This is a genomic window from Flagellimonas sp., assembly GCF_965222555.1.
GTDB lineage: Bacteria > Bacteroidota > Bacteroidia > Flavobacteriales > Flavobacteriaceae > Flagellimonas.
In genome coordinates this window covers 2,007,501-2,216,282 of the sequence record NZ_CBDCUG010000005.1, presented here as the reverse complement: position 1 = coordinate 2,216,282, position 208,782 = coordinate 2,007,501, and the positions used below count along the sequence as shown (strand labels likewise).

The window sequence follows — 208,782 nt, the reverse complement described above, 5'->3', positions numbered from 1 at the left end:
AATTATGGGAAACATTTCGGTATCTGCATTCCTCCAACCCGGGCTTCCTTTTTGATGGATAAATTCGTGTCCCTCATTTATGAAACTCACCAATTCTCCCTGGTCAATTTTCACACTACAGTTTCCACACTCTAATTGCGTCATTTTTTAGAATTAATCAGCCTATAAATTAAGATTGCTGTTCGTTTGGTCAAAGCTTCAATGGTATTGAGATTTACAGTTTCTTGAGGGGTATGTGCCCCCGTGCCCATGGTGCCAAGCCCATCCAAACAATCTACATATTGTGCAACAAAAGATACATCTGCCGCCCCTCTTTTTCCTGGATCATAGGCCAATACCTCACCTTGGTTCAAATCCAAGCTTACCTCGTTCAACACATTCAACAAGGCTGTGTTTCCCTCAGTGGGCTGCATTGCCGGATAACTGTCCGTAAAAGTGATGCTAGCTGAAGTTTTGGGAAGGTTATTGTTCACCACTTCTTTCATTTTAGCCCTGGCCCGTTGCTTTTGTTCCTCTGAAATAAAACGCAAACCGCCTCTGGCAATAGCTTTTTGGGCAACTACATTTCCTTTTCCAAATACATCTCCCTTACTGGTTGTAGTGTCAAAATTCACAAAAGTTCCACCCAACAAAGTACCTGGATTAAAGGTCAATAGCTCCTCTCCTTTTACCTCGGTATAAAATTGATGTAGAATCCTGGAAATTTCGAAGATGGCTCCTGCTCCGGTACCCTCGCTGAAAACTCCCGAGGAATGGGCTCGTTTTCCCTCAACTTCCAAAGCCCATCCAGAGGCTCCTCTTCTAGCAACAGTTGCATAATTAAATCCGGTTGAGTTTTCAAAACCCAATGCAATGTCACTTCTTTGGGCGACTTCAATCAAATCTTTTCTGCTAATATCCAGCGGCTTTCCCGTACTTTCCTCATCCCCTGTAAATGCAACCACAATTTGTGCGTTTTTTAAAAGACCATGCTCATGTAGGGCCTTTAACGCATAAAGCACAATTACGTCACCTCCCTTCATATCGTTTCCTCCCGGTGCGTGGGCAATGCTGTCATTGACCATTGTAAATTTTTGAAAGGGGCTGTCTTCCTCAAAAACTGTATCCAAATGACCTATTAACAATAACTTTTTTCCTTTGTTTCCCGTAGTTTCGGCAAATAAGTGACCGGCCCTGTTCATTTCTGAAGGCATTCCAATCCATTTTGTATCAAAATTGATGTGCTCAAACGCATCTTTAAAGACCATTCCCACCTCTTTAACTCCTTCAGCATTTAAAGTTCCACTATTGATATTCACCACTTTTTCCAAAAAATCAATGGCCTCGGAATTATTATTGGCTACGGATGCTACAATTTTCTTTTCTGTGCGGGAAAGGTTTTGTGCAGATAAGGAAATGGATAACAAAAGAACGGAGACAATCAAAAAAGCTCTGTTTTGCATATTGACGGATTTTAACCTTCTAATTTAGGGATATTTTTAGTCTATATAACCTTTCTCCCTCATCCAGTCATCATTGAACATTTTGCCCACATAACGGCTTCCATGATCATGGAACAATACCACGACCACATCGTCTTTGGTAAAATGTTCTTTCAACTGTAACAAACCTTTTATTGCCGCTCCTGCCGAATTGCCCAAGAACATACCTTCTTCTTTGGCCAAACGCTGGGTATATACAGCGGCATCTTTGTCCGTCACCTTAGTGAAACCATCAATAATATCAAAATTGACATTTTTAGGAAGGATGTCCTCCCCAATCCCTTCTGTAACATAAGGGTAGATTTCATTTTGGTCAAAAATGCCAGTTTCATGGTACTTTTTGAAAACCGAGCCATAGGTATCGATTCCCCATATTTTAATATCCGGGTTTTGTTCTTTAAGATACTTTCCAACACCTGAAATGGTACCCCCGGTTCCCACTCCAACTACAAAATGGGTGACTTTTCCATCAGTTTGTTTCCAAATTTCTGGTCCGGTGGTTAAATAATGTGCCTTTGTGTTGCTAGGGTTGTCATATTGGTTCACGTACCACGAGTTTGGAACTTCCGTAGCCAAACGTCTTGCAGTCGAATAATAACTTTGAGGGTCATCTGGCTCCACATCCGTAGGGCATACATGTACCTCGCTTCCCATCGCTTTTAAAACATCCACTTTTTCCTTGGATTGTTTGTCGCTGATTACGCAAATCATACGATACCCTTTTATCACGGCAGCCAAAGCAAGTCCCATCCCTGTATTACCTGATGTACCTTCAATAATGGTACCTCCTGGTTTTAGAACACCGGAAGCTTCAGCGTCCTCAACCATTTGAAGGGCCATCCGATCCTTTACGGAATTTCCAGGGTTGAATGTTTCATATTTGGCCAGCACCAAACAGGGTAATTCGGCCGTTAATTTATTTAGTTTTACCAACGGGGTGTTCCCAATGGTTTCAAGAATGTTGTTTGCATATTCCATAGTCACTGCAAAGGTAATCTTTTGAGTTGCTGAATTTTTCGACCTTAAAATTTTTGAATATCTATTAAGTCAATTGAGTGCAGAAGGCGAAATAGTTAAACAATATGTAGTTAGGAAAATAAAAAAATCATATCTGACCTTAGTTTATTGCACAATCATCAGTCGTTAACTTATTCAAACTTAATAGCCTTTACCGGGGTAATTTTAGTTATGATGTAAGATGGCAGCAAAAGCATTAACAAACATAGAATCATTACGCCTAGGTTTAACAACAAAATCATGGGAAGGTCAATTTGAACTGGAATGTATTCAATGTAATATTCCTCAGGGTTGGGAAACTTAAAAAATCTGAATTTATGCTGTAGATAAAGTAACCCCAAACCGATGCCATTGCCCCATAACAACCCTATAATAATTAAATAGGAGGCATTATATAAAAAAACCTTTCGGATACTCCAGTTGTCCGAGCCCAATGCTTTTAGCACGCCTATCATCTGCGTTCGTTCCAAAATCAAAACCAATAAAGCGGTTATCATATTGATTCCTCCAACTATGATCATAATGCCAATGATCAATCCAATGTTAAAATCAAACAGCCCGATCCATTCAAATATTCTGAAATATTTTGTTTTGATATTTACCGCATCAAGGTCCGATGGCGTTTTACTATAGATTTCATTGCTTTTTTCCTCTAACTCATCAAAATCGCTAAGGAAAACCTCAAAATTTCCTATCTCGGTTTCCGACCATTTGTTCATTCGCTGTATATGCCGAATGTCGACAAAAACGTAAGTGGCATCAAATTCTTCAAAACCGCTGTCATAAATACCTACTATTTGAAACTTTCTGTTATTTGGCACTCTTGATGCATCTCCATCTTTCAAGAAAAAAGAGAAAAATGAATCCCCTACTCCCAATTGCAACCGATTGGCCATCATTCTGGAAATCAGCACCTCATCATTAAGCTTTGCGGAATAATCGGGTAATCTTCCATCAACTACATACTCCTTAAAAACCGACCAGTTATAATCTTTGCCCACCCCTTTGGCAAGCATACCTTCAAAAGTATCTTCCGTTCTAATGATTCCTCCTTTGGTTGCCACACCCTGTACATGTGCCACACCATCCACATCTTTGAATTCTGGATAAAAATCCTGTTCCAGTTCAACAGGTGTTATGGAAACTTCGGAAATGTTATTATCGTAGTTGGAAATCTGTATATGCCCATTGAAAGCCGCTACTTTCTCCCTAATCTTTTGTTTTAGGCCCACTCCTGTTGCAATGGCAATGAGCATCATCACAATACCAATAGCAATGGCCGCAATGGCAATTTTTATTATAGGAGCGGAAATACTAATTTTATGCTCCTTCCCTGTTATCAGGCGCTTGGCAATAAACAATTCTAAATTCAACGAATGCCCATTTTATCTATTGAACTCATTTAAACTTTTTCAAATGGCTAAAAAATTATCCTTTTGCACTCATTTTTTGCCTTTTTCTCCTTTCATAGCCCAGCTATGCAACTTAAAAAAATCTTCAACTGCGCACAAAACCGTTGATTTTCGCTTCATTTCAAAAAGGTCAAACGAGTTCATTTTCAAAAGTACAGTTTTATTGTTGGTTTTGCTGTTCTCATCCTGCAGAGGACAAGAAAAATCCAACAATCCCATCGCAGAAAATGTAAAAACCGATACCATACAACCTGTTGAAGTTGCCGCCAATAGAAGCTCTCAATATCTACCCCTTCTAAAAGGAAAAGCTATTGGGATTATCGCCAATCAAACCAGTGTTGTTTTCAAAGAGAAGGGTCATACCCATCTTGTAGATTCCTTACTTTCTTTAGAAATAAAAGTGGAAAAGGTTTTTGCACCAGAACACGGATTCCGTGGTAAAGCAGATGCAGGTGAGTATGTTAAGGATGGAATGGACGCTAAAACTGGTCTTCCCATTGTTTCACTGTATGGAAAAAACAGAAAACCTTCCAAGGAACAATTGCAGCATATTGATATGATTGTTTTTGATATTCAAGATGTTGGTGTGCGATTCTATACCTATATCGCCACTTTGCAATTGGTGATGGAAGCATGTGCAAATAACAATATTCCCATTTTGGTCTTGGACCGACCCAACCCCAATGGGCATTACGTAGATGGGCCAACTATGAAGGAAGAACATACCGGTTTTTTGGGTATGACCGAAATTCCGTTGGTGTATGGAATGACCATTGGCGAATATGCCCAAATGATCAATGGAGAGGGATGGCTTGAAAATGGAAAGAAAGCCAATTTAACTGTTGTACAGCTCAAAAACTATACCCATGATACTTCGTATCATTTGCCCATAAGGCCTTCACCCAATCTTCCAAGTGATACCGCTATCAATCTCTATCCCAGCTTGGGGCTTTTTGAAGGGACAAATGTCAATGCCGGTCGTGGTACGGAGTTTCAATTCCAACGCTATGGTGCGTCGTTCCTGGACAGCACAACATATGACTTTAGCTACGTGCCCCAACCAAATTTTGGGTCTAAACACCCAAAAGAGGAAGGCAAAAAGTGTTTTGGAAAGGATTTATCCAAAACTGAACGAATGGATTCTGTTTCCCTTCAATGGTTGATTGATGCTTACGGGAACTCTGTGGACAAATCAAATTTTTTTAAAACCAGTTCCTTTACCAAACATGCCGGTACTCCCAAACTACAAAAACAAATTGAAGCTGGATCAACAGAACAGGAAATCAAGGATTCCTGGCAAGAAGAATTGGAAGCTTTTAAAAATATCAGGAAGAAGTATTTAATCTATGATTAAATAGGCGCTTAGACCTCATCAAACCATTGAGAGGTCCGTTCCCAAAGCGTTTCCTTAAATTTTCTACTAAAAAATCCAAAATGCCCTATTTTGTTTACTCCAATATCTTTTGGATATACGGTTTCATAGTTTTTATTCGCATTTTGGAATAAATCATGTATCCGCAACAAAGCAGGTTTTGTTCCGATGGGGTCGTCAGAAATGGCCAAGGTCAGCAACTTTCCTGTGAACTGATCATAATACATGTCAAATCCATTTTTTGCGAATTGACCGACCATATCAGGTCTTTTCCTACGGGCATGCCATTGTTCAACGACACCCTTTGGAATATCCTCCAGCATCCCCAGTCTTTTCCCCGGAAAATATCCCATCATTTTGGTAATGGCCGGAAAGAACAAATGCCACATAAAATATAGTTTTAGCCGATCTTTTTTCCAATCCTTAAAATATGCAGTTTGTGCTCCAATGTTCACCACCGCGGCAATATGTTGTACGGCAGGAGTCATTCCAATCAATGTGCCTCCTATACTATGCCCCAAGACCAAGATGGAAAAATCCGGATAATTCCTCTTTACATAATCCAATATGGAGCTTACATCCTTCTCTCCCCACTCTGTAAAAGAAGCTTGAAAGCCCTTGAGTTTTGAAGGGCGCGAAGCAGCAATTCCACGATAGTCATAGGTTATGACATGAAACCCTTTTTCTGCCATAAAAAGAGCATAATTCTTGTACAATCCTTGACTTACGGCAGTTGCCGAATTAATAATTAAAAACTTCTTTTTTGTGTTGGCTTCATTTGGGGTATAAATTATTGCATTTAGAATGAAGTTATCCAAGCATTTAACACCTGTTTCCTTTCCAATCAAAATAGATAAATTATAGGTTAAGTTTCGTTTTTTTCGGTAGTGGGTCTACGATATTTATGAAAAGGTTGCTTTAATAATCCAACAATACTGCTGTTTTCTTTTTCATCTGGGAATGTATCCACACCATAAACTATTTTATCCACATCCATTGTCATGTACGTACCAAACAGTCTATCCCAAATCGAAAAAATATTTCCGTAGTTTGAATCTGTATAAGGCAATTTATAATGGTGGTGTACCTTATGCATATTTGGGCTGACAATAATCCAGCTGATTACATCGTCCAATTTCTTAGGCAATCTAATGTTGGCATGGTTAAATTGTGAAAGCACCACCGACATACTCTGGTACAACATAATAATTCCAATGGGAGCACCTACGATAAAAACCCCTATTAAGGTAAATGTATACCGAATCAAACTTTCCAAAGGATGGTGTCTGTTTGCAGTAGTGGTATCCACATTATGATCGGAATGGTGCACCAAATGAACCATCCATAGCGGTTTTACCTTATGCTCTACCCAATGTGCCGTGTAAGCCCCAATAAGGTCCAGGAAAACAACTCCTAAAACCACATAAAGCCACAAGGGCATCACTGGCAACCAATTAATGATTCCAAAGTGATTGGCAACAGCCCAATCTGATGTTTTCAACAGCAAAAAGGCCAGTGGAAAGTTGACAATAATAGTTGTAAGGGTAAAGAAAAAATTTGGAACAGAATGCCGCCATTTTTTATAGGGAACATTAAAAAGGGGCACAATACCTTCCAAAATCCAAAACAAAGTGATTCCGCCCACCAGAATAAGGCTTCGGTGCAGCGAAGGGATGGTTTCAAAGTAGGTCATTATTTGTTCCATTATGGGAGAAATTACACGTTTGGCATCTTCTAAGATAACCATTACGCTTTAATTTATACTTTTCCCATAATCTCTTTAGAAAACCCTAAATGTAGTCAAAAAGTTTAAATTATTGGTTGAGGATTCAGTTGGTCGACCTGAAAGTTTTGGATTGAAGCCATATCTTACCTCAACGGAGACAAGCTTGTAACGTAGCCCTATTCCAGTTAAAATGGCTGTCCGATTGGTTTTAATCTCCCCAGCCAAGGGTTCCCTTTCCCTCCTGTTCTCGTTGCCAAAAAATACGGAGTTCGAATATTCCGTGCTCTTATCCGAAAGCTGAAATCCTAGATTTACTCCTACGTTCAGAAAAACTTTTGCATTGTTTGATTCTTTCCCAAAATTATATCGAATCATACTATTAGCCTCAAGGTAGCTTAAATCCATGGAGAGGAAATAATCTACATATTGTTCCACAAACTGTTCCTGGCTTCTATAAAATGCATCAAACTTATAATTCTGCAAAAGAAGTTCATTGTAGAACTGTAATCTTTTAGTTCTTCTTAAGAAATTAAGATCAAATGCCACTCCGTATGTAACATTACCTTCATCCCCTTTATCAATATTATAGTTGCCATAGTAGCCTCCCGTCATATCATAAGACGTTTGTTTGTACCCGCCAACTAAGTACAGTGAAACCTCAATGGGATTTTTCTCCTCTACAAAAATACTTTTGCCAGAAATACATTCGTTGTAGGCAATAACTGCTTTCTTTAAGCTTGATGTATTAAAGTTTATATAGTCCGTTTTGGGAGCTCTTTCACAATCCGAAAACAGAATATTCAATTGACCTACATAATGATTTAAAGTAGCCTTACTTGACTTTTTGAGCCTAATAAGTTCCAAAATCTTTTCTCCCTTTGAAACAAAGTAATGTATTCTGGTATCCTTATAGGTAAACAAGCTAACATCCCCTTGAACCAAAGTTTTTAAAAAAACTTTTTTTTTGACCCATTCCAGTTCCTTAAAATCCGTTAAACTTTGAAGGTTTTGGTTAGTGGTATTTAATTCGATTTCCCGGGCAACGTATCTATCACCATTTGTTTTGAATCCTTTGATCTGTGATGGAGTGTAATAAAAATTCTCTCCATCCAGACTTACTTCAATCTTATCAGGAGTTCTAACGAAAGCATTGTAATCGGTTTCACCATTTATCACAGTCCCGTCGGCCAATACGACCTCAATGCTCTGTGCGCCTAAAAAATTAATGGATAAAAAAAGAAGACATGGGAAAATAAACGGAAGTTTTTGCATAATGCTTGATGAGGTTAAGTTTTGAATTAAAAGTCACAAAAATAATTTTTTATGCGCTACTTACTTAATCTTTTTTTCATCTCTTCCACGATGTTATAGGCGGCTGGACAAACAGCTACATTTTTAAGTGTTAGATGGCTAATCTGTTGGAACTTTTTTCTATCCGTATGTGGAAATTCCCTGCACGCTTTGGGTCTTACATCATAAATGGAACAATAGTTATCCGTTCCTAAAAAAGTACAGGGCACTTGTTTTAGCACATAATCGTTTTCCTCATCGATCCTTAGGTAATTTGTTATAAACTGTGAAGGTTTCAATCTAAAATATTTGGCTATGCGCTCAATATCCCCATTAGTAAATAGTGGGCCCGTAGTTTTACAGCAGTTTGCACAAGTTAAACAATTGGTCCGTTCAAACTCTGCATCATGCAATTCCTGCATCATGTAATCCAGCTTCTTCGGTGGTCTTTTTTTGAGCTTAGCAAAAAACTTCTTGTTTTCGTTATGTTTTTCCTTTGCTTTTTTGGGCAATAGTTTTAGTTCCTCCTCCATATATGGCAAACATAAAAAACTGTTCCCATTTAAACCTTAATCCGTAATTAAAGTCCCATTTTTGCACTATTCAGTTTATTATGTCAGATATTTTTGGAAACGCCCTGTTGGATTATCACTCGGGAAATTATACCGAGGACATCAAAACCTATTCTTCATTGGACGAGGAAGATTCCATTCCCCTCCCCTATTTGTTTCGAAACTTTAGTGAAATGCCCGTTCTAGAGCAAAAAGCACTGGAATTGGCCAAAGGGAAGGTCCTGGATATAGGTTGCGGGGCAGGAAACCACTCGCTATACCTTCAGCTAAAAGGTTTTGAGGTAACAGCTTTAGATGCGTCAGAGGGAGCGATTGAGGTTTGTAAAAAAAGAGGGGTTGAATCTACTGCGCATGGATCAATCCTTGATTATAGTTCCCAAAAGTTTGATACCCTTCTTTTGCTTATGAACGGCATTGGGCTGGCAGGAAAACTTATTGAACTGGATGGTTTTTTGAACCATTTAAAGTCATTGTTACGCCCTAATGGTCAAATTTTACTGGATTCCAGTGATATTATTTATATGTTTGAGCAAGATGATGATGGTGGTTTTTGGATTCCAAATGATGGTAAATATTATGGCGAAGTAGTTTTTACTATGGAATACAGGGGCAAGAAAGGCAGTCCGTTTAACTGGCTGTATTTAGATTTTAATACCTTGCAAAATGCATGTTTGGCCACAAATTTAAAGTGTGAACTTGTAATATCGGGAGAACATTACGACTATTTGGCAAAACTTTCTTTAAGATAATAATAGAACTCGCAATAGGGCGTTTTAACTAAACATCCATTTACAATGAAAAAGAAAATCATACTTTATTCCCTATTTTGTTTAGGTATTATTATAAGCTGTTCCAAAGATTCCGATGATACTCCGCCCACTAAAAATGTGGATAAATCGGCCAACTTATTGGCAACTGGTGCTTCGGCCAATGATATACTTTCAAATACCAATTTTGATGATTTGTTGATTGAAATAGCCTATGTTACCGGATTCAGGCCAACAACAACCTCTATATCCGACCTTGAAAATTATCTTAGGCAGCGAACTTTTAAGCAAAATATTGATTTTATCTATAAAGAATTGGAATCTCCCAACGAAGAAACGCTGGTTGTAGATGAGATTGATGATTTGGAACAAGAAAATAGAACCGCCTACAATGATGGGAAGACCTTGGCCTTTTACATTTATTTTGCAGATGCTCCCTCGGATGGCGATGACGTGGATGAAGGCTTGGTAACACTAGGCGCTGTTTATAGAAACACTTCCATGGTCATATACGAATCCACTGTAAGGGAATTGGCAAGTAGAAGCAATACCATATCCATTGCAGATGTGGAATCTGCAACAATGCAACATGAATTTGGGCATCTGTTTGGATTGGTCAACCTAGGCACTACTCCAGTAAACGACCATGAAGATTCCGAAGCAGAAAACCACTGCAACATCACAGGTTGTTTAATGAGAGCGGAACTCCAATTTGGTGGGCCAACAAACAAGAGTTCGAAAGTGACATCAAAAAGTGGACTGCATTCTGCTTGTGACTTATCTGGAATGGGTATGATGAAATTATTGCAGCAACAGGCTTCGAGAGGGCTCCCCGTAGTGCCTGCTTTAGATTCCGAATGTATTCTAGACCTTCAAAGCAATGGGGGGAAATAAAAGAGCCTTTTCCTCAAGGTATATTTAAATACTTATGTGTCTGTAAGGATACGATCCATTTTGGATTTCGCATTACATAATCCACAATCAATGGAATCATTTTATCACGCACACTCCATTCAGGTTGAAGGTATAGTATACAATTCTCATTGACCTTAGCAGCTTGTTCTTCAGCAAAGATAAAATCATGTTTGTTATACACGATTACCTTTAATTCGTTGGCTACGCCATAGATTTCTTCCTTCGGAAGTTTGTTTTTCTTTGGGGACAAACAAATCCAGTCCCAAGTTCCCGTTAAAGGATAGGCCCCAGAGGTTTCAATATGGGTTTTTAGATTCTTACTTTTTAAACCAGCGGTAAGCGGCTCCATGTCCCAGGTCAATGGCTCTCCTCCTGTAATCACTATAGTATTGGAATATTTAGCAGCGTTTGCAACAATTTTTTCAATACTTGTTGGTGGATGTGTCTCCGCATCCCAGCTTTCTTTCACATCGCACCAATGACAACCTACATCACAGCCCCCAATACGAACAAAATAGGCTGCCGTTCCTTTATGATAGCCTTCTCCCTGAATGGTATAAAACTCCTCCATTAAAGGCAGCATATGCCCTTTTTCAACCAAACTTATGACCTGTTCCGAAACCATTGCGCAAAGATACGTTGGATGGTTGGATTACTTTGCAATTGTAGGGACTGTTTCCCCATTCAGCTTGCAGAATTGCTTAAAATTACCCTATTTTTATCGGAAATTGAATTCCATGAGCACTACCGAAAAATTCTTTGAACATATAGAGAAAGGCTATACCACCAAAGGTGACTACATTACCATGGGGGCTGGAATGTTCAATGGAGAGGCCGTGACCAACGCCTTTGTAAAGGTTCCCTTAAAAACCCTCAATCGACATGGCCTTATTGCAGGTGCCACAGGTACCGGAAAAACCAAGACCCTTCAGGTAATAGCTGAAAATCTTTCAGAGAAGGGTATTCCTGTTTTGCTCATGGACCTTAAAGGTGATCTTAGCGGCATTGCACAACCCAGTCCCGGACATCCCAAAATTGATGAACGTCATGGAAAAATTGGATTGCCATTTGAAGCAAAAGGATTTCCGGTAGAAATTTTATCCCTTTCGGAACAGGACGGAGTTCGATTAAGGGCCACAGTTTCAGAATTTGGACCCGTTTTATTGTCAAGAATATTGGACCTTTCAGTTACCCAAGAGGGTATTGTGGCCGTGGTATTCAAATATTGTGATGACAACAAACTTCCCCTTTTGGACCTGAAGGATTTCAAAAAGGTATTGCAATATGCCACTGGAGATGGGAAAAAAGAATTTCAAGAGGCCTACGGACGTATTTCTACCAGTTCCACAGGAACCATTCTAAGAAAGATTATTGAACTGGAACAGCAAGGTGCGGACCTCTTCTTTGGTGAGAAATCGTTTGAAGTGGATGATCTCGTCCGCATTGATGAAAACGGAAGGGGGTATATCAATATTATCCGATTGACCGATATTCAAGACAGACCCAAATTGTTTTCCACATTTATGTTGAGTCTTTTGGCCGAAATATACGCTACATTTCCTGAACAAGGAGATAGCGACAGGCCAGAATTAATCCTGTTTATTGATGAGGCCCATTTAATCTTCAAAGAGGCTTCCAAGGCTCTGTTAGACCAGATTGAAAGCATTGTAAAACTGATTCGTTCGAAGGGCATTGGACTCTATTTTGTGACCCAGAACCCAACCGATGTCCCCGATGATGTATTGGCCCAACTAGGGCTCAAAGTGCAGCATGCCCTACGGGCATTTACCGCCAAAGATAGAAAGGCCATTAAATTGACCGCAGAAAACTACCCCGATTCTGAGTTTTACGACACCAAAGAGGTACTTACTTCCCTCGGAATCGGAGAAGCTTTAATCTCTGCCTTAGATGAAAAAGGAAGACCCACCCCTTTGGCCGCTACCCTGCTTCGTGCTCCAATGAGTCGCATGGACGTGCTAACGGATGCTGAACTTAAGGAGGCATTGGGCAAGTCAAAGCTCATTAAAAAATACAATGACGAAATTGACCGCGAAAGCGCCTATGAAATCCTCAATGAAAAGATTGAAAAAGCCGAAAAGGAGGCTGAAAAAGAAAAAGAGCGAGAGCAAAAACGAAAAACATCTTCAAGGAGAAGCTCTTCTTCAAGAAGAAGTACTCGTATGAATCCTGTGGTAAAGGTACTTACAAGTGCTACATTTATTCGTGGAGTACTTGGTGTGTTAAAAAAAGTTATTCGATAGCTAGTTTATATGTTTATGAAGAAGATAAGTTTAGTTCTTGGAATTTGTTTATTCATTCTAGGTTGTGGGGAAAAAGACACCACATTTTTAATCACGGAAAACTCTGTTGGCCCCCTCTTGGAAACTACTCTTGTAGATGACCTGGAGTCGGTTTTTGTGCAAGATTCCCTTGTAAAGGATTCTGTCGACCCAAAAACAGGAAAAATTAAGGTTTACGAAAAAGGCGGTAAACATCTATTGACATTCACCCCTGGTTCCGACAGTATTCCCACTATTGGAAATATTAGGGTTTTTGACGCTAGGTATAAAACGGACAAAGGCGTCAGTTTGCAAAGTACTTTTCAGGATATACAAAGCAACTATACCATAAAGAAAATTGCTACAACGCTCAACAGTGTGGTCATTTTTCCAAAAGAAAGCAATCTTTATTTTACCATAGACAAAGAGGAACTACCATCTAATTTGCGATATACTTCTTCCAAAATTGAAGCCGTTCAAATACCTCCTACGGCCAAAATCAAATATTTGATGCTGGGGTGGGAGTAGCAGCTGTTAATTAATTCCTAAAGAAAGCTGCCACTTTGGTTCATTTGGGTAATTTGATTGGATAAAACCATCCAAATGAAAATTGCTTTCCTATCCATTTTATTTCTGGTTCCTGTCTTATTAGTAGCTCAATACGATTTTGAACCTTCCCCTGAGCACCCTTTCGGACTTCCCAATCCCAACGCACCAAAGGAATTGCTGGATTTTGCTCCGCTGATTGGAGAATGCAACTGCAAATCGGTTACATGCAAGGCCGATCAGACTTGGGCCGAACCCGTGGATATGGTATGGCGTTTTAAATATATTATGAACGGCATGGCTATTCAGGATGAAACATTAAAAGAAGACCAAACCTACTCGGGAAGTATTCGTCAATTCAGCCAGGATAGTACACGTTGGTATGTACATTATTATTCCACCAGAGCAGTTTCCACAACGCTACGTACCTGGGAGGGAAATAGAAACGAAGAAGGTAAGATTGTGCTGTACAGAGAACAAAAAGCGCCCAACGGTACGGAGGGCTTCTATAGATTGTCATTTTATGATATTGATGAAAAAGGGTTTAAATGGGTTGGGGAATGGGTAGATAAAACAGAATCCGTAGTATTTCCCACTTGGAAAATCGATTGTTCCAACGGTAAGGTTTCACGGTCGGATTCAAAAGAAAAAAACAAAATAATCGCAGCATCCAAAAAATTTTCCAAGGCGTATATGGCCCAAGATTTTGATACCATGGCAGATATTTATACATATAACGCTAAACTTATTCCCTTAGGAATACCTATTGTTGAGGGGCGCGAAGCCATTAAAAAGAGATGGGAACAGGGAAAAGACACTAAAATTATTTCCCATAGCATGGATGCCTCAGAAATAAACATCATTGACAATTATGCCTACGATTATGGGTATTATAGCGGTACTAGCCAAAAGGGAAAAGAACCGATTACCAAATGGAAGGGCAAATATGTTGTTGTATGGAAAAAAGAAGAAGGTTCTTGGAAAATGTATATCGATATCTGGAATAGGTTAAAAGACTAGACCAATCCATATTTTTCACGATTCGCAATCACCTTTGGACTGTTCATTTGCATCCATTCGGTCAATTCCAAAAGACGTTCAACATATGATTGTCCAAAATCGGTAAGACTGTACTCCACACGTATTGGCACTTCAGGATATGCGGTTCTTGTGATATACCCATCCGCTTCCAAAACTTTTAAGCGTTGACTCAATACCTTATTTGAAATACCATAAACAAACTTTTTCAATTTATTGAAGCGTAGCACAGGAAAAAATCCCAACCAAAGAATAATCAAGATACTCCACTGGTCTGAAGCTACTGACATTACATCGCGTACGGGGCAAAGTTCCGGTGGGTTTTTATAATCAATGTGCCCAAACATTTTTTGTAATTTTTTTGCTGTTCTAATTTGCTGATTTTCAGTAACAGTTTCCATCGGTATACTTGGTTTTAGTAGAGTGACCTCTTTTTTCTTCTAAAATGAATACGTAATTTTAGTTTCTTATATAGAGTAAGTTACAAAAAGTAACCATATGAAAAAACTGCTCACTAAAATACTTCCTCTTGCATACGGTCAATATTTTAACCTCTATTCCCTTTTTACTCCTCAAAAAGCCGCGCATAAGGCTTTCAATTTATTTTGTACAGTTAGAGGAGGAAAGGTAAAACCGCAACAAGCTGATTTTCTGGAGAAAAGCAAAAATGGAATAGAACAAGTGGCTAATCATCAGTTACAATCATACCATTGGCCAGGAGAGAAAGAAACGGTGCTACTGGTTCATGGTTGGGAAAGCAATACATTCCGCTGGCGAAACCTCATTAAAAAACTACAGGAAGCTGATTTCAATATTATTGCCTTTGACGCTCCATCACATGGCCATTCCTCAGGTAAGCTTTTGTATGTGCCACTTTATGAGGAAGCCCTTCACCATATAGTCAAAAAACATAATCCAAAGTATCTAATAGGACACTCCGTTGGAGGAATGACATTACTTTATAACGAATACAAAAACCCAAATCCTGAAGTGGATAAAATGGTGGTCATTGGAGCTCCTTCGGAGTTTTATGAGCTAATGAACCATTACCAGGATCTTCTAAAGTTCAGCAATCGGTTTATGGATATCCTTGACCAGTACATCTTAAATCGGTTCGGGTTTAAAATCCATGAGTTTTCCACTTCAAAATTTGCAAAATCAAATACCAAAAAAGGATTGTTGTTTCATGACAAATTGGATATAGTTGCACCATACCATGCCTCTGAACAAGTTCATGCCAACTGGAAGGGCAGTAAATTGGTAACCACGGAGGGGTTGGGACATTCCATGCACCAAGAAGAGGTAAATAATGAAATCATTTCATTTCTTGAGGCATAGCTCATCTTATAAAAAATCCCAAACACCGTACAGCATTTGGGATTTTTAATTATCCATTAAAAGGAAATAACTAGAATTTTCTATATTCCCCTTCCAAATATTGATTGGCTTCTTCTTCCGAAAATCTCGCCTTTTCGCTATCCCAATGCAGTGTTTGATTGGGAAAACGTCCTGCTATGACTCCCAAAAGGATGGTTTCGGTCAAACGTGCGGCGTATTCAAAAGGAGCGGTACATTTGTCCTTGCCCAAACAGGCATCAATAAACTGGTGATAGTGCTTGGGTCCTTCACTATTATAATTTCTAACCGGTTCTCCTAAATTTTGCTTGGCAATTTCTTTAGAAATGTCCACATATTTACCGCGCACAATTTTTCTGGGCAATTGCATAAAATGAGGCAAAAGTAAGCGTCCCTTTGTACCCACAAACATAGCACCCTGTTCTGGTAATTGACCCTCTGCGGCAACGCCAGCATCCAAGGAATTGTTGTTTTTTACAGTTTGTTTCTTTTTGCCGGCGGTCTTTGCTCCCGGAAGCACTAAATCTTCATGGGCTGGAGGCATTCCAGGGCCATCATACCAAATCCACTTTAATGATTTTCCTGTGTATTCTGTTCCTGGAAATTCATAGGTAACCGTATTATTTTCCGGATATCCAAAACCATTCGGTTCTCGGCATTCGTTTTTAATGGTCCTAGGCACATCAAGGTTCAGCGCATTATATGGTGTATCAAAAATATGAACACCCATATCCCCCAAAGTACCACATCCGTAGTCCATTAGCTTTCTCCAATTCCCTGGATGGTAGTATCCTTCCTTGTAAGGACGCTCCGCCGAAGTGCCCAACCAAAGATTCCAGTCCAACTGAGCAGGCACAGTGTCTTCGCCTTCCGGTTCAGCACCATTGTATCCCCAAGATTTTGGGCTCCATGCATGCACCGTGTGTACTTTACCAATAATCCCATCCTGTATCAACAACGTGGCCAATTTGTAATCGTAAAAAGAATGTACCTGTATACCCATTTGGGTAACCAGACCTTTGTCTTGAGCCATTTTCTTCATAGCTCTCGATTCAGAAACATAGTGGGTCAAAGGTTTTTGGCAATACACGTGCTTATCCTTTTCCATGGCCATTAATGAGGCGGGAGCATGGGTATGGTCAGGGGTAGATACAATTACCGCATCAATCTCATCTGCCATTTCGTCCAACATCACACGATAGTCAAAAAACACTCGAGCCTTGGGATGTTGCTTTCGTGCAGTGGATAAGTTGATTGCATCAACATCACAAAGTGCCACCACATCAACTTGCGGGTGCGATGAAATATCATTAAGATCCGCAGCTCCCATATTGGCTACTCCAATATGTGCTGTTCTTATTCTGCCTTCAGGCTTTATTGCTCTTAACTTTTCATTGGCGCTAAGAACAGAAGGTGCGGCCAACAAACCGAGGGCACCCACACCACTTTTCTTTAAAAAATCCCTCCTATCTTGATTTGATGTCTTTTTACTCATACTATTATGTTATAAATTATTTTTTTGACGCTAACTCTTTGATTTTAATATTTCTAAAGCGAACAACATCCCCATGTCCCAAAAAGCCAATATGTCCTACTGTTCGTTGTAAGCCAGGGTGATTATTCTTATCCATTGTCCCATTTTTTGATGCCTCCAAGAAATCTCCATCAACAATGGTATTTCCATTAAGCACAACTTTAATTTTTGACCCTTGGACAGTAACAATCTGTTCATTCCATTGACCAACAGGCCTCAAAAAACCACGCTTTGCGGGAATGACACCATACACAGAACCATGGTATTGGTAAGCCTTTAATTCTGAATATTTTTCCGCGGTATTGTCCAGTATCTGCAATTCCTTACCAACATAAGCCACATCGCCTTCCAAAGGAGCGTGTATGCCCAATCCATTGTTTGCCCCAGGGGTCAACTGAAACTCAAACTTAAAAATAAAGTCGCTATACTGGGCTTCCGTAAATAGATTGCCCCCACTTCCACCTCCGTTGGGGTTTACCACAATGTTTCCCTCTATGGCTTGATATGATTTTTTGTTCCCAATCCAACCATCAAGGTTTTCGCCATTAAAAAGGGTTACAAATCCTTCTTTTTCTGGGATTTGATTCTGGCCAATGCAAGGGGAAACACAAACCGTAAGGTATGAAAAGAATAAAAACAGGTTGATATTTCTTAACATCAGTTCTATAACTTCTTAATTTTAATGTTTTTGAACCAAATTGGGCTGGAATGGTCTTGTAACGCTATGAATCCTTTTTTGTATTTCCCGTAATCCGGTGCATTGTCCCACTTTCCTGAATTTTTCTTTTCGTTCCATTCCTCGGACCAAGGTTTAAACTCCAACAACTTTTTACCATTAAGCCAATGTTCCACTTTTTCTGGGGTGAAAACAATTTTAGAGGAATTCCATTCCCCAACGGGATTTAGTACTTTTTGGGATTCATCGGCAACATGCATGGCATAATCAGCCCCGGTTTTTTGCCAGTCCTGCAACAACTCTGGGTGTTCGGCTCCAAACTGAGAGTTGTATTCGGTCAAATCATGTATCTTCTCATAATTCTCATCATCTATGAGCTGATATTCAGGTGATACAATCGGAGGTCCACTATATCCTTCCTTCACATGGTAAAAGATACCACTATTTCCTCCTTCAGGTATTTTCCACTCTAGGTACAGCTCAAAATTATCAAACTCCTCTGCCCCATAAATGATATCTGTCCCTCCTTTGTAATCTTGTTCCAACCCCAATTCGGTGTCAAAGGTCAACGTACTGTCCTTAATTGTCCATCCTGGAGGTAAAGTTTCCCCACCATAAGCTCTCCAACCTTCGGTACTGGTTCCATCAAATAGATAGATCCACTCGTTGGATTGCGGTTTTGGGTCTTCAACACTTGTTTTTTCAATGTCGGCTTTTTGTGCTTTTTTGCATGAAGCCATAATTACTAACGATATAAGAATCGCAATTTTTCTCATAATGCCTGTTATTCAATAAGTTAAAATGACAGCTACTAAAGATAATTACATTCCTTAGTTATGGAAACTTTTTTATACCATCAACACAACATAAACCATGAATGTTATTTAATTGGAAATAACCAACATATGGCACAGAAATTACCTGATTATCACTTGTAATATTGACATTCAGGGTTTACTTTTATTTATTATGCAGAACATCACTCCCTTCCATGTTGCCATTCCTGTTCATAATTTAGAGGAATGTCGAATTTTTTATAAGAATATTTTAGGCTGTGAAGAAGGTCGAAGCAGCGATCATTGGGTAGATTTTAATCTGTTTGGGCACCAGTTGGTCATTCACTATAAACCTAGGTCGGACGAGAAACTCCACACCAATCCTGTGGACGGTAAAAGTGTGCCAGTCCCTCATTATGGGGTAGTGTTACCTTGGGAAACCTTCCAATCCTTTTCCAAAGGGTTAAAAGCACAGGGAGTTGATTTCATTATTGAACCTTATATTCGGTTTGAAGGAGAAGTAGGTGAACAGGCCACCATGTTTTTTTTGGATCCCGCTGGAAATGCATTAGAATTCAAAGCATTTAAGGATATGACACAACTATTTGCCAAATAAAAAGACCGACTTTGATAAACCACCTATATGAAAAACCATCCTAAACAACTCTTAGCTCTTGTTTTCCCGATTGTATTGTGCACACTCTTTTTTAGCTGTAAACTCAAAAGCGAATGGATTCAGTTATTCAATGGAAAGAATCTTGAACATTGGACGGTTAAAATCCATCATTATGCGGTTGGTGACAATTTTGGCGATACTTTTAGGGTTGAAGATGGAATTATAAAAGTAAGATATGACAATTACGAAGGTGATTTCAATGAGCGATATGGACATTTGTACTACGATACTCCATATTCAAATTATCATTTGGTGATTGAATACCGTTTTGCGAATCCGTGGTATGATACGGCTCCGGGTTACACTGTAATGAACAGCGGGGTCATGTTCCATTCACAAGACCCTAGAACCATGCCCAAAGAACAGGATTGGCCCATTTCAGTTGAAATGCAATTTTTGGCCGAACTCAAGGAAGGAGAATCTAGACCTACTGGAAATATGTGCTCTCCTGGAACCGATGTAGTATTTGAAGGAAAAATAGACCCTCGCCATTGCATTTCATCCACCAGTGATACCTATGCTCCTGAAGAATGGGTAAAAGCAGAACTCATTGTACGAGGTGATTCTTTGATAACTCACATAATCAATGGAAAAAAGGTTTTAGAGTATAGCAAACCACAAATTGGTGGTGGGGTTGCCAATCGTTATGATGAGAGCATAAAAATAGATGGCAAGCCTTTAAAAGAAGGGTTTATCGCCCTTCAAAGTGAAGGACAACCGATAGATTTTAGAAAAGTGGAGCTAAAAATCCTTGAGGATTAAAAGTTACACCAACAAAATTCCTTTTCGCTTTACCCAGAAATAGGCAAAAATCATGTTGGGTACCCAGCTAAGCCAAGCCACTATTTTATAAGCAACTAAAAATTCTCCAAAAGCGATGGTCAAAAGAGGTAACCAAATACGCAAAGTTACCGCCGCAAAACAGGCTGCATAGCTGTATATCATCATTCCTTGGTGCAATTGCAAATCTTTGGAACGAATGGCCTTATAAGCTCTCAGCGTAGTATATAACCATATTACTCCCAAGCTGATGAACCCTGCCGCGGGAACAATTCCTCCCGTGGCAAAAAAACCTATATAGACCCCGCATATTCCGCTTATTAACACGGCAAAGACGTAGATTTTACCAAGATTTCTATGCAACGTAAGATTTTTGGCCCTTATTTTCTTACTGAATTGGGACCAACCTATTAGCAAAGCCAAACCTCCAAAATAAATGTGGCCATAAAATCCGATATTCCAAATATGACTTGCCAGCAGCTCTGCCGTTTTACCCTGTAACAGGCCCGAGTTCTCCGCTGCAAACACATACATTAATGGGTAAAGTCCCACCATTATTGCCAAAAGCGCAAATACGAACCAAGCTATTTTATTTCCGATCATCTGTTTTTTAAAATATATCCACCAACAAGTTATCGAATAATTGGTTGAAAAAACAAGATTTAAAAATTGAAATCGTTATAAAATCAGTTGAACAGGCAATATCGCCCCCAAATCTATTTTGTGATGAAAACTGTTCTTTTGTTTTTGACGATTATATTTTCTTCGATTGCATTGATGAGCTGCACCAACGATGAAGGTGACAATGACTTGGATTTTATTACTCCAAATGAGGAAGAAGAAAGTGTTTTGTCTATTAGTGAAACCGAAGGAGAAGATTAATCATTCCTTGTTTTATGACGTTCTCGGGCCAACAGCGTGTTTTTAAGTAGCATTGCAATGGTCATGGGACCTACACCGCCAGGTACTGGGGTGATGTAAGAAGCTTTTTTGCTCACATTCTCAAAATCAACATCTCCAGTAATGTAATATCCTCTTTCACGGGTTTCATCGGGTACACGGGTAATTCCAACATCAATGACCGCTACACCATCTTTTACCATATCGGCCTTAAGAAAATTGGGAACGCCTAAAGCCGATACAATAATATCCGCTTGAAGTGTCAATTCTTTAATGTCCTTGGTTCTACTATGGGTTAAGGTTACTGTTGAATTGGCTGCTTTTCCTTTTTGGCTCATTAAAATACTAATGGGCCTCCCAACAATATGACTTCTTCCAATAACCACAGTATGTTTCCCTTCAGTTTCAACATTATATCTGCGTAGTAGTTCCATAATTCCAAATGGCGTCGCAGGAATAAAGGATTTCATATCCAAGGCCATTTTTCCAAAGTTTGCGGGGTGAAACCCATCCACATCTTTGTCCGGATCAACGGCCATCAATACTTTTTGTTCATCAATATGCTTGGGTAATGGCAATTGTACAATATAGCCATCAATATCAGGATTGGCGTTTAGGGTAGCGACTTGCTCCAAAAGTGCTTCTTCCGTGGTTTCCTCAGGTAAGTGAATCAATGTTGATTCGAAACCTATCTTTTTACAGGAGCGCACTTTACTGCCCACATAAGTAAGGCTTGCACCATCGTTGCCCACCAGGACAGCTGCCAAATGAGGGACTTTCTCCCCCCTTTCTTTCATTTGTGCCACCTCAACGGCTATTTCATCTTTGATTTGGTTCGATATTTTTTTTCCGTCGAGAATCTCCATTTTTGGTTGGTTGTTATTTACTGGATTGATGGTTAATCGTGGTTATCGCATATTTTGCATCATCTGCATCATTTTTTTGCCTCCACCACCTTGCATCATCTTCATCATTTTGCTCATCTGCTCAAATTGTTTCAACAACTGATTAACCTCTTGAATGGTACGTCCACTTCCTGCTGCAATACGCTTTTTACGACTAGCATTCAATTTAGAGGGCGTTGAACGTTCATCTGGTGTCATGGAATGGATAATGGCCTCAATATGTTTAAAGGCATCATCATCAATATCTAGACCTTTTAAAGCCTTCCCAGCACCTGGAATCATCCCCATGAGGTCTTTCATATTCCCCATTTTCTTGATCTGCTGAATCTGGCTCAAGAAATCGTCAAAACCAAAGCGGTTTTTGGCTATTTTCTTCTGGATTTTCCGAGCTTGTTCTTCGTCAAACTGCTCCTGGGCTCGTTCAACAAGTGAAACCACATCTCCCATTCCCAGAATCCTATCGGCCATCCTTGAAGGGTAGAAAACATCGATAGCCTCCATTTTTTCACCGGTACCGATGAACTTAATGGGCTTGTCCACCACCGATTTAATTGAAATTGCAGCACCACCCCGTGTATCACCATCCAATTTGGTAAGGATGACACCGTCAAAATTCAAGACATCGTTAAAAGCTTTAGCAGTATTCACCGCATCCTGTCCTGTCATGGAATCCACTACAAATAAGGTCTCCTGCGGTGTAATGGCTTTATGGATGTTAGCAATCTCGGTCATCATTTGCTCATCAACTGCCAAACGACCTGCAGTATCTATAATCACCACATTGCAACCGTTGGATTTGGCATGGGCCACCCCGGCTTTAGCAATTTTGACCGGGTCATTGTTTTCCCTATCGGAATAGACTTCAACACCTATTTGCTCCCCTACCACGTGCAATTGGTCAATTGCGGCAGGACGATAGACATCACAAGCCACCAAAAGGGGCTTCTTGGTTTTCTTATTTTTGAGATAGTTGGCCAATTTACCGGAAAAAGTGGTTTTACCGGAACCCTGCAGACCAGACATCAAAATTACTGAAGGGTTTCCAGAAAGGTCGATTCCTTCGGCATCCCCACCCATCAATTGGGTCAGTTCGTCCTTAACGATCTTGACCATAAGCTGGCCAGGCTGCAAGCTGGTCAACACATTCTGCCCCAGTGCTTTTTCCTTTACCTTATTGGTAAACTCCTTGGCTATCTTAAAATTGACATCCGCATCAAGTAACGCTCTGCGAATTTCCTTGAGGGTCTCTGCAACATTGATCTCGGTTATTTGCCCATGTCCTTTAAGGACGTGTAGTGCTTTATCGAGCTTTTCACTTAAATTATCAAACATCTGTATATGTCATTTTAAAAGAGGCACAAATTTAAGAATAAAAAGAAAAGGACGGCTTTGGGGAGAGCCGTCCTTTTCAAAAAAGATAGGGGAAAAATCTTTTATTGCTTTTCGAAAACTAAAGTTTCGGTAGAATTTTCATCTTCATGAACCAATTCTATACGATCAGCTGTTACTGATTCGATATACCAGTCATCGGTGATCTCTCCAAACTTGGCGTCATTTGCAAAATTCAAGTAGAATTTCAAATGATTATCATGGTTTCTAATCACTCTCCATAAACCTTCGATAATAGGATTATCGTTTTCATCGACTTGTACACGGTGCATTTCGTTGAAATAGAAATCCAATCCTGTAAACTCATCTGTTTTATCAACATCGCCTTCCTTGTATTGGGCCACATTCCAGGCACCTTCCATCAACGCTGTTCTAATTTCAACTACATCACCATCATTGGCATTATCATCGCAAACTCTCTGTAGTATCAATTCATATCCCACTTCTTCCACATAGAACTTCAATCTATGATTATCCAAATCTCTTAAAGGCCAATCGAAGCTTACTCCTGGTTCGTCACCCATTGTAATCAGCAATGAAGGAATTTCATCGTCGTTCAATCCTATTTCCCAAGTACCTTCAGATGTTGTTTCACCATCACTCAAGGTCACCATACCTTCTGGCAAGAACTTGAACTCAAAACCTAAAAGCCTGTCAATCTCTTCACCTTGGTTTTTCACTTTTTTGATAATCCACTCACACTCTTTCAAGATTTCCCTAAGGGTATCAGGACCTGGTCTGTCATCCTCACAAAGTTGCTTCATGATAATCTTGTTTCCGCCCTCGGCATATAGTTTAATGGTATGATCTCCAATTTCATATACCAACCACTCTAGGTTAAAGTCAACCAAAGTATCGAACTCAAGGGTCAATAGTGGTCCTCGATCGGTAAAACTGGAACTCCATGTACCATTAAGGACATTACCTTCTCGGTCTTTTACGGTCACTTCTCCATCTTCGGTAAATACCATTAGGTACTCCAAGTACTGGTCTGTATGGTTTGTTCCATCTCTCTGTACCTCACGCACTTGCCATGGGCACTGGGTCAAACAGAAATCAAATCGTTCTTCATCAAAATCATCATCATTAAAATCATCATCATCATCCTCGTCACATTCATCCTTGGCCATTTCCAAAGCTTGGGCCAATTCAGCATTGCTGTTTACAACAATTTCTGTACCGTCAAATTTCTTTAAGGTCAATGGGAACTGAATACTAACTAAATCACCTTCTTCCAATCCATCAAAGAATCTTCTCAATTGTTCATCACTTTCAACTGATACTTCACCTGTTTGTTGGTTGTCAGTATTAAACGTAAAAAGGGTAATAGGATATACAAAGTCAATACACTCAATGTCATCATCATCTCCACCTTCCACACATTCAGCTGCCAATCCTCTTAATTGCTCTTTATTTTCAATAACAAGCTCTGAAAAATCAGCATAGGTAATGGTAATAGGGAAAAGAATTTCCAGAATGTCCTCATCTACATCAACTTCGTCAAAAATATCTTCAACGGTTTGAAGATCTTCTTTTGAATCTATAATTACCTCAATTCCATTTACCTCAACTGTATATGGGAATTTTAGTGCAAAACAGCTGGCACCATCTATAATATTATCATAAGATCCATCTTTGGAAGATGTTTTTTCGATCAATAGGGCGGTAGAAGAATTTGCCTCTATTGTTTCTTGGGTGCCGCCATTTACTTCTTCAAACTCTTCTTGACAAGAAGTAAAGTTAAGGGCCATAGCAAAAAGTGCCATGTACATTAAGTTATTGATCAACTTTTTCATAACGATTTGGATTTTTTGGGTTACAATTCAATCCTAAAACAACTCCCAAAGAAAAAACCCTACTTCATCTTAAATTTTTTAAAATATCTTTGGGCAACAGACAAACCCTTCTACATGAACAACGTTTGCGAAGAGCAGGTTTTTAGCTCCATATTTAAAGCTAATTCCAAAACGGTTTTCAACTATATATATTATAAGTTCGGGAATGAAGAGAAGGCCCATGATGCTGTACAGGAGGCCTTTGTAAAGCTGTGGGAGAATTGTGCCAAGGTAATGCCCGAAAAAGCTAAGTCCTACTTATATACGGTAGCCAACAATCTTTATTTGAATGTGATCAAAGCGGAAAAGGTTCGGTTAAAGTATGCAAAACCCACCTTGGAAATTTCAAACGAGTCGCCTGAGTTCTTGTTAGAGGAAAAAGAGTACCAACAAAAACTGGACAAGGCATTGAATAATCTTCCTGAAAACCAGAGAACCACTTTTTTATTGAACAGGATAGATGGAAAGAAATATGCAGAAATTGCCGAAATGGAAGGAGTGAGTGTTAAAGCTATTGAAAAACGGATGCACTTGGCCTTAAAAGCACTTAGGGAACAAATTGACGGTATATGACAATAATCAATATAATTACCAATAAACAATGAATTATTGGTTGTATCGAGATTATTGCTAATTGTCAATTGTGAAATTGTACATTGCTAAAAAGTAGGGTTTTTTGAAGTTGGGTTGTTATTAAATCGTAAAGCATAGAAATCATGCAAGAAAATTACTTGGCAAAATGGCTTAGCGGAGAGCTTTCTGAGCAGGAGCTAGCGGAATTTAAAAATTCCGCCGAATATGCTTCTTATCAGAAACTAAAGGAGGTTTCAGGCAATTTGAAGGCTCCAGAATTTGACGTTGACCAGACACTGGCACAACTCAAAGAAGAACGTATTGGCAATGCACCAAAGGTGGTTGCTCTAAATCCGTTCAAAAAATTCTTGCGCGTTGCCGCTGTTGTTGCCGTTCTTATCACTGGTTCTTATTTCTATGTAAGCACTTTGGATGAATCCGTTACGACACAGTTTGCAGAACGTTCCGAGGTGGTTCTTCCCGATAATTCCGAAATTATTCTAAATGCAGGTTCCAGAGTTTCCTATAGTGAGAAAAATTGGAGCAAAGAACGAAACATTGAGCTTAGAGGAGAAGCTTTCTTTAAGGTTGCAAAGGGCAAAAAATTTACAGTTTCTACCGCCCACGGTACTGTGGCCGTATTGGGAACCCAATTTAATGTTGAAAACAGGGAAGGTTTTTTTGAAGTTACCTGTTTTGAAGGTTTAGTGAACGTAACCCATAACAATGTGGAGACCAAACTGCCTGCTGGCACATCTTTCTTGGTTATTGATGGAAAAATCATGGACACTTCCGCACCGAATACCACCCAACCTTCTTGGGTAAATAACGAAAGTTCATTTGAGCGTATTCCCTTAAGCTATGTCTTCTCTGAACTTGAAAGACAATACAATATTGAGGTAAATACGGAGAATGTTGATAAAAATCTATTATTTACCGGAACTTTTAGCAACACAGACTTAAAAATGGCGTTAAAAAGTATAAGCACCCCATCTAAAATGAATTACAAAATCAAGGGTGATAATGTGCTTTTCTATGCTGAAAAAACTCCGTAGCAGCCTTTTTGGCCTCTTCTTAAGTTTTTTAGTCTTCCTACCCTGCCAAATGCAGGGTCAGGATAAGCAGAAAACACCCATTCCCCTTGTTTCATACATTAAAACCTTAGAAAACAAGTTCGATATCAAATTTTCATTTATCAATGAAGATTTGGAAGACATTACGGTCCTTGTCCCTGATAATCTTGTCGCACTTGATGATATCCTGTCATACATTCAAGCACAGTTCCAGATAAAATCCCAGAAATTAAGCAATCGTTACTATACCCTTACCAAGAAAACCTTGGTCACTATATGTGCCAAAGTATTGGACAATTTTGCCGATAACACCATTCCAGGGGCAACTATAGAAGTATTTGGGACCGAAATTGCCATGACCACCGCTGCAGATGGTACTTTTTCATTGAATGATATCCCTAGAAACGCCACCTTAAAAATCAGGTACTTGGGATACAACACCAAATATATTGGGGTGGAAAACCTATTAAGACAAGGTGGTTGTCCCAAAATTTTGTTGGCTCAGCATTATGAACAATTGAAAGAGGTCGTAGTCTATAAATTCCTCACCACAGGGATTATTAAGGAAACCGATGCGAGTATTACCTTAAATACAGCCGAATTTGGCATTTTACCAGGCCTTATTGAGCCGGACATCCTACAAACCGTTCAAGCGCTACCAGGAATCAAAAGTATTGACGAAACGGTATCGGACATCAATGTACGTGGCGGTACCAATGACCAGAACCTTGTTTTATGGAATGGAATCAAAATGTACCAATCCGGGCATTTTTTCGGGTTGATTTCTGCATTCAACCCCTATTTGACAGATAAAATCACAGTAATCAAAAATGGTACACCAGCTGCCTTTGGTGATGGGGTAAGCAGTGTAATCCAGATGGAGACCGACAATGAGCTCTCAACACATTTTACGGGAGGAGCCGGTTTTAACTTTATTAGCGGAGATGCCTATGGACAGGTTCCTATCACCGAAAAAATAGAACTGCAGTTTTCGGCCAGACGGTCCACAACGGACTTTTTAAACACTCCTACCTACAACAAGTTCTTTGATAGGGCCTTTCAGGATAGCAAAGTGACCAATCAGAGCAACATTACCGTGGATGATGAAATTTTAAGGGATGAGAACTTCTTTTTTTATGATTTCACCGGAAAACTGCTATATGATATCAATGACCAACATCAATTGCGGTTGAATTTCATTAGCATTACCAATAATCTTGATTATACCGAAAATAACCTGACCGACCTTGAGACAACCATCAGTCTTCTTGATCAGACCAATTTGTCCGTAGGCGGGCAGTTGCAAAGCCAATGGACCGACAGGCTTTCATCCAATTTGAATGTATATTATTCCAGATACAACCTGGATGCACAGAGTCTGTTCAACAATCAAATACAACTCCTTTTTCAGAATAACCAAGTACTGGAAAATGCGGTCAAATTGAATACGGATTACATTGTTTCAGATAAATTGAAATGGAACAATGGTTATCAATATATTGAAACGGGAATTGTCAACACAACAATTCTTACCCAACCCCCTTTCAATAGTGAAATAAAAGGTGTTATCCGAATCCATGCACCACATACGGAAATTGGCTATACCTCAGATGGCAACCGTTTTGTTGGAAAAGTAGGTGTACGCCTCAATTATATAGAAAATCTGGGCACCTTTAGCAAATTTCTGATAGAGCCGAGACTAAACCTAAGTTTTAGACTGGCCAACTATCTTAGGGGAGAGGTTCTGGGAGAATTCAAAAGCCAATCCACCAATCAAATCATAGATTTGGAACAGAACTTTTTGGGTATTGAAAAGCGCAGATGGACCCTATCCGACGATAATACCATCCCAATAACCCAAAGCAAACAAGGTTCCATAGGCATCAATTACGAAAAAAACAGCTTTTATCTGGGGCTTGAAGGATTTTACAAAAAGGTGGATGGTATCAGCACCCGTACTCAGGGATTCCAAAACCAGAACCAATTTAATGGTGAAATTGGCAGCTACGATGTTAAGGGTCTGGAGTTCTTGATCAATAATCCCCCTGGTTGGCCAAAAGGAAACAATTACAGTTCTTGGCTAAGCTACACTTACAATAAAAACGATTATACTTTTGAAACTATAATCCCCAACAGCTTCCCAAATAATTTGGATATTAGGCATACATTAACCTTTGCGACCACCTATTCCTATAAAGACTTACAAGTAGGGCTTGGGGCCAATTTTCGTTCTGGAAAACCGTTCACAGAGCCTGAAGATGGTAATTTAGCCTTGGACACTTCCGTTTTTCCGGTACAGATCAACTACAAAAGTCCCAACAGCAGCAGATTGCCCGATTACCTTCGGGTAGACGCCTCTGCAATCTACAAATTCAATATTGGTAGGCAAATTAAGGCCAATGCTGGCGTATCCATACTTAATTTGACCAACAAAAAGAACAGTTTGAACAAATATTACCGCATCACGGACGACAATGAAATTGAAGCCGTGGAAAGTATTTCATTGGGCATTACCCCAAATGTGAGCTTTAGGGTATATTTTTAAGCCTCCAGCTTGGCTGATTGAGGTCAAAATTCAGCATTCTTCGCAAGGTATCGTACAAATCAGGGAAATTCTTTGAAAACTCCGTTGGACTCTCAATAAAATTTTCCATGGTTACCGCAAAAAATTCATAGAAATTGGTCTTGCCATAGGCTCGAAAATAGGTAGAGTCTGCCAAATTTTCTTGAAAATCTGCTTGATTATAAAGCTTTTTGATTCTGGCAAGGCCCACTTTAAAACGCCTGGCCTCCCAAGTGGATTTATTTCTGGTCTCAAACATCAGCGCATGGGCCACCTCATGAATACCAAGATTTATATTGTCATTGGGTATTCGGAACCCATTTTCCAAATCCTCCGCCGAAAAAACCAATATTTTCAGGTTTGGATTGTACTCCCCAATATGGTGATTCTTTCTAATACGTGAATAATATTTGTTGGGATAAATTATGACCCTTGAAATGGACCTCTCAAACCGAAAATCCCGTATGCCCATGGTCAATAGGGCAGCAGAAGCGGAAACATAGGCCTTTATTTGTCCCTCATTGGTTATCCCATTGTAAAAGACAAACTTCTTTTTGGATTTAAACCAGGCAAAACGTTCTAAAAAAGTTCTTCGCTGTTCCGCATTGAATTGTTGATAAGGGACCAAAAAGTCTGCTATAAACTGCCGTTCCTTGGATGTAATTCGTTTAACAGGGTGAAAAACATTGTACAGCGTGAACCTTTCACCAAAAAAATACTGATAACCGACCCGGGCAAACACATAAAGCAAACCAAACGCTAGAATCAATGCAGCGATTTGTTTTTGAGCCTCGGTCAGTCCTAGTCCATCCATTACATGCGTTCTGGAACATCAATGCCTAAAAGTCTAAATGCAGACTGAATCACCTCTCCCACTTTTTTGGAGAGTTGTACCCTAAAGTGCTTTTTCTGTGTGTCAGCTTCACCCAAAATGGACACTTGTTGGTAAAAGGAGTTGAATTCCTTTACCAGATCATACGTATAATTGGCAATCAGCGCAGGACTGTAGTTTTCTGCCGCCAATTGAACCGTTTCTGGGAAAAGTTGAATCTGTTTGAGCAGTTCCTTTTCCTTTTGATGTAAACCAAATGTCATGTCGAGCGCAGTCGAGACATCAAAATCAGCTTTTCTCAAAATCGATTGGATCCGTGCGTAGGTATATTGGATAAAAGGCCCTGTGTTTCCTTGAAAATCCACAGATTCTTCAGGATTGAACAAAATCCGTTTTTTTGGATCCACCTTTAAAATATAATATTTTAAGGCGCCCAAACCAATGGTGCGGTACAATTGCTTTTTTTCAGCATCGGAATAGCCCTCCAATTTGCCCAGTTCTTCAGAAATGGTTTCGGCGGTATTTTCCATACTTTCGATAAGATCATCGGCATCCACGACCGTACCCTCCCTACTCTTCATTTTACCACTCGGAAGGTCTACCATCCCATAACTCAAATGATACAATTGTTTGGCCCAACTATAGCCAAGTTTCTTAAGAATCAGGAACAATACTTTAAAGTGATAGTCCTGCTCGTTTCCTACGGTGTAGACCATGCCATTGATATCAGGGTGGTCCGTCACCCGCTGAATAGCGGTACCGATATCTTGGGTCATATAAACCGCGGTACCATCCGAACGCAAGACGATCTTCTCATCCAAACCTTCATCGGTAAGGTCTATCCAAACACTACCATCCTCCTTTTTAAAGAAAATACCACGTTCCAGACCATCTTTCACCACATCCCTACCTAGAAGATAGGTGTTGCTTTCATAATACAACACATCAAAATCGACCCCTAGGTTTTTATAGGTTACATCAAAGCCTTCATACACCCAACCGTTCATTTTTTTCCACAAAGCAACGGTTTCGGCATCACCACTTTCCCATTTTCGGAGCATTTCTTGTGCTTCAAGCAAGATGGGAGCTTCTTTTTCAGCTTTTTCCTTTTCGGTTCCTCCAGCAACCAAATCGGCAATTTGTTCTTTGTAAGCTTTATCAAAAGCCACGTAGTACTTCCCTACCAGATGGTCACCCTTTAATCCGGTTGACTCAGGAGTTTCACCTTCACCAAATTTCTGCCAGGCCAACATACTTTTACAAATGTGGATTCCCCGATCATTAATGATCTGGGTCTTGTATACTTTCTTCCCGGCTGCCTTCAGGATTTCCGAAACCGAATACCCCAACAAATTGTTTCGTATATGCCCCAAATGCAAGGGTTTGTTGGTGTTGGGCGAGGAATATTCCACCATTACGGCATCTTTAGATGCTGTTTTTACATATCCAAAATCCGCTTCGTTATACATGGAATTGAAAAAATCCAAGTAAAACCCATCCTCAACAACAATATTCAAAAAGCCTTTCACCACATTGAATTTGGACACCTCTTCCACATTCTCCTGTAAATATTCCCCGATCTTGGTCCCTATTTCCACAGGATTTCCCTTTACAAAGCGCAACATGGGAAAGACAACCACGGTAATATCCCCTTCAAAATCCTTTCGGGTGGGTTGAAATTCCACGGTTGGAAGTTCTGTTTGGTACAACTCACCTACCGCTTTGATCACACTTTGTGAAATAACTTTTTGCAAACTCATGTATCTGGCCTTTTCAGCCTGCAAAACTACATATTTTTTGCCCTTTTCCCTTTGTGGAACCATTCTTGTTACAAATTCCTGTTAAAATCGTCCTCCTATATGCAACCCTTTTATCTAAAAAAACGTCTTTTGTTTAACAACCATCAAAAAACGAAGTAATGTCAAGATCATATCTAACGGTAATCATCTGTTTTTTGCTAATACCCGGTGGTATTGTATCTGCCCAGACCATTAGTTCCAAATTGGTGGATGCCAAGACCCAAAAGGGCATTCCCTACGCTACTGTGCAATATGGCGAACACCAGGGCGTGATCACCAATGAGGAAGGCCGCTTTAGCTTTGTACTGGATCAAGCGGTTGCAGATCAGGATTCCATTTACATCTCTTCCATGGGATACCAAAAAAAGGGTTTTACACTGGCCCAGCTGCAGGACACCATCATCACCATCACTCCCAAGGCCATTGAGCTCAGTGGGGTCTATTTGTTTGATAAGGAACTGGATGTGGACGAGATCATGGAACGGGTGGAGGACCGCATGCCAACCAACTACAACAAAGCACCTGTGAAACAGCGCTTCTTTTTGCGGCAATCCAGCTTTAATACCATGCAAAAAATGGATATTGAGTTTAAAAAATCCACCATTGCAGAACTGAACAAGCGGTTGATCGATAGTATCATTTCCATTCTCCCTAGAAATTCGGCCTATTACACGGAGACTTTGGGCGATTATTACCAAAATGGGGAAGAAAACAAGCTGGAGATCATAAAGGCGGCCGAACTGTACGATAAGAGCAATGAGGGTTCCATGGAAGCCCTGTCCGACAAAATGGAGGCCATTTTTAGGGCCAACGTAAAACCGGACTCTTATCTAAAGATAAAATCGGGGATTTTTGGCGAAAAAGTACCTATGGATTCCATTCTGGAAGCTGAAGACGACACCGATGAACTGGAGGACGAGCTAAAGAAACCTGAAAAGAGCCATTTTCTGAACAACCGCAAATATATTTTGAGTGAGATCACCGATCAGTTCTTTGGAAAGTCCAAATTGGATGTGGCCAAAAAACTGCACCGTTACGAGTATGAACTTTTGGGCTACTCCGAGCTGGAAAACCAGGGCGTGTACGTGGTGGGCTTTGCCCCCAAACGAGGCGCCGATTTTAAGGGCAAGCTCTTTGTGAACATAGAGGATTTTGCCATTATGCGCATGGACTATGAAAATATAAAGACCATAAAAAGCATTAAACTGTTGGGCTTTAGCTACCAGGAGCTCAAATATTTTGGCAGCACCGTTTTCTCCAAGTTTGATGGCAATAAATACCAGCTCAAGTTCATGAACTTCACTTTTGGGCGCAAAATGGGCGTGGACCGCCCCTTAAAGGTGATTGAGAAGAACAAACATGTAAAGGGCCGTAGAAAACAGAACGAACTCTCCCTGGCCCTTGACCTGGTCAATTATAACACGGAGAAGTACGAACTGGTGGTGTTTGACGCCGATCAAGTATCCAAAACCGCTTTTGAGGCCTTGGAAGAGGACGAAACCGTAAAGGCCACCTATTTATCTGCCTATAACCCTGAGTTTTGGAAAGGCTATACCATTATGGAGCCCAACCAAGCCATACGGGAGTTTGTGGTTGAGGGGGAATAAGTTTCTAAGATTTCAGTGTGCAGATTTCAGAACTTGCCATAAATGGCATTAACTAATCTACATATTTACCTTTTCTTGCCCGTATAAAAGTTAGGGCATGAAAAAAGCACAAATGAAACAATTTTTGAAGTGGGTTGAAGAAGGTTATGGCTCACCGGAGGAATTTGCCAAAATTTTAGACCAAGGCATTGAAATGCTCTTTTATATTGAAGATGATGTTTTTACGAAAAGGGAGATTCAAGAAGTGGTTGGTGTGATAAGAGGGGTTGTTACTGTTTTAAGGCACTAAATCTTAACTAGTACCAATCTAGAAAACAGCTTTATTTTTTACTTAAAGCCTTTAATATTCTTTCTTCATTGATTACAATATCCCTAAACAAAACATGGGGAAACTCTCTGTACTTTGATGTTTTAAACGCCTCATAAATTTTCGATAATGTCGAAGCTGTTATTAAAGACAAATTCATTTCTGTATCCATTTCGCAATCAGTCACAAAGTCATCGCTAAACTCTGGGGCAACTAGTAGAATTTTAACAATTCGTAAATCATTATCAAGTGCTAACTTTTGATATGACTTCAATTGTCTAGAAACCGAACTAAACTTATTATATCCTCTTTCCTTGCTCGTTTTACACTCCACTATGATTATTTCATCGTTATCCAGATTTAAAAGAATATCCATCATATCCTTTTTTGTATTCAATTCCTTTTTGAGTTTTTCATCCACATTAAATCCCAAACCTTTTAAAATAATCTTAGTTAAATCTTCAAATTTTCCTCCAAGTTCACTTTCCCTTATAACTATTCCATTTTCTTTGAGTACATTAAGATCACGATACGCTACATTTTCATAATTCTCTAGGTACAAATTCTCAACATCCTTATAATGTTCCAAAATATTTAAAATATCATCCCCTCTTTGCTTGATTCCATTGCTCTTTATGAACTTTGTTAAATCTGGTTTCCCAATCAAATCCAAGATATCTCGAGGTTTGATATTGTAGTCCAACAAAAAATCAGCTATAAGAACGAATTCTTCTTGGAACTCAAACTGTTCTTTTATCTGCCTATTCAGTTTAGGTAATGAAATATTTAGTTCTGCGAGTAGTTTATCAAATCCATCAAGTGCAATCCCGACTTTTTCATCTCTTTCAACATTTTCAAAATGCTGTATCAAACTCACAATCTTGTCATCCAAAGTACTGCCCTTTAAATTATTTATATTCAGTCCTTTTTCGCAAAGCTCATTGAGAATCTTTTTTTTCTCTGTAAGAGTGCTTCCAGGTTTATATATATCTTCTATTAAAAGATTGGTAAACGAAACTCCTTCCTTTATAATTTCTTCAACTTTTTGGGAATAGGAAAGTTTTCTATCAATATTATGCCCTCTGGCAATTTGATTTATGATTGGTTCTCTTAAAAGTTTGAGTGTTCTTCGATAAAACTTTTCTGCAACTTCTTTTTCGCGAACCTTTCTTAACATCCTTACTATTTCATCTGCCACATAAATAGTATTCTCTTTGTTCGAATAAAAAACTACTCCTATATTCTTCAAACCTTTGATGACATCTTGAATATCCAATTTTTCAATTGGAAGAATCGAATAGTTAATTAGCTTTACTTCTTCTTGAGAAAGGCCAAGTTGTCTTCTAAGGGTCAGTATAATGGAAAGTTCATCCGAGGTAATCTTCGCTTCCCTGTTATTACTAGTATCGTTATGATACGCCGTATGTAAACAAGACTTATATATTTTATAATCTCTTTTTCTGGTTTCGCTCAACTCGGATTTATCATTTTCAAAATCAGCATTAAGTTGCCTAATTCTTGTTTTTAAATGCTTAATCTCTGATTCATACAATCTAGAAAACCAATCTTGTTTCATTATACAGTTCCCGTCTCTAATAATGATATCAATCAGAATGTCTAGTTGCGAAGTTATTTCCTGAAACTCAGATTCAATATGTTCCTTAAATTCATTTGAAGTTAAAGCAAATATTTTTGCAATATTCTGGTTATCAACAGTTTTCAATCCTTTGTCTGAAGAGCTTAAAATTTTATCAATTTCTTTTTTGCTTTTTGGATTTTTGGATATGATATTATCAATTATTTTGATAAATGAATTTTTCTCGATTGAACCTAGCTTATCCAAAACCTTTTCTAATCTCATATACTAGTTTTAGTTTGATTGTAATCTATACTTGGGGGAGGTTGACTGAATGGGTCTTTCGAATATACTACTTCTAACCTAAATTCTTACAAAGAAAAGCAGTAAAATTCTTTATCGGTTTGTTCCATTGTCATTTCGAAATGAAATGCAAGGCATTGATTGAGAAATCCCACAATGAGATTTCTCGCTGCTCCTTCGCAAACTCAGGACAGGGCTCGAAATGACACAATTAAAAGGGGCAATACTAAAGTATTGGATGCCTGTCCTTGGTATAAGACTTCTCCATTGCTCCTTCGACAGGCTCAGGATGACAAGGTCCAGAAATACATCTCGACTGCGCTCGATGTGACAGGAAAAGGTGGTGTTACGGAGTAACAGCGGAAAGGATGGAACTAAAACAATCCCTTCCGTCCTCCGGACACCTTCCCTTAACCAAGGGAAAGAGTTTTTCATACAAATTCAGCCCTTCAGGGTTGTGGTGGTGGACTTTTCATGATTGAGTAGCCAACGTTTGCGTTCCAACCCTCCACCATAACCGGTCAATTGTCCGTTGGCACCGATTACCCTGTGGCAGGGTACCATGATCGCCACTCGGTTATGTCCATTGGCCGAAGCAACGGCCCGTACCGCTTTTGGATTTCCCAGGTTTTGGGCCAACTGTCCGTAAGCCATTGTTTTCCCATAGGGAAGTTGCCGTAATTTGTTCCAAACGGTTTGTTGAAATTCAGTACCGGGAGTATGTAGGGGAACCTGAAAATGCTTACGGGTTTGGTCAAAATACTCTCTGATCTCTTTTTTGGCCTGTTTGGTATGCCTATTTTCCCCTGCTATAATCTGGGCATTCAACAACCGTTGCAAATCTTTGAACTCGGTTTCCAACATCTTTCGGTCCACAAATTCCAACAAACAAACGCCCTTTTCGGTGGCACAGATAAACATGGGACCAATAGGGGTCGTCAACCTATTGATCAAGATAATGTTCTTGTCCAAACTAAGCTGTGGCGATCGGCCCATTAGTTTTTTATAGGTATACCCAAACCCGCTCAACGATTCATAACCCGAATCAAAAGCAGCGGAGGTAGCTTTTTTCCCCTCTTTCAGTTCTTGAAAAGCATTGTTTATTCGGCACATTCGTTGGTAGGCATGGAATGTTATCCCATAATTGCTCTTGAACCACCTACGGATTACTTCGGGCGCAATGTTGTTTTTCCGCAACACTTGATCCGAAATTTTCTCCTTCGGATTGTTCTTGACCAAATCCACGGCCATTTCCACCTGCTCAGGTGCCTTATTGGCATTTTGGGTGGGCTTACATATTTTGCAAGGACGATAACCATTGTCCAAAGCCTCTTTAAAGGAGGTATAGAACACCACGTTTTCCAATTTGGGCTTTCTGGCCCTACAGGTTGCAATGCAAAACACCGAAGTGGTCTTTACCCCCACAAAAAAAATACCCACAAAGCTTCTGTCTCTTTGGATCAGGGCATTATAAAAAGTTGCTATTTTCTTCTTATCGGAAATGAGCATCTAAAAAACAGGTTTAAATGATTTTTGATCCAATACTTTTTCAGTTATACTCTTTAGGGCATCAGACATTTTTGGAAACAAAAAATTGCCCATACTAATACGTTTAACACCTAGTTTCTTTAAAATGGCAAAGTCGGGCAGTTTGGGCATACACATCACATTGAGCGGTAAGGTGGTACAATTTACAATTTGTTCAATATCGGATTCACTTTCCATACAAGGCACAAAGATTCCGTTTGCTCCGGCACTTTCATACAATTTGGCCCTTTTTTGGGTTTCCACTAGTGCATTGGGTTGGTTTAACAGAAACGTATCGGTTCGTACATTAATAAAAACCTCCGTTTGATTTTTGGCTAATTCCTCCGTGATTTTTGAAAGTGTTTGGGCAAATTCATCAGCATCCAACAGTGTTCTTTCTTTGGAGACTACACTATCTTCAATATTGATTCCCACAACACCCAAATTGGCTAGTCTCCGGATATGGCCCGTAATTTCCTCAGGTTCCCTACTATATCCCGATTCCAAATCAACGGACAAGGGCAAATCTGTGTTAGAAATGATTCGTTCTACTATATATTCCAGTTCATCAAAACCCATTTCTTCCCCATCTCTGTAGCCCAACATACTTGCAATGGCCGAACTTGAGGTACCCAAGGCTCCAAAATTGAGCTGCTGGGCCAGTTTTGCACTGGGAACATCCCAAACATTAAAAATAAGTAAAGGCTCCTCTTGTTGGTGCAAATCATAAAATGTCATACGCTATAGTAATTTATACCGCAAAACAACACCTATAAAATCCGCTCTGCAACCGAAAAATTGACGACTATTTTTTATCGTGGACAGTTATACAATTTCCCAAAGATATTCCGTGGATCTTTTCTTAGCTCTGGTTGACTTGATATCAAATTAATTCTTGGGCAAAAACACCTCGGCCATCATGCAACGGGCGCTACCACCTCCACAGGTTTCAATGGTGGTCAACGAACTGTGAATAATGGGACAATGTTTTTCAATGGCCTCCCTTCGGGAGTTGTCCAAACTGTGGTAGGCGGCCGAACTCATGACCATATAGCGCTGGCCATCCGCACCTACCACCTGGAGCATGTTACCCGCAAAGTGGTACATCTGTTCTTCGGTGATGTTGATGACCTCTTTCCCATCCGATTTTAAGTGTTCCACTACATTTTTACGCTCTTTTTCATCGTCAATGGTGTCCAAACAGATAATGGCAAAGGTTTCGGCCAGGGCCATCATCACATTGGTATGGTAAATGGGCAAACGCTTCCCTTCCACCGTCTGATTGGCTGTAAAAATAACGGGCAGGTAATCAAAATCCTCACAAAATTCAATCACCAGCTCCTCCTCTGCCCTGTCTGATAAGGCGCAGTAGGCTTTTTTGTTCACCCGATCCAACAACAGGCTCCCTGTACCTTCCAAAAACACACCTTCTTCCTCTGCGGAAGTGTAATCCACCACATTGTCAATTCGGAAACCGTCCTTCTCCAAAATCTCAAAAACATCCTCACGGCGCTCGTTTCTTCGGTTTTCGGCAAACATAGGATACACGGCCACGGTTCCATCGGCATGAAACGATATCCAATTGTTGGGAAAAATGGAATCTGGGGTATCCGGTTCCTTGGTATCCTGCACCACGACCACATGTACTCCGTGGTTTCTCAATTTGGAGACAAAATCATCAAATTCCTGTTGGGCCTTGGCATTGATCTTATCTTGGCCAACACCCATTTTCTCTTGAAAATAGTTGTTCACGGCCGTCTGTTCGTTCATCCTAAAACTGATGGGGCGAACCATTAAAATGGTATTCGTTACCTGCATTACACGCTTATGTTTTTCTGTTTATTTGAGGAGGTAAATATACGTGCAAATGCAACAATTTTAAACAAAAAAAATGCCCCGGCAACCATTATATATTTTGACAAAATTCTGTCAATTAGAGTGAATGTCTGAATGAAATGAGTCGGATTTGTATCGAGAATAGGAATTTGAGCGTTTGAAACAGTTCTCGATACGTTTCCTTCGTGTAAAACACTTCGCAAACACTCGAACTGACATTAAAACTCCAAAACGGCCCAAAAAGTCAAAGGGTTGTTTTATTTAAAATTTCCATCGAAATCCACTTCGATATCAAAGGGGTTTAATAGCTTGTCCACCAAAATACTAACAGTCCTTCTGTCGAGCTGCGCTGATGGGGAGAATGCGATTTCCATTCCTGTCAAACTCCACACTTCTTTTATGGTTTCCATGGTGATTTTTTCATCGATTTTGCCCAATAAGCCCGCTAAGAATGTTGGAGTGACTCCCTGGCCGGAGGCATGCTCACTTTTTAGTTGAGGATAAAGGGGAAGCAACCCGTTCTTTAATTCAAACTCAGAGACTATCCTTTTAGGATAGAACCAGGTTTCATTGGCCCATTTATACGGAACTCCATAACCTTTGAGCACACCGGAAGCAGCAACACGCTGAATAGCTCCAAAGGCCATATCATCTGGTGCAACATCAATAAACGGCATAATATAGGCCTTACTTTCCAAAAGGGACTGCTGCACTTTTCTGATGGACACCTCGGATGTGCGTTTTTTCTCTTTAGTCGCAATTGCGGCTATGGTTCCAGCCGCTTGCCCAATGCCCAATACAACAGGCTGCAATCGTGTGGTTCCATTTACAATATTGGACACACTTATATTTTTATCCGAAACCAAAAAGTTGTCGCCCTTTTCTGGAATCAAACTTCCCATGGGAATGGAATAGCTGGGCACTTTTATATTGATAAATTCGATTTTGGGCGTATCTGGATTTTTGTCATGGTGATGATCTATGGGATAGTCTCCAACGGCAATTCCCGTTTTATATAATTGAAAATCATAGGGTCTTTCCAAATAATCCACCACCAAAAATGTTTTTCCCTTGGCCCTTCTACCCTCCCGGTGATACGGGATCATTGGAAAATTATCCTTAGTTGGAAATTCATCTGCCAGTCTTAGGTTTTTATATCCCAACTCGTTTTGAATGTAGTACACAAAACCCTGGGTGAAGGCCTTGGCCTTTTTCAAGATTTCTTCTTGCTCCACTTTCGAAAGTTCCGGCCAATTCACAAAAAAATCGTTTCCACAATTGGGCCAGTTGATCATATATTTTTTGTTCGGCAACTTTCCGTAGGTCAGCATTTGGTCACAATCGGCCACCGAACCGAACATTTCTCCTTCTTCTCGTTTGCATGCACATGCATATTCCTCCGGATTATAGTTTTTGGGCTTTTTCACCAATCCTTTTCGACTTCTAGCATCGCCAACATCCTTTAGGATGGCAACATAGGTCAAATCTTGAACAATGGTGTTGGAATTTTCTGGAGCTTCTTTTTCCCCGGTATCTTCTTTGGAATCCATTCCCAGTCTGAAATCAGCACCCACCAAAGGTAAAAGTTCACCTGTTTCCGTGGCATCGATGAGAATGGCTGCTTTGGTGGTAAAGGATTTTCCATCCTTTTTATAATGAACCAACCACTTACCATCTACTTTTTGTACGTTGCCATAACTAGCTTCATACACAATATCAAGATTGGGATGGTTTGCCATTTCGGTCAAAATTGACTTGCCCACCGAAGGCTCAAAAAGTGTATGGCTCACCCATCCGGTTGCCACCGCCTTTGGCCCACCATAATGATCATATAGTTTTTGGCGGAACTCTCCCCAAATACCGGAAGGCATTTTGTGGTTGCCATCAATGGCCGACACCCCTGCAGAGGTAAGCATCCCTCCCAACCAAATGGTTTTTTCAATAATTTGAACGCTTGCACCCATTCGTGCCGCTTGAATCCCTGCCGAAGTACCTCCAGCACCTCCTCCTACGATCACAACATCTACTTCTTTTTGTCCATTCGCTGGACATAGAAATATTGAGAATATGAATATGCAGATTATCCTTTTCATTTCTACAAGATGTTTTCCAAAGTTCTTGAAACTTCAAACAATGCCCGAGGCACATGAAAACAGCCTTTCCATTTGCCTCCTTTTAAATTTAGTAAAAGTTCTCCTTTACGGCTCAAATAGCCATACCACTCCCCACCATTTACAGGGTCCCTAAAATGGTTCCAGGTATACTCATGTACTTTTTGAAACCATTCAGCTGCCTTCGGGCTTTGGTCAATGGCATAGGTTTTAGCAAGGGCTACCAAAGTTTCCAGGTGCACCCACCATAATTTTTGGTCCCATTCCAATTTCTCAGGCGGGTGTCCTTTGGCATCCATAAAATAAAAGATACCTCCGTATTCTTTGTCCCATCCCTTTTCGAGTTGTTGATACATAACTGATTCGGCCTTTTTGACCAGATTGGGGTCATTTTTTCGCATGCCAATGTTCATTACAAACCACATGGCCTCAATGGCATGGCCGGGATTCAACAACCTTCCCTCAAAACTGTCCACAAACTTGCCTTCAGAGGAAATATTTTCGTAGACCAAACCACTTTCCGCATCATAAAACTGGTTCATGATCAAATCCACAATGGTGTTTGTTAAATCCTCAACTTGATTTCCTTCCAATACATGTTCAAGTTCCAATGCCAGGTTACACAGGATCATAGGAAGGGCAAAATCTTGTAAATTCCGAGTTCCCGGGTACTTTTTGTTGTACTTCCCTTTGGGGTTTTGTTGTCTGGACAAAACATTTTGAAAGGTATCCTTTGCAATTTTTGCATAGCGTTCATTCCTTTCCGATTTATAATATTCACCAAACGCCATGGCAGCAAAACAGTCTGCAAAAATATTATAGGGTTGAACCAATGGATTCCCTTTTTGATCTAAGGAGAAATACCAATTTCCATCATTGTCCCGTCCAAATTTTTCTAGAAAGTCTATGCCATTCTTGGCCATTGCTTTCCAATTGGGTCTGGATTCCAGGGAATTGTACAGTTTTGAGAACGTCCATACCTGTCTTGCCTGTAACCAAATAAATTTGTCCGTGTCGTATACTTTTCCCTCAGGGGTGAGGCAGGTAAAATACCCTCCATAAATTGAATCGTTGGAAAACTTCTCCCAAAAAGGAATAACTTCTTCCAAAAGTTCCGACCTATATAATTGGGCATACTCTTTCAAAGTGGTTATGATTTTAGGTTTGTGGAAACCTCTTCTTCGAAATATTCCATATAACGATTGTACAAATGACCCGCCTGCAAATAGGATGATTGCGGACTCATAAAATGTGAAAACTCAAACGTGATGGCCTTTTCACATCCTGCTCTTTTGGCTGCTTGCATTTTCAACAACAATTTTTCAAATTTTATAGGGAGGAATTTAATGGGCATATCACGATCAAAAGATTCGATATTGGTCCATGATTGCATCCCGTAGGTATCTGCCAGTTTTTTGTTGATGACCAAGTATTCTTCCAGCTCATCATAATCCACATGACCATCTTGAAATGCTACAATATCAACAGCACCTTGGATACCTTCAAAAATTTCATTCCATTCCTTAAAATGCTCTTCCATAGAAATTGCATTGTCCTTGGCCGTTGCACTCTCTGATGCCATAACGGCCTTTTTTCCATCAATCCAAGGGGAAATTAAAACTGGAAGGTTATTACTAACAGCTTTGCAGTGCTTACCCAATTGTGCAATTGAAGTGATTGCGCCTTTGGTCTTTCTACTGAGTTCAAGGCTCAAATACCAACCTTTGAAACTTTGGTAATGTCCATACTTCTGAAAAACTTCTTCAATGACTTTGAGGTTCACATCGACCTCGTTGGTCATGTCCCCAGTTTTCCAGTATTCTCCACTATCGTAGGTTCCAAAATAGAAATCCATTCCATACTCGTCCGACAGTTCCAAAAATTGTTGGACCAAATCCACTGGCGGGGTAAAGCATCCTTTTTTTTGAATAAGATACGCTGATGGGTAGGTGAGAAACTTTTGGTATCCGCAACGAATCAGTACCACCGTATTGATTCCCATCTTCTTCATATGCTGGAAATCTTTATCCCATTCTTTTCTGCCCCAATTCTGATGCGGAATATCATGGCTTATTTCATCCAAAAAAGTTGCGCTGATCAATAAACCCTTTTCCATGTTATTCAACATTTTTTAAGTTGTCCCACCAGAATTTCTTCAACAAATAGCTTGTCAGAATCAAAATAGCGGACCATATCACCATTTCCGTATTCTCTCGAAGCATAAAATAGATAGGGATGACAACCTGGGCCATTTGCCAAACGATACCCACAATCACATTAAAAGTATCCCGCTTGAAATCCATGTTAGGAACAAATGATGGATCTTCCTGCACGACTTCCTTTTTTATTGGCCCCCAAAAACCCCAAGGTTTGGTCTGTTTGTAAAATTGTTTCACTTTTTCCCTGTTTGGAAGTGGTTCTACATAAGTTCCAATAATGCATCCCAAAAGAGAAAACAGGAAGATGATAGGGAAAACAAAGATGTCTACATACTCCGGGAAGAAAAACAGTTTTACCGTCGAGGCAATCAGTCCAAAGAGCATGCCCCAGAAATATCCGTTCCCGCTAAAGCGCCACCAGATCCATTTGAGTACATTGGCCGCCACATAACCTCCATACAGGGCAGAGCTCAACCACAAAATCAGTTCGTTAAGGGAACCGGCATTTAGTCCGAAAATGATGCCGACCATCACCATTCCCAATGAGGATAAGATGCTCAGTTTCACCAAACGCTTATCGGTTGCTCCCGGATTGATGTATTTCTTATAGATGTCATTTACAAGGTAAGCTGGAGCTGCATTCACAAAGGCAGCAAAAGTACCCATAAAAGCAGCCAAGAACCCGGCCAACATCAACCCTTTAAGGCCTACGGGAAGAAATTTGTTGATCGCCATTGGCAACACCTGCTCAAAATCGATATTTTCTCCCATGGCCAATAGTTCAGGGCCCAGATACACCAGTGCCAGAACCGTGAAACCAACAATCATAAAATAACGGGGAATATAAAGCACGCAAATAGTCAAAAAACTCATCTTTGCAGCTTCCCCAGGGTTTTTGGTCGCCAAGATTCGTTGCATATCATAAGAGGGTACTGGACCGGCGATAGAGGCGAAAATGCCTTTGAGCACCATTAACACGAACAGCAAACCAAAGAGGTCAAAGCCATCTTTCGCTATTTTGGCATTCACTTGTGGAAACGCGGCATTGCTCCAATCCAGATTTAGATTCCAACCGAACATCAAGTCTTTCCAGCCATTGGGAACCACTTTATCAATTTGACCGGTATCAACCATGGTATAGGCAATTATCCCCACACCGATGCACGCTATGGTCATAATCACAAATTGCATGACCTCTGTAGCCACCACACTATGCATTCCACCCTTAACAGTATAAAGGGAAGTGAGTCCACAAACCAGCAAAGCATAGCTTTTTGCCGAAGAAACCTGATAGCCCAGAATATCAAAGGCCAAATCCCATGGTAAAATAGAGGTGCAGTATTTCCCTATCCCCTCAAAAAAGTAGGCGATAAAACCAAGTACACTGATGACCGCAAATATGACGATGATGATATGGGAAAGTTTGGCGCCTTTTCCATCCCCAAAACGAAAAGTGATCCATTCGGCGCCCGTCATCACATTGGATCTTCGCATCCAAATGGCCAGATATACGAAGATAAACACCTGATTCCATACAGGCCAAAGCCATGGCAACCAAGCACTTTTAAGGCCATAGACAAAAAGAATGCCCACCGTCCACATGGTGCCTGAGATATCGAACATGCCAGAGGCATTGCTCAACCCTAAATAATACCAGGGCAGTTGATTGCCTCCCAAAAAATAGGATTCCAAGTTTCGAGAAGATCTTTTGGAGAGATAAAATCCGAGTGCCAGAACCCCGATTATATAAGCAATAACGATTCCAATATCCCAATACGAAAGTGTCATAAAGTGCTTATATATAGGCCTTATGGTCTAATATACGCAAATATCCTTTTCGCTTGGAGAAGGTAATTCCGAAAAAAAAAACGACTAACTTCTAATCAGGGGCATTGTACTGCATCGCAGCAATCCTTCTTGTTTGGCAATCTCTGCATACGGAATTTCCTCCACGGTAAATCCTTGTTCCCTGAGCCAGTTGTTCAAGCGTGTAAAGTTTTGTTCTGAAACCACCACTTCTGGAGAAATGGAGAACACATTGCTGAACATCTGGTACATTTCATCTTTGGTAATCTCAAAAATGTTTTCCTGGCCAAAATAGTCTACTAACCATTGGTATTCTTCTTCCACCAAAAAACCATTTTTATGAAGAATGGCCTTGCCTTTTCCAACAGGCTGAAAACAGCAATCCAAATGCAAAGCATTGTCCTTTGCGTTAGTATTGGATTTACGCAGTTCAAAGGATTTTACCTTTTTATGTGGAAACTGCTCTTTGATAAATTCTACAGCTTCTTTATTCGTTCTTGCCGTGATGTAATCTGGATAATCATCACCAGTGTAAGTGCCAATAAAGATATAATCGTTCCAGGGCATTACATCGCCACCTTCAATATGCACTTCCTCTGGAGGTCGGATAATTTTATTGGGATCAATTTTGTCCAAAACATGCTGAATGGCCTCAAACTCCCTCTCGCGATCGGGCAAAATATTGGAGTGGAACAATTTGTCCTCGATCACAAAGGCTATGTCCCTAGAAAAAATCTGGTTACAGTCTTCCAAAATTGATGGTCTAAAAACCTCTACATTATATTTTTTGAACACGTCGGCAAAGGCGTCCATCTCCTTGATCATATCTTCCTCTACGGGATAGGTACCTGCTAAAATGTGTTCCAGTGATTTTGGATCATAGGCCTCTTCGGGTTTTGGGGTTGGTCCGCAACTTTCCGCAGTTCCCAATATCACAGCTTTTAGCTGGTTTGTTTCATTCTTAACATGTAATTGCATCATATAACTATGCTTCACTTTTGGACTAAATGCCCCTTTAAAGGAAAATCCTCAAAAATTCTGTGGCAAAACTAGTGCTTTGTTGTCGATTTTCCATTGACTAAAACAGAAAAAAACTTGATACCACAAAGGCATTCCACAAAATGTTATGAATATAAATTATATAGTTTTAACCAATTGATTTATAGTTTGTTAAAATCAAATCATTTTATCGATTTACCTTTCAAAAATGCAAAATTTTGATGCATATTGACTACATTTAATAGAAGAAAAAACCTTTAGGATGAAAAAAATTGTTCTCCCTTTCTGTTTTATCATTCTGGTAAGTATTGGTTTGTTATCGATGAATTCGTTTCCTCCCAAAGTCAATTTGTCCAAAGCTTTCAAATTTGAAAAAGAGAATGCTTCCAAACAAGCCACGAAATATGCAGATTGTATTAATGAAGCCGATTTTTCCAGATTTGACAGTATTGGTTTGAACAAACCCTCCCTGCACAAAGATGTACTTTTTAACGAGATAAATATATGTCTGGAAAAATATCGGCAATCGCTGGATTCTACGGTTAAAAACCTTAGTACCATTGATGCCCACGAATTTTTGCACAATGAATATGACAGATGCAAGACCATTGTTGATAAAGGGTCCGTATCAGAAATAAAAGCGTATTACCACAAAGGTATAATGCAGATATGTTATGACCGAGATAAGTCTTTGAATCAAACCTCAAACAAAGTTGCTAAACTATAGAAATTAGAAAAGGCAATCTTAATCAAGATTGCCTTTTATTTTAGTTGTAATATCTTGGATTATTATCTTTTATCAACCTTTACAAAAGGTCTAAGATTTTCCCCAATATATATTTGCCTTGGTCTTCCTATTGGCTCTCCCCTCAATCGCATTTCGCGCCATTGGGCTATCCAACCGGGCAATCTGCCCAAAGCGAACATTACGGTGAACATTTCTGTTGGTATTCCAAGGGCACGGTAGATGATTCCCGAGTAGAAATCCACATTGGGATATAATTTTCTTTTTACAAAGTACTCATCCTCCAGTGCTTCTTTTTCCAATCCTTTGGCTATATCCAAAATAGGATCTTCTATACCCAAATTACCCAATACTTCATCCGCAGATTTTTTAATGATTCTTGCTCTTGGGTCAAAATTCTTATAAACACGGTGTCCAAAGCCCATTAATCTAAAAGGGTCGTTTTTATCCTTGGCCTTGGCCATATATTTTTTAGTATCGCCTCCATCTTCCTGAATAGCTTCCAACATCTCCAGAACGGCCTGATTGGCTCCTCCGTGCAATGGCCCCCACAATGCAGAGATACCGGCAGAAAGCGAAGCAAAAAGTCCAGCATGTGATGAGCCCACAATACGCACTGTAGATGTAGAACAGTTTTGTTCATGATCCGCATGTAGGATCAATAATTTATCCAAGGCATCAATGGCAATGGTATCTTTTTTATACTCTTGGTTTGGTTTTTTGAACATCATTTTGTGTATGTTCTCCACATAACCCAAGGTATCGTCACCATAATCCAAAGGAAGTCCTTTTTTCTTACGTTGCGCCCATGCCACCAACACCGGAAATTTTGCAAGTATTCTCACAATAGAGCGGTACATTGCGGCTTCTGATGAAACATCCACTGAGGTTGGGTTAAACGCCACCAAAGCACTTGTCAACGAAGACAACACGCCCATGGGGTGGGCCGATTTTGGAAAACCGTCCAAAATCTTTTTCATTTCTTCATCTACATGAGATTCTTCTTTAATATCATTATGAAAAGTGGTAAGCTGCTCCTTGTTGGGCAATTCGCCAAAAATTAGAAGGTAGGCCACTTCAAGAAAATCCGCCTTCTCCGCCAAATCTTCAATGGAATATCCCCTATAACGTAAAATCCCCTTCTCTCCGTCCAAAAAAGTAATAGCACTCTCACACGAGCCAGTATTTTTATAACCCGGGTCTATGGTCACCATGCCACTTGTGCCCCTCAGGGTTTTAATATCTATAGCCAGTTCATCCTCAGTACCTTTTATTACTGGGAACTCGTATTTTTCACCTGCATATTCAAGTATCGCTTTGTCAGACATTTTATGTTTTAAAAGATTAGTAAAATAGAAACGGAAATTTACGAAAAAGCATAGGCATTAACAATTTCCAAGCCTCATTTATAGTATTGTTAACTATAGAATTTGTAGGTCGAAAATTAAACGGGTAGTTTACTGCAAATTGTATAAATATTTATAGTAATTATCCACCGATTTTTTCCAGGTGAAGCGTTTTTTCTTGGCGGCAGTTTGAATTTTCTTCCAAGTGGGCTTGTCATTTTGATAAACATCCAGCGCCAAATCAAAAGTTTCCAGCATACTCTTGATCTTTTCATCATAGGTATCGCCATCAAAACTAAAACCAGTTTTCATATGCTCAACTGTATCTTTTAGTCCACCGGTATGGTGCACTAAACAAGGATTGCCATTGCGCATGGACAACATTTGGCTGATTCCACAGGGTTCAAAAAGGCTGGGCATAAAGTAAAGATCAGATTCCAAGTAAATGGAATCTATAAGATTCTCCGATTGGCCATTGGTAAAAACAAAGTTTTTGTGTTCATAGCTCAATTGCCTGAAAAGCTCTTCATATTCGGGTGCCCCAGTTCCCAAAAGCATAAAAATGCCATCAACCTTTTTCAACTTTTCCAAAATCTGTACAAAAGCTTCGGGAGAGCGCCTAAAAAAATAGAATTTTTGTTCTGTAAGCCTAGCAACACTGGAAACAATGAACTTCGGTCTATTGTCCACATATTCCATGATTTTTTCACCGGTATGGGCTAAAAAGTCTGCTTTATATTTTTTGGATTCTTCCTGCAGCCATCTAAAGATTGCCTTTACGGTATTTCTATAGATAAACCCTTTTTCTTCTTTGTTGATGTTTTTGTAATTGCATCCATTTAAAATACCGAAGAGTCTTCCATCCTTGTCAGCTTGCTGTAAATCTTTTTCCAATCCTTCCCCACCAATAAACTCGGGTGGAGAACTTGGCAACAACACATCCTCTTTATAAGATGGCGAAACCGTGTGCACGGCATCTGCAAAACGAATTCCAACCGCCATTAAGTTGATACAATCTTGATAACGATAGTCCATAAGGGCCATATAGTCAATAGGCACATCTGGAAACCAATTCACCACAGATGAATAATTATCGTTAAATGGCCTTATGCCCTGAATGGCAAGGTTATGAATGCTATAAACCGTACGAATGTCCTTCAGGTTTTTGTAATCGGGATGGTATTCCCTTAAAAACAACAGTAGGCTGGAATGCCAGTCGTGCAAATGAATGATATCCAATTTCCCAAAGGCTCCCTTTTTGATTGCCTCTGCGACACCTGTGCAAAAAATGAAGTACTTTATGGCATCTGTGTAAAAAGGTTCCTCCGGGTCGTTATGGTAAATGTGCGCAATATCCCCAGCTTCAATTTCCGGGTGGTGCAGGACATAATGAACAATATTGGGAAATTCTTTCTTGGGCTTTACTTCATAAAGTTCAGCTGTATATGCCAAACCACGTAGCTTAAAGTTAAGGTTGGTCTTAAAAAGTCCATCTTGGTGAAGTCTGCCGTAGGAAGGAACAATAACATGCACCTTATCTCCCTTATCGGCAATTTGTCTTGGAACATCCCTGACCACATCGCCCATACCTCCGGCCTTGCAATTGGCCAAGGCATCGTTTTCTGCCGCAGCAAAAAGAAAATTGTTCATTAGGTAAGTTTTGTTTGGTTTACCCAATTAAGGTAGCCAAAGTTTATCTCTGAAACAAAAAAAAGCCTTTCACAATATGGAAAGGCTTTTTCAATGCTATAAAATCATTATGATTACTTTACTTTGAATGCTTTTTCTTGTGGATAGTACGCCGTACTTCCCAATTCTTCCTCTATTCTAAGTAATTGATTGTATTTTGCCATTCTATCACTTCGTGACGCAGAACCTGTCTTAATTTGTCCCGTATTCAAGGCAACCGCCAAATCTGCAATGGTGTTATCTTCAGTTTCCCCGGATCTGTGAGACATTACCGAAGTGTACCCAGCATTCTTTGCCATGTTCACTGCTGCAATGGTTTCAGACAACGTTCCAATTTGGTTTACTTTGATCAAAATAGAATTGGCAATTCCGTTTTCAATTCCCCTAGACAATCTTTCTACATTGGTCACGAACAAATCATCACCAACCAACTGTACTTTATCACCAACTTTATCCGTCAACATTTTCCAACCATCCCAATCATTCTCATCCATTCCATCTTCAATGGAGATAATAGGGTATTTTGAGCAAAGGTCGGCCAAATATTGTGCCTGCTCTTCAGAAGTTCTCACCACACCTTTATCGCCTTCAAATTTGGTGTAATCGTATTTTCCATCCACATAAAACTCAGCGGAAGCACAATCCAAAGCGATCATTACATCATCACCCAATTTGTATCCTGCTTTGTCCACAGCTTTTGCAATAGTATCCAAAGCATCTTCGGTTCCACCCTCTAAAGTTGGCGCAAAACCACCTTCATCACCAACAGCCGTGCTTAAACCTCTATCGTGCAATACTTTTTTAAGGTTGTGGAAGATTTCAGTTCCCATTTGCATGGAATGGCTAAAATCATTCGCCTTAACGGGCATAACCATAAATTCCTGAAATGCGATTGGAGCATCTGAGTGAGATCCTCCATTAATGATATTCATCATGGGCACTGGCAATGTATTTGCGCTTACGCCACCAACATATCGGTATAAAGGCATTCCCAATTCGTTAGCTGCCGCTTTTGCCGCTGCAAGGGAAACTCCTAAAATGGCATTGGCACCCAATTTTGACTTGTTAGGTGTTCCATCCAAAGCAATCATGGCCTCATCTATCTGATTTTGCTCAAATACGGATGTTCCCACCAATTCTTCAGCAATGATAGTATTTACATTATTGACGGCCTGACCAACTCCTTTTCCCATAAAAGAAGCTCCACCATCCCTTAATTCAACAGCTTCATGCTCTCCTGTGGAAGCACCTGAAGGCACTGCTGCTCTTCCTAAAACCCCATTCTCGGTAATTACGTCCACTTCTACTGTTGGATTACCTCTTGAGTCTAAAATTTGTCTTGCATGAATGTTGATAATGATACTCATCTGCTGCTATTTATGGTTGAAAAATTAATTGGGCAAAGATACGAAAGGAGCGTATTAGAATTTCATGAAAATTGTCATGAAACATTGTCAATAACATAAAAATAACCTACAACGTTTTAGTTCCTGCTAGTTTTGATCGCTTCAAAGAACTGGTCGAACAGATATTCAGCATCATGTGGTCCGGGACTTGCCTCTGGATGATATTGCACTGAAAACACTTCTTTGTCCTTCATTTTTATCCCTGCAACGGTATTGTCGTTCAAATGGGTGTGGGTAATCTCCAGTTCAGGATTTGCCTCTGTATCTTCCCTGTTTACCGCAAAACCATGATTTTGAGAGGTTATTTCTCCTTTTCCGGTTACCAAATTCAAGATAGGGTGGTTGATTCCCCTATGCCCGTTGTGCATTTTATAGGTGGATACACCATTGGCCAAGGCCAAAACTTGATGTCCCAAACAGATCCCGAACAAAGGCTTATCCGATTTGATCATTTCCTTTGCTGTAGCAATGGCATCGGTCAACGGTTCCGGATCTCCAGGACCATTTGAAATAAAATAGCCATCAGGGTTCCATTTTTTCATTTCTTCAAACGAGGTGTTGTATGGGAACACTTTGATATAGGCTCCTCTTTTGGCCAGGTTTCTAAGGATGTTCTTTTTGATACCAATGTCCAAAGCGGAAATCTTGTACTCGGCATTCTCCTCACCATAATAATAAGGTTCTTTGGCAGAAACTTTTGATGCCAGCTCCAATCCTTCCATACTGGGGACTTTTTTCAGCTCTTCTTTCAAGGCATCAATTTCATCGACCCTAGTAGAAATCAAAGCGTTCATTGCCCCGTTGTCACGGATGTAGCTTACCAAGGCTCTTGTGTCCACATCGGATATGGCAAAAAGGTTGTTCTTGTCCAAAAACTCCAACAGGCTCATATCTGCATTAGGACGAGAATATTCATAGCTAAAGTTCTTTACAATAAGTCCAGCTATTTTGATGGAATCGGATTCGATTTCATCGGAATTGGTGCCATAATTTCCAATATGGGCATTGGTGGCCACCATGATTTGCCCAAAATAGGATGGGTCGGTAAAAATTTCCTGGTACCCGGTCATACCAGTGTTAAAACATACTTCGCCCACAGCTGTACCTTCCTTATTCCCAATGGCCTTGCCATAGAAAATAGTACCGTCTGCCAATAATACCAGTGCTTTTTTCTTTGAGTGATACTTCATTGCGCTTTTTTAATTTCAATTTGACAAAAAAACATAAAAAAAGGATAAGTTTTCACTTATCCTTTTTTTAATAATTCAATAGTTAGTAACATATTGTTATTCTTCTGAATCATCTGCTTTTTGTGTTTCAGCAACTGGAGCAGCTGCTTCCACTTTTTTAGCTCCACCTCTTCTACTTCTTCTTGTGGTTTTCTTAGCTGGTTTCTTACCGGCATTGTACAGTTCGTTAAAGTCAACCAACTCTATCATTGCCATATCAGCATTATCCCCAAGACGGTTACCCAACTTGATGATTCTAGTATATCCTCCAGGTCTGTCACCAACCTTTTCCGCTACGGTACTAAAAAGTTCGGTTACCGCTTCTTTGCTTCTTAGGTTACTGAAAACAATCCTTCTGTTGTGCGTACCTTTTTCGGTAGTTTGATTGTTCTCTGTTTTAGACTTGGTAATCAACGGCTCTACAAATTGTTTTAAAGCTTTTGCTTTTGCAACTGTAGTGTTGATTCTCTTATGCTCTATTAGGGAACATGCCATATTGGCTAACATAGCCTTTCTATGGGCAGCTGTTCTTCCTAAGTGGTTAAATTTCTTTCCGTGTCTCATGTTATTGTTTTATCATCTTGCTACCAAACTCGTAGGTTACGAGGAGCAAAATATGATTACTTAATCTTTGTCCAGTTTATATTTAGATAAATCCATTCCAAATTGAAGTCCTTTGTTGATTACCAACTCTTCCAATTCGGTCAATGATTTTTTACCAAAGTTTCTGAACTTCATCAAATCATTTTTGTTGAAGGAAACCAAATCTCCCAAAGTATCAACCTCGGCAGCTTTAAGACAGTTCAACGCCCTTACGGACAAGTCCATGTCTACCAACTTGGTTTTTAACAACTGACGCATATGCAATGATTCTTCATCGTAAGTCTCGGTCTGAGCAATTTCATCAGCCTCAAGGGTGATACGCTCGTCAGAGAACAACATAAAGTGGTGAATCAAAACCTTAGCGGCTTCTGTCAATGCATCTTTTGGGTGGATAGAACCATCTGTGATGATTTCAAAAACCAATTTTTCGTAATCGGTCTTTTGCTCTACCCTAAAGTTTTCTATGCTGTATTTTACGTTCTTTACGGGAGTGTAAACAGAATCAACCGCAATGCTACCCAAAGGTGCATTGGATTTTTTGTTTTCCTCAGCAGGAACATAACCACGCCCTTTTTCAATAATAACCTCTAGGTTAATACTTACTTTAGGGTCCATGTTACAGATAACCAAATCAGGATTCAGTACTTGGTATCCTGAAATAAACTTTTGGAAATCACCGGCGGTCAATTGCTCTTTTCCACTAACGGAAACTGAAACAGTCTCGCTCTCAACATCATCAATCTGTCTTTTGAAACGAACCTGCTTTAGGTTCAAGATCATTTCCGTAACGTCTTCAACAACGCCAGGGATAACAGAAAACTCATGTTCAACTCCATCAATACGCACAGAAGTGATAGCAAAACCTTCCAAAGAGGAAAGAAGAACTCTTCTCAACGCATTTCCAACTGTTAATCCATAACCAGGTTCCAAAGGGCGAAATTCAAATTTCCCTTCGAAATCTGTTGAATCTATCATTATAACTTTATCGGGCTTCTGAAAATTAAGTAATGCCATATTGGATTAATGTTGATTTTATTTAGAGTATAACTCGACTATTAATTGTTCCTTGATATTCTCAGGAATCTGCATTCTTTCAGGAATGGCAACGTACGTACCTTCTTTCTTTTCGGAATTCCATGTAATCCATTCGTAAACACTGCTATTGTTGGCCAATGAATCATTGATGGCTTGTACGGATTTAGATTTTTCCCTTACCGCAACAACATCACCAGCTTTTAGAGAGTAAGAAGGAATGTTCACGATTTCACCGTTTACGGTGATGTGTCTGTGTGAAACCAGCTGTCTTGCACCGCTCCTTGAAGGAGAAAGTCCCATTCTGTAGACAACATTGTCCAAACGGGATTCACACAATTGAAGCAATACCTCACCGGTTACTCCCTTGCTACGGTTTGCTTTGGCAAAAAGGTTTCTAAATTGTTTTTCTAAAATACCATAGGTATACTTGGCTTTTTGCTTCTCCATCAACTGGATTGCGTATTCAGACTTTTTACCACGGCGTCTGTTGTTTCCGTGTTGTCCTGGAGGGTAACTTTTCTTTTCGAAGGCTTTATCGTCTCCGAAAATCGCTTCTCCAAATTTTCTAGCGATCTTTGATTTTGGTCCTGTGTATCTTGCCATCTTCTTTAGTTTTGAAAGTGCGATTATGAATTAAGGCTTATCCTTCGATAATCTATAGTGCACTTTCGTGAAGACCCTTTTGGGCCCATTATGATTATTAATTAAACTCTTCTTCTTTTAGGAGGTCTACAACCGTTGTGCGGTAGTGGAGTAACATCTACGATTTCTGTAACTTCTATTCCAGCATTGTGGATAGAACGAATTGCAGACTCTCTACCGTTTCCAGGTCCTTTTACATAAACCTTTACTTTTCTAAGACCAGCTTCGTGTGCTACTTTTGCACAATCCTCGGCAGCAACCTGGGCAGCATAGGGAGTGTTCTTTTTAGAACCCCTAAAACCTAGTTTCCCTGCAGAAGACCAAGAGATTACATCTCCTTTTTTATTGGTCAAAGAAATGATGATATTGTTGAATGACGCAGTAACGTGTGCTTCTCCTGTAGATTCTACAACTACTTTACGCTTCTTCGTTGTTTTAGTACTTGCCTTTGCCATAATACCTACCTATTATTTAGTTGCTTTCTTTTTGTTGGCAACCGTTTTTCTTTTTCCTTTTCTTGTCCTAGAGTTGTTCTTGGTACGCTGACCTCTAAGTGGCAATCCAGATCTGTGACGAATTCCACGGTAACAACCAATATCCATCAATCGTTTGATGTTCAATTGCGTTTCTGAGCGAAGTTCTCCTTCAATGGTGAAAGCGGAAACAGCTTCCCTGATTTTTCCTATTTCATCATCATTCCAATCTGAAACTTTGGTATCCTCACTTACTTGGGCTTTTGCCAAAATCTCTTGGGCTCTACTTTTACCAATTCCGTAAATGTAGGTAAGTGAAATAACTCCACGCTTTTGTTTAGGTATATCTACACCTGCAATTCTTGCCATAATTACCCTTGTCTTTGTTTAAATCTAGGATTCTTTTTGTTGATTACGTATAATCTGCCTTTTCTGCGAACTATCTTGCATTCGGCGCTTCTTTTCTTAACTGATGCTCTAACTTTCATCGTATTAGTATCTGTAAGTAATTCTTGCTTTTGTTAAATCATATGGGCTCATTTCAAGTTTTACCTTGTCCCCTGGAAGTAATTTGATATAGTGCATACGCATTTTTCCAGAGATATGAGCTGTAACAACATGACCGTTCTCTAATTCAACTCTAAACATTGCGTTGGACAATGCTTCAATTATAGTTCCGTCTTGTTCTATTGCTGGCTGCTTTGCCATAAATTATGCTACTTTTCTATTTTTACCGGTTTTCATCAAACCATCGTAATGTCTATTCAACAAATAAGAATTTACTTGTTGTACCGTGTCAATTGCAACACCCACCATAATCAATAGTGATGTACCTCCGTAAAACAATGCCCAACCAGCCTGTACATCCATCAACTTAACAACTACTGCCGGCAATACCGCCAATAGTGCCAAGAAAACAGAACCGGGCAATGTGATCAATGACATTATCTTATCCAAATAATCCCCAGTTTCCTTACCAGGTCTGATTCCTGGAATAAAACCGCCACTTCTTTTCAAATCATCAGCCATTTTGTTCGTAGGAACCGTAATTGCCGTATAGAAATAAGTGAATATGATAATCAATACTGCAAACAATATGTTGTATGCCAATCCGAAGATATCCGCAAACTGAACTTCCATCCATTGACCAGCAGCTGTATTGTTAAAGGTTTTTCCTATCAAGCTAGGTGCAAACATGATCGCCTGTGCAAAGATGATCGGCATTACCCCAGAGGCATTCAATTTTAATGGAATGTATTGTCTAGATCCCATCACGTTCTTTTCGTAACCTCCAGAAGCCGTTCTTCTTGCATATTGCACTGGAATCTGACGCACCGCCATTACCAATAGCACACTGGCTAAGATAACCAAGAACCAAATGATCACCTCAATAAGGATAAACATGATACCTCCTGTATTGTTGGTAGTTCTTGAAATAAATTCTTGAACGAATGATTGTGGCATAGTAGCTATGATACCGATCATGATCAATAAAGAAATACCGTTTCCGATACCTTTATCGGTAATCTTTTCTCCCAACCACATGGCAAACACACATCCTGTAACCAAGATGATTACTGCTGGAATGATAAAATCCAATCCTTTACCCAATATAAAGGCACTATCTGGAACTCCAAGTGCGCCCAAACCAAACAAGTATGCCGGTGCCTGAACAATACAAATTGCTATGGTCAACCAACGTGTAATCTGGTTTATGGTCTTTCTACCACTTTCTCCTTCTTTCTGTAATTTCTGCAAATAAGGAATTGCAATCCCCATCAACTGCACCACAATGGATGCTGAGATGTAGGGCATGATCCCCAAAGCAAAAACGGATGCATTTGCAAATGCCCCGCCTGTAAAAGCATTAAGAATACCCAAAATACCTTGCTCGGTATTTGAGGTCAATTGTGCCAATTGGGAAGTATCAATACCCGGAAGAACAATCTGTGCACCAAAACGGTATACCAACAGCAAGCCCAAGGTAATTATGATACGTTGCCTTAGCTCTTCAATCTTCCAAATATTTGATATGGTCTCAATAAATTTCTTCATGCCTTATTTTACTTATAAACTTATTGCCTCTCCTCCTGCGGCCTCGATTGCTGCTTTAGCAGAAGCAGTAAATTTATGTACAGATATTTTTAGTGCAGCTTTCAATTCGCCATCACCCAAAATCTTTACCAAATCGTTTTTGTGGGCCAATCTGTTTTCTACAAGGGTGTCCAAAGTAACTTCTTTCTTCACCACACCATCGTCAACCAACGCTTGCAATTTGCTCAAGTTGATTCCTTGGTATTCTTTTCTGTTGATGTTCTTAAAACCAAATTTAGGAACACGACGTTGTAAAGGCATTTGACCACCTTCAAAACCGATCTTCTTAGAATATCCAGATCTAGACTTGGCACCTTTGTGTCCTCTTGCAGCAGTTCCGCCTTTTCCAGAACCTTCTCCTCGTCCTAAACGTTTTCCATCTCTGTTAACAGCGCCTTCTGCTGGTTTAAGATTATGTAAATCCATGTACCGTTATATTTTAAGCTTCCTCTGTGGAAACCAAGTGTTTTACCTTATTTATCATTCCAAGGATATTAGGCGTTGCATCGTGCTCAACAACATGCCCAATCTTGCGCAATCCAAGGGCTTCCAAAGTCCTTTTTTGGTTTTGGGTCCTTTTAATGGCGCTCTTTACTTGCTTAACTTTAATCTTTGACATAATATCCTTGTATTTATCCTTTAAAGACTTTTTCTAAAGAAATACCTCTTTGTTTAGCAACCGTATGGGCTCCTCTTAATTGTAAAAGGGCATCAAAAGTAGCTTTAACAACATTATGTGGGTTGGAAGATCCTTGTGATTTAGACAATACATCATGAACCCCAACAGCTTCCAATACCGCTCTTACGGCACCACCTGCAATAACTCCCGTACCATGGGATGCTGGCTGAATGTAAACTCGTGCACCACCGTACTTTCCTTTTTGCTCATGTGGAAGTGTCCCTTTGTTCAAAGGAATTCTTACCAAATTCTTTTTAGCATCTTCAATAGCCTTGGCAATAGCAGTGGCAACTTCTTTAGACTTTCCTAAACCATGTCCAACAACACCATTCTCATCACCAACAACAACTATTGCTGAAAAACCGAATGCTCTACCACCTTTGGTAACTTTAGTAACCCTTTGGACTCCTACCAAACGATCTTTCAACTCCAGTCCACCTGGCTTAACTGTTTCTACGTTTTTGTATTTCTGGTACATAGTTATATTAGAATTTAAGTCCTGCTTCCCTTGCTCCTTCAGCCAATGATTTTACTCTTCCGTGGTAAAGGTTTCCACCTCTATCAAAAGCTACAGCTTCAACACCAAGCTTTTTTGCTTTTTCAGCTATTGCTTTACCAACTAGGGCAGCAACCTCACTTTTTGTGCCTTTAGCATTCAAATCTTTGTCTCTTGATGATGCAGCAGCCAAAGTAACTCCTTTGTTGTCATCAATCAATTGAGCGTATATCTCTTTGTTACTTCTGAAAACAGACAATCTTGGTCTTGCTTCAGTACCAGAAGAAATTTTTCGTATTCTTCTTCTGATTCGTAATCTTCTTTCAGTCTTAGATAATCCCATAGTCTTAATTATTAAGCTGATTTACCTGCTTTTCTTCTTAGTTGCTCACCAACAAACTTGATTCCTTTTCCTTTGTAAGGTTCTGGCTTACGGAAAGCTCTGATCTTGGCAGCTACCTGACCTACCAATTGTTTATCGTGAGATGTTAATTTTACGATTGGGTTCTTTCCTTTTTCGGAAATGGTCTCAATCTTTACTTCTGGAGCAATTTCCAACACTATATTGTGCGAGAAACCTAAAGCCAAATCCAATTTTTGTCCTTGGTTATTTGCTCTATATCCAACCCCAACCAATTCCAACTCTTTGGTCCATCCTTTTGACACACCTGCAACCATATTGTTTACAAGCGCTCGGTACAGACCATGCTTTGCCTTGTGTTCTTTGGAATCAGAAGGTCTTGCAAGTTGAACATTTCCATCTTCAACCTTTATTTCAACTCCGGAAAATTCTTGGGAAAGCTCTCCCAACTTACCTTTTACGGTAACTACATTCTCGTTCACCTCTACGGTGACGCCTTCGGGAATTGTAATTGGATTGTTACCTATTCTAGACATTTTTCTTCTCTTTACTCAATTAATAAACGTAGCACAATACCTCGCCACCTACGTTTTCTTGCTTAGCTTGTTTGCTGGTCATAACCCCATGGGATGTTGAAATAATAGCAACGCCCAAACCGTTAAGAACCCTTGGCAATTCACCTGAACCCGTATATTTACGCAATCCTGGCTTACTTACCCTTTGCAATTTTTTAATAACCGGCTCTTTGGTAAACTTATCATACTTCAAGGCAATTTTAATGTTCCCCTGGACTTTGTCATCCTCGAACTTGTAGCTCAAAATATATCCTTGATCGAATAATATTTTGGTAATCTGTCTTTTTAGATTGGAAGCGGGAATATCCACTACCCTATGACCTGCACTACTGGCATTTCTAATTCTGGTCAAATAATCTGAAATTGGATCTGTAAGCATTTCTTTTCTTTATCTGTTTACCAACTTGCCTTTTTAACTCCTGGAATCAAGCCCTGATTGGCCATTTCCCTAAAAGTAACCCTAGATATACCGAATGTTCTCATATATCCTCTTGGTCTTCCAGTTAATTTGCAACGATTGCGCATACGAACTGGAGATGCATTTTTAGGAAGCTTTTGCAAAGCCTCATAATCACCAGCCTCTTTTAAAGCTTTTCTTTTCTCTGCATACTTTGCAACCATCTTAGCCCTTTTTACCTCACGGGCTTTCATTGATTCCTTAGCCATATTAGTTCTTTTTAAAGGGTACTCCCAATTCGGTTAACAATGATTTTGCTTCTTTATCTGTTTCTGCAGAAGTAACAAATGTGATATCCATTCCGTTAATTCTGTTGATTTTGTCAATATTGATCTCTGGAAAAATGATTTGCTCGGTAACACCAAGGTTGTAATTTCCTCTTCCATCAAATCCGGTAGCTCTTACTCCTTGAAAATCACGCACCCTTGGAAGGGCAGAAGTAATCAATCTGTCCAAAAACTCATACATTCTTTCTCCTCTGAGCGTTACTTTGGCACCAATTGGCATACCTTTTCTCAATTTGAAAGATGCAACGTCTTTTTTGGAAAGTGTAGCGATAGCTTTTTGACCCGTGATATTCGTCAACTCCTCAACAGCATGGTCAATAAGTTTCTTATCGGACACTGCAGCGCCAACACCACGGCTAACAACTATCTTTTCCAATTTAGGAACCTGCATTACATTTTTGTAACCAAATTCATCGGATAGTGCCTTTACAACACGCTCCTTATATTCTTTCTTTAATCTTGGAATGTAACTCATAACTAAATTACTTCATTGGATTTTTTGGCAAACCTAACTTTCTTTCCATCTCTCTCTTCATAACCTACTCGTGTGGCCTCACCAGATTTTGGATCGATCAACGAAAGGTTGGAGATATGGATAGGAGCTTCCTTTTTCACTATTCCACCTTGAGGATTTTTTGCACTTGGCTTTTCGTGCTTGGAAACGGTGTTCACACCTTCCACAACGGCCTTGTTCTTTTCACGGTCTACCTGAAGTACTTTCCCTTCAGTGCCTTTGTGGTCTCCCGCAATGACCTTAACCGTATCCCCTGTTTTAATTTTCAACTTCATCATTTCTGATATTTCTTTTAAAGCACCTCTGGAGCTAATGAAACAATCTTCATGAACTGCTTGTCCCTAAGTTCCCTGGCCACTGGTCCAAAAACCCTAGTTCCTCTCATTTCACCTGTTGGATTCAGCAAAACACAGGCATTGTCATCAAAACGGATGTAAGATCCATCTGGTCTTCTTACTTCCTTCTTTGTTCTAACCACAACAGCTGTTGAAACAGAACCTTTTTTTACCGTTCCATTGGGTGCTGCCTCCTTAACGGTAACAACAATTTTATCTCCCAATGAAGCGTATCTTCTTTTTGTTCCTCCAAGTACGCGGATGGTCAAAACTTCTTTTGCACCTGTATTGTCCGCAACCTTTAATCTAGATTCTTGCTGTAACATAATTATTTAGCTCTTTCAAGGATTTCAACCAACCTCCAACATTTAGTCTTGCTCAATGGTCGGGTTTCCATTATTTTAACGGTATCACCTTCGTTGCAATCATTCTTTTCATCATGGGCAACATATTTCTTGGTCTTCAAGACGAACTTACCGTACATAGGGTGTTTTACTCGCTTTACCTCAGAAACTACAATGGATTTTTCCATTTTGCTGCTGGTAACAACGCCTATTCTTTCTTTTCTTAAATTTCTTTTATCTTCCATAAGGCAAAACCAATTATTGTACTTCCCTTTTAGTTAATTCTGTTGCAAGTCTCGCTACCGTCCTTCTTGTCTTTCTAATTTGTAAAGGATTTTCCAAAGGTGTTACTGAGTGCGCAATTTTTAAGTCAGCATGTTGCTTTTTAAAATCGGTCAGCTTTTCCTTTAGCTCTTCAATTGAAAGTTCTTTTATTTCTGATTGTTTCATCTTCTTTTCAATTAAAAATTAAGCGGAATAATCTCTAGCTACGATAAACTTGGTTTTCACAGGCAGTTTTTGCGCTGCAAGTCTCAATGCTTCCTTTGCAATGTCCATAGGAACCCCTGCAACTTCGAACATAATCCTTCCAGGCTTAACAACAGCTACCCAATATTCAGGAGCACCCTTACCTTTACCCATACGCACTTCAAGAGGTTTCTTTGTGATAGGCTTGTCCGGGAATATTTTAATCCATAACTGACCTTGCCTTTTCATATACCTTGTCGCAGCAATACGCGCAGCCTCTATTTGACGGGAGGTAATGAAGTGGGAATCCAAAGATTTGATACCGAACATTCCATTGGAAAGTTGGTGTCCTCTCCCGAGTTCCCTTTCATACGCCCCTTCTGGGCTTTACGAAATTTTGTTCTTTTTGGCTGTAACATTTTACCTTTACTTTATCTTATTACTTTCTACGACGTTGTGGTTTCTTACCATCACGCTTGTCGCCTTTACCTTGACCTTTGGACAATCCTACTAGTGGGGAAAGTTCTCTTTTACCGTAAACTTCTCCCTTCATGATCCAAACTTTGATACCCAATCTTCCGTAAGTTGTGTGTGCTTCATGCAAAGCATAATCAACATCTGCACGGAAAGTAGACAAAGGAATCCTTCCTTCTTTGTAAGATTCCGAACGTGCCATTTCAGCACCGTTCAAACGTCCAGAAATCTGAATTTTGATACCCTCCGCATTCATACGTATTGCAGCGGCAATGGCCATTTTAATGGCACGTCTGTATGAAATTCTGCTTTCAATCTGTCTTGCAACACTAGCAGCAACCAAATTGGCATCCAATTCAGGTCTCTTGATTTCATGAATATTGATCTGAACCTCTTTGTTGGTGATTTTCTTAAGTTCTTCCTTAAGCTTATCAACCTCTTGTCCACCTTTACCAATGATAATACCAGGTCTGGCCGTGGTAATGGTAATGGTGATCAATTTTAAGGTTCTCTCGATAATTACCCTTGACACACTTGCTTTTGCCAAACGCGCATGGATATATTTTCTTATTTTATCATCCTCAGCCAGCTTATCGCCGTAATCGTTTCCGCCGTACCAGTTAGATTCCCATCCTCTGATTATTCCTAAGCGATTTCCTATCGGATTGGTCTTTTGTCCCATATTATACTCTAGCTTTGAACGTTGTTATTGGCTTCCAAGATCATGGTAACATGGTTGGAACGTTTTCTAATTCTGTGTGCTCTTCCTTGCGGCGCAGGACGTAGTCTTTTCAACATTGTTCCACCATCCACACGGATTTCCTTAATGATAAGATCAGCATCCTCGATATTGGCCTCCTCATTTTTAGCTTCCCAGTTGGCAATTGCAGAAAGTAGCAATTTTTCCAATTTTCTTGAAGCTTCCTTAGGATTGAATCTTAAAATTGCAAGAGCCATCTCAACCCGCTTTCCTCTTACCAAGTCAGCGACCAAACGCATTTTTCTTGGTGATGTTGGGCAGTTGTTCAACTTTGCAATAGCAAGCTGCTTTTTCTCTTCTTTTAACCTTTCGGCCATTTGTCTTTTACGAACTCCCATAGCTTACTTACTTTTTACCTTTGTTTTTAGCTCCCGCATGACCTCTAAAAGATCGTGTTGGTGAAAATTCTCCAAGCTTGTGACCCACCATATTCTCAGTAACATATACAGGAACAAATTGTCTCCCGTTGTGTACAGCTATGGTTTGTCCTACGAAATCTGGCGTTATCATTGAGGCTCTAGACCATGTTTTGATAACCGTTTTCTTACCTGAATCTATATTGTTCTGGACTTTCTTTTCCAGACTATGATGAACGTAAGGTCCTTTTTTTAATGAACGTGCCATTTACTTTTTCTTTTATTTCTTTCTACGTTCTATGATATATCTATTGGTGTCTTTTGTCTTGGAACGTGTTCTAAATCCTTTTGCAGGAATACCGTTCTTAGATCTTGGATGACCTCCAGAAGCTCTACCTTCACCACCACCCATTGGATGATCGACAGGGTTCATAGCTACCGGTCTAGTTCTTGGTCTTCTACCCAACCATCTGCTTCTACCTGCTTTACCAGATACCAACAATTGGTGATCAGAGTTGGAAACAGCTCCAATAGTGGCCAAACAATTGGCCAAAATCATACGTGTTTCACCAGAAGGCAATTTAATGGTAACGAATTTTCCATCCTTTGCCATTAGCTGAGCAAATGTACCAGCACTACGCGCCATAACAGCACCTTGACCTGGTCTTAGCTCAATGCAAGAAATAATGGTACCCAATGGAATCTCACTTAAAGGAAGTGCATTTCCAATTTCTGGAGCAGCTTTTGAACCAGAAGAAATCTTCTGACCTACCTGCATTCCATTTTGCGCAACCACATATCTCTTTTCACCATCTTTGTATTCAACCAAAGCGATAAATGCAGTTCTGTTGGGATCGTACTGGATTGACACAATTTTTGCATCAACTCCTTGCTTATCTCTTTTGAAATCGATAACACGATACCTTCTTTTATGACCTCCACCTCTATGGCGCATGGTCATTTTTCCTTGACTGTTCCTACCACCCGACTTTTTTAACGGAGCAAGCAAGCTTTTCTCCGGCTTATCAGTAGTAATCGCGTCAAATCCGTTTACTACTCTAAAACGCTGTCCAGGGGTTATCGGTTTTAATTTTCTAACTGACATTTCTCGTCTTTATAGATTACTGTAAAAATCAATAATATCACCTTCCGCCACATCAACAATTGCTTTCTTCAAAGCATTTGTTTTTCCGTGTTGGATTCCTGTTTTTGTATAACGACTCTTACGATTTGGACCATAGTTCATGGTTCTTACCTTTTCCACAGAAACACCATAAGTAGCCTCAACCGCATCCTTGATCTGAAGCTTATTGGCCGTTGGGTCAACGTAGAAACCATAACGATTGAAAAGCTCGCTATCCGCGGTCATTTTTTCCGTAATGATTGGTTTTATCAACACACTCATGATTTTCTTATTTCTTTAGGTTCGATTCTATTCCTTCCAAAGCACTTTCAGTAAGCACAACATTTCCAGCGTTAACTATCTTGTAAGTGCTTAATTCTGAGCTAGTTACAACTTCAGAACGCTCCAAATTGCGCGACGACAAATATACATTATTATTTGAATCGCCCAACACGATAAGAGACTTTTTATTTTCTATTCCCAAAGAGGTTAAAAAAGCAACAAAATCTTTGGTCTTCGGTGCTTCAAAATTGAAGTCCTCAACAACCGTAATCGCTTTCTCTTTTGACTTTAATGTCAACGCTGATTTACGAGCCAAACGCTTCACATTTTTGTTCAATTTTTGGGTGTAGTCCTTTGGTCTTGGGCCAAAGATTCTACCACCACCTCTAAAAATAGGAGACTTGATACTACCCGCTCTTGCGGTACCAGTACCTTTTTGCTTTTTGATCTTTCTGGTACTACCTGCAATCTCAGCTCTTTCTTTTGCTTTGTGTGTACCTTGTCTTTGGTGCGCCAAATATTGCTTTACATCCAAATAGATAGCATGCTCATTGGGTTCTATTCCGAAAACATCCTTAGAAAGGTCAACCTTTCTACCTGTTTCTTTTCCTTTAATATCTAAAACTGCAACCTTCATTACTTCTCAATTGTTACGTAAGCATTCTTGTGACCAGGAACACAACCTTTTACTACGATAAGGTTTTTCTCTGGAACCACTTTCAATACTCTCAAGTTTTGAACTGTTACTCTTTCACCACCCATTCTACCGGCCATTTTCATTCCTTTGAAAACGCGGGCAGGGTAAGATGCTGCACCAATAGAACCAGGAGCTCTCAATCTATTGTGCTGACCGTGGGTTGCCTGTCCAACTCCACCAAAACCATGTCGCTTAACAACCCCTTGGAATCCTTTTCCCTTTGATGTACCAATTACATCAACAAATTCACCTTCTACAAATAGGTCAACACCAACGGTATCACCTAATTTGAATTCACCTTCAAAATCCCGGAACTCAACGACTTTCTTCTTTGGAGAAGCACCTGCTTTTTTAACATGACCTAACTCGGCCTTGTTTGCACGTTTTTCTGCCTTGTCATCGAAACCAAGTTGAAGGGCACTGTACCCGTCCACCTCTTCGGTTCTGACTTGGGTAACCACGCATGGTCCAGCTTCAAGAACGGTACATGGAACATTTTTTCCATTCTCGTCGAAGATGCTGGTCATACCGATTTTTCTACCTATTAACCCAGACATAAATATTAATTATTAATTGTTTACTTTTTCAAGTGCCAATTGCTTGGCAAAAAAATTGGGTCAAAGAAAAGATTCTGTGACCCAGATTTTTTCTTTTTCCCGTTTTTCCATCGCACGCAGCTCCGGACATGTCCACCTTTCTTTCAAAAGGCGTGCAAATTTATACTTTTATTTCGACTTCTACACCACTTGGAAGCTCTAATTTCATTAAAGCATCAATAGTTTTTGAAGAAGAACTATAAATATCAAGCAATCTCTTGTATGAACTTAACTGAAATTGCTCTCTCGATTTCTTGTTCACGTGCGGTGAACGCAAAACTGTAAATATCTTTTTGTGCGTTGGCAATGGAATTGGTCCAGTAACCACAGCACCTGTTGTCTTAACTGTCTTAACAATCTTCTCAGCAGACTTATCCACCAAATTGTGATCGTAAGATTTAAGTTTTATTCTAATTTTTTGACTCATCTTGCTGAAAAATTAAGCGGTTACTCCTTTTACTGATTTAATGACTTCTTCTGCAATATTGGTTGGAGTTTCTGCATAGTGCGAAAATTCCATGGTTGAAGTTGCTCTACCAGATGACAATGTTCTTAATGAAGTTACATAACCGAACATTTCTGACAAAGGCACTTCTCCTTTAACTACTTTGGAACCAGCTCTATCACTCATATCGCTAATAGTTCCTCTACGTCTGTTAAGATCACCAACAATATCACCCATGTTTTCTTCTGGTGTCAACACCTCAATCTTCATGATAGGCTCCATCAATACTGATCTAGCAGACTTAGCAGCAGCTTTGTATCCCATTTTTGCAGCCAATTCAAAGGAAAGTGAATCTGAATCCACTGGGTGGAAAGAACCATCCTTTAAAGTAACCTTCATACTATCCATCTCAAATCCGGCCAAAGGACCATTTTTCATAGCCTCTTTGAATCCTTTTTCAACAGATGGGATATATTCTTTAGGAATATTACCTCCTTTGATCAAGTTCACAAACTCTAATCCAACCACTTCTTCACCAGCAGGCTCCATAGTAAAGACAATATCCGCAAACTTACCACGACCACCAGACTGCTTCTTGTAGACTTCTCTATGATCAGCAGATTGTGTAATCGCTTCTTTGTACTCAACCTGAGGTTGACCTTGGTTCACCTCAACCTTAAACTCACGACGCAAACGGTCAACAATAATATCCAAGTGAAGCTCACCCATACCAGAAATAATGGTCTGGCCAGACGCCTCATCCGTTTTTACCTGGAATGTAGGATCTTCTTCAGCCAATTTTGCCAAAGACATACCCAATTTATCCACATCAGCCTTAGTTTTAGGCTCAACCGCGATACCGATTACAGGATCAGGGAAATCCATACTTTCAAGTACGATAGGATGTTTCTCTGAAGACATGGTATCACCAGTCTTAATATCCTTAAATCCAACAGCCGCACCAATATCACCAGCTTCTATATACTCAATAGCATTTTGCTTGTTAGAGTGCATCTGGTATATACGTGAGATACGTTCTTTTTTACCTGAACGATTGTTCAAGATATACGAACCTGCATCCAAACGACCTGAATATGCTCTAAAGAATGCCAAACGACCAACAAAAGGATCCGTAGCAATCTTAAATGCCAAAGCAGAGAATGGCTCCTTTGGGTCTGGTTTTCTTGTAATCTCGTTTCCAGTGTTTGGATCAGTACCTACAATATCATCCTTATCTATAGGAGATGGCAAGTAACGACAAACAGCATCCAATAAAAACTGAACTCCTTTGTTCTTAAATGAAGAACCACAAACCATTGGAATGATAGCTCTATCCATAACAGCAGCTCTTAATGCAGCATGCACTTCTTCTTCAGTAATGGAATCTTCATCTTCGAAGAATTTCTCCATCAACTCCTCATCATATTCCGCAACAGCTTCGATCAAAGCAGCTCTGTACTCCTTAACCTCGGCTTTCATGTCTTCTGGAATGTCGATAACATCGAATGTAGAACCAAAGTTCTCATCATGCCATACAATTGCCCTGTTCTTAGCAAGGTCAACAATACCTTTAAAGTCAGCTTCCTCACCAATAGGCAGAACAATAGGAACTGCATTGGAACCAAGCATGGTTTTAACTTGGTTACACACCATCAAGAAGTTAGATCCTTGACGGTCCATTTTGTTCACGAAACCTATTCGAGGCACTTTATAGTTATCGGCCAATCTCCAGTTCGTTTCAGATTGAGGCTCAACACCATCAACCGCACTGAACAAGAAGACCAATCCATCCAAAACACGTAATGAACGGTTTACCTCAACGGTAAAGTCAACATGTCCGGGAGTATCAATAATATTAAAGTGGTATCCTTTTGCATCAGCAGTTGGTTTCCCATTCTCAGTTGGGAATTGCCATGTACATGTTGTAGCAGCAGAGGTAATGGTAATACCACGCTCTTGCTCTTGCTCCATCCAGTCCATGGTAGCGGCACCATCATGTACCTCACCAATTTTATGACTTACACCAGTATAAAAAAGAATACGTTCTGTAGTAGTGGTTTTTCCAGCGTCAATATGAGCTGCAATACCAATATTCCTTGTATATTTTAAATCTCTTGCCATTTTACCAACTAGAATCTAAAGTGAGAGAATGCTTTGTTTGCTTCCGCCATTTTGTGGGTATCCACTCTTTTCTTAACCGCAGCACCTTCTTCTTTTGCAGCAGCTAAAACTTCTGCAGCCAATTTTTGTGCCATTGATTTTTCATTACGCTTTCTTGCATAACTAATCAACCATTTCATTGCGGTTGAGATTTTTCTGTCTGGACGGATTTGCATTGGAATCTGAAATGTAGCACCACCCACTCTTCTACTTCTTACCTCAACATGTGGCATTACATTGGAAAGTGCATCTTTCCACAACTCCAAAGCAGTTTTTTCTTCGTCAGTATTTTTCTCTTCAACGATATCAATTGCATCATAAAAAACCTTAAAAGCAACTGACTTCTTACCATCCCACATCATCATGTTTACAAAACGCGTAACCAACTGGTCGTTAAACCTTGGATCCGGTAATAATGGTCTTTTCTTCGCCTGTCTTTTTCTCATCTCTTCTTATTTTTTAGGACGTTTTGCACCGTATTTTGATCTACGCTGTGTTCTACCTGCAACACCTGCAGTATCCAATGCGCCGCGGACGATATGATATCTAACCCCTGGCAAATCCTTTACTCTACCACCTCTAACCAATACTATCGAGTGCTCTTGGAGGTTGTGACCTTCACCAGGGATGTATGCGTTTACTTCCTTACCATTTGTAAGCCTAACCCTTGCAACTTTACGCATTGCAGAGTTTGGTTTTTTTGGCGTAGTCGTATAAACACGCGTACACACCCCTCGTCTTTGAGGACACGAATCCAAAGCAGCCGATTTACTCTTCTTGGTAATTGTGACTCTTCCTTTTCGTACTAATTGTGAAATTGTTGGCATTAAAATTTCTATTAAATAAAAATAACCCTCTTTTTGAGGGCTGCAAATGTAATGATAATTTGGAATAATTCAAATCCTATAAGATCAAATTTAAAATCCATCCCAAAAATCCAAAATTACACTCCAAATTAAAGGACTTCAAGGATCTTAGCTCCAAATGTTTTGCAGAACGAAGGCAACTCATACAATTGCATCCATATTTATAACTATCAGCAATCAATTTATAAACCCAATCTTTTACATTAAAAGTTATATTAGGATGACCTCACCATAATTATCGTTAAAATGCAACCACCATTCAGTTAAGATAAAAACCTCAAATTAACTCAGTGTATGACACCTCTACATCTTCAAGGTCACAATGAGCTCAACAAAACAATTCTATCACCAAAAAAATCCGACCACATTCCCTATTGTGCCCATAAAAATTTTTAACTTTTTGTTAAGATTTCAACATAAGGATAAAAGACGTCAGTGACCTTGTTAAAAAATCAGCAATATTTACCCCTATATATATTAAGGTATAGTAATCCTATTAAACCCAGATGGAATTCAGCCAAAGTACACCTTAACCAGAAATTGTGTTTTTCCGATTAAAAAGAAGGTTTTTTTTATAACTGCAACACTCCTCCCTTTCATTTTGGAAATATATAACACATTTTATTTGCTCAAAAAAACCAATCACAATGAATATCAATACCCGAAATTGAACAGTCAACAACTGACGATTTTTATTTCGGGGTCGCTCCATTTGCTAACAACGGCTTAAAATTTTAGTAAAATTAGTTTGGATTATTAACATGAAATTATGATTTTAGCGCCTAGCTAATTCAAATAATTTTAAAATGAGAACAAAACTTAATGGATTGTTAACGCTGTTATTGGCGTTTGTTGTGCAAATTTCCTTTGCGCAAGACAAGTCGATTACAGGTACAGTTACGGATGCCGATGGGCTTCCGCTACCTGGAGTCAACATTGTCGTTGAAGGTACCACAAACGGTACTCAAACAGATTTTGATGGAAATTACGCTATCAGCGCAAGTCAAGGTCAAGCACTACTTTTTACCTATATAGGTCAAAAAGCCGCAAGAAGGGTTATTGGTGCGGAGAACGTAATCAACGTTCAAATGGAAGAGGACGCACAAGCTCTTGAAGAAGTTGTGGTAACGGCCCTTGGTATTAAAAGGGAGAAACAAGCATTGGGTTATGCTGTTACCGAAGTAGGTTCCGAAGATCTTGAGCAGCGTCCCGAAGGTGATGTTGCAAGGGTACTTCAAGGAAAAGCCTCAGGGGTACAGATTACACAACAAAGTGGTCTTTCCGGTTCCGGTACAAATATCATCATTAGGGGGCAAACAACATTTAGTGGTAGTAACCAGGCGTTATTTATCGTTGATGGTGTTCCTTTTAGTACTGATACCAACCCATCCGGTAGAAATGGATCTCGTCAAGATTTCATTAACGGTAACAACGGTTCCAGTAGATTTTTGGATTTAGATCCAAACAGTATTGAAAGTGTAAACGTTCTTAAAGGTCTTGCAGCAGCAACGCTTTATGGATCACAAGGTAGGAACGGTGTTATCTTGATTACCACTAAAGGTGGTTCCTCAAGCCAAGGTCCTAAGAAGACTGAAATCACTGTCAATTCTTCAATGTTTTTCAATGAGATTGCTTCATTACCAGAATATCAGGATGTTTACGGTAACGGTTTTGACCAATCTTTTGGATGGTTCTTCAGTAACTGGGGACCTGCATTTGCTAGAGACGGAGCATCTGGATATGCAAACCAAGCTGCAATTGATGACAATGCCACATTGGCTCACCCATATTCTACTTCTACAGCTGCCATTCAGGCTGCATTCCCAGAATTTCAGGGTGCACGTTACGATTGGAGACCTTACGACAGTGTGAAGAATTTCTTCAAAACTGGTACAGTGGCCAACACCTCTATTAACGTAAGAGGAACTTCAGATGATGGAAAGGTCGGATACAACATGAACTACGGTTATCTTAAGGATAATGGGTTTACCCCTAACAACAGTGTTACTCGTAACACACTATCTGTTGGTGGTAGAGCAATATTATCTAACAAGTTCACCGTAAACGGAACCTTGAACTTTGCAAGAACAAAGTTTATTTCACCTCCGGTTGCATTGAGCCAGGGTAACGGTTCAACCGGTACTGGTTCTTCCGTGTTCGGTGACCTTTGGTTTACACCAAGAAGTATCGATATTCAAGGACTTCCTTTCCAAGATCCAATTACCGGTGGAAGTGTCTACTACAGACAGAACAACTCTATCCAGCACCCACTATGGACTGTGGCAAATGCTGAGACAAACCAAGAGACCAACAGGGTATTTGGACAGGCAACTGTACAGTACGAGCTAAACGATAACTTAAACATTGTTTATCGTGCTGGTATTGATGTCTATAGTGAAGGAAACACCAACTTCCAGAATAAAGGTGGGGTTAACAGTAATAGTGGAGATGTTAGATTGGCAAGTGGTGTTTATGAAACTTGGAATAACACCAACACTATTTGGGACCACAACCTTGTATTGAACGGGGATTATGATATCACAGAAAAAATTGGTTCTACTTTTAACGTAGGTGCTACTACAAGACGTGAAGTATTTAACCAAAACGGTGTTGCCAGTGATGGGCAGCAAGTTTTTGGAGTACTTAGACACTTCAACTTCTTGAACCAAAATGAGATTGAATCATTTACTGAAAGAAATATCGCAGGGGTTTACGCTCAAGCAGATTTTGACTATGACAATTTCCTTTACTTAACTCTTGCAGCAAGAAATGACTGGGTATCTAATTTCTCAAAAGAGAATCGCTCTCAGTTCTACCCTAGTGCAAGTGTATCTTTCATACCAACAGCTGCAATTGATGGTCTGAAATCTGAAAACGTACTGAACTACTTGAAGATTCGTGGTGGTATCGGGGTTTCTGCAAACTTTGACGTACTAACATCAGCATATCCAATTGCAAGTACTTTGACCTTGGATACTCAAGATGTTCAAGATGCAACTGGTAGAAACATCGTAACAAACACCACAGGATTTAGACTTGGTAACCCTAATCTACAACCAGAAACTTTGGAAGAGATTGAGATAGGTATTGAATCTAGATGGTGGGATAGCAGAATTACATTGGATGCATCTATTTACCAGAGAAAGACCAATGATTTGATTTTGGACAGACCACTAGATCCAGCATCTGGGTTTACTGTAACCGCTACCAATATTGGTGAGATTGAATCAGAAGGGGTTGAAATTGACTTAGGTGTAAATTGGTTCAGAGCTAAAGAAGAAGGTGCTTTTGATTGGAGTACAAATTTGAACTTCACTGCTTATGAAACTACAGTAACTGACCTAGGTCTTGATACTGATCAAGTAGTTTACTCAGGTTTCTCAAACCTTGGTAATGCAGCTATTGAAGGAGAGCCATTAGGTGTTTTCTTCGGAAGCCAGATACTTAGAGATGCCAACGGAGATTTTGTTGTAGGTGCTGATGGTAACTACGTTCAAGCACCAAATGATGGTATCATCGGAGATCCAAATCCAGATTGGGTAGCTAACGTAAGAAACAGTATCTCCTACAAAAACTTCACCTTAGGATTCCAGTGGAATTATACTCAAGGAGGTGATGTTTATTCTTCAACAATTTCAACATTGTTGGGTAGAGGATTGATTACTGAAACTATTGACAGGGAGAATACTTTTATCCTTCCAGGTGTAGATGCAAACGGAAATGTCAACAACAGACAGATCAACAACTCTACGTATTTCTTTAGTAACCTTTTATTTGGCCCAAGTGAACTACAAGTGTATGATGCTACCACAGTAAGATTGCAAGAAGCTTCTTTAAGCTACAGCTTGCCATCTAAGTTCTTGGATAAAACGCCATTTGGATCACTTACGTTTACTGTATCAGGAAACAACCTTTGGTACAGAGCGATAAACACTCCCAAGGGTGCAAACTTTGACCCCAACACTTCAGGTACTGGAGTTGGTAACGGTTTTGGATTTGACTTCCTTAACGGACCAAGTTCAAGAAGATACGGACTTAGTGTAAAAGCATCATTCTAAGAATAAAAACTATGAAAATAATGAGAAACATAAACAGATATATGACTTTGACGGTCTTGGGAGGATTGCTTGCATTCACCTCTTGCGAGACCACAGAGCTAGACATTACTGCCAATCCAAATGCTCTTACCCCGGATCAGGCAGGTGTTGACTTCTTTTTGAATTCAATTCAAGAAGATTTTGTAAGACAATTTGAAGGGGACGCTGATTTCGACTTAAATGACAACTGGCAATCTGGTGGTAATACCACTGGTGACGGTTTCAATGAGTTGGGAATGGAATTGACGCGTATAGTAAATATGAATGGTAGAAATTACCAAAGTGTATACCAAGGTAGTGACATGGACGATGAGTGGATCAATGCTTATAGAGGTGTTCTTGCAGACATTCGCGCTATGACTCCTTTAGCTGAAGCTGCAGCTCAGACAAGGCATATTGGTATTGCACAGTTCATTGAGGCCTATTTAATGATCAGTATGGTAGATTTCTTCGGTGATGTACCTTATTCTGAGGCTATCCAAGCAGGTGAATTGAATCTGAACCCTGCGTTAGATTCAGGAGCAAGTATCTACGATGCCATGTTGGTTCTAATAGATCAAGCTATTGCCAATTTTAATAGCACACCTTCTGCTGATCCAGCGGTTGATTTCTTCTATGGGAACGATTATGACAAATGGGTCAAAGCCGCAAATACATTGAAACTTAAGATTTATTCACAACGTAGATTAGTGGATACTAATGCAGCTGCAAGTTTTAATGCCATTATCACTGGTGGTAACTATATCCAGGATACGGCGGACGATTTTGTTTGGAGATGGCCTGCTACAAGTGCCACTCAGCCAGATTCAAGACACCCAAGGTATGGTATCAACTATCAAGCGGCAGGTGCAGGAGAGTACATGTCTAACTGGTTGATGCAAAAAATGGATAGAACAGATGATCCAAGAACCCGTTATTACTTCTACCGACAGACAGATGCAGTTCCTGGAGCTGAAATTGCTCCAAATGAGGAATTGTTGAACTGTTCTTTGGAAACTCCTCCTCAGCATTATATCAATGCAGGTTTTGGAGGCGATTTTTGCTGGTTACCAAACGGATTTTGGGGTAGAGCTCACGGTGAGGCTGATGGTATTCCACCAGATGGTTTGTTAAGAGCTACTTACGGAACCTATCCTGTAGGTGGTAGATTTGATGATGATAGCTTCTTGGCCATTAGCCCAACTGCTGGTGGCGGTGGAACTGGAATCACCAATTTATTGACTGCTTTTGGTGTAGACTTTATGAGAGCTGAAATGGCTTTGGTAGCTGGAAACACTGGGCAGGCACGTGGCTTCATGATTGATGGAATTACTAAATCAATAGCTAAGGTTCAGGGCTTCTTGGCCGGTAGAGAAGCTGGTGCAGATCTTTCTTTTGTTCCATCTGAAGGAGATGTAAATGCTTATATCACCCAAGTAGGTATCGATTTTGATGATGCTGATGCTGACGGAAAATGGGATGTATTAGGTGAGCAGTACTTTATTGCACACTTTGGTAACGGGGTTGAGCCATATAACTTCTATAGAAGAACTGGTTTCCCAACTACGCTACAGCCTAACTTAGAACCAGACCCAGGAACCTTTATCCGTTCCATGTATTATCCTACCGATGCGGTGAATAATAACTCGAACATTACTCAGAAAGCTGATCAAACTCAGCCTGTATTCTGGGATACTAATTCAAGTGCCCCTGCGGCCAATTAAAAAAGAGCTATGAACATAAAATTTAAATTCATGAAAAATTATAAGATATATGTCTTGCTTGTCATGGCAATCTTGGTTGCCTCATGTGAAACAGACGACAAGGTTACGATCACTGTGCAGGAAACTGTTGGCAGTGGTGCTATTCTTAGAACTCTAGATTCTACGGATCCAGACGATAATCCAGTGGACATGTTTGACACTGCTGCTACTTTATCATTTTCTCTTCAAGAGCAGGATGATCAAGGTGGAGATCTTTTGGACCGTGTAGAGATTACCGTAAGTTTTGTAGATAACAATGGAACTCCAGACGAGTCTGTGGCCAATGCTGCAATTGCAACCATCAACGAGTTTGGTGAGTTTGAAGGACTTCCAAGTTTTGACTATTCAGTTACATTGGCAGATATGCTTGCAGCAACTGGTATAAGCCTTACGCAATTATTGCCAGGTGATCAGTTTGTTTTGGATATGGAGCTTTTCACTACGGATGGAAGGTCTTTCAAAAATTCTGACACTACCGGTAACGTAAGTGGTGGTTCATTCTTTAGTTCTCCATACCAGTATACCTATACCACAGATGATGGTATTGCATTTGATATTGAGGATGTAAATGCTAATGAAGTTTCCTTGACAAATCCTAATGAAGATTTCGCAGTAAAAATCACCATTGATGATGGAAATGACCAAGCACTGTTAGAGACTTTGAATATTTATCGTGCATTTGTGGACAGAAGTCTTGCTGAGGGAGAAACAAGCAGATCGGAAGAAGAAGCGCTTTTTAAAACGTATACCATAGCAGATTTGGATATTGAGGAAGGTGTGAGCATGCTAGAATTGGATGTTACACTAGATGAACTTTATGGTCCAAACCTAACTTTCGATGACCTAGGTGTAAATGACGAATTCCAATTGCGCTACGAAATTGTTACCGCTGATGGAAGAATTGTTACCACTGATGAGAACGACACTGAGTATTACAGAGCTGTGTTTGTAACAGAGTGTGTCCAGTTGAATGCGGATGCTCCTTATCCAGGTGAATACACCATCAATCATTTTGACAGCTATGGTGATGGATGGAATGGTGCAGCTATATCTGTACAAATTGACGGTGGAGATGTTGTAAACTATACTTTGGAAGCTGGTGAGAATGGTACTTCAACCTTTACCGTTCCAGAAGGAGCTACATCTTTAGTCGTGAGCTTTGTATCAGGTGATTGGGATGGTGAGGTTACCTTTACCATACAAGATCCTAACCTCAAAACAGCTGCAGCTGTAGGTACTGCTCCTCCTGCTGTAGGTGAGATTACCTTGCTAGTTTGCGAGTAAAAATAATTTTATTATAAATAAAAGGGGCATTATACGTTGGTATGGATGCCCTTTTTTTTTGACAACCCGTCAAAATTTTATTAAATCAATTATACCTGTTGGTTTCGCTTTGTTTTCCCGACATATAAATTGGAGTCAAGCGTAAACCAAAGTCAGTTCTTTTTATAAAAAATTCTATGAAGCATACCTTTTTAAAACTGTTCTACATTCTAATTATAGGTTTGTTGGTATTCTCTTGTAATAATGATGATAACACAACTACAGTTGATGATGAGCCCACAGGCCAAAACCCTACTGATGATGAACCTACAACTGATGATGAACCTACAACTGATGATGAACCTACAACTGATGATGAACCCACTAACGAGGAAAAAGCTGGTACAGTCGAGTTTTTCAATGCGGATTTAACAGATGACAATTATATATTAATAAATGATGCCGGTAACGACCGTGTGTATTTGATGGATAAAGAGTCCATCATTTTACATGAATGGGACTTGCCAAGTGGAATAGGAAATGATGTTGAACTCTTATCCAGTGGCAAATTAGTAGGCATTATGAAAGCGGATGACCCCAAAATTGAATATGGTGGTCAAGGAGGGAAATTACAATTTGTAAACACGGATAGTTCAGTAGAATGGAACTTTGATTACTCTTCAGAAGAGTATATTACACATCATGACGTTGAACTGCTTCCCAATGGAAATCTAATTACCATTGTCTGGGAAAAGAGGACAATGGAGGAGGCTGAAAGTGCAGGATCCAGTTTAGACATCCCAGTTTTTCCAGAAGCCGTAATTGAAGTTGACCCTACGACCGATGAGATTGTATGGGAATGGCATTCTTGGGATCATTTAATTCAAGATCATGACGATACCAAGGACAACTTTGGTGTTGTTGCGGACAATCCCCAATTGATAAACCTAAATTATGTAACGGATAAAGAAGGGGACATCATGCACGCAAATGGGATTGAATATGATGAAATCAACGATTTAATCTATTTAAGCGTAAACTTTTATCATGAGGTCTGGGTTATTGACCATAGCACAACAACCGAAGAAGCAGCTGCCCATACTGGTGGAGCTAAAGGTGTTGGAGGTGATTTGGTCTATAGATTTGGAAATCCCAAGGCTTATGACAATGCGATGGGTGAAAGACTGTTCAGAAACAATCACCATCCTCGTCTCCTTTCTGGTGATGATTTGGGTAAAATATCAATTTTTACAAATGGGGCAGACTTGGAGCAGTCAACAGTATACGAGTTCCAAATTCCAGACCCCCTAAGTTTGCAACCTAATGTGGATAATGAACCGCAGGTTACCTGGAGTTTTACCGATCCAGAGCTGTATTCTCCAAAGGTTTCAGGAATGGTGAGGCTTCCTAATGGCAACAGACTTATCACCGAAGGTGATTTTGGACTTTGGGAGGTAACAGAAAGTGGTGAAGTGGTTTGGAAGTTTTCTAGCCAAGGTTTTTTCTGGAGAGCCTATTCATATGCAAAAGATGACCCGGCTATCATGGCTTTAGGGCTATAAGTAGTCATTATTGGTTTTCTTTATAAAAACTCCTTATAAACCTCTGCATAAATAGGCAGAAATTATAATAGTATATTCATCCAAATTTTGAAGATTTCAATGACAAGATTTCTCTCCATATTGCTGTTGTGCATCCTGATAGGAAGTTGTGGAAAAGCGAAAAAAAACGCACAGGTTACCCAGTCCGCTCCTGAGTCTTCCAAAGAAAGTCCTCTGTTCACAAAAATTGATGCAACTGCGAGTGGCATCAATTTTTCCAATACCATTGTTCATGATGTCTCCACGATGGAAAATCTTTTTGATTATGATTATTTCTATAATGGAGCCGGCGTTGGTCTGGAAGATTTAAACAATGATGGCTTGTTGGATGTTGTTTTCTGTGGTAATCAAGTACCTAACCGTATTTTTCTAAATGAAGGCAACCTAAGATTCAAAGACGTTACTCAATCCGCGGGTATCAATAACGGCAAGCATTGGTCCAACGGTATCACTTTTGTGGACATCAATCAAGACAAGTGGATGGATATTTATATATCCCAGGGAGGACCAAACTCTAGGGAGAATCGGAAAAACCTTCTATTAATAAATCAAAAAAACGGTTCGTTCACAGAAAAAGCTGAAGAATATGGCCTTGCCGATATGGGCATTAGTACGCAATCGGTTTTCTTTGATTTTGATAAAGATGGGGATTTGGATTGTTTGGTCATGAACGAAAATGAACTTTATGGGATGGATCCCGTAAGTCTGGAAAGATATATTGCATCCCATCCAGATGATCTGTATTTCAACTCTTCCCACCTTTACCGTAATGACAATGGTAAGTTTATTGACATTACCCAAAAAGCCGGATTGGAAAAACCTATTTTCGGACTTGGTCTGGCCGTTTCGGACATTAATGAAGATGGATGGATGGATATTTATATGGCCAGCGACTACTATCTACCGGATGTACTTTACATCAACAATAAAAATGGTACGTTTTCAGATAACATAAAAGAATCCACAAACCAGATATCCTTTTACGGGATGGGTATTGATATTGCCGACCTGGACAATGATAATCTTCAGGATATTTTTGTCCTGGACATGGCCGCAAATGACCATGTTAGATCAAAAACGCTTATGGCATCCATGAGCACCGGACGCTTTGATTATTTGGTCAACAAAGCCGATTTTCAATACCAGTACATGTACAACTCCCTACAAAAGAACATCGGGGGCGCTAGATTCAACAACATTGCCCAACTTTCGGGTGTTGCGAATACAGATTGGAGCTGGTCCGTTCTAATGAACGATTTTGACCTTGATGGCCATAAAGAAATCCATGTCACTAACGGATATCGCCGATACGCTCTAGATAATGACCTTCAGCGGCAAGTATTTGAAGCGCGTCAAAAATATGGCAACAGGGTTCCATTGGATGTGAAACAACGCTTGTACGAGTCCATGCCGTCAGAGAAACTGCCCAACATTATGTACAAACGTAAATCGGAACTATCCTTTAGCAATGTTTCCACAGATTGGGGATTAGATGATTTTTCGTTTAGTAATGGAGCCGCTTCTGGGGATTTGGACAATGATGGGGACTTGGATTTGATTATCAACAACATGGATGAAAATGCTTTTGTTTATCAAAACATGTCCGTTGAAGAAAAACGAGGCAATTACTTAAAAGTTATTGCCCAAGGAGATTCATCCGAAGAGTTTGCTAAAGTTAGAATAGACTTCGAAGGGAATTCTCAAATGGTTGAGATAAAAAGAGTTCGTGGGTATAGGTCAGCACAAGAAAACAATGCTTTTTTTGGCTTAGGAAACCACAAAACCATCGACACCCTTACTATTTACTGGAAATCCGGTAAGATGCAGCAAAAATTGAATGTTCCTGTCAACACTACAATTACATTTCAAGAAAGTGAAGCAAATCTGCCCATACCCTCTTCACAAATCAAAAATCAGTACTTCAAAAGCATAAACAGCACAGCGCTTGGATTAAATTTTGTGCATAAAGAAAATGTTTATGATGATTTTGAGGACGAGATTTTATTACCCTATAAACAATCCAATCTGGGTCCATTTATTACCAAAGGAGATATTAACGGTGATGGTTTAATGGATATGCATATTGGAGGTGCTTCTGGGCAATCAGGACAACTTTATGTGCAAACCGGGACAGGTTTTTCAAAATTAAGCTCCCCTGCCCTTTCCGGTGATGCACATTTTGAAGATATGGAATCTATGTTCTTCGATTTTGACGGAGATAAGGATTTAGATCTTTTTGTAGTGAGCGGCGGAAACGAATTTGCAGAGCATTCCTCATATCACAAGGACAGAATCTATATAAATGATGGCTCAGGGCAGTATACAAAGCTGGAAAGTGATGTGCTGGGTTCCTTTCCCAAAAATGGAAAAGCAGTGACCTTTATTGATTATGATAAAGATGGGGATAACGATATTTTGGTCGGGAACAGGGTTGTACCCAAAAACTACCCCAACCATCAATCATCCGCGCTGTATGAAAATGTAAATGGAGAACTGATAGATGTTACCTCCAAAGTGGCCCCCCAATTCTTAAATTTTGGGATAATCAATGATTTACAGACCACTGACATTAACAATGACGGCTGGGAAGATTTCATCGCTGTTGGTGAGTGGACAGGAATTGGCATTTTCATTAACGACCAAGGAACTTTTAAGAACGTTGGAGAGAACAATGACATTCTAAAAGAAAAAGGCTGGTGGTTCTCTGTCAACGAAACGGATATCAATAATGATGGACTTAAAGATTATATCATTGGAAACATTGGCCTAAACATCAAATTCAAGGCCTCTCCGGAAAAGCCCTTTAAAATATTTGCAGCAGATTTTGACGAAAACGGGACCAATGATATTGTTCTAAGCAAAAAATACAACGGTACTTATGTTCCTGTTCGGGGAAGGGAGTGTTCCTCTCAGCAAATGCCATTCATTAAGGAGAAATTCGGAACCTATACCGAATTTGCCAATGCAAGTTTGACGGACATTTACGGCGAAAAACTAGACACTTCCTATGAGAATAGTGTCACCGAGTTCAAATCCATTCTTTTGATCAACAAAGGAGGGTCTAATTTTGAAAAAAGGATTCTTCCTGTGGAAAGCCAAATGTTCCCTATTTTGGATTGCGCCATTATGGACATTAATAATGATGGCTATGAGGATGTGATCGCCGCCGGAAATATTTATGAAACCGAAGTAGAAACCCCAAGATTAGATGCCATTTCTGGAGTTATTTTGATGTCCAATGGAAAAGATGGATACAAAAGTGTCCCGTTCCAAGATTCTGGACTATTTTTGGACGGGAATGTGAAAAGTATCGAGGTCATAACCAATGCTAAAAACGAGAAATATTTAATCGGAACTACCAATAATGGTCCTTTAGCGATTCATAAAATTTCTTCTTAGCGTGCCTTCTGCTAACATATTTGCATTCCGCACTATCTAATTATATGTTATGAGCAACCAAATCTATGGTATCCGCGCAGTGCTGGAAGCAATTGATGCCGAACAGCCCATAAATAAAATATTTCTACAAAATGGATTGGGCGGAGAGCTCTATAAAGAGTTGGAAACGGCCATTAGAAAAAATGGCTTAAGTTGTTCGTACGTACCCGTTGAAAAGTTGAACAGACTGACCAAAAACAACCATCAAGGTGCTGTTGCCAATATTTCCCCAGTGCAATTCAACAATTTCGAGAATTTGGTGGAACAGGCTCTGGAAAAAGGTAAGGCCCCTTTATTTTTGTTGCTGGACCAAGTTTCTGATGTTCGAAACTTTGGTGCGATCATAAGAACTGCAGAATGTTGTGGCGTGGATGGAATCATTGTTCCAAAAAGTGGTGCAGCGCCCATTACGGATGATACGGTAAAAACATCGGCAGGTGCTGCCTTTAAGATTCCCATTGCAAAGGTCGATCATTTAAAAGATGCCATTTTTTACCTGCAGTCGTCCGGAATACGGGTTGTAGCGGCAACAGAAAAAACGGAGAATGAAATCTATAAAATTAACTTTACAGAACCTACCGCCATTGTTATGGGAGCTGAGGACAAGGGTATTTCAGCCTCAATCCTCAATCTAGTGGATGACAAGGCAAAACTTCCATTATTGGGAGAAATAGGTTCCCTGAATGTTTCTGTGGCTTGCGGAGTGTTTCTTTACGAAGTGGTACGTCAACGGAGATAAAAGCTACGTATTCGTATTCAGTCTTATTCATCATGAAGTTAATAAACGCTTAGCTCGTGAGTTACTCATTCATATGATTTTTCTACATCCAATAACATATTGTCAAGCTTTTCCCTATTTAGCCATTCTCCTTTAAGCACAACACCCAAAACAGTTCTAGTGTTCTCGATATCTTCTAATGGGTTTTTGGCCAATAAAACCATATCGGCCAACTTGCCTTCCGTTATTGTTCCGCTTTGTGAACTTGTATTCAGATATCTTGCCGGATTCACTGTAGCTGTTTTGAGGGTTTCATAAGTTGAAAGCCCAGAATCATGTATCAACTCCAATTCATGATGGAGGGAAAACCCGGGAAGGAACAACCCATAAGTATCACTACCTGCCATTAATGGCACTCCATGGTCATGCAATATTTTAGTGAATGTCTTTTGCCATTCCAACTCTTTTTCCAAACGAGCCATTGCTTTTTCTGTCGTAAACCAAGGTTTGGCCCTATAATTTATACTATCTGATTTCCAATAATCAGCGTACCGCTTAGGAAGGTATTTTAGGTTTTCATTTGCAATGAGGTTCGCATGCTTTTTATTATTGGCATAACGACTGATCATTTCAAAAATGCCCAAAGTGGGCGACACATATATCCCACTAGTTTTGATTTGCTCGGCAGCCTGTTTCAAATAAGAAGTAGACTTCCTCTCCGCTTCGCTAAAAATATTCATAAACTCCTCCAAATGGGCAATGGATTTCATTCTTAACGAATATTCTAAAGGCAATTCGCGCTGTCCATGACCTACAACTTCAATATTCTCTTTTTGGGTAAGCTCCAATAATTTCAGATAAATGTTCCGGGATAGATTATCGGCAATTTTTAAATAGTCATAACCTCTTTCTTTATGGTAACTCACTACTTTTTCCACAGAATCAATATGACTCAAATGGTTTCTAGTAAGATATGGCCCCGTTGTATAATAATATGGTGCCAAAAAGCTATTCTTTTGAATCTCTTCCTTTATTGCTATATGATCTTGTCCATCATATTCGGCCATATTTCTAGCAGAGGTTATTCCATTCGCCACCAAAAGTTTGAATTCATTTCTGACATTGTTCTGCAAATGATAGTGGGTTTCTACCAATCCAGGAATCAGATACTTTCCGGATGCTTGTATAATAGTGTCAACATCATAATTACTTACATGGGATACAGATTCGATCTTCGCGATCTTCCCGCTGGCTATTATTACTCTCTGATGGGTAAGAACCGTATCAGCATTCATAGGGATTACATTTACATCTTCAAATGAGATCACTTTGGTTTGACCCCAGGATAAAGATGTTAGAATGATAAAAGGTAACAGTACATAATTTTTTAAGATGTCCATATTTGATTCTTATGTTTAATGGAACAAACATAAAATGATGGTTGTACTTGGCGGTTCGGTATTCTCAACAGTTAAGAAAATAGCACCTATTTGTCTCGGTATTGTTTTGGGGTGAGGTCAGTTTCTTTTTTAAAATTTGAAAAAAAAGAGGTCTTTGAGTTAAACCCGCATTCCAATCCAATAGACAACAGGCTGTACTTATCGAACATTGGATTTTTAATCATCTCCTTGGCGTCTTTCACCCTATAAGAATTAATTAATTCCGTAAAACTATATCCGGTGTTCTGTTTGATGATCTGTGTAAGGTATCCACTGCTTATTTTAAGTTCTTCCGCAAGTGTATCCCTACCCAAATTGGGATTGCGATGCACCTTTTCCTCCGCCAGCATTGCAATTAATTTTTGAAAATGTGGATTCTCCTTACTTTCTATTGCAAGTGCCTCACCTTTCGTTTTTTTTAGAATAGTTCGGATCTCATATTGATCATTTGACAATTTGAATCGATAGAGGCCATGATAAATCAACCAATAAATAAAAATGGAGCCTAACGACCATAGATAAGTCAAAGGCAATTTTTCTGAATACATGAAGCGATAACATTCCAATATCACACCATAAAGCAGGAGTAGAGATAAGAAAATCCAAAGATGCTTTAACCATTTTCCTCTTGTATTTCCTTTTAGAAATGCATACTCATATGAAAAAAGAATTGCAAAAAGAGGAACCACAATCGATAAAAAACTAATGCCCTTATAAAAAGATGAAACATAGGTTTCAATTGTTTTGGAAAGATTGTACAAATGGAATACATAATCCAAAGACAAAATGATATTGAGCATGCTCAACACTAGAAAAGGAAGGTAAAGAAACTTCAGTTGCCCAGTCTTGGCAGAATCTGATTGTGCCGTTTTATAAAAGAAGATGAAAAAAGTTATTGGGTATAAAAATTGCCAGAGGAACAAATCCAATATATTTATTATAAGTGGATTGGTATTTAGATCCCAGAACCAATTGTTCATCCCAACAACGGCCATTATAAGTAAAGTAAAACCTAAGTACTTATTTCTATCATTTCTAAAGAATTTTGACAGTAAAATTACCCAACTCAAGACAAAACAGTGGATAATTGCTACCAACGCAACAAGTTCTAAAAATTTGATACTCATTAATCAAGTTCCATTTAAGAATTTCAGCGGTTTTGATTATCTCATATAATTTTCAATGGGATAGTCCACAAACCTTATTCTTTATCTTTCTTTTTATAATGATAGGTTATTTTGACGTTACCTTCTTCTTTTTCATCAACATTACCTTCAATAAAATTCCCATCTTCATCAAAATGTTTTAAAAAAGGGTCATCTTCCTCATTGTATTCTTCCTTCTCCCACTCATATTTTTTCTCATCCGGCACTTTTACCTTTATCAACAATGCCAGCAAAAATCCAGTAAGAAACCCTGAAAGATGACCTTCCCAAGATATTCCCTCCTCTATAGGAAAGATATACCATATCATACTACCATATATAAAAACCACCACCAATGACAGCGCAACCAATCTAAAATGTTTTGCAAACACCCCCTTAAAGAAAATAAAACTGGCCAAAACATAGATTACCCCACTGGCGCCAATATGATAGGAAGGCCGCCCAATTATCCAAGTAGCAAATCCAGAGATGAGGATACCCAAAAGCAATGTTTTTACAGCGGCTTGGTTATAAAAATAAAAGAGAAATCCGGTCAAAATGGCCAATGGAATGGTGTTATTGTATAAATGTTCCACAGATCCATGGATGAACGGACTTAACAAAACACCTTGTAGGCCAGAAAGTTTTCTTGGATAAACCCCATAATCATTAAAATTCACTCCAAATTGTACCTCAATCCAAAAAACCGTCCATATGGAAAGTACTGCCAATAGCGGTGCAAGTAGTACCGTATTAGAAAATCTAAAATGATCCTTCGCTGTCATACAATTCTATATGGCAATTAACCAGCCATTTACATGAATTTACACAAATTGTCAGGTTTATGTTGTCATACTTGCAAAATTTCAGGTCACATATCCCTCATATTCATCCTATAAAATTGTCTTATTTTTACCTTCATGAATGAACCTTTAGCAGAACGGATTCGCCCTAAAACATTGGAAGACTATGTAAGTCAGCACCATTTGGTGGGCGAACAGGGTTCGTTGACCCATCAAATCAAAAAAGGCATCATTCCATCTTTGATTTTGTGGGGGCCTCCAGGAACCGGAAAAACCACTTTGGCCAATATTATTGCCAATGAAAGCCAAAGACCCTTTTACACCCTTAGCGCTATAAGTAGCGGTGTAAAAGATGTAAGGGAGGTTATTGAGAAAGCCAAGCAGAGTGGTGGTCTCTTTACTTCAAAAAATCCCATTTTGTTTATTGATGAGATTCATCGTTTTAGCAAATCCCAACAAGATTCGTTACTGGGCGCGGTTGAAAAGGGATGGGTAACATTAATAGGTGCCACAACTGAAAACCCCAGTTTTGAGGTTATCCCCGCACTCTTATCCAGATGTCAGGTATATATTTTAAATCCTTTTAATAAAGAAGATCTTGAAGCTCTTTTAGACAGAGCAATGCACACGGACGATTTATTAAAATCGAAAAAAATAAAATTAAAAGAGACCGAAGCGCTATTGCGACTTTCTGGTGGGGATGGTAGAAAACTCCTCAATATTTTTGAGCTCATTGTAAATTCGGAAACCTCCGAAGACATAACCATAACCAATGATCTGGTACTTAACAAGGTCCAGAAGAACACGGTTTTGTACGATAAGACCGGGGAACAGCATTATGACATTATTTCTGCATTTATCAAATCTATACGGGGAAGTGACCCCAATGCCGCTGTGTATTGGTTGGCCAGAATGATTGAAGGAGGTGAGGATGTAAAGTTCATAGCTAGGAGATTGGTCATTTTGGCTTCTGAAGACATCGGAAATGCCAATCCAACAGCTCTGGTAATGGCCAATACCACTTTTCAGGCAGTCAATACCATTGGGTACCCAGAAGCACGGATAATCCTTAGCCAATGTGTTACTTATTTGGCGAGTTCCGCCAAGAGCAATGCTAGCTACATGGCCATCAAAAGTGCACAACAAAAGGTTAAGGAAACTGGCGACTTGTCGGTTCCATTGGCCATGCGAAATGCCCCAACTAAATTAATGAAGGATATAGGGTATGGCAAAGGGTATGATTATGCCCATGACCATGAAAACAACTTTGTTGACTTTGAATTTTTGCCTGAAGAAATATCTGGAACAACCTTTTATACGCCCGGAAATAATCCTAGGGAAAATGCTATGCGGGAATTTCTTAAGAAAAGATGGAAAGATAAATATCAGTTCTAAAACTTGATATTAAGTTCTTCAAGCTTTTTTGCACCATTTTCGGTGTATTCCAAAAACCACTTATCTTCTTTCTTGAAAACAACGCCGTTTTTTCCTTCGTAGTCCACCAAAAAGATATTTTCAACAGACGTTTCCACAATCTTCAAAACCACTTTCGGAGTGCTGTCCACTAGCTGATATCCACCTTCTATGGGCTGGGCATAGAGCAAATTTGAATTAACCGTTTTTTTTACAACGTTCTCCGCTCTTTTTATTGTAGAAGGCGCAGGTTTTATGCTTTTAAAGGTCTGGTTTTCCGTTGTCGCTTCTTGAACCATGACCTTCTCCTCTGGTTTTTTGTCTAGAGATTTTACGTCATTCTTAAAACTAACCGTAATAGGTTGCTCCATTTCCACTTCTTTACTGGTTTCCTTCTTGGGCGTATATGTATAACCCATTCCTTCAAACGAAGTAAATGCCCCTTTTATAGCCTCTCTATAGGCAGCTTTATATTCTTTGATCTTACTCCTACCCTCCAAGCTTCTAAAAACTTCTATGGACTGACAATCTCGCAATACCAAAACCGTCTTTGTGCTAAACAATGAAGAATTGTCCTCAAGATTAACCAAAAGCCCCAAACATCTGTTATTGGCCAAATCCTCCGGAAGAGCATCTTCATAAACCGCTGTAAACCCATTTTGGGTAAAAAGATGTTTGATTATGGTGCTGGTCTGGTGTTTGTTCTCCTTTTTAAAAGCATCAAACTTCTTGGGTACTATTATGTACTTATAATCATTTAGTTGCCCATTCATAGGGTAACTCAGACCAATGGCAAATATCAAAAAATATGTCAGTTTAAATCTCATATGGAAGATAAATCAATTATCGTTCCAAGATATAATATTAAATCCAAATTGTAAAGAAGCGTAATGGCTATCAGCTATATTTCTATAACCCAATAGATTGTCTCCCAAAATATAGAAGTTGACAGGGCCAGCCTGAAAATTAAGCCCCAGACCAATGTTAGTAAATGAATACTTATCTACGGTATATGTTGTTTTAAGAGACATTGCCCTTCCCAATCTTTTTTGATAAAACCCTGTTAATGCCGCTTGTATGCCTCTAGGTCTTTTCATAAGAAAAAGTTGTCCTCCCACACTGTTCCTATAAAACTCGCTGTTCTGCCCCCCTCCGTCCATATTAATAGGGCAAGCACAATCTACATTGGAAGACTCACCTTTTCCAAAATCGTAACGAATAGATCCATATGCCTTTACCGGCCTAAATGAGATGTAACCGGAATCATTCTCTTCATAAGGTAAGGATTCTTCAATTTCATCAATCAAATCTTGCCATAGATCATTTCCCAAATCATTTACATCTTCCGGCAAGATTATGGTCAAGCCTTCGTTGCTGGCACTACCTTTCAAGGTATAGTTTTTAATGTCCTTGGAATTATAGATGAAGCCAACGTCCAAAAGACTTCCAGTAATAGTGGTCTGCGGGTTAAGTTGATACGTGAAACCAGCATCAAAACCTAATCCCAGATTACCTCCCAGCAAAACCCTTTTAGCGAATAGCTCAGCCAAATCTCTTTTGGAAATGCCGTCATCTTCTTCCAGAATATCAACAATACCTTCTACCCCGGAAGTTCTTAACTCCATATCTGCAGTTATGCTATTGGTATAAATGTTGTTCTGACCTTGAGTAGTTCTAAAAGAGCCTGAGTTTCCAATAGACTGAAACTGAAAAATACTGGAGTATATCTTAGCCCTTGCCCCCACAGTGAGCGTATTGCTCATTTTCCTATTTATCCCAAAATGGTATACATTGACCATCTCTCCCCTAACACTAAGGTCCCCTAGGTTAAAGCTTCTTCCAATATTATCTCCCCCATTGCCTTCAAATCCTAAAATAGCCAAATCCTTGGGCCAATACACAATGATGTCGGTTTCGCCATAAACCCCAAAAGAATAATAGTCATCTGGTCTGTTTCTACCTCTAAAACCTATGTTAAAACCTTCTATTTGGCTTGTAGTGCTAAAGTCATCTTTTCTACTCATAGCATCCAACAAGCGTTCTCTTACCTTAGTGGTAAAATCAATTCCATCATCTGCAAAAAGGTCATTTACGGTAACTCCGCTCGTTCCTGCCTGGAATGCCAATCCAGAAATAAAGGGCACTCCTGTATGCCATTTTTGAAGTGTCTTTACCCCAGGATTTACAGACAATGATTGCGGAATTTCATAAAAGTCATACAACAATTGTTTGTTTTGGGACCATAACGAGGTAGCCCCAAGAAGCATGGTGAGCAAGAGCAATTGGCCTATCTTCATTTTAATCGAAATAAAAATTCGGCGGCCGAGCGCATTATTATTTTAGGTTCTGATGCCGTAGAAACACTGGTAGCATCACTCAAATTGGTTCCTGTGATTCTTAAGCCGGAAGTGGCCCTCAGAATATCAAGACTTTTGCCACTCGGCCCATATGTTATTTCGGTGGTTTGAGCGGGTGTGGTTGCCGGTTCAACATCAAAGGACTCAGTATCCAGCACTCCCCCTCCTTCATCCAAAAAATCAATGGCAATATTCAATCTTTTGCTGGTGGTGTTTTCAAATTCGTAGATAATTTTCCCTTCCAATAGTCGTTCAGCAACATATTGTTCGTTGAAGGCATCAAAATTTACCGTTTGGGAATAAAATGCATCAAACGCACTCAATGTATTGATAAACTGTTCGTCCGATTCTAAATAGAGAATACTGGATGTAAGGGTTGGGGTAATACTCAAGTCATCAAACTGGTTAAAATCCTGTTTTTCAGAGCATGACAGAAGTATTGTGAAAACCACAGCCAGTGACAGGGGATTAAAAAGCAATTTTTTCATAGGTTCACGCACATTTGGTATAACAACAAATGAGGCTGGCTTTACCCTATTATAACTCTATAAAATGCTTTTTATTTCAATAAGGCTATCGATGATTATACAAAAATCATGATGGGGTTCATTGTTTGCATTGAAGTGAAGTGCATGCAATCCAGCTGACTTGGCTCCTATGATGTCTGCCTCTAGGCTATCTCCAATCATCAACGAGTTTTCTGCAGCTACATTGGCCTTCCTTAAGGCCAGTTCAAAAATATACGGATGTGGTTTTTTCACTCCAGCTATTTCAGAATCTATTATTTGGTCAAAATACCCATGGATATTCGAACCTTTTAGCTTTTTTTCCTGAATTTCCTGAAACCCATTGGTAATAATGTGAAGTTTATATTTTGGAGCCAAATATTCCAAAACATCCACAGTATGCATAATTAAATGGGTAAAAGATGATAGGTGTTGGATATATTCATCTGCCAAGATGTAAACAGTTTCATCCGAAACTGTTGCTCCAATTGTGTCGAACGTACGCCTTAACCTTTGAAACCGGAGCTCCTCCTTAGCAATTCTATTTTCTCGATATAGCTTCCAGAATTCAAGGTTTATAGGCACATAGACTTCCAAAAAATCCCTTAGAACAACATCGACATGGTTGTCCCTTAAAATCTTATCAAAAGTAAGCTCGGAGTTTCTTTCAAAATCCCAGAGTGTATGGTCCAGGTCAAAGAAAACATCTGAAATCTGCCCGTTAAACATAGTACCGTTTTAAAAAGGATTGATAGATTTCCAACCAGTCTATTTTATGATTACCTCCCAACAATTCATTGGAAAAAACCATAATGAATTCTCCATTCACCTCTTTTACCTGTCTATAAACTCTATCCATCACCTCAAAAACTTCCTGCTTGCTTTTATATTCCAACAAAGCATAGTCATAGAGAGCAAAGGGATGGACTTTTAAAGGCTGTCTTACCTCCATGTTAATATCATAAAAATAAAATGGGGTGCAAGTACCTGCCCTAAACCCTATTTCTTGCGTATATCCCATTGAGAAATCATCGGTAAACTCTGTTTCAATAAGATTCCGGTAGGTGCTTGGAACATTAACCCGGTTATACCTAAGCCGTGAATAGCTAATTGGTCTGTTGATCAGATTCCCAAGCTGTTTCTTTTCTTCTTTTAAAACAATTTTATCCGTAGAGGACAAAAAAGAAGTGCTCAAGGATACAATACTATAGTCTGCAACGGATTTTATAAGATACCGAAACTTGTTGTTGTTTGGGGAAACATTCTTGTCATGTGCAGAGTACTTTGCAAACTGAAAAAAAAACATACTCTTTATCGGAAATTTTTTATGAATTTCTATCAACTCATAAAAGTTATCATATGGATCCTTTTTAATCCCGAGCAGCACGGAAATTCGCTTCACCATACTCCTAAACCTGAAATTCCCCAATTCTAAAAAGAAGCCGCCCAAACTCCGTGCAAACCCTCGCAAAGCATAACAATGCGAAGTGGTCACATTTACAATGGAAGTAAAAGTATAACTCTTTTTACCATGTTGCAGGTCCGGAAACCGCTCTTTCAATACCGCCAACAATTTGTACGCCCACAAATCCACAACTGGGAGCTCCAAAAACTTGTTTTGGTAGGCAACGCTTTCCTTTGCTGGAAATCTGCCCACACTATCTTTAACATGCGGGAGATATTCTTCATACCTGCTCAAAAGAAAAAAACTTGCCGAAAAAATGTCATAGGGAATCGAACTTTTCTCTCCACAAGAAAAAAAGCAAGGAACACCTTCCCAATCCATAACCTTAATATGAAGATCATTGATACCTTGTTCAAACAAAAGGTCGTTGCTTCTTATAAAAAATTCATTTTGCAATGGTTGTTTTGAATAGGTCATTTTTGGACCTACGTGCCTAATAAAATCCTCAACTTTTGTTGTAAAGGAAATTTCAATACCCAAAATCCTTTCAAAGACCTGCCTGGCCGTATAAGTCAGTCTATTGGTGATTTTATGGGTAAATATTAATAACATCTTCGGTTTTGGCTAAAGTATTCCCTTATCGGCAAAGCTCATATAGTTATGCTGAGTCACTATTAAATGATCCAGCACCTTAATATCCAGAGCTTCTCCTGCTCTTTGCATTTTTTTGGTAATCATTTTGTCAGCAGCACTTGGTTTCAGGGTTCCTGATGGATGGTTATGAGCCAATATGATACCAACGGCACCAAGTTCCAAGGCTTGTTTCATTACCAACCGTACATCTACCAAGGTTCCCGTTATACCACCTTTGCTCAGCTGCGATTTATGGATCACTTTGTTGGAATTGTTTAGATAAACTATCCAAAATTCTTCATGTTCCAGCTCACCCATAAGTGGGTATAATAGCTCAAATGCATCTTTACTACTTGAAATTCTTGATATTTTTTCCGCATCCTCTCCCCTTCTACGCCTCCCTACCTCAAGTGCCGAAGCAATGGTTACAGCTTTTGCTTCACCAATACCATTAAACTGCATAAGCTGGGCAATGGACAGCTTCCCAAGTTCATTCAAATTATGGTTAACAGATGCCAAAATACGTTTGGAGAGTTCTACAGCGCTCTCTTTTCTGTTTCCAGATCCAATCAAAATTGCAATCAGTTCAGCATCAGAAAGTACAGAGCGCCCCTTTTGCACTAACTTTTCCCTAGGCTTATCATCATCTGCCCAATCTTTAATGGAAAAAGAAGCTATTTTTTCTTGCATGGTTTAAATATAGGAGATTAATTTATGTAATTTTCAATTTAATATTCCGAAATGAAATCACTGTTTGAAACCGAATCAAAGTCAGAAATTTTAAATCGAATTTCTAAGTTAAATGAATCTTCCCAGGGTTCATGGGGTAAAATGGAGGTTGGCCAAATGCTACATCATTGTCAGTTTCCATTGAGTTTGGCTTTGGGAAGGTATGAAATGAAAAAACCAAACCCAATTATGAAACTGGTTTTCAAAAGTTTTAAGAAAGGTTTGTATGATGATAAACTGTGGAAACCCAATCTACCAACAGCAAAACCCTTTAAGGTGGAGGACAAAAAGGATTTTGAACCTGAAAAAGAAATTCTAATTGGTTTGGTGAACGACTTTCACCAAGAGAAAGAAAGGAAAAATTGGGATCCACATCCGGCTTTCGGTGTTTTTACCCATGAACAATGGGGAAAAATGCAGTACAAGCACTTAGATCATCATTTAAGGCAATTTGGGGTCTGACAGAGCAGTTCAATGCTCCTCATCTTCATCCTGAATCTCCTGATGTTCAATTTTGGCTCGGGTATCATTGATCATCCGGTCTTCTTCCAAAAAAACATTGGAAATTCCCAGCATAAATGCCGCCAATAATACAGAGGTGATACGCCGAAGTTTTTTGGGCAAGGTATCCATAAAAAAATGCACTGGTGATTTCACTCCACACAGACGACAATTTTCGTTCCATGGAAAAAAAGCTGACAAATTGCCGCCTTCAGATTCTTAATTGAAAAAAGTCTTCACTTTTTCAAAATCCAGTCCGCCATAATTCCCGGAGCTCATTAACAACAAAGTGGAACCATTAAAATCTTGGGCAAAAAGGTATTCTTGAAAAGCAGTAGAATCTGTAAAAATATTGACATCCTCTCGTTTCAAGGCCTCTGCGATCTGTTGTTCTGTGACTTCTTCCAACTGTTTGATCTTTACCGAATCTGGGGAATAGAACACCACTGCTTCGTCTGCCGCATCTAGGGCGCCATCATATTCTTTAAGAAATTCCGCATTTAGGCTGCTATAGGTGTGCAATTCCAAGCAGGCTATCAATTTCCTATTGGGATATTGCTCTTTAACGGCTTCGGTAGTTGCTTTTACTTTGCTCGGCGAATGGGCAAAATCCTTGAAAGCGACCTTATTCGTACCTTCGGCAATCTTTTCCAATCGTTTTGAAGCTCCTTTAAAGGTGGCAATTGCTTCATAAAAATCCGCTTCATCCACACCCATATTTTGGCAAATCCATTTAGCTCCGGCCAAATTGTTCAGATTGTGCTTCCCAAATACTTCAATGGGCATTTCCCCTTCAGGTGTATCCAGCAAAGTATCACCATTTTCAACACGATAATGAGGAGTAGAATATGGAAACTTACGGATAGCATTCTCAGAAGCTTCCACAACTTTTTTTACTTCAACATCTTCTTCATTATACGTAATGGACCCACCTCGCACAATTCCATCCACAAAAATCTGGAACTGTTCCACATAATTTTCAAATGTGGGAAATACGTTGATATGGTCCCAGGCAATTCCACTCAACAAAGCAATGTTGGGTTGATACAAATGAAATTTTGGTCTTCTATCAATAGGTGAGGACAAATATTCATCTCCTTCCAAAACTATGAAGTCATTTTCCTCAGTAAGATGCACCATCCGGTCAAAACCCTCCAATTGGGCACCTACCATATAATCCACAGCAATATCGTGATAGTTCAACACATGTAGAATCATGGAAGTAATGGTTGTTTTTCCATGACTGCCCCCAATGACCACCCTTGTTTTGTATTTGGACTGCTCATATAAAAACTCTGGATAGGAATAAATTTTCAATCCCAGTTCCTGTGTCTTTAGCAATTCAGGGTTATCAGGCTTGGCATGCATTCCCAAAATCACTGCATCCAAATCACTGTGAATCTTTTCGGGAAACCAACCAAATTCTTGAGGGAGCAGGCCTTTGGCCTTTAACCTGCTTTTTGAGGGTTCAAAGATAACATCATCACTACCTGTAATTTCGTATCCCTTGTGTTCCAAGGCCAAGGCCAGGTTATGCATGGCACTTCCGCCAATGGCTATAAAATGGATTTTCATCACTTTGATTTATCAATCAAAAATAGACATTGACAATGCCAATACAAACTAAGATATGATCTTATTAATTGCTAACTTGGTTTAAAATTGATAACTATGAGGTATTTAGTATTCTGCCTATTCTTTTCTCTACCTACTATTGCATTGGCCCAGAATTCGGATTATCCCATTAAATCGCTTTTGGAGGAAGGAGTCAAAGCACCAAATACACATCATTTAGGGGATGCATGGTTAAACTTTTTACTCCAAGAAGAAGATAGTCTGGGCTACAATGTTACTCAAGCGACATTTAGTCCAAACTCAACCTTAGATTGGCATAAACATAACACTCCCCAAGTATTGATTGTGTTAGAAGGAAAGGGATATTATCAAGAAAGAGGAAAAGATGCAGTAATTATTAACGTGGGAGATGTTATCAAGTGCGAAAAAGACACGGAGCATTGGCATACTTCATCCAAGGACAGTAAAGTGTCCTATATTGCCATTTACGGAAACTCCCCAACTGTTTGGACCGAGAAGGTTACAAGGGAATACTACAACAGCGTGTCTGAAAAAATAGATCAAGAATAGAATCAAACTACGGACAATCACTATGAATTTAAAAGAAATCCCCAGCAAAGAAATTATGCCAGGTTATCAGGGTAAAATGGTACATGGCAAAACCATGACTTGGGCCTTTTGGGATGTAAAAAAAGATGCGGAAGTACCAGAACATCACCACGTCCACGAACAGATTATGCATGTTTTAGATGGTACATTTGAATTTACCGTTGGAGGAAAAACAGCGATTCACCATTCTGGAGATGTGGTTGTTATTCCTTCAAATGTTCCACATAGTGGAAAAGCATTGACCGCATGCAGATTAATGGATGTTTTTAGCCCGGTAAGGGAAGAATATAAGTAATATGAAGATCTCATTTCACGGAAAAAAAGCCTTGGTTGGGGGAAGCAGTAAGGGCATTGGCGAGGCCATTGCCAGACAACTTGCAGAAAGTGGCGCCAGCGTCACCCTTATGGCAAGAAATAAGGAACGTTTAGAAGAAATTGTATCCGAACTACCTACTGAACAAGGACAAAAACATCAGTATCTCGTTGTTGATTTTTCAGATTTTGAAGGTTTTAAGGCAAAAATGACCACTTTCTTTGCTCAAAATTCCATAGATATTCTCGTAAACAACACTCAGGGACCGGAAGCAGGTGGAGCACTGGAAAAAAGTGTTGAAGATTACCAAAATGCCTTCGACATGTTGTTCAAATCGGTTGTTTTAACTACGGAACTGGCCCTAAAACACATGCAAGAAAGGCGATGGGGGCGAATCGTCAATGTTGCATCTATTTCGGTAAAAGAGCCGTTGAATTATTTGGCGCTTTCCAACTCCATAAGGGCCGCAGTGGTCACTTGGGCCAAGAGCCTTGCCTTTGACGTTGCCAAAGATGGAATTACAGTCAACAATGTGCTTACTGGCTATTTTGACACCGACCGCATTGCCCAACTAAATGCAAAAAAAGCCGAAAAAATGGGAGTTTCTGTAGCTGAGGTCCGTGAAGCCATGGAAGCACAGGTCCCCATGAAGCGAATTGGAAATCCTTCGGAATATGGTTTTTTGGTTGCTTTCTTGGCCTCAGAACAGGCAGGATATATCACGGGAACCAATATTCCCATTGATGGCGGATTGTTAAAATCTTTCTGATTTATTTTTCAAAACCCACAAAATCAAAGCCTTAAATTATCAAATTCATAATTTTTAGTTAATTTTATTGCTTAACCAATAACAATTAACCTTATGAATTCAAAAGTTTTTCTGGTTGCCCGAATCTTATTGGGATTGTTTGTCCTCTTTTTTGGATTGAATAAATTCTTTGGATTTCTCGAATTTGGAGAAATGCCTGAAGCCGCTATGAACTATTTTGCCGGCGTTGGACCAACCCAGGTCCTGAAAATTGTTGGGGTCATTGAAATTTTGGCCGGACTTTCTTTCATCTTGAACAAATATGGAGCCCTGATGGCTCTTATTTTGATGAGTGTTTCGGTAAACGCGGTACTTTTCCACGCTACTTTAGCTCCAGATGGTATCATGGGAGCTTTAATACTTATCGTTTTGAATATTGTGGTTCTAATTGGATATAAAGACCGATATAAGGAAATATTAAGAGCTTAAAAAGCAATAAAAAAAGGCCTTCTTTAAAGAAGGCCTTTCCATTTCCACAACTTTCGTTTTTTGATTATAAACTCATTTTGTCCTTGAAGATATAGGATTGCCTTCTGGACACTTCGATTTCTTCTCCATTTTTCATTTGTAGCTTAAGCTTTCCATTGAACCAGGGCACTACATTTTCTATAAAGTTTGTATTGACAATTTGTTGGCGGTTTGCCCTAAAAAAATATTGCTCAGGCAACTTTTCTTCAACTTGATTGAGAGATTTGTACAACAATGGTTTCTTCTCTTCGAAAAATACTCTGGTATAATTTCCAACAATCTCAAAATGTGAAATATCCCCAACTTTCACCAACCAACAAGCTTCTCCATCTTTTATAAATATTTGGCTTTTCTCCGATAATTTTTCCGTCGTGACCGTTTCTTCTTGACTGCCACTTAGCTGCATTTTCACCTTTTCAAAGGCCATGGCAAAACGTCTTTCGTTTATGGGCTTTAATAAATAATCCAGAGCGTTGTACTCAAAAGATTTGATGGCATATTCATCAAAGGCAGTGGTAAAAACGGTAATGGGAACCTCATCCAGCATCTCCAGTAGTTCAAAACCATCCTTTTCTGGCATGTTGATATCCAAAAACAACAAATCTGGTCTCTCCTTTTGTATGAGCTCAAATCCCATATCCACATTCTCAGCCTCGCCTACAAGCTCAATCTCATTATGTTTTTTGATAAGCTCCTTTAGCTCATTTCTGGCCAATCTGGAATCTTCAACAATTACAGCCCTTATTTTCATGCCAACGGAATTTTTATATGGGCCACAACCTCACCTGCAACTTCGTTCAATTTAAAAGATGCATTATCTGCATACAACAGTTTTAACCGCTGACGAATATTCTTAAGTCCTAATTGGGTAGTACTTTTTCCTATTTGGAGTTTTCCGGTATTCCTAACTTCAATAACAAGAAGCTCTCCATCTTGCTTTATACTCAAAACTATTCTACCACCCTTTTTAAGGTTTGAAATTCCATGTTTTGCCGCATTTTCTACCAACAGTTGTATGATCATGGGAGGTATTTGAATCGATAGCGTGTCCAGATCCACCTCCTTTACGAACTCCAACCGGTCTTCGAACTGGATTTTTGATAGGTCAATATAATTATCCACCATCTCCAACTCCTCCTCAACAGCAATAGCATCTATGTTGTTCTTGGTCAAGGAATACCTAAGAATTTCTGAAAGCTTGGTCAACATTTCACGCGATTTGCCAACATCTTCTAGCATCAACCCTCTTATATTGTTTAGACTGTTGAACATAAAATGAGGATTAATCTGTCCTTTTAAGGTATTAAGTTGGGCTTGTTTTAAGTGTGTATTCAGTTCCAATCGTTCTATACGGTCCCTATTGAGCTTAAGAAGTAGCTTAATAACAAGATAGGTTACCGTCCATGCGCCTACCATAAAAAGAGCATTCATGATTTGAATCCATACCTTATCGTAATATTGGAACATCTGTATTTCGGCTCCTGTAAGTTCTGGGCCAAATTCTCTATAGACATAGCCAAAAAAATAATTCAAGACCCCAAATATTCCGGCGCCTACTAAACATGATCCCGCAACCTTAAAAAATTCCGTAAAACCAAAAGAGTCGAACCGAATACTCCTTTTTAAATACCACCTCACCAAAGAAGTTGAAAACACGCCTATAAATGTGCCAACTACGATGGAGTACACCATCATTTCAACACTTATTTTTTGCAACATAAAAAGAGAAAGGGAGTTGATAAATCCCCAACCCAAAATTTGAAGTATCCAAAACGTGTAATTTCTTTTTCTGTTGGTCAATTCCATGACATCAAACCATCAATATTTCAAATATAACCTTTTGTTCTACGAAGTAGTTTTATGCTTTTGGATTTACCTTCTTTCTTCCAAAACCCATGCAACAACTTCTCTCGGTTTTTAAAAAAGCGACCCATGCCAGTGTGGATCCCGCATAGAAGAAGGGAAAGTAATCAATGTCCCAGTTGTTCCATTTGCCCAAAATTCCAATGGCCATTCCAAGAATGCCCATACATAAAATGACTTTTTGTGCTCTATTTAATTTCTTCATTTTTTTAATATTTAAAATTATTATCCAAGATTAAATAAGAATGTCCATGAGTACATTGATAATTAATTTTGCCAGGGCTACCATCGGTATTTGTTTTTTTGATTAATACCCCAAAAATATCCTGTATATCCACCAAAAGAAAGTAGATTATGATAAGCGGTAAATTGATTGAAGTAAACGGAAATTATCTTTTTTCTGGCGGAAACTTGGAGAATACCTTTTTTACCACGGCCCTTAACCTTTCTTCCCGGACACTGGGCGATGCATTCTCTCGATATCCGCTTTCACTTGTGGCTTGCCAGAACAGGGCATCTTTTTGCGCATCCACAAAATCGAACTGTATTTGGCGTTGAATACCGGAATTCCCCAAAGGCAATCCTACCGAAACCCCACCTCCAACATTCCGTCCTGTCCCTCCAATACCAACACCCACGGAATTGTTTGGGGCACTTCTGTATTCATTACTTAGAATATTGATGAAGAAATCAGGTTCCTCGGCCAAAAGATATCCTTTAGCCTGTAAGGTGGAATCAAGAACGCGCACCAACCTTTTTTCATCCAATTCACTCAACCCGGAATTTATATCCGAAAAGTAGTTGTAGCTGGTGTAGTTGGCAAAGTTGGTCGCTTTATCGTAATCGTAATTGACCTTTACACCTACGCAAGAGGTTAACAGACCAAGGAATACTATGAAAAAAAGGTATCGCATTTTTTATTTGGAACACCTTTAAAATTAATCAATATTTCGTTTTGAAAGCGCGTTTAGAAGGGTTATTCGTTCAAAAGCATCCAGAGTTTGTCCTTAAGTTCTTGAATACCTTGTTGTGCCACGGATGAAATAAACATGTAAGAAACACCCTTTAAATCCTTATCCAGTTCCACACGCATTTCTTCCATAAGTTCTTCATCCAGCATATCGCTTTTGGAGATGGCCACAAACCGCTGTTTATCCAAAAGTTCGGGATTGTATCGCCTTAGTTCATCCAGCAAAATTTCATATTCCCTGGAAATATCGTTGCTATCTGCCGGAATTAGAAAAAGTAGGGTGGCATTGCGCTCAATATGTCTTAAAAAGTAATGTCCCAACCCCTTTCCTTCGGCAGCTCCCTCAATAATTCCTGGAATATCTGCCATTACAAAGCTTTGAAAATCCCTATACTGAACAATTCCCAAGTTAGGTTTTAAAGTGGTGAACTCGTAGTCCGCAATTTTAGGCTTTGCTGAAGTTATTACGGAAAGTAGGGTAGATTTCCCCGCATTGGGAAAGCCGACCAAGCCCACATCGGCCAGTACTTTTAATTCTAAGGTAATCCGGGATTCCTGCCCTGGAATCCCGGGTTGTGCATAACGCGGAGTTTGATTGGTAGAACTCTTAAAATGCCAATTTCCACGTCCTCCCTTTCCACCTTCAGCCACAATTTTTTCTTCTCTATCTTCCGTAATTTCAAAAAGGACTTTATTAGTTTCAGTATCTCTAACCACTGTTCCCAGTGGCACATCCATATACACATCGGCCCCATCTGCCCCAGTACTTCTGTTTTTGCTTCCGTGCTCCCCGTGCCCGGCCTTAAAGTGCTTTTTAAATTTGAAAGTAACCAATGTCCAAAGGTTGCTGTTGCCCCTAACGATCACATGACCTCCTCTACCTCCATCGCCTCCATCTGGCCCTCCTTTGGTAATGTATTTTTCACGGTGTAGATGCACGGAGCCTTTACCCCCATTTCCGGAAGCTACATGAACTTTTACATAATCAACAAAATTACCTTCGGTCATTTTTGGATTGTACTGTTTGGTTTAAGTTTTTCTAATCTTGAACGCAATGTTGTTTCCAAACTTTTGAAAACTACGGTCTACGGTCAACTGAATTCCATCCAAGGTGCTTAATTTCTCCACCGCTCTTTGGGACCTTACATTGTCTCCATCCACAAAAAGGAGTATTTCTTCAACATACCTTAATGCATAGCCAATCATCAATTGTTTGATTGACCTATTGTAAATCCCTCCCCAATATGCTCTGGATAAAACCGTCCAGCCAATTTCTATTGAATCAGGATATTTTTCCAATACATTAAATCGAGAGCTTCCTACAAGTTTTCCAGATTCCCTGTCAAAAATCAGCAGTGCTCCTTTTGAATCCAAGGATTCATTAAAAAACTTGGTAAAGCCTGATAACGTAGATCGTTCTTTGTCAGGATGCTGTTCCCAAATCAACGGATTGGAAGCGACTTTATATAGTGCGTCAAAATCTTGTGGCAACAATGGTCTAAGGCTGACCAAATCATTCTCTAAAGTAGGTTGCCTGTCCAAACTCATTTTGATTCACTAAAAGATTGCCCTAAGCAAGTTCCTCAACAACCGAACTCAAACGCTCTGTAATCTCTTCAATTTCCCCAATCCCATTAACAGAGTGAAATTTCCCTTGTTTTTCGTAATACGCCCTTAATGGAGCTGTCTTTTGGTTGTACTCATCAAATCGATTACGAATTTTACCCTCATCCTGATCATCGGGCCTACCACTATCCTTTCCACGCTCCAGCAATCGCGCAACCAAAATATCATCATCTGCCTCTAGGGCAATTGTGGCGTTCACCATCATATTCTTGGATTGCAAAAAATTGTCCAACGCTTCAGCTTGGGCGGCAGTTCTGGGAAATCCATCAAAGATGAACCCTGCAGCTTCCGGATTCTTCTCCACTTCGTCCTTAAGCATGTTTATGGTAACCTCGTCAGGAACCAAATCGCCTCTGTCCATGTAGGATTGGGCCAATTTGCCCAATTCTGTCTCATTTTTGATGTTGTATCGGAACACATCCCCTGTGGATATATGCTTCAAATTATATTTTTCCTTTAAATAACCCGCTTGGGTCCCTTTTCCTGCGCCTGGCTTTCCGAAGAGCACTAGGTTGATCATATTTGCTTGATTTAGTTGATATACTTCTTTCAGATTTCTTCCCAATTCGTTGTAATCCAATCCATATCCTACAATAAAATTGTCGGGGATTTCCAGTCCAACATAATCTATTGCGTATTCTCCATTGTAGATTTCCGACTTGTAAAAAAGGGAAGCTATTTTAAACTCCTTTGCATTGGTCTGGGAAAACAAATGCACCAATTGTTTCAGTGTTCTTCCAGTGTCTATAACATCTTCTAAAATAATGATACTCCTTCCCTCAATATTATCCGGAACATCCAGTAAGGTTTCCACAATTCCTGTTGAGGTAAGACCTTGGTAAGAACTCAGCCTAACAAAAGAGACTTGACAAGGGTGCTGATATTCTTTAAGAAAATCGGATACGAACATAAAAGCACCATTGAGCACACCAACAAAAATAGGCACTTCATCTTTGTAGTCCTTGGCTATTTCTGCTGCTATTTTTTTTACCCCACCAAGGATTTGCTCCTCGCTCAAGTAGGGTTTAAAAACCTTGTCATGAAGCTTAATCACCTCGTCATCAATTTTATTAGGTTGGCAAAGATAACATTTTTAAGGGCGCTTTGCCCTTCGTTCCTTTATCCCTTAAAGGAATTCATGTATTTTTGCGTTCATTCCAATTCGCTGATCAATGCATTTTTTCTCTTCCAGTTTTAAACTCGGTATTTTAGGTGGTGGACAATTGGGCAAAATGTTGCTTTATGAAACCCGAAAATGGGACATCTACACCAAGATTATGGATGCTTCGGATGAAGCTCCTTGCAAAATAGCATGCAACAAATTTGTAAAGGGTAGTTTATTGGATTTTGATGCCGTCTACAATTTTGGAAAGGATGTAGATGTTTTGACCATTGAAATTGAAAATGTAAACGTGGATGCCTTGGAAAAACTGGAACACGAAGGTGTAAAGGTTTATCCTCCCACAAAAACACTGCGGACCATTCAGAACAAAGCAACCCAGAAGTTGTTTTATACCGATAATGAAATCCCCACTTCCCCATTTACACGATTCGCCTATACTTCAGAAATTGAAGATAGTATTTCAAATGGCGGGTTAAAATTCCCATTTGTCTGGAAAAGTGCCCAATTTGGATATGATGGCCAAGGGGTTAAGGTCGTTCGGAAAATAGAGGATCTGGAAGGACTGCCTAATGTGGAATGTATTGCAGAGAACATGGTCAATTTTAAAAATGAATTGGCAGTGATTGTGGTTCGAAATACGCAAGGAGAAGTAAAAACATATCCTGTCGTAGAGATGGAGTTTCATCCCGAAGCCAATCAGGTCGAATATGTCATCTGCCCTGCACGTGTTGAAACATCTGTTTCACAAAAGGCCATGGAAGTTGCCTTAAAAGTCTCTGAACATTTAGCACATGTTGGATTACTTGCTGTGGAGCTGTTCCAAACCCAAGATGATGAGATTTTGGTGAATGAAGTGGCACCAAGACCCCATAACAGTGGCCACTATAGCATAGAGGCCAGTTACACCAATCAATTTGAGCAACATATTAGAGCAATTCTTGGATTACCTTTAGGTAAAACAGATAGCAAAGTGGCCGGGGTTATGGTTAATTTAGTAGGCGCTGAAGGACATAAAGGCGATGTGGTTTACCAAAATATGGAATCCATTTTGGAAATGGATGGGGTAACACCGCACATCTATGGCAAGAAAGAGACGCGTCCTTTTCGTAAAATGGGCCATGTTACCATTGTGGACAAGGATATGAAGAAAGCCAGGGAGATAGCACAACAAGTAAAAGAGACGATTAAAGTAATAAGCAAATAAGTCATGAGTAAAGTAGCCGTAATCATGGGAAGTACTAGCGACCTCCCAGTTATGCAGGACGCAGTGGATATCTTAAAGGGATTTGATATAGAAGTTGACGTGGACATTGTTTCAGCCCACAGAACTCCTGAAAAATTATTCGATTTTGGTAAAAACGCCCATAAAAATGGCTATGCCGTGATTATTGCGGGCGCTGGCGGCGCTGCCCACCTTCCCGGAATGGTGGCATCCCTGTCCCCTTTACCGGTGATTGGAGTACCTGTAAAAAGCAGTAATTCCATAGATGGCTGGGATTCAATTCTATCCATTCTTCAGATGCCAGGTGGTGTCCCTGTAGCCACAGTAGCCCTAGATGGAGCCAAAAATGCCGGAATATTGGCAGCCCAGATCATAGGAAGTGCCGATAAATGTGTTTTGGACAAAATTGAAGTCTACAAACAGGGGCTTAAAGAAAAGGTCATAAAAGGTGCCGAAGAAGTAAAGAAGAAACATTAAGCAGAAAAATGTATGCTGAACTACAATGAGATGGGCATTCTAATGGGCTTGTTTGCCCTAATGCTGATTTTTTTAGTTCAAAAAAAAGTAAAGGGCAAATTCCTAAAGACCATTTGGAAATGTTCGCTGTTATTTTTCATTCTCTATACCTCAATCTTGATTTTTGTGGAAATCCGTTGGTACTTTATCAGTGAACATGCCAAGAGTTTTGATCTCAATCAGAATGGTTTTGTTGATTTGGACGAATACAACGAAGAAGCCATAAATGCTCTAAACCGAGTAACCCAGGACACTGCTAAAAATTTTGCCTTTATAACAGTGGGAATGTTATCACTGGCAGTATCATTTTCATTTCTGCTGGTAGAATTCCTAATGGCTCGTTTTAAAATAAAAAAAATACAATCAGATGCACAATCCCCTTCTTAAATCTTTTGACAAGGCTCCCTTTGAGCAAATCAAAAATGAACATTTTAAACCCGCTTTTTTAGAGGCCATTGAAAATGCCAGAAAAGAAATTGACAACATAGCCAAAAGCAAAGAAGCAGCTACGTTTGAAAACACTTTGGAAACTTTGGATTTCTCAGGGCGGCAATTGGATCGCATTTCGAGTGTTTTCTTCAACCTGAACTCTGCAGAGACCAATGAGGAAATCCAAAAAATAGCCCAAGAAGTTTCGCCTTTATTGTCTGAATTCAGCAACGATATTACCTTGAATGAAGGACTTTTTCAAAGGATAAAATCAGTTTATGACCAAAGGGATAAGTTAGATTTAACACCAGAGCAATACACCTTGCTGGAAAAGAAATACAAAAGTTTTAGTCGAAATGGCGCCAATTTAAACGACGATGATAAAAAACGCCTCCGGGAAATTGATGCTGAGCTTGCAAAGCTAAAACTTAAATTCGGGGAAAATGTATTGGCTGAGACCAATGCATATGAGTTATTGTTGACCAATGAGGAAGATTTAGACGGATTACCTGAAGGGGCAAAAGAAGCTGCAGTACAATTAGCGAAATCCAAGGACAAAGAAGGATGGTTAATTACTTTGGACTACCCAAGCTACATTCCCTTTATGAAATATGCCAAAAACAGGGAGCTACGAAAGCAGTTGTCCTTAGCGTTCGGCAGCAAAGGATTTCATGGCAACGAGTTGGACAACCAAGAAAATGTACTTCAAATTGTTTCACTACGCCATGAGCGGGCCAATCTTTTAGGCTATAAAACCCATGCTGATTTTGTTTTGGAAGAACGTATGGCTGAAACTCCAAAAAAAGTAATTGATTTTCTTGAAGAACTTTTGGAAAAAGCCAAACCTGCTGCTGAAAGAGAGTTTGTAGAATTGGAAGCTTTTGCTAAGGAGCTGGATGGAATTGACCGATTGGAAAAATGGGACAGTGCCTATTATTCAGAAAAATTGAAGCAAAAACTTTTTAATCTGGATGATGAGAAACTCAAACCCTATTTTAAGCTGGAAAATGTAATTGATGGGGTTTTTAAGGTAGCTGAAAAGTTGTTTGGACTTAGCTTTAAAGAGGTTTTTGATGTTGAAAAATACCATGAAGAGGTGAAGATCTTTGAGGTGTATGATGAATCAGGCAATTTTATCTCACTTTTTTATGCCGATTTTCATCCCAGACCGGGCAAACGCGGTGGCGCATGGATGACATCATACAAATCTCAATATCGATTGGACGGGAAAAATAGCCGCCCACATATCTCCAATGTATGCAACTTTACCAAACCAACGGAAACCAAGCCCTCTTTGCTTACTTTTAATGAAGTGACCACTCTTTTCCACGAATTTGGGCATGCGCTTCATGGCATGCTGGCCAATACTACATACCCGGGACTTTCGGGCACCTCCGTATATTGGGATTTTGTGGAATTGCCGAGTCAAGTGATGGAAAATTGGTGCTATGAAAAAGAAGCTCTGGAGCTTTTTGCGTTACACTACGAAACCGGAGAATTGATTCCTATGGAACTGGTTCAGAAAATAAAGGAATCGGCAACCTTTCAAGAAGGAATGGCTACATTGCGCCAATTGAGTTTTGGCTTTTTGGATATGGCTTGGCATGGTAACGACCCTTCAGAAATTAAGGATGTAAAATCCTATGAGACAAAAGCTTTTGAAGGCACCAACCTTTTCCCAGAAACTCCTGAAACATGTATGAGCACCGCCTTTTCACACATTTTTCAAGGGGGTTATTCCTCTGGGTACTACAGTTATAAATGGGCGGAGGTCTTAGATGCGGATGCCTTTGCATATTTTAAAGAAAATGGGATTTTCAACAAAGAAATTGCTGATAAATTCAAAGAACATGTACTTTCCAAAGGTGGTACAGAAAACCCGATGACACTCTATAAACGTTTTAGGGGAGCGGAACCCAAAATTGAGGCTCTTTTGGAAAGGGCTGGACTCATCACTAAATAATCAATATTAAAATCATGATAAAAAAACTTCTTATTGCTACTTTCTTTATTTCAACTTTGAGTGTAAACGCTCAGGAAAGTGTTGTTTTTAAATATGAATTTGCTCCAAACAAAAAGTACATCACCCAAATGACCACAAAGATGAGTGGCTTGATGAATATGAATGGTGATGAAGCCACAATGAACCAAATGGCTAACAGCGGCATGGAATTCCCCATAAAAATGGAGCAAAAAACCAATGCTACCTTAACCAATATTACGGGTAAAATGGATTCCCAAGGTAACATTCCCATGAGCATATCCTACGATAAAATGGAAATGGAAATGTCCATGAACGGGAAAGATGTTTCAACACCAAACGTTTTTGAAGATGTAACGCTATATGGTAAATATTTAGCTGGTTCCAAAATGCAAATTGATTCCATTTCGGGAAATGATATCGACCAAAATATGAAAAGTGTTTTGGAGAGCGCCCTTGAACAGGTGCAAAAACAAATCCATTTTCCAGAACACCCCATTGCCATTGGAGATGAGTTTGAAAACGAAATTCCCATGAGTTTTCCCATGGGCAATATGGCACCTATGGAAATGATAATCAAAACAACCTATAATCTTCAGCAGATTGAAAATGAAATTGCTTTTTTCAACATTGATCAATCCATTGAACTGGAAAGCCAACAACCAAGCATGACCATTAAAGCTGAGGGAGCAGGGTCCGGAAAGATGCTGTACAACATAACCAATAATTACATGTCCAAGTACGAAACAAAACTCCCTATGAAAATGTTGATGCAAATGGGAGATGTCATGAGCATGGAAATGGATATGAACACGGATACTGTATTGACCATTTCAATGGAATAAGCCCTTGACAGAAAATCAATCACAATTCTTAAGAATATGCCAATTTATCTTTTCATGAACTTTTCGTGATACTTTTTAAAGTCGTTTGTAATGGACAAAGCATGAAATCATTAACTAAAATCCATTACATTTGATACTTCTTGGAAAAAATATGGCGGCACACGAACTTCATCCTGAAACTTGGGTAGATCAATATGCAGACTACCTTTTCAATTATGCAGTAGCTCGCGTAAGTGATGCGGAAATTGCCAAAGATTTGGTGCAGGAAACCTTTTTCGCAGGCCTTAATTCGGCAAAAAACTATAAAGGGGACGCTGCTGAACGCACATGGCTCATTGCCATCTTAAAACGAAAGGTCATAGACCATTATCGTAAAATCAATTCGAAAAAAGGCAAAGCCGAGGTTAGGGTCAACTATAGTGCCAATACAGATTCTGAGGGAGATTGGTTGGAAGAACAGGTGGCAGATCCTTTTAGCAAGGATGGTGACAACTCCATTGAAAATGAAGAACTGGGGCTGGCCATACAGGAATGTATCTCAAAATTGCCCAAAAAACAGTCCTTGGTTTTTAACATGAAAACCATACAGGGAATGAGTACTGAGGATATTTGTAATGAATTGGGAATTAATCCGTCCAACCTGTGGGTGATGATCCACAGGGCAAGAACTGCCCTTATGGGGTGTTTAAATCAAAATTGGTTTTAACTATGAAGATTTCATGTGAGGAAGCAGCACATATTTGCAATAAATCACAATATAAAGAAGCTAGTTTTTGGCAAATTACAAAGCTTAAATTGCACATTCTTATGTGCAAGACTTGTGCTAAATTCACAAAACAAAATACTGCGTTAACGTCACTTTGTGAGCGTGCTGGCCTTAATGTCCTTTCTGAAAGCGATAAGGAGGCCATGAAAAAGGACTTGGAAAAACACCTTTAGAAAAGATTTCTCAACACCCAAAAAATCCCAAAACACAATATAGGGATTCCCTCTACCCAAAACGAAGCAAAATATCTGCGCTGCATCCTACCCTTTTGCAGAAACACAATGATCAATAAACTGCTGATCAACAATCGCATCAAAATTTCCATTCCTATCAAGTTATCTTTAAGAAAAGTGAGAACAAAAAACACAATTGTTAAAGCAATGCCCAACATTCTTGTTTTATAGATTCCAAAAACCTGGGGAAGTGTTTTTATCTGTGGATCATCCCATTGCAAATCCCTGATCTCAAAAGGCAAAATCAATGCAACAACCAAAATAAACCGCTGTAGGAACGATATTTTCAAATCCCAGTTGATATCGAGGTCATTATCTAGAATAGGCAACAATACAGTAAAGCCCACCCACACCAGAGCCACAATATAAATCTTGAACCCTCCAAGGTTTCTAAGGTTTTTGGCCTTGGGTAAAAATGGAATGGCATATAGCGTGGAAATCAACCCCAGACATAGTACAGCAATCCATATTTTTTTGTCCAGGTTAATCAAAAAATAAATGGCCAACACAAAACAGAAAAAACTAAAAAACTGTATGTTTTTGTGGTACGTACTGGCAACAACCAGGTATTTTTTTGCTTCAACTCCGTATTTCACAAAGTTGTAGCACACTATCGTGCTAAAAAAAACAAAGCCAAAAAGAAAAAAATTGAATGGGACTTCCAAAAAAAGAGAAGTTATCCCAAGTAGTGCCAACACCGATAAAGCCACATGTACACTGGCGTTCAAATAAAAATTGAATATAAAATCAAGTGTTCGCATCCACTGAATTCACTTTCCAGAACCAAAAGGTTAATTTGTGGTTAACAACTTTGGTTCGCTGCAATTCAAAATTGCCCATTTTCATCGAATTTATCCCTAATTTTGTGCACTTTATTGGACAAAATATGAATACAGATGTGTTTGCCTCACGGCATATTGGTATTACCGAAAAAGATTTCCAGCGTATGTACGAAATCGTTGGAGTCGAAAACATGGAGCAATTGATCTATGAAACCATTCCGGATGATATTAGATTAAAAGAACCCTTACAATTGCCACAGGGCATTAGCGAGCATGAATTTCTTACCCATGTTCAGCAATTATCCGAAAAAAACAAGGTTTTCAAAACCTATATAGGATTAGGGTACCATGAATGTTTAACCCCTTCTGTAATCAAAAGAAACATTCTTGAAAACCCAGGTTGGTATACAGCCTACACTCCGTATCAAGCAGAAATAGCGCAAGGTCGATTGGAGGCTTTGTTAAACTTCCAGACCATGGTTTCTGATTTAACCGGAATGGAACTGGCCAACGCCTCTCTTTTGGATGAAAGCACAGCGGCCGCAGAAGCTATGGCCATGTTGTTCGATGTGCGTTCCAGACAACAAAAGAAAGCTGGAACCGTCAAGTTTTTTGTTTCTGAAGAAATTCTTCCCCAAACCTTGAGCTTACTGCAAACCCGTTCTGTGCCAATAGGTGTAGAATTGGTTGTTGGCAACCACGAGGAGTTTGATTTCTCAGCCGATTTTTATGGAGCACTATTGCAGTACCCTGGAAAACATGGACAAGTGCATGATTATGCAGATTTTGTTCAAAAAGCAAAGGCAAATGATATTAAAGTGGCCGTTGCTGCCGATATTTTAAGCTTGGTTTTGCTTACCCCTCCAGGGGAATGGGGTGTTGATGTGGTAGTGGGAACCACACAACGTTTTGGTATTCCTTTGGGATACGGTGGACCTCATGCTGCTTTTTTTGCCACAAAAGAAGAATACAAAAGAAGTATTCCAGGTAGAATCATAGGTGTGACCAAAGATACAGATGGCAACCCGGCTTTGCGAATGGCATTGCAAACCAGAGAACAACATATAAAAAGGGATAAGGCTACCTCCAACATCTGTACAGCACAAGTTTTATTGGCGGTGATGGCAGGAATGTATGCTGTTTACCACGGTCCAAATGGGCTAAAATATATTGCCCACAAAGTTCATGACCATACTAAGCTTTTAGCACAAAGCCTCAAGGCTTTCGGTTTTGAGCAATTGAACACATCATTTTTTGATACCATAAAAGTTCAGGTCAAGAACGCTGAAAAATTAAGAGAGGTTACGGAAAGTAAGGACATAAACCTGAATTATATCGATTCCGAAACAGTTTCCATCTCATTAAATGAAGCTATCTCGGAGAGCGACATTAAACTTTTGCTTTCCTGTTTTACTGAATCCCATGGCATCAAAAATAATGTATCCCAATCCTCTGAGGTCGAAGAAGTAATTCTTCATGGTTTAAAACGTCAAGTTCCATTTTTGGAACACGAAGTATTCAATAGCTATCATTCCGAAACTGAGTTGATGCGTTACATCAAAAAATTGGAACGCAAAGATTTGGCACTTAACCACTCCATGATTTCATTGGGAAGTTGTACCATGAAATTGAATGCTGCTTCGGAAATGCTTCCGTTGAGCTGGGCAAATTGGGGAAATATCCACCCTTTTGTTCCTCTGGACCAAGCAGAAGGTTATCAGATAATGTTAAAAGAACTGGAATCACAGCTCAATGTCATCACTGGGTTCGCAGCTACCTCCTTACAACCTAATTCAGGTGCCCAAGGTGAATATGCCGGACTAATGACAATTCGGGCTTACCATGAATCTAGAGGGGAAGGCCACAGAAACATCTGTATCATCCCGGCATCTGCACATGGTACCAATCCGGCTTCAGCCGTTATGGCGGGAATGAAGGTTGTGGTTACCAAAACCGACGAAAAAGGAAACATTGATGTTTCCGATTTGGAAGAAAAAGTAAAGTTGCATGCTGAAAACTTGGCTGCGCTTATGGTTACCTATCCTTCCACCCATGGTGTATATGAGTCTTCCATAAAGCACATCACCAAACTAATCCATGAAAATGGCGGTCAGGTATACATGGATGGAGCCAATATGAACGCCCAGGTCGGATTGACCAACCCTGCAACCATTGGTGCCGATGTTTGCCACCTTAATTTGCATAAAACCTTTGCCATTCCGCATGGTGGTGGTGGACCAGGAGTTGGCCCTATCTGTGTTGCTGAGCAATTGAAACCGTTTCTTCCATCAAATCCAGTGGTGGAAACAGGTGGAGAAAAAGCGATTACGGCCATATCAGCCGCTCCTTGGGGAAGTGCCTTGGTCTGCTTAATTTCCTATGGATATATTAAAATGCTGGGAGCTGAAGGGCTTACCGACTCTACCAAAGCCGCTATTTTAAACGCCAATTACATCAAAGATAAATTGAAAGGTAAGTTTGATGTGCTCTACTCTGGTGAACAAGGAAGAGCAGCACATGAAATGATTATTGACTGTAGACCGTTTAAAGCGCATGGTATTGAAGTAACCGATATTGCCAAACGTTTAATGGACTACGGATTCCATGCCCCTACCGTATCCTTTCCAGTGGCAGGAACCATTATGGTTGAACCTACGGAAAGTGAAAGTTTGGCCGAATTGGATAGGTTTTGTGATGCTTTGGACTCCATTCGTGAAGAAATTGATGAAGCCAGCGCAGAAAACCCGAATAACGTGCTAAAAAATGCACCCCATACTTTGGAAATGGTGACCAACGATACTTGGGAGTACCCATATAGCAGGCAAAAAGCTGCATTTCCATTGCCCTATGTTTCTGAAAATAAGTTTTGGCCTACGATCAGAAGAACAGATGAGGCCTTTGGGGATCGTAATTTAATTTGTACCTGCACCCCTATTGAAGCTTATGCCGAGGTATAGCCAAATAACATAAACACTGAAAAAAAGCCTTGGTCTGCAATGCGTTCCAAGGTTTTTTTTTAAATCAATCCAATAAAGGGGCTGCTTGGACATCGTATGTTATTTTATACGTTTACAATCCCTTAACCATTTCATAACTATCTTACTAAATCAAAACCTCAACATGAAAATTGGCATTACAGGTACCGGAAGTTATATTCCATCGATTATTACAAAAAATGAGGATTTTTTGGAACATGAGTTTCTAGAGACCGATGGGTCATCTTTTGCTTATGATAATGCCGTGATTATTGAAAAATTTAAGGCCATTACCGGAATTGCGGAAAGACGATATGCAAAACCGGACCTAAAAACTTCAGATCTTGGTTATCTGGCGGCAGAAAAAGCCATTGAAGATGCCAAAATTGATAAAGAAGAGCTGGACTATATCATTTTTGCACATAATTTCGGTGACGTTTCACATGGTAAAATCCAGGGAGATACACTGCCAAGCCTTGCCACACGTGTTAAACACTTACTAAAAATTAAAAATCCGAAGTGTGTAGCCTATGACATGCTTTTTGGTTGCCCAGGTTGGATAGAAGGAGTTATCCAAGCCAATGCATTCATTAAAAGTGGATTGGCCAAAAAATGTCTGGTGATAGGCGGGGAGACACTTTCAAGGGTTGTTGATCAGCACGATCGGGACAGTATGATTTATTCGGATGGTGCAGGTGCCGCAATTATTGAAGCTAATCCCAATTCAGGAGAAATTCTCGGCCACGCCTCCGTAACACACGCAAATGGAGAAGCTTATCATTTGTTTTTCGACAAAACCTATAAAGCGGATGGGTGCCCGGATACTCGGTACATTAAAATGCATGGGCGTAAAATCTATGAATTTGCCTGTACTTATGTACCCCAAGCAATGGCTTCCTGTTTAAATGACAGTGGGGTTGATATTAGTGCCGTGAAAAAGATATTTATCCATCAGGCCAATGAAAAAATGGATGAGGCTATCATTAAACGGTTTTACAGACTTTATGGCACAAAAGTTCCTGAAGATATTATGCCCATGAGCATCCATAAACTGGGCAATAGTTCCGTGGCCACTATTCCTACACTTTTCGATCTGGTTAGAAAAGGTGAATTGGAAAATCATCATGTACAAAAAGGAGATGTTGTTATCTTTGCAAGTGTTGGTGCTGGAATGAACATCAATGCCATTGTATACCGATATTAAATGTACGAGAACAACTTTCCCAATAAACGATACAAGCATACCCTAGAATTTTTACAAAAGCACATCAATACCTCGGAGTCTATTTTAGATCTAGGTGTGGAGAATCCTTTTTCAGAAATCATGAAATCCAAAGGGTATGATGTTAAAAATACTGGTGGAGAAGATTTGGACGTAGATTTTAGCACAGTGTCCAATGTTAACGCAAATGTCGTTACGGCTTTTGAAATTTTTGAGCATTTGGTAGCTCCGTATAACGTATTGAAGGAAATAAAAGCGAACAAATTGGTGGCAAGTATACCAATGCGCTTGTGGTTTTCATCGGCCTACAGGAGCAAGACCGACCCTTGGGACCGTCATTACCACGAATTTGAAGATTGGCAGTTTGATTGGCTCTTGGAAAAAGCAGGTTGGACCATTAAAGATTCCGCTAAATGGACCAATCCCACCAAAAAAATTGGCATACGCCCTTTTCTTCGTCTTTTTACCAATCGGTACTACATTGTTTATGCCGAAAGAAGCTCCAAATTCCAAATAACAAGAAATCATAATTGGAATTTGTAATTTGCCTTTTGGAATTTTTGTGAATGAATATTAGCATCATCGTCCCGGCACATAACGAAGCGGCTTTTCTAAAAGAATGTCTCGATTCTTTCGTTTCCCAAACCCGCACTCCAGATGAAGTTATAATTGTAGACGACAATTCAAGTGATGACACCTTTAAAATTGCTTCGGATTATGCCCAAAAGTTTAATTGGATAAAAGTTGTTCAACGAAAATCTGTGGATGAGCATATCCCCGGAAAAAAAGTGGTGGATACTTTTAATTTTGGTTTAAAACATACTTCCAGTCCTAACTTAATTGGCAAATTTGATGCGGACATCATTCTCCCTTCAAATTATTTTGAGAGCGTTCTAAACCATTTTCAATCCAATTGGAAATTGGGTATGTGCTCCGGATTACTCCATATCAAAAAAGGAGCGAACTGGGTTTATGAAAGTATTGCGGATAAAAATCATATCAGGGGACCCATAAAATTATACCACAAAGCCTGTTTTGATAAAATTGGAGGGCTCCGCCCTGGTGTAGGATGGGATACTGTGGATATGCTCCTTGCTAAATACCATGATTTTGACACCTTGACCGATTCCTCCCTCCAGGTGAAACATCTGCGCCCCACAGGTCATGGGTATAGCTCCCAAAACTACCAAGCCAAGGGTGAAGCGCTTTACAAAATGCGCTATGGTATAGTCCTTACCAAAATAGCAGCATTAAAAATGGCATGGCAAGCCAAAAGCCCAATACTTTATGTTCAAATGATTCTTGGTTATTTAAAAGCAGTAGTAAGTCAAAAACCACGGTTTGTAACATCCAAAGAAGGTGTTTTTATTAGAAAGTACAGATGGAAAGGCATTAAACAAAAACTGTAGTCAATATCTTTAAGCCAACATAAAATCACAATGAACATGGCTCCAAAAAAAATACTCCTGACCAGAATTTTTCCAAGTTTAGCCATCCGTTTATTGGAAGATGCTGGTTTTGAAGTAACATCATGGGACAAAGAACATCCTATGCCCTATGATCAAATGATTTCGGTTGCCAAAAGCTGTGATGCTCTTTTCTGCACCTTAACCGATAAAATTGATCGTAATTTTTTGAATGCTTGCTCCCATTTGGACATCATTACCCAATTTGCTGTGGGTTATGACAATATTGATATTGAAGAAGCAACAAAATTGAAAATTCCTATTGGATATGCACCTAACGCTATGAACGAGGCCACCGCCGACATTGCATTTGGACTGATGATTGCCACCGCTCGAAAGATGTTCTTTATGAACCAAAAAATAAAGAACGGTAAGTGGGGTTATTTTGATCCTGTTGGACATTTAGGACTGGAGCTAAAAGGTAAAACGCTAGGTATCTTGGGCTTGGGGAGAATTGGGATGGTCATGGCTCAACGATGTAAAGGTGCTTATGATATGGAAATTATATATCATAACAGGAGTGCCAATCCAAAGGCTGAAAAGGAAATGAGAGCCAAAAGGGTGGATTTTGACACATTGATATCCCAGAGCGATGTAATTTCTGTGCATTGTGCCCTTACTCCAGAAACCCAAGGTATGTTCAATACATCAGTTTTTGAGAAAATGAAGCCTACGGCCTTGTTTATAAATACTGCCCGTGGAGCCATTCATAATGAAGAAGATTTAATAGATGCCCTCAATAATGGCACTATTTGGGGGGCTGGCTTGGATGTAACCAATCCAGAACCCATGAAACCGGACAATCCTCTTCTGGAAATGGAGAATGTATGTGTACTCCCCCATATTGGCTCCGCCACTATAACCGCTCGTAACGAAATGGCAAGAATGGGCGCTACCAACATCATCAGTTTTTATAAGCATGGTAAAGTCCCTTATATTGTAAATCCTGAGGGGCTATAAAAAGCTTCTTTTGTAGCTACCCTCCCTAAATTACTTTACTGGAAAGTACTATTGGCATTCCATCTTGCTCCAATGCTTATGGATTAGCTTTTTCATTCTCTTTTTCCAATACGCTTAACATTTCATCCTATAGGATGTCATCCGTCAATCCAAACCCGGTATCCGTCAATTTCCATGTCTTTTTCCTTAAAAAAAGTAAGATTTTACCACTTAAATGTAAAATGTGTTAACCTCAATATATCGACCTCTCAAACCTAGTAATTCAAAAAACAGATTATATGAAAATTTTGAGAAGTCACAGGCTATTCACCCTCTTACTGGTACTATCTATCTATTCTTGCCAAAAAGAACATAATTCTACCTTGGAACAAGGTAGTCAAGAAGAAAAAGATGATGTCAAACCCGTCGTTTTAGGAAAAGAACTTGACATTCCCTATACGACAGCAAATATGCAAACAGCATTTGATAATCTTACACTCAACCTTAAAAGCAACTCAAAAAAAAGCAAATTGGCCAAGACTTTTAAAACAGATAATGAAATTGAAGTGGTGCCCTCCCATTATTATTATCGGTTTTTGCCCAAAGATAGTCTAGAGCATGACCTCGTTATAAAAGATACCGTACTGCAGGTCTCCAATGTACCGTTACATTATGAGATTGAAGAAGAAGGGGATTTTTACAAGGACCCAGAACTGGAAGCTGACAATCCCTATTCCTATCTCTATGCAGTTGTTCCTTATGATTATCCTATTCCGGAACAGGTACAAAATGAACGACTGGAAAACTTTTATTTTGCCCCAGAGGACAACAAAGATGAATTACAAGAAGGGGAAATTGCCGTAAAACAGCCCGTGAACAAGACCACCAAGGACATTCTTACCGTTGACAACAGTGGGGAAGTATTTGAATACTTGGAGCTCGAGGCCCTTAAACTAACCAACAACTTGGACGAAGATGAGTTGGCCATACTAAAATTTTACCTACCTAACGATACCACGGGAACCCTGTACAGCTATACCCAAGCCCAAGAAATAGGCTACCAACAAAAAGACCTGATCATAGACCTCATCTCTGTAGAGGCCCTATTGGAACAAGAGGAAACAGCCAGACGCCGCAGATGGAGCCCTGATGGATATATTACCGTACAAGAGGATGCCGTTGACAAAACCGTGGGCGTTGCGGGCGCAGAGGTTAAAGTACGCAAATGGGGGTTGGTAGTGATACGCAGGGCCAGAACCAATGCCAATGGTTACTTTAGAACCAGTAGCACCAAGACCAAAAAGGTAAAATATGCGGTGTACTTTAACAACCCAGGCAATTTTGTAGTGAAAGCAGGTACCATTTATTACAATGCCAGACACCGGGGAACCCGCAAATATAAAAAGAAACCATGGAAACAGCATTTTTCTTGGGGCAGGGGCAAATTCTATGCTCTGGTACATAATGCTGCTTATGATTATTATACAAGGGCAGTGCCCCGTTATGGGTTAAAAAGACCAAGGTTTTGCAGTATAAGTGCCAAATACAATAGGGATGTACATTCTGAACACCGGCCTGCAGTCAACATTTTTTCTTCTGATATACGTGTAACCAGAATACGCCATAACAGTTATAGAGGCAGTGATGGGGTCTATGCCACAACGGTACACGAACTTACACATGCAGGGCATAGAGAGCTGGATCCCGGTATCTTTTCCATTGTGGCCCGCAGTTGTAAAAGAGACATACTTATGGAAAGTTGGGCCGAGGGTGTAGAGACCATTCTTACCAATGATAGATACTCCAGGTTGTCCAGCAGTTACTTTAGACCTGAAAATGACAATATTGGATGGAATTATCGCAAACAAAGAAAAACAGTATCCGAGATGACAGAATATACTCCGATTGTAGCTGATTTGATTGATAACCTCAATCAAAATAAAGCTTTCTCAACTATCTATCCAATAGATAGGGTTCAGAATTATCGGCTTAATCAAATTCAAAATGCCTTAAATGGATGCAGAACATTTGATTGTTGGGAGCGAAGCCTAAGAAATTACTATTATAATCCTAGTGAAAATAATTTAAGTGAACTTTTTGATTATCTACAGGCCGTATTAACCAATAACAACCCAGAAAGATGCAATTAAAATTTTTTATGATTTTGTTAATTATGTTTATCATTTGTTCATGTACTGATGAATCCGCTCAACATGATTTTTCCATAAGTATCAGCAACAATACAAACATATCATTGGAAATAAGATGTTTTAGCGAACATAAATTACAATTACAAAAAATTATAAATCAAGGTGATACCTTTAAAATATGCGAATATTCTTCAGAATCTTTTTATGGCATGGCCGGATGCAAACTGGATTCCATGGTAGTGGATTTAAACAATTCAAAAGGATACATTGATATTCGTCTAGACAATAATCAAAATACATATCGCTTTTTAAATGGAAAATCCATATTCATTCAGGGAATGGGTTTTCAAAATAATGGCAATAACTATGAGTTTTTAATTACTCAGCAAGATTATGAAAACGCCCATGAACTGCCAGATTAAAAAATGCAAAAAAAAGTTTCTTTTATCAGTCTTGTGTCATCTATCTTTTCAGCCTGTACAGGTGAACCTGATTTGCACAATTTTGACGTAAGCATTAAAAATGCCACCAATGCTTCTTTAACACTTCTAGCATTCAATAAAAATGAGTTTCTTTTTCAAGATAACTTAAACAATGATGAGAACAGTCAATCTTGTATTTATTCTGATGAAAACTTTAGAGGGTACTATCCAAACTTTTGCAATGTTGATTCAATGGTTATAAAATTTAGCACTAATAGGGGGTACATTTCAACGAGTTCTACTTTTGACGATTTTTCTTTTTCCAACAAAAGAAATCCTCTTTTACCAAATGGAGGTTTTGAAAATATCAATGACACTTATGAATTTCTTGTGACTCAAGAAGACTATGAAAACGCTCATGAGTTGCCAGAATAAGCATTTAAAATGGGTGCAAAGGAACTTTTTCCAACCCTATTGTTAGGGTTGGTGCTTTTTCAAACGGTGATGGTCCACACGGATGGAAAGAACGGTTAAAAAGTCAACACTATAATAGAACAGAAAGATTTATAGATGAATTGTTTGGTGTTTATATGTACAATAATTGCAGATAAATGAACAAATATATAATTACAGCCATATTTCTTATACTCTATTCTTGTGGTAGCGGTATAGAATATGATGGCCCCAACTCACGTACATACACCTATATTTTAAAAAACAATACGGACATTGATTTGCTAATTACAAGTGACTTTGGGCGTATGGAGCTAATCCCTGTAGGGGACATATTTCAATGTAAGGTTATTGTAGAAGATGGATACAGTGGTGGACTTTGTTCTTTAGAACTTGAGATTCGGATTCCAAATACTAAAAAAGGATATCGATGCCACGGATTAGCATCTAATATAGAAGGATTGTGCTTTGCTGAAGATTATAAAATATTTACTATATCCGCAGGTACTATTTTCACAGAAATAGCTCCAAGAACATACCAATACGTATTGACCCCTAATCTTTTAGAAAATGTTTTCGAGCTACCAGACTAAGAGTTATACAGAATAGTAGTCACAACACTAATGCCATCAAAGTATACTTACAATGCAAGACTAGATCCCGGTATATTTTCCATTGTAGCCAGAAGCTGTAAAAGGGACATACCTATGGAAAGTTGGGCAGAGGGTGTGGAGACCACTCTTACCAATGACAGATATTCCAAGGGTGGATTTTGAGTTTTCTTTTGGAATTAAACTTTATTTGTTAATTGCAAAAAAACGTTCCATTTAAGGATACTTCCCCGTAAAACCAATCCCATTAAGAGTTACTCCAACACCTCACCAATAGGTTTCCCAGTAGTTCCATTTGGAAATGCAATCCCTAATAAAGTGGCTATGGTAGGAGCAATATCCGGAATTTCAGTCCTATTTGCAGTGCTACCCTTTTTTATGCCGTTTCCATAGAACAGCAAAGGTACGTGCGTATCATAGATCATTGGAGAGCCATGGGTGGAACCTGTCCTATGATAGTCTGCAAAACCAGGACGTTGCACTATCCATACATCTCCAGACCGTTTTTGGTTGTAGCCGTTCTGAAGTAAATATGGTATTCCCGAAGTATACTCATTACCCCAAAGTTGATGGGCAGTATATACCTCATTCACCCCTTCATAACCTAAAAGTTCAAAAGCAATTTCCTCTTCCACATCGTCCAAATCCATATCCAAGTTGGCAATTACCTTATGATCTAAAAATATCTGCATGTCAGAAATTTGTTTTACTACATCAGTAGTGCCATACTTGTATTTTATAAACTCGGTGAACTTGGTTTTCATTTCATCCAAGTCCAAATATCCAGCCGGAATTTTTTGATCTTTTAAATAGGCTGGCACATTTACTGCTCCATGATCAGCAGTCAAGAATACAGTATATTGTCCAACTCCTACCTTATTGTCCAATGTGTTCAGAATACGCTCCAAATCCTTATCCAAACGTAAATACACATCTTGAACTTCCTTGGAATTCACTCCGTATTTATGTCCAATATAATCTGTACTTGAAAAACTGATGGCCAAGAAATCTGTTATGGCATCCGTACCCAAGCTTTCCTTTTCAAGAGCTTCAAGAGCAAAATCTGCGGTGATACTATTGCCATAAGGGGTGTATTTCAGGATTTCAAAATCCTTGGTCTTGCTCAATAGGTTTGGAGTGCTATGCGGAAATGTGGGCGTGGTTTCATCTTCAAACAATCCTTCATAACCATTATTGTCAGGGCCACTTTCCAAATACAAATTGATATCCTTCAAAGTTGTCCAAGGTTTTTTATAGGCCTCTACCCTATCAGACGCGTTAAAATCCATCACCCATTGCGGTAATTGCTGCATATAATACGTACTACTTATCCATTGGCCACTGTCTCCACCTTCAAACCAATAAGCAGCATTGGCAGCATGTCCGCCAGGCAATACCGCTCCACGATCTTTAAGTGCCACAGCAATCACTTTTCCTCTTTTTTGGGTATGCAGCCGCAACTGATCCGTAATGGTGGTGGTCACTAAACGGTGGGGCGACATTTCCCCAGCATCTGATGCAGTCCCTACTGATTCATAACCATCATCCGAGGCACAGTATACCTCTTTATCCTGGGTTTTATCGTACCAATTGTTGCCAATAATACCATGTGTGGCAGGTGTGGTCCCTGTATAAACCGATGCATGGCCAGGCCCGGTACTTGTTGGTGCATAATTAAAATGATGGTTCTTGCAATTAAAACCTTGACTAATCAATCGTTTAAAACCACCTTGCCCATAATGATTCCAAAAGCGGGTCAAATAATCATATCGCATTTGATCCACAACAATCCCAACCACCAATTTAGGTGATTGTGAAATTTGCACAGGTTTGGGCTCCGGAACATTCTTTCCTCTTCGCTGCGCTATGGAGGTACTTATACTAAAAAGCGATAATACTACTACTAACAGATGGATTCTTTTCATGGATCGTATTTTGTTAAACAGAAGCAAAACTATTCAATTATCTTTTTTAAAATTTAAATTCAAGGTTAAATGCACGGCAATATTCTTATTTTTATGGCTGCAAGTCTATTTTTAGTGCATGAATTATCTTGAAGCGATTGGAAAATACTTCATCATGGTTTGGGAAGTATTTAAAAAACCCACCAAATGGCCAATCATGAGATCCCTGATTTTAAAGGAAATCGATGAACTGATATATGGTTCCATGGGTATCATCATCTTTATTGCTTTCTTTATAGGAGGTGTTGTTACCATTCAGACCGCGCTAAACCTAAATAATCCGTTCTTGCCCAAAAGTCTCATCGGATTTGCCACCAGACAATCCGTTATTTTAGAATTTGCCCCAACTTTTACGTCAATCATTATGGCAGGAAAGGTAGGTTCTTATATCACATCCAGTATAGGTACCATGCGAGTTACCGAACAAATAGACGCATTGGAGGTCATGGGTGTGAATTCATTGAATTATCTGGTCTTTCCCAAGATAATTGCCATGTTTATGTATCCTTTTGCTGTTGCCATAGCTATGTTTGTTGGTGTTTTGGGTGGATGGATCGCTGCGGTTTTTGGAGGTTATGCCCCAAGTGGTGAATTCATCAAGGGGCTTCAAATGGAATTTGAATCGTTCCATGTGACATATGCATTTATCAAGACCCTCATATTTGCTTTTGTAATTGCCACAGTACCCTCTTTTCATGGTTTTTTCATGAAAGGTGGAGCTCTTGAGGTAGGTAAAGCAAGTACTACCGCTTTTGTCTGGACCAGTGTAGTCATCATCATTTTGAATTATATACTTACACAATTAATTTTAGGCTGATGATTGAAGTTGAAAACATCCACAAATCATTTGGAGATGCCCATGTACTGAAAGGCATTAGCACTGTTTTTGAAGATGGAAAAACCAATTTGGTCATTGGACAGAGTGGTTCCGGAAAAACTGTTTTTCTAAAGTGTTTGTTGGGGCTCTTTGAACCAGATGAAGGTCAAATTTGCTATAACGGGCAATTTTATTCTGAACTCTCCAGAAGCGAAAGACGTGATTTACGTCAAGAAATGGGTATGGTTTTTCAGGGAAGTGCCCTTTTTGATTCCATGACCGTGGAAGGCAACGTAATGTTTCCTTTGGATATGTTCACCAATCAGACTAAAGCTGAAATGCAAGATCGTGTAAACTTTGTACTGGAACGGGTCAACCTTATTGATGCCCATAAAAAATTTCCCTCGGAAATCTCTGGAGGTATGCAAAAGCGTGTAGCCATTGCACGAGCGATTGTAATGAATCCCAAATACTTGTTTTGTGATGAGCCCAATTCGGGCCTTGATCCCAAAACAGCAATCTTAATTGACAACTTAATCCAAGAAATTACCAAGGAATATAACATTACCACCATCATCAATACCCACGATATGAATTCCGTAATGGAAATTGGTGAAAAAATCATCTTTTTAAAAGATGGAATTAAGGAGTGGGAAGGCACCAATAAAGAAATTTTTAAAACGGACAATGAAGCAGTGACAAATTTTGTCTATTCCTCCGAACTTTTCAAGAAAGTGCGCCAGATGTATATTGAAGAAAGGAACTAACTGATGTCTTAGTCTGCTTCTTTCATTACAATGGTGCTGTCCTGAAGTCTGACCTTAAGCCAAGTCAACATCTTTTTTGCATCGTTCTCCTTTTGACTGTTTTGGATTCCATTTTTCCATTTCACCTCAAAAACAGGAACAGTATCCTGCTTTTTAAAGTCAGTTTGGATTTGATATGAAAAACCCAATCCCTCAATATTTGTATAATTGGCTTTAGCTTCAGCACTAATGTTGTTGAAGGGAATCTGTTTTCCCGCATTTTTGGTTAGAGTGGCCACTTCCTCTTCCAACAATCGTATTTGTTCATCCTTGTTCAACAATTCGGCTTTGTTTTTTTCATAAAGCTCACTTACATAATTGAACTTTTCTTCTGAATCATCCTTTCCACCCTGTAAAATCCGAAATTCCGCATCTTTCAATCGCGAATGTTCATTTTTTTGAACACGCCATGTATTGATGACATTTTCAGGAATCAATTCGTCCCCCATACAAACCAATTCGATCAAAGGAGTTTCTCCCTTGTTGAATTCCAATTTGGTTAAATTATCCACATATCGCCCAGATTCATTAAACTGATAGACTTCAATAGTTTCCTTTAGGAATTCTTGTGCTTGTTTCTTAAAAAGCGACTCCTGAAAAACCTGATAAAAGGTAAATCCGGCAGGAATCATAACCAAAATACCCGTTATGGAAGCAACTCGTGCAATAAACCGTCTTCGTTGCGAATTGGCATATCGAACCATTGGGAATCGCAAGAACTTAATGACCAAAAAAGTGGCCAAGCCAATAAAAATGGTATTGATAATAAACAGGTACATGGCCCCGGCCGCATACCAAGGCTTACCAATGGCCAGCCCAAAACCAACAGTACACAACGGTGGCATAAGCGCCGTGGCTATGGCAACACCAAAAATAACACTGGCAATTGTACCCTTTTTAGCCCGAGCAATCACCAAGGCCAAACCACCAAAAAATGCTATCAGCACATCACGGATATCAGGTTTTGTCCTAGCCAAAAGCTCTGAAGATTCATCCCGCAACGGAAACAGGTAAAAGAATAGAAAGGCCGTAACCACGCTCAGAACCACCATTACCGTAAAATTCTTGAGCGATCTACGCAACGTATCAATATCATTGATTGCCAAAGACATACCCATTCCTAAAATAGGCCCCATCAATGGAGAAATTAACATAGCACCGATAACCACTGCGGTAGAGTTAGCATTCAATCCAACGGAAGCTATAAAAATAGAGCAAATCAAAATCCAAGAAGTATGCCCCTTAAAAGGAATATCAACAATAATGGACTCTTTGGTAGCCGCGGCATCTGTATTGGTCCTTATCTCCAAAAGTTCGGAAAGAAACTTCCGTACACTGCCTAAAAGCCCCTTAAAGTCCTTTTTTACATCATCTCCACTATCTTGACCGGGTGTATTTTCCCCGTTAGCAAATAAATGTTCACTCATAATTATGCATACTGGTCACCAAATTTTTCCTTTACTTGGTTAAGCACCTCTTTTATGTTCTGCTGTTTAGATTTTGGATAAATCAACAACACTTCTTCTTTATCTACAATAATATAATCCTCAAGTCCATCCACAACTACCACTTTCCCCTTTGGGGAACGAATCATGTTTCCTTTAGCTTCATTCAATAATACCGTACTGTTTACAACAGCATTATCCTCAGCATCTTTATCCAATTTCTCATACAAAGCACCCCAAGTTCCAAGATCGTTCCAATCAAAAGTGGCTGGCAATGTAAAAATGGACTTGGATTTCTCCAAGATAGCATAATCTATGGAGATGTTCTCTGCCTTGGGATAGTTTTCCTGTATAAAGGCTTGTTCCTCAACCGTGTTATAACAAGAAATTCCCTGCTCGAACAACTGGTATTGTTTAGGCTGATAGTTTTTAAAAGCATTGACAATGGTATTCACTCCCCACATAAAAATTCCGGCATTCCAAAGGAAATTACCTTGTGCCAAAAACTCCTTTGCTGTTTCATAATCAGGTTTCTCCCTAAATTGGGACACCTTTTTCAGTTTTTTGTCACTTCCCTTTTCAAATTCGATATAACCAAATCCAGTATTTGGAAAAGTAGGTTGTATGCCCAAAGTACATAGCACTTCTTCTTTTTCACATTTGTCAAAACATGCTTTTACATTATTTTCAAATGCTTGCTCATCCTCTATCCAATGGTCACTGGGTGCCACGATCATCACGGCATTGGGATTCATTTTTTGGATTTTGAGCGAAGCATATAAAATGCAAGGCGCAGTATTTCTCATTGCAGGCTCTAGCACAACCTGTTCTTGTTTCACCATAGGCAATTGCTCCAAAACCAAATCGTTATAACGCTCATTGGTCAGAATCAAAATGTTCTCTGTTGGAATGAACCTGTTGAGACGATCGAACGTTTTTTGAATCAGGGTTCTTCCGGCGCCCAACATATCATGGAACTGTTTAGGGTTTGATGAAGTGCTCACAGGCCAAAAACGAGATCCCACACCCCCAGCCATAAGTATTGCATAATAATTTCTGTTCATTTTTGCTTATTCTTTACCTTAAAAAGGTGGTTCTATTGGTGCATTCTTAATCAGTTCCACTTCGGCATTGGGTTGAAACAAATATAACCTGCCCGAAGCCAATTCTACACACTCATATCTTTTTACCCGTTTTTGTCCTTTTTTAAACAATTTGCCGTTGTATAACCTAAAGGTACTTCCCATGGGCAATTCATACACATAACTGTTTTTCCGCTCCTCTTCATCAAATGCCTTCAGCGCAATGGACAAACGTGCATCAGTACTGCTACTTGCCTTTGGATTTTTAAAATGATTTGCAATGACTGGCAACAGTTGTGACGGAAATACTTCTGGACGTATGAAAGGCACCATTAAATGTTGAAAGGTTCGCTTCCATTCCAACCCATGAGGTTTGATTCTACGCCCGTATTTTTCAAAAGCTACCAAATGGGCAATTTCATGAATCAGGGTGATTAAAAACCGATATTTGTTGAGTGAGGCATTCACTGTTATTTGATGGAGACCATTGGGCAACCTTCTATAATCCCCATGCCTAGTGACCCGATGATTTACGATCTTTAAATGCACTGCATGGGTTTTGATGAGTTCAAAACAAGGTTCAACCGCACGTTCGGGCAAATATTTTTGTAAAGTGTCGCTCACCTTAACAAAGTTATAAGTTGATTTCTTTTGTGCGGAAAAATCCAAAGTTATTTTATCTAAATTTATCTAATTGAGCAAAATACCTGAATGATCTTACAAATTGACAACTACAAAATCCTAAAAAGAATAAAATTCTGGATACTTCCACTAATTGCGATGATTGGGTCTATTGCATGCAAGCAGCCAATTAAAAGCCCCGTTTTTCAAAAACCCAACATCATATTAATTATGACAGATGACCAGGGGTGGTATGATGTTGGTTTTAACGGAAACACCCAAATAAAAACCCCTAGTTTAGATTCACTCGCAGCAAATGGCATCATTCTCGATAGATTTTATTCAGCTTCCGCCGTATGCTCTCCAACAAGAGCTAGTTTGATCACGGGAAGAAATCCTTTGAGAATGGGTATTCCATATGCCAATAGTGGGCATTTGAAAGAAGAGGAAATTACCATTCCAGAAATCCTGCAAAAAGAGGGGTATACAACTGGTCATTTTGGTAAATGGCATTTGGGAACGTTAACAAAACAAATTACGGATGCAAATAGGGGTGGAAGAGAAGAATTCATTAATGATAATAGCATTCCAACTGAACATGGTTATGATGAATATTTTAGCACTGAATCCAAGGTTCCTACCTATGACCCCATGGTTTTCCCATCCGATTTTGCCCATCAAGAAAGTAAGAGATATGGGTGGAAATCCATGGAAAATCAGGAATCAAGCAAAGCATATGGCACTGCATATTGGAGTGGAGAAAATCAAAAAGTGACTGAAAATTTAGAAGGAGATGATTCCCGTATCATAATGGATCGTGTAATTCCCTTTATTGAAAATTCACACAAAGCAAACAAGCCATTTTTTACCACAATCTGGTTTCATACGCCACATTTGCCTGTAGTAAGCGACAGTATCCATAGAAGCTATTACAGTGACCTGGATTTACCTGAACAGATTTATTACGGGACTCTTAGTGCAATGGATGAGCAAATTGGTAGGCTGTGGAAAAAACTAAAGGAAGAAGGATTGGATAATAATACCATCCTTTTCTTTTGCAGCGATAACGGTCCAGAACTTGAAACACCTGGTAGTGCGGGTGTTTTTCGCGGACGCAAAAGAAGTTTATACGAAGGAGGTGTAAGGGTTCCCGCTTTTGTAATCTGGAAAGGTACATTTAAAGAAGGTGTTCGGATAGATTTTCCTATGGTAACAAGTGACTATATGCCCACCATTTTGGATATTTTAGACATAGAATACCCGAATAGTAGACCTATTGATGGCATAAGCATACTTGAAGTATTGAAAGGAAGTGAAATCCAAAGAAAAGATCCAATTGGATTCATATGCAAGCCGTACATTTCATGGGTAACACAGCAACACAAGCTAATAGGGGATTTAGAAAAAGGAAATTATGAGTTGTATGATTTATTGAACGATAAATCGGAAAAAGAAAATATTGCCAAACAAAATCCAGAACTTACAAGTAAGCTAAAAGAAGATCTTTCAGAATGGAGAAGTTCGGTAGAAAAAAGTAATAGGGGCATTGATTATAACTAGTATTCGGGTAAAGTTTTCATAAAAAAACGTTTACTTTTTTTCCATTCTTCTCACGAAAGCACTTGAAATGACCAATTTTTCTTAGTCAATATCTGTAATTGTTGTGTCATATCCTCGACTATACGGCCTCAACCATACGTTGTTTAGCCAATATTCTAAAACCTGATCTTGTCAAATGATATTTATTCTTCTTTTTATAGCTGCTGGATTTCTTGCCTATAGTAATGGCGCCAATGATAATTTTAAAGGGGTTGCCACCTTATTTGGCAGCGGTACCACCAATTATAAAAAGGCTATAAACTGGGCTACCATAACCACATTCTCTGGTTCGGTTGCAGCGATTTTTTTGGCAAGTACCTTGGTTAAAAACTTTTCAGGAAAAGGTCTTGTGCCCGATACATTGATTCAATCCCCTGAATTTGCAATTTCCATAGCTCTTGGAGCAGCACTTACCGTTTTTATGGCTACAAAAATTGGAATGCCCATATCTACAACCCACAGTTTGGTGGGAGCTTTGTTTGGAAGCGGTGTTGTAGCGGTAGGCAGTGCATTTAATTTTGCCAAACTGGGCAACACTTTTTTAATGCCCTTGATTGTGAGTCCGCTCATGGCTGCTGTGGTCAGTTTGATTGTGTACATCATTTTTAGGCGTTTACGGATAGCTTTAGGCGTCACTAAGGAAACCAGTGCCTATATTGGTGAAGAAAAAATTGCAGTGGCAAAACCTTTACACTCTAATAGTTTTAGCTCTGTGGAGACCAAATCGCAAAAAACATTGCACATATCCAAAGAACAGGACTTTATGGACAAGTATGAAGGAAACTTTATAGGAATAAATGCGCAAAAAGTTTTAGATACCGCGCATTATTTAAGTGCTGGAATAGTGAGTTTCGCCCGCGGGCTTAATGACACTCCCAAAATAGTTGGTTTACTTATTGTAATCAACACCTTGGATATTAAATGGGGAATGATCGTTGTGGCAATGGCCATGGCTATTGGTGGGCTCTTAAATGCGAAGAAGGTAGGGGAAATGATGAGTAAAAAAATTACTCCGATGAACAGTGGTCAAGGGTTTACGGCCAACCTTGTTACAGGAGTTTTGGTTACCACGGCCAGTGTACATGGGCTGCCTGTTTCCACTACCCATGTGAGTGTGGGTTCAATTTTTGGGATTGGAACTGTAACCAAAAAAGCTAACGTTAAGGTGGTCAGAAACATTCTTTTATCCTGGCTACTTACTTTGCCCATAGCGGCATTGTTCAGCGCTACAGTGTACTGGTTGCTTCTAACATTTAAGTAAAGGCACAAATTGCTTCTAGTTTGATTAAAATATGAAAATCGAGAACAGAATCCATCAAGGAGTGCTGTTACTCACCTGCAGTATTTTTCCATTGTAAAGTTTGTTTCCCGTAAGCGCAAAATCCTTGACATATGAAGCCATTTCCAAGGCTGTAACTGGTGCCTGATAACCTGGGAAGGCTTCTTCCAACATTTCTGTTTGTACCGCTCCAAGTGCCAAAACATTAAAACTGGGACCTGTCTCCTTAAACTCTTCTGCCCAAAGCTCTGTTAAGGTAATTACAGCTCCTTTACTGGAGCTATACGCAGAGAGTCCCGGAAATTTTGCACTGCCTTGCACCCCACCCATAGAGCTAATGGTGACCACATGTCCATTCTTGCCCATTTTGGGAAGTACGGTACGAGTCATTTCGGCCACGCCAAATACATTTACTTTGTAAACTGCTTCAAATTCTTCTGGAGAAGTTTCCAAAAAGGATTTGTTCAGTAAGCTCCCAGCATTATTTATCAGCACATCCACTTTGTTCCAATTCTGAAGAAAATCAGTTACTTTTTCAAAATCCTTCGGATTTGATAAATCAAAAGGAAAGGTGGATACGTTGGCCAAATTTAAATCGGCAATAGGCTTTTCATTTCGAGATAGGGCCAATACTTGATGTCCTTCCTTGGCAAAAAGCTTTACCAATTCAAAACCGATGCCCCTACTAGTTCCTGTGATAATGATGTTTGCCATATAAAAATCTCTCGATTGCGCTCGAGGCTACATTTAATTAATTCTATTGTCGTTCCCATGAAAATGGAGATTCAAAATACCCTTCAAGGATCAATTATTTTGAATTTATCTTGACTTCTTGAATCGGTGCATTGGCAATCCCCTCCAAAACTGGCAGTAATTTGTTCACCAAAGTGGCCATATGTCCAAAATCCATTAGGTCTATTTCATCGCCCACTTTATGGTAGTGATTAAAGTTGGTGAAATCGAAAGTACAATAGGTATGGGATGGCACCCCAAATTCTTTATGAAATGGGTAGTTGTCGGAACGTTGAAAAAGGTTGTATTCCTTCGCCGTTGGTAAAAATCCAACCAAATTCTCCTTGGCGTAGCTGTTGCTTACCTCTGCCAAATTGGAATTGTCATAACCAGTGATGTACACAAAATAATCCTTTCCCTGTAGTGGAACCCCAGTCATTTCAAAATTGAGCATGGCGTACAGGTTCAAATTTTGTTCTTTTAACTTTTTTGCCAAATGCTCTGATCCCAATAAGCCTTTTTCCTCAGCACTGAACAAGGCAAAAATCAGACTTCGCTTATTATTCTTATGGGTCCCAAAATAACGCGCCAATTCCATCACCGTAGTGGTTCCAGATGCGTTGTCATTCGCTCCATTGGCAATATAATCCCCATTTTCCGGGGCGATAGTGCCAATATGATCGTAATGTGCTCCTACCAAGATGTATTCATTTTTCAAAGTCGGGTCATTGCCTTCGACCACTCCCACCACATTATAAGAGGTGTCTTTAAAATTGGAAAGGGTATCCCGATAGGATTCAAAATAAGGCTTAACATGATAACTCTTGAAATAATTTTCGATATAAGTGGCCGCCATTTCTATACCCTCGCTACCAGAATCACGGCCTTTAAGATCATCCGAAGCGAGGTATTTCATAATATCACCCACTCGCTCCGAAGAGGTAAAAGCAGTCTTAGCTACATTTTTAACTTTTACCTCAGAGGTAGTTTCAGCTACGCTCCCCTTTACACCCTCGGGACCTGAAGCGGAAGTTGTTTTTGTAACAACTGATCTGGAAGAGCCACAACTTATTGCAAACAAGGTTCCGACAACAAGTAAAATTTTTTTCATTGTATTCGTTTTTTGAATTTTTTAAAGATAAAAAAAGCATCCTAAAAGGATGCTTAAAATAATATTGGTTTTGGATTATATCGGTACCGGCAATTAAGCCAACATAGTAACCGGATTTTCCAAGTAAGCTCTCAATGTTTGTAGGAATTGCGCACCTGTAGCTCCATCAACCGTCCTGTGATCACATGCCAAAGTCACTTTCATGGTACTACCTACCACTATTTCACCATTTTTGACCACTGGTTTCTCCACAATCGCTCCCACGGATAGGATAGCCGAGTTAGGTTGATTAATGATAGAGGTAAATTCCAGAATCCCGAACATCCCCAAATTGGAGACCGTGAAGGTACTTCCTTCCATTTCGTCCGGTTTTATCTTTTTGGTACGAGCCCTTCCCGCCAAATCCTTTACAGACGTTCCAAGTTGGGTAAGGCTCAACTGGTCTGCAAACTTAATTACAGGAACCACCAAACCTTCATCCACAGCAACAGCGACACCCATATGTACATGATGCTTGTATATGGTTGTATCAGCATTCCAAGTTGTATTTACTTGTGGATGCTTTTTCAATGCCATGGCACAAGCCTTTAGCACCATGTCATTGAATGATACTTTGGTATCTGGTAAATTATTAATCTGGGCTCTTGATGCTTTGGCATTATCCATATCAACCTCAATGGTGAGATAATAATGTGGAGCGGAGAATTTGGATTCACCCAAACGTTTGGCAATTACCTTACGCATGGTAGAATTTTTCACTTCCTCCATTCCTTCTTCCCCTACAGGTAGATTTATTGGAGCTGCCGCAACAGGAGCAGTAGTTTCAGCAGGAGCAGCAACCGCTGGTGCTGAAGCAGGTGCTTGAGATGGCTGGAAATTTTCCACATCTCTTTTTACGATTCTGCCATGGTCGCCTGAACCTTTTACATCGGCCAAATTGATTCCTTTTTCCCCAGCTATTTTCTTGGCCAGCGGGGAAGCCAAAATTCGTTGTCCGTTTGGAGAAGCCTGAACTTCCGGAGTCGCCTCCTGTACTTTGGGTGCTTCGGCTACAGCCTCTGGTTTTGCAGTACCTTCGGGAGCACTTGCTCCAGCAGGTGCATTCAACACTGCCCCAACATCCGTACCAGCTGGTCCAATAACAGCCAATACATCGTCAACAGGTGCTGATTCTCCTTCTTGTATGCCAATATGCAGGAGTGTACCTGAATAGAAAGATTCGAACTCCATAGTGGCCTTGTCCGTTTCGATTTCAGCCAAAATATCACCTTCTTCTACTTCATCTCCTACTTTTTTCAACCAAGAGGCAACAGTACCTTCTTCCATTGTGTCGCTCAAGCGAGGCATTTTAATGACCTCAACTCCTTCGGGAATTTCAGCACTTGAAGCAACAGGCGCTGCTGGAACTTCAGGAGCACTCTCGGTCTCAACTACAGGTTCAGCCGATGCCTGTGCACCTCCTCCATTCAACAATGCAGAAATATCTTCACCTTCATCCCCAATAATGGCCAAAAGCGAATCAACCGGAGCACCATCTCCTTCTTCAATACCAATATGAAGCAATGTACCTTCATGAAAGGATTCAAACTCCATTGTGGCCTTATCAGTCTCGATTTCGGCCAGAATATCGCCTTCCTCTACCTTGTCCCCTACTTTTTTGAGCCATTTTGCCACGGTTCCTTCTTCCATGGTATCGCTCAACCTAGGCATGTTGATTACTTCTGCCATCTACTTATAGTTTATGTTGTAAAAATGGATAATCCTCTTGTTCGTATACCGTATCGTACATCTGTTCCAACGGTGGAAAATCTGATTCCTCCGCAAACTTTTCACACTCCGACACCAAGGCCTTTACATTTTTGTCTATTTCCTTGATCTGGTCCTCGGTGGCCCATCCCTTTTCAAAAATGATATCCTTAACCTGGGTAATTGGATCTATCTTTTTGTATTCCTCAACTTCTTCCTTGGTTCGGTAATGCTGTGCATCTGACATGGAATGCCCTCTGTAGCGGTAAGTCTTCATCTCCAAGAAGGTTGGACCTCCTCCGGTTCGAGCACGCTCTATGGCTTTATCCACTTCTTTGGCTACCGTAGCCGGATCCATTCCGTCAACATCGGTACACGGCATTTCATAACCTAATCCCAATTTCCATATTTCAGTGGTATATGCTGTACGGGCTACAGATGTTCCCATAGCATAACCGTTGTTCTCACAAATAAATACCACGGGCAATTGCCAAAGCATGGCCAAGTTGAACGCTTCATGCAAAGATCCCTGTCTAACGGCACCATCACCCATGTAACACAAGGTCACTGAGTCTCTTTTAAAATATTTATCGGCAAAGGCCAATCCTGCACCTAAGGGAATTTGTCCTCCAACAATACCATGCCCACCGTAAAAACGATGCTCTTTGGAAAAGATATGCATGGAACCTCCATTTCCTTTAGAGGTACCTGTAACTTTTCCGTACAATTCTGCCATCACTTTTCTGGGATCCACTCCCATACCTATAGGCTGAACGTGGTTACGATATGCAGTGATCATCCTATCCTTGGTCAAATCCATGGCATGCAATGAGCCTGCCAATACAGCCTCCTGACCATTATATAAGTGAAGGAAACCCCTAACTTTTTGTTGAATATATACAGCGGCAAGCTTGTCCTCAAATTTTCTCCAGAACAACATGTCCTCATACCATTTCAGGTAGACTTCTTTGGTGATTTTTTTCATCAATGGTGTATTATATGAAATTCCCCTACATTGAGGAAAGGCAAAAATACATATATATCTGTTTTGTAAAAAAGATTTGGTTTAAGAATCGCTCAAAAATGAACTGCTAAAAGCCAAAGGCAGAATATGGTCCATTGAATCGCATTTGTAGATAGGTCCAACTTGGCCACGAAGCAAGATGGAAATTGGAGATTTTTGCTTCTGTTCATACTCTATAATCGATTGTCTACAATTACCACATGGACCGGCAGGTATGTCCACTACGTAATCTTTGGAGGTTGCGCTAATTGCTATGGTTTTTATTGTAACTCCTGGGTATATTGCTCCTGCCTGAAAGACCGCCACGCGCTCTGCACAAAGCCCCGATGGGTATGAAGAGTTTTCTTGGTTGTTGCCAACAACCACTTCCCCGTTCTCCAATAGAACAGCCGCACCAACTTTAAAATTGGAATAGGGAGAGTATGCATTCTCCCTAGCTCGTTCTGCATCACTTAACAATTTTTGTTCTATTTGTGACAGCTCATCTGGATTATCAAATATGGTAAGCTCAAAGCCAATCTGTTTTTTCTTCATGCTATCTGTTAGGTATTGACCAAAAATAAGAAAACCTGCCAATCGACAGGTTTTCATCTAATTCATATCGTTTTTTCACTAGTCATTGAGAAACTCCTCACCAAAATTAAAGGTAAGTGAAAAACGCAACGTATTTTCCAATGGGTTTCTAACCTGCGATGTAGAGAATAAATATGAAAGGTCTATTTGTGCTGACTTAAATTGAAAACCAGCTCCCAAAGTAAAGAACTTTCTTGAACCTTTATCCTCACTCTCATTAAAATATCCGGCACGTAGCATGAAAGCATCCATGTACTTATATTCTGCTCCCAAAGCCCATGTTACTTCTTTCAGTTCTTCGCTAAATCCATCAGGAGCATCTCCCAAAGATTCAAATGCGCCGCTTAAAAAACCTATTTGTTGATATTCATTATTGTCTTCAGCAGTAATTAATCCATCCCCCGTAAAATCTCTTGGAGTAGGCACCAAAAGTTTGTTGAATTCTGAATGAAGGCCTAAAACATTGTCTTGGTCAAAAATGAAATCAAAACCAGCACCAAATTTCAAATTGGTCGGTAAAAAGTTCTCCTGACCGCCTGCATCATATTGAATTTTGCCTCCTAGGTTGGAAATATTGAATCCAGCTCTCCAGCGTCCATCAAAACTATCATACGCAATTTCCCTTGAACGGAAAAAACCTGCAATATCTACCGCAAATGCGTTGGCCGCCTGCGAATCTTGTCCGCTTTCCTGAAATCTAAGGTTTGAACTAATAAACCTTCCTCCTACTGCCATGGAAAAGGTCTGGCTCAATTTTAATGAATATGATCCATCTATGGAAAACTCATTGGGTTTTACCAAAGTAGGATCCAACTGATCAAAAGTTTGCCGTAATTCTATTTCTCCAAGACCAAAATATCTCAAACTAAAGGCAAAAGCACTTCGGTCATTAATTTTATTATAATAATTGGCGTTTAAAAGAGAAACATCGTTGACAATACTCTCCAAATAAGGTGTATAACTTACCCCAATTCCTGTTTTTTGGTTTGCGAAAGCGAATTTTGCCGGGTTCCATTGCTGCGAGAAAGCATCAACAGAAGTAGCCACCCCCATATCTCCCATACCGGATGCACGAGCATCTGCAGCAATGGTCAAAAATGGAACGGCCGTGGTAATTACTCTTTCTTGTTGTGCGCTTATCTTTGGGGCCATGACAAACAACACCGCCAATACTAGTAACTTTTTCATTTTAAGCGTTTAGCGTTTAGTTAATGTAACGTCCATAGCGTATATTAAGTTCAGACGTATTACATGTAAACGAACTTTTCCATAAATTCTTGTAATCAAAGGCTTTTTTTTATGCAAATTCTCTGAAAATGATGTTACTTGTACATTTAATCGTCCTTTACCATTGGATTTAAAATCGTTAAAACTCCCATGCACCATACTATTTTCAAACCATTAACGTTTAAAATATAGTTCGGTGCCCGTAGAATAGTTTCCATAATTATTTATGAGCACAAAATATTATGGCAGAAACATCGTTTTAATGCCATCAAAGGATTTAAAAAATCAAATCAAGTTAAAGTAATTCAGGGTTAAAACCCTATGTTTTAAAGTACTCAAGCCCAAATTATGAAAAAACACTTTATCAAAGTTGTACTTTCTTGCGCTATTATAGTAGGAAGTTTTTCAAGCTGTAAAAATTCCTCATCTTCTTCCAAGAATGTCTCTAGAGCCACGGGATGGAAAATAAATGCAAAAGAGGGTGGATTTCAATACAATTCTGACTTTAAAGAGCAGGAAACCCCTCCTGGAACTGTTTTTGTTGAGGGTGGTACATTTACCAAAGGTAAGGTTCAAGATGACATTATGCACGATTGGAACAATACTCCAACGCAACAGCATGTGCAGTCTTTCTATATGGATGAAACCGAGGTGACCAATGTTATGTACTTGGAATATTTGGATTATTTGAAGGCCGTTTATCCTCCAGAAAACCCAAATTACAGAAATATTTACAATGGTGCTTTACCGGACACCTTGGTATGGAGAAACCGACTGGGCTTTAACGAGACCATGACCAATAACTACTTAAGGCACCCTGCCTATGCAGAATATCCTGTGGTGGGTGTAAATTGGGTGCAAGCATCACAATATGCCGAATGGAGAACCGACAGGGTCAACGAGGTCATGTTGGAAAGGGAAGGCTATATAGCCCAAGATGCCAAATACAAAGTATTGAATGGCGAAATGAGTGGAACCTTTAGTACCGAAGCATATCTGAACAATCCAGAATCGGTTTATGGAGGAGAAATAGACTCTTTACAAGGTAAGCAAAAGCGTGATTCCATAAATGCATTTGCCAAAAGAAGTAGCGGTGTTATCATGCCAGAGTATAGACTTCCAACAGAAACGGAATGGGAATATGCAGCACAGGCGCTTATTGGATCTAGAGAATACAACAACTATAGAGGTAGAAAGAAATATCCATGGGAAGGTGACTATACCAGAAATGGACAACGTGTAGGTCGTGGAGACCAATTGGCCAACTTTAAACAAGCCAAAGGTGATTACGGAGGTATTGCTGGATGGTCCGACGACGGAGCGGATATTACCGCAGAGGTAAAATCATACAAACCCAACGATTTTGGACTTTATGATATGGCCGGCAATGTGTCAGAGTGGGTTGCCGATGTTTATCGCCCCATTGTTGATGACGAGATAAGTGATTTCAACTATTACCGTGGTAACATTTTCCTAAAAAAGGCGATTGATGAGGATGGAAAAGTAAAAGTACTTGAAGACAAAATTGTATACGACACACTACCTAATGGAAAAATCGTTGCATTGAATTTACCTGGTGAGATAGAAATGGTTCCTGTCACCGAAGAGGAAACTTATTTGAGAACCAATTTCGATTCAAGTGACAACAGAGGTTATCGTGATGGTGATCCAGGTTCTTCAAGATTCTTCCAAAGATTCAGTGATGAAGCGAACAATAGAATGATGTACGATTCTCCAAAACATAAGGTAGAACGAGATTCAACTGGTAAAATTCTTCGTCAATATGACACTTCCAATTACAGAACTTCCTTGATCAATGATGAGGTTCGTGTATACAAAGGAGGTTCATGGAGAGATCGAGCCTTTTGGTTAGACCCGGCTCAACGAAGGTATTTGCCTCAATATATGGCTACGGATGATATTGGATTTAGATGTGCAATGTCTAGAGTTGGTTCAAAATCCAAATCCAAGAACAAAACAGTTCGTCATAAAAAAGCCAAATAGAAAACATCAACATAATTTCATTGAAGCCCTGATTAAAAATCGGGGCTTTTTTTTATCTTCGATTCATGACATTGGAAGAACTTCATGAGCTTTTTTTAGCACACCCCATTATTTGCACAGATACTCGAAAAATTACCAAAAATTGCATGTTTTTTGCCCTCAAAGGCCCGAATTTCAATGGAAATGCCTTTGCAGAAGAAGCCCTAAAGAAAGGAGCCGCCTATGCCATAATTGACGAAGAGGAACATAAGACATCTGCTAACTGCCTTGTTTTTAATGACGTATTGGAAACCTTACAACAGTTGGCCTCTTTGCATAGAAACAAAAGCAGGGCAAAAGTCATTGCCCTAACCGGCAGTAATGGCAAAACAACTACCAAGGAACTGATAAATGAAGTCCTTTCCAAAAAATACAATACCATCGCAACCAAAGGAAATCTCAACAACCATATTGGGGTTCCACTTACTCTTTTGTCCATTGTTGAAGATACCGAAATGGCCGTTGTGGAAATGGGAGCCAACCATAAAAAGGAAATTTCCCTTTTAAGTAAAATTGCGCAACCAGATTTTGGCTATATCACCAATTTCGGCAAGGCCCATTTGGAAGGTTTTGGTGGAATTGATGGCGTAATTCAAGGCAAAAGTGAACTGTACGATTATCTCATTTCCAATGACAAACATGTTTTCATGAACGGGGATGATGATGTTCAACAAGAAAAGTTGAAATCCTACATAAAAAAAATAGGGTTTAGCACCAAAGACCATCAATATTACAACATCTCCTTTGTTGAAGCCAATCCTTTTGTGATTCTTGAGGTAGAAGGACATCAAATAAAAACTCAACTTATTGGTAAATACAATTTCCCAAACTGTTGTGCTGCTGTGCTTATGGGGAAATATTTCAATATTCCCTTAAACGATATCAAAACTGCTATTGAATCCTATGTTCCCCAAAACAATCGGTCACAGATCATTGATAAAAATGGGTTCAAAATTATTTTGGATGCCTATAATGCCAATCCATCTAGTACACAAGCGGCTTTAGAGAACTTTGCAACCATTGATGCCCAGGACAAAACCCTCATCCTTGGAGATATGTTTGAACTTGGCGAGGATGCCGCTAAAGAACACCAAGCAATAGCTGGTTTAGCCAAAGATTTAGGGTTTACCAATGTATTTCTTGTTGGAGAAAATTATTTTCAGGTACAAACTCCCTTTAAAAAATTCAGATCTTTTGACGACCTAAGGAGCGAACTTGAGCATAACCCATTAAAAAAAGGTGCCTTTTTAATAAAAGGATCTAGAGGCATGGCCTTGGAGCGGACGTTGGATTTTCTATAAGCCTGAACTCTTTCAAGATACAGATAGGTTTCTAATTTCATTGTTTTATCCTTATTGTGTTAAAATGGTGTGATTGCTGAGCTCTTTTCGGGTTCTTTTGTCACAATTGTAAATCCGATTTTGATGCAATGGAATTATAAGGGTAAATTAGGGCTATTCATATAACCAATACCATGAAATCCATTAATAAAAATGTGTTGCTAGCACTACTTATAGCTTTTACCGCCTGTAAAACCGAAAAAAAAGAAAAGGAAACCTCCCAAGTGGAGTCTCCAACCCAACCAAATATTGTCATCATCTACGCGGATGATCTAGGCTACGGTGAGCTTGGAGCCTATGGCGCTACTGAGATAAAGACACCCAATCTGGATAAATTGGCCAATGGCGGGATACGATTTACCAATGGATATGCCTCATCGGCCACCTGTACCCCAAGTAGATATGCTCTTTTGACCGGTGTATATCCATGGAGGAACAAAAGCGCTAAAATTTTACCCGGAACAGCGCCCTTGATCATTGATACTGCACAAATAACCATTCCTAAAATGTTGAAACAACAAGGTTATGCCACTGGAATTGTGGGCAAGTGGCATTTGGGACTAGGGACGGGCAATGTAAATTGGAACCAAAGAGTAAGTCCGGGACCTAATGAAGTAGGGTTTGACCACAGCTATATTATGGCCGCTACTCAGGATAGGGTGCCAACGGTATATATTGAAAATGGAGATGTGGTGAACCTTGACCCCAATGACCCCATCCAAATTGATTATCAAAAGAACTTTCCTGGAGAGCCAACGGGCAAGGACAATCCTGAAATGCTAAAAATGAAATGGCATCACGGACACTATAACAGTATTGTGAACGGAATTCCCCGTATTGGCTTCATGAAAGGTGGTGAAGCCGCCAAGTGGGTTGATGAAGATATGGCCGATGATTTTCTTAAAGAAGCGCAGCGTTATGTAAAAAACAACAAGAACAATCCATTTTTTCTTTATTATGCCTTACAACAGCCCCATGTGCCAAGAACGCCACATCCTCGCTTTGTAGGGTCAAGTGGTATGGGACCAAGAGGAGATGTCATTGTTGAGGCCGATTGGTGTATAGGTGAGTTTATCAAAACATTGGAAAGCGAAGGTTTATTGGAAAACACCTTGGTCATCTTTTCAAGCGATAATGGCCCTGTTGTCAATGATGGATATTATGACGATTCAGTGGAAAAACTGGGTAACCATAAACCGGCAGGGGCATTAAGAGGAGGCAAGTACAGTTTGTTTGAAGCAGGGACCCGAGTACCGTTCATCACCTATTGGAAAGGAAAAATTACACCAGGAACTTCAGAAGCATTGGTTAGCCAGATAGATTTTTTGGCTTCGCTGTCCGCATTGGTTGAAAGCAATGCCAAGTCACAGGACAGCAAGAACCTATTGGATGTATTTTTAGGAAAAAGCAATACTGGTCGTGAAGAACTTGTTCTTGAAGCCACCTCACGAACTGCGCTCCGCAAAGGGGATTGGGCCATGATTCCCCCCTATGAAGGCCCTGCCATGAACAATTATGTCAATATTGAGTTGGGGAACGATGATGAATATCAACTTTATAATCTTAAAGAAGATTTGGGTCAACAAAACAACTTGGCCAAAAGCAACCCTGAGAAACTGGCAGAAATGATAAAAACCTTTGAAAATATCAGAGAAACAGAAGTTGAGGAAATTGAATCATTGGAACTCAAATAGGGAACAAATAAAAGGTTTCAATTATGGCAAAAAAGTATTTTATGTATATCATTTGTACACTATTCGGTGTTAGCGTCAGTTATGGTCAAGGTGACATTATCCCATTATGGCCCAATGGAGTTCCAAACCAGCAAAAAACCAATGACTCTGAAACACAGAATGAAGATGACATACTTTGGATTGAGAATGTTCAGCAACCTACCCTGGAGGTTTTCTTGCCCACAAAAAGGAACGCTACAGGGAGGGCAATGATTATTTGCCCAGGAGGGGGGTATCAAGGCCTAGCCTACGATTGGGAGGGAACCGATATTGCCAAATGGCTAAATTCCAAAGGAATAGCGGCGTTTGTATTGAAATACAGGCTGCCACTTTCCAAATCAATTATCAAAAAAGAAAAGGCCCCGTTGCAAGATGCACAAAGGGCTCTGAGAATTGTTCGTCATAATTCCAGCAAATGGAACATCATAAAAAACCAAATTGGCATCATGGGATTCTCTGCTGGAGGTCATTTGGCCTCTACCCTGTCCACCCGTTATGAAGCAAATAATTCTTTTAAAGCTGATTCCATAGATCATGTGAGTGCGAGACCAGATTTTACAGTTTTGATTTACCCTGTGATCACCATGAAAACTCCTACCACACATTTAGGTTCCCGAAACAATTTATTAGGGCAGAATCCATCACAAACATTGGTAGATCATTATTCAAACGAATTGCATGTTGACAAAAACAGTCCTCCTACTTTTATTGTTCATTCTACGGATGATGAAGCTGTCCCGGTTGAAAACAGTCTTTTGTTTTACAAGGCTTTAAAAAAGGAAAAAGTTCCCGCGGAAATGCATATTTATCCCCATGGGGGCCATGGTTATAGTTTGGCCATTGGGAAAGGGCATCTACAAACATGGACAGATCGTCTTGCTGAATGGTTGGAAAACCTAGAGTGAGGAAAATCTTTATTTTCTAAAATTTGGAAAATCCGCAACTTCGGTACACCCTATTTGTTCCATAACTTGCTTTAATTGCGTTTTAAGCAAGGTTATGGTATGGTCTCCTCCTGACTTTCCAAGTGCCGCAGCTCCATACATGAATGAGCGTCCCATAAAGGTGAACTTGGCCCCGCAGGCAAGGGTTCTTGCAATATCTGGTCCAGAACGAAGTCCGCTATCCATCATAACGGTAATCTTATCATCATACTTAGCTGCAATCCGGGTCAATGGTCTGATAGTTGACTCACCCGCATCCAATTGCCGACCGCCATGGTTTGATACAATAATACCGTCAAGCCCCAATCCAATTGCTTTTTCCGCATCTGCCTCCGTAGCTACTCCTTTTAAAACCAATTTACCTTTCCAGAGGTCTCTGATAGCTGATATTTTGTCAACATCCATTCGTTTACTGAAGGTCTGGTCCATAAACTGCCCCAGCTGGCTAAGGTTTAGCCCCTTGGGCATATAAGGTTTAAGCACTTCAAAGTTAGGTTGACCATAACGCAACGTTTCCATGGCCCATTTTGGTTTTCCTAAAATTTGAAGAATATTGGCCACGGACATTTTAGGTGGCATTGAAAGTCCATTTTTAATTTCCTTGGGGCGAAACCCAAATGTTGGTGTGTCGCACAACAATACCATAACTGGACAACCTGCAGCATCCGCCCTTTTAATCAAATCGTTTCGTACCTGCTCTTCGGCGGGATGATATAGTTGAAACCATGCATTGCCTTCCGTTATTTCGGAGATTCTTTCAATGCTTGAGGTGGTAACGGTGCTAAGAATAAATGGAATATTGTTTTCAAAAGCTGCTTTGGCCAATATTTCCGAAGAATTGGGCCACATTAATCCTTGAAGCCCCACAGGTGCTATACCGAACGGCGCATCAAACGTTTGTCCAAACAACTTGGTAGATAAATCGGCACCCTCATATTTATCCAAATAACGAGGTGAAAGCTCAACTTCCCTGATATCTGAGGTATTCTTTTTTATGTTTACTTCTTCATTACACCCACCATCCAAATATTCAAAGGCAAACCTTGGAATGCGTTTACGTGCCCTTTCCCTTAAATCATCTATAGTTGGATATCTTGAATCGAATGCTGCTTTAGGACCTCTTGCCATTACTGATTTTAAACTGTTGTTAATGCTAAACTACTGCTACTGCTCCACTATTAAAGTTGAAAAATTTGATCCATCAGGAGCCACTTCTCATTGGGTTTGGCGCCAGGCAAGGCTTTTTGATACTTCCACATTAAATCTTCCCATTCTTCTACTTTTGGATTGTTGGCATCCATTTTTGCTTTTCTTTCAAAAGAAAAAGAAGAATCGACCTCCATGATCATGAACAATCTATTTTCAATCCTATAAATCTCCAAGTTTTGGATTCCAGAATCTTTGATACTTTTTATTATCTCTGGCCAGACTTTTTTATGATATTCTTCATATTCGCGAATAAGGTGCTCATCGTCTTTTAAATCCAAGGCCAAGCAGTATCTTTTAATGCCGTTCATCTCCTTCTATTCATGTTTTTTAAAGACATGGTGCCCGTACCAACTAATATATACAAAGCAGAGCATGGGCAATATGAAGGAGAAATTCACCTCTGACACCCCTAATATGGTTGTGTCGGCAACACCATTTCCGCCTATATCAATAATCATTCCTTGTAGTTTTGGCATTAAAGCACCACCTACAATAGCCATAATCAACCCAGCAGATCCAACTTTTGATTGATCCTCAGTAAGATCACCCAGAGCAATACCATAGATAGTTGGGAACATTAGAGACATGAACATTGAAATTCCAACGATACAATAAAGTCCTACCATTCCTTTTATAAGAATAGCGCCGAGGGTGCACAGTAAAGCTAAGATGGCAAATGATTTCAGCAACTTGCCAGGACTCATAAAACGTAGGAGATATGTTCCAATGGCGCGACCCACCACAAATACGATAAATGCAGCCATTTGATAGTAGCCAGCGGTAACACTGTCCATCCCAATCGCTTCTGCATATTGATAGATGTACGTCCAGCACATTATCTGTGCTCCTACATATAGAATCTGGGCCAATACGCCCAACACATACTTCTTGTCTTTGGAGAGGGTTTTAAATATTGCTCCTATACTTGGTATGCCATCCTCGTCCCTCGCCTGCGGCATTTTACTTACCAGAAAGACAACAAAAATTATGGAGATGACCAATCCCAGAATTACATACGGATTACGGATGACCAATAAATCCGAAGTTCTCACCAATGTCTTAGCTGCTTCATCCAGTGCGCTGAAATTTTCTATGTCGTCAGATTGCAGGTTTTTAAGCACAAATTGCTGGGCAACGACCAGACCTGCTATCAAACCAACAGGATTAAATGCCTGTGCAAGATTAAGACGTTGGGTAGCCGTTTCCTTAGCCCCCATGGCCAATGCATATGGGTTTGCAGCTGTCTCCAAAAAAGCCAATCCAAAAGTCAATATATATAGTCCCAAGCAGAAAAACCAGAATTTCTCGGTTATTGCGGCGGGGTAGAACATCAATGCTCCAACAGCATATAGGCCCAACCCAATAAGAATTCCAACTTTATAGGAGTACTTTCTCATAAACATGGCTGCCGGCAGTGCCATACAGAAATACCCTCCGTAAAATGCCATTTGCACCCAAGCGGCCTGGGAATTAGATAACTCCAATACCTTTTTGAACGCTTGCACCATTGGGTCCGTTACCGCATTGGCAAAACCCCAAAGCGCAAATAGGGAGGTAATCAGGATAAATGGAAAAAGTACTTCTTTTGATACTACTTTTGGTCTACTCATAATTTTTAGTTGTTTGGTTTGGTTAATGCCCTGTCCAGATGCGTATAGCCTCCATCCACATAGATAAGCTGGCCTGTTGTATGGCTTGATCTTTCGGAAAGTAAAAATACAACAGCATTGGCAATCTCTTCTGCGGAAGTCATCCGGTTTTCCAAAGGAATTTTATCGGTTATTTCTTTCAATCTTTCTTCAGGATTTTCAAATGTTTTGATCCAACGATCATATAAGGGCGTGTAACATTCTGCAACAATCACGGCATTCACCCTAACTGCATACGGAAGCAATTCAACGGCCCACTCACGGGTAAGGGAGTTTCTTGCCCCATTGGCGGCGGCGTAGCCGGAAGTGTTTCCCTGACCGGTAACCGATGTCTTGGAACCGATATTCACAATACTTCCCCTGCTTTTTTTCAATTCCGGAAGGGCGTTATGGGCCATTACGTAGTAGTGACCTACGTTACGCTGCAAAGAACGTTGAAAATCCTCATAGTTGCCATGTTCCAATCCAACCCCATCATTGACACCTGCATTGTTCACAAGTCCATCTATTCTTCCAAATTCCTTCACCGTTTTATCGATGGCCCTCCTACATTGTTCTGGGTCCGTAAGTTCTGCCAGTGCATAAAAGGCCTTTCCCCCTTTTTGTTTTATGGTATCAACAGCTTTTTGCACATCATGTTCTTTTCGGCCAATGATTACGGGTATAGCACCTTCATCTGCAAGCACAGTACAAATACCATTTCCAATGCCCTTGTCTCCGCCCGTAACTACTATAACTTTGTCCTGTAATCCTAAATCCATTCTCTTACTATAAATTAGTTGGCCGTATTTTTCTTGATCGGAACAAAAACACTATACGATTCATCTCCTTTTTTTACGGACAACACCAATACTTTTGGCTTCCCGTCTTCTTGATAAAGAAAAGGGCGTTCCATCCTATCCGGTTTCAATACTGAACCATCCGCTAAATTTAATGATTTTGGCAAGAGTTTGTATTGGTTTGAATTCTTCCAATCGCTACCATTTTTTGAGGTGATCATCCCAATAAAATCATGTGCATGAAAAACTGCATAGAAACGTCCTCGGTTTTTATCGTACCACATGGAGACATCCTCAGTATCCATATCATCTATAACGGCTTTTTCCTGAATCTCAAATGGTCCAACGGGCGAATCGGAAATAGCAATGGCCTGATTACGGATAAAGCGTTTTTCATTGGGTTTATCGCCTTTAACAATCAGATAGTACTTTCCGTCCTTGCCCTTATCAATTGCGGGGTTGACCGTCAAGGTTGTAATAGGTCCACTAGGCTCTATTAAGGGTTGATCCATTCTCATCCAAGGTCCACTAAGTGAACTGGCCACAGCAACCCCAGTACGTTGGTTGGGTCGTAAAATTTTCCAATTAGGGTGGGAATATCCGGTGAGCGCAGTTTCCACAAGATCTTTTTCCGAATATTCCTTTTTTCCAAGGTTTGTTCCTATGTAGTATAGGTAATATTTGCCATCAAAAAACTTGATTTTTGGGTTATGGGCAGTAATACCATCCCAGTGTCCTTTGCCACTTCCTTTCAACACAGTTTCTTCATACTCCCATGGCCCAGAAAGGTTTTCGGAAATAGCATGCGCAATTTCTGAATGGGTCAGCCAGCCATAAAAACTATACTCTTTTTTCCAACGGGAATAAAACAAATGATATTTTCCATCTTCCCCTTTTACAATTGAGGTTCCCCAGTTGTAATATCCAGGGGTTTTAAAAATATTATCCTTTGAAATAGGCAAAAACCTGTCATTAAAATGAAGGTCATCTTTAACCTCTTGTGACATCGAGGTAAAGAAGCATATAAAAAAAACAAATATAATGCCCTGTTTCATGGATACTAGTTTGATGTCAATACCCCAACCTCAGCAAAAGAAGCTCTGGTATCACCATTAATTTTTGAAGCTCGTAATTTAATATACCTTCCAGTGGTTAAATCAAAATTCACCTTTTGTTCAATTCTATTGTTGACAACATTCCCAAATTCACCCTTTGCAACTGTATTCCAATTTCTGTTATCATTACTGACCAAAAGCTCGTAATGGGTTATTATACCAAATGGATAGCGTGTTTGTATGGGCCAATATGTAAAGCCGGTCAATCCGTGGGATTTACCCAAATCTATTGTGATTTCCGGTGTCTTTTTATCTTCCTTGTCCGTTGCCCAAAAGGTATGCGGATTTCCATCCATTAGTTTTTCAGCATCTTCCAAATTCCCGGAAGAGGCAGTTATTACCTGCCATTCCCCTTTAGCAATATCAAAATATCGGTTTGCAGGCTGGGTTTGCTGTCCATTATCTGAATCTACGGCTATAGCTTTTACGGTTGCCGGTTCTAGCAAAGAGAATGGTTTTGAATATTTGGCTGATGTTGTTGTTGGGTCGCTTCCGTCGGTTGTAAAATAAATATCAACCTTATCATCTGGCACACTAATGGAAACCATTCCATCCCTATCTCTTGAAAAGGTAGGTTCAACCAAAAGTGCCGGAGCCCTGTATAGTTCCAGATTTGAAAGTGTAATAGGTCCTTTTGAATCAAGTATCTCTACCTGTATTTTATCCGCTTTTACCGTTTCAAATTGGAGAATACGCTTATTACCAATAGTGGTTTGTTCATCAATGGTTTTCCATTCGCCATTCACCTCAGCGCTAACCTTAAATTTTTTAACTCGTTGTCCCAAAGGAATATATTCCTGTAAAACAATACGATTGACCTCTGTGGGTTCTTCAAAAGATACGGTAATGGATGCTTGGGTTACACCATCATTGGTCGCCCAATAGCTTTCCTTATCACCATCAATAGCATTTTCTGCTGAAAAAGCCGAGCCATTGTCCCGTACATCCGAAGCAACAATAGCCTGCCCCTGTGCCAGTTCATTGGCAAAATCTTTGTCAATTTGTTGTTTCAAAGCCAACAATTGCTCAACATCCTTTTCATGAACAAGCCCTCTATCATCTACAGGCAAGTTCAATAGAAAATTACCATTCCTACCTATTGACTCATAAAAAGTCTGCACCAAGCGCGGTAAAGTCTTTACTTGGTGGTCTTCACCCGCATGATAATACCACCCCGGGCGAATGGAAGTGTTTACTTCAGCGGGGAGCCAATGCGTTCCATCTTCATGACCTGACCGCAGTTCTACGTATCTAGGCCAGCCGGGATGTATCTCATCCCTACGCATAACGCTCCAATTGGTTTCATTTGCCCAACCTTCTTCATTGCCTACCCAACGTATGTCAGGTCCGCCATCACTGAATATTACCGCATTAGGTTGTAATTCCCGAATCATTTGGGTGGTTTTGGGCCACTCGTAATAGGTTTTATTATCAATTTTGCGGGTTTCATTTGCTCCTCCATAATACCCGGACCCTCCATTGGCGCCATCAAACCAAACTTCAAACAATTCACCATAATTGGTCAAAAGCTCTCTCAGTTGTTCATGAAATATTTTCACATATTCAGGCGTACCGTAATGTTCATTATTACGATCCCAAGGAGAAAGGTAAAGTCCCAATTTAAGACCATACTCTTTACAGGCATCCGCCAAATCCTGAACTAAGTCACCCTGGCCATTTTTCCAAGGTGAATTTTTAACTGAGTGCTCCGTAGTTTTGGTTGGCCATAAGCAGAAACCGTCATGGTGTTTGGCGGTAAGGATTATACCTTTCATTCCCGCTTCCTTAGCCACTTTGGCCCATTGGCGCGTATCCAACTGAGTTGGATTGAACTGTTCCGGTTTCTCCCCTCCGGTACCCCATTCCATATCGGTAAAAGTATTCATGTTAAAGTGGACAAAAGCATAATACTCCAGCTCATGCCATGCCAATTGCCGTTCCGAAGGAACAGGACCAACGGGCTCAGGGGGTATTTGGCTGTTACACGATACAAATAAAATTATTGCTCCTGCTATAACGAATTGGAGTGCTTTTTTCATAATTACTACTTACTTATGTTTATTTTTTGGTTGGGTAATGGGATTATTTGTCCTGTTTCCTTATCAGAAGGCATTTGCGCGTTTACACTAACAAGGTGTTCTGATAATATTTGTGCCATTTCTCTTGCCTTTTCCACTTGAGTTGATACCATGTTTTGGGTTTCTCCAATATCTTCGGTGATATTGTACAACTCCATATGTTGATCTTCGTGAAAATAAATCAACTTCCAATCTCCTGATCTTATAGCGCTAAAAGCTCCAATACCAGGACCTTCAGGTCCCCATTCGTTAGGATAATGCCAAAACAATGGCCGCTCTTCTTCAATTGCCACTTCACCTTTTAAGATTGAAGTGAAGCTTTTTCCATCAATTGTTTGAACTTTATTGCTATTAGAAATTCCCGCCATTTCTAAAATGGTAGGGTAAAAATCCTCAATGATAACATAATCATCGGTTGATGCTCCCGGAATTGTTGTACCAGGCCATTTCACCAACATTGGCTCTCTTATTCCGCCTTCATAAATGGAACCTTTTCCACTAGCCAGAGGCTTATTATGCGTATGTGGCTTACCGCCTCGGGCAACAGCACTCAATCCACCATTGTCAGACATAAAAAGTATAATTGTATTGTCCTCTAGTTGATTTCTTTCAAGATAATCCATGATGTCGCCCAAACTTTTGTCCATCCCTTCAACCATGGAAGCATATTTTGCCTCTGTAGAATCCAATCCAGCATCAACGTATTTCTGAAAGTATCTTTTATCACCCATAATTGGAGTATGAACTGCATAATGTGACATATACAAGAAAAAAGGTTTCTTGCCCTTAATGGAATCCAAAGCACTTAAAGATTCTTGCGTAAGTGCTTCTGTCAGGTAGATATCCTCTCCATGGTACTTTTCGAGCCCGGGAACGGCCCAAACTTCTTTGCCTTCTTTGCCATTCCCAAAATTCTCCATACCAAAATAACTTTCTGGGGCACCAGCGGCATGTCCCGCTATATTCACATCAAAACCTAAGTTTAACGGGTTATCCCCAGGTGTTCCGATAGCTCCAAAATGGGCTTTCCCGGTATGCACGGTATAATACCCTGCATCTTGAAGTAATTTAGGTAATGGAGTTGCGTGAACCGCTTTGGGATCCCCTTCAACGGGGCTCATTCCATTCACGTTCCATTCAGGGAAACTCAACGTAGGATGATTTGTCTCCATAGGTTGAAGAGCATCCTTCCTAAGTGTCCAATTGGTAACTCTATGCCTAGCTGCATTCATTCCTGTCATAAGACTAACCCTTGTGGGGGAACATACTGGAGTTGCATAGGCTTGGGTAAACTTCATTCCTTCTGCTGCCAAACGCTCCATATTGGGAGTACGGTACAGATCATTATAGGCGGTTCTTTGGTTCCAGAAAGGAACGGAAGTATCCTGCCAGCCCATATCATCCACCAAGAAAAGAACAATGTTTGGTTGCCGTAGAACTTCCTTTTCGACTTCCTTGCACGAACAAATTAGGATCAACAGGCAAATTATGCCCAAAAACTTACTTTTCCCCATATTTCATTGCTTCTAAGATTGGTTTTCCTCTCCAAAAGTTGGGTGTCTTCAAACCCAGTAAATGGGCAATTGTAGCTGCAGTATCATAAGTAACAACACTACTATCCAATTTCCCTTTGGAGCTTATGTTCTTTCCATAGATTATCCATGGAATTTCAACTTCCAACAAGGTTTTTCCTCCATGTCCTTTCCCAACACCTCCATGATCAGAACTAAATAGAATCACAGTGCTATCCATCAGGTTATTTTCCTCAAGAGCACTTAAAATTTTTCCCACCAAGACATCAATTTTTTCTACTTCCTTATAATACTCTGGGGTATCATGTCCAATATTATGACCCGCTCCATCTGGTTCACCAAAATGTACAAAGGTTAGTGAAGGTTTTTCTTTTAAGATAAATTCAATGGCTTTTTGCATAGTCTCTTCATCTGTTTTCCCATTGAAATCGATGTCAACCATGTTCTTTTCAAAAAGATACCCAATACCTCCCCAAGAATAGGAAACTCCTTTTTTTGTTTCCGGAAGTTGCTGATGAACCAAGCTAAAAATAGTGGGGTATATGTTCCCATCACCAATTACCTTTGAAGGTAGTTCAGGTGTTTTACTGCCCCATTCAGTATATCCGTGCAGCTCTGGACCAGACCCCATGATCATGGATGCCCAATTCACCGCACTGGACGAAGGCAAAACTGACCGTGCCTCAAGTGTATATGCTCCATTTTCCATCATCTTTCTTAGGTTGGGAACTTTGGCTTTTTTAAAGGCATAAGCCCCAAAACCATCAGATCCAATCAATATTACATGCTTTGCCAAAGGTTTTGCTTGCTCTTGGGCCACAGAGAACAAGACACTTCCAAAAAAAAGGAGCACAGAAACAAGTGATTTTGCTTTAAGGTTCATTTCTAAGGCATTTAATTACTTTCTATAACAGCACCATCTTCACGGTATAAATCCACCTCCTTGTCCAATAATAAGGCAAGTACGGTCATGTGATCGTCCAAAACATGGTCTGGAATATCTATATAAGTAATCCCTGGATAGTGGCTCCAATATACTTTACCAACTACTTTATGGGACAGTTTTGTTCCATTGCCCACCACCCAAATACGGTTGATCTTGTTTTTAAGTCCGCGAACCACAACTTCACCATTTGGATTGCCCTTAACAAAAAGATAGAGGGTTTTCCTATCTTTTGATAAGGTTGTGGGTCCATAAAAATGCTCTTTGGGAATGCCAGCCCTTGATCCATATATGGCCTCTTTATGCTTAGCGGTCCAGTCACCCAACTCGTTCAGGATGTTCACCTGTTCCTTTGGAATGGTCCCGTCTGCTTTTGGACCTATATCCAATAGCAAGTTTCCGCCATTGGAAATAACATCGGAGAAAATTCCAATAATTTGATCCGGAGTTTTGTAATCATGGTCGTTTTTCTGAAAGCCCCATGAATTATTCATGGTCATGCACAACTCCCAATATTTGTCTTTTGGTCTAGTAATGGGCATTCCTTGTTCGGGTGTAGCATAATCACCATTTCCCTGTAATCGGGAATTCAAAATTGTATTGGGATTTTTCCCAAACAGCATATTTCTCACTTTAGGCACTTCCCATTCTTCAGAACTATGCTCCCAATCTCCATCAAACCAATAAAGATCCGGATCATATAGGTTTGCTAGCTCTTTTAATTGTCCTTGGTAGTATTTTAAAAAGGTACTCCATCGTTTTGGGTCCTCCTTAATTTGATACCTAAGAGAATCCCTCAAAAAATTAGTGTAATCGCCATAGGACCAATCTGGAAGGGAGTAATAAATCCCAACCTTTAGGTTATTCTTACGAAGTGCTTTTACAAATGGACTCAACACATCTTTTTTGGCAGCTGAACTCTTAACTGCGTTGAAATCCCCATACTTAGAGTTCCATAACGCAAATCCATCATGGTGTTTTGAGGTGATCACCGAATATTTAGCCCCGCTTTTTTTAATAAGCTCTGCCCAAGCCTGAGGGTCATAGTTTTTAGCGGTGAACCCTTTGGTTTGTTTCAAATAGTCGTCATGTGAAATATAACCGTTGTAGAACGACCAAGATTCATCAATACCATTTACAGCATATAGACCCCAATGGATAAAGATGCCCAGTTTGGCATCTTGAAACCATTGCATTTTTTCATCTGACGTGGTTTTTGCCTCACTCTCTTGAGACCAGGACAATATAGTTCCGCAAAGAAGAAAGCAAATAAAAAGTATACGTTTTATCATTGGTTTTAAAATTATTCAGAAATCTTGTTTACAATCTCATTGCCTTCTATCTTAAAGGTCCAAGCATGGTTCTCGTCCAGTTCTTCCAAAACTGTTGAAGGAACACTAATTTTTACTCCTTTTTCTGAGGTATAAGTCCATTCCAATGGAATGGAAGAGCCTAAAAGCACAATATCGGAACCCTCTTGGGCTTGTACATGCTCAATTATTATTTCCGTTTTGGGTTTGGTAAGAGAGATGGCATAATATACATTCTGTCCTTTCGACTTTGTAAAAAGTATATCATTTCCTTGTCTATAGGTCCCCTTCAGTTTTTCTGTACCATAAATGGCCTCACCATTTCTGCTCAACCATTCCCCTACAGCTTGCAAACGTTCAACGCTGGGTGCAGGAATAATCCCTTCTGCTGTGGGGCCTACGTTTAAAAGATAGTTTCCACCTTTTGCGGTAACATCGATTAAGTTATGAATAAGTGTTTGTGCCGATTTCCAATTGTGATCGTTTTTCTTAAATCCCCATGTGTCGTTCATGGTCATACACGATTCCCAGTCCAAGGTTGACGAACCCTCCAAAATTTCCTGCTCCGGTGTGCCAAAATCACCTGCATAATCAGCATCTGCCTTATTCATACCCTGCATTCCTTGCCTTCCCTTATCAACCCTGTTATTAATCAAAATACTGGGTTTTAATGATCTAACGTATTGATAAAGCTCCTTACCATTATCGTGGGTGAACTCTTCTATCCATTCTCCATCGAACCACATAATTTCCACATCATAATTTTCAATGAGTTCTTTCATTTGTGGTTTTAGGTAGTTCTCCAGATATAAAGGAAAATTGGGGTTTCCACCTGGTTCAGAAGCATTGTTGTATTCTGGATAATTAATGGATTGTGCATCCGGATGGTGCCAATCCATAATAGAGTGGTAAACTCCGAATTTTATGCCCTGCTTTTTACAAGCATCTGACAGCGCTTTTAAAATATCCTTTTTGTATGGTGAAAAATCAATGATATCATAATCGGAAACCTTAGAGTTCCATAAACAGAAACCATCGTGATGTTTGGAAGTGATAACTACATATTTCATTCCTGCTTCCTTCATAATTCTTGCCCATTCATCTGCATCAAATTGCTGAGGATCGAACTGTTTTGAAAAAACTTCATATTCGGCAATCGGTATTTGGGCGTTGTTCATGATCCATTCTCCAATACCATCAACAGGTTTTCCATTGTAGGTTCCTGCAGGAATTGCGTAAGGTCCCCAATGGATAAACATTCCAAAGCGGGCATTTCGCCACCATTCCATACGCTCATCAAAATCTGTTTTGGACTCTTCCAAATAGTTGACAGCAATTGGTTCCGACACAACAACTGGTTTCTTTTTTTCCGATTTACAGGAACATACAAGAATTAAAAGAGCAAGCGTTTTTCCAATAGTATAAATTATGCGATTGTTCATCTTTTACAATTTGTTTAGGCCTGCATCAAGAAATATGGTTTTCTCTTTGGGCAATGCTATTTTTTTCTTTGAATTTTTATATACCAAAATACAGTCTGTTTGCTCTGCGGCCTTTAATCCTACCTTATGAAGGGTTCCATCTTTCCAAACCAAATCCACTTCAATGTTTCCTCTTGCCTTAAGCCCTGTAATAGACCCATTTTGCCATTTAGGGGGCAACGCTGGCAACAGTCTTAAAAATCCTTCGTGGGACTGAATCAGTAATTCCGCCACTCCCGCGGTATAACCAAAATTTCCATCTATTTGAAAGGGCGGGTGCATATCAAACAGGTTATCTGCCAATGATATTTGCAAGAATTTGTCAATGTTTTGTTGTGCCGAAGCCCCATCCAATAAACGACCATTCATATTGATCATCCAAGCTCGACTCCAACCTGTGCCAGCACCTCCGTGTTCCAGGCGGTAATCTATTGTTTTCTGTGCAGCAGCAAATGCCTTTGGATCACTTTCAACAATATCATCCCCTGGATGCAGCGCATATAGGTGAGACATATGACGATGACCTTTTTCCGGCTCGTCATAGGGTTCATTCCATTCCAAAATACGTCCATCCTCTCCAATAAGTACACCTGGATGTAAACGCCTTCTTTTTTCCCTCACTTCTTTTACAAGTGGATCTTGGATTTCCAAAATTTTTGAAGCTTCCAAAAAGTTATCAAATACCTCGCCTATTATTTGATGCCCCATTGCACTTCCATAGGAAACAGCTGCAGATTTTCCGTTGGGTGCGATATATGAATTTTCTGGTGATGTTTCAGGAGCTGACACCCATTTTTTGCTCTTCTTATCCCATAACAACCAATCCAAATAGAAAGATGCCAAGTCTTTAAGCACAGGGTAAGCCCGTTCTTTTAGGAAAACAGCATCTTTAGTAAATTGATAATGTTCCCAATAATGTTGTGCACACCAGCCCCCTCCATGAATCCATGAGCCCCAATACGCTCTTTCTGCCCTCATAAAGGGTGTGGCCCAAAGGTCAGTGGTATGATGGGCCATTGATCCCCGGTTAATACCGTATTGTACTTTGGCTGTAGTTTTGCCTCTTTCCAACACCCGGTCAATCAAATCGAAAAAAGGTTGGTGCAATTCGCTTAGATTGGTGACCTCTGCCGGCCAATAATTCATCTGTAAATTGATGTTCAAGTGATAATCCGCATTCCAGGGAGCCTCAATATGGTCGTTCCAAAGTCCCTGTAGATTGGCAGGGTTGGTATTTTGGCGTGAACAGGCAATTAAAAGATATCTTCCAAATTGAAAAAGAGTAGCTGCCAGTGCATTATCATTTTCTCCTTTTTTAATACGCTTCAATCGCTGATTGGTAGGTATTTTGTCCAATTCATGGCTTCCCAAATCAAAAGAGACCCTTCCATAAAGGTTTTGGTAATCCGCTATATGTTCAGACAAAAGCGATTTGAAGGGCTTTTCTAGAATTTTGGACAAGGTTTCATCGTTCTTTTTCACATAGTTTTCACCATGATAAAAAGAGGTGTTGGCAACAATAAAAAGAAGTGCTTTTTTCACGCCCTTCAACACTATTTTACCATCTTTGGCCAGAACCGTCCCTGAATCATTGATTACTTTCAATCGCGTTTCAAAACGTACACCATGATCTATTGGAAGTGATTTTGAGAATCTTTTTCCTCCATTTTGGGTTACCATACCCTTCATACTGATCTCGCTAGGGATTGGGCTGGATGTTGTGACAGTAGATTGGTCGTGGTCTTTAGGCCGATCCAATCTCAATGCAAGGTTCAATCCATCCTTGGACGTTGTGGCCAGTTCAATGACCAAAACATCATCTGGATGGGACGCGAATACCCTTTGGGTATACTGGGCATTGTTCAGCGTATATGATGTAGTTACCAGTGCTTTGTTAAGGTCAAGTTCTCGCCGATAATTGGAAATGTCGCCCTCGCCTTCAAAATCAATATATAGATCTCCCATGGTTTGATGGGAACGGAGAATAGTTTTATTTGAGAATTTTTCAACAATAAGGCTATCGACAAGATTTGTTTTTCCTTCTTCCAACAGTTGTCGCAATAGGGCAAGATCAGCGCTGTTTCCCTGACTGCTTTCCCAATCGGGACCACCGGCCCACATGGAATCTTCGTTCAGTTGAATTCTTTCATTGTGAGGGTCACCAAATACCATAGCTCCCAAACGACCATTCCCAACGGGCAAGGCTTGCATCCACTCTTGAGCTGGTTCTGAGTACCAAAGTACATTTTGTTCACCTTGGGCCCGAACAGACACATTACAGCATATGAGTATCGTCAAACACGCTATTAGAGTTCGTATGTTCTTATTTTTCTTGACTATTTGAATGAGATTTTCCATCTTATAAATTATAGAATTCTTGTGCATTCAGACCCATAATTCGGTTTTGAACCTCTTCCGAAAACTGTTTTAAATATTCATTCAGAATAGATAATACCCTTGAGTACGGAGCGGAAAGCAAACAAACGGGCCAATCGGATCCAAACATGATTTTATCTGTAGCGAAAGATTTGAAGACCACATCGAGATACGGATGAAAATCCCTATTGTCAAAGGCATTCCAGCTAGTTTCGGTTACCATGCCTGATACTTTGCAATAAACATTCTTGGATGAACCAAGCTCTTGGATGCGACGCTGCCACTCACCATCAATATTTCCATCGATAACAGGTTTTGCAATGTGATCAAGTACAAAACGTTGTTTAGGAAACATTTTGACCAATTCAACGGCAGCTGTGAGTTGTTTTGGGTATATTAAAATGTCATAGGTAAACCCATGGGCCTCAAGTTTTGAAATTCCTCGCAAAAAACTTGGCCTAAGCATAAAATGGTCATCGGCCTCATCTTGTACAATATGTCGTAACCCTTTTAATTTTGGATATTTTGAATAGCTCTCCAGTATCTGTTCAATATCTTCCGAGCACAGATCCAACCAACCTACTACACCTAAAATAAAAGGATTTTCTTTTGCACATTGCAGCAAGAAGTCGGTTTCTTTTTCAGATTGGTCCGCCTGAACGGCTACACAGCCATCCATCTGGCTATCTTTAAGTATTGGAGCTAAATCTGAAGGTAAAAAGTCTTTTTTGATAACCTCCATTTGCGAATTTATCCAAGCATGGGTAACCGGATCATAATTCCAAAAATGCTGGTGGCTATCGATTCTCATATCATTCAAATGCTATTATGTGTTGTTTTGAGGTTCCAAGTCCATCTATGCCCAGTTCCACTACATCTCCCGGGTTAAGATATTTAGGAGGGTTCAATCCCAATCCCACGCCAAAAGGTGTGCCTGTGGAAACAATATCTCCTGGCAACAGCGTCATGAACTGACTGATATAGCTCACCAATTTTGGAATATCGAACACAAAGTCGGAGGTATTGCTATTTTGCATCATCTCCCCGTTCAATTTTAACCATAGATCAAGGTTATGGGGATCTTTTACTTCATCTTTTGTTACCAAATATGGGCCCAGAGGAGCAAATGTGTCACAGCTCTTCCCTTTTACCCACTGCCCTTCGCGTTCCAGTTGGTATTCCCGTTCGCTATAGTCGTTGTGCAATACATAGCCAGCAACATGATCCATTGCATTTTCCTCATCCACATAAGATGCTTTTTTACCAATAACAAAGGCCAGTTCTACTTCCCAATCGGTTTTTTGGCTTCCCTTTGGAATGATCACATCGTCATTTGGCCCAACAATAGCTGAAGTGGCCTTGAAAAACAATACCGGTTCTTTAGGCACATCCATCCCACTTTCAGCAGCATGTTGTGCGTAATTGAGTCCAACGCAAACAATTTTGGAAGGTCTTTTTAATGGCGAACCCAATCTAATATCCTCTTTTACAATAGGACATTCATCTCCATTTTTATCCAGCCATGCTTCAAGTTGTGCTAGACCTTCACCTCCAAAAAAATCTTCATCGTAGTCATTAACAAAACCGCTCACATCCAGTCTGGTTTTATCTGCAAGCTCAACACCTGGTTTTTCATTATCCTTAGCACCAAATCGTATGAGTTTCATATGATATTATTTTATTTTGATTACAAAGGCAGGGGTGCCCGCCAATTTACTTATTGCTGATTCAGGAATTTCAAATTGCAACTGATTCCCATCTTGACGCCATTTTACACTGCCTCTTGCACCTACAATAGAAGCCCGTTGTCCTCTCCTAAGTTTTAAACCATTAAATTCCACACTTTTGGGGAGTACTTTTTCTTCCTCTCCCATCAAATAAATCAGGTAGATGGTTCCATCAGGTTTGGATGTAACACATACATTATTGTCTTTATAAGGTGCCATGGCTTCCGTGCTATAAATGGCCTCGTTATTCACATCCATCCAATTTCCAATACCTTCCAGCAGTTCATAAGCTCCTTGATCCCACTCCCCTTCAGGGCTGGGAGCAACATTCAGCAGTAGGTTTCCGCCTTTTGCCACAATATCCACCAAAGTATGAACGGCCTGCTTAGTGCTCATATAATTGGCATTGAAGGAATAGGACCACCCCCCGCCTGCAATAATACAGGATTCCCATGGGTATGGAAGGGGTTTTTCTGGCACTCTGTTTTCCGGAGTTAGGTAATTTTGGTTCTTTCCATGTACTGCCCTATCAACCACGATAAGTCCGGGCTGTTTTTTTCGGGCCTCAACTACCAAATCATCCATACGGATATCTTGATTTACAATTCTATGTTTCAAGTATCCATTCTCATTGTTCTTGAGTTGACCGTCATACCAACTGGTAATTTGGGATTTGGGTGTTTTGGCTACCCAGCCACCATCCAACCAAAGAATATCAACCTTACCATAATCTGTCAGCAATTCCAAAATTTGGTTATGGGTGAATTCCACATAATCGTTCCACATTTCCGGATTGGCCTCTGGTTCATAGTTCACATTTCTATCTCTTGGCGGATAGTAGGGATTCCAATAATTGGGATGGTTCCAATCTGGTTTCGAAAAATAAGCTCCTGCCCAAAGTCCCTCTTGTCTAAAAGCATTAAAAATCTCCTTGGTGACATTGGCCTTTGGATTTGTACTAAAGGGGGTCTTACTATCCGTAATCTTATAATCCGTGTATTTTGAGTCAAACATACTAAACCCGTCATGGTGCTTTGTGGTAAAGACCACGTACTTCATCCCCGCATTTTTAGCGGCCTTCGCCCATTTTTCAGGATTGAATTTAACCGGGTTAAAAGTTGTTTGAAGGTTTTCATATTCCTTCTTGTACGCAAAGTAATTTTCGGGATTAGAGCCTTTTTTACGCTCGCACCAGCCATATTCCTCAGGACATAGGGACCACGATTCAACAATTCCCCATTGGCTATAGGCACCCCAATGCATAAGAAGTCCAAACTTAAGATCTTGCCATTCGTCAAGCTTTTTCAATACCAACGGGTCCGTTTCCGGCACATAGCGTTCATCTTCATAGACAGCTTGCCCCATTGCATGTGCCGCGAATATCAAAAAAAACAAAATTGCGAGACTTATGATTTTTGATTTGGATGTATTGCTTTTCATTGCGCTATTTATTTTCTTCTTAACCATTTAGTTTTATAAACCCTCCATCAATTGGAAAATCTGTCCCTGTGATGAAGGATGCTTCGTCAGAACATAGGTAAAGTGCCAAAGCGGCCACTTCATCCGGTTTGGCCATGCGGCCAATGGGTTGGGTTTTTGATAGTTTTTCAAACATTTCCTTTTCCTGGCCCGGATAATTTTTAGCTATAAAATTGTCCACAAAAGGGGTATGTACCCTTGCAGGTGAAATGCTATTGCAGCGAATACCATAATCCAAATAATCTTTTGCAATGGAGTATGTCATTGTCAATACCGCTCCTTTTGTCATGGAGTAGGCAAATCTATCTGAAATACCAACCGTGGAAGCTATAGATGCCATATTTAAAATAATCCCTGCTCCCTGTTCTTTCATTTTTGGAATACAGGCGTAAATACAATTATAGACTCCCTTAATATTTACTTGGTAAAGTTTGTCCAAATCACTTTCAGTAGTAGCTTCAATATTACCTACATGTGCAATTCCCGCATTATTGATTAATACGTCTACTGGACTTTTGGATGTAATTTTGGCAACGATTTCCTTAATCTGGTTTTGATCGGAAACATCACATTGGTGTACTTGGGCCCAGCCCCCATTTTGCAGAATTTCATCAACCACTTCTTGGGTTTTTTTGGCTTGAAAATCCAAAATATGGACATTGGCTCCGGAAGAGGCAAACTTTTTGGAAAGCGCCTCGCCTATTCCACTACCCCCACCTGTGATGATTACTGTTTTGTCCTTATAGTTATATGATGCCATTTATTTAAGGGTGATTTCTATTATGGTGTCTATGGAATCCAATCCTTCCTCTGGGATTTGAATCAACAGACCTTTTTTACTCTTTTTATAGTTTAGAGCTATTTGATCTTTGTAAAATCTCACTCCTTTTACTTTTTTGTCAAAATCTTTTAAAAATACCTCTGTCTGGCTTTCATCTAAAAGATGTAAGAACACTTTTTCACCTTTTTGGGTAGAAGCCATTTTCTCCGAAGGAGGAATAGGCCCACGTGTGGTTCCATATATTGTTTCCCCATTTGCGCGCATCCATTCACCAACTTCCTTTAAAGATTCTTTATGTTCTTCTTGAATCTTTCCATTAGGCATAGGGCCCACATTCAATAAAAGATTACTTCCGTAACCAGCAGCTTTGACAACATACTGAACCAACTCTTTCTTAGATTTATGCTTTCTATCCTGCAGATTAAAACCCCACGAACCATTGATGGTTTCACAAACTTCAAAAGGCAGGTTGCCAACATCAGAAGCATCGGTACCCCAACCTGTAGTGTTCTTTCCTGGCAAATCCCTTTCAAACATTTGAAAGTCCTCTCCTTCAATAGGAGCTAAATGATGGTTATTACCAATTAAACATTGTGGCTGTAGGTCATGAATCAATTTGTAGATTTCATCATAATGCCAATCTACATTTAATTTACCATATTTTTTACCATCCCACTCTTTCTGGTCCCAATGGCCATCAAACCAAATACCAGCTATTTCACCATAATTGGTCAACAGTTCCGTAAGTTGAGCTTTCATAAAAGCAATATACTTATCCCATTCGCCTGTTTTTGATCTTCCAGGTATTTCCGCACCTGTTCTTCCCCTTGGAAAATAGTTATCATCGTGCCAATCCAACAACGAATAGTAAAAAAACAATTTTATCCCTTCCTCCCTGCATGCTTCGGCCAAATCTTTCAAGACATCTTTTCCATATGGTGTGCCGTCAACAATATCATATGCTGTGGCTTTGGTATCAAACATGGAAAAACCATCATGATGCCTACTTGTAATGGTAATGTATTTCATTCCGGCGTCTTTCGCCATTTTCACCCACTCTTTGGCATCATACCCAATTGGATTAAAGAAAGTAGGGAGTTTTTCATAAGCTTTTACAGGAATATTTTGAGTATGCATAACCCATTCCCCATCACCCAAAATACTATAAACGCCCCAATGAACAAACATTCCAAACTTTGCATCCTGAAACCATTTTCTAGCTTCAAGATTTGATTGTGACGGAGTATAATTCCCCTGCCCTTGACCAAAGGTCGTAGCGCCAGAAAGCAATAAAACTATTAGAAATTTAAGGTGGGCATTCATGACAGCTCCGGTTTTAATTGCTTTTGCCAAACCTCCCCTTCAGGGAAGGTGTACCGTTCCATTGAAGCGGTTTTCATTTCAATACTGTATCCCGGTAAACTTGGTGGCATATAAGCACCATCTTTGATGACAACCGGGTCAATGAAATGTTCATGCAAGTGATCAACGTATTCAATGATTCGGTCTTCCATAGTACCACTTATACAGATGAAATCGACCATTGAAAGATGCTGAACGTATTCACAGAGCCCTACCCCTCCTGCATGCGGGCAAACAGGTATCTCAAATTTTGCGGCCATTAGCAAAATGGCCAGAATTTCATTGACACCACCTACCCTACAACTATCAATCTGACAAACCTCCAAGGCTTTTGCCTGCATCAACTGCTTAAAAATAACTCGGTTTTGACAGTGTTCTCCTGTTGCAACTTTTATTGGAGCCACAGCTTCCGCAATTTTAGCATGTCCTAAAATATCATCTGGACTTGTGGGCTCTTCAATCCACCATGGGTTAAATTTTTTCAATTGAGCCATATTTTGGATTGCTTCATGGACATCCCATTTTTGATTGGCATCCATCATCAACTTAAGGTCATCGCCAATTTCTTCCCTAATAATAGCAGCTCTGCGCATATCATCTGCCAAATCTGAACCCACTTTCATCTTCAAGTGTTTAAATCCTTCGGATTTGGCCTCTTGACATAAACGCCTCATTTTTTCATCGGAATAGCCAAGCCAACCAGCAGATGTTGTATAGGCCGGGTATCCATTTTGAATAAGGTACTCGATGCGTTCTTTTTTACTAGCCTCTCGTTTTTTCAATAGTTGCAATGCCTCATCTGGGGTAATCACATCTGTGATATAGGTGAAATCAACACATGAAACGAGCTGCTCTGGTGTCATCTCCGCCAAAAGCCTCCAAAGTGGCTTGCCTTCCACCTTTGCATACAAATCCCAAACAGCATTCACCAACGCCCCTGTAGCTAAGTGAATAACCCCTTTCTCTGGCCCAAGCCAGCGTAATTGGCTATCTCCCGTTATCATTTTCCAAAAACCGGACATGTCTTTAATAAAGCTGTCAAGAGTTTTTCCCACTAAAAGGTGAGACATGGATTTTATAGCACTGGCACATATTTCGTTACCCCTTCCTATTGTAAAGGTAAGACCATGACCTTCAAGGTTTTCCGGATGGTCTGTTTTTAATATTACATAGGCAGCTGAATAATCTGGATCAGGATTCATGGCATCCGAACCATCTAGGGATTGACTTGTTGGAAAGCGAATATCCTTTACTTCTAAATCAAGAATGGTCAACATATGATATATGACTAAAATGTTGGTTAGAAAATCAAAACTACGCCAAGATCATAGCGTCAACCACCTTAAAAATGACCAAGAATGATATTTTATTTGCCATATTGAAGGCTATTTTACTTTTTCTGCATGAAATTTAATATATTCTGAAGGAGACATGCCCTTAACTGCCCTGAACTGCCTATTAAAATTGGAGATATTGCTAAAACCTGATTCATATGCTACAGCGGTAATCTTATTTTCACTTTCAAGCAACAGTTTGCAAGCATAACCAACCCTAATTTCATTCAGGTATTTTGTAAAGGACTGTCTATGTGTCTTTTTAAAGAAGCGGCTGAATGCAGAGGAATTCATGCCAATAGCCTCAGCCACTTGACTCGCATTAATTTCACTCTTGAAATTGTCAAAAACGTACTTATATATTTGATGGAGTCGCTTGTTTTGAGCCCCCATGAAGTTGTCCAAATACCCAATGCTTGACAATAGCTGATAATCTTGGTGTTTTGACAACATGTTTAGCAATTCTATTAAAGCCATTGCTCTTTCAAAGGGATCCAAAGTCAGCATGGTTCTAAACGATTGAGCTATTTTGGAGTCAACATTCTGAAAGTTAATACCTCTTGCCGATCTCTTTAAAAGTTCATTGATCTTACTAAATTCAGGAACACTAAAGAATTTGTCCCCTAGAAAATCCTCTTTAAAATGAATAGCAATTGCATGTGCGGCATCCGGTATGTTCTCTTTAAAATATCTCTCGTTATTTAACCACATATGTGGTAAATTCTTGCCCAAAAGTACCACATCACCTGCCGCGAATTTTTGGATACTATCCCCAACAAACCGCATACCATTGCTCTTTTCAGTCAAAATCAGCTCCAATTCTGGGTGGTAATGCCAAACCTTTAGAAAATAGGGGTATTTATGGTCAGAAACGGAAAAAGATGACCCGCTGATATTACTCCTATTTAGTAAATGAAGTTTCATAATAACCTATTGCTTATTTTATCCAAAACTTGTTACTGTTGAGCAGAGCACTGGACGAATTGAACTCATACCATGTTTCTGAAAGAATCTAATATATCACTTTCTATGCAAATAGTGTATATTATTGACAAATAGTATTCCAATTAGCAAAAAAAATACCACATATTCTAAAATACAAACGATGCTTTGAAAACCTTGTTCTACTCGGCGACTTTAACATCCCTCACTAAACAAGTAAACATTCCCGATAAAATTTTACGTAAATCCTTATCGGCAAAACCCACACTTTATCACTTTCATAATACTTTAATATAAAGTTTAAAGACAATATCCATGAAGTGGTTCTTCCAACATTTTTTGTCTACATACAGACCTAGTCCCAAAGAACTTAGGCAGGGTTTCCAATCTAAATACTTAAAGTCCGGATTAACACTTCAGGAGGCCGCTGAGATAAAGGAGGAAATTAAATTGGCCTTTGAACGAGACAAGTTGTATAAGAACAATGTAATAGGTCTAAATGACCTTTCACAATATATTGCCAAGGATAGATACAAAGTTTCCCAGGTGCTGAACGAATATCTACAAAAGAACTTTTATTCCTTGTTAAATCATTATAGAATAAAAGAAGCCAAACACTTGTTGATAACCCAGCCTTTCCTAAGTGTTAAAGCTGTAATGTATGAAGTAGGATTCAACAGTAAGACTAGTTTTTACAGTGCCTTTAAAAAAGAAACTGGCCTAAGCCCAAATGATTATAGAAGTCTAACAATGTATGCTTCTTAATCAAGAAGATTTTCAAGACAACCACAATCCCTTTCTTCTCGCCCTTATTTACCATACCCCACAATTTTTAGCATTCTCGTTTTAAGCGCCAAAGAGAGTCACTGATTTTTTTAACTCGGCAAGCACTCCCACAATTATCTCAAACATTGACATTTGATAATGCTCAACACATTTTCCACGTAAACTCTGTTAAAATTTAAGAAACCTTTTATTCTCCTGATTCAATCAATTTTTTGTTAAAAAGAGTACTTCCCGTTGGGCAAGAATTTTTTTATGGTACGCCCCGTTTTAAAAGTACTTCTCCTGTTAAGCATTACAATTGTTTTGTTGTTGCAATTGTAAAGGTGAGGCGGTGAGAGGCCTTACTACCTTAATAAATTTAGAGACTTTCCATTAAGTTTTGTTTTAGTACAGGGAGTATTATTTGAATTAGCTATCATACACTCTCCCGCCTGCCTTTCTCAGTTGCGCTAACTCACAATTACTAACAAAACTTTTAATCTATGAAAGTAAAGAAGCTATTTGGGACATTCGTCTTCATGTTATTATGTATAGCATCTGTTCAGTCTCAAGAAAAAACAATCACCGGAACAATTACCGATCAAACTGGAGCACCACTGCCTGGGGTCAATATTGTAGTCCAAGGCACAACCAATGGAACGCAATCTGACTTTGATGGCAATTATGTCATTACAGCTAGTGTGGGACAGACATTGGTATATACCTATTTGGGACAAAGAACAACCCAAAGAGAAGTAGGTGTACAAGATGTGGTCAACGTCCAAATGGAAGAAGATGCCCAAGCGCTAGAAGAAGTAGTGGTAACGGGTAGTGCCTCTGGTAAATCCTTGAAGGAACTGAGTTTTGCGCTTGGTCAAGTCAAAAATGAGCTATTGGAAAATGTTCCGGCTACCTCTGCGGCGGCTGCGCTACAAGGTAAAGTCTCAGGTGTTTCAATCTCATCACCTGGCGGTCAACCGGGCAGTAATGTATCCATTCAGTTGAGAACTGCAAATTCCCTTTCCACAGGTCAGGACCCATTGGTTATTGTTGATGGGGTAATCCTTGAAGGAGGATTGGCCGATATCAACACTGAGGATATTGATCGAATTGAGATTGCAAAAGGTGCCGCTGGGGCATCTTTATACGGTTCACGAGCAGCAAATGGGGTAATCCAAATTTTTACGAAAAGAGGAAAAGGAAACAACAAAATCAATGTGACCTATAGAAGTGAAATAGGGGTGAAAGAGATTACCAGCAAGTATGATCTGGCTACTACGCATAGATTCAAACTGACGGCAGATGGCTCAGCATTTGATCTTTCCAGCGGTTCGCGTGAGGTGGACGACGACGGATTAAGTGATAATCCTTATCCTATAAGCCGTATTTTTAATTACCAAGATGACATATTCACAACGGGAGTGTTCAACACACATTATGCCTCTGTTTCGGGCGGTGACGAAAAAACCAGATATCTTTTTTCTTACCAAAGACTTCAAGATGAGGGAATATATGTTTTGGTGGATGATTATAGAAGGGACAACTTCAGGTTGAACCTTGACAATAATCTCTCTGATAAAATCAGTTTAAAAACCTCTCTTTTCTATAGTAATTCCAATAGAGATGCATCAATTAACTCAGGGACAACGGTAGGTATATTGTTTCCTGCCTTGATTACCGAACCAATTTATGATTGGAATGCGGTAAATGAAGAGGACGGAAGTCCATTTAATTATGATAGCAACACCTTTGATCCAAATATAAAGAACCCACTTTATACATTGGCCAATAACGACAAGACAGAGAAAAGGAATAGGGTTTTGGGTAATGTTTCACTTGATTACAGAGTTACACCATGGTTAAAGCTTAATGGTTCGTATTCATATGATTTTGAGAACAATACTTTTGAGGATTACATTCCAAAAGGCTACCTGTCCGATGATCCAGATGGGCAGGCACAGAACATTGGTTTTATACAACGTTCCAATTTTAATGGCCGAGCTCAGAACACAAGGTTCAACGCTCTGTTTTCTCCTTTTTCGGTAGATTCTGATTTTAATCTGGCCTTACGTTTTAGTTATCTTCATGAAAGATATGAAAGTGAGTTTAACAACTCTGAGGGGTACAACCTAGCTGTTTCGGGGATACGATCATTGGATAATATCACTGATCCGCCATCACTTTCATCCCAGGCCCAAGAAATCTTGACCGATAGTTACTTTGTAATTGCCGATTTCGATTATAAAAGCAAGTACATCATCAGTGGTGTTGCAAGGCGGGAAGGTTCATCCCTTTTTGGTCCCAATACTAGGTGGGCCAACTATTTTAGAACAAGTTTGGCTTATCGTGTAACTGAGGATATTGAAATTCCAGGTGTTCAAGAACTTAAACTAAGAGCTTCTTACGGTACGGCAGGTATTAGACCTAGTTATGAAATGCGTTTTGAAACATTTGAACTCAGAAATGGTTCTCCAACGCGAGCCACAATTGGTAACAATGATTTAAAACCTGCAAAAACAGGTGAGCTGGAATTAGGATTGAACATGAATTTCCTCGATCGTTTTTCATTTGAATTTAACTATGTAAAGGCCAAGACGGAAGACCAGATTCTTCGAGTACCATTGTCCGCAGCAGCAGGATTTAGCGCCCAATGGAGAAATGCCGGGGAAATTGATGCCACCACCTATGAAGCTTCCTTAAATGCAAATATTGTAAGAAGTGATAATGTTACATGGGATTTGGGAATTGTTTGGGATAAATCCGAACAAAAAGTTAGCCGTTTGGATGTTCCCGCCTATTTAACAGGTCCAGGGACACAGGAGACAACCCTATTTAGAATTGAGGAAGGGCAGAATTTTGGCGTCATGTATGGTAATGATTTCATCAGAAGTCTTTCTGATTTACCCGCTGGGTTAACCCCAAGTGACTACACTATAAATAGTGCTGGATTTGTTGTGGACCAAGCTACTGGGGAAACCCCGGTTAGAAGAGCGGATGCCTCCGGAAACGAATTCTTTGTAATCGGTGATATAACCCCGGATTTCAGAATGGGTATCAACACCACTTTCAACTATAAGAATCTTTCCCTTTATGCCTTGGTAGATTGGAAACAAGGAGGAGATATATACAACAAGACAAAACAATGGCTCTACAGGGATGGAAGGCATACCGATATAACAAGTGGGCTGCCCTACAATTTTTATCAAGGCTTGTACAATGTTAATTTACCAAGTTCTGCTTTTGTTGAAGATGGTACTTTTGTGAAATTAAGAGAATTGTCCCTATACTATACTTTAAAGGGTGAGTCACTAGGAAACATAGGTAATTTCATTAATGCTATGAAGTTTGGTTTTGTTGGTAGAAACCTGCTCACTTTTACTGATTATTCTGGTTTTGACCCAGAGATAACCCACCAATCAGAAACCAATAGAGCTAATTTGACTACAAGGGATACCGATGGGATTGGTAATGACCCCAATACCCCCGGTGGAGACCCAAACATCTTTAAGGTTGACAACTTTCCTTACCCTACCACTAAAACGTATAGTTTTTCTGTACAATTAACATTCTAAAAAAAATAAAATGAAAAGATTAATTATAAACAAAGTTCTAATTCTTGGTCTTTTGGTCTTACCCTTTTCATGTACCAACGAAATAGATAACGTAGTAAACCAAAACAATCCAGATAGATCTCAGGTATTGGCCAATGGGAGCGATTTAATTGGTATAGTCGGTGGAGGTTTTGTAACCTGGTGGCAAGCCAATAATAGAGACCTTTATCCTGCTGTTGCAGTTGCTGGGGATATTGCGACCTGTTCTTGGGGGAATTTTGGTATGAGGGTTTTATCCAACGAACCAAGAAATCCAATTTTGAATGCTGCATCATGGGCAGATTTAGCTGTACTTGAACAACCATGGCAAGGAAATTATGCAGCTGTTTCTTCTGCAAACGATGTTATTAATGCTATCAATAACAATGGTATCACTTGGATTGTTGGTGGTGTTGACAATACTCCAATGGTTTTAGCTTCGGCATATTTGTTAAGAGGTTTTTCCTATGGATATTTGGGCCTTCTATTTGAAAAAGGCTTCATTGTTGATGAAAACACGGATATCTCACAAAAGCTACCATTTGTAACCTACAGTGATTTAATAACACAGGCAGTCGCTGATTTGGATGCCGCGATTGCTATCGCAAACTCCAATTCATTTGAAATTCCAAACACGATCATAAATGGTGTTTCACTTCCTCAAGACGAACTAATTAAATTATGTAATTCGTACAAGGCTCGATTTATAGTTCAATCCGCAAGAAATCTGAACGAGACCAACGCCATTGATTGGAATTCCATCAAGACTTATGCTGAAAACGGTATTACCGCTGATTTTGGACCAACTGGAGACAATGGAATAAGCTGGTGGAACAACGCAAATGTGTTAATGGACTCACCTAATGGTTTTGGTGCATTTGGAGGAAGATTGGATATGAGATTGGTGCATCTTTTGGATCCCAACCAACCCGAATTCTTCCCTGCAACCTCAGGGTCAACACTGGATAACCCAGAAATGACATCAGCCGATGCCAGAGTAGGCGATGGCAAGGATTTTGAATTTAGATCTGATATCTTGTTTAGGGCGGAAAGAGGAAGATTCCATTATTCACACTATTTCCACACCCGTAATCTATACGATGAAGGTTTTTCTGATGGAGCAGATGCCAAGCAAATAAAAACCTTTATGTTAGAGGATAATAGATTATTATTGGCAGAAGCAAAGGCAAGATTGAATGATGCAACCGCTGTTGATGATGTTAATGCAGGGTCCAGAGTAACGCGAGGAGAGTTGACCCCATTAGCCGGTGGCGCATCTCAACAAGAAATATTGGATGCCATTTTTTATGAGCGCTATATTGAATTGTTCAATACCGCAGTTGGTAGTGGTTTCTTTGATAGAAGAAGAATCAATGAACTTCAGATAGGCACTTTCAGGCATTTCCCTATTCCTGCAACAGAACTTGAGGTTTTGGAGGAAGAATTGTACACGCTAGGAGGTGTTGCCGCCGACCCAACCGGAGTAGTGCCTCATTATAATATTGCGGCAGCTCCGGCAAGAACGGACGACACAAACATCCCAACTTTTAACTAACTCAAACTTTTTAAATTAAAAAAAGGGGCTGTTGGCTTGAGCCAACAGCCCCTTTTCATTTTTGGTGCAATCCTGTTTTAAGAAGTATCTTTGATTAAACTCTAGTTCAATGATTGCCACTATTTGTAGAAAAGCCCACTTCAATGCAGCGCATAGACTTCATAATCCCAAATGGAGCAATGAAAAAAACCTTGAAGTTTTTGGCAAATGCAATAGCCCCAATTATCACGGACATAACTTTGATCTGGAGGTAAGAATTAGGGGCAAGGTAAATCCCGATACTGGGTTCGTTATGGATTTAGCGGTTTTGGGAAACCTCATAAAAGAAGAAATTGAAGATCGGTTTGACCATAAGAACTTAAATGAGGACTGTCCCGAATTTGTAGGATTGCTTCCTTCCACGGAACATTTTGTAAAAGTGATATATGATATTTTAAGGCCAAAATTGGAAAAAGATCAATTACTCCATATTACATTGTACGAAACAAAAAAGAATTCGGCAGAGTATGGAGATTGGTAACAATTTTACGATATTGCACTCCGTTTTTAAAGGGATATTAGCTCAGTTGGTTTAGAGCGCTGCCTTGACAGGGCAGAGGTCACTGGTTCGAATCCAGTATATCCCACACAAGAAGTCTTTTCAATAAAACCGTACTTCATCAGTAACGTTCCATATCGGCATCAATTTCTTGCGCGTACCTATCCATTCCTCCTTCCAAGTTGAATACATTTTGAAAACCCTCATTAGTGAGGTAATCAACAATTTTCCTACTTCTGCCTCCATGATGGCATACCACTACAATCTTTTTATTTGTGGGGATTTTAGAAAGGTTGTTTTTTACTCTTCCCGCAGGTACCAATACCGCTTTGGGAATATTACAAATATCATATTCAAAAGGTTCTCTTACATCCAACAGAAAAAAATCATCATCCAATTTCAGTAACCTGGAGAATTCCGCTACACTTATTTCATCTTTGACGTTTTCATGTTTGGATTCACCTCCTTTTGATATACCACAAAAAACCTCATAATCAATAAGCTCTTTGATAGTTCTATGATTCCCACAAACAGGGCAGTCAGGGTTTGCTTTCAGTTTTATTTCTGTAAACCTCATGTCCAAAGCATTATAGAGCAGTAACCTTCCTATAAGCGGACTGCCATTCCCAAGTATCAATTTGATGACTTCTGTAGCCTGAATCAGTCCGATGGTTCCAGGTAGCACTCCCAGAACACCAGCTTCTTCGCAAGAAGGAACAGCACCAGGTTCTGGAGGATTAGGATAGAGGCAACGGTAACATGGTCCATTCGCCGCTCCAAAAACACTTGCTTGTCCTTCAAATCGATATACAGACCCATAAACGTTTGGCTTGCCCAATAAGACACAGGCATCATTTACCAAATACCTAGTTTCAAAATTATCAGTTCCATCCGCAACAATATCATACTTCTCAATAATCTGCATGGCATTTTTTGAAGTGAGCGCTTCATCATAACGTTCAATTTTGATTTCGGGATTGATTTCGGTAAGTTTTTCAAATGCAGATTGATTTTTTGAGCGCCCTACATCAGACGTTCCATGTATGGTCTGTCTCTGTAGATTGGTCATATCAACAGTATCAAAATCCACCAATCCCAATTTTCCTATACCTGCAGCTGCCAAATACATGGCCACGGGAGAACCTAAACCTCCCAATCCTACCACAAGAACTGAAGCGCTTTTTAACTTCTTCTGGCCTTCAACACCCATTTCAGACAGCAATAAATGTCTGGAATACCTTATGAGTTCATCTTTTGATAACTCCATCGCATTTTTTTATAAAATTAAGCAATCACTATTTGATGTCTTAATACAAAAGATATAAATCCACCCACATCTTAAATTCGCAAAAACAAAGAGAATATTAGGAAGAGAGGACTTCTAGCACGTTTTCAAAACAACCATGTTTTTAGTGGCTGCCCATTAAAGGCCACAACGGAGTGTATCGAATTCCATAAGGTCAAATAATAATGAGGAATGACTTGCTTTAGACATACATACGGGCAAAGTTTTTGATCGATCTTGAAATATGGATTATTTTAAGGAAATTCGCCTTTCAAATAATTTTCCGATAAAAATGCAACAAGAAAGTAAGCTTAAGGAAGTGGCAGCGCTTTTTTTTAAATTGGGATGCATCGCTTTTGGAGGCCCTGCTTCCCATATTGCCATGGTGGAAGATGAAGTGGTCACAAAACGCAAATGGATGACCCAAGAACATTTTCTTGATTTGGTTGGGGCCACAAATTTAATTCCCGGGCCAAATTCTACAGAAATCGTGATGCACTGCGGACATGAAAGAGCTGGATGGAAAGGATTGATTGTAGCTGGATTGTGTTTCATTTTTCCTGCAGTGGTCATTACCTCAATCCTCGCTGGGCTCTATCAAGAATATGGACAGTTACCTGATGTAGAACCCTTTATTTATGGAATAAAACCAGCTGTAATTTCGATTATTGCCGTTGCTGCTTTTCGATTGGGTAAAAAAGCACTTAAAAGTACTTTGCTTGGCGTATTGGGGGCGATTACATTAACTGCCAGTCTTTTGGGCATAAATGAAATCCTAGCACTTTTTGGTTGTGCCGTTCTGGGTTTGCTACTGCATCTTTTTTCCAATACCCGTAAATCAGCAAATATTTTCACTCCTTTTTTCCTTCTTCCATTTATTGGGCAAGTACAAGTTGGAAACTTGAAAATATTCTTGGCATTTTTAAAAGTTGGCGCCATTCTTTATGGCAGTGGTTATGTATTATTTGCATTTCTGGATGCCGAACTAGTAGTCAAAGGATGGATAACACGGCAAGTTTTGATTGATGCTGTGGCCGTGGGGCAATTTACCCCAGGGCCCATTTTATCTACGGCAACATTTGTTGGATGGCAATTAAATGGTGCAACGGGAGCCCTGATGGCAACTGTAGGCATCTTTCTTCCATCTTTTCTTTTAGTTTATGCACTTAACCCCCTAATCCCAAAAATGCGTAAATCAAAAGCATTTTCTGCATTTTTGGATGCTGCCAACGTTGCGGCCGTTGCATTGATTATTTCAATTTGTGTTGAAATGGGGTTAGAAGCATTAGCTGGCTGGCGCTCCATGGTAATCGCAATACTAAGTATACTTTTTCTGCTGTTTGTTAAGCGAGCTAACAATTTTTTTATCGTTTTGGGTGGAGCCCTATTCGGCTATTTATTGACCCTGGTGCCTTTTACCTAAAAAATCTACCGTTCTTTCTTTTCAAATTAATATTTCCAACTATAATTGTTCAAAGCCAAAGTATAGGCTTTCCCAAATACATCCGTATGGTTAAGCAAGAAATATGATAAATATCATATTACGGTCATCTGCTTGAGTATACCTTCGCACAATAAAAGATAAAAAAGTCTTTTTTATTTGAGGCCAGCAAAAAAATTACAATTCAATAAAGCAGTTTATGGAAATTACAAAAGATAAAACCGTAGCAGATTTTGTTACTGAAAATATTAAAACCGCCCATATCTTTAAAAAGCATGGAATTGATTTTTGTTGCGGAGGGGGCATCTCCGTGGAAGAAGCCTGCGCAAAAAATAATGTGAATCAACTACACTTGGAAAAGGAGCTCATGGAGGTCGACAGTATTTTGGATAGAACCCACAATTACGACCAATGGGGCCTTAGTTTTTTGATAGACCATATCATCAATGTTCATCATACCTACGTTAACGAAAGTTTACCCATTTTATCAGAGTATGCCAATAAAGTAGCCAAAGTGCATGGAAAACATTATACAGAAGTTCTTGAAGTAAACATTTTGTTTCATAATGTGGCCAATGAACTTTTATCTCATTTGCAAAAGGAAGAACAAGTCTTGTTTCCATATATCAAGCAACTGATAAATGCCGAAAAAGAAAATGAACAAGAGAACATCCATCCTCCTTTTGGATCTGTAAACAACCCAATACGAATGATGGAACATGAACATGAAAACGCAGGTGACATCTTTAAGGAAATTGCCAAATTGACCAATAACTACACTCCCCCACCTGAAGCTTGCAATACTTTTAGGGCCTTATATGCCAAACTGAACGAATTTGAACAAGACTTGCATCTTCATATTCATTTAGAGAATAATATATTACATCCCAAAGCCATTGCATTGGAAAAGCGGTTAGGATAAAATAGTTTTAATTTCATAGCCATTAAAAATGGGGTGTCGACAAGTTTAGATGCTCCATTTTTTAGTTTTATCCGCTCAGAACATTTCTTCGGAAAAAGTACCTTTGACCCGTAATTGGATTTCGTGCAAACATTAAAAAAACACAGCATTTTTGCTTTGGGATATTTCCTTTTGATTGCCCTTTTGGGTATGGCCTTACGCCTTTTCCAACTAATTGAGTTTCCCTTTGATTATAAGTTTTTGGTCCACACACATTCCCATGTGGCACTATTGGGGTGGGTATATACTGCCTTAACCACGCTGATTTATAAATCATATTTGAGCAAGGCTTCTATCCATAAAAAATACCGAAACTTGTTTTGGTTTACCCAAATTAACATTATTGGAATGCTTTTCACTTTTCCTTTTACCGGGTACGCCCTGTTTTCTATCCTATTTTCAACGCTGTTTCTGTTTGCTTCCTACGTTTTTATGTGGTTGTTCATCAAACATACTTCCGATGAGCAAAAAAGAAGCTATTCATACAAATGCATCCATGTTTCCTTATGGTATATGGTAATATCCAGCCTTGGCCCTTGGGCTTTGGGTATAATTATGAATACAGCGGGGAGTGGCTCTGACCTCTATAGAAATGCCATCTATTTCTACCTCCATTTTCAATATAACGGCTGGTTTATCATGGCACTCATTGGCATATTCTTATATCTTCTTGAGCAAAACAGCGCAAACCTGTCTTCAAGAACATTTCGACAATTTTTTTGGACCATGAACATTGGTGTTGTAACAACTTTTGGTATATCCATTTTATGGATGAAACCACCATATATCATCTATCTTATTTCAGTTTTTGGATCTTTGCTACAGCTTTTTGCTTTTGGGATTCTAATAAAATGGTTGTCCCCTTTTAGAGATCAAATCAAAAGTTTTGATTCAAAACCATCTTATTTGTTGATTAGAATAGCCGCATTGTTCTTTTTAATCAAGCTTCTTTTTCAGATACTGGGCTCCATCCCTTACGTTGCCTCAATTATTGCTTCTAACATTGATTTAGTTATTGGATATATCCACTGGACATTTTTAGGAGTTGTCAGCATTGCCGCTTTGGCATTTTTATCCCACTTCAAGCTAATTCACATAACAAAGCGAACAATTTTTCTTTACCTGATTGGGTTTTTCTTGACCGAAGGACTCATTTTTTACAGAGGAATTGTTGTTTGGTCCAAAACATGGTTGGCAACCAATTATTCATGGTATTTGGCGATAGCCAGCGGGATACTTTTGGTAGGAATTGCCCAAATTTTTATCAATCAGTTCCAAAAAACGACTAAAAACTGATGAAGAATAGCCAGTTAAATAGTATCAATATTGAAATAGCCACCTCTATTTTCTTTACGCAATAATGATTGACCAATAATCAAGTGAGACACATTGATCATGTTTCGCAATTCACAAAGGGAAGTATTCACTTTTGAGGTTCTATAGAGCTCTTCTACCTCTTTATAAATGATATCCAATCGTGTGATGGCCTTTGTCAATCGGTCATTACTTCGCACAATACCCACATAATCTCGCATTAAAGCTTGTAATTCGAATAGATTGTGTTGAATCAATATGTGTTCTTTCGGAACAATGGTACCTTCATCATTCCATTCAGGAATTTCAAAATCCATGGATTGAACGGTTTTTGTAGAAAGATGCTCAAAGATGTTGTGGGCATAGACCAAGGCTTCCAACAATGAGTTTGATGCCAATCGATTGGCCCCATGCAATCCGGTCCGGGAACATTCTCCGCAAGCAAACAAGTTTTCAATCGTGGTTTTTCCATTCTTGTCGACTGCAATCCCTCCACACAGATAATGTGATGCCGGTACCACGGGAATCCAATCTTTTGCAATATCAATATGAAGATTTTTGCACTTTTCATGGATATTTGGAAAATGTTTCTTGAAAGCTGCAATATCCAAATGGGTACAATCTAAAAATACATGGGTGTCGCCCGATTTTTTCAACTCGTTATCCATGCTTTGCGATACAATATCCCTAGACGCCAGTTCAGCCCTTTCATCATAATCAAGCATAAAACGATGACCGTTTTTATCCCGTAAGTATGCACCAAAACCCCTAACAGCTTCCGAAATGAGAAAAGTTGTTCCCCTTTCGGGATTATACAGGGCTGTAGGATGAAATTGTACAAACTCCATATCCTGTATTTGGGCCTTTGCGCGATAGGCCATGGCTATGCCATCGCCTGTGGCAATTTCAGGATTGGTGGTATGCCCATATACCTTACCAATGCCTCCGGACGCCAATATGGTGTTCTGAGCCTTTATGGTAAGGATTTCCCTTGTTTTTTCATCAAGTACATAAGCTCCATAACAGGATAACTGTTGAGAGATTTGTTTTTGTAGATGATGTTCCGTAATCAGGTCTATGGCAAAATGATAAGGCAGCAATCGCACATTTTCAAGCTGATGGACACGTTGAAGTAATGCTCGTTCCACTTCATAACCGGTAATATCTTTGTGATGTACCACCCGATACTCCGAATGCCCTCCTTCTTTTCCCAAACTGAAGTTACCTTCGGAATCCACATCAAAATTAGCGCCCCATTGAATAAGTTCGTTGAAGCGTTTTGGCCCCTCTTTTATTACCATTTGCACCACCGATTCATCACATAATCCATCTCCGGCGATCAAAGTGTCTTCAATGTGCTTTTGAAATGAATCTTCTTTCATATCCAATACCACAGCTACACCTCCTTGGGCATATTTGGTGTTGGATTCATCCTCATTCCCTTTGGTCACGATTGTGATCTTCCTCTTGGGAAACCTCTCTGCAATCTTCACTGCAAAGGTCAATCCGGCAACTCCGGAGCCAATGACTAAATAATCTGTTGTAATCATGTTATTTAGAAAGTTCCAACATTCGCTCAATGGGAGCTAAAGCATTTTTTTGAATATCCTCCGCTATATGAATTTGTGGGTCTTCGTTCAATAAACATTCATATAATTTTTGCAGAGTATTCATCTTCATAAAAGCGCATTCACTGCAAGCACAGGTATTATCTTCTTTTGCCGGTGCAGGAACCAACTCGGCCGTAGGAACTTCTTCTTGCATTTTATGAAGAATTCCAGCTTCGGTGGCCACTATGAATTTTCCTTCGGGGTGGGACTTCACATACTCCATCATTCCAGCCGTAGAACCAATGTATGTCGCTGTTTTAAGAATATGTTCTTCAGATTCAGGGTGGGCAATGATTTTATAATTTGGGTATTCCTTATGAAGCGCCAAGAGCTTCTCCATGGAAAATGCCTCGTGTACTAAACAGCTCCCATCCCAAAGTAGCATGTCGCGTCCTGTTTTTTGCATGATGTACTTTCCAAGATTTCTGTCCGGAGCAAAAATGATGGGTTGATTTTCCGGAACGGACTCAACAATTTTGAGCGCATTGGAGGATGTGCACACAATATCGGTTAGGGCCTTGATCTCTGCACTACAGTTCACATAAGTAATAACAATATGATCAGGATGTAATTTCACAAACTCTTCAAACGCATCAGGCGGGCATGAATCAGCCAAAGAACATCCCGCATCTAGGTCTGGTAACAATACTTTCTTGGATGGATTTAAAATTTTGGCCGTTTCTGCCATAAAATGAACTCCGGCAAAAACAATTACATCCGCATCGGTTTCAGAAGCCTTTTGTGATAACCCTAAACTATCCCCCACATAATCTGCAATCTCCTGAATTTCTGGAATTTGGTAATAATGCGCCAGGATAATTGCATTCTTCTCCTTTTTTAATTCTTCAATTTTCTTTCTTAGATTCATTTTGGCCAATAATTCTGCTTAGCGCGAAAATAATATTGGTGCATACCAAAAAGCATGATAAAAGTCATACAAATCATATTCAATACAATTAAGACTAAAATGTCTTTTATATATTTGACAAAAAGAGATTATGTTATCCAATGCTTGCAAGTATGCCATACGATCTATTCTTTATTTAGCCATGCAGGCAGAAGAGGGGGAAAAAATCGGGGTAAAAAAGATTTCGGAAGCTTTGGAAACCCCTCAACCCTTTTTGGCCAAATTACTTCAACAGCTCACTAAGAATAAACTGGTATCCTCTTCCAAGGGTCCAACAGGAGGTTTTTTCCTGGATGAAAAAAACCTGGAAAACTCCATTTGGGATGTAGTCAAGTGTATTGATGGCACTGATAAATTTGACCAATGTTTTATGGGGTTATCCGCTTGCGGGGATGAAAACCCATGCCCAGTTCATTTTACCGTTGCTCCATTTAAAGAAAAAATTTATAGTGATTTTAAAGATAAAACCATAGCAGAGTTTGTAGGTGAAATAAAATTGAAAGGACGATATATCACATTAAAGGATATAGGGTTATAAAATGTCATCCGCAAGCCAATTACTGTCCCAACTTAAGTATCTCAAAATTTAATGTCTGTAATTTCTCTTCGCTTTTTCTCAAACCCAGAAAAATTGAAGACAAATCATTGCCTGTTTTAGTACAGACTTCATCAAATAGTTGATTATAGTATTGTAACCCTTCCTGCAAGTTATTTGCGAACGTTTTTACATATTTAATCTGCTTTGGAGTACTCGTCAATTTTGTTTCATTCAGCTTCTTTTTCAAAAAGTCAATATAAATATTCAACTCCTTAACAAACATATTGGGGCGTTCGGAACTAGTGATCGTGGGTGACTTACCGTATATGGTATTGATAATTTCCGTTAACCCCATGGCCTTGGAAAAATAGGCAATATTGGGTCCTGGACAAACAGAAACGCCTTCTCCTTCAGTTTTGGTTTCCAAATCATTGGCCAACAAAGCGGAAGTTCCTAAGCCGACACACGTACAGGCTTTCTCTATAATTTTAGTATACCTTGTTTGATATTCGCTTTCTGGGAGATCCTCTTTGTCAAGTGCTTTAATTTTTAAATGTTGGTATTGCCGTGAGGCGGTACAGATTCCTTTTTCAGTAAATTCTTTATTTAGTGCCACAAACTTTTTGGGGCATGCACTCCCTGGTCTCCCTTTTTCAATAAGACGCATTTTTTCCAAATCTTTTGTATTTCCCTTCAAATTATTGAAAGGGACCCCCAAAGGCGAAATATCACTTAAATAGACATCCTCTTCCTTGGCATCAACCAATTTGTTCAACGTGGCATCATCTACCGTTGTAGCTTCCGGAACCAATAAGAAAGGACTTCCCCAGCCCACGGAATCCACTTGATAGTGCTCTAACAAGAATTGATGCTCATCAGCTGTCCCCACACCACCTTGAGCTGAGATTTTGAACTTCAGCTCTGTTTTGGGCACTACGTTGTCATTTTTTGACAATGTTTGGAACAAAACCTCTTGCAAGGATTGACGCAATTCTTCTCTTTTGTGTTTGAATTCCTCCAACACTGGACCCAATAGATAGCCTTCTGTTGCAAAAGCATGCCCTCCACAATTTAATCCCGATTCTATTCTGAATTCCGAGATCCAAATTCCTTTCTTTGCCAAGAATTTCCCTTGAATCATGGCGGAACGATAATCACTTACCTTTAAAATAACCTTCTTTTTAATAAAACCATCCTCATCCGGATAAAATTCCTTGAACTGTGATAAGTAACTGTACAATCTAGGGTTCATCCCAGCAGAGAGCACTAAAGACGAATCAACATCACTCATTGCAAACCCTCTCAAGGCAGCATGGGCATCATTATACTCCGTGGGCAATTTTTCCCCTTCAACATAATTGTCCTTGTCCACTTTGGTCATGATATTTACATCAATTCCTCCCATGGGAAAATTTGCTTTGAACCAATCTTTTATCTCATTAAAATTTAAAGTGTTCTTGGTCAATTGTTTAAATTCTTGCTTTAGGGAAGAAGCATCAGGAAGCATGTCGAAAAAACCATTAATATCATTGAGGGTTCTAGTGGTGGTTTTCCTGAATTCTTCAAATTCCCGTTCCGATAGGGTTTTCATCAGATTTAGGTAAGAAGTAATTCTTTTTGCCCTAAAATCTTCCATCTTTTCCGTAATCTCTTCATACGGGATTTTGAATTTCTTGCAGTACATACTCCTCATTTTTTCAATTAGGATATCATCTACCAAGGATATCACCGAGTCTATGCCAAATTTTGAAACCTTTAGCGGAGAATCTATTGTAAAGCCTATTCCCATCACTGGGATATGAAATGTATGTGTTTGTGCCATAATTGCGTGAGGTCAATATTTTTTGATCTAAAATTTTATGAAATGGTTAAAATGATTGTTATGAATAATACCAAATAGCCTGTAATGATCAATTTCCAAAAGAGATGTGCTTTTTTCAATTCCATAAATTGAAATGCCACACCTAAAAACTTAAATCCTGCCAATACCATAACAAAAATGGATACATTGATTCCGTTCATTCCAGAAAATAGCGACGTGATGATGGTCAGCACCACTAAAAGAATCCAGGTTATGGTTGTTGTTTTGTCCATTTAAAAAAGTAAATACAGTACTGGAAACAATAAAAGCCATATGAGGTCGCACATATGCCAAAAAGCAGCACTGGCCTCTATATCTTCAATTGTAGTGGATTCTTTCCTCAACCCTAAATACACTGAAATCAAAATAACCAACCCTACTATTACGTGGATAACATGAAACAGCGTAAGCATCCAGTAATAGTTAAAAAAAGTGTTGTGCCCCATACTTAATCCGGCTTCTATCTTTTCATAATACTCCCAGCTCTTCAGCAATAAAAAAAAGCTCCCAAAAAGTATGGTCACCGGCAAGTATTTCTTCAAACCATGCTTTCCTTTCATATTCACTTCCTTAACCGAAAGTGCCATAAAAAACCCACTAGTCAACAAAAAAACCGTATTGATCATGCCACAAGTTACGTTAAGCGACAATCTAGATTCATGAAATTGGTCAGGTTCTGCTTTACTTTCATATACCATTACTATCAACGCAATGCCAAAGGTGACCAATTCTAAAAGGATGATAATCCATATCAGGATTCCGCCAGGTGGATAATAAACATTTTTATAATCAATGATTTTCTGATTCATGCATGGCCGTTAAACCTATTAGGACTGATGTTTTATTTTTTCATAGAGCTTTACCAGCGATTGCAACAACTCTACAGGTGTAGTTAAAATTTGATAGTGGTTTTGCCCAAACATCTGCGGTAAATAGTACTTTGCTTGGGCTTCAATGGCCAATGCGTAAGAATTTATCTGACGCTCATTGAGCTCACGCAGGGCCTGTTTGATATCGTTTATCCCATATTTGCCTTCATAACGGTCATAATCGTTGGGTTTGCCGTCCGAAATCAAAATCACCCATTTGTTCTTGGTATTCCGTTTATCCAACAAAGCTCCCGAATGACGCAAGGCAGGACCAATTCGAGTGTAACCGCTTGGTTCCAGAGCGCCTATTTTAAATTTTGCCCTGCTCCAATCTTCATCAAACCCCTTTAAGGTGGTATAGGTAGAATGATTTCTTGTTTTGGAATAAAACCCATTAATGGAAAAGTCGATGTTGAACTCATTCAATATTTCGCCAAATAAAATGGATACTTGCTTTTCCACATCAATGACCCTATTACCAGCGGCATATCCGTCGCTGGACAAACTGCTATCCAACAACAATAAAATAGAAAGGTCTTTTTCCTTTTTGCGCTTAGACAAGTATATTTTTTCCGAAGGGGTATGACCAGAATGCACATCCGCAAACAAGTCGGTAACTGCATCCAAATCAAATTCCTCTCCTTGGGTCTGTCTTCGTTGCTGCTGATATTTGTTGTTCACCGTGGTCAACATCTTCCGCAATCCCAAAAGTGTTGACCCATTTTTAGAAATGGTATCCTTGTAATATGCAGTATCAGTTTTTAGAATGGTCTTGGGGTATACTTTGCAAAAATCTTCTTTATAGCTTCGTTTTGCATAGTCCCATTCATCATAAGGGACAAAATAACCGCTATCATCACTATTTGCGCTTTCTGCTATGGTGGTGTTTTCTACAAAATCGGCCTGGTATACAGAGTGTGCGGTATCATCTACCCTGACCGTAAATTTCATATTTAGATCCTCGAGCGCGTTGGCATGGTCGTCCAAATCGTCATCGCCATCCATATTTCTAAAATTTCCACCAAATTCATCCGCAGTCTCCACTTTTTCAAACTGGTGCTGTAAAACGGCATCCTCCACTTGTTTTTCATCTACCTGAACCGAGATTATTTCTTCTACGGCATTTGCTTTAAGCGTTGTTTTGGGTTGCTCCTGATCAGCTATTTTCACCTTATCAGAGAAGTTTTTCAATTCGTCACCAGTTTGTTCTTCGGAGGAGTTCTTCATCCACTTTCCATAGATGAATGAAAAATCAGGAACAGTATTTGACTTTCCTTTTTCTGAATAGTGTACAATAAATTTTTGATGATATTTTTTGGTCACGGGAAATTCATGGAACAAATATTCCAATACCATAGCCGATGTTTTGTTGGCCTTTTCTTGTGATTCTTTTAATGAATGTTCTTCTGTATCTTCCCAATTGAATCCCAAATTCTTTTGAATGGATAAATACAAAATCCGAAATAGGTAAAAAGACAAGTTTTCTTCTACCGTTAAAAATTGAGCATATGTTGAAGGCAAAAAGAAGTTATTGTTTTTATACCCTCCTTCACGTTCTGCCGCATAAAGTTCGATGGGCCGACCTGTAATGGCACGTGCAAAAATGGTAAGTCTCGGTTTTATTTCTGCCAATGAAACGGCATAGGACAAACTTGCTTCCTTCTTCTTGCGACGCCGTTTGAAGTAGTGCGCAAATTTGGTGAAGATATATTCATCTGGTTCAAACTCGAACATGTTCTTTGTTGTTTATAGCAAGTTTCTCAATATTACATGCTCACTACTCATATTTATATCATTAAATCACACAAGTCATTCAATGCACTAACAACCTCTATATCATCCGTTAGTGGTTCAACCACTGCCACATGCACGGCCAGTCTTTTGGGTAAGCCTGAGCGTATCAGTTTAGCGGCATCGACCAACAACCTGGTGGAAACGGTTTCAGTGAGGCCTAATTCCGTCAAATTCCGAATTTTGTTGGCAATATTCACCAGTTTTTTGGCATCTGCCGCTAAAATATTGGTCTCGTTCACCAAAATATCCGCTTCGATCTTTGCATCTGGATAATTGAAGGAAACGGCCACAAAACGTTGTCGAGTAGAAGGTTTCAATTCTTTAAATCCACGCTGATATCCTGGATTAAAAGAGGCTACCAACATAAAATCAGGGTGAGTTTTTATGGTTTCTCCAAGTTTATCGATAAACAATTCCCTTCGGTGATCGGTCAATGAATGTATCGCCACAATAACATCCGGTCTTGCTTCGGCAATCTCATCCAAGTACAAAATAGCTCCAGTTTTGACCGCCATTGTCAGAGGGCCGTCCATCCAAACAGTTTCCGCACCTTTGATAATATACCTGCCAATCAAATCAGTTGACGAAGTTTCTTCATGGCAACTCACCGTAATCAACGATTGATCAAGTTCATGGGCCATGTATTCAATAAATCGTGACTTCCCAGTTCCCGTAGGGCCTTTTAACAAAAACGGGATTTTGCTGTTGTGGGAATGTTTAAAAATGGCTATCTCCTTTCCAACTGGTTTATAGTACGGTACCGTTGTCTTTGAATGTGAAGTCATGTTGATTCTTTTTTCCTCAATTGTATTGACCATGGCATATGTTTTAAGGTCTAAAAAGCAATTGTTTCATAAAGTACAATCCTAAGTAAATCAGGTATGAGCAGACAATACTTTATGGACTAGTTAGGGACTAGTTTCAATTGCTAATTAGACCTGTCTGTTACTGTTTCAATAATTTTTTCAATGGTTTCCCTATTATCCACCCCCAATCCTTCCTGCTGATGTACTAATTCACCTTGTGGATTAAATACACTTATAATGTTGGAATGGGAAAAATCCATAGGTGAAATCTGTTTATATTTTACCGCCAGCACATTGGCAAATTCCCTTACTCCGGTTTCTGTTCCTTGAAGGAAGGTCCAATGCGCTGCGTCCATCAGGTTTTCCTTGGCAAAGGCTTTTAAATGTTTTGGCGTATCCGTTTTTGGGTCGATGCTCACCAATACATATTGTAAATCTTTATTGAAGGCTTCCGGAACTTGTTTTTCAATATTTCGCATATCTGCCACCAATCTGGGACATGCAGCTTTACATGTGGTATAGATCATGACCATGACCAAGGTTTTTCCCTTTAAGTCTTTCAACACTATTGTATTTCCTTCTTCTGTATTCCATTTTGAGGTCAGATTAAAAATGGATTCCTCGGAAATCTCCTCTGTTTCCATATTTTTTGATGGCAAAGAGGCCATAGCCATTAAATCCATTTTGCAAACCGAACAACTACCTGCGGTATTATGCGTTTTTTCTCCTTCGCATTTCATGGGACATTGGTATGTTATTCCATCATCGGTAGATGCCGTCTCAACTTTATTCTTGCAAGCAACAATAGACAACACAAACGCCAGAAATATGAATATTACTCTAAAATGCTTCATCATTAATATCTTTTACACATCTAAATCCTAAATTCTTCATGGTATATTTTGCTTTTAGGCTGCCACGAGTGGCATAACGCATAAAAGCAGCATAATTCATTAAATCGGTAGCTCCAATTGCTGCACTACCGCAAAAAAGGTTGCTATCGTTGTCCACATCTTTTCGAGACTCACCGGATACCATCACCGAATTAAAATCGGAAGTCCATTCCCAAACCAAACCATGTAAATCATAAACACCCCAATAATTTTTGAAGGTGGAACCAATGGTATTGTTGAATGTTTTAGGTTTTTCGTACCACCCCAAAATATATTCATTGTAGGTTTGAATTTGCCTAGCATCCGGTATATTTTCATTTGCCATGGCCACATACTCCCATTCATCTATGGTCGGCAAGCGTTTTCCTTTACATTCGCAATAAGCATTGGCTGCAAACCAACTTACATTGACCACCGGAGCATCCAATTTCTGATTATTACCTAAAGTAATGTCAGACTTCCAACCCATGAGATAACTGTCATCAGCAAAGAGTTTTTTTACTTTTGACTTTTGCCATTTGGGGTATTCTTTCACAAACTCCAAATATTCCTGATTGGTGACGGGATACACATCCATATAAAAATCTGAAATAGTAACTGTCAATGAATCCCTTCCATATAGCGGAATATAAGTTCCTCCCTTAATCTCAACCATTTTAGATTGACAATTTGCATTGCCCATCCAAAGAAAAAGTATACAAACTGTCAATCTTAAAATAGTCATCTGTCAATGTTGATTAGTGCCCACTTTTAACTTGTTCAACTTGGGCTTTGGTCACATTTGTTTTTTTGTTCCCCCAAGAATTATAGATATAGGTAAGTACATCGGCCACCTCATCTGAACTAATGGCCTGTTTGGTCATTACACTGTTATACTTTTGGCCATTAACAGTAATCTCTCCTGTTTTACCATTAAGCACAATGTCGATGGCACGGTTTACATCAGCATTTAAATAATCCGACTCAGCCAAAGGTGGAAACGCGTTGGGGATTCCTTCTCCGTTGGCCTGGTGGCATGCAAAACAGGTTTTGGCATAAACTTGTTTCCCCGATTCCATTTTCTCTGCCAGGGTTTTAGTACCACTGCTTTCGCTTTCATCATCACCTCCATTTGGCATAACCTGGATTCCACCGCCTTCTGGATTATAAATACCCTCCTGCACTACACCGGAATAAATAGTCTTGTTTTCTTCTCCCTGCACTTTTAACATGCCCAAAGCACCTTTGTTAAAAGCTCTAAAAATGGAGTGGTCCACCAAGATAAAAGTCCCAGGGACATCAACTCTAAATTCTACAATTGCGGCTCCACCAGCGGGAATCAGCGTGGTCTGCACATTCTCATTGATGCTATTGCCCCCTTCGACCATTACTTTGTCAAAAATTTCACCAATCACGTGAAAAGAAGATACCAAATTGGGGCCTCCGTTACCTACATACAGGCGAACTGTCTCACCCACATTAGCCGTTATGGCATTGTCCCCGGTCATAGACCCAACACTACCGTTGAACACCACATAATCGGCATCCTCATCAACAGCTTTCTGCATATCAAAAGGTTGCAATCCAGGGTCTCCATTTTCGCCTTTGGTGTAAAAATCGCCTTGCATTACATAATATTCCTTGTCCACTCGAGGAAGTCCACCTTCCGGTTCAACCAAAATCAATCCATACATCCCATTGGCAATATGCATTCCAACAGGTGCGGTAGCACAGTGATAAACATATAACCCTTCATTCAATGTTTTAAAGTTGAATTTTTTCTCATGTCCCGGAGCCACAAAAGAAGAGGTTGCACCACCGCCAGGGCCCGTCACAGCATGTAAATCTATGTTGTGGGGAAGTTTATTATCCGGGTGATTTGATAGGGTAAATTCCACCTCATCTCCCACTCGAGTGCGAATAAAACTTCCTGGTACAGAGCCACCAAAAGTCCAATAATTGTAAGTGGTTCCATCGGTCATGGTTCCTTCTTTTTCAAGAATCTCCATATTTACAATAAGCTTTTTTGCCTTACGGTCACCCACTCCTCTTGGAACATTGGGTGGAGCTGTAAGTTCTGCAGTCATTTCCCTGCTTACTGGAATATCGGCCGCAGAAGCATACTCTTTTTTGGTAGTGTTATCAATACAACTTTGTAAAGTAATCACACTTATGGCCATAAGGCCAAGGAACATTAGGTTGTTCTTGGGTATTTTCATGTATTCTAATTTGGATGTTATTTATTGTGTTATTTCTAAGGCTTGATCTGTTGGACGCCCATGTTTTAGGAAATCAATGATGTACAGTATGATTCCAAATGTCAGTACGGAAGCGCATAACAGTAGAACCACAAAATGGATACTGATCTCATTTTGGACCTGCATAAACTCCATTTTAAACTTGCGCTCCAAGTATACCTGGGCAACACCTGCTACTCCAAAAGCGACCGTCATTCCAATCATACCAATATTGGAAAGCCAGAATGCTGCTCTTCCCCGGGCACTTAGGTACAATTTTCTACCGGTCATATTGGGCATACTATAACTGATAATGGCCAATACGATCATGGCATAGGCTCCCCAAAAGGCCAAGTGACCATGCATTGCGGTTACCAAAGTTCCATGCGTGTATAAATTTGTCTGTGGAAGTGTATGCGCAAACCCGAGCAGACCCGCTCCTAAAAAGGATACAATGGCGGCACCGAGCGTCCAAAACAATGCAAGTTTGTTGGGATGTCTTTTCTCCCCTTTGCGATACATATTGACCGCAAATAAGGCCATGGCCAAAAATGCCAATGGTTCCAAAGCAGAGAATATACCACCTACTATCAGCCAAATCTTGTTTACACCTATATAATAATAGTGGTGCCCTGTTCCCAAGACTCCAGAAAGGAAGGTCAATCCAACGATTACGTAGAGCCATTTTTCAATCACCTCGCGGTCTACACCGGTAAGTTTGATCAAAAGGAACGATAATATACCTCCCATGATCAATTCCCATACACCTTCAACCCAAAGGTGAACCACCCACCAACGGAAAAAGGAGTCTGTAACCTGACTGTCAAATGGCAGCATCCCGGGCAGATAAAGCAATGCGGCAAACAACAGCCCCATGGAAAGTACCAAGGCAGTTGTGGTTCTTCGTTTTCCTTTAAAAAGAGTCGCTAAAATCAATCCTAAAAACAACAGGACATTGGCTACAACAAGAAAATCCAGCTGTCTTGGAATTTCAAGAAACTTACGTCCTTCCCACCAATTGAAATGATAGCCAATTACTGCTGCCACTCCAACCAATGCCAAAGAAATCAACTGTACATAGGCCAATTTCACATTGACCAGTTCACGTTGTGCTTCTTCAGGAATAATGTAGTAGGCCGCACCCATAAATCCGGAAAGCAACCAAACAACCAATAGATTAGTATGCACTGCACGAGCCGTGTTAAAAGGTATAAAATCGTGCAACCCGTCAAGACCCACGCGGGCAAAACCCATGATAAATCCATAGGTCAATTGTAAAACCAGCAGCAACATGGATAGCGCAAAAAACCAGTATGCCACTTTTTGTGATTTGTATTTCATAACGTTAAGTATTAGTTGTTGGTTTTTTCTTTAGCCAATGGAGATACCACGGTATCAAAACCATTAAGGTCAATGTCGTCTATCCAGTCAAAAAATGCGATAAGGTCTTCGGCTTCTCCATCTGAAAATCCGTAAGCCACCATTTTTCTACCGTTGGGTGCCCAGGCATTGGGAGTTGTTAGTACAGCCTTGATATAGCCTTTACCCCGTCGGTCAATGACTTTTGTAAGTTCCGGGGCATAATAGGCCCCTTCGCCAAGAATGGTGTGACACCCCATGCAGTTGTTGGCCTCCCATAAATGTTTTCCTCGAACAACTTGTTCGGTAATGTTCTCATAATTGGATTGATCCTGTTCTTTGCTGAACGAAAAGATTGTGAGCCCTATGAAAATAAGAAACGTCACAACAGTCCCTCCAAGAAAAAAAGTTCGTGCTTGTTTTTTTGATAACATGGTGAATTGATTAGTATATAATATTAAAGGATATTTTTATCCTTTATCTGGTAAAAATATATCAGGTGATTACCAGAATACATGATTTTTATCATGTTTTGAATAAAAAATACTTGACAATTGCCTTTTGCGGAGATGCTCTAATTGCCGGTTGATGCTTCTAATATTTGCTTCTCCTCCGTTGTATAGCTCTTCCATATTTCCATTCTTTTCTGTGCTAAGCTTCCCCTTGCCCCTTCTTTATGGTAAAACCGTAACCCGTGCTCCTGTTGTCGTCCAGAACTAAAGCTAGAAACTCTTTTTAGGTATCCAATCACACGCGTTGCATGATCCACCGCTGCAGAATTGCATTTACTACAATTGTGCAAAGTTCGCTTGTCAATATGATCACAAGTATTACAGATGGTAATCTTAATGTTGAAACAGAAATAATTACACCCAGCCCTGGCCGTTGCATTAATCAGTTTGATAAAACCTTCTTTGTTAGGCGCTTCCTCAAGATTCAGGTGAAGTGCTGAACCTCCATCCAAATATTTGATGATTTCCTCGCCATGCAAGATTATTTTGTCCAATGTATTGGTTGAGGTATCCTCTACTTTGTAGAAATAGGAATTGTAGCAGTCCCGAGGAACGAAAAGTCCATCCTTTTTATCCCAACTGGCATTTTTAACCCCTAAATTTTCTGCTGGCACGAACTCGGTATTGAACATATAACCATATTCCTGCTTAGCTTTTTTATTTTCAACATAAATGGCTTTAAGGTATTTGTTGACGAAAGCCTTATAGCTATGATTGTTGCCAACACTTATACCTTGACTTTCGGCGGCTTCCACCATTCCATTGATTCCAATGGTCAGAAATTGTTTTTCCAACGCAATAAACCCAGCTTTATACACTGGAAGTAGTCCAGCTGCTTCATATTCTTCAATGAGTGTTCTATACGCGACCTGATATTTATGGATTTTCTGGACTTCCTCTACAATATCCGCTCCTTTTTGAACCAATCGGTTCATGTTCAAGGTAATCACATTTATCGATCCTGTAGCCACACCCCCAGCTCCTAAAGAGTAACTGAATGTGTTGTCACTTATTTCATTGCGTAATCTGCAACATGAAGCTAAACTGTCCGCATTTTCGGACTGATAGATAAAAAAAGAATTCCCTTCACTCAATTCTTGGGCGCACATTTCGGTAAATTCAGCATCGACTGGTGTGCCATCTTTCACCAACATGGCGGCCGTGACCACCGGAAAAGTAAGTACCGCTTTGGTGCGTTCTTCATTAAACCATTTCATAAAATAGGATTGTAGCTTTTTTACACTTTCCCATTTGGGTTTCGTCATATCTGGAAAGACAAAATCTCCAAACATGCTATTAAAATAGGCCTCATCATATAATGATATATTCCAAAACACGGATTGGTATCCCCGAGCTGCAGCTGGCTGGTTTATAGCATAGACTACATGTTGCATATGGTTTGCAATGGTTTTTTCATTGGTCTCCAAATAGTCTTTACCATAGTCTACAGTTGCAAAATGGTCAAAATACATTAAAAACTCAACGGTGGCCAATGCACCGGCAAATTGAGAGCTTATGGCAAAGACCAGATTCACAAATTCTCCACAAAAACTCTCCAAATGCATGGGAGCTCTACTTTCTCCCCCCAATTTTGTAAGTCCATCCAACAAAAAGGGATACATGCTTATGGATACGCAGTATGGTTTAAGTGAAGTTTCATCATGTACATAAATTTCATGCGATTCAATTTGTCTGATGTACTCCTGAGCCAAGTCCGACCCAAAAAGTGATTCGATTTTCAGCTTTATCAGCTCCCTATTTACCTGGATATTGATATCCTTGTTCAACTCCGCTTCCATTGTAGCTATGTTTTTGGAAGTAACATTGGCGTTGGCATCTACTTTTGAGCCATCAGCTGCGTTGGCCGATTGCATATACTGGTCGATAAAATCAATTTTTTTGGTAATCTGGGTATCGGTAAGTCGAATCATATTATTTAATTTTTTATGAATAAGTGGTTTAGAATTTTATTGGTCTTTACTTCTATGAATTTCTGATTGGTGTTTTTGCAGTCAAGCCCGCCACGATGGGTAATCCATTGGCCCGTTTTAATCCATGTAAGATGTTTTAGAACCTCGTCATCTACCCTATCCAAGCCCGTATAGAGGCAAGTTTTGTATCCTTTTGTTTTAGCACACCTTAAATTCTCAACTAACTCTTTTTGATGCCATTCTCCGCCCATAAAAACAACACATGTAGCAAACCCATAATACTTATACAGCATATTCTTAAATATTTGCTGGGTGAGCTGCTGCCCATTGCCTTCTTTCCATAAAAAAGGTGAATGGCAGCCTTCACATCGAAGTGGGCAGCCGGAAATTGTAAAGCAAAGGCTTATTTCTCCGGGCACTTCTTGAAGTACTATCTGAAAATCATTGAAAAACATAAATAATAAAAGACCTTTTAATCCTTTAAAATTATAAAACATAGAAATTGATATATAAGCGGTGTTGAATGAGTTATCAAATAGGTTATCAACAGGTATGAAACGGGGTTAAATCGAAAGTCGGAAAGTAGTCCATTACCGTATTGTAATATATCCTGAAAAAGAAAAGCTTCCGAAATATCGAAAGCTTTTTTACCATTGTGGGCCCAAAGGGATTCGAACCCCTGACCATGAACTAAAACATGGGTTATAATTTTAATCAGGTGCTATAGCGCTCATCTTGGAAACTGAAAAATTACCTGAAGTATCTTTGGATATAACTTCGACTGAGTAGTTTTCCCCATTTTTAAAGGCGACTGGATTAATGGATTCCATATTATAATCGGTCTCTTCCACTAAAATTGATTCATTCTCCGAAACAGTCACATCGTATGTAAGTTCATCATTGTCCTCATCACTGCCTACCCAAGCTACAGACATTTCCATGTTTTGTGTATTAAATTCTATGGTTATGGCAGCTGCGTAGGGGGCATAATTAGCTTCTGGAATACCAGGAGTTGTAAAAGAGTAAGTGTCCCCTGCCGTTTCACCATCATTATTTACCGCTGTCAATGACCAAGAGTAAGTCTTACCCCTATCCAGCTGTACTTTGGCTTCCAAATTGTTAAAAGAGCTTTTGAAAACCTCGGTAGTACCTTCAAAGATTTCCAGAACATAGTTTTGTGCCAATTGAGCAGCGTTCCACCTAAATTCAACGAGTACTTTGACATCATCATTATCAACTTCTTCATAATCCGAACATGGTTCGCCGTTCGTTGGCAATGTGCCAATAGTTTTTGAAGGCGGCTTGCTCTCCTCCTTAGGAGGTTCTTCTCCCTCACCACCTCCACCACCGCAGGAAAGTAAAAAAATGGTGGTCAATGCTAATATGAAATGGCTCAATATTAATTTAGTCTTTTTCATCTTTTAACAATTTTTATAGTTTCTTTATGCCCAGCTATTTCCATTTGAAGGAAATACATACCGGATTCGAATGACGAGACATCCATACTCTTTTCTTGTTGATTATAATTTTGTTCTTTTATCAATCTTCCATCAACGCCAAAAACATAAACTTTCAACTTGTTCGCTTCTGTTATAAAATTCACACTCGTAGAGGTAACTGTGGGATAAACCTGAATGGTTTCACCTATGAAAAAACTATCCAATATTTTTCCTTGACAATCATTTTCCCCTGTGATGCTAATTTGCGTTTGACCTTTCAGGTTTTTAAGTGAGATTGTTTGTTGTCCTGAATTTTCAAATACAAAATCCTTTGTTTCGCCATTGACTGAAACCGAATAGGACGTACTACCTTCGACTGAATATGAAACCGTACCTCCCTCCGAATTGAGTTCCGCTCTTTTCCCGGTAACTGAATCCAATTCATTTACGGTAACACCATAAGTCTGTTCAAAAAAGATTTCAGGTATTGATACCGTAATGGTGTAGCTTCCTGCGGATAAATCATTTATTTCCAAACCAGTTTCAGAAGATATATCATCAAATTGATTGGATAATCCTTCTCCAGAAATTGAAATGTCAAGTAAATATCCCGAAATGTTCATGGTAATCTCTATGATTCCATCTGAACTGCCAATGCAACTGGGTGTCAAAACATACACCTTTATGGCGTTATTGGGTATGATGTCACATCCATTGGCATCGACCTCGACCCCAGGAGGGGTTCCCAAACATGAATCTTTGTGGTCAAGTACACCATCGGAATCATTGTCTTGATTACATACAGGGTTTTCGCCAGCATCATTTATGGTCCAACCATACATATTAATTATATTTTGCCGTGCTTCTTCAGATTCGCAATATTGACTGCTCCCAGCATCAAAAGATACCCCAATCTGCAAAGAGGGTAGCTCAGCCCAGTTGTTAAGTGTGCGGTCATATTTCTCTAAGGATAATCCAGACATCTCAAACATAAGACCCATATTATTTACATTCTGAATATTCCAGTTCTCAAGACTTTGATCAAAATTGGTCGCCTCGGCAAACATCCACATCATGTTGGTAACATTGGTAACATTCCACGAACCCAAATCTTGATTAAAAGAACTTGCTCTTTGAAACATCCCCACCATATCTTCAACATTACTTACATCCCAACCATCAACATTTGAATTGAAAGAAATTGCTGTGTTGAACATATTTGTCATGTGTTGAACTTTGGACACATCCCAAGCTGATAAATCTTGATTAAAGCTTTCAGCATTTTGAAACATGGATAGCATATCCGTTACATTGCTAACATTCCATGTTGAAATATCTTTATTGAATACTCTATTGCTACTAAACATGCCTTCCATATCAACTACGTTACTTACGTTCCATGCGGAAATATCCTGATTAAATATAGAGTTTGCGAACATCCCACCCATATTTATAACTTTTCCTACGTTCCAAAGGCCAATATCCTGATTAAAGGAAGTTGCCCCGTTGAACATAGCAAACATGCTGGTTACGTTAGATACGTCCCAACTGGAAACATCTTGATTAAACTGCTCTGCCAGTGCAAACATGCTATCAGTAATGGTTACATTACCCATTTCCCAATTTTGGAAGTATTCATTTCCGACCAAAGACGTGCACCTTGAAAACATGCCGGAGGTCGTTGAAACATTTGAAAGGTTAGGAATGTCTTCGGCCAATACATCAAGATTACTGCATCCTATGAAGGCAGCGGCCATAGAAGTCCATTGAATTGACCCCCATTGATTTATCTGCAGCAGCTTTTCACTATCCGCATTGTTACCATTGAAGTTTGTTCTCGGAAACTCACCAGAAATGCCAATTTGATATATCCCGGGAGCGCTGTAAGTATGAACAATATTACCTGTAACCCCAATATCGGAAGTTCCATCACCCCAATCCACATCATAATTATAGGTTGTGCCAAAAGGCGCATAAGTTGATATTGATATTTGATTATCGTTTGAAAATCCAGGGTTATCCGTTTTCCAAGTAGTGATAAACGGACAATTCTTGCCATTATCATTGATTGTCCAATTAAAATTCTCCATTAATACCAGTCTGCTTATTTCACCCACACAGTACTCACTGTTTCCAGCATCAAATTGGACATTGCTTTGAAGGAAATCTAGGTTAACCCAACCAATAAGCGTACTATCGTAGTTATCTTGTGATAGCCTAGTCCCTCTGAACATATCAATCATACTTGCAACTTGTCCGACATCCCAATTCCCAAGGTTTTGATCAAAACTGGCTGCATCTTCGAATAGGCTTGTCATATCTGTAACTGATGAAACATCCCAATTGTTAACAGAGTGATTAAAGGCTTGAGAAGATTTAAAAAGATTCCTCATGCTCTTTACTGATGATACATTCCAGTTATCCAGAGGTTGATTGAATACTTGTGAATCTTCAAACATTTGAGACATATCGTTAACCTTGCTCACATCCCAATTCCCAATATCTTCATTAAAACTACCGGTCATATTGAACATGCTACCCATATTCTGAACATTTGATGTGTTCCATACACCTATTGGCTGATTAAAAACATCATTCATAATAAACATTCCACTCATATCTATGACATTGGAAGTGTTCCATTGATTTATATTGGTGTTAAAGCTATTTGCGGAAGCAAAAAGAAAGGACATATCTGTAACGGTACTGGTATCCCAATCGTTGATTGACTCATTTACCTGGAGAAAAGAACAACTATCAAACATACTTTTCATGGATGTAACATTGGTCAAATCAGGAGTGTCAGTTGCCACAACATTCAGATTATGACAAGCAGCAAAAGCCGCCTCCATAGAGCTCCACTTAATGGTTCCCCATTGTTCTATAGTCAGCAATTTGTCGTTATCTCCAATGAAATTGAAATATATCCGTGGAAAATCACCTGTTATTGAAACTGTATATGTGCCCTGAGTAGCGTATGTATGCGTGATATCTCCAGTAACGTTATTATCCGTGGAACCATCTCCCCAATCAACGATATAATCATAAACTTCCCCCGGAAAAGTTGGGATGGTAATCTGATTATTTGCAGAAGTACCTGAATTATCCGTTTTCCAGGTCGTTATGAATTCTGTTTGGGCCGATAAAAAGAAATGAATGAAACCCAATAGGGCAGAGAGGTAGATTTTTTTCATTTAGGTTGATATAGTAACAGCAACCTACAACTTAAGCCAAGAATTTCCAAGTAAATCTCGATGATTTGTTTTCTTTTTCCTATAAAATTCTGATAGAAAATTCCTAAAACAAAAAACCTCAGCAATTGCTGAGGTTTTTCTGTGGGCGCGAAGGGATTCGAACCCCTGACCCCCTGGGTGTAAACCAGGTGCTCTGAACCAACTGAGCTACGCGCCCATTCATTTTCCTAAATGGGAGTGCAAATATAGCATCATTTTTTGTTTACCAAAAAGAAATAACATAAAATATCTAAACTACCTCTGCCACTACAAAAGTACTGCCCCCCACATATATAAAATCTTCCTGATCCGCTTGCTCCAAAGCAGCCTCAAAACCATTTTTTACCGTTTTGAAAATTTCTCCCTTCAAACCAAAATCCAAGGCCATTTTCCATAATTCTTCTGCTTCCAAACCTCTAGGTATGTTAGGTTTTACAAAGTAATATTCAGCATGTTTCGGAAAAAGATTCAATACTTCAGCTAAGTTCTTATCATTTACAAAGCCTAGCACAAAATGTACTTTTTGCGCCTTGAAATCCTCAATCTGCTTCAAAACAATCTCCAACCCTTCCTTGTTATGTGCTGTATCGCATACAATTTTAGGATTTTCGCCCAATACTTGCCATCTACCCAAAATACCAGTATTACCAATAGAATTCCGAAGTCCTTCTAATATATGTTCTTCTTTTATTTCAAAATCCTTTAACTCATTAATTGTGGCAACCACTCCTCTTACATTCTTTGTCTGATACGCTCCTAACAAGTCCGTTTTATAGTTTTCTATTTCAAGTTGATCGGCAAAAACAATCTTACAGCCCTTTTGAGCAGCCATAATCTTAAAGATTCCTTTGGTTTCAGGTTGGGTTTCACTTATTACCACAGGAACACCTCTTTTTATGATCCCTGCTTTCTCTAAGGAAATCTTCTCCAAAGTATCCCCTAAAATTTGAGTGTGATCCAGTCCAATGTTGGTTATCAGTGAAACTTCAGGTGTAATGATATTGGTAGAGTCCAACCTTCCGCCCAAGCCTACTTCAATGATTGCAATATCAACTTCCTCTTTTACAAAATAATCAAAAGCCATTCCAACCGTCATTTCAAAAAAGGAAAGATCGTTCTGTTCCAAAAAGGGTTTATGGTTTTGAATAAAATCAACAACAAATTCTTTGGAAGCTGGAACGCCATTTATTTTTATGCGTTCCCTAAAATCTTTTAAATGTGGCGAAGTATAAAGCCCCACTTTATACCCAGCTTCTTGAAGAATGGAAGCTAACATATGGCTGCTGGAGCCTTTTCCATTGGTTCCTGCCACGTGGATACTCTTGAATTTTTCATGGGGATTCCCAAGTACTTTCGAAAAATAAAGAATGTTGTCCAACTTATTTTTTAAGGCTTCTGCACCTTTCTTCTGATACATTGGAAGTTGCTGGAACATCCAATCCAAAGTTTCTTGATAAGTCATTGGACTATTGGCCTAACTTAAAATTGACAACCACAAAACCTATCTGCTGTGAAGGTGCGTTGGAATCCAGGTTCCATTTATGTAGAAATGCGGTTTTTCTTGCAGGTTCCAGCAAACAAGGGGCATTATTTGTTGTTCCCTTTACTCCCGGGGTTGCTTTTATGACCTTTCCATTTCTATCCACAACAATTCGAACTACAACACGACCATCTTCATTACACTCCTGTTGCACTTTTCCTTTACTGACCAACGAACGACCGTTTAGACCATATCCGCCCGTACCGCTACCACTTCCTGGAGTTCCATAATAGCTAGTGGCGTAAGGATCTCCATCTGGCTTTCCCTTATCACCAGCTCTATTGTCGTCTCCTTCACTTCCGGTGGTTGTGCCATCAGATTTACCAATTCCTCCAATCAAGGCGTCCAAGCTTTTCTTTTTGGCTTCCTGCTCTTGTCTTTTTCGTTCTTCAGCTTCTCTTTTTTCGCGAGCAATGCGTTCTGCTTCTGCCTTAGCCTTTTTTGCAGCTTCATCGGCCTTTCGTTTAGCTTCTTTTTGCTGATTTATTTTTATGGTTTCCTCGGTATCACTGGTCAAAACTTTCTCCACAGGTTCTTCGGGAGCGGTCTGTTTTGGCACTACTTGCTCTTGAACCTGTTCCACTGGTTTTGATTCAACCTTCTTCGGCTCAGAACGTACTTTTTCTTTTGGCTGAACTTTTCCACTGCCAAAATCCATGGTTCCAAAGTTGATGGCTATACCATTTTCAATGGGTGGATCCATATAGGTAAGCCCGATGTAAAAAAGCAATAGTAACACTACGCTTAACAGAAGTGTTGTTAGCGTGAAAGATTTTTTCTTGTGTCTCGTATCTAAAAATGACATTATTTTGGCCGCACAGCCAAGATAACCTTGTAACTATTTCTATTGGCAATATCCATAACATTGACCGCTTCCTTTATGGCCACGTTTTCTTCCGCCCTTAGAATGATGGTAGGCTTTTCTTGTCCTTCAAGTGCCTTTTTTAATTCAATTTCAATGTATTCTTTACTTATCTGCTCGTTGTTCACAAAATATTTCAGGTTCTTGTCTATAGTGACAGAAACATTTTGAGTATTGGTAGACTTTCCCTTTGCTTTTGGCAACAGCAAATCCAGGGCGTTGGGAGCGTTGGAAGTCAGCATAAAAAACACCAATAACAAAAATACAATGTCTGTCATTGATGACATGCTGAATTCTGGACTAACCTTATTTCTTCCTTTTAATTTCATATTGAAATTCTAGATAGGTTCATTCAACAAATCCAAAAACTCCACTGCATTGGCTTCCATTTTATGAACCACTTTATCCGTTCTGTTCACTAGGTGATTATAACCAATATAGGCAATAATACCTACTACCAATCCAGCTACCGTGGTGGTCATCGCGGTATAAATACCAGATGCCAATGAACCCATTTCTGCTTGTCCTCCACTACTTGCCATTTCATGGAATGCCAAAATCATACCAATTACGGTTCCTAAAAATCCAATCATGGGAGCAGCGCCGGCAACGGTGGCCAACACACTCACATTTTTCTCCAATTTATAAACCTCCAAGGTACCTGCATTTTCTATGGCAGTATTGATATCATCCAAAGGCTTGCCAATTCTGGACACTCCTTTTTCCGTTAAGCGAGCAACTGGTGAATCGGTTTGAGCACATAGGATCTTAGCTGCGTCCAATTTACCGTTCATGACATGATCACGAATCTGGTTCATAAAGTTTTTGTCAATCTTTGATGCTGCCTTGATGGCAAAAATACGCTCAAAATAAATGTAGAGTGCCACGAACAAAAGCACAAAAAGTACCATAATAATAACCACACTCCCCGTTCCTCCATTAACAATCAAATCAATGACAGAAAGCGTCTTTTCTTCCGATATAGATGCACCTATCTCGGCTCCTTCCTCTAAATCTTGAAAAATAATCATATAAAATCCCCAATTTAAGTTGCAATAATAACGGAGATTTTTGACCTAAAGTATTTTTTAGAAAAAATATCGCATGATGATAAAGCAAATAGCACCAGCAATGAAGCCTATGAAGGCCAACCATCCAATTTTTTTAAGGTACCAGAAAAAGTCAATTTTTTCCATTCCCATAGCTACAACTCCAGCCGCAGAGCCAATAATCAGCATACTTCCTCCGGTTCCCGCAGAATACGCAATAAAGTGCCATAAAGGATTATCCATAGGTTCTGAAAACATTCCCAAACTAGCGGCAACCAACGGAACATTATCTATAACCGCAGAGCCAACTCCCAGCAATATCACCACTAAATCCGAAATTTGTGTCCCTGCAATCTCGGTTCCAAGCAACGGTGTGCCCTGCTTCAAGCCTTCAGCAAAATTGAAAAGAAGGCCCAGCGATTCCAAAGCGGCCACGGCCATTAAAATTCCTAAGAAAAAGAGTATACTCGGGAGTTCTATTTTGGTCAATGCACTATGCACCGGGCTATGGTGCGATCCTGCATCACTCTCAGGATCTACTGAAGAAATGGCTATTTTGGAGCTGCTGTATATTTCCGCAAATGTGGCCACTACCGCCAAGGACAACATCATCCCTACATAAGGTGGTAAATGGGTTATGGTCTTAAAAATTGGCACAAACACAATGGCGCTTAATCCCAAATAGAGCATCGTAGGTCCAAATTTGGATTTTGGCCCGTTGTCCTCCTCCGTTTCAATTTCACCCTTGAATGCAGGTAAAAAGGAAGCAATAAAAGTAGGAACCAGCATACAGAAAAGTGATGGTACAAGCAGGTATCCTATCAACTTAGCTGTTGTTACCTTATTGCCAATCCAAAGCATAGTTGTGGTCACATCGCCAATCGGGGACCATGCCCCGCCTGCATTTGCGGCAATAATAATAAGTCCAGCATACCATATTCTTACATTTCTATCCTTTACAATTTTCTGTAAAATTGATATTAATACAATTGTTGCCGTAAGATTATCGATAATGGCAGAAAGAATAAAGGCCAAAAAAGCAAAAATCCACAATATCTTCCTTTTACTTTTGGTCTTCACAAATGTCTTGATAGTAGCGAATCCATCAAAGTAATCAATGATTTCGACTATGGTCATGGCTCCTAACAAAAACACTAAAATCTCAGAGGTCTTTCCCAAATGATGGAGCAGCGTCTCCTCTAACATATGCATTTTATCTTCATGCCCCAATGCGGAAAAACCTTCCATCAAAGCATGCTTTCCCGAGTCAAACCAAGTGGTAAAACTATCAATCCCAAAGGCCATCAAAGCCCAAAGAATGGCCATCATAGCCAGAGCTGGAATAAGCTTGTCAATTTTTAGATTATGTTCAAGGGTTATGGCAAGATATCCAATGACAAATATGGCAATTAAGAGGGTCTCCATGTTTAGTTGGTTTAAGTTAGTTAAACTTCAAAAGACTAAAGTCTACATTGCTAAAGATATTCAAAATGAGTTTTCCAGCACAATGTTCTTCTTATAAAAATCTTGAAAAATAACAGCGCTTAATTTTACCGATCGGCCATATTATACTATTCTTATTTTTTTGCATCTTTTTGTGAAAAATCGACACCATAAAGCTATATTTGTATACCATTTTTACTTAATTCTCAATTTTATGGAGTTTACTCTTTCCGAAGAACAGCTAATGATACGACAGGCAGCAAAAGATTTTGCCCAAAACGAACTGCTTCCGGGTGTTATTGAACGAGACGATGCGCAAAAATTTCCTACCGAACAAGTAAAGAAAATGGGAGAACTTGGCTTTTTAGGAATGATGGTCAATGAAAAATATGGAGGAAGTGGATTAGATACCCTTTCATATGTATTGGTCATGGAAGAACTGTCCAAGGTTGATGCATCAGCTTCCGTAGTGGTATCTGTAAACAATTCTTTGGTTTGTTGGGGACTGGAAACCTTTGGCACAGAAGCCCAAAAAGAAAAATATTTAACCCGCTTGGCCTCCGGTGAGGTTATAGGTGCTTTTTGTTTATCAGAACCCGAAGCCGGCAGTGATGCAACTTCCCAAAAAACTACAGCAATTGATAAAGGTGATCATTACCTTTTAAATGGAACCAAAAATTGGATAACCAATGGCGGGACTGCAGAAATCTATTTGGTAATAGCCCAAACCGATGTGGAGAAAGGACATAAAGGAATCAATGCACTTATTGTGGAAAAGGGAGCAGAAGGCTTTGAAATTGGTCCAAAGGAAAATAAATTAGGCATTAGAGGTAGTGACACCCACTCCTTATTATTCAATGATGTAAAAGTACCCAAGGAAAACAGAATTGGTGAAGATGGATTTGGTTTTAAATTCGCTATGAAAACCCTTGCTGGGGGCAGAATTGGTATTGCCGCACAGGCATTGGGGATAGCAGCAGGAGCTTACGAGCTCTCCAAAAAATATGCAAAAGAGCGCAAAGCCTTTGGTACTGAAATTGCCAACCACCAAGCTATTGCATTTAAATTGGCGGATATGCATACCAAAATTCAGGCTGCACGTCATTTGGTGTATCAAGCCGCTTGCGATAAAGATGCTGGAAATGATTACACACTTTCAGGAGCCATGGCCAAATTATACGCCTCCGAAGTAGCTATGGAAACAGCCGTGGAAGCCGTGCAAATACATGGAGGAAATGGTTTTGTGAAAGACTACCATGTAGAAAGATTGATGCGGGATGCAAAAATCACTCAGATTTACGAAGGCACTTCAGAAATCCAGAAAATTGTGATCTCGAGAAGTATTCTTAAAGATTAGTATTACACTAAAAATTTACACCCCTATAATTGTAGGGGTCTTTGTTGATTATTTCAAATTAAGGCATCCAATACCCCTTGAAACTAATCTTTTTATATAAAATTCTGGATTTTTCACTACTTGACCCCTGAATTATTGAAAAACACCTTTTAACCAGCTTTCCATTTTGAGAGAATCATAATTTGATATTGGTCAAATTCCAAATATGAATATTTTTTAACCCTTCATCACAAAAGCTGATGATTTTATTACAATACCTGAAAAACCTTGTTTTTTATTTATCAAAAAGGATATTTTTGAGGAAATACCATAATGATGAGATTAGAAAAACAAGGTCTATATCTTCCGGAATTTGAACATGACAACTGTGGTGCTGGTTTTATTTGTAGCCTAAAGGGCAAAAAATCAAACGACATCATTCATAAGGCCCTTGAAATTCTAGATAAGCTGGAGCATAGAGGTGCGGTAAGTTCAGATGGAAAGACAGGAGATGGAGCGGGAATCCTTATAGACATTCCACACGATTTTTTTATAGAAGTATGCGCTTTTGATTTGCCAAAGGCAGGTGACTACGCCGTAAGTAATGTTTTCCTTCCACAAAAGGAAAACCAACGCGACTTTTGCATAGCAACACTTGAAGAAAATATTAAAAACCAAGGTCTGCAGCTATTGGGTTGGCGGGATGTCCCTGTAAACGGTTCAGTTCCCGGTAGAATTGCTGCTGAAACAGAACCTTTTGTAAAACAGTTGTTTGTTGGAAAAGGAGATGCCGAAGATGATTTTCAGTTTAACCTAAAACTGTTCATTGCCAGAAAGATTACAGAACATGCAATCATCAAAAGCAAACTGTCACAAAGCCAGTTCTTTTACCTACCAAGCCTTTCCACTAAAATTATCATTTTTAAAGGTCTGTTGGTACCACAGGACATCAGCAAATACTACGAAGATTTGTTGGATCCTCGTGTGGTCACTCGATTGGCACTGGTACACCAACGCTTTTCCACCAATACTTTCCCAACTTGGGATTTAGCACAACCTTTCCGTTATATGTGCCACAATGGGGAAATAAACACTTTAAGAGGAAATGTTTCCCGTATGCGTTCCAGGGAAGAACTCATGGAGAGTGATTGGTTTGGTGAAGACATTAAAAGAATCCTTCCTGTTGTGCTACCAAGAAAATCGGATTCAGCGAGCATGGATATGGTTGTGGAACTATTGCTTATGACGGGGCGCTCTTTGCCCGAAGTAATGATGATGCTCGTACCTGAAGCCTGGGAAAAGAACAAGGAAATGTCCGAAGCCAAAAGGGCATTTTACGAGTACAATTCCTGTGTAATGGAGCCATGGGATGGTCCCGCTTCCATTCCATTTACTGATGGCAACTATATTGGAGCCGTCTTGGATAGAAATGGATTGCGACCATCAAGATATTCGGTTACCAAACAAGGATATGTGATCATGTCATCAGAGACTGGAGTCGTTGAATTGGAACCAGAGGACATTGAATTCCACGGGCGATTGGAGCCTGGAAAAATGTTCTTAGTGAACATGGAGGAAGGTCGTATTGTAAACGATGAAGAAATAAAAGAGTCCATTGCCAAAAAACACCCTTATCAAAAATGGTTGAAAGATAATTTGGTCTACCTAAAAGATATACCTTATAATGATTGTCCTGTTTTTTATGGTGAGTTTCCTTTAGAAACTAGAAGATCAGCATTTGGATATACCTTGGAAGATATCAATACCATTATTTTGCCAATGGCCAAAAATGGGAAAGAACCTATTGGGTCCATGGGCTCGGACACACCTATTGCAGTTTTATCAGAGCGTCCACAACTTATATACAATTACTTTAAACAACTCTTTGCCCAAGTAACCAATCCGCCTTTGGATGGAATCCGGGAAGAATTGATCACCGACATCAGCTTGACATTGGGAAGTGATCAAAACATTTTTGATACCACTCCATACCATTGCAGAAAGTTAAAAATCCAAAATCCTGTGATCTCCAAAGAGGATTTGGATAAAATAAAAAATTACGATGCCAGTCCAGACTATAAAGTGGTTTCCATATCCATGCTTTATGAAATTGGAAAAGGACACAATGGACTGGAAGAAGCACTGGACTCCATCTTACAACAAGCTTCCAATGCTATAGATGAAGGTGCTAACATTATTATTTTATCTGATAGAATGGTCAGTTCTGAAATGGCGGCCATTCCTGCTTTGTTGGCCTGTTCATATGTCAACAGTGGATTGAGCAGAATGGGCAAGCGCTCCAAATTGAGCATCATTGTTGAATCTGCAGAACCTAGAGAAGTACACCATTTTGCACTCCTCTTCGGATTTGGTGCAAGTGCCATCAACCCATATTTGGTAAACGAAATCATTGCAGAGCAAATACAAGAAAACGATATAACAGAGTACACCTTTGACGAAGCCATTAAAAATTACAACAAGGCCATTGGAAAAGGAATATTAAAAGTGATGAACAAAATTGGAATCTCAACTTTGAATTCTTACAGAGGTTCCCAATTATTTGAATGCATTGGTATCAATACCAAAGTGGTAGACAAATATTTCCCGAATACACCAACCCGTATTCAAGGAATAGGTTTGTATGAAATTGAAAAAGAAGTAGCAAAACGCCACAAAAAAGCATTTAAGACCCAGGAGTTAGCAGCCAATCTTGATATTGAGATTGGCGGAGAGTACCGTTGGCGAAGAGATGGTGAAAAACATATGTTCAATCCATTAAGTATTGCCAAACTTCAAAAATCGGTACGCAATAACGAGCCGGAGACTTATAAGGAGTACTCCAAATTGGTTAATGAGCAATCAAAAAACTTGATGACCATCCGTGGATTGTTTGAATTTTCAAACTATGATCCAATTCCCATTGAGGAAGTAGAACCATGGACTGAAATCGTAAAAAGATTTAAAACAGGCGCCATGTCCTATGGAAGCATCAGTAAGGAAGCCCACGAAAATCTTGCAATTGCCATGAACCGAATTGGAGGTAAGAGTAACTCTGGTGAAGGTGGAGAAGATTCGGCTCGTTTTTATAAAAATCAAACTGGCGATTGGAAAAATAGTGCCATCAAACAAGTTGCTTCCGGGCGATTTGGCGTAACCTCCAATTATTTGACCAGTGCACAAGAAATTCAGATTAAAATGGCCCAAGGGGCAAAACCTGGAGAAGGTGGGCAATTACCAGGACCAAAAGTAAACCCGGCCATTGCCAAAACAAGAAACTCTACACCTTATGTAGGTCTTATTTCGCCTCCTCCACACCACGACATTTATTCCATTGAGGATTTGTCCCAATTGATTTATGATTTAAAATCGGCCAACAGGGATGCCAGAGTAAATGTGAAATTGGTTTCAGAAGTAGGTGTGGGAACCGTAGCTGCTGGTGTTTCAAAAGCTAAAGCAGATGTAATCCTTATTTCAGGATTTGATGGTGGTACAGGGGCATCTCCTCTTACTTCATTGAAACATGCAGGCCTACCATGGGAACTGGGAATTGCCGAAGCACAACAAACCTTGGTTCTTAACGATCTAAGAAACCGTATTGTTCTGGAATGTGACGGACAATTAAAAACAGGAAGAGATGTTGCCATTGCTTGTCTTTTAGGAGCAGAAGAGTTTGGTTTTGCCACTGCACCTTTAGTAGCCTCAGGCTGTGTTATGATGAGGGTATGCCATTTAAACACCTGTCCTGTGGGTATTGCAACCCAAAACCCAGAACTCCGTAAAAAATTCAAGGGCAAGCCAGAGCATGTAGTCAATTACATGTACTTCGTGGCACAGGAATTAAGGGAAATCATGGCCAAACTTGGTTTTAGAACCATTGATGAAATGGTAGGCCAAGTTCAGAAGCTGGATAGAAAAAAAGCTATTGAGCATTACAAAGCTGCTGGCATTGATCTTAGTCCTATCCTTTATCAAGTAGATGTACCAGAAGGCACTAAATTTTACAATACTGAAAAGCAAATACACGATATAGAAGATTCCATTGAGTTTGACATCATTGCAAAGGCGCATCCGGCATTGTTCAGAAAGGAAAAAACATCATTGGATTTTCCAATTCACAATACCGATAGAGCAGTTGGAGCAATCATCAGCAATGAAATCTCTAAGATTTATGGTGCTGATGGACTACCTGAAAACACTTTGAAATTAAATTTCACAGGTTCAGCCGGGCAAAGCTTTGGTGCATTTGCCACCAAAGGACTCACCATGGTGGTCAACGGAAATACCAATGATTATCTGGGCAAAGGACTTTCCGGAGCCAAGCTAGTTATTAAGGTTCCTTATAAATCCACATTAAAACCGGAAGAAAACATCATCACAGGAAATGTGACCTTGTATGGAGCCACATCCGGAGAAGCCTATATCAATGGCAAGGCTGGCGAGCGTTTTTGTGTAAGAAATTCGGGAGCAAAAGCCGTGGTCGAAGGAATTGGAGATCATGGTTGCGAATACATGACCGGAGGAGTTGCCGTAATCTTGGGTGCCGTGGGAAGAAACTTTGGCGCTGGAATGAGCGGTGGAATTGCCTATGTGTTAGACAAGGAAAATACCTTTGAAAAACAATGCAATGGTGAAAGTTTGAACTTACTTGCTGTAGAAGAAGATAACGATATCAAACAGCTAAGAGAACTTATTGAAAACCATTACAATGCAACGTTAAGCCCATTGGCCCAAGAAATCTTGGAAAACTGGGAAGAATACCTGCCAAAGTTTGTAAAAGTCTTCCCTGAAGAATACAAACAAGCATTAATACGATTAGAAAAAGAAAAATTGCAAACCTTATAAGTTAAGCCATGGGAAAGACAACAGGATTTATGGAGTTTGACAGAAAGGATGAAGGCTATGCACCTGTCAAGGAAAGAATAAAAAACTATAAGGAATTTACGGTTCCTTTAAAAGAAGGTGAACTTAAAAACCAAGGCGCTCGTTGCATGGATTGCGGCATACCATTTTGCCACAGTGGTTGTCCGTTGGGCAATTTGATTCCCGATTTTAATCATGCTGTTTTTCAAGGAAAATGGGAGAAAGCCACTAAGATTTTACATTCCACCAACAATTTCCCTGAATTTACTGGCCGATTGTGCCCAGCTCCATGTGAAGAGGCATGTGTCCTTGGGATAAATGAAGACCCTGTTTCCATTGAGAATATTGAAAAGAATATTGTGGAAACAGCATTCAAAAATGGATGGATAAAACCAGAACCTCCTTCTCAACGAACAGATAAAAAAGTAGCCGTTATTGGTTCAGGTCCTGCTGGTCTGACAACCGCTCAACAGTTGAATAGAGCAGGCCATACGGTCACTGTTTTTGAACGTGATGAAAAAATAGGAGGACTATTACGCTATGGAATTCCAGATTTTAAGATGGAAAAGAATGTAATTGACAGGCGCCTTGAAGTGATGGAAAAGGAAGGAATCAATTTCAAAACTGGAATCCATGTAGGTGTTGATGTAAAGGCTGATGAACTTCGAAATGATTTTGATGCTATCGTTCTCTGCGGCGGTGCCACGGTACGTAGAAACCTTCCTATTCCTGGAGCAGATTTAAAAGGTGTGGTTCAAGCCATGGATTTTCTTCCACAAAACAACAGAAAAGTTGATGGCATCCCGTATAAAGGTGAGGAACTAACGGCCAAAGGAAAGAATGTTATTGTAATAGGTGGTGGAGATACAGGTTCCGACTGTATTGGGACTTCTATTAGGCATGGAGCAACCTCGGTTACCAACTTTGAGATCATGCCTAAATCAACTCCAGAAAGACCAGAGGGGCAACCTTGGCCATTTTGGCCTATGCGACTACGTACCAGCACTTCTCACAAAGAAGGTGCTGAGCGCGTTTTCAGTATATCCACTAAAAAGTTTATTGATGATGGCAATGGCAATTTAAAGGGTCTTATTACCTGTGAAGTCAAATGGGAAAAAGTACCTGGAAAACGTCCGGTTCTCAAAGAGGTTGAAGGTACGGAAAAAGAGTGGAACTGTGATTTAGCGCTTTTAGCACTTGGTTTCACCGGTTCAGAAACAACTATAGCTGACCAACTAGGATTACAAATGGATGCCAGAACCAACATCAATGCCTCGGCAAGGGATTATAAAACAAATGTTCCCGGAGTTTTTGTTGCTGGTGACCAAAGAAGAGGTCAATCATTAATTGTGTGGGCCATTTCTGAAGGAAGACAAGCTGCACATCACGTAGACAGTTTTTTAATGGGTAAATCCAACTTACCATTAAAAGGTGATGGTGATTTGCCTCGAGTTTAAGATTACAATACCCAACCAAACCCAATGTGAAAAGCTCTCCAAGAATTATCTTGGGGGCTTTTTTTTATTACATCCTTTTTATTTTAAAAAATATTAAAACAAAAAAAGGCCCTTTACTTATTGTAAAGGGCCTTCAAGGAAGGCGGCGACCTACTCTCCCACTTGGTATAGCAGTACCATCGGCGCAAACGGGCTTAACTTCCCTGTTCGGAATGGAAAGGGGTGGGCCCCGTCGCCATGGCCACCTAGATTTTATCCTGAACTTGTTTCAGGACCTCCCACATAAGGAGGAATGTTTTTAATATGACATATGTTGGGACGGTGCTCTGCACCGGTCAAATAAGAAGCAAGAAGTGTTTTGGTATATAAAGAACTGCCGAGGGGCAGTGCGCAAGCATACGGGCAATTAGTACCACTCGGCTGCGTACATCGCTGCACTTCCACCTATGGCCTATCAACGTGGTCATCTCCCACGGCCCTTTAAAGAAATCCCATCTTGTGGCGGGTTTCGCGCTTATATGCTTTCAGCGCTTATCCCATCCCGACTTAGCTACCCAGCGATGCCCCTGGCGGGACAACTGGTGCACCAGCGGTCGGTCCAGTTCGGTCCTCTCGTACTAGAACCAGA

The 208,782-nt window shown here is 39.6% G+C and carries 196 protein-coding genes, 2 tRNA genes, 2 rRNA genes and 1 pseudogene (1 of these 201 cut by a window edge); 66 read left to right on the top strand and 135 right to left on the bottom strand.

The genetic code is table 11. The features are described 5' to 3' along the window. Positions 1 to 140: 140 nt before the first annotated feature. The 3 genes from ACOQO1_RS18380 to ACOQO1_RS18370 all read right to left on the bottom strand — a co-directional run bounded on the left by ACOQO1_RS18380 (position 141) and on the right by ACOQO1_RS18370 (position 3,871). A complete protein-coding gene (locus ACOQO1_RS18380) occupies positions 141 to 1,442 on the bottom strand; it encodes a M20/M25/M40 family metallo-hydrolase (protein WP_420604320.1) in 1,302 nt (433 codons plus the stop codon). A gap of 36 nt (positions 1,443 to 1,478) precedes the next feature. Beyond that, positions 1,479 to 2,459 (bottom strand): PLP-dependent cysteine synthase family protein, encoded by a 981-nt coding sequence (locus ACOQO1_RS18375; protein WP_420604319.1) that lies wholly within the window; start codon positions 2,457 to 2,459, stop codon positions 1,479 to 1,481. A 170-nt stretch (positions 2,460 to 2,629) separates the two neighbouring features. Further along, the gene (locus ACOQO1_RS18370) at positions 2,630 to 3,871 is read right to left on the bottom strand and encodes an ABC transporter permease (protein ID WP_420604318.1); all 1,242 of its coding nucleotides are present in this window, start codon (positions 3,869 to 3,871) and stop codon (positions 2,630 to 2,632) included. A gap of 43 nt (positions 3,872 to 3,914) precedes the next feature. On the opposite strand from ACOQO1_RS18370, the gene ACOQO1_RS18365 reads away from it, so the two are divergent. Next, entirely contained in the window at positions 3,915 to 5,264 is a 1,350-nt protein-coding gene (locus ACOQO1_RS18365; protein ID WP_420604317.1) for an exo-beta-N-acetylmuramidase NamZ domain-containing protein, read from the top strand. Between the two features lie 8 nt (positions 5,265 to 5,272). Here the strand turns inward: ACOQO1_RS18365 and ACOQO1_RS18360 are convergent, their stop codons facing one another. The 4 genes from ACOQO1_RS18360 to ACOQO1_RS18345 form a co-directional block, all read right to left on the bottom strand. Next, entirely contained in the window at positions 5,273 to 6,130 is an 858-nt protein-coding gene (locus ACOQO1_RS18360; protein WP_420604316.1) for an alpha/beta fold hydrolase, read from the bottom strand. A 17-nt stretch (positions 6,131 to 6,147) separates the two neighbouring features. Then, a complete protein-coding gene (locus tag ACOQO1_RS18355; protein WP_420604352.1) occupies positions 6,148 to 6,987 on the bottom strand; it encodes a sterol desaturase family protein in 840 nt (279 codons plus the stop codon). Positions 6,988 to 7,062: 75 nt separating this feature from the next. Further along, on the bottom strand, positions 7,063 to 8,280 hold the full coding sequence (locus tag ACOQO1_RS18350) for an outer membrane beta-barrel protein (RefSeq protein ID WP_420604315.1): 1,218 nt from the start codon (positions 8,278 to 8,280) through the stop codon (positions 7,063 to 7,065). Between the two features lie 56 nt (positions 8,281 to 8,336). Next, complete coding sequence (locus ACOQO1_RS18345) at positions 8,337 to 8,831, bottom strand: YkgJ family cysteine cluster protein (RefSeq protein ID WP_420604314.1); 495 nt, start codon at positions 8,829 to 8,831, stop codon at positions 8,337 to 8,339. An 80-nt stretch (positions 8,832 to 8,911) separates the two neighbouring features. Here ACOQO1_RS18345 and ACOQO1_RS18340 point away from each other — a divergent pair, with 80 nt between their 5' ends. Beyond that, the gene (locus ACOQO1_RS18340; protein ID WP_420604313.1) at positions 8,912 to 9,619 is read left to right on the top strand and encodes a class I SAM-dependent methyltransferase; all 708 of its coding nucleotides are present in this window, start codon (positions 8,912 to 8,914) and stop codon (positions 9,617 to 9,619) included. 45 nt (positions 9,620 to 9,664) lie between these two features. Beyond that, positions 9,665 to 10,531 (top strand): hypothetical protein, encoded by an 867-nt coding sequence (locus ACOQO1_RS18335; RefSeq protein WP_420604312.1) that lies wholly within the window; start codon positions 9,665 to 9,667, stop codon positions 10,529 to 10,531. A gap of 13 nt (positions 10,532 to 10,544) precedes the next feature. Here the strand turns inward: ACOQO1_RS18335 and ACOQO1_RS18330 are convergent, their stop codons facing one another. Continuing rightward, a complete protein-coding gene (locus tag ACOQO1_RS18330; protein ID WP_420604311.1) occupies positions 10,545 to 11,177 on the bottom strand; it encodes a 7-carboxy-7-deazaguanine synthase QueE in 633 nt (210 codons plus the stop codon). Positions 11,178 to 11,289: 112 nt separating this feature from the next. Between ACOQO1_RS18330 and ACOQO1_RS18325 the strand changes: the two genes are divergently transcribed. The 3 genes from ACOQO1_RS18325 to ACOQO1_RS18315 all read left to right on the top strand — a co-directional run bounded on the left by ACOQO1_RS18325 (position 11,290) and on the right by ACOQO1_RS18315 (position 14,397). Then, a complete protein-coding gene (locus tag ACOQO1_RS18325) occupies positions 11,290 to 12,813 on the top strand; it encodes a helicase HerA-like domain-containing protein (RefSeq protein WP_420604351.1) in 1,524 nt (507 codons plus the stop codon). 15 nt (positions 12,814 to 12,828) lie between these two features. Next, positions 12,829 to 13,359, top strand: coding sequence for a hypothetical protein (locus tag ACOQO1_RS18320; RefSeq protein WP_420604310.1), 531 nt, complete (start codon positions 12,829 to 12,831; stop codon positions 13,357 to 13,359). 75 nt (positions 13,360 to 13,434) lie between these two features. Further along, complete coding sequence (locus ACOQO1_RS18315) at positions 13,435 to 14,397, top strand: YybH family protein (protein WP_420604309.1); 963 nt, start codon at positions 13,435 to 13,437, stop codon at positions 14,395 to 14,397. Here ACOQO1_RS18315 and ACOQO1_RS18310 read toward each other — a convergent pair. Further along, positions 14,394 to 14,816, bottom strand: coding sequence for a winged helix-turn-helix transcriptional regulator (locus ACOQO1_RS18310; RefSeq protein ID WP_420604308.1), 423 nt, complete (start codon positions 14,814 to 14,816; stop codon positions 14,394 to 14,396). The genes ACOQO1_RS18315 and ACOQO1_RS18310 overlap by 4 nt on opposite strands. Before the next feature lie 97 nt (positions 14,817 to 14,913). Here ACOQO1_RS18310 and ACOQO1_RS18305 point away from each other — a divergent pair, with 97 nt between their 5' ends. Next, positions 14,914 to 15,753, top strand: coding sequence for an alpha/beta hydrolase (locus ACOQO1_RS18305; protein ID WP_420604307.1), 840 nt, complete (start codon positions 14,914 to 14,916; stop codon positions 15,751 to 15,753). A gap of 70 nt (positions 15,754 to 15,823) precedes the next feature. Here ACOQO1_RS18305 and ACOQO1_RS18300 read toward each other — a convergent pair whose 3' ends face one another. The 3 genes from ACOQO1_RS18300 to ACOQO1_RS18290 are packed head-to-tail and all read right to left on the bottom strand — an operon-like array spanning position 15,824 to position 18,757. Next, entirely contained in the window at positions 15,824 to 17,266 is a 1,443-nt protein-coding gene (locus ACOQO1_RS18300) for a Gfo/Idh/MocA family protein (RefSeq protein WP_420604306.1), read from the bottom strand. Between the two features lie 16 nt (positions 17,267 to 17,282). After that, positions 17,283 to 17,963, bottom strand: a complete 681-nt coding sequence (locus ACOQO1_RS18295; protein ID WP_420604305.1) for a 3-keto-disaccharide hydrolase — start codon at positions 17,961 to 17,963, stop codon at positions 17,283 to 17,285. Between the two features lie 5 nt (positions 17,964 to 17,968). Beyond that, complete coding sequence (locus ACOQO1_RS18290; RefSeq protein WP_420604304.1) at positions 17,969 to 18,757, bottom strand: 3-keto-disaccharide hydrolase; 789 nt, start codon at positions 18,755 to 18,757, stop codon at positions 17,969 to 17,971. A 193-nt stretch (positions 18,758 to 18,950) separates the two neighbouring features. Here ACOQO1_RS18290 and ACOQO1_RS18285 point away from each other — a divergent pair, with 193 nt between their 5' ends. Both ACOQO1_RS18285 and ACOQO1_RS18280 read left to right on the top strand, forming a co-directional pair. Then, positions 18,951 to 19,373: a VOC family protein gene (locus ACOQO1_RS18285; RefSeq protein WP_420604303.1), complete on the top strand. Its 423-nt coding sequence runs from the start codon at positions 18,951 to 18,953 to the stop codon at positions 19,371 to 19,373. 27 nt (positions 19,374 to 19,400) lie between these two features. Then, positions 19,401 to 20,195 carry a 3-keto-disaccharide hydrolase gene (locus ACOQO1_RS18280; RefSeq protein WP_420604302.1) on the top strand — a complete coding sequence of 265 codons (795 nt, stop codon included), beginning with the start codon at positions 19,401 to 19,403 and terminating at the stop codon, positions 20,193 to 20,195. Positions 20,196 to 20,198: 3 nt separating this feature from the next. Here ACOQO1_RS18280 and ACOQO1_RS18275 read toward each other — a convergent pair whose 3' ends face one another. Then, positions 20,199 to 20,816, bottom strand: a complete 618-nt coding sequence (locus ACOQO1_RS18275; protein WP_420604301.1) for a DUF2306 domain-containing protein — start codon at positions 20,814 to 20,816, stop codon at positions 20,199 to 20,201. A gap of 123 nt (positions 20,817 to 20,939) precedes the next feature. Here ACOQO1_RS18275 and ACOQO1_RS18270 point away from each other — a divergent pair, with 123 nt between their 5' ends. Further along, positions 20,940 to 21,095 carry a hypothetical protein gene (locus ACOQO1_RS18270; protein WP_420604300.1) on the top strand — a complete coding sequence of 52 codons (156 nt, stop codon included), beginning with the start codon at positions 20,940 to 20,942 and terminating at the stop codon, positions 21,093 to 21,095. Here the strand turns inward: ACOQO1_RS18270 and ACOQO1_RS18265 are convergent. The 3 genes from ACOQO1_RS18265 to ACOQO1_RS18255 form a co-directional block, all read right to left on the bottom strand. After that, the gene (locus ACOQO1_RS18265; RefSeq protein ID WP_420604299.1) at positions 21,092 to 21,979 is read right to left on the bottom strand and encodes a bifunctional 5,10-methylenetetrahydrofolate dehydrogenase/5,10-methenyltetrahydrofolate cyclohydrolase; all 888 of its coding nucleotides are present in this window, start codon (positions 21,977 to 21,979) and stop codon (positions 21,092 to 21,094) included. The two genes, ACOQO1_RS18270 and ACOQO1_RS18265, sit on opposite strands and share 4 nt — an antisense overlap. Before the next feature lie 42 nt (positions 21,980 to 22,021). Continuing rightward, positions 22,022 to 23,350: a signal recognition particle protein gene (gene ffh, locus ACOQO1_RS18260; RefSeq protein ID WP_420604298.1), complete on the bottom strand. Its 1,329-nt coding sequence runs from the start codon at positions 23,348 to 23,350 to the stop codon at positions 22,022 to 22,024. A gap of 101 nt (positions 23,351 to 23,451) precedes the next feature. Beyond that, positions 23,452 to 25,203 carry a hypothetical protein gene (locus ACOQO1_RS18255; protein ID WP_420604297.1) on the bottom strand — a complete coding sequence of 584 codons (1,752 nt, stop codon included), beginning with the start codon at positions 25,201 to 25,203 and terminating at the stop codon, positions 23,452 to 23,454. A gap of 114 nt (positions 25,204 to 25,317) precedes the next feature. Here ACOQO1_RS18255 and ACOQO1_RS18250 point away from each other — a divergent pair, with 114 nt between their 5' ends. The 3 genes from ACOQO1_RS18250 to ACOQO1_RS18240 all read left to right on the top strand — a co-directional run bounded on the left by ACOQO1_RS18250 (position 25,318) and on the right by ACOQO1_RS18240 (position 29,433). Next, on the top strand, positions 25,318 to 25,815 hold the full coding sequence (locus tag ACOQO1_RS18250; RefSeq protein WP_420604296.1) for an RNA polymerase sigma factor: 498 nt from the start codon (positions 25,318 to 25,320) through the stop codon (positions 25,813 to 25,815). A 143-nt stretch (positions 25,816 to 25,958) separates the two neighbouring features. Continuing rightward, positions 25,959 to 26,870, top strand: coding sequence for a FecR family protein (locus ACOQO1_RS18245; RefSeq protein WP_420604295.1), 912 nt, complete (start codon positions 25,959 to 25,961; stop codon positions 26,868 to 26,870). A gap of 49 nt (positions 26,871 to 26,919) precedes the next feature. Next, on the top strand, positions 26,920 to 29,433 hold the full coding sequence (locus tag ACOQO1_RS18240) for a TonB-dependent receptor (RefSeq protein WP_420604294.1): 2,514 nt from the start codon (positions 26,920 to 26,922) through the stop codon (positions 29,431 to 29,433). Here ACOQO1_RS18240 and ACOQO1_RS18235 read toward each other — a convergent pair. Together ACOQO1_RS18235 and argS are read right to left on the bottom strand one after the other, a co-directional pair. Then, on the bottom strand, positions 29,417 to 30,265 hold the full coding sequence (locus ACOQO1_RS18235; RefSeq protein WP_420604293.1) for a zinc-dependent peptidase: 849 nt from the start codon (positions 30,263 to 30,265) through the stop codon (positions 29,417 to 29,419). The two genes, ACOQO1_RS18240 and ACOQO1_RS18235, sit on opposite strands and share 17 nt — an antisense overlap. Beyond that, positions 30,265 to 32,043, bottom strand: coding sequence for an arginine--tRNA ligase (argS, locus tag ACOQO1_RS18230; protein WP_420604292.1), 1,779 nt, complete (start codon positions 32,041 to 32,043; stop codon positions 30,265 to 30,267). The genes ACOQO1_RS18235 and argS overlap by 1 nt, the downstream gene beginning before the upstream one ends. 158 nt (positions 32,044 to 32,201) lie before the next feature. On the opposite strand from argS, the gene ACOQO1_RS18225 reads away from it, so the two are divergent. Further along, positions 32,202 to 33,689, top strand: coding sequence for a carboxypeptidase-like regulatory domain-containing protein (locus ACOQO1_RS18225; protein WP_420604291.1), 1,488 nt, complete (start codon positions 32,202 to 32,204; stop codon positions 33,687 to 33,689). 97 nt (positions 33,690 to 33,786) lie between these two features. Next, positions 33,787 to 33,978 carry a hypothetical protein gene (locus ACOQO1_RS18220; RefSeq protein ID WP_420604290.1) on the top strand — a complete coding sequence of 64 codons (192 nt, stop codon included), beginning with the start codon at positions 33,787 to 33,789 and terminating at the stop codon, positions 33,976 to 33,978. Between the two features lie 31 nt (positions 33,979 to 34,009). On the opposite strand, the gene ACOQO1_RS18215 is transcribed toward ACOQO1_RS18220, so the two are convergent. Next, positions 34,010 to 35,857 (bottom strand): hypothetical protein, encoded by a 1,848-nt coding sequence (locus tag ACOQO1_RS18215; protein WP_420604289.1) that lies wholly within the window; start codon positions 35,855 to 35,857, stop codon positions 34,010 to 34,012. 174 nt (positions 35,858 to 36,031) lie between these two features. On the opposite strand from ACOQO1_RS18215, the gene ACOQO1_RS18210 reads away from it, so the two are divergent. Further along, entirely contained in the window at positions 36,032 to 36,232 is a 201-nt protein-coding gene (locus ACOQO1_RS18210) for a hypothetical protein (RefSeq protein ID WP_420604288.1), read from the top strand. 84 nt (positions 36,233 to 36,316) lie between these two features. On the opposite strand, the gene ACOQO1_RS18205 is transcribed toward ACOQO1_RS18210, so the two are convergent. The 8 genes from ACOQO1_RS18205 to ACOQO1_RS18170 form a co-directional block, all read right to left on the bottom strand. Next, positions 36,317 to 37,384, bottom strand: a complete 1,068-nt coding sequence (locus ACOQO1_RS18205; RefSeq protein ID WP_420604287.1) for a bifunctional transcriptional activator/DNA repair enzyme AdaA — start codon at positions 37,382 to 37,384, stop codon at positions 36,317 to 36,319. After that, positions 37,385 to 38,140 (bottom strand): isocitrate lyase/PEP mutase family protein, encoded by a 756-nt coding sequence (locus ACOQO1_RS18200; RefSeq protein ID WP_420604286.1) that lies wholly within the window; start codon positions 38,138 to 38,140, stop codon positions 37,385 to 37,387. A gap of 150 nt (positions 38,141 to 38,290) precedes the next feature. Further along, entirely contained in the window at positions 38,291 to 39,220 is a 930-nt protein-coding gene (ctlX, locus tag ACOQO1_RS18195) for a citrulline utilization hydrolase CtlX (protein WP_420604285.1), read from the bottom strand. A 275-nt stretch (positions 39,221 to 39,495) separates the two neighbouring features. After that, a complete protein-coding gene (locus tag ACOQO1_RS18190; protein WP_420604284.1) occupies positions 39,496 to 41,331 on the bottom strand; it encodes an FAD-dependent oxidoreductase in 1,836 nt (611 codons plus the stop codon). Positions 41,332 to 41,333: 2 nt separating this feature from the next. Further along, the gene (locus tag ACOQO1_RS18185) at positions 41,334 to 42,494 is read right to left on the bottom strand and encodes an AGE family epimerase/isomerase (RefSeq protein WP_420604283.1); all 1,161 of its coding nucleotides are present in this window, start codon (positions 42,492 to 42,494) and stop codon (positions 41,334 to 41,336) included. 5 nt (positions 42,495 to 42,499) lie between these two features. Continuing rightward, on the bottom strand, positions 42,500 to 43,465 hold the full coding sequence (locus ACOQO1_RS18180; RefSeq protein ID WP_420604282.1) for a DUF4434 domain-containing protein: 966 nt from the start codon (positions 43,463 to 43,465) through the stop codon (positions 42,500 to 42,502). 1 nt (position 43,466) lies between these two features. After that, positions 43,467 to 45,296, bottom strand: coding sequence for a sodium:solute symporter family protein (locus tag ACOQO1_RS18175; protein WP_420604281.1), 1,830 nt, complete (start codon positions 45,294 to 45,296; stop codon positions 43,467 to 43,469). 84 nt (positions 45,297 to 45,380) lie between these two features. After that, complete coding sequence (locus ACOQO1_RS18170; RefSeq protein WP_420604280.1) at positions 45,381 to 46,295, bottom strand: dimethylarginine dimethylaminohydrolase family protein; 915 nt, start codon at positions 46,293 to 46,295, stop codon at positions 45,381 to 45,383. A gap of 280 nt (positions 46,296 to 46,575) precedes the next feature. Here ACOQO1_RS18170 and ACOQO1_RS18165 point away from each other — a divergent pair, with 280 nt between their 5' ends. Beyond that, positions 46,576 to 47,040, top strand: coding sequence for a hypothetical protein (locus ACOQO1_RS18165; RefSeq protein ID WP_420604279.1), 465 nt, complete (start codon positions 46,576 to 46,578; stop codon positions 47,038 to 47,040). Between the two features lie 62 nt (positions 47,041 to 47,102). On the opposite strand, the gene ACOQO1_RS18160 is transcribed toward ACOQO1_RS18165, so the two are convergent. The 36 genes and pseudogenes from ACOQO1_RS18160 to rpsL all read right to left on the bottom strand — a co-directional run bounded on the left by ACOQO1_RS18160 (position 47,103) and on the right by rpsL (position 69,811). Further along, positions 47,103 to 48,386, bottom strand: coding sequence for a citrate synthase (locus tag ACOQO1_RS18160; protein ID WP_420604278.1), 1,284 nt, complete (start codon positions 48,384 to 48,386; stop codon positions 47,103 to 47,105). Between the two features lie 129 nt (positions 48,387 to 48,515). Continuing rightward, on the bottom strand, positions 48,516 to 50,054 hold the full coding sequence (locus ACOQO1_RS18155) for a glycogen synthase (protein ID WP_420604277.1): 1,539 nt from the start codon (positions 50,052 to 50,054) through the stop codon (positions 48,516 to 48,518). Between the two features lie 113 nt (positions 50,055 to 50,167). Then, positions 50,168 to 51,460, bottom strand: coding sequence for a phosphopyruvate hydratase (gene eno, locus ACOQO1_RS18150; protein ID WP_420604276.1), 1,293 nt, complete (start codon positions 51,458 to 51,460; stop codon positions 50,168 to 50,170). Positions 51,461 to 51,576: 116 nt separating this feature from the next. After that, positions 51,577 to 52,689, bottom strand: a complete 1,113-nt coding sequence (gene carA / locus ACOQO1_RS18145) for a glutamine-hydrolyzing carbamoyl-phosphate synthase small subunit (RefSeq protein WP_420604275.1) — start codon at positions 52,687 to 52,689, stop codon at positions 51,577 to 51,579. A 96-nt stretch (positions 52,690 to 52,785) separates the two neighbouring features. Further along, positions 52,786 to 53,292: a 50S ribosomal protein L17 gene (gene rplQ / locus ACOQO1_RS18140; RefSeq protein ID WP_420604274.1), complete on the bottom strand. Its 507-nt coding sequence runs from the start codon at positions 53,290 to 53,292 to the stop codon at positions 52,786 to 52,788. A gap of 60 nt (positions 53,293 to 53,352) precedes the next feature. After that, entirely contained in the window at positions 53,353 to 54,345 is a 993-nt protein-coding gene (locus tag ACOQO1_RS18135) for a DNA-directed RNA polymerase subunit alpha (protein ID WP_097047045.1), read from the bottom strand. An 18-nt stretch (positions 54,346 to 54,363) separates the two neighbouring features. After that, on the bottom strand, positions 54,364 to 54,969 hold the full coding sequence (gene rpsD, locus ACOQO1_RS18130) for a 30S ribosomal protein S4 (protein WP_420604273.1): 606 nt from the start codon (positions 54,967 to 54,969) through the stop codon (positions 54,364 to 54,366). A 101-nt stretch (positions 54,970 to 55,070) separates the two neighbouring features. After that, positions 55,071 to 55,463, bottom strand: coding sequence for a 30S ribosomal protein S11 (gene rpsK / locus ACOQO1_RS18125; RefSeq protein ID WP_097047043.1), 393 nt, complete (start codon positions 55,461 to 55,463; stop codon positions 55,071 to 55,073). 12 nt (positions 55,464 to 55,475) lie between these two features. Next, entirely contained in the window at positions 55,476 to 55,850 is a 375-nt protein-coding gene (gene rpsM, locus ACOQO1_RS18120) for a 30S ribosomal protein S13 (RefSeq protein ID WP_249655656.1), read from the bottom strand. Positions 55,851 to 55,852: 2 nt separating this feature from the next. After that, positions 55,853 to 55,969: a type B 50S ribosomal protein L36 gene (ykgO, locus tag ACOQO1_RS18115; protein WP_073370549.1), complete on the bottom strand. Its 117-nt coding sequence runs from the start codon at positions 55,967 to 55,969 to the stop codon at positions 55,853 to 55,855. A gap of 4 nt (positions 55,970 to 55,973) precedes the next feature. Beyond that, on the bottom strand, positions 55,974 to 56,189 hold the full coding sequence (gene infA / locus ACOQO1_RS18110; protein WP_014031991.1) for a translation initiation factor IF-1: 216 nt from the start codon (positions 56,187 to 56,189) through the stop codon (positions 55,974 to 55,976). A 3-nt stretch (positions 56,190 to 56,192) separates the two neighbouring features. Continuing rightward, a complete protein-coding gene (gene secY, locus ACOQO1_RS18105; RefSeq protein WP_420604272.1) occupies positions 56,193 to 57,536 on the bottom strand; it encodes a preprotein translocase subunit SecY in 1,344 nt (447 codons plus the stop codon). Positions 57,537 to 57,548: 12 nt separating this feature from the next. After that, positions 57,549 to 58,001: a 50S ribosomal protein L15 gene (rplO, locus tag ACOQO1_RS18100; RefSeq protein WP_420604271.1), complete on the bottom strand. Its 453-nt coding sequence runs from the start codon at positions 57,999 to 58,001 to the stop codon at positions 57,549 to 57,551. 13 nt (positions 58,002 to 58,014) lie between these two features. After that, on the bottom strand, positions 58,015 to 58,194 hold the full coding sequence (gene rpmD / locus ACOQO1_RS18095; protein ID WP_055397075.1) for a 50S ribosomal protein L30: 180 nt from the start codon (positions 58,192 to 58,194) through the stop codon (positions 58,015 to 58,017). Between the two features lie 13 nt (positions 58,195 to 58,207). Continuing rightward, the gene (gene rpsE, locus ACOQO1_RS18090; RefSeq protein ID WP_097047039.1) at positions 58,208 to 58,732 is read right to left on the bottom strand and encodes a 30S ribosomal protein S5; all 525 of its coding nucleotides are present in this window, start codon (positions 58,730 to 58,732) and stop codon (positions 58,208 to 58,210) included. A gap of 7 nt (positions 58,733 to 58,739) precedes the next feature. After that, a complete protein-coding gene (gene rplR / locus ACOQO1_RS18085) occupies positions 58,740 to 59,093 on the bottom strand; it encodes a 50S ribosomal protein L18 (protein ID WP_420604270.1) in 354 nt (117 codons plus the stop codon). 11 nt (positions 59,094 to 59,104) lie between these two features. After that, positions 59,105 to 59,647, bottom strand: coding sequence for a 50S ribosomal protein L6 (gene rplF, locus ACOQO1_RS18080; protein WP_420604269.1), 543 nt, complete (start codon positions 59,645 to 59,647; stop codon positions 59,105 to 59,107). Positions 59,648 to 59,666: 19 nt separating this feature from the next. After that, positions 59,667 to 60,065, bottom strand: a complete 399-nt coding sequence (gene rpsH, locus ACOQO1_RS18075) for a 30S ribosomal protein S8 (RefSeq protein ID WP_097047036.1) — start codon at positions 60,063 to 60,065, stop codon at positions 59,667 to 59,669. Between the two features lie 17 nt (positions 60,066 to 60,082). Next, positions 60,083 to 60,352: a 30S ribosomal protein S14 gene (gene rpsN / locus ACOQO1_RS18070; protein ID WP_073180998.1), complete on the bottom strand. Its 270-nt coding sequence runs from the start codon at positions 60,350 to 60,352 to the stop codon at positions 60,083 to 60,085. 1 nt (position 60,353) lies between these two features. After that, positions 60,354 to 60,905 (bottom strand): 50S ribosomal protein L5, encoded by a 552-nt coding sequence (gene rplE / locus ACOQO1_RS18065; protein ID WP_420604268.1) that lies wholly within the window; start codon positions 60,903 to 60,905, stop codon positions 60,354 to 60,356. Between the two features lie 2 nt (positions 60,906 to 60,907). Further along, on the bottom strand, positions 60,908 to 61,222 hold the full coding sequence (gene rplX / locus ACOQO1_RS18060) for a 50S ribosomal protein L24 (protein WP_420604267.1): 315 nt from the start codon (positions 61,220 to 61,222) through the stop codon (positions 60,908 to 60,910). Between the two features lie 14 nt (positions 61,223 to 61,236). Then, positions 61,237 to 61,605, bottom strand: a complete 369-nt coding sequence (gene rplN, locus ACOQO1_RS18055) for a 50S ribosomal protein L14 (RefSeq protein WP_055397059.1) — start codon at positions 61,603 to 61,605, stop codon at positions 61,237 to 61,239. A gap of 2 nt (positions 61,606 to 61,607) precedes the next feature. Next, entirely contained in the window at positions 61,608 to 61,868 is a 261-nt protein-coding gene (gene rpsQ, locus ACOQO1_RS18050) for a 30S ribosomal protein S17 (RefSeq protein ID WP_073181006.1), read from the bottom strand. A 13-nt stretch (positions 61,869 to 61,881) separates the two neighbouring features. Beyond that, positions 61,882 to 62,073, bottom strand: a complete 192-nt coding sequence (rpmC, locus tag ACOQO1_RS18045) for a 50S ribosomal protein L29 (RefSeq protein WP_097047033.1) — start codon at positions 62,071 to 62,073, stop codon at positions 61,882 to 61,884. 18 nt (positions 62,074 to 62,091) lie between these two features. Beyond that, positions 62,092 to 62,510: pseudogene (gene rplP / locus ACOQO1_RS18040) on the bottom strand (50S ribosomal protein L16). Between the two features lie 20 nt (positions 62,511 to 62,530). Further along, on the bottom strand, positions 62,531 to 63,247 hold the full coding sequence (gene rpsC / locus ACOQO1_RS18035) for a 30S ribosomal protein S3 (protein WP_073181012.1): 717 nt from the start codon (positions 63,245 to 63,247) through the stop codon (positions 62,531 to 62,533). Between the two features lie 8 nt (positions 63,248 to 63,255). Next, on the bottom strand, positions 63,256 to 63,663 hold the full coding sequence (gene rplV / locus ACOQO1_RS18030; protein ID WP_420604266.1) for a 50S ribosomal protein L22: 408 nt from the start codon (positions 63,661 to 63,663) through the stop codon (positions 63,256 to 63,258). A gap of 7 nt (positions 63,664 to 63,670) precedes the next feature. Further along, positions 63,671 to 63,949, bottom strand: a complete 279-nt coding sequence (rpsS, locus tag ACOQO1_RS18025; protein ID WP_097047030.1) for a 30S ribosomal protein S19 — start codon at positions 63,947 to 63,949, stop codon at positions 63,671 to 63,673. A gap of 12 nt (positions 63,950 to 63,961) precedes the next feature. After that, positions 63,962 to 64,786: a 50S ribosomal protein L2 gene (gene rplB, locus ACOQO1_RS18020; protein WP_420604265.1), complete on the bottom strand. Its 825-nt coding sequence runs from the start codon at positions 64,784 to 64,786 to the stop codon at positions 63,962 to 63,964. 9 nt (positions 64,787 to 64,795) lie between these two features. Beyond that, positions 64,796 to 65,086 (bottom strand): 50S ribosomal protein L23, encoded by a 291-nt coding sequence (gene rplW, locus ACOQO1_RS18015; RefSeq protein ID WP_420604264.1) that lies wholly within the window; start codon positions 65,084 to 65,086, stop codon positions 64,796 to 64,798. 7 nt (positions 65,087 to 65,093) lie between these two features. Then, complete coding sequence (gene rplD / locus ACOQO1_RS18010; RefSeq protein ID WP_420604263.1) at positions 65,094 to 65,723, bottom strand: 50S ribosomal protein L4; 630 nt, start codon at positions 65,721 to 65,723, stop codon at positions 65,094 to 65,096. After that, positions 65,723 to 66,340 carry a 50S ribosomal protein L3 gene (gene rplC / locus ACOQO1_RS18005; protein ID WP_420604262.1) on the bottom strand — a complete coding sequence of 206 codons (618 nt, stop codon included), beginning with the start codon at positions 66,338 to 66,340 and terminating at the stop codon, positions 65,723 to 65,725. Before rplC ends, rplD begins: the two co-directional genes overlap by 1 nt. Positions 66,341 to 66,500: 160 nt before the next feature. After that, complete coding sequence (rpsJ, locus tag ACOQO1_RS18000; protein ID WP_007094989.1) at positions 66,501 to 66,806, bottom strand: 30S ribosomal protein S10; 306 nt, start codon at positions 66,804 to 66,806, stop codon at positions 66,501 to 66,503. Positions 66,807 to 66,818: 12 nt separating this feature from the next. Further along, complete coding sequence (gene fusA / locus ACOQO1_RS17995; protein ID WP_420604261.1) at positions 66,819 to 68,945, bottom strand: elongation factor G; 2,127 nt, start codon at positions 68,943 to 68,945, stop codon at positions 66,819 to 66,821. Between the two features lie 8 nt (positions 68,946 to 68,953). Next, positions 68,954 to 69,430 carry a 30S ribosomal protein S7 gene (gene rpsG, locus ACOQO1_RS17990; protein ID WP_097047024.1) on the bottom strand — a complete coding sequence of 159 codons (477 nt, stop codon included), beginning with the start codon at positions 69,428 to 69,430 and terminating at the stop codon, positions 68,954 to 68,956. Positions 69,431 to 69,436: 6 nt separating this feature from the next. After that, a complete protein-coding gene (rpsL, locus tag ACOQO1_RS17985; protein ID WP_031445118.1) occupies positions 69,437 to 69,811 on the bottom strand; it encodes a 30S ribosomal protein S12 in 375 nt (124 codons plus the stop codon). Positions 69,812 to 70,656: 845 nt separating this feature from the next. On the opposite strand from rpsL, the gene ACOQO1_RS17980 reads away from it, so the two are divergent. The 6 genes from ACOQO1_RS17980 to rlmB all read left to right on the top strand — a co-directional run bounded on the left by ACOQO1_RS17980 (position 70,657) and on the right by rlmB (position 82,730). Continuing rightward, complete coding sequence (locus tag ACOQO1_RS17980; protein WP_420604260.1) at positions 70,657 to 73,908, top strand: SusC/RagA family TonB-linked outer membrane protein; 3,252 nt, start codon at positions 70,657 to 70,659, stop codon at positions 73,906 to 73,908. A 20-nt stretch (positions 73,909 to 73,928) separates the two neighbouring features. Further along, positions 73,929 to 75,650, top strand: a complete 1,722-nt coding sequence (locus ACOQO1_RS17975; RefSeq protein WP_420604259.1) for a SusD/RagB family nutrient-binding outer membrane lipoprotein — start codon at positions 73,929 to 73,931, stop codon at positions 75,648 to 75,650. Between the two features lie 30 nt (positions 75,651 to 75,680). Next, positions 75,681 to 76,973 carry a hypothetical protein gene (locus tag ACOQO1_RS17970; protein ID WP_420604258.1) on the top strand — a complete coding sequence of 431 codons (1,293 nt, stop codon included), beginning with the start codon at positions 75,681 to 75,683 and terminating at the stop codon, positions 76,971 to 76,973. A gap of 176 nt (positions 76,974 to 77,149) precedes the next feature. Then, entirely contained in the window at positions 77,150 to 78,514 is a 1,365-nt protein-coding gene (locus ACOQO1_RS17965; protein ID WP_420604257.1) for an arylsulfotransferase family protein, read from the top strand. Positions 78,515 to 78,613: 99 nt separating this feature from the next. Beyond that, complete coding sequence (locus ACOQO1_RS17960) at positions 78,614 to 81,952, top strand: VCBS repeat-containing protein (protein ID WP_420604256.1); 3,339 nt, start codon at positions 78,614 to 78,616, stop codon at positions 81,950 to 81,952. A 49-nt stretch (positions 81,953 to 82,001) separates the two neighbouring features. Next, positions 82,002 to 82,730, top strand: coding sequence for a 23S rRNA (guanosine(2251)-2'-O)-methyltransferase RlmB (rlmB, locus tag ACOQO1_RS17955; RefSeq protein WP_420604255.1), 729 nt, complete (start codon positions 82,002 to 82,004; stop codon positions 82,728 to 82,730). Between the two features lie 65 nt (positions 82,731 to 82,795). On the opposite strand, the gene ACOQO1_RS17950 is transcribed toward rlmB, so the two are convergent. From ACOQO1_RS17950 to ACOQO1_RS17940, 3 genes are all read right to left on the bottom strand, one after another. After that, positions 82,796 to 84,109, bottom strand: a complete 1,314-nt coding sequence (locus ACOQO1_RS17950) for an amidohydrolase family protein (RefSeq protein WP_420604254.1) — start codon at positions 84,107 to 84,109, stop codon at positions 82,796 to 82,798. Positions 84,110 to 84,195: 86 nt separating this feature from the next. Next, positions 84,196 to 85,275, bottom strand: coding sequence for a helix-turn-helix domain-containing protein (locus tag ACOQO1_RS17945; protein WP_420604253.1), 1,080 nt, complete (start codon positions 85,273 to 85,275; stop codon positions 84,196 to 84,198). Positions 85,276 to 85,349: 74 nt separating this feature from the next. Beyond that, positions 85,350 to 86,078, bottom strand: a complete 729-nt coding sequence (locus ACOQO1_RS17940; RefSeq protein WP_420604252.1) for a rhomboid family intramembrane serine protease — start codon at positions 86,076 to 86,078, stop codon at positions 85,350 to 85,352. Positions 86,079 to 86,213: 135 nt separating this feature from the next. Between ACOQO1_RS17940 and ACOQO1_RS17935 the strand changes: the two genes are divergently transcribed. Beyond that, the gene (locus ACOQO1_RS17935) at positions 86,214 to 87,491 is read left to right on the top strand and encodes a replication-associated recombination protein A (RefSeq protein WP_420604251.1); all 1,278 of its coding nucleotides are present in this window, start codon (positions 86,214 to 86,216) and stop codon (positions 87,489 to 87,491) included. On the opposite strand, the gene ACOQO1_RS17930 is transcribed toward ACOQO1_RS17935, so the two are convergent. Genes ACOQO1_RS17930 through radC form a run of 6 tightly spaced genes read right to left on the bottom strand, consistent with a single transcriptional unit; the run spans position 87,488 to position 93,100 of the window. Next, a complete protein-coding gene (locus ACOQO1_RS17930) occupies positions 87,488 to 88,336 on the bottom strand; it encodes a hypothetical protein (protein ID WP_420604250.1) in 849 nt (282 codons plus the stop codon). The genes ACOQO1_RS17935 and ACOQO1_RS17930 overlap by 4 nt on opposite strands. Positions 88,337 to 88,348: 12 nt before the next feature. Next, entirely contained in the window at positions 88,349 to 89,806 is a 1,458-nt protein-coding gene (locus tag ACOQO1_RS17925; RefSeq protein WP_420604249.1) for a DUF5723 family protein, read from the bottom strand. Beyond that, positions 89,803 to 90,354, bottom strand: coding sequence for a hypothetical protein (locus tag ACOQO1_RS17920; protein WP_420604248.1), 552 nt, complete (start codon positions 90,352 to 90,354; stop codon positions 89,803 to 89,805). Before ACOQO1_RS17920 ends, ACOQO1_RS17925 begins: the two co-directional genes overlap by 4 nt. A 57-nt stretch (positions 90,355 to 90,411) precedes the next feature. Further along, positions 90,412 to 91,101: a YjjG family noncanonical pyrimidine nucleotidase gene (locus ACOQO1_RS17915; protein WP_420604247.1), complete on the bottom strand. Its 690-nt coding sequence runs from the start codon at positions 91,099 to 91,101 to the stop codon at positions 90,412 to 90,414. Beyond that, complete coding sequence (locus tag ACOQO1_RS17910) at positions 91,094 to 92,389, bottom strand: polysaccharide deacetylase family protein (RefSeq protein WP_420604246.1); 1,296 nt, start codon at positions 92,387 to 92,389, stop codon at positions 91,094 to 91,096. Before ACOQO1_RS17910 ends, ACOQO1_RS17915 begins: the two co-directional genes overlap by 8 nt. A gap of 12 nt (positions 92,390 to 92,401) precedes the next feature. Next, the gene (gene radC / locus ACOQO1_RS17905) at positions 92,402 to 93,100 is read right to left on the bottom strand and encodes a RadC family protein (protein WP_420604245.1); all 699 of its coding nucleotides are present in this window, start codon (positions 93,098 to 93,100) and stop codon (positions 92,402 to 92,404) included. 51 nt (positions 93,101 to 93,151) lie between these two features. Between radC and ACOQO1_RS17900 the strand changes: the two genes are divergently transcribed. After that, entirely contained in the window at positions 93,152 to 93,601 is a 450-nt protein-coding gene (locus ACOQO1_RS17900) for a DUF1569 domain-containing protein (protein WP_420604244.1), read from the top strand. A gap of 9 nt (positions 93,602 to 93,610) precedes the next feature. Here ACOQO1_RS17900 and ACOQO1_RS17895 read toward each other — a convergent pair whose 3' ends face one another. Together ACOQO1_RS17895 and ACOQO1_RS17890 are read right to left on the bottom strand one after the other, a co-directional pair. Next, positions 93,611 to 93,796 (bottom strand): hypothetical protein, encoded by a 186-nt coding sequence (locus tag ACOQO1_RS17895; RefSeq protein WP_420604243.1) that lies wholly within the window; start codon positions 93,794 to 93,796, stop codon positions 93,611 to 93,613. Positions 93,797 to 93,859: 63 nt separating this feature from the next. Then, positions 93,860 to 95,215: a UDP-N-acetylmuramate--L-alanine ligase gene (locus tag ACOQO1_RS17890; RefSeq protein WP_420604242.1), complete on the bottom strand. Its 1,356-nt coding sequence runs from the start codon at positions 95,213 to 95,215 to the stop codon at positions 93,860 to 93,862. Positions 95,216 to 95,311: 96 nt separating this feature from the next. Between ACOQO1_RS17890 and ACOQO1_RS17885 the strand changes: the two genes are divergently transcribed. The 4 genes from ACOQO1_RS17885 (at position 95,312) to ACOQO1_RS17870 (ending at position 97,374) form a co-directional block, all read left to right on the top strand. Continuing rightward, complete coding sequence (locus tag ACOQO1_RS17885; RefSeq protein ID WP_420604241.1) at positions 95,312 to 95,785, top strand: cupin domain-containing protein; 474 nt, start codon at positions 95,312 to 95,314, stop codon at positions 95,783 to 95,785. 22 nt (positions 95,786 to 95,807) lie between these two features. Beyond that, entirely contained in the window at positions 95,808 to 96,119 is a 312-nt protein-coding gene (locus ACOQO1_RS17880) for a cupin domain-containing protein (RefSeq protein ID WP_420604240.1), read from the top strand. Position 96,120: 1 nt separating this feature from the next. Further along, positions 96,121 to 96,906, top strand: a complete 786-nt coding sequence (locus ACOQO1_RS17875) for an SDR family oxidoreductase (protein WP_420604239.1) — start codon at positions 96,121 to 96,123, stop codon at positions 96,904 to 96,906. 93 nt (positions 96,907 to 96,999) lie between these two features. Then, entirely contained in the window at positions 97,000 to 97,374 is a 375-nt protein-coding gene (locus ACOQO1_RS17870) for a DoxX family membrane protein (RefSeq protein WP_420604238.1), read from the top strand. 64 nt (positions 97,375 to 97,438) lie between these two features. Here the strand turns inward: ACOQO1_RS17870 and ACOQO1_RS17865 are convergent, their stop codons facing one another. The 7 genes from ACOQO1_RS17865 to ACOQO1_RS17835 all read right to left on the bottom strand — a co-directional run bounded on the left by ACOQO1_RS17865 (position 97,439) and on the right by ACOQO1_RS17835 (position 102,926). Then, a complete protein-coding gene (locus ACOQO1_RS17865) occupies positions 97,439 to 98,164 on the bottom strand; it encodes a LytR/AlgR family response regulator transcription factor (protein ID WP_420604237.1) in 726 nt (241 codons plus the stop codon). After that, the gene (locus tag ACOQO1_RS17860) at positions 98,161 to 99,132 is read right to left on the bottom strand and encodes a sensor histidine kinase (RefSeq protein ID WP_420604236.1); all 972 of its coding nucleotides are present in this window, start codon (positions 99,130 to 99,132) and stop codon (positions 98,161 to 98,163) included. The genes ACOQO1_RS17865 and ACOQO1_RS17860 overlap by 4 nt, the downstream gene beginning before the upstream one ends. A 139-nt stretch (positions 99,133 to 99,271) precedes the next feature. Then, positions 99,272 to 99,481 carry a hypothetical protein gene (locus ACOQO1_RS17855; RefSeq protein WP_420604235.1) on the bottom strand — a complete coding sequence of 70 codons (210 nt, stop codon included), beginning with the start codon at positions 99,479 to 99,481 and terminating at the stop codon, positions 99,272 to 99,274. 184 nt (positions 99,482 to 99,665) lie between these two features. Continuing rightward, entirely contained in the window at positions 99,666 to 100,190 is a 525-nt protein-coding gene (locus tag ACOQO1_RS17850; protein ID WP_420604234.1) for a DUF4136 domain-containing protein, read from the bottom strand. A gap of 62 nt (positions 100,191 to 100,252) precedes the next feature. Beyond that, entirely contained in the window at positions 100,253 to 101,254 is a 1,002-nt protein-coding gene (gene obgE, locus ACOQO1_RS17845; RefSeq protein ID WP_420604233.1) for a GTPase ObgE, read from the bottom strand. Between the two features lie 21 nt (positions 101,255 to 101,275). Next, a complete protein-coding gene (locus ACOQO1_RS17840; protein ID WP_420604232.1) occupies positions 101,276 to 101,794 on the bottom strand; it encodes a GNAT family N-acetyltransferase in 519 nt (172 codons plus the stop codon). A 22-nt stretch (positions 101,795 to 101,816) separates the two neighbouring features. Then, positions 101,817 to 102,926 carry an adenylate kinase gene (locus ACOQO1_RS17835; RefSeq protein ID WP_420604231.1) on the bottom strand — a complete coding sequence of 370 codons (1,110 nt, stop codon included), beginning with the start codon at positions 102,924 to 102,926 and terminating at the stop codon, positions 101,817 to 101,819. Between the two features lie 118 nt (positions 102,927 to 103,044). On the opposite strand from ACOQO1_RS17835, the gene ACOQO1_RS17830 reads away from it, so the two are divergent. From ACOQO1_RS17830 to ACOQO1_RS17800, 7 genes are all read left to right on the top strand, one after another. Continuing rightward, a complete protein-coding gene (locus tag ACOQO1_RS17830) occupies positions 103,045 to 104,199 on the top strand; it encodes a 5-(carboxyamino)imidazole ribonucleotide synthase (protein ID WP_420604230.1) in 1,155 nt (384 codons plus the stop codon). Between the two features lie 3 nt (positions 104,200 to 104,202). Further along, positions 104,203 to 104,694, top strand: coding sequence for a 5-(carboxyamino)imidazole ribonucleotide mutase (purE, locus tag ACOQO1_RS17825; protein WP_420604229.1), 492 nt, complete (start codon positions 104,203 to 104,205; stop codon positions 104,692 to 104,694). A gap of 12 nt (positions 104,695 to 104,706) precedes the next feature. Beyond that, positions 104,707 to 105,120, top strand: a complete 414-nt coding sequence (locus ACOQO1_RS17820) for a hypothetical protein (RefSeq protein WP_420604228.1) — start codon at positions 104,707 to 104,709, stop codon at positions 105,118 to 105,120. Further along, positions 105,101 to 107,125 carry a M3 family metallopeptidase gene (locus tag ACOQO1_RS17815; protein ID WP_420604227.1) on the top strand — a complete coding sequence of 675 codons (2,025 nt, stop codon included), beginning with the start codon at positions 105,101 to 105,103 and terminating at the stop codon, positions 107,123 to 107,125. Before ACOQO1_RS17820 ends, ACOQO1_RS17815 begins: the two co-directional genes overlap by 20 nt. A 14-nt stretch (positions 107,126 to 107,139) precedes the next feature. Then, entirely contained in the window at positions 107,140 to 107,988 is an 849-nt protein-coding gene (locus tag ACOQO1_RS17810) for a hypothetical protein (protein ID WP_420604226.1), read from the top strand. A gap of 151 nt (positions 107,989 to 108,139) precedes the next feature. Further along, on the top strand, positions 108,140 to 108,694 hold the full coding sequence (locus ACOQO1_RS17805; RefSeq protein ID WP_420604350.1) for a sigma-70 family RNA polymerase sigma factor: 555 nt from the start codon (positions 108,140 to 108,142) through the stop codon (positions 108,692 to 108,694). 2 nt (positions 108,695 to 108,696) lie between these two features. Then, the gene (locus ACOQO1_RS17800) at positions 108,697 to 108,927 is read left to right on the top strand and encodes a hypothetical protein (RefSeq protein ID WP_420604225.1); all 231 of its coding nucleotides are present in this window, start codon (positions 108,697 to 108,699) and stop codon (positions 108,925 to 108,927) included. Here ACOQO1_RS17800 and ACOQO1_RS17795 read toward each other — a convergent pair. Then, complete coding sequence (locus ACOQO1_RS17795) at positions 108,924 to 109,748, bottom strand: hypothetical protein (protein ID WP_420604224.1); 825 nt, start codon at positions 109,746 to 109,748, stop codon at positions 108,924 to 108,926. The genes ACOQO1_RS17800 and ACOQO1_RS17795 overlap by 4 nt on opposite strands. Positions 109,749 to 109,873: 125 nt before the next feature. Between ACOQO1_RS17795 and gcvP the strand changes: the two genes are divergently transcribed. From gcvP to ACOQO1_RS17745, 10 genes are all read left to right on the top strand, one after another. Continuing rightward, entirely contained in the window at positions 109,874 to 112,726 is a 2,853-nt protein-coding gene (gene gcvP, locus ACOQO1_RS17790) for an aminomethyl-transferring glycine dehydrogenase (RefSeq protein WP_420604223.1), read from the top strand. 163 nt (positions 112,727 to 112,889) lie between these two features. Beyond that, positions 112,890 to 113,948: a 3-oxoacyl-ACP synthase III family protein gene (locus ACOQO1_RS17785; protein WP_420604222.1), complete on the top strand. Its 1,059-nt coding sequence runs from the start codon at positions 112,890 to 112,892 to the stop codon at positions 113,946 to 113,948. Then, positions 113,949 to 114,509 carry a methyltransferase gene (locus tag ACOQO1_RS17780; RefSeq protein WP_420604221.1) on the top strand — a complete coding sequence of 187 codons (561 nt, stop codon included), beginning with the start codon at positions 113,949 to 113,951 and terminating at the stop codon, positions 114,507 to 114,509. Positions 114,510 to 114,532: 23 nt separating this feature from the next. Further along, positions 114,533 to 115,375: a glycosyltransferase gene (locus ACOQO1_RS17775; RefSeq protein WP_420604220.1), complete on the top strand. Its 843-nt coding sequence runs from the start codon at positions 114,533 to 114,535 to the stop codon at positions 115,373 to 115,375. Positions 115,376 to 115,411: 36 nt separating this feature from the next. Next, on the top strand, positions 115,412 to 116,392 hold the full coding sequence (locus ACOQO1_RS17770) for a 2-hydroxyacid dehydrogenase (protein WP_420604219.1): 981 nt from the start codon (positions 115,412 to 115,414) through the stop codon (positions 116,390 to 116,392). A gap of 278 nt (positions 116,393 to 116,670) precedes the next feature. After that, positions 116,671 to 118,521, top strand: a complete 1,851-nt coding sequence (locus ACOQO1_RS17765; RefSeq protein ID WP_420604218.1) for a hypothetical protein — start codon at positions 116,671 to 116,673, stop codon at positions 118,519 to 118,521. Positions 118,522 to 118,529: 8 nt separating this feature from the next. Next, on the top strand, positions 118,530 to 118,943 hold the full coding sequence (locus ACOQO1_RS17760) for a hypothetical protein (RefSeq protein ID WP_420604217.1): 414 nt from the start codon (positions 118,530 to 118,532) through the stop codon (positions 118,941 to 118,943). Positions 118,944 to 118,946: 3 nt separating this feature from the next. Further along, on the top strand, positions 118,947 to 119,378 hold the full coding sequence (locus ACOQO1_RS17755; RefSeq protein ID WP_420604216.1) for a hypothetical protein: 432 nt from the start codon (positions 118,947 to 118,949) through the stop codon (positions 119,376 to 119,378). A 176-nt stretch (positions 119,379 to 119,554) separates the two neighbouring features. Continuing rightward, positions 119,555 to 119,989, top strand: a complete 435-nt coding sequence (locus ACOQO1_RS17750) for a hypothetical protein (protein ID WP_420604215.1) — start codon at positions 119,555 to 119,557, stop codon at positions 119,987 to 119,989. Between the two features lie 30 nt (positions 119,990 to 120,019). Beyond that, positions 120,020 to 120,172 carry a hypothetical protein gene (locus ACOQO1_RS17745; RefSeq protein ID WP_420604214.1) on the top strand — a complete coding sequence of 51 codons (153 nt, stop codon included), beginning with the start codon at positions 120,020 to 120,022 and terminating at the stop codon, positions 120,170 to 120,172. Positions 120,173 to 120,261: 89 nt separating this feature from the next. Here ACOQO1_RS17745 and pafA read toward each other — a convergent pair whose 3' ends face one another. Further along, positions 120,262 to 121,932, bottom strand: a complete 1,671-nt coding sequence (gene pafA, locus ACOQO1_RS17740; protein WP_420604213.1) for an alkaline phosphatase PafA — start codon at positions 121,930 to 121,932, stop codon at positions 120,262 to 120,264. Positions 121,933 to 122,050: 118 nt separating this feature from the next. Here pafA and ACOQO1_RS17735 point away from each other — a divergent pair, with 118 nt between their 5' ends. Together ACOQO1_RS17735 and ACOQO1_RS17730 are read left to right on the top strand one after the other, a co-directional pair. Continuing rightward, entirely contained in the window at positions 122,051 to 122,788 is a 738-nt protein-coding gene (locus ACOQO1_RS17735) for an MlaE family ABC transporter permease (RefSeq protein ID WP_097046979.1), read from the top strand. Next, positions 122,788 to 123,555: an ABC transporter ATP-binding protein gene (locus tag ACOQO1_RS17730; protein ID WP_420604212.1), complete on the top strand. Its 768-nt coding sequence runs from the start codon at positions 122,788 to 122,790 to the stop codon at positions 123,553 to 123,555. Before ACOQO1_RS17735 ends, ACOQO1_RS17730 begins: the two co-directional genes overlap by 1 nt. Positions 123,556 to 123,563: 8 nt before the next feature. On the opposite strand, the gene ACOQO1_RS17725 is transcribed toward ACOQO1_RS17730, so the two are convergent. From ACOQO1_RS17725 to ACOQO1_RS17715, 3 genes are read right to left on the bottom strand one after another with little or no spacing between them, the layout of a single operon-like run. After that, entirely contained in the window at positions 123,564 to 125,021 is a 1,458-nt protein-coding gene (locus tag ACOQO1_RS17725; protein WP_420604211.1) for a DUF389 domain-containing protein, read from the bottom strand. 2 nt (positions 125,022 to 125,023) lie between these two features. Continuing rightward, a complete protein-coding gene (locus ACOQO1_RS17720) occupies positions 125,024 to 126,103 on the bottom strand; it encodes a mannose-1-phosphate guanylyltransferase (protein WP_420604210.1) in 1,080 nt (359 codons plus the stop codon). A gap of 18 nt (positions 126,104 to 126,121) precedes the next feature. Next, positions 126,122 to 126,745, bottom strand: coding sequence for a SprT-like domain-containing protein (locus ACOQO1_RS17715; protein ID WP_420604209.1), 624 nt, complete (start codon positions 126,743 to 126,745; stop codon positions 126,122 to 126,124). Positions 126,746 to 126,832: 87 nt separating this feature from the next. Here ACOQO1_RS17715 and ACOQO1_RS17710 point away from each other — a divergent pair, with 87 nt between their 5' ends. Together ACOQO1_RS17710 and ACOQO1_RS17705 are read left to right on the top strand one after the other, a co-directional pair. Beyond that, positions 126,833 to 128,302 carry a sulfatase gene (locus tag ACOQO1_RS17710; RefSeq protein ID WP_420604208.1) on the top strand — a complete coding sequence of 490 codons (1,470 nt, stop codon included), beginning with the start codon at positions 126,833 to 126,835 and terminating at the stop codon, positions 128,300 to 128,302. 175 nt (positions 128,303 to 128,477) lie between these two features. Continuing rightward, positions 128,478 to 129,602 (top strand): inorganic phosphate transporter, encoded by a 1,125-nt coding sequence (locus tag ACOQO1_RS17705; protein ID WP_420604207.1) that lies wholly within the window; start codon positions 128,478 to 128,480, stop codon positions 129,600 to 129,602. A 54-nt stretch (positions 129,603 to 129,656) separates the two neighbouring features. Here the strand turns inward: ACOQO1_RS17705 and ACOQO1_RS17700 are convergent, their stop codons facing one another. From ACOQO1_RS17700 to porV, 6 genes are all read right to left on the bottom strand, one after another. Beyond that, complete coding sequence (locus ACOQO1_RS17700; RefSeq protein WP_420604206.1) at positions 129,657 to 130,334, bottom strand: SDR family NAD(P)-dependent oxidoreductase; 678 nt, start codon at positions 130,332 to 130,334, stop codon at positions 129,657 to 129,659. 94 nt (positions 130,335 to 130,428) lie between these two features. Continuing rightward, entirely contained in the window at positions 130,429 to 131,463 is a 1,035-nt protein-coding gene (locus ACOQO1_RS17695) for a M28 family metallopeptidase (RefSeq protein ID WP_420604205.1), read from the bottom strand. Between the two features lie 93 nt (positions 131,464 to 131,556). Next, positions 131,557 to 133,191, bottom strand: a complete 1,635-nt coding sequence (locus tag ACOQO1_RS17690; protein ID WP_420604204.1) for a 2-oxo acid dehydrogenase subunit E2 — start codon at positions 133,189 to 133,191, stop codon at positions 131,557 to 131,559. A gap of 4 nt (positions 133,192 to 133,195) precedes the next feature. Next, on the bottom strand, positions 133,196 to 134,194 hold the full coding sequence (gene pdhA, locus ACOQO1_RS17685; RefSeq protein WP_420604203.1) for a pyruvate dehydrogenase (acetyl-transferring) E1 component subunit alpha: 999 nt from the start codon (positions 134,192 to 134,194) through the stop codon (positions 133,196 to 133,198). Between the two features lie 81 nt (positions 134,195 to 134,275). After that, a complete protein-coding gene (locus ACOQO1_RS17680; protein ID WP_420604349.1) occupies positions 134,276 to 134,767 on the bottom strand; it encodes a cytidine deaminase in 492 nt (163 codons plus the stop codon). 78 nt (positions 134,768 to 134,845) lie between these two features. Next, positions 134,846 to 135,994: a type IX secretion system outer membrane channel protein PorV gene (gene porV / locus ACOQO1_RS17675; RefSeq protein WP_420604202.1), complete on the bottom strand. Its 1,149-nt coding sequence runs from the start codon at positions 135,992 to 135,994 to the stop codon at positions 134,846 to 134,848. 387 nt (positions 135,995 to 136,381) lie between these two features. Here porV and gldJ point away from each other — a divergent pair, with 387 nt between their 5' ends. The 4 genes from gldJ (at position 136,382) to ACOQO1_RS17655 (ending at position 142,054) form a co-directional block, all read left to right on the top strand. After that, positions 136,382 to 138,037 carry a gliding motility lipoprotein GldJ gene (gene gldJ, locus ACOQO1_RS17670; protein ID WP_420604201.1) on the top strand — a complete coding sequence of 552 codons (1,656 nt, stop codon included), beginning with the start codon at positions 136,382 to 136,384 and terminating at the stop codon, positions 138,035 to 138,037. A 65-nt stretch (positions 138,038 to 138,102) separates the two neighbouring features. Further along, the gene (locus tag ACOQO1_RS17665; RefSeq protein WP_420604200.1) at positions 138,103 to 139,377 is read left to right on the top strand and encodes a UDP-N-acetylmuramoyl-tripeptide--D-alanyl-D-alanine ligase; all 1,275 of its coding nucleotides are present in this window, start codon (positions 138,103 to 138,105) and stop codon (positions 139,375 to 139,377) included. A 173-nt stretch (positions 139,378 to 139,550) separates the two neighbouring features. Continuing rightward, a complete protein-coding gene (locus ACOQO1_RS17660) occupies positions 139,551 to 141,110 on the top strand; it encodes a sulfatase family protein (protein WP_420604199.1) in 1,560 nt (519 codons plus the stop codon). A gap of 23 nt (positions 141,111 to 141,133) precedes the next feature. Next, positions 141,134 to 142,054, top strand: coding sequence for an alpha/beta hydrolase (locus ACOQO1_RS17655; protein WP_420604198.1), 921 nt, complete (start codon positions 141,134 to 141,136; stop codon positions 142,052 to 142,054). Between the two features lie 9 nt (positions 142,055 to 142,063). Here the strand turns inward: ACOQO1_RS17655 and ACOQO1_RS17650 are convergent, their stop codons facing one another. The 18 genes from ACOQO1_RS17650 to ACOQO1_RS17565 all read right to left on the bottom strand — a co-directional run bounded on the left by ACOQO1_RS17650 (position 142,064) and on the right by ACOQO1_RS17565 (position 164,172). After that, positions 142,064 to 143,221 carry an alpha-hydroxy acid oxidase gene (locus ACOQO1_RS17650; protein ID WP_420604197.1) on the bottom strand — a complete coding sequence of 386 codons (1,158 nt, stop codon included), beginning with the start codon at positions 143,219 to 143,221 and terminating at the stop codon, positions 142,064 to 142,066. A 50-nt stretch (positions 143,222 to 143,271) separates the two neighbouring features. Further along, entirely contained in the window at positions 143,272 to 143,601 is a 330-nt protein-coding gene (locus tag ACOQO1_RS17645; protein ID WP_420604348.1) for an L-rhamnose mutarotase, read from the bottom strand. A 15-nt stretch (positions 143,602 to 143,616) separates the two neighbouring features. Then, a complete protein-coding gene (gene fucP, locus ACOQO1_RS17640; protein ID WP_420604196.1) occupies positions 143,617 to 144,912 on the bottom strand; it encodes an L-fucose:H+ symporter permease in 1,296 nt (431 codons plus the stop codon). Between the two features lie 5 nt (positions 144,913 to 144,917). Continuing rightward, complete coding sequence (locus ACOQO1_RS17635; protein WP_420604195.1) at positions 144,918 to 145,712, bottom strand: SDR family oxidoreductase; 795 nt, start codon at positions 145,710 to 145,712, stop codon at positions 144,918 to 144,920. A gap of 14 nt (positions 145,713 to 145,726) precedes the next feature. Next, positions 145,727 to 146,785: a glycoside hydrolase family protein gene (locus ACOQO1_RS17630; protein WP_420604194.1), complete on the bottom strand. Its 1,059-nt coding sequence runs from the start codon at positions 146,783 to 146,785 to the stop codon at positions 145,727 to 145,729. Positions 146,786 to 146,790: 5 nt separating this feature from the next. Beyond that, a complete protein-coding gene (locus ACOQO1_RS17625; RefSeq protein ID WP_420604193.1) occupies positions 146,791 to 148,884 on the bottom strand; it encodes an alpha-L-fucosidase in 2,094 nt (697 codons plus the stop codon). 5 nt (positions 148,885 to 148,889) lie between these two features. Further along, positions 148,890 to 150,437 (bottom strand): sulfatase, encoded by a 1,548-nt coding sequence (locus ACOQO1_RS17620; protein WP_420604192.1) that lies wholly within the window; start codon positions 150,435 to 150,437, stop codon positions 148,890 to 148,892. Then, entirely contained in the window at positions 150,424 to 151,338 is a 915-nt protein-coding gene (locus ACOQO1_RS17615) for an alkaline phosphatase (RefSeq protein ID WP_420604191.1), read from the bottom strand. The genes ACOQO1_RS17620 and ACOQO1_RS17615 overlap by 14 nt, the downstream gene beginning before the upstream one ends. An 11-nt stretch (positions 151,339 to 151,349) precedes the next feature. Further along, a complete protein-coding gene (locus tag ACOQO1_RS17610; RefSeq protein ID WP_420604190.1) occupies positions 151,350 to 152,690 on the bottom strand; it encodes an alpha-L-fucosidase in 1,341 nt (446 codons plus the stop codon). 11 nt (positions 152,691 to 152,701) lie between these two features. Beyond that, positions 152,702 to 154,150 carry an alpha-L-fucosidase gene (locus ACOQO1_RS17605; RefSeq protein ID WP_420604189.1) on the bottom strand — a complete coding sequence of 483 codons (1,449 nt, stop codon included), beginning with the start codon at positions 154,148 to 154,150 and terminating at the stop codon, positions 152,702 to 152,704. A gap of 3 nt (positions 154,151 to 154,153) precedes the next feature. Beyond that, positions 154,154 to 156,487 carry a glycosyl hydrolase family 95 catalytic domain-containing protein gene (locus tag ACOQO1_RS17600; RefSeq protein ID WP_420604188.1) on the bottom strand — a complete coding sequence of 778 codons (2,334 nt, stop codon included), beginning with the start codon at positions 156,485 to 156,487 and terminating at the stop codon, positions 154,154 to 154,156. A 61-nt stretch (positions 156,488 to 156,548) separates the two neighbouring features. Next, positions 156,549 to 157,376, bottom strand: a complete 828-nt coding sequence (locus ACOQO1_RS17595; RefSeq protein ID WP_420604187.1) for an amidohydrolase family protein — start codon at positions 157,374 to 157,376, stop codon at positions 156,549 to 156,551. Between the two features lies 1 nt (position 157,377). Beyond that, positions 157,378 to 158,232: a fumarylacetoacetate hydrolase family protein gene (locus ACOQO1_RS17590; RefSeq protein WP_420604186.1), complete on the bottom strand. Its 855-nt coding sequence runs from the start codon at positions 158,230 to 158,232 to the stop codon at positions 157,378 to 157,380. 6 nt (positions 158,233 to 158,238) lie between these two features. Continuing rightward, on the bottom strand, positions 158,239 to 159,732 hold the full coding sequence (locus ACOQO1_RS17585; RefSeq protein ID WP_420604185.1) for an alpha-L-fucosidase: 1,494 nt from the start codon (positions 159,730 to 159,732) through the stop codon (positions 158,239 to 158,241). 19 nt (positions 159,733 to 159,751) lie between these two features. After that, positions 159,752 to 160,531 (bottom strand): SDR family NAD(P)-dependent oxidoreductase, encoded by a 780-nt coding sequence (locus tag ACOQO1_RS17580; protein WP_420604184.1) that lies wholly within the window; start codon positions 160,529 to 160,531, stop codon positions 159,752 to 159,754. Next, the gene (locus ACOQO1_RS17575) at positions 160,532 to 161,875 is read right to left on the bottom strand and encodes an alpha-L-fucosidase (protein ID WP_420604183.1); all 1,344 of its coding nucleotides are present in this window, start codon (positions 161,873 to 161,875) and stop codon (positions 160,532 to 160,534) included. Beyond that, positions 161,872 to 163,191, bottom strand: a complete 1,320-nt coding sequence (locus tag ACOQO1_RS17570; protein ID WP_420604182.1) for an L-fuconate dehydratase — start codon at positions 163,189 to 163,191, stop codon at positions 161,872 to 161,874. Before ACOQO1_RS17570 ends, ACOQO1_RS17575 begins: the two co-directional genes overlap by 4 nt. A gap of 108 nt (positions 163,192 to 163,299) precedes the next feature. Then, positions 163,300 to 164,172 (bottom strand): AraC family transcriptional regulator, encoded by an 873-nt coding sequence (locus ACOQO1_RS17565; protein ID WP_420604181.1) that lies wholly within the window; start codon positions 164,170 to 164,172, stop codon positions 163,300 to 163,302. A gap of 333 nt (positions 164,173 to 164,505) precedes the next feature. Between ACOQO1_RS17565 and ACOQO1_RS17560 the strand changes: the two genes are divergently transcribed. The 5 genes from ACOQO1_RS17560 to ACOQO1_RS17540 all read left to right on the top strand — a co-directional run bounded on the left by ACOQO1_RS17560 (position 164,506) and on the right by ACOQO1_RS17540 (position 170,726). Next, positions 164,506 to 164,955, top strand: coding sequence for a helix-turn-helix domain-containing protein (locus ACOQO1_RS17560; protein ID WP_420604180.1), 450 nt, complete (start codon positions 164,506 to 164,508; stop codon positions 164,953 to 164,955). 503 nt (positions 164,956 to 165,458) lie between these two features. Further along, positions 165,459 to 168,527 (top strand): SusC/RagA family TonB-linked outer membrane protein, encoded by a 3,069-nt coding sequence (locus ACOQO1_RS17555; RefSeq protein WP_420604179.1) that lies wholly within the window; start codon positions 165,459 to 165,461, stop codon positions 168,525 to 168,527. Between the two features lie 10 nt (positions 168,528 to 168,537). Then, positions 168,538 to 170,100, top strand: coding sequence for a hypothetical protein (locus tag ACOQO1_RS17550; protein WP_420604178.1), 1,563 nt, complete (start codon positions 168,538 to 168,540; stop codon positions 170,098 to 170,100). Positions 170,101 to 170,209: 109 nt separating this feature from the next. Next, positions 170,210 to 170,620, top strand: coding sequence for a 6-pyruvoyl trahydropterin synthase family protein (locus ACOQO1_RS17545; RefSeq protein WP_420604177.1), 411 nt, complete (start codon positions 170,210 to 170,212; stop codon positions 170,618 to 170,620). 31 nt (positions 170,621 to 170,651) lie between these two features. Next, a tRNA-Val gene (locus ACOQO1_RS17540) sits at positions 170,652 to 170,726 on the top strand. A gap of 33 nt (positions 170,727 to 170,759) precedes the next feature. Here ACOQO1_RS17540 and moeB read toward each other — a convergent pair. Next, positions 170,760 to 171,905 (bottom strand): molybdopterin-synthase adenylyltransferase MoeB, encoded by a 1,146-nt coding sequence (gene moeB, locus ACOQO1_RS17535; protein WP_420604176.1) that lies wholly within the window; start codon positions 171,903 to 171,905, stop codon positions 170,760 to 170,762. A gap of 310 nt (positions 171,906 to 172,215) precedes the next feature. Between moeB and chrA the strand changes: the two genes are divergently transcribed. From chrA to ACOQO1_RS17520, 3 genes are all read left to right on the top strand, one after another. Beyond that, complete coding sequence (chrA, locus tag ACOQO1_RS17530) at positions 172,216 to 173,346, top strand: chromate efflux transporter (protein ID WP_420604175.1); 1,131 nt, start codon at positions 172,216 to 172,218, stop codon at positions 173,344 to 173,346. Between the two features lie 217 nt (positions 173,347 to 173,563). Beyond that, entirely contained in the window at positions 173,564 to 174,286 is a 723-nt protein-coding gene (gene ric, locus ACOQO1_RS17525; protein ID WP_420604174.1) for an iron-sulfur cluster repair di-iron protein, read from the top strand. 123 nt (positions 174,287 to 174,409) lie between these two features. Beyond that, positions 174,410 to 175,621, top strand: coding sequence for a hypothetical protein (locus ACOQO1_RS17520; protein WP_420604173.1), 1,212 nt, complete (start codon positions 174,410 to 174,412; stop codon positions 175,619 to 175,621). 14 nt (positions 175,622 to 175,635) lie between these two features. Here the strand turns inward: ACOQO1_RS17520 and nadB are convergent, their stop codons facing one another. Together nadB and nadA are read right to left on the bottom strand one after the other, a co-directional pair. Continuing rightward, entirely contained in the window at positions 175,636 to 177,189 is a 1,554-nt protein-coding gene (gene nadB / locus ACOQO1_RS17515; protein ID WP_420604172.1) for an L-aspartate oxidase, read from the bottom strand. Between the two features lies 1 nt (position 177,190). Next, a complete protein-coding gene (gene nadA, locus ACOQO1_RS17510) occupies positions 177,191 to 178,117 on the bottom strand; it encodes a quinolinate synthase NadA (RefSeq protein ID WP_420604171.1) in 927 nt (308 codons plus the stop codon). 130 nt (positions 178,118 to 178,247) lie between these two features. Between nadA and ACOQO1_RS17505 the strand changes: the two genes are divergently transcribed. Next, a complete protein-coding gene (locus tag ACOQO1_RS17505) occupies positions 178,248 to 178,694 on the top strand; it encodes an RrF2 family transcriptional regulator (protein ID WP_420604170.1) in 447 nt (148 codons plus the stop codon). 19 nt (positions 178,695 to 178,713) lie between these two features. On the opposite strand, the gene ACOQO1_RS17500 is transcribed toward ACOQO1_RS17505, so the two are convergent. The 20 genes from ACOQO1_RS17500 to nhaD form a co-directional block, all read right to left on the bottom strand. Then, complete coding sequence (locus ACOQO1_RS17500; protein WP_420604169.1) at positions 178,714 to 180,516, bottom strand: hypothetical protein; 1,803 nt, start codon at positions 180,514 to 180,516, stop codon at positions 178,714 to 178,716. Between the two features lie 35 nt (positions 180,517 to 180,551). Continuing rightward, a complete protein-coding gene (locus ACOQO1_RS17495; RefSeq protein ID WP_420604168.1) occupies positions 180,552 to 180,788 on the bottom strand; it encodes a cytochrome C oxidase subunit IV family protein in 237 nt (78 codons plus the stop codon). Continuing rightward, positions 180,789 to 181,364 carry a cytochrome c oxidase subunit 3 gene (locus ACOQO1_RS17490; protein ID WP_420604167.1) on the bottom strand — a complete coding sequence of 192 codons (576 nt, stop codon included), beginning with the start codon at positions 181,362 to 181,364 and terminating at the stop codon, positions 180,789 to 180,791. Positions 181,365 to 181,382: 18 nt separating this feature from the next. Next, positions 181,383 to 183,158, bottom strand: coding sequence for a nitric oxide reductase activation protein NorD (locus ACOQO1_RS17485; RefSeq protein WP_420604166.1), 1,776 nt, complete (start codon positions 183,156 to 183,158; stop codon positions 181,383 to 181,385). Between the two features lie 53 nt (positions 183,159 to 183,211). Next, positions 183,212 to 184,036: a CbbQ/NirQ/NorQ/GpvN family protein gene (locus ACOQO1_RS17480; RefSeq protein WP_420604165.1), complete on the bottom strand. Its 825-nt coding sequence runs from the start codon at positions 184,034 to 184,036 to the stop codon at positions 183,212 to 183,214. 110 nt (positions 184,037 to 184,146) lie between these two features. Further along, positions 184,147 to 184,878 carry an SCO family protein gene (locus ACOQO1_RS17475; protein ID WP_420604347.1) on the bottom strand — a complete coding sequence of 244 codons (732 nt, stop codon included), beginning with the start codon at positions 184,876 to 184,878 and terminating at the stop codon, positions 184,147 to 184,149. Continuing rightward, positions 184,865 to 185,572, bottom strand: a complete 708-nt coding sequence (locus tag ACOQO1_RS17470; protein WP_420604164.1) for a formylglycine-generating enzyme family protein — start codon at positions 185,570 to 185,572, stop codon at positions 184,865 to 184,867. The genes ACOQO1_RS17475 and ACOQO1_RS17470 overlap by 14 nt, the downstream gene beginning before the upstream one ends. A gap of 82 nt (positions 185,573 to 185,654) precedes the next feature. Next, positions 185,655 to 187,115: a copper-containing nitrite reductase gene (nirK, locus tag ACOQO1_RS17465; RefSeq protein ID WP_420604163.1), complete on the bottom strand. Its 1,461-nt coding sequence runs from the start codon at positions 187,113 to 187,115 to the stop codon at positions 185,655 to 185,657. A gap of 21 nt (positions 187,116 to 187,136) precedes the next feature. Further along, a complete protein-coding gene (locus ACOQO1_RS17460; protein WP_420604162.1) occupies positions 187,137 to 188,474 on the bottom strand; it encodes a cbb3-type cytochrome c oxidase subunit I in 1,338 nt (445 codons plus the stop codon). A gap of 11 nt (positions 188,475 to 188,485) precedes the next feature. Beyond that, positions 188,486 to 188,926: a c-type cytochrome gene (locus ACOQO1_RS17455; RefSeq protein WP_420604161.1), complete on the bottom strand. Its 441-nt coding sequence runs from the start codon at positions 188,924 to 188,926 to the stop codon at positions 188,486 to 188,488. A gap of 140 nt (positions 188,927 to 189,066) precedes the next feature. Beyond that, a complete protein-coding gene (gene nrdD, locus ACOQO1_RS17450) occupies positions 189,067 to 190,935 on the bottom strand; it encodes an anaerobic ribonucleoside-triphosphate reductase (RefSeq protein ID WP_420604160.1) in 1,869 nt (622 codons plus the stop codon). 5 nt (positions 190,936 to 190,940) lie between these two features. Continuing rightward, entirely contained in the window at positions 190,941 to 191,432 is a 492-nt protein-coding gene (gene nrdG / locus ACOQO1_RS17445; protein ID WP_420604159.1) for an anaerobic ribonucleoside-triphosphate reductase activating protein, read from the bottom strand. A 213-nt stretch (positions 191,433 to 191,645) separates the two neighbouring features. Beyond that, positions 191,646 to 192,353 carry a hypothetical protein gene (locus tag ACOQO1_RS17440; RefSeq protein ID WP_420604158.1) on the bottom strand — a complete coding sequence of 236 codons (708 nt, stop codon included), beginning with the start codon at positions 192,351 to 192,353 and terminating at the stop codon, positions 191,646 to 191,648. Continuing rightward, positions 192,350 to 195,568 carry a BspA family leucine-rich repeat surface protein gene (locus ACOQO1_RS17435; RefSeq protein ID WP_420604157.1) on the bottom strand — a complete coding sequence of 1,073 codons (3,219 nt, stop codon included), beginning with the start codon at positions 195,566 to 195,568 and terminating at the stop codon, positions 192,350 to 192,352. Before ACOQO1_RS17435 ends, ACOQO1_RS17440 begins: the two co-directional genes overlap by 4 nt. 142 nt (positions 195,569 to 195,710) lie before the next feature. Beyond that, positions 195,711 to 195,785: transfer RNA gene (locus ACOQO1_RS17430), tRNA-Val, on the bottom strand. Between the two features lie 72 nt (positions 195,786 to 195,857). Further along, complete coding sequence (locus ACOQO1_RS17425) at positions 195,858 to 197,069, bottom strand: bifunctional folylpolyglutamate synthase/dihydrofolate synthase (RefSeq protein ID WP_420604156.1); 1,212 nt, start codon at positions 197,067 to 197,069, stop codon at positions 195,858 to 195,860. A 4-nt stretch (positions 197,070 to 197,073) separates the two neighbouring features. Further along, the gene (locus ACOQO1_RS17420) at positions 197,074 to 197,952 is read right to left on the bottom strand and encodes an energy transducer TonB (RefSeq protein WP_420604155.1); all 879 of its coding nucleotides are present in this window, start codon (positions 197,950 to 197,952) and stop codon (positions 197,074 to 197,076) included. Then, positions 197,952 to 198,338, bottom strand: coding sequence for an ExbD/TolR family protein (locus ACOQO1_RS17415; protein WP_097046926.1), 387 nt, complete (start codon positions 198,336 to 198,338; stop codon positions 197,952 to 197,954). Before ACOQO1_RS17415 ends, ACOQO1_RS17420 begins: the two co-directional genes overlap by 1 nt. Positions 198,339 to 198,347: 9 nt before the next feature. Then, positions 198,348 to 199,040, bottom strand: a complete 693-nt coding sequence (locus ACOQO1_RS17410; protein ID WP_420604154.1) for a MotA/TolQ/ExbB proton channel family protein — start codon at positions 199,038 to 199,040, stop codon at positions 198,348 to 198,350. Positions 199,041 to 199,097: 57 nt separating this feature from the next. Beyond that, on the bottom strand, positions 199,098 to 200,483 hold the full coding sequence (gene nhaD / locus ACOQO1_RS17405; protein ID WP_420604153.1) for a sodium:proton antiporter NhaD: 1,386 nt from the start codon (positions 200,481 to 200,483) through the stop codon (positions 199,098 to 199,100). Positions 200,484 to 200,715: 232 nt separating this feature from the next. On the opposite strand from nhaD, the gene ACOQO1_RS17400 reads away from it, so the two are divergent. The 3 genes from ACOQO1_RS17400 (at position 200,716) to ACOQO1_RS17390 (ending at position 208,154) form a co-directional block, all read left to right on the top strand. Then, positions 200,716 to 201,858 carry an acyl-CoA dehydrogenase family protein gene (locus ACOQO1_RS17400; protein WP_420604152.1) on the top strand — a complete coding sequence of 381 codons (1,143 nt, stop codon included), beginning with the start codon at positions 200,716 to 200,718 and terminating at the stop codon, positions 201,856 to 201,858. A gap of 315 nt (positions 201,859 to 202,173) precedes the next feature. Next, positions 202,174 to 206,679, top strand: a complete 4,506-nt coding sequence (gltB, locus tag ACOQO1_RS17395) for a glutamate synthase large subunit (RefSeq protein WP_420604346.1) — start codon at positions 202,174 to 202,176, stop codon at positions 206,677 to 206,679. An 8-nt stretch (positions 206,680 to 206,687) separates the two neighbouring features. Beyond that, on the top strand, positions 206,688 to 208,154 hold the full coding sequence (locus ACOQO1_RS17390; protein WP_420604151.1) for a glutamate synthase subunit beta: 1,467 nt from the start codon (positions 206,688 to 206,690) through the stop codon (positions 208,152 to 208,154). A gap of 137 nt (positions 208,155 to 208,291) precedes the next feature. On the opposite strand, the gene rrf is transcribed toward ACOQO1_RS17390, so the two are convergent. Together rrf and ACOQO1_RS17380 are read right to left on the bottom strand one after the other, a co-directional pair. Further along, positions 208,292 to 208,403: ribosomal RNA gene (rrf, locus tag ACOQO1_RS17385) — 5S ribosomal RNA — on the bottom strand. A 137-nt stretch (positions 208,404 to 208,540) separates the two neighbouring features. Then, positions 208,541 to 208,782 (bottom strand): 23S ribosomal RNA (locus ACOQO1_RS17380) (it continues 2,584 nt past the right edge of the window).

What these genes read in the sequence shown, in the direction of transcription:
- ACOQO1_RS17800 (WP_420604225.1), top strand. Translation starts at nt 108,697, where the DNA reads ATGAAGATTTCATGTGAGGAAGCAGCACATATTTGCAATAAATCACAA.
- ACOQO1_RS17410 (WP_420604154.1), bottom strand. Translation starts at nt 199,040, where the DNA reads ATGATTATTTTTCAAGATTTAGAGGAAGGAGCCGAGATAGGTGCATCT.
- rplB (WP_420604265.1), bottom strand. Translation starts at nt 64,786, where the DNA reads ATGTCAGTTAGAAAATTAAAACCGATAACCCCTGGACAGCGTTTTAGA.
- ACOQO1_RS17765 (WP_420604218.1), top strand. Translation starts at nt 116,671, where the DNA reads ATGAAAATTTTGAGAAGTCACAGGCTATTCACCCTCTTACTGGTACTA.
- ACOQO1_RS18155 (WP_420604277.1), bottom strand. Translation starts at nt 50,054, where the DNA reads ATGAACAATTTTCTTTTTGCTGCGGCAGAAAACGATGCCTTGGCCAAT.
- ACOQO1_RS18320 (WP_420604310.1), top strand. Translation starts at nt 12,829, where the DNA reads ATGAAGAAGATAAGTTTAGTTCTTGGAATTTGTTTATTCATTCTAGGT.
- ACOQO1_RS17585 (WP_420604185.1), bottom strand. Translation starts at nt 159,732, where the DNA reads ATGAAAAGCAATACATCCAAATCAAAAATCATAAGTCTCGCAATTTTG.
- ACOQO1_RS17565 (WP_420604181.1), bottom strand. Translation starts at nt 164,172, where the DNA reads ATGAAACTTCATTTACTAAATAGGAGTAATATCAGCGGGTCATCTTTT.
- ACOQO1_RS17950 (WP_420604254.1), bottom strand. Translation starts at nt 84,109, where the DNA reads ATGGACATCTTAAAAAATTATGTACTGTTACCTTTTATCATTCTAACA.
- porV (WP_420604202.1), bottom strand. Translation starts at nt 135,994, where the DNA reads ATGAAAAAGTTACTAGTATTGGCGGTGTTGTTTGTCATGGCCCCAAAG.
- rpsC (WP_073181012.1), bottom strand. Translation starts at nt 63,247, where the DNA reads ATGGGACAAAAGACCAATCCGATAGGAAATCGCTTAGGAATAATCAGA.
- ACOQO1_RS18175 (WP_420604281.1), bottom strand. Translation starts at nt 45,296, where the DNA reads ATGACACTTTCGTATTGGGATATTGGAATCGTTATTGCTTATATAATC.
- ACOQO1_RS17575 (WP_420604183.1), bottom strand. Translation starts at nt 161,875, where the DNA reads ATGAATGCCCACCTTAAATTTCTAATAGTTTTATTGCTTTCTGGCGCT.
- ACOQO1_RS18180 (WP_420604282.1), bottom strand. Translation starts at nt 43,465, where the DNA reads ATGGAAAAGGGTTTATTGATCAGCGCAACTTTTTTGGATGAAATAAGC.
- ACOQO1_RS17500 (WP_420604169.1), bottom strand. Translation starts at nt 180,516, where the DNA reads ATGGCACAAACACATACATTTCATATCCCAGTGATGGGAATAGGCTTT.
- ACOQO1_RS17730 (WP_420604212.1), top strand. Translation starts at nt 122,788, where the DNA reads ATGATTGAAGTTGAAAACATCCACAAATCATTTGGAGATGCCCATGTA.
- ACOQO1_RS17605 (WP_420604189.1), bottom strand. Translation starts at nt 154,150, where the DNA reads ATGAACAATCGCATAATTTATACTATTGGAAAAACGCTTGCTCTTTTA.
- ACOQO1_RS17655 (WP_420604198.1), top strand. Translation starts at nt 141,134, where the DNA reads ATGGCAAAAAAGTATTTTATGTATATCATTTGTACACTATTCGGTGTT.
- ACOQO1_RS17855 (WP_420604235.1), bottom strand. Translation starts at nt 99,481, where the DNA reads ATGAAGAAATTAAATAGAGCACAAAAAGTCATTTTATGTATGGGCATT.
- carA (WP_420604275.1), bottom strand. Translation starts at nt 52,689, where the DNA reads ATGAAGTATCACTCAAAGAAAAAAGCACTGGTATTATTGGCAGACGGT.
- infA (WP_014031991.1), bottom strand. Translation starts at nt 56,189, where the DNA reads ATGGCAAAGCAGCCAGCAATAGAACAAGACGGAACTATAATTGAAGCA.
- rpsM (WP_249655656.1), bottom strand. Translation starts at nt 55,850, where the DNA reads ATGGCAAGAATTGCAGGTGTAGATATACCTAAACAAAAGCGTGGAGTT.
- ACOQO1_RS17485 (WP_420604166.1), bottom strand. Translation starts at nt 183,158, where the DNA reads ATGTTCGAGTTTGAACCAGATGAATATATCTTCACCAAATTTGCGCAC.
- ACOQO1_RS18305 (WP_420604307.1), top strand. Translation starts at nt 14,914, where the DNA reads ATGAAAAAACTGCTCACTAAAATACTTCCTCTTGCATACGGTCAATAT.
- rpsS (WP_097047030.1), bottom strand. Translation starts at nt 63,949, where the DNA reads ATGGCACGTTCATTAAAAAAAGGACCTTACGTTCATCATAGTCTGGAA.
- fucP (WP_420604196.1), bottom strand. Translation starts at nt 144,912, where the DNA reads ATGAGTAGACCAAAAGTAGTATCAAAAGAAGTACTTTTTCCATTTATC.
- nrdD (WP_420604160.1), bottom strand. Translation starts at nt 190,935, where the DNA reads ATGATTCGACTTACCGATACCCAGATTACCAAAAAAATTGATTTTATC.
- ACOQO1_RS17415 (WP_097046926.1), bottom strand. Translation starts at nt 198,338, where the DNA reads ATGAAATTAAAAGGAAGAAATAAGGTTAGTCCAGAATTCAGCATGTCA.
- ACOQO1_RS18255 (WP_420604297.1), bottom strand. Translation starts at nt 25,203, where the DNA reads ATGAAAAAGTTGATCAATAACTTAATGTACATGGCACTTTTTGCTATG.
- ACOQO1_RS17795 (WP_420604224.1), bottom strand. Translation starts at nt 109,748, where the DNA reads ATGCGAACACTTGATTTTATATTCAATTTTTATTTGAACGCCAGTGTA.
- ACOQO1_RS17815 (WP_420604227.1), top strand. Translation starts at nt 105,101, where the DNA reads ATGCACAATCCCCTTCTTAAATCTTTTGACAAGGCTCCCTTTGAGCAA.
- ACOQO1_RS18365 (WP_420604317.1), top strand. Translation starts at nt 3,915, where the DNA reads ATGGCTAAAAAATTATCCTTTTGCACTCATTTTTTGCCTTTTTCTCCT.
- ACOQO1_RS17770 (WP_420604219.1), top strand. Translation starts at nt 115,412, where the DNA reads ATGGCTCCAAAAAAAATACTCCTGACCAGAATTTTTCCAAGTTTAGCC.
- ACOQO1_RS18310 (WP_420604308.1), bottom strand. Translation starts at nt 14,816, where the DNA reads ATGGAAACTGTTACTGAAAATCAGCAAATTAGAACAGCAAAAAAATTA.
- ACOQO1_RS17420 (WP_420604155.1), bottom strand. Translation starts at nt 197,952, where the DNA reads ATGTCATTTTTAGATACGAGACACAAGAAAAAATCTTTCACGCTAACA.
- ACOQO1_RS17545 (WP_420604177.1), top strand. Translation starts at nt 170,210, where the DNA reads ATGATTGCCACTATTTGTAGAAAAGCCCACTTCAATGCAGCGCATAGA.
- ric (WP_420604174.1), top strand. Translation starts at nt 173,564, where the DNA reads ATGGAAATTACAAAAGATAAAACCGTAGCAGATTTTGTTACTGAAAAT.
- argS (WP_420604292.1), bottom strand. Translation starts at nt 32,043, where the DNA reads ATGAGTTTGCAAAAAGTTATTTCACAAAGTGTGATCAAAGCGGTAGGT.
- ACOQO1_RS17750 (WP_420604215.1), top strand. Translation starts at nt 119,555, where the DNA reads ATGAACAAATATATAATTACAGCCATATTTCTTATACTCTATTCTTGT.
- ACOQO1_RS17840 (WP_420604232.1), bottom strand. Translation starts at nt 101,794, where the DNA reads ATGAGTTTGGACAGGCAACCTACTTTAGAGAATGATTTGGTCAGCCTT.
- nadA (WP_420604171.1), bottom strand. Translation starts at nt 178,117, where the DNA reads ATGAATCTAAGAAAGAAAATTGAAGAATTAAAAAAGGAGAAGAATGCA.
- ACOQO1_RS18325 (WP_420604351.1), top strand. Translation starts at nt 11,290, where the DNA reads ATGAGCACTACCGAAAAATTCTTTGAACATATAGAGAAAGGCTATACC.
- gcvP (WP_420604223.1), top strand. Translation starts at nt 109,874, where the DNA reads ATGAATACAGATGTGTTTGCCTCACGGCATATTGGTATTACCGAAAAA.
- ykgO (WP_073370549.1), bottom strand. Translation starts at nt 55,969, where the DNA reads ATGAAAGTTAGAGCATCAGTTAAGAAAAGAAGCGCCGAATGCAAGATA.
- ACOQO1_RS18225 (WP_420604291.1), top strand. Translation starts at nt 32,202, where the DNA reads ATGTCAAGATCATATCTAACGGTAATCATCTGTTTTTTGCTAATACCC.
- secY (WP_420604272.1), bottom strand. Translation starts at nt 57,536, where the DNA reads ATGAAGAAATTTATTGAGACCATATCAAATATTTGGAAGATTGAAGAG.
- rpsD (WP_420604273.1), bottom strand. Translation starts at nt 54,969, where the DNA reads ATGGCAAGATACACAGGACCAAAATCAAAGATCGCTAGAAAATTTGGA.
- ACOQO1_RS17870 (WP_420604238.1), top strand. Translation starts at nt 97,000, where the DNA reads ATGAATTCAAAAGTTTTTCTGGTTGCCCGAATCTTATTGGGATTGTTT.
- ACOQO1_RS17625 (WP_420604193.1), bottom strand. Translation starts at nt 148,884, where the DNA reads ATGAAAAAAGCACTCCAATTCGTTATAGCAGGAGCAATAATTTTATTT.
- rpsJ (WP_007094989.1), bottom strand. Translation starts at nt 66,806, where the DNA reads ATGAGTCAAAAAATTAGAATAAAACTTAAATCTTACGATCACAATTTG.
- ACOQO1_RS17875 (WP_420604239.1), top strand. Translation starts at nt 96,121, where the DNA reads ATGAAGATCTCATTTCACGGAAAAAAAGCCTTGGTTGGGGGAAGCAGT.
- rpsG (WP_097047024.1), bottom strand. Translation starts at nt 69,430, where the DNA reads ATGAGAAAAAGACAGGCGAAGAAAAGACCATTATTACCGGATCCAAGG.
- ACOQO1_RS17775 (WP_420604220.1), top strand. Translation starts at nt 114,533, where the DNA reads ATGAATATTAGCATCATCGTCCCGGCACATAACGAAGCGGCTTTTCTA.
- nirK (WP_420604163.1), bottom strand. Translation starts at nt 187,115, where the DNA reads ATGAAAATACCCAAGAACAACCTAATGTTCCTTGGCCTTATGGCCATA.
- rpsE (WP_097047039.1), bottom strand. Translation starts at nt 58,732, where the DNA reads ATGTACCAGAAATACAAAAACGTAGAAACAGTTAAGCCAGGTGGACTG.
- nadB (WP_420604172.1), bottom strand. Translation starts at nt 177,189, where the DNA reads ATGATTACAACAGATTATTTAGTCATTGGCTCCGGAGTTGCCGGATTG.
- ACOQO1_RS18215 (WP_420604289.1), bottom strand. Translation starts at nt 35,857, where the DNA reads ATGAGATTAGAAAAGGTTTTGGATAAGCTAGGTTCAATCGAGAAAAAT.
- ACOQO1_RS18250 (WP_420604296.1), top strand. Translation starts at nt 25,318, where the DNA reads ATGAACAACGTTTGCGAAGAGCAGGTTTTTAGCTCCATATTTAAAGCT.
- ACOQO1_RS18220 (WP_420604290.1), top strand. Translation starts at nt 33,787, where the DNA reads ATGAAAAAAGCACAAATGAAACAATTTTTGAAGTGGGTTGAAGAAGGT.
- ACOQO1_RS17735 (WP_097046979.1), top strand. Translation starts at nt 122,051, where the DNA reads ATGAATTATCTTGAAGCGATTGGAAAATACTTCATCATGGTTTGGGAA.
- gltB (WP_420604346.1), top strand. Translation starts at nt 202,174, where the DNA reads ATGAGATTAGAAAAACAAGGTCTATATCTTCCGGAATTTGAACATGAC.
- rpmC (WP_097047033.1), bottom strand. Translation starts at nt 62,073, where the DNA reads ATGAAACAATCAGAAATAAAAGAACTTTCAATTGAAGAGCTAAAGGAA.
- ACOQO1_RS17700 (WP_420604206.1), bottom strand. Translation starts at nt 130,334, where the DNA reads ATGGCAAACATCATTATCACAGGAACTAGTAGGGGCATCGGTTTTGAA.
- rplO (WP_420604271.1), bottom strand. Translation starts at nt 58,001, where the DNA reads ATGGATTTACATAATCTTAAACCAGCAGAAGGCGCTGTTAACAGAGAT.
- rplR (WP_420604270.1), bottom strand. Translation starts at nt 59,093, where the DNA reads ATGGGATTATCTAAGACTGAAAGAAGATTACGAATCAGAAGAAGAATA.
- ACOQO1_RS17400 (WP_420604152.1), top strand. Translation starts at nt 200,716, where the DNA reads ATGGAGTTTACTCTTTCCGAAGAACAGCTAATGATACGACAGGCAGCA.
- ACOQO1_RS17965 (WP_420604257.1), top strand. Translation starts at nt 77,150, where the DNA reads ATGAAGCATACCTTTTTAAAACTGTTCTACATTCTAATTATAGGTTTG.
- ACOQO1_RS17960 (WP_420604256.1), top strand. Translation starts at nt 78,614, where the DNA reads ATGACAAGATTTCTCTCCATATTGCTGTTGTGCATCCTGATAGGAAGT.
- ACOQO1_RS17595 (WP_420604187.1), bottom strand. Translation starts at nt 157,376, where the DNA reads ATGAGAATCGATAGCCACCAGCATTTTTGGAATTATGATCCGGTTACC.
- ACOQO1_RS18380 (WP_420604320.1), bottom strand. Translation starts at nt 1,442, where the DNA reads ATGCAAAACAGAGCTTTTTTGATTGTCTCCGTTCTTTTGTTATCCATT.
- rplQ (WP_420604274.1), bottom strand. Translation starts at nt 53,292, where the DNA reads ATGAGACACGGAAAGAAATTTAACCACTTAGGAAGAACAGCTGCCCAT.
- ACOQO1_RS18350 (WP_420604315.1), bottom strand. Translation starts at nt 8,280, where the DNA reads ATGCAAAAACTTCCGTTTATTTTCCCATGTCTTCTTTTTTTATCCATT.
- ACOQO1_RS17435 (WP_420604157.1), bottom strand. Translation starts at nt 195,568, where the DNA reads ATGAAAAAAATCTACCTCTCTGCCCTATTGGGTTTCATTCATTTCTTT.
- ACOQO1_RS18205 (WP_420604287.1), bottom strand. Translation starts at nt 37,384, where the DNA reads ATGCTCATTTCCGATAAGAAGAAAATAGCAACTTTTTATAATGCCCTG.
- ACOQO1_RS17710 (WP_420604208.1), top strand. Translation starts at nt 126,833, where the DNA reads ATGATCTTACAAATTGACAACTACAAAATCCTAAAAAGAATAAAATTC.
- ACOQO1_RS17745 (WP_420604214.1), top strand. Translation starts at nt 120,020, where the DNA reads ATGCCATCAAAGTATACTTACAATGCAAGACTAGATCCCGGTATATTT.
- rplE (WP_420604268.1), bottom strand. Translation starts at nt 60,905, where the DNA reads ATGAGTTACATTCCAAGATTAAAGAAAGAATATAAGGAGCGTGTTGTA.
- ACOQO1_RS18160 (WP_420604278.1), bottom strand. Translation starts at nt 48,386, where the DNA reads ATGTCTGACAAAGCGATACTTGAATATGCAGGTGAAAAATACGAGTTC.
- ACOQO1_RS17925 (WP_420604249.1), bottom strand. Translation starts at nt 89,806, where the DNA reads ATGAAGATAGGCCAATTGCTCTTGCTCACCATGCTTCTTGGGGCTACC.
- ACOQO1_RS18340 (WP_420604313.1), top strand. Translation starts at nt 8,912, where the DNA reads ATGTCAGATATTTTTGGAAACGCCCTGTTGGATTATCACTCGGGAAAT.
- obgE (WP_420604233.1), bottom strand. Translation starts at nt 101,254, where the DNA reads ATGACCGAAGGTAATTTTGTTGATTATGTAAAAGTTCATGTAGCTTCC.
- ACOQO1_RS17975 (WP_420604259.1), top strand. Translation starts at nt 73,929, where the DNA reads ATGAGAAACATAAACAGATATATGACTTTGACGGTCTTGGGAGGATTG.
- ACOQO1_RS18290 (WP_420604304.1), bottom strand. Translation starts at nt 18,757, where the DNA reads ATGAGAAAAATTGCGATTCTTATATCGTTAGTAATTATGGCTTCATGC.
- ACOQO1_RS18295 (WP_420604305.1), bottom strand. Translation starts at nt 17,963, where the DNA reads ATGTTAAGAAATATCAACCTGTTTTTATTCTTTTCATACCTTACGGTT.
- rplV (WP_420604266.1), bottom strand. Translation starts at nt 63,663, where the DNA reads ATGGGAGTTCGTAAAAGACAAATGGCCGAAAGGTTAAAAGAAGAGAAA.
- rpsK (WP_097047043.1), bottom strand. Translation starts at nt 55,463, where the DNA reads ATGGCAAAGGCAAGTACTAAAACAACGAAGAAGCGTAAAGTAGTTGTA.
- ACOQO1_RS18190 (WP_420604284.1), bottom strand. Translation starts at nt 41,331, where the DNA reads ATGAAAAGGATAATCTGCATATTCATATTCTCAATATTTCTATGTCCA.
- ctlX (WP_420604285.1), bottom strand. Translation starts at nt 39,220, where the DNA reads ATGCAGGTAACGAATACCATTTTAATGGTTCGCCCCATCAGTTTTAGG.
- ACOQO1_RS17550 (WP_420604178.1), top strand. Translation starts at nt 168,538, where the DNA reads ATGAAAAGATTAATTATAAACAAAGTTCTAATTCTTGGTCTTTTGGTC.
- ACOQO1_RS17720 (WP_420604210.1), bottom strand. Translation starts at nt 126,103, where the DNA reads ATGAACAGAAATTATTATGCAATACTTATGGCTGGGGGTGTGGGATCT.
- rpsH (WP_097047036.1), bottom strand. Translation starts at nt 60,065, where the DNA reads ATGCTTACAGATCCAATTTCAGATTATTTGACCAGAATTAGAAATGCC.
- ACOQO1_RS18170 (WP_420604280.1), bottom strand. Translation starts at nt 46,295, where the DNA reads ATGATGCAATTACATGTTAAGAATGAAACAAACCAGCTAAAAGCTGTG.
- ACOQO1_RS17865 (WP_420604237.1), bottom strand. Translation starts at nt 98,164, where the DNA reads ATGAAAATAAGGGCTGTAATTGTTGAAGATTCCAGATTGGCCAGAAAT.
- ACOQO1_RS17440 (WP_420604158.1), bottom strand. Translation starts at nt 192,353, where the DNA reads ATGAAAAAGACTAAATTAATATTGAGCCATTTCATATTAGCATTGACC.
- ACOQO1_RS17680 (WP_420604349.1), bottom strand. Translation starts at nt 134,767, where the DNA reads ATGAAGAAAAAACAGATTGGCTTTGAGCTTACCATATTTGATAATCCA.
- ACOQO1_RS17900 (WP_420604244.1), top strand. Translation starts at nt 93,152, where the DNA reads ATGAAATCACTGTTTGAAACCGAATCAAAGTCAGAAATTTTAAATCGA.
- ACOQO1_RS17805 (WP_420604350.1), top strand. Translation starts at nt 108,140, where the DNA reads ATGGCGGCACACGAACTTCATCCTGAAACTTGGGTAGATCAATATGCA.
- ACOQO1_RS18235 (WP_420604293.1), bottom strand. Translation starts at nt 30,265, where the DNA reads ATGGATGGACTAGGACTGACCGAGGCTCAAAAACAAATCGCTGCATTG.
- ACOQO1_RS18285 (WP_420604303.1), top strand. Translation starts at nt 18,951, where the DNA reads ATGCAGAACATCACTCCCTTCCATGTTGCCATTCCTGTTCATAATTTA.
- ACOQO1_RS17560 (WP_420604180.1), top strand. Translation starts at nt 164,506, where the DNA reads ATGAAGTGGTTCTTCCAACATTTTTTGTCTACATACAGACCTAGTCCC.
- ACOQO1_RS17505 (WP_420604170.1), top strand. Translation starts at nt 178,248, where the DNA reads ATGTTATCCAATGCTTGCAAGTATGCCATACGATCTATTCTTTATTTA.
- rplD (WP_420604263.1), bottom strand. Translation starts at nt 65,723, where the DNA reads ATGAAGGTTGCAGTTTTAGATATTAAAGGAAAAGAAACAGGTAGAAAG.
- ACOQO1_RS17935 (WP_420604251.1), top strand. Translation starts at nt 86,214, where the DNA reads ATGAATGAACCTTTAGCAGAACGGATTCGCCCTAAAACATTGGAAGAC.
- ACOQO1_RS17495 (WP_420604168.1), bottom strand. Translation starts at nt 180,788, where the DNA reads ATGGACAAAACAACAACCATAACCTGGATTCTTTTAGTGGTGCTGACC.
- fusA (WP_420604261.1), bottom strand. Translation starts at nt 68,945, where the DNA reads ATGGCAAGAGATTTAAAATATACAAGGAATATTGGTATTGCAGCTCAT.
- ACOQO1_RS17660 (WP_420604199.1), top strand. Translation starts at nt 139,551, where the DNA reads ATGAAATCCATTAATAAAAATGTGTTGCTAGCACTACTTATAGCTTTT.
- ACOQO1_RS17940 (WP_420604252.1), bottom strand. Translation starts at nt 86,078, where the DNA reads ATGACAGCGAAGGATCATTTTAGATTTTCTAATACGGTACTACTTGCA.
- ACOQO1_RS17930 (WP_420604250.1), bottom strand. Translation starts at nt 88,336, where the DNA reads ATGAGATTTAAACTGACATATTTTTTGATATTTGCCATTGGTCTGAGT.
- ACOQO1_RS17760 (WP_420604217.1), top strand. Translation starts at nt 118,530, where the DNA reads ATGATTTTGTTAATTATGTTTATCATTTGTTCATGTACTGATGAATCC.
- rplN (WP_055397059.1), bottom strand. Translation starts at nt 61,605, where the DNA reads ATGTTACAGCAAGAATCTAGATTAAAGGTTGCGGACAATACAGGTGCA.
- ACOQO1_RS18245 (WP_420604295.1), top strand. Translation starts at nt 25,959, where the DNA reads ATGCAAGAAAATTACTTGGCAAAATGGCTTAGCGGAGAGCTTTCTGAG.
- rpmD (WP_055397075.1), bottom strand. Translation starts at nt 58,194, where the DNA reads ATGTCAAAGATTAAAGTTAAGCAAGTAAAGAGCGCCATTAAAAGGACC.
- rplW (WP_420604264.1), bottom strand. Translation starts at nt 65,086, where the DNA reads ATGAGTGTGTTGATAAAACCAATCATTACGGAAAAAATGACCGCGGAT.
- ACOQO1_RS17615 (WP_420604191.1), bottom strand. Translation starts at nt 151,338, where the DNA reads ATGAACCTTAAAGCAAAATCACTTGTTTCTGTGCTCCTTTTTTTTGGA.
- ACOQO1_RS18280 (WP_420604302.1), top strand. Translation starts at nt 19,401, where the DNA reads ATGAAAAACCATCCTAAACAACTCTTAGCTCTTGTTTTCCCGATTGTA.
- ACOQO1_RS17725 (WP_420604211.1), bottom strand. Translation starts at nt 125,021, where the DNA reads ATGAGTGAACATTTATTTGCTAACGGGGAAAATACACCCGGTCAAGAT.
- ACOQO1_RS17665 (WP_420604200.1), top strand. Translation starts at nt 138,103, where the DNA reads ATGACATTGGAAGAACTTCATGAGCTTTTTTTAGCACACCCCATTATT.
- ACOQO1_RS18375 (WP_420604319.1), bottom strand. Translation starts at nt 2,459, where the DNA reads ATGGAATATGCAAACAACATTCTTGAAACCATTGGGAACACCCCGTTG.
- chrA (WP_420604175.1), top strand. Translation starts at nt 172,216, where the DNA reads ATGCAACAAGAAAGTAAGCTTAAGGAAGTGGCAGCGCTTTTTTTTAAA.
- pdhA (WP_420604203.1), bottom strand. Translation starts at nt 134,194, where the DNA reads ATGAAAAAAATCACCAAAGAAGTCTACCTGAAATGGTATGAGGACATG.
- ACOQO1_RS18135 (WP_097047045.1), bottom strand. Translation starts at nt 54,345, where the DNA reads ATGGCATTACTTAATTTTCAGAAGCCCGATAAAGTTATAATGATAGAT.
- ACOQO1_RS17555 (WP_420604179.1), top strand. Translation starts at nt 165,459, where the DNA reads ATGAAAGTAAAGAAGCTATTTGGGACATTCGTCTTCATGTTATTATGT.
- ACOQO1_RS18315 (WP_420604309.1), top strand. Translation starts at nt 13,435, where the DNA reads ATGAAAATTGCTTTCCTATCCATTTTATTTCTGGTTCCTGTCTTATTA.
- ACOQO1_RS17880 (WP_420604240.1), top strand. Translation starts at nt 95,808, where the DNA reads ATGAATTTAAAAGAAATCCCCAGCAAAGAAATTATGCCAGGTTATCAG.
- ACOQO1_RS17705 (WP_420604207.1), top strand. Translation starts at nt 128,478, where the DNA reads ATGATATTTATTCTTCTTTTTATAGCTGCTGGATTTCTTGCCTATAGT.
- ACOQO1_RS18330 (WP_420604311.1), bottom strand. Translation starts at nt 11,177, where the DNA reads ATGGTTTCGGAACAGGTCATAAGTTTGGTTGAAAAAGGGCATATGCTG.
- ACOQO1_RS17490 (WP_420604167.1), bottom strand. Translation starts at nt 181,364, where the DNA reads ATGAATCAGAAAATCATTGATTATAAAAATGTTTATTATCCACCTGGC.
- ACOQO1_RS18345 (WP_420604314.1), bottom strand. Translation starts at nt 8,831, where the DNA reads ATGGAGGAGGAACTAAAACTATTGCCCAAAAAAGCAAAGGAAAAACAT.
- ACOQO1_RS17820 (WP_420604228.1), top strand. Translation starts at nt 104,707, where the DNA reads ATGCTGAACTACAATGAGATGGGCATTCTAATGGGCTTGTTTGCCCTA.
- rpsL (WP_031445118.1), bottom strand. Translation starts at nt 69,811, where the DNA reads ATGCCAACAATTTCACAATTAGTACGAAAAGGAAGAGTCACAATTACC.
- nrdG (WP_420604159.1), bottom strand. Translation starts at nt 191,432, where the DNA reads ATGTTTTATAATTTTAAAGGATTAAAAGGTCTTTTATTATTTATGTTT.
- ACOQO1_RS17690 (WP_420604204.1), bottom strand. Translation starts at nt 133,191, where the DNA reads ATGGCAGAAGTAATCAACATGCCTAGGTTGAGCGATACCATGGAAGAA.
- ACOQO1_RS17945 (WP_420604253.1), bottom strand. Translation starts at nt 85,275, where the DNA reads ATGAGTATCAAATTTTTAGAACTTGTTGCGTTGGTAGCAATTATCCAC.
- ACOQO1_RS18335 (WP_420604312.1), top strand. Translation starts at nt 9,665, where the DNA reads ATGAAAAAGAAAATCATACTTTATTCCCTATTTTGTTTAGGTATTATT.
- ACOQO1_RS17785 (WP_420604222.1), top strand. Translation starts at nt 112,890, where the DNA reads ATGAAAATTGGCATTACAGGTACCGGAAGTTATATTCCATCGATTATT.
- pafA (WP_420604213.1), bottom strand. Translation starts at nt 121,932, where the DNA reads ATGAAAAGAATCCATCTGTTAGTAGTAGTATTATCGCTTTTTAGTATA.
- ACOQO1_RS17980 (WP_420604260.1), top strand. Translation starts at nt 70,657, where the DNA reads ATGAGAACAAAACTTAATGGATTGTTAACGCTGTTATTGGCGTTTGTT.
- ACOQO1_RS17920 (WP_420604248.1), bottom strand. Translation starts at nt 90,354, where the DNA reads ATGAAAAAATTGCTTTTTAATCCCCTGTCACTGGCTGTGGTTTTCACA.
- ACOQO1_RS17630 (WP_420604194.1), bottom strand. Translation starts at nt 146,785, where the DNA reads ATGAAACAGGGCATTATATTTGTTTTTTTTATATGCTTCTTTACCTCG.
- ACOQO1_RS18265 (WP_420604299.1), bottom strand. Translation starts at nt 21,979, where the DNA reads ATGGAGATTCTCGACGGAAAAAAAATATCGAACCAAATCAAAGATGAA.
- ACOQO1_RS17970 (WP_420604258.1), top strand. Translation starts at nt 75,681, where the DNA reads ATGAAAAATTATAAGATATATGTCTTGCTTGTCATGGCAATCTTGGTT.
- ACOQO1_RS18200 (WP_420604286.1), bottom strand. Translation starts at nt 38,140, where the DNA reads ATGACATTTTATGATTTGCACCAACAAGAGGAGCCTTTACTTATTTTT.
- ACOQO1_RS17590 (WP_420604186.1), bottom strand. Translation starts at nt 158,232, where the DNA reads ATGAAACTCATACGATTTGGTGCTAAGGATAATGAAAAACCAGGTGTT.
- ACOQO1_RS17915 (WP_420604247.1), bottom strand. Translation starts at nt 91,101, where the DNA reads ATGTTTAACGGGCAGATTTCAGATGTTTTCTTTGACCTGGACCATACA.
- ACOQO1_RS18355 (WP_420604352.1), bottom strand. Translation starts at nt 6,987, where the DNA reads ATGGAACAAATAATGACCTACTTTGAAACCATCCCTTCGCTGCACCGA.
- ACOQO1_RS17780 (WP_420604221.1), top strand. Translation starts at nt 113,949, where the DNA reads ATGTACGAGAACAACTTTCCCAATAAACGATACAAGCATACCCTAGAA.
- radC (WP_420604245.1), bottom strand. Translation starts at nt 93,100, where the DNA reads ATGCAAGAAAAAATAGCTTCTTTTTCCATTAAAGATTGGGCAGATGAT.
- ACOQO1_RS17755 (WP_420604216.1), top strand. Translation starts at nt 118,947, where the DNA reads ATGCAAAAAAAAGTTTCTTTTATCAGTCTTGTGTCATCTATCTTTTCA.
- rplX (WP_420604267.1), bottom strand. Translation starts at nt 61,222, where the DNA reads ATGATGAAGTTGAAAATTAAAACAGGGGATACGGTTAAGGTCATTGCG.
- ACOQO1_RS17650 (WP_420604197.1), bottom strand. Translation starts at nt 143,221, where the DNA reads ATGGCAAGAGGTCCTAAAGCAGCATTCGATTCAAGATATCCAACTATA.
- ACOQO1_RS18270 (WP_420604300.1), top strand. Translation starts at nt 20,940, where the DNA reads ATGAAAACTGTTCTTTTGTTTTTGACGATTATATTTTCTTCGATTGCA.
- ACOQO1_RS17475 (WP_420604347.1), bottom strand. Translation starts at nt 184,878, where the DNA reads ATGAAGCATTTTAGAGTAATATTCATATTTCTGGCGTTTGTGTTGTCT.
- ACOQO1_RS17910 (WP_420604246.1), bottom strand. Translation starts at nt 92,389, where the DNA reads ATGTTATTAATATTTACCCATAAAATCACCAATAGACTGACTTATACG.
- ACOQO1_RS18300 (WP_420604306.1), bottom strand. Translation starts at nt 17,266, where the DNA reads ATGAGTAAAAAGACATCAAATCAAGATAGGAGGGATTTTTTAAAGAAA.
- moeB (WP_420604176.1), bottom strand. Translation starts at nt 171,905, where the DNA reads ATGGAGTTATCAAAAGATGAACTCATAAGGTATTCCAGACATTTATTG.
- ACOQO1_RS17890 (WP_420604242.1), bottom strand. Translation starts at nt 95,215, where the DNA reads ATGAAAATCCATTTTATAGCCATTGGCGGAAGTGCCATGCATAACCTG.
- ACOQO1_RS17470 (WP_420604164.1), bottom strand. Translation starts at nt 185,572, where the DNA reads ATGGTTGAGATTAAGGGAGGAACTTATATTCCGCTATATGGAAGGGAT.
- ACOQO1_RS17480 (WP_420604165.1), bottom strand. Translation starts at nt 184,036, where the DNA reads ATGGTCAATACAATTGAGGAAAAAAGAATCAACATGACTTCACATTCA.
- ACOQO1_RS18165 (WP_420604279.1), top strand. Translation starts at nt 46,576, where the DNA reads ATGAAAAAAATTGTTCTCCCTTTCTGTTTTATCATTCTGGTAAGTATT.
- gldJ (WP_420604201.1), top strand. Translation starts at nt 136,382, where the DNA reads ATGAAAAAACACTTTATCAAAGTTGTACTTTCTTGCGCTATTATAGTA.
- ACOQO1_RS17580 (WP_420604184.1), bottom strand. Translation starts at nt 160,531, where the DNA reads ATGGCATCATATAACTATAAGGACAAAACAGTAATCATCACAGGTGGG.
- ACOQO1_RS17610 (WP_420604190.1), bottom strand. Translation starts at nt 152,690, where the DNA reads ATGATAAAACGTATACTTTTTATTTGCTTTCTTCTTTGCGGAACTATA.
- ACOQO1_RS17455 (WP_420604161.1), bottom strand. Translation starts at nt 188,926, where the DNA reads ATGTTATCAAAAAAACAAGCACGAACTTTTTTTCTTGGAGGGACTGTT.
- rpsQ (WP_073181006.1), bottom strand. Translation starts at nt 61,868, where the DNA reads ATGGAAGATAAAAGAAATTTAAGAAAAGAAAGAATAGGCGTTGTTACC.
- rpsN (WP_073180998.1), bottom strand. Translation starts at nt 60,352, where the DNA reads ATGGCTAAGGAATCAATGAAAGCCCGTGAGGTAAAAAGGGCTAAGATG.
- ACOQO1_RS17860 (WP_420604236.1), bottom strand. Translation starts at nt 99,132, where the DNA reads ATGTTGCAAAAAATAAGTGTTGAAATGATGGTGTACTCCATCGTAGTT.
- rplC (WP_420604262.1), bottom strand. Translation starts at nt 66,340, where the DNA reads ATGTCTGGGTTAATAGGTAGAAAAATCGGTATGACCAGCATCTTCGAC.
- purE (WP_420604229.1), top strand. Translation starts at nt 104,203, where the DNA reads ATGAGTAAAGTAGCCGTAATCATGGGAAGTACTAGCGACCTCCCAGTT.
- ACOQO1_RS18240 (WP_420604294.1), top strand. Translation starts at nt 26,920, where the DNA reads ATGCAGGGTCAGGATAAGCAGAAAACACCCATTCCCCTTGTTTCATAC.
- ACOQO1_RS17850 (WP_420604234.1), bottom strand. Translation starts at nt 100,190, where the DNA reads ATGCGATACCTTTTTTTCATAGTATTCCTTGGTCTGTTAACCTCTTGC.
- nhaD (WP_420604153.1), bottom strand. Translation starts at nt 200,483, where the DNA reads ATGGAGACCCTCTTAATTGCCATATTTGTCATTGGATATCTTGCCATA.
- ACOQO1_RS17425 (WP_420604156.1), bottom strand. Translation starts at nt 197,069, where the DNA reads ATGACTTATCAAGAAACTTTGGATTGGATGTTCCAGCAACTTCCAATG.
- ACOQO1_RS17635 (WP_420604195.1), bottom strand. Translation starts at nt 145,712, where the DNA reads ATGGATTTAGGATTACAGGACAAAGTTATAGTAGTTACGGGCGGAGAC.
- ACOQO1_RS17570 (WP_420604182.1), bottom strand. Translation starts at nt 163,191, where the DNA reads ATGTTGACCATTCTTGATTTAGAAGTAAAGGATATTCGCTTTCCAACA.
- ACOQO1_RS17830 (WP_420604230.1), top strand. Translation starts at nt 103,045, where the DNA reads ATGCATTTTTTCTCTTCCAGTTTTAAACTCGGTATTTTAGGTGGTGGA.
- ACOQO1_RS17695 (WP_420604205.1), bottom strand. Translation starts at nt 131,463, where the DNA reads ATGAAAAAAATTTTACTTGTTGTCGGAACCTTGTTTGCAATAAGTTGT.
- rlmB (WP_420604255.1), top strand. Translation starts at nt 82,002, where the DNA reads ATGAGCAACCAAATCTATGGTATCCGCGCAGTGCTGGAAGCAATTGAT.
- ACOQO1_RS18275 (WP_420604301.1), bottom strand. Translation starts at nt 20,816, where the DNA reads ATGATCGGAAATAAAATAGCTTGGTTCGTATTTGCGCTTTTGGCAATA.
- eno (WP_420604276.1), bottom strand. Translation starts at nt 51,460, where the DNA reads ATGAGTATCATTATCAACATTCATGCAAGACAAATTTTAGACTCAAGA.
- ffh (WP_420604298.1), bottom strand. Translation starts at nt 23,350, where the DNA reads ATGTTTGATAATTTAAGTGAAAAGCTCGATAAAGCACTACACGTCCTT.
- ACOQO1_RS17390 (WP_420604151.1), top strand. Translation starts at nt 206,688, where the DNA reads ATGGGAAAGACAACAGGATTTATGGAGTTTGACAGAAAGGATGAAGGC.
- ACOQO1_RS17885 (WP_420604241.1), top strand. Translation starts at nt 95,312, where the DNA reads ATGAGGTATTTAGTATTCTGCCTATTCTTTTCTCTACCTACTATTGCA.
- rplF (WP_420604269.1), bottom strand. Translation starts at nt 59,647, where the DNA reads ATGTCTAGAATAGGTAACAATCCAATTACAATTCCCGAAGGCGTCACC.
- ACOQO1_RS18210 (WP_420604288.1), top strand. Translation starts at nt 36,032, where the DNA reads ATGAGATTTCTCGCTGCTCCTTCGCAAACTCAGGACAGGGCTCGAAAT.
- ACOQO1_RS17460 (WP_420604162.1), bottom strand. Translation starts at nt 188,474, where the DNA reads ATGAAATACAAATCACAAAAAGTGGCATACTGGTTTTTTGCGCTATCC.
- ACOQO1_RS17810 (WP_420604226.1), top strand. Translation starts at nt 107,140, where the DNA reads ATGATAAAAAAACTTCTTATTGCTACTTTCTTTATTTCAACTTTGAGT.
- ACOQO1_RS17620 (WP_420604192.1), bottom strand. Translation starts at nt 150,437, where the DNA reads ATGGGGAAAAGTAAGTTTTTGGGCATAATTTGCCTGTTGATCCTAATT.